General features: G+C 68.8%; 167 protein-coding genes, 1 tRNA gene and 1 pseudogene. 105 read left to right on the forward strand and 64 right to left on the reverse strand.

Annotated elements, in window-relative coordinates; genetic code table 11:
• Positions 1-258: 258 nt before the first annotated feature.
• Positions 259-996, forward strand: a complete 738-nt coding sequence (locus ACZ63D_RS10895; protein ID WP_465354088.1) for a hypothetical protein — start codon at positions 259-261, stop codon at positions 994-996.
• Here the strand turns inward: ACZ63D_RS10895 and ACZ63D_RS10900 are convergent.
• From ACZ63D_RS10900 to ACZ63D_RS10915, 4 genes are all read right to left on the reverse strand, one after another.
• The gene (locus ACZ63D_RS10900; RefSeq protein ID WP_465354089.1) at positions 950-1807 is read right to left on the reverse strand and encodes a LysR family transcriptional regulator; all 858 of its coding nucleotides are present in this window, start codon (positions 1805-1807) and stop codon (positions 950-952) included. The genes ACZ63D_RS10895 and ACZ63D_RS10900 overlap by 47 nt on opposite strands.
• Positions 1808-2013: 206 nt before the next feature.
• The gene (locus tag ACZ63D_RS10905; RefSeq protein WP_465354090.1) at positions 2014-2766 is read right to left on the reverse strand and encodes an SDR family NAD(P)-dependent oxidoreductase; all 753 of its coding nucleotides are present in this window, start codon (positions 2764-2766) and stop codon (positions 2014-2016) included.
• 87 nt (positions 2767-2853) lie between these two features.
• Positions 2854-3138 (reverse strand): hypothetical protein, encoded by a 285-nt coding sequence (locus tag ACZ63D_RS10910; protein WP_465354091.1) that lies wholly within the window; start codon positions 3136-3138, stop codon positions 2854-2856.
• Positions 3139-3681: 543 nt separating this feature from the next.
• Entirely contained in the window at positions 3682-5232 is a 1551-nt protein-coding gene (locus ACZ63D_RS10915; RefSeq protein WP_465354092.1) for an FAD-binding oxidoreductase, read from the reverse strand.
• Between the two features lie 68 nt (positions 5233-5300).
• On the opposite strand from ACZ63D_RS10915, the gene ACZ63D_RS10920 reads away from it, so the two are divergent.
• A complete protein-coding gene (locus ACZ63D_RS10920; protein ID WP_465354093.1) occupies positions 5301-6371 on the forward strand; it encodes a DUF6670 family protein in 1071 nt (356 codons plus the stop codon).
• On the opposite strand, the gene ACZ63D_RS10925 is transcribed toward ACZ63D_RS10920, so the two are convergent.
• Positions 6352-6945: a TetR/AcrR family transcriptional regulator gene (locus ACZ63D_RS10925; protein ID WP_465354094.1), complete on the reverse strand. Its 594-nt coding sequence runs from the start codon at positions 6943-6945 to the stop codon at positions 6352-6354. The genes ACZ63D_RS10920 and ACZ63D_RS10925 overlap by 20 nt on opposite strands.
• A gap of 390 nt (positions 6946-7335) precedes the next feature.
• Here ACZ63D_RS10925 and ACZ63D_RS10930 point away from each other — a divergent pair, with 390 nt between their 5' ends.
• Entirely contained in the window at positions 7336-8766 is a 1431-nt protein-coding gene (locus ACZ63D_RS10930; RefSeq protein WP_465354095.1) for an APC family permease, read from the forward strand.
• 77 nt (positions 8767-8843) lie between these two features.
• Here ACZ63D_RS10930 and ACZ63D_RS10935 read toward each other — a convergent pair whose 3' ends face one another.
• Complete coding sequence (locus tag ACZ63D_RS10935) at positions 8844-9083, reverse strand: hypothetical protein (protein WP_465354096.1); 240 nt, start codon at positions 9081-9083, stop codon at positions 8844-8846.
• Between the two features lie 121 nt (positions 9084-9204).
• Between ACZ63D_RS10935 and ACZ63D_RS10940 the strand changes: the two genes are divergently transcribed.
• Both ACZ63D_RS10940 and ACZ63D_RS10945 read left to right on the forward strand, forming a co-directional pair.
• The gene (locus tag ACZ63D_RS10940) at positions 9205-10431 is read left to right on the forward strand and encodes a sensor histidine kinase (RefSeq protein WP_465354097.1); all 1227 of its coding nucleotides are present in this window, start codon (positions 9205-9207) and stop codon (positions 10429-10431) included.
• Positions 10432-11097, forward strand: a complete 666-nt coding sequence (locus tag ACZ63D_RS10945) for a response regulator transcription factor (RefSeq protein WP_465354098.1) — start codon at positions 10432-10434, stop codon at positions 11095-11097.
• A 3-nt stretch (positions 11098-11100) separates the two neighbouring features.
• Here the strand turns inward: ACZ63D_RS10945 and ACZ63D_RS10950 are convergent, their stop codons facing one another.
• The 3 genes and pseudogenes from ACZ63D_RS10950 to ACZ63D_RS10960 form a co-directional block, all read right to left on the reverse strand.
• Positions 11101-11697, reverse strand: coding sequence for a MarR family winged helix-turn-helix transcriptional regulator (locus ACZ63D_RS10950; protein ID WP_465354099.1), 597 nt, complete (start codon positions 11695-11697; stop codon positions 11101-11103).
• A gap of 102 nt (positions 11698-11799) precedes the next feature.
• Positions 11800-13161 (reverse strand): annotated as a pseudogene (locus tag ACZ63D_RS10955) (aspartate aminotransferase family protein); the annotation flags it as partial.
• Between the two features lie 7 nt (positions 13162-13168).
• Positions 13169-14671 carry a CoA-acylating methylmalonate-semialdehyde dehydrogenase gene (locus ACZ63D_RS10960; RefSeq protein WP_465354100.1) on the reverse strand — a complete coding sequence of 501 codons (1503 nt, stop codon included), beginning with the start codon at positions 14669-14671 and terminating at the stop codon, positions 13169-13171.
• Between the two features lie 122 nt (positions 14672-14793).
• Here ACZ63D_RS10960 and ACZ63D_RS10965 point away from each other — a divergent pair, with 122 nt between their 5' ends.
• The gene (locus tag ACZ63D_RS10965; protein ID WP_465354101.1) at positions 14794-16347 is read left to right on the forward strand and encodes a PucR family transcriptional regulator; all 1554 of its coding nucleotides are present in this window, start codon (positions 14794-14796) and stop codon (positions 16345-16347) included.
• Here the strand turns inward: ACZ63D_RS10965 and ACZ63D_RS10970 are convergent.
• The 4 genes from ACZ63D_RS10970 to ACZ63D_RS10985 all read right to left on the reverse strand — a co-directional run bounded on the left by ACZ63D_RS10970 (position 16321) and on the right by ACZ63D_RS10985 (position 19642).
• Entirely contained in the window at positions 16321-17055 is a 735-nt protein-coding gene (locus tag ACZ63D_RS10970) for a GntR family transcriptional regulator (RefSeq protein WP_465354102.1), read from the reverse strand. The two genes, ACZ63D_RS10965 and ACZ63D_RS10970, sit on opposite strands and share 27 nt — an antisense overlap.
• Before the next feature lie 41 nt (positions 17056-17096).
• Positions 17097-17810 carry a tryptophan synthase subunit alpha gene (gene trpA, locus ACZ63D_RS10975; protein ID WP_465354103.1) on the reverse strand — a complete coding sequence of 238 codons (714 nt, stop codon included), beginning with the start codon at positions 17808-17810 and terminating at the stop codon, positions 17097-17099.
• Positions 17807-18964 (reverse strand): tryptophan synthase subunit beta, encoded by a 1158-nt coding sequence (gene trpB, locus ACZ63D_RS10980; protein WP_465354104.1) that lies wholly within the window; start codon positions 18962-18964, stop codon positions 17807-17809. The genes trpA and trpB overlap by 4 nt, the downstream gene beginning before the upstream one ends.
• A gap of 69 nt (positions 18965-19033) precedes the next feature.
• Positions 19034-19642, reverse strand: a complete 609-nt coding sequence (locus ACZ63D_RS10985; protein ID WP_465354105.1) for a maleylpyruvate isomerase family mycothiol-dependent enzyme — start codon at positions 19640-19642, stop codon at positions 19034-19036.
• A 62-nt stretch (positions 19643-19704) separates the two neighbouring features.
• On the opposite strand from ACZ63D_RS10985, the gene ACZ63D_RS10990 reads away from it, so the two are divergent.
• The gene (locus ACZ63D_RS10990; protein ID WP_465354106.1) at positions 19705-20670 is read left to right on the forward strand and encodes a sigma-70 family RNA polymerase sigma factor; all 966 of its coding nucleotides are present in this window, start codon (positions 19705-19707) and stop codon (positions 20668-20670) included.
• Here ACZ63D_RS10990 and ACZ63D_RS10995 read toward each other — a convergent pair.
• Positions 20660-21238 carry a helix-turn-helix domain-containing protein gene (locus tag ACZ63D_RS10995; protein WP_465354107.1) on the reverse strand — a complete coding sequence of 193 codons (579 nt, stop codon included), beginning with the start codon at positions 21236-21238 and terminating at the stop codon, positions 20660-20662. The genes ACZ63D_RS10990 and ACZ63D_RS10995 overlap by 11 nt on opposite strands.
• 87 nt (positions 21239-21325) lie before the next feature.
• Between ACZ63D_RS10995 and ACZ63D_RS11000 the strand changes: the two genes are divergently transcribed.
• Both ACZ63D_RS11000 and ACZ63D_RS11005 read left to right on the forward strand, forming a co-directional pair.
• Positions 21326-21889: a class I SAM-dependent methyltransferase gene (locus ACZ63D_RS11000; protein WP_465354108.1), complete on the forward strand. Its 564-nt coding sequence runs from the start codon at positions 21326-21328 to the stop codon at positions 21887-21889.
• A 40-nt stretch (positions 21890-21929) separates the two neighbouring features.
• On the forward strand, positions 21930-22601 hold the full coding sequence (locus tag ACZ63D_RS11005; protein WP_465354109.1) for a class I SAM-dependent methyltransferase: 672 nt from the start codon (positions 21930-21932) through the stop codon (positions 22599-22601).
• On the opposite strand, the gene ACZ63D_RS11010 is transcribed toward ACZ63D_RS11005, so the two are convergent.
• A complete protein-coding gene (locus tag ACZ63D_RS11010) occupies positions 22492-23883 on the reverse strand; it encodes an MFS transporter (RefSeq protein ID WP_465354110.1) in 1392 nt (463 codons plus the stop codon). The genes ACZ63D_RS11005 and ACZ63D_RS11010 overlap by 110 nt on opposite strands.
• A gap of 84 nt (positions 23884-23967) precedes the next feature.
• Here ACZ63D_RS11010 and ACZ63D_RS11015 point away from each other — a divergent pair, with 84 nt between their 5' ends.
• From ACZ63D_RS11015 to ACZ63D_RS11035, 5 genes are all read left to right on the forward strand, one after another.
• A complete protein-coding gene (locus ACZ63D_RS11015; protein WP_465354111.1) occupies positions 23968-24777 on the forward strand; it encodes a helix-turn-helix transcriptional regulator in 810 nt (269 codons plus the stop codon).
• A 160-nt stretch (positions 24778-24937) separates the two neighbouring features.
• A complete protein-coding gene (locus tag ACZ63D_RS11020) occupies positions 24938-26518 on the forward strand; it encodes an ABC-F family ATP-binding cassette domain-containing protein (RefSeq protein ID WP_465354112.1) in 1581 nt (526 codons plus the stop codon).
• Positions 26519-26601: 83 nt separating this feature from the next.
• A complete protein-coding gene (locus tag ACZ63D_RS11025; protein ID WP_465354113.1) occupies positions 26602-27063 on the forward strand; it encodes a GNAT family N-acetyltransferase in 462 nt (153 codons plus the stop codon).
• Positions 27064-27128: 65 nt separating this feature from the next.
• Positions 27129-28091, forward strand: coding sequence for an NAD(P)/FAD-dependent oxidoreductase (locus ACZ63D_RS11030; protein WP_465354114.1), 963 nt, complete (start codon positions 27129-27131; stop codon positions 28089-28091).
• 76 nt (positions 28092-28167) lie between these two features.
• Positions 28168-29025, forward strand: a complete 858-nt coding sequence (locus tag ACZ63D_RS11035) for a sigma factor (RefSeq protein WP_465354115.1) — start codon at positions 28168-28170, stop codon at positions 29023-29025.
• On the opposite strand, the gene ACZ63D_RS11040 is transcribed toward ACZ63D_RS11035, so the two are convergent.
• The gene (locus ACZ63D_RS11040; protein WP_465354116.1) at positions 29012-29656 is read right to left on the reverse strand and encodes a TetR/AcrR family transcriptional regulator; all 645 of its coding nucleotides are present in this window, start codon (positions 29654-29656) and stop codon (positions 29012-29014) included. The two genes, ACZ63D_RS11035 and ACZ63D_RS11040, sit on opposite strands and share 14 nt — an antisense overlap.
• An 81-nt stretch (positions 29657-29737) precedes the next feature.
• Here ACZ63D_RS11040 and ACZ63D_RS11045 point away from each other — a divergent pair, with 81 nt between their 5' ends.
• From ACZ63D_RS11045 to ACZ63D_RS11055, 3 genes are read left to right on the forward strand one after another with little or no spacing between them, the layout of a single operon-like run.
• Positions 29738-31213 (forward strand): flavin-containing monooxygenase, encoded by a 1476-nt coding sequence (locus ACZ63D_RS11045; RefSeq protein ID WP_465354117.1) that lies wholly within the window; start codon positions 29738-29740, stop codon positions 31211-31213.
• Between the two features lie 60 nt (positions 31214-31273).
• On the forward strand, positions 31274-31807 hold the full coding sequence (locus ACZ63D_RS11050) for an RDD family protein (RefSeq protein ID WP_465354118.1): 534 nt from the start codon (positions 31274-31276) through the stop codon (positions 31805-31807).
• A complete protein-coding gene (locus ACZ63D_RS11055) occupies positions 31804-32373 on the forward strand; it encodes a hypothetical protein (protein ID WP_465354119.1) in 570 nt (189 codons plus the stop codon). The genes ACZ63D_RS11050 and ACZ63D_RS11055 overlap by 4 nt, the downstream gene beginning before the upstream one ends.
• Here the strand turns inward: ACZ63D_RS11055 and ACZ63D_RS11060 are convergent.
• The 4 genes from ACZ63D_RS11060 to ACZ63D_RS11075 all read right to left on the reverse strand — a co-directional run bounded on the left by ACZ63D_RS11060 (position 32370) and on the right by ACZ63D_RS11075 (position 35211).
• Positions 32370-33095: an ABC transporter permease gene (locus ACZ63D_RS11060; RefSeq protein WP_465354120.1), complete on the reverse strand. Its 726-nt coding sequence runs from the start codon at positions 33093-33095 to the stop codon at positions 32370-32372. The two genes, ACZ63D_RS11055 and ACZ63D_RS11060, sit on opposite strands and share 4 nt — an antisense overlap.
• On the reverse strand, positions 33092-33805 hold the full coding sequence (locus ACZ63D_RS11065) for an ABC transporter ATP-binding protein (protein WP_465354121.1): 714 nt from the start codon (positions 33803-33805) through the stop codon (positions 33092-33094). The genes ACZ63D_RS11060 and ACZ63D_RS11065 overlap by 4 nt, the downstream gene beginning before the upstream one ends.
• Before the next feature lie 49 nt (positions 33806-33854).
• Positions 33855-34430 carry a TetR/AcrR family transcriptional regulator gene (locus ACZ63D_RS11070; protein ID WP_465354122.1) on the reverse strand — a complete coding sequence of 192 codons (576 nt, stop codon included), beginning with the start codon at positions 34428-34430 and terminating at the stop codon, positions 33855-33857.
• Between the two features lie 142 nt (positions 34431-34572).
• On the reverse strand, positions 34573-35211 hold the full coding sequence (locus tag ACZ63D_RS11075) for a helix-turn-helix transcriptional regulator (protein ID WP_465354123.1): 639 nt from the start codon (positions 35209-35211) through the stop codon (positions 34573-34575).
• Positions 35212-35510: 299 nt separating this feature from the next.
• On the opposite strand from ACZ63D_RS11075, the gene ACZ63D_RS11080 reads away from it, so the two are divergent.
• Positions 35511-36026, forward strand: coding sequence for a hypothetical protein (locus ACZ63D_RS11080; protein ID WP_465354124.1), 516 nt, complete (start codon positions 35511-35513; stop codon positions 36024-36026).
• A gap of 70 nt (positions 36027-36096) precedes the next feature.
• Positions 36097-37233 carry a PucR family transcriptional regulator gene (locus ACZ63D_RS11085; RefSeq protein ID WP_465354125.1) on the forward strand — a complete coding sequence of 379 codons (1137 nt, stop codon included), beginning with the start codon at positions 36097-36099 and terminating at the stop codon, positions 37231-37233.
• Positions 37234-37278: 45 nt separating this feature from the next.
• On the opposite strand, the gene ACZ63D_RS11090 is transcribed toward ACZ63D_RS11085, so the two are convergent.
• The gene (locus tag ACZ63D_RS11090) at positions 37279-37767 is read right to left on the reverse strand and encodes a hypothetical protein (RefSeq protein WP_465354126.1); all 489 of its coding nucleotides are present in this window, start codon (positions 37765-37767) and stop codon (positions 37279-37281) included.
• A gap of 140 nt (positions 37768-37907) precedes the next feature.
• Positions 37908-38411: a MarR family winged helix-turn-helix transcriptional regulator gene (locus ACZ63D_RS11095; RefSeq protein WP_465354127.1), complete on the reverse strand. Its 504-nt coding sequence runs from the start codon at positions 38409-38411 to the stop codon at positions 37908-37910.
• 91 nt (positions 38412-38502) lie between these two features.
• On the opposite strand from ACZ63D_RS11095, the gene ACZ63D_RS11100 reads away from it, so the two are divergent.
• Positions 38503-39039 (forward strand): dihydrofolate reductase family protein, encoded by a 537-nt coding sequence (locus ACZ63D_RS11100; RefSeq protein WP_465354128.1) that lies wholly within the window; start codon positions 38503-38505, stop codon positions 39037-39039.
• 4 nt (positions 39040-39043) lie between these two features.
• On the opposite strand, the gene ACZ63D_RS11105 is transcribed toward ACZ63D_RS11100, so the two are convergent.
• The gene (locus tag ACZ63D_RS11105) at positions 39044-40618 is read right to left on the reverse strand and encodes a multicopper oxidase family protein (RefSeq protein WP_465354129.1); all 1575 of its coding nucleotides are present in this window, start codon (positions 40616-40618) and stop codon (positions 39044-39046) included.
• Complete coding sequence (locus tag ACZ63D_RS11110) at positions 40615-41004, reverse strand: hypothetical protein (RefSeq protein WP_465354130.1); 390 nt, start codon at positions 41002-41004, stop codon at positions 40615-40617. Before ACZ63D_RS11110 ends, ACZ63D_RS11105 begins: the two co-directional genes overlap by 4 nt.
• 107 nt (positions 41005-41111) lie before the next feature.
• Between ACZ63D_RS11110 and ACZ63D_RS11115 the strand changes: the two genes are divergently transcribed.
• Together ACZ63D_RS11115 and ACZ63D_RS11120 are read left to right on the forward strand one after the other, a co-directional pair.
• Positions 41112-41987, forward strand: a complete 876-nt coding sequence (locus tag ACZ63D_RS11115; RefSeq protein ID WP_465354131.1) for a LysR family transcriptional regulator — start codon at positions 41112-41114, stop codon at positions 41985-41987.
• A 148-nt stretch (positions 41988-42135) separates the two neighbouring features.
• Positions 42136-43071, forward strand: coding sequence for a helix-turn-helix domain-containing protein (locus ACZ63D_RS11120; protein ID WP_465354132.1), 936 nt, complete (start codon positions 42136-42138; stop codon positions 43069-43071).
• Here the strand turns inward: ACZ63D_RS11120 and ACZ63D_RS11125 are convergent.
• The 3 genes from ACZ63D_RS11125 to ACZ63D_RS11135 form a co-directional block, all read right to left on the reverse strand.
• Positions 43058-43840 carry a hypothetical protein gene (locus ACZ63D_RS11125; RefSeq protein ID WP_465354133.1) on the reverse strand — a complete coding sequence of 261 codons (783 nt, stop codon included), beginning with the start codon at positions 43838-43840 and terminating at the stop codon, positions 43058-43060. The two genes, ACZ63D_RS11120 and ACZ63D_RS11125, sit on opposite strands and share 14 nt — an antisense overlap.
• A 9-nt stretch (positions 43841-43849) precedes the next feature.
• On the reverse strand, positions 43850-44530 hold the full coding sequence (locus tag ACZ63D_RS11130; protein ID WP_465354134.1) for a papain-like cysteine protease family protein: 681 nt from the start codon (positions 44528-44530) through the stop codon (positions 43850-43852).
• Between the two features lie 251 nt (positions 44531-44781).
• Positions 44782-45375: a TetR/AcrR family transcriptional regulator gene (locus ACZ63D_RS11135; protein ID WP_465354135.1), complete on the reverse strand. Its 594-nt coding sequence runs from the start codon at positions 45373-45375 to the stop codon at positions 44782-44784.
• Positions 45376-45444: 69 nt separating this feature from the next.
• Here ACZ63D_RS11135 and ACZ63D_RS11140 point away from each other — a divergent pair, with 69 nt between their 5' ends.
• Positions 45445-45951, forward strand: a complete 507-nt coding sequence (locus ACZ63D_RS11140; protein WP_465354136.1) for a DUF1453 domain-containing protein — start codon at positions 45445-45447, stop codon at positions 45949-45951.
• Between the two features lie 7 nt (positions 45952-45958).
• Here the strand turns inward: ACZ63D_RS11140 and ACZ63D_RS11145 are convergent, their stop codons facing one another.
• Positions 45959-46852 (reverse strand): hypothetical protein, encoded by an 894-nt coding sequence (locus ACZ63D_RS11145; protein ID WP_465354137.1) that lies wholly within the window; start codon positions 46850-46852, stop codon positions 45959-45961.
• 59 nt (positions 46853-46911) lie between these two features.
• Positions 46912-48120: a cytochrome P450 gene (locus ACZ63D_RS11150; RefSeq protein ID WP_465354138.1), complete on the reverse strand. Its 1209-nt coding sequence runs from the start codon at positions 48118-48120 to the stop codon at positions 46912-46914.
• Between the two features lie 91 nt (positions 48121-48211).
• Between ACZ63D_RS11150 and ACZ63D_RS11155 the strand changes: the two genes are divergently transcribed.
• A complete protein-coding gene (locus tag ACZ63D_RS11155; RefSeq protein ID WP_465354139.1) occupies positions 48212-49009 on the forward strand; it encodes a thymidylate synthase in 798 nt (265 codons plus the stop codon).
• On the forward strand, positions 49009-49473 hold the full coding sequence (locus ACZ63D_RS11160; protein WP_465354140.1) for a dihydrofolate reductase: 465 nt from the start codon (positions 49009-49011) through the stop codon (positions 49471-49473). The genes ACZ63D_RS11155 and ACZ63D_RS11160 overlap by 1 nt, the downstream gene beginning before the upstream one ends.
• Here ACZ63D_RS11160 and ACZ63D_RS11165 read toward each other — a convergent pair.
• Both ACZ63D_RS11165 and ACZ63D_RS11170 read right to left on the reverse strand, forming a co-directional pair.
• The gene (locus ACZ63D_RS11165; protein WP_465354141.1) at positions 49466-50368 is read right to left on the reverse strand and encodes a S66 peptidase family protein; all 903 of its coding nucleotides are present in this window, start codon (positions 50366-50368) and stop codon (positions 49466-49468) included. The two genes, ACZ63D_RS11160 and ACZ63D_RS11165, sit on opposite strands and share 8 nt — an antisense overlap.
• On the reverse strand, positions 50365-51534 hold the full coding sequence (locus tag ACZ63D_RS11170; protein WP_465354142.1) for a winged helix DNA-binding domain-containing protein: 1170 nt from the start codon (positions 51532-51534) through the stop codon (positions 50365-50367). Before ACZ63D_RS11170 ends, ACZ63D_RS11165 begins: the two co-directional genes overlap by 4 nt.
• 106 nt (positions 51535-51640) lie before the next feature.
• Here ACZ63D_RS11170 and ACZ63D_RS11175 point away from each other — a divergent pair, with 106 nt between their 5' ends.
• Entirely contained in the window at positions 51641-52087 is a 447-nt protein-coding gene (locus ACZ63D_RS11175; protein WP_465354143.1) for a VOC family protein, read from the forward strand.
• Positions 52088-52133: 46 nt separating this feature from the next.
• On the opposite strand, the gene ACZ63D_RS11180 is transcribed toward ACZ63D_RS11175, so the two are convergent.
• Entirely contained in the window at positions 52134-53564 is a 1431-nt protein-coding gene (locus tag ACZ63D_RS11180) for an FAD-binding oxidoreductase (RefSeq protein WP_465354144.1), read from the reverse strand.
• A gap of 211 nt (positions 53565-53775) precedes the next feature.
• On the opposite strand from ACZ63D_RS11180, the gene ACZ63D_RS11185 reads away from it, so the two are divergent.
• Together ACZ63D_RS11185 and ACZ63D_RS11190 are read left to right on the forward strand one after the other, a co-directional pair.
• A complete protein-coding gene (locus ACZ63D_RS11185; RefSeq protein ID WP_465354145.1) occupies positions 53776-55128 on the forward strand; it encodes an MFS transporter in 1353 nt (450 codons plus the stop codon).
• A complete protein-coding gene (locus ACZ63D_RS11190) occupies positions 55125-56711 on the forward strand; it encodes a N,N-dimethylformamidase beta subunit family domain-containing protein (protein ID WP_465354146.1) in 1587 nt (528 codons plus the stop codon). Before ACZ63D_RS11185 ends, ACZ63D_RS11190 begins: the two co-directional genes overlap by 4 nt.
• Here the strand turns inward: ACZ63D_RS11190 and ACZ63D_RS11195 are convergent.
• From ACZ63D_RS11195 to ACZ63D_RS11215, 5 genes are all read right to left on the reverse strand, one after another.
• Positions 56695-57807: a mandelate racemase/muconate lactonizing enzyme family protein gene (locus ACZ63D_RS11195; RefSeq protein ID WP_465354147.1), complete on the reverse strand. Its 1113-nt coding sequence runs from the start codon at positions 57805-57807 to the stop codon at positions 56695-56697. The two genes, ACZ63D_RS11190 and ACZ63D_RS11195, sit on opposite strands and share 17 nt — an antisense overlap.
• Positions 57804-58706, reverse strand: coding sequence for a dihydrodipicolinate synthase family protein (locus ACZ63D_RS11200; RefSeq protein WP_465354148.1), 903 nt, complete (start codon positions 58704-58706; stop codon positions 57804-57806). The genes ACZ63D_RS11195 and ACZ63D_RS11200 overlap by 4 nt, the downstream gene beginning before the upstream one ends.
• Positions 58703-59569, reverse strand: coding sequence for an amidohydrolase family protein (locus tag ACZ63D_RS11205; RefSeq protein WP_465354149.1), 867 nt, complete (start codon positions 59567-59569; stop codon positions 58703-58705). The genes ACZ63D_RS11200 and ACZ63D_RS11205 overlap by 4 nt, the downstream gene beginning before the upstream one ends.
• Before the next feature lie 16 nt (positions 59570-59585).
• A complete protein-coding gene (locus tag ACZ63D_RS11210; RefSeq protein WP_465354150.1) occupies positions 59586-60311 on the reverse strand; it encodes a creatininase family protein in 726 nt (241 codons plus the stop codon).
• A gap of 159 nt (positions 60312-60470) precedes the next feature.
• A complete protein-coding gene (locus tag ACZ63D_RS11215) occupies positions 60471-61520 on the reverse strand; it encodes a hypothetical protein (protein ID WP_465354151.1) in 1050 nt (349 codons plus the stop codon).
• A gap of 415 nt (positions 61521-61935) precedes the next feature.
• Here ACZ63D_RS11215 and ACZ63D_RS11220 point away from each other — a divergent pair, with 415 nt between their 5' ends.
• Complete coding sequence (locus ACZ63D_RS11220) at positions 61936-70410, forward strand: golvesin C-terminal-like domain-containing protein (protein WP_465354152.1); 8475 nt, start codon at positions 61936-61938, stop codon at positions 70408-70410.
• 1 nt (position 70411) lies between these two features.
• Entirely contained in the window at positions 70412-70939 is a 528-nt protein-coding gene (locus tag ACZ63D_RS11225) for a hypothetical protein (protein ID WP_465354153.1), read from the forward strand.
• 66 nt (positions 70940-71005) lie between these two features.
• Here the strand turns inward: ACZ63D_RS11225 and ACZ63D_RS11230 are convergent, their stop codons facing one another.
• Both ACZ63D_RS11230 and ACZ63D_RS11235 read right to left on the reverse strand, forming a co-directional pair.
• On the reverse strand, positions 71006-71782 hold the full coding sequence (locus ACZ63D_RS11230; RefSeq protein WP_465354154.1) for an IclR family transcriptional regulator: 777 nt from the start codon (positions 71780-71782) through the stop codon (positions 71006-71008).
• 55 nt (positions 71783-71837) lie between these two features.
• Positions 71838-72281: a MarR family winged helix-turn-helix transcriptional regulator gene (locus ACZ63D_RS11235; RefSeq protein ID WP_465354155.1), complete on the reverse strand. Its 444-nt coding sequence runs from the start codon at positions 72279-72281 to the stop codon at positions 71838-71840.
• Between the two features lie 78 nt (positions 72282-72359).
• Here ACZ63D_RS11235 and ACZ63D_RS11240 point away from each other — a divergent pair, with 78 nt between their 5' ends.
• From ACZ63D_RS11240 to ACZ63D_RS11250, 3 genes are read left to right on the forward strand one after another with little or no spacing between them, the layout of a single operon-like run.
• Entirely contained in the window at positions 72360-73595 is a 1236-nt protein-coding gene (locus ACZ63D_RS11240; RefSeq protein ID WP_465354156.1) for an amidohydrolase family protein, read from the forward strand.
• Entirely contained in the window at positions 73592-74164 is a 573-nt protein-coding gene (locus ACZ63D_RS11245; protein WP_465354157.1) for a GNAT family N-acetyltransferase, read from the forward strand. Before ACZ63D_RS11240 ends, ACZ63D_RS11245 begins: the two co-directional genes overlap by 4 nt.
• Before the next feature lie 30 nt (positions 74165-74194).
• Positions 74195-77035, forward strand: coding sequence for an AfsR/SARP family transcriptional regulator (locus tag ACZ63D_RS11250; RefSeq protein WP_465354158.1), 2841 nt, complete (start codon positions 74195-74197; stop codon positions 77033-77035).
• Between the two features lie 102 nt (positions 77036-77137).
• Here the strand turns inward: ACZ63D_RS11250 and ACZ63D_RS11255 are convergent, their stop codons facing one another.
• Together ACZ63D_RS11255 and ACZ63D_RS11260 are read right to left on the reverse strand one after the other, a co-directional pair.
• The gene (locus ACZ63D_RS11255; protein WP_465354159.1) at positions 77138-77713 is read right to left on the reverse strand and encodes a YceI family protein; all 576 of its coding nucleotides are present in this window, start codon (positions 77711-77713) and stop codon (positions 77138-77140) included.
• Between the two features lie 20 nt (positions 77714-77733).
• Complete coding sequence (locus tag ACZ63D_RS11260; protein ID WP_465354160.1) at positions 77734-78063, reverse strand: rhodanese-like domain-containing protein; 330 nt, start codon at positions 78061-78063, stop codon at positions 77734-77736.
• Positions 78064-78146: 83 nt separating this feature from the next.
• On the opposite strand from ACZ63D_RS11260, the gene ACZ63D_RS11265 reads away from it, so the two are divergent.
• Positions 78147-78602: a MarR family winged helix-turn-helix transcriptional regulator gene (locus ACZ63D_RS11265; RefSeq protein ID WP_465354161.1), complete on the forward strand. Its 456-nt coding sequence runs from the start codon at positions 78147-78149 to the stop codon at positions 78600-78602.
• A gap of 384 nt (positions 78603-78986) precedes the next feature.
• On the opposite strand, the gene ACZ63D_RS11270 is transcribed toward ACZ63D_RS11265, so the two are convergent.
• A tRNA-Arg gene (locus ACZ63D_RS11270) sits at positions 78987-79059 on the reverse strand.
• Positions 79060-79163: 104 nt separating this feature from the next.
• On the opposite strand from ACZ63D_RS11270, the gene ACZ63D_RS11275 reads away from it, so the two are divergent.
• The 3 genes from ACZ63D_RS11275 to ACZ63D_RS11285 all read left to right on the forward strand — a co-directional run bounded on the left by ACZ63D_RS11275 (position 79164) and on the right by ACZ63D_RS11285 (position 81948).
• Positions 79164-80285: an epoxide hydrolase family protein gene (locus ACZ63D_RS11275; RefSeq protein ID WP_465354162.1), complete on the forward strand. Its 1122-nt coding sequence runs from the start codon at positions 79164-79166 to the stop codon at positions 80283-80285.
• Between the two features lie 135 nt (positions 80286-80420).
• Entirely contained in the window at positions 80421-81341 is a 921-nt protein-coding gene (locus ACZ63D_RS11280; protein ID WP_465354163.1) for a cation diffusion facilitator family transporter, read from the forward strand.
• A 10-nt stretch (positions 81342-81351) separates the two neighbouring features.
• On the forward strand, positions 81352-81948 hold the full coding sequence (locus tag ACZ63D_RS11285) for a flavin reductase family protein (RefSeq protein WP_465354164.1): 597 nt from the start codon (positions 81352-81354) through the stop codon (positions 81946-81948).
• A 32-nt stretch (positions 81949-81980) separates the two neighbouring features.
• Here the strand turns inward: ACZ63D_RS11285 and ACZ63D_RS11290 are convergent, their stop codons facing one another.
• On the reverse strand, positions 81981-82631 hold the full coding sequence (locus tag ACZ63D_RS11290) for a DUF305 domain-containing protein (RefSeq protein ID WP_465354751.1): 651 nt from the start codon (positions 82629-82631) through the stop codon (positions 81981-81983).
• A 107-nt stretch (positions 82632-82738) separates the two neighbouring features.
• Positions 82739-83575 (reverse strand): DUF3105 domain-containing protein, encoded by an 837-nt coding sequence (locus tag ACZ63D_RS11295; protein WP_465354165.1) that lies wholly within the window; start codon positions 83573-83575, stop codon positions 82739-82741.
• A gap of 203 nt (positions 83576-83778) precedes the next feature.
• Between ACZ63D_RS11295 and argS the strand changes: the two genes are divergently transcribed.
• The 6 genes from argS (at position 83779) to rho (ending at position 92606) form a co-directional block, all read left to right on the forward strand.
• Entirely contained in the window at positions 83779-85434 is a 1656-nt protein-coding gene (gene argS / locus ACZ63D_RS11300; RefSeq protein WP_465354166.1) for an arginine--tRNA ligase, read from the forward strand.
• Positions 85435-85437: 3 nt separating this feature from the next.
• Positions 85438-86868 (forward strand): diaminopimelate decarboxylase, encoded by a 1431-nt coding sequence (gene lysA, locus ACZ63D_RS11305; RefSeq protein ID WP_465354167.1) that lies wholly within the window; start codon positions 85438-85440, stop codon positions 86866-86868.
• A 78-nt stretch (positions 86869-86946) separates the two neighbouring features.
• The gene (locus ACZ63D_RS11310) at positions 86947-88221 is read left to right on the forward strand and encodes a homoserine dehydrogenase (RefSeq protein ID WP_465354752.1); all 1275 of its coding nucleotides are present in this window, start codon (positions 86947-86949) and stop codon (positions 88219-88221) included.
• Positions 88218-89276 carry a threonine synthase gene (gene thrC / locus ACZ63D_RS11315; protein WP_465354168.1) on the forward strand — a complete coding sequence of 353 codons (1059 nt, stop codon included), beginning with the start codon at positions 88218-88220 and terminating at the stop codon, positions 89274-89276. The genes ACZ63D_RS11310 and thrC overlap by 4 nt, the downstream gene beginning before the upstream one ends.
• Complete coding sequence (thrB, locus tag ACZ63D_RS11320; protein WP_465354169.1) at positions 89273-90163, forward strand: homoserine kinase; 891 nt, start codon at positions 89273-89275, stop codon at positions 90161-90163. Before thrC ends, thrB begins: the two co-directional genes overlap by 4 nt.
• A 406-nt stretch (positions 90164-90569) precedes the next feature.
• A complete protein-coding gene (gene rho / locus ACZ63D_RS11325; protein WP_465354170.1) occupies positions 90570-92606 on the forward strand; it encodes a transcription termination factor Rho in 2037 nt (678 codons plus the stop codon).
• A 143-nt stretch (positions 92607-92749) separates the two neighbouring features.
• Here rho and ACZ63D_RS11330 read toward each other — a convergent pair whose 3' ends face one another.
• Together ACZ63D_RS11330 and ACZ63D_RS11335 are read right to left on the reverse strand one after the other, a co-directional pair.
• Positions 92750-94300: a S1 family peptidase gene (locus ACZ63D_RS11330; RefSeq protein WP_465354171.1), complete on the reverse strand. Its 1551-nt coding sequence runs from the start codon at positions 94298-94300 to the stop codon at positions 92750-92752.
• 182 nt (positions 94301-94482) lie between these two features.
• On the reverse strand, positions 94483-95007 hold the full coding sequence (locus tag ACZ63D_RS11335) for a hypothetical protein (protein ID WP_009082619.1): 525 nt from the start codon (positions 95005-95007) through the stop codon (positions 94483-94485).
• 233 nt (positions 95008-95240) lie between these two features.
• On the opposite strand from ACZ63D_RS11335, the gene rpmE reads away from it, so the two are divergent.
• Both rpmE and prfA read left to right on the forward strand, forming a co-directional pair.
• Positions 95241-95468 carry a 50S ribosomal protein L31 gene (gene rpmE, locus ACZ63D_RS11340; protein WP_009082617.1) on the forward strand — a complete coding sequence of 76 codons (228 nt, stop codon included), beginning with the start codon at positions 95241-95243 and terminating at the stop codon, positions 95466-95468.
• Positions 95469-95549: 81 nt separating this feature from the next.
• A complete protein-coding gene (gene prfA, locus ACZ63D_RS11345) occupies positions 95550-96620 on the forward strand; it encodes a peptide chain release factor 1 (protein WP_465354172.1) in 1071 nt (356 codons plus the stop codon).
• Positions 96621-96623: 3 nt separating this feature from the next.
• On the opposite strand, the gene wsfD is transcribed toward prfA, so the two are convergent.
• From wsfD to ACZ63D_RS11360, 3 genes are all read right to left on the reverse strand, one after another.
• Positions 96624-98051 (reverse strand): glycan biosynthesis hexose transferase WsfD, encoded by a 1428-nt coding sequence (wsfD, locus tag ACZ63D_RS11350; protein WP_465354173.1) that lies wholly within the window; start codon positions 98049-98051, stop codon positions 96624-96626.
• 217 nt (positions 98052-98268) lie between these two features.
• Positions 98269-99042 carry a TIGR03619 family F420-dependent LLM class oxidoreductase gene (locus ACZ63D_RS11355; RefSeq protein ID WP_465354174.1) on the reverse strand — a complete coding sequence of 258 codons (774 nt, stop codon included), beginning with the start codon at positions 99040-99042 and terminating at the stop codon, positions 98269-98271.
• A complete protein-coding gene (locus tag ACZ63D_RS11360) occupies positions 99039-99776 on the reverse strand; it encodes an alpha/beta fold hydrolase (RefSeq protein WP_465354175.1) in 738 nt (245 codons plus the stop codon). The genes ACZ63D_RS11355 and ACZ63D_RS11360 overlap by 4 nt, the downstream gene beginning before the upstream one ends.
• A gap of 56 nt (positions 99777-99832) precedes the next feature.
• On the opposite strand from ACZ63D_RS11360, the gene ACZ63D_RS11365 reads away from it, so the two are divergent.
• The 17 genes from ACZ63D_RS11365 (at position 99833) to ACZ63D_RS11445 (ending at position 115643) form a co-directional block, all read left to right on the forward strand.
• On the forward strand, positions 99833-100177 hold the full coding sequence (locus ACZ63D_RS11365; protein ID WP_465354176.1) for a MerR family transcriptional regulator: 345 nt from the start codon (positions 99833-99835) through the stop codon (positions 100175-100177).
• 75 nt (positions 100178-100252) lie between these two features.
• A complete protein-coding gene (prmC, locus tag ACZ63D_RS11370; RefSeq protein WP_465354177.1) occupies positions 100253-101119 on the forward strand; it encodes a peptide chain release factor N(5)-glutamine methyltransferase in 867 nt (288 codons plus the stop codon).
• A gap of 240 nt (positions 101120-101359) precedes the next feature.
• The gene (locus ACZ63D_RS11375; RefSeq protein WP_465354178.1) at positions 101360-103396 is read left to right on the forward strand and encodes a M6 family metalloprotease domain-containing protein; all 2037 of its coding nucleotides are present in this window, start codon (positions 101360-101362) and stop codon (positions 103394-103396) included.
• A gap of 113 nt (positions 103397-103509) precedes the next feature.
• A complete protein-coding gene (locus ACZ63D_RS11380; RefSeq protein WP_465354179.1) occupies positions 103510-104700 on the forward strand; it encodes a hypothetical protein in 1191 nt (396 codons plus the stop codon).
• A 346-nt stretch (positions 104701-105046) separates the two neighbouring features.
• Entirely contained in the window at positions 105047-105697 is a 651-nt protein-coding gene (locus tag ACZ63D_RS11385; RefSeq protein ID WP_465354180.1) for an L-threonylcarbamoyladenylate synthase, read from the forward strand.
• 91 nt (positions 105698-105788) lie between these two features.
• A complete protein-coding gene (locus ACZ63D_RS11390; protein WP_465354181.1) occupies positions 105789-106946 on the forward strand; it encodes a glycosyltransferase family 4 protein in 1158 nt (385 codons plus the stop codon).
• A gap of 51 nt (positions 106947-106997) precedes the next feature.
• Positions 106998-107477: a hypothetical protein gene (locus ACZ63D_RS11395; RefSeq protein WP_465354182.1), complete on the forward strand. Its 480-nt coding sequence runs from the start codon at positions 106998-107000 to the stop codon at positions 107475-107477.
• 386 nt (positions 107478-107863) lie between these two features.
• Entirely contained in the window at positions 107864-108649 is a 786-nt protein-coding gene (gene atpB / locus ACZ63D_RS11400) for a F0F1 ATP synthase subunit A (protein ID WP_465354183.1), read from the forward strand.
• Between the two features lie 58 nt (positions 108650-108707).
• Positions 108708-108962, forward strand: coding sequence for an ATP synthase subunit c family protein (locus ACZ63D_RS11405; RefSeq protein ID WP_009082593.1), 255 nt, complete (start codon positions 108708-108710; stop codon positions 108960-108962).
• Positions 108963-108990: 28 nt separating this feature from the next.
• A complete protein-coding gene (locus ACZ63D_RS11410; protein WP_465354184.1) occupies positions 108991-109545 on the forward strand; it encodes a F0F1 ATP synthase subunit B in 555 nt (184 codons plus the stop codon).
• A 6-nt stretch (positions 109546-109551) separates the two neighbouring features.
• The gene (locus ACZ63D_RS11415) at positions 109552-110376 is read left to right on the forward strand and encodes a F0F1 ATP synthase subunit delta (RefSeq protein WP_465354185.1); all 825 of its coding nucleotides are present in this window, start codon (positions 109552-109554) and stop codon (positions 110374-110376) included.
• 54 nt (positions 110377-110430) lie between these two features.
• On the forward strand, positions 110431-112068 hold the full coding sequence (atpA, locus tag ACZ63D_RS11420; protein ID WP_465354186.1) for a F0F1 ATP synthase subunit alpha: 1638 nt from the start codon (positions 110431-110433) through the stop codon (positions 112066-112068).
• A gap of 11 nt (positions 112069-112079) precedes the next feature.
• Entirely contained in the window at positions 112080-113018 is a 939-nt protein-coding gene (locus ACZ63D_RS11425) for a F0F1 ATP synthase subunit gamma (RefSeq protein ID WP_465354187.1), read from the forward strand.
• The gene (gene atpD, locus ACZ63D_RS11430; RefSeq protein WP_409185455.1) at positions 113018-114445 is read left to right on the forward strand and encodes a F0F1 ATP synthase subunit beta; all 1428 of its coding nucleotides are present in this window, start codon (positions 113018-113020) and stop codon (positions 114443-114445) included. Before ACZ63D_RS11425 ends, atpD begins: the two co-directional genes overlap by 1 nt.
• A gap of 114 nt (positions 114446-114559) precedes the next feature.
• Positions 114560-114925 carry a F0F1 ATP synthase subunit epsilon gene (locus ACZ63D_RS11435; protein ID WP_465354188.1) on the forward strand — a complete coding sequence of 122 codons (366 nt, stop codon included), beginning with the start codon at positions 114560-114562 and terminating at the stop codon, positions 114923-114925.
• 27 nt (positions 114926-114952) lie between these two features.
• A complete protein-coding gene (locus tag ACZ63D_RS11440; RefSeq protein WP_465354189.1) occupies positions 114953-115387 on the forward strand; it encodes a DUF2550 domain-containing protein in 435 nt (144 codons plus the stop codon).
• 85 nt (positions 115388-115472) lie between these two features.
• The gene (locus tag ACZ63D_RS11445) at positions 115473-115643 is read left to right on the forward strand and encodes a hypothetical protein (protein WP_465354190.1); all 171 of its coding nucleotides are present in this window, start codon (positions 115473-115475) and stop codon (positions 115641-115643) included.
• A gap of 27 nt (positions 115644-115670) precedes the next feature.
• Here ACZ63D_RS11445 and ACZ63D_RS11450 read toward each other — a convergent pair whose 3' ends face one another.
• Positions 115671-116237: a cob(I)yrinic acid a,c-diamide adenosyltransferase gene (locus tag ACZ63D_RS11450; RefSeq protein WP_465354191.1), complete on the reverse strand. Its 567-nt coding sequence runs from the start codon at positions 116235-116237 to the stop codon at positions 115671-115673.
• Positions 116238-116298: 61 nt separating this feature from the next.
• On the opposite strand from ACZ63D_RS11450, the gene murA reads away from it, so the two are divergent.
• Positions 116299-117573, forward strand: coding sequence for a UDP-N-acetylglucosamine 1-carboxyvinyltransferase (murA, locus tag ACZ63D_RS11455; RefSeq protein ID WP_465354192.1), 1275 nt, complete (start codon positions 116299-116301; stop codon positions 117571-117573).
• Positions 117574-117619: 46 nt separating this feature from the next.
• Here murA and ACZ63D_RS11460 read toward each other — a convergent pair whose 3' ends face one another.
• Positions 117620-118213 carry a TetR/AcrR family transcriptional regulator gene (locus tag ACZ63D_RS11460; protein ID WP_465354193.1) on the reverse strand — a complete coding sequence of 198 codons (594 nt, stop codon included), beginning with the start codon at positions 118211-118213 and terminating at the stop codon, positions 117620-117622.
• Positions 118214-118304: 91 nt separating this feature from the next.
• Between ACZ63D_RS11460 and ACZ63D_RS11465 the strand changes: the two genes are divergently transcribed.
• From ACZ63D_RS11465 to ACZ63D_RS11475, 3 genes are read left to right on the forward strand one after another with little or no spacing between them, the layout of a single operon-like run.
• Positions 118305-118700 (forward strand): nuclear transport factor 2 family protein, encoded by a 396-nt coding sequence (locus ACZ63D_RS11465; RefSeq protein WP_465354194.1) that lies wholly within the window; start codon positions 118305-118307, stop codon positions 118698-118700.
• Complete coding sequence (locus ACZ63D_RS11470; protein ID WP_465354195.1) at positions 118693-119499, forward strand: Rossmann-fold NAD(P)-binding domain-containing protein; 807 nt, start codon at positions 118693-118695, stop codon at positions 119497-119499. The genes ACZ63D_RS11465 and ACZ63D_RS11470 overlap by 8 nt, the downstream gene beginning before the upstream one ends.
• Positions 119496-120686 (forward strand): alpha/beta hydrolase family protein, encoded by a 1191-nt coding sequence (locus tag ACZ63D_RS11475; protein WP_465354196.1) that lies wholly within the window; start codon positions 119496-119498, stop codon positions 120684-120686. The genes ACZ63D_RS11470 and ACZ63D_RS11475 overlap by 4 nt, the downstream gene beginning before the upstream one ends.
• Positions 120687-120693: 7 nt before the next feature.
• On the opposite strand, the gene ACZ63D_RS11480 is transcribed toward ACZ63D_RS11475, so the two are convergent.
• A complete protein-coding gene (locus ACZ63D_RS11480) occupies positions 120694-121320 on the reverse strand; it encodes a LysE family translocator (protein WP_465354197.1) in 627 nt (208 codons plus the stop codon).
• Positions 121321-121441: 121 nt separating this feature from the next.
• Here ACZ63D_RS11480 and ACZ63D_RS11485 point away from each other — a divergent pair, with 121 nt between their 5' ends.
• From ACZ63D_RS11485 to ACZ63D_RS11500, 4 genes are all read left to right on the forward strand, one after another.
• On the forward strand, positions 121442-121987 hold the full coding sequence (locus tag ACZ63D_RS11485; RefSeq protein WP_465354198.1) for a hypothetical protein: 546 nt from the start codon (positions 121442-121444) through the stop codon (positions 121985-121987).
• A 3-nt stretch (positions 121988-121990) separates the two neighbouring features.
• Complete coding sequence (locus ACZ63D_RS11490; protein ID WP_465354199.1) at positions 121991-122308, forward strand: DUF6191 domain-containing protein; 318 nt, start codon at positions 121991-121993, stop codon at positions 122306-122308.
• A 50-nt stretch (positions 122309-122358) separates the two neighbouring features.
• Positions 122359-124380 (forward strand): protein meaA, encoded by a 2022-nt coding sequence (locus tag ACZ63D_RS11495; protein ID WP_465354200.1) that lies wholly within the window; start codon positions 122359-122361, stop codon positions 124378-124380.
• Between the two features lie 136 nt (positions 124381-124516).
• Positions 124517-125098 (forward strand): GNAT family N-acetyltransferase, encoded by a 582-nt coding sequence (locus ACZ63D_RS11500; protein WP_465354201.1) that lies wholly within the window; start codon positions 124517-124519, stop codon positions 125096-125098.
• A gap of 712 nt (positions 125099-125810) precedes the next feature.
• On the opposite strand, the gene ACZ63D_RS11505 is transcribed toward ACZ63D_RS11500, so the two are convergent.
• Both ACZ63D_RS11505 and ACZ63D_RS11510 read right to left on the reverse strand, forming a co-directional pair.
• Positions 125811-126017 (reverse strand): hypothetical protein, encoded by a 207-nt coding sequence (locus ACZ63D_RS11505; RefSeq protein WP_465354202.1) that lies wholly within the window; start codon positions 126015-126017, stop codon positions 125811-125813.
• Between the two features lie 97 nt (positions 126018-126114).
• On the reverse strand, positions 126115-126663 hold the full coding sequence (locus tag ACZ63D_RS11510; RefSeq protein WP_465354203.1) for a cysteine hydrolase family protein: 549 nt from the start codon (positions 126661-126663) through the stop codon (positions 126115-126117).
• 70 nt (positions 126664-126733) lie between these two features.
• Between ACZ63D_RS11510 and ACZ63D_RS11515 the strand changes: the two genes are divergently transcribed.
• Together ACZ63D_RS11515 and ACZ63D_RS11520 are read left to right on the forward strand one after the other, a co-directional pair.
• Positions 126734-127732: a GlxA family transcriptional regulator gene (locus tag ACZ63D_RS11515; protein WP_465354204.1), complete on the forward strand. Its 999-nt coding sequence runs from the start codon at positions 126734-126736 to the stop codon at positions 127730-127732.
• A complete protein-coding gene (locus ACZ63D_RS11520; RefSeq protein ID WP_465354205.1) occupies positions 127705-128478 on the forward strand; it encodes an enoyl-CoA hydratase-related protein in 774 nt (257 codons plus the stop codon). Before ACZ63D_RS11515 ends, ACZ63D_RS11520 begins: the two co-directional genes overlap by 28 nt.
• A 121-nt stretch (positions 128479-128599) precedes the next feature.
• On the opposite strand, the gene ACZ63D_RS11525 is transcribed toward ACZ63D_RS11520, so the two are convergent.
• Positions 128600-129139 carry an NUDIX domain-containing protein gene (locus ACZ63D_RS11525; protein WP_465354206.1) on the reverse strand — a complete coding sequence of 180 codons (540 nt, stop codon included), beginning with the start codon at positions 129137-129139 and terminating at the stop codon, positions 128600-128602.
• 93 nt (positions 129140-129232) lie between these two features.
• Here ACZ63D_RS11525 and nucS point away from each other — a divergent pair, with 93 nt between their 5' ends.
• Positions 129233-129892, forward strand: a complete 660-nt coding sequence (nucS, locus tag ACZ63D_RS11530; protein WP_465354207.1) for an endonuclease NucS — start codon at positions 129233-129235, stop codon at positions 129890-129892.
• A gap of 226 nt (positions 129893-130118) precedes the next feature.
• On the opposite strand, the gene ACZ63D_RS11535 is transcribed toward nucS, so the two are convergent.
• Positions 130119-130577, reverse strand: a complete 459-nt coding sequence (locus ACZ63D_RS11535) for a hypothetical protein (protein ID WP_465354208.1) — start codon at positions 130575-130577, stop codon at positions 130119-130121.
• Positions 130578-130864: 287 nt separating this feature from the next.
• Between ACZ63D_RS11535 and ACZ63D_RS11540 the strand changes: the two genes are divergently transcribed.
• The 7 genes from ACZ63D_RS11540 (at position 130865) to ACZ63D_RS11570 (ending at position 138158) form a co-directional block, all read left to right on the forward strand.
• The gene (locus tag ACZ63D_RS11540) at positions 130865-132562 is read left to right on the forward strand and encodes a sodium:solute symporter family protein (protein ID WP_465354753.1); all 1698 of its coding nucleotides are present in this window, start codon (positions 130865-130867) and stop codon (positions 132560-132562) included.
• Positions 132563-132572: 10 nt separating this feature from the next.
• On the forward strand, positions 132573-132848 hold the full coding sequence (locus ACZ63D_RS11545) for a hypothetical protein (RefSeq protein WP_465354209.1): 276 nt from the start codon (positions 132573-132575) through the stop codon (positions 132846-132848).
• A 47-nt stretch (positions 132849-132895) separates the two neighbouring features.
• A complete protein-coding gene (locus ACZ63D_RS11550) occupies positions 132896-133891 on the forward strand; it encodes a hypothetical protein (protein ID WP_465354210.1) in 996 nt (331 codons plus the stop codon).
• A gap of 79 nt (positions 133892-133970) precedes the next feature.
• On the forward strand, positions 133971-134972 hold the full coding sequence (gene dhaK / locus ACZ63D_RS11555) for a dihydroxyacetone kinase subunit DhaK (RefSeq protein ID WP_465354211.1): 1002 nt from the start codon (positions 133971-133973) through the stop codon (positions 134970-134972).
• Positions 134972-135595, forward strand: coding sequence for a dihydroxyacetone kinase subunit DhaL (gene dhaL / locus ACZ63D_RS11560; protein WP_465354212.1), 624 nt, complete (start codon positions 134972-134974; stop codon positions 135593-135595). Before dhaK ends, dhaL begins: the two co-directional genes overlap by 1 nt.
• On the forward strand, positions 135592-136275 hold the full coding sequence (gene dhaM / locus ACZ63D_RS11565) for a dihydroxyacetone kinase phosphoryl donor subunit DhaM (protein WP_465354213.1): 684 nt from the start codon (positions 135592-135594) through the stop codon (positions 136273-136275). Before dhaL ends, dhaM begins: the two co-directional genes overlap by 4 nt.
• Positions 136276-136391: 116 nt before the next feature.
• Positions 136392-138158: a 3-hydroxyacyl-CoA dehydrogenase family protein gene (locus ACZ63D_RS11570; protein ID WP_465354214.1), complete on the forward strand. Its 1767-nt coding sequence runs from the start codon at positions 136392-136394 to the stop codon at positions 138156-138158.
• A gap of 7 nt (positions 138159-138165) precedes the next feature.
• On the opposite strand, the gene ACZ63D_RS11575 is transcribed toward ACZ63D_RS11570, so the two are convergent.
• Positions 138166-139107 (reverse strand): SMP-30/gluconolactonase/LRE family protein, encoded by a 942-nt coding sequence (locus ACZ63D_RS11575; protein WP_465354215.1) that lies wholly within the window; start codon positions 139105-139107, stop codon positions 138166-138168.
• A gap of 128 nt (positions 139108-139235) precedes the next feature.
• Here ACZ63D_RS11575 and ACZ63D_RS11580 point away from each other — a divergent pair, with 128 nt between their 5' ends.
• The 3 genes from ACZ63D_RS11580 (at position 139236) to ACZ63D_RS11590 (ending at position 141138) form a co-directional block, all read left to right on the forward strand.
• On the forward strand, positions 139236-139649 hold the full coding sequence (locus ACZ63D_RS11580) for a winged helix-turn-helix transcriptional regulator (RefSeq protein WP_465354216.1): 414 nt from the start codon (positions 139236-139238) through the stop codon (positions 139647-139649).
• A 53-nt stretch (positions 139650-139702) separates the two neighbouring features.
• Positions 139703-140293 carry a TetR/AcrR family transcriptional regulator gene (locus ACZ63D_RS11585; protein ID WP_465354217.1) on the forward strand — a complete coding sequence of 197 codons (591 nt, stop codon included), beginning with the start codon at positions 139703-139705 and terminating at the stop codon, positions 140291-140293.
• A 110-nt stretch (positions 140294-140403) separates the two neighbouring features.
• On the forward strand, positions 140404-141138 hold the full coding sequence (locus ACZ63D_RS11590) for an SDR family NAD(P)-dependent oxidoreductase (RefSeq protein WP_465354218.1): 735 nt from the start codon (positions 140404-140406) through the stop codon (positions 141136-141138).
• 11 nt (positions 141139-141149) lie between these two features.
• On the opposite strand, the gene ACZ63D_RS11595 is transcribed toward ACZ63D_RS11590, so the two are convergent.
• On the reverse strand, positions 141150-141665 hold the full coding sequence (locus ACZ63D_RS11595; RefSeq protein WP_465354219.1) for an Lrp/AsnC family transcriptional regulator: 516 nt from the start codon (positions 141663-141665) through the stop codon (positions 141150-141152).
• 59 nt (positions 141666-141724) lie between these two features.
• Here ACZ63D_RS11595 and ACZ63D_RS11600 point away from each other — a divergent pair, with 59 nt between their 5' ends.
• Positions 141725-142837 (forward strand): trans-sulfuration enzyme family protein, encoded by a 1113-nt coding sequence (locus tag ACZ63D_RS11600; RefSeq protein ID WP_465354220.1) that lies wholly within the window; start codon positions 141725-141727, stop codon positions 142835-142837.
• Positions 142838-142885: 48 nt separating this feature from the next.
• Here ACZ63D_RS11600 and ACZ63D_RS11605 read toward each other — a convergent pair whose 3' ends face one another.
• Positions 142886-143089, reverse strand: coding sequence for an FmdB family zinc ribbon protein (locus tag ACZ63D_RS11605; protein ID WP_183124959.1), 204 nt, complete (start codon positions 143087-143089; stop codon positions 142886-142888).
• A gap of 51 nt (positions 143090-143140) precedes the next feature.
• Here ACZ63D_RS11605 and ACZ63D_RS11610 point away from each other — a divergent pair, with 51 nt between their 5' ends.
• From ACZ63D_RS11610 to ACZ63D_RS11635, 6 genes are all read left to right on the forward strand, one after another.
• On the forward strand, positions 143141-144259 hold the full coding sequence (locus ACZ63D_RS11610; RefSeq protein WP_465354754.1) for an alkaline phosphatase family protein: 1119 nt from the start codon (positions 143141-143143) through the stop codon (positions 144257-144259).
• 60 nt (positions 144260-144319) lie between these two features.
• Complete coding sequence (locus ACZ63D_RS11615; protein ID WP_465354221.1) at positions 144320-145327, forward strand: helix-turn-helix transcriptional regulator; 1008 nt, start codon at positions 144320-144322, stop codon at positions 145325-145327.
• A gap of 121 nt (positions 145328-145448) precedes the next feature.
• Positions 145449-146681 (forward strand): multidrug effflux MFS transporter, encoded by a 1233-nt coding sequence (locus ACZ63D_RS11620; RefSeq protein ID WP_465354222.1) that lies wholly within the window; start codon positions 145449-145451, stop codon positions 146679-146681.
• Positions 146682-146697: 16 nt separating this feature from the next.
• A complete protein-coding gene (locus tag ACZ63D_RS11625; RefSeq protein ID WP_465354223.1) occupies positions 146698-147873 on the forward strand; it encodes a cytochrome P450 in 1176 nt (391 codons plus the stop codon).
• A gap of 28 nt (positions 147874-147901) precedes the next feature.
• Positions 147902-149731: an asparagine synthase (glutamine-hydrolyzing) gene (gene asnB / locus ACZ63D_RS11630; RefSeq protein ID WP_465354224.1), complete on the forward strand. Its 1830-nt coding sequence runs from the start codon at positions 147902-147904 to the stop codon at positions 149729-149731.
• Between the two features lie 243 nt (positions 149732-149974).
• Positions 149975-150280: a hypothetical protein gene (locus ACZ63D_RS11635; protein ID WP_465354225.1), complete on the forward strand. Its 306-nt coding sequence runs from the start codon at positions 149975-149977 to the stop codon at positions 150278-150280.
• Between the two features lie 5 nt (positions 150281-150285).
• Here the strand turns inward: ACZ63D_RS11635 and ACZ63D_RS11640 are convergent, their stop codons facing one another.
• Positions 150286-150780, reverse strand: coding sequence for a CGNR zinc finger domain-containing protein (locus ACZ63D_RS11640; protein WP_465354226.1), 495 nt, complete (start codon positions 150778-150780; stop codon positions 150286-150288).
• A 65-nt stretch (positions 150781-150845) separates the two neighbouring features.
• Between ACZ63D_RS11640 and ACZ63D_RS11645 the strand changes: the two genes are divergently transcribed.
• The 11 genes from ACZ63D_RS11645 to ACZ63D_RS11695 all read left to right on the forward strand — a co-directional run bounded on the left by ACZ63D_RS11645 (position 150846) and on the right by ACZ63D_RS11695 (position 164080).
• On the forward strand, positions 150846-152252 hold the full coding sequence (locus ACZ63D_RS11645) for an MFS transporter (protein ID WP_465354227.1): 1407 nt from the start codon (positions 150846-150848) through the stop codon (positions 152250-152252).
• A gap of 291 nt (positions 152253-152543) precedes the next feature.
• A complete protein-coding gene (locus tag ACZ63D_RS11650) occupies positions 152544-153809 on the forward strand; it encodes a DegT/DnrJ/EryC1/StrS family aminotransferase (RefSeq protein ID WP_465354228.1) in 1266 nt (421 codons plus the stop codon).
• Positions 153806-154753, forward strand: coding sequence for a winged helix-turn-helix transcriptional regulator (locus tag ACZ63D_RS11655; RefSeq protein WP_465354229.1), 948 nt, complete (start codon positions 153806-153808; stop codon positions 154751-154753). Before ACZ63D_RS11650 ends, ACZ63D_RS11655 begins: the two co-directional genes overlap by 4 nt.
• Positions 154754-154854: 101 nt before the next feature.
• On the forward strand, positions 154855-155112 hold the full coding sequence (locus ACZ63D_RS11660) for an acyl carrier protein (RefSeq protein WP_465354230.1): 258 nt from the start codon (positions 154855-154857) through the stop codon (positions 155110-155112).
• A complete protein-coding gene (locus tag ACZ63D_RS11665; protein WP_465354231.1) occupies positions 155109-156755 on the forward strand; it encodes a (2,3-dihydroxybenzoyl)adenylate synthase in 1647 nt (548 codons plus the stop codon). The genes ACZ63D_RS11660 and ACZ63D_RS11665 overlap by 4 nt, the downstream gene beginning before the upstream one ends.
• Positions 156752-157501 (forward strand): thioesterase II family protein, encoded by a 750-nt coding sequence (locus ACZ63D_RS11670; protein WP_465354232.1) that lies wholly within the window; start codon positions 156752-156754, stop codon positions 157499-157501. The genes ACZ63D_RS11665 and ACZ63D_RS11670 overlap by 4 nt, the downstream gene beginning before the upstream one ends.
• Positions 157498-158688: an NAD(P)/FAD-dependent oxidoreductase gene (locus ACZ63D_RS11675; protein ID WP_465354233.1), complete on the forward strand. Its 1191-nt coding sequence runs from the start codon at positions 157498-157500 to the stop codon at positions 158686-158688. The genes ACZ63D_RS11670 and ACZ63D_RS11675 overlap by 4 nt, the downstream gene beginning before the upstream one ends.
• Entirely contained in the window at positions 158685-161594 is a 2910-nt protein-coding gene (locus ACZ63D_RS11680; protein ID WP_465354234.1) for a type I polyketide synthase, read from the forward strand. The genes ACZ63D_RS11675 and ACZ63D_RS11680 overlap by 4 nt, the downstream gene beginning before the upstream one ends.
• 8 nt (positions 161595-161602) lie before the next feature.
• Positions 161603-162613, forward strand: coding sequence for a pyridoxal-phosphate dependent enzyme (locus ACZ63D_RS11685; protein WP_465354235.1), 1011 nt, complete (start codon positions 161603-161605; stop codon positions 162611-162613).
• A gap of 3 nt (positions 162614-162616) precedes the next feature.
• Complete coding sequence (gene epsC, locus ACZ63D_RS11690) at positions 162617-163222, forward strand: serine O-acetyltransferase EpsC (protein WP_465354236.1); 606 nt, start codon at positions 162617-162619, stop codon at positions 163220-163222.
• A 189-nt stretch (positions 163223-163411) separates the two neighbouring features.
• Positions 163412-164080, forward strand: a complete 669-nt coding sequence (locus tag ACZ63D_RS11695) for a hypothetical protein (RefSeq protein WP_465354237.1) — start codon at positions 163412-163414, stop codon at positions 164078-164080.
• Between the two features lie 20 nt (positions 164081-164100).
• On the opposite strand, the gene ACZ63D_RS11700 is transcribed toward ACZ63D_RS11695, so the two are convergent.
• Together ACZ63D_RS11700 and ACZ63D_RS11705 are read right to left on the reverse strand one after the other, a co-directional pair.
• The gene (locus ACZ63D_RS11700) at positions 164101-165063 is read right to left on the reverse strand and encodes a FecCD family ABC transporter permease (protein WP_465354238.1); all 963 of its coding nucleotides are present in this window, start codon (positions 165061-165063) and stop codon (positions 164101-164103) included.
• Positions 165060-166076: a FecCD family ABC transporter permease gene (locus ACZ63D_RS11705; RefSeq protein ID WP_465354239.1), complete on the reverse strand. Its 1017-nt coding sequence runs from the start codon at positions 166074-166076 to the stop codon at positions 165060-165062. The genes ACZ63D_RS11700 and ACZ63D_RS11705 overlap by 4 nt, the downstream gene beginning before the upstream one ends.
• A gap of 126 nt (positions 166077-166202) precedes the next feature.
• Between ACZ63D_RS11705 and ACZ63D_RS11710 the strand changes: the two genes are divergently transcribed.
• Both ACZ63D_RS11710 and ACZ63D_RS11715 read left to right on the forward strand, forming a co-directional pair.
• A complete protein-coding gene (locus ACZ63D_RS11710) occupies positions 166203-167171 on the forward strand; it encodes an ABC transporter substrate-binding protein (RefSeq protein ID WP_465354240.1) in 969 nt (322 codons plus the stop codon).
• A gap of 89 nt (positions 167172-167260) precedes the next feature.
• Entirely contained in the window at positions 167261-168283 is a 1023-nt protein-coding gene (locus ACZ63D_RS11715; protein ID WP_465354241.1) for a pyridoxal-phosphate dependent enzyme, read from the forward strand.
• 663 nt (positions 168284-168946) lie between these two features.
• Here ACZ63D_RS11715 and ACZ63D_RS11720 read toward each other — a convergent pair.
• Positions 168947-169525 (reverse strand): GNAT family N-acetyltransferase, encoded by a 579-nt coding sequence (locus ACZ63D_RS11720; RefSeq protein ID WP_465354242.1) that lies wholly within the window; start codon positions 169523-169525, stop codon positions 168947-168949.
• On the opposite strand from ACZ63D_RS11720, the gene ACZ63D_RS11725 reads away from it, so the two are divergent.
• A complete protein-coding gene (locus tag ACZ63D_RS11725; RefSeq protein WP_465354243.1) occupies positions 169524-170261 on the forward strand; it encodes an alpha/beta fold hydrolase in 738 nt (245 codons plus the stop codon). The genes ACZ63D_RS11720 and ACZ63D_RS11725 overlap by 2 nt on opposite strands.
• On the opposite strand, the gene ACZ63D_RS11730 is transcribed toward ACZ63D_RS11725, so the two are convergent.
• Positions 170254-171084, reverse strand: a complete 831-nt coding sequence (locus ACZ63D_RS11730; protein WP_465354244.1) for a phosphotransferase enzyme family protein — start codon at positions 171082-171084, stop codon at positions 170254-170256. The genes ACZ63D_RS11725 and ACZ63D_RS11730 overlap by 8 nt on opposite strands.
• A 135-nt stretch (positions 171085-171219) precedes the next feature.
• Here ACZ63D_RS11730 and ctaD point away from each other — a divergent pair, with 135 nt between their 5' ends.
• Positions 171220-172992, forward strand: coding sequence for an aa3-type cytochrome oxidase subunit I (gene ctaD, locus ACZ63D_RS11735; RefSeq protein ID WP_182891010.1), 1773 nt, complete (start codon positions 171220-171222; stop codon positions 172990-172992).
• Positions 172993-173309: the final 317 nt, after the last annotated feature.

Below are 173309 nucleotides of genomic sequence, written 5' to 3' on the forward strand. Positions count from 1 at the left end.
TGGTCGACGTGCGCCAGTACGCAGTCTATGGCGTTTTTTCTTGGCGATTCCACCGAAGACTCCGGCTGGTTTCCCTTCCCCCCCCCCCCCCCCCCCTTCCCCCCCCCCCCCCCCCCCGATACCGGGACCGGCCTCGGTGCCGAGGGAGTCGTTGGCGATCGCCGGATCGCGCCGGACGGCGTCGTCGTCGGTGCGGCGGGGGATCGTGGGAGCGCGCTCGATGGCGTTGCCTTCGGCGCGGTGGGAGACCGGGGGAGCGTGTCCGGTGGCGTTGCTCTCGGCGCGGCAGGAGATCGGGAGGGCACCCTCGATGGCGTTGCCCTCGGCGCGATGGGCGCGAGCGCGGCGGACGGCGTCGACGAGGTGGCGAGTGTCGGTCCGGTGCCGGGCCTCGGCTCGGCGGTGAGTGCTGGCTCGGCGGCTGGCGTTGATCCGGTGCCGAGCCTCGGCGCGGTGGTGAGTGCTGGCTCGGCTGGTGCCGACTCGGTGCCGAGCGTCGGCGCGGCGGTCGACGCTGGCTCGGTGGCTGGCGTCCATCCGGTGTCGAGCGTCGGCTCAGCGGTCGACGTTGGCTCAGCGGCGGGTGCGGTCTCGGCAGTGAGCGCTGAGCCAGCGGCCAACGTCGGCCCGGCATCGCGCACTGTGCCGGTGGTGAGCACCGACCAGGCAGCCAGCGCCAGTTCGTTCGGCAGTGGCGAGTCGCTGACCAGCCTTGGTCCGGCGGCTGGGATCGAGTCGATCGGCGGTGTCGAGTCGCCACCCAGCCTCGGCCTGGCAGCCGATGTCGAGACGGTCGATGGAGCGACTCGCGACGTTGTCCGGCTTTTGCGGCGGTTCGGTGCCAGGGCATTCGCGCTGGCGTTTGTCGCGGGGATTACCGGTTTGACGACCGTCGCGTTGGTGCTGGGGTTGGTCGGGTTCGCTCTGGTGCTCGCGCCGGTGCGCGGGGTCAGGCGAGGAGGTGGGCCAGCAGCGCCCGGGCCGCCGGGTTGGTGAGGTTTGCCGAGCGGCCGGTCAGGTAGATGGTGCGGGCCAGCGTCGGCTGGGTGAGGTGGGCGAACGGCAGTCCGGAGCGGGCGGCGACTTGCTCGGGGACCACGGTGACGCCTAGCCCGGCCGCGACCAGATCTATCAGCAGGGGGACGTTGGTCGCCTCGCACACTGGGTCCCGGCGGGCTCCGGCCTCGGTGAAGGCGCGGTCGACCAAAGCTTGCAGGCCGCTGCCGGTGAAGTCGACGAAAGGCTCGCCGTCCAGTTCCGCCAGGCGGACTCGGCGGCGGGAGGACAGGCGGTGTCCGGGGTGGGTGAGCAGGACCAGGGTTTGCTGCCAGCTGGCGAATTCGGCCAGGTCCTCCGGCAGCGGACCGCCCACATAGGACAGATCCAGTTCCCCGTCGGACACCGCGGCGGTCAGTCCGGGGATGGTGCTTTCCCGGACGCGCAGGCGGATTCCCGGATAACGGGCGCGGAATTCGCCGAGTTTGGCGGGCAGGTCGATGACGGTCAGGGTCTGGATGGTCCCGATCGACACCCGGCCGCGCGCGAGACCCGTCACCGCGGCTACCTCGCCTCGGGCGGAGTCGACATTCGCGGCGATTTGGCGGGCCAGGGGGAGCAGGGCCTCGCCTGCGGGAGTGAGCGTGACTCGGCGGGTGGTGCGGTCGAACAGGTCCGCGCCGAGGTCGGCTTCCAGCTTGCGGACGGACGCGCTGAGAGCGGACTGCACGACGTGCACGTCTTGGGCGGCGCGGGTGAAGTTGCCGTGCCGGACTACGGCGAGGAAGTGTTCGACCTGCCTCAGTTCCATCGGCTTCGCCTCCGTCTCGCCAACCGGGGAGTGCTCCGGTGAACGTACCGCGTGGACGGGTGGGAGACGGCCGATCGAGGCGGAGGCGGGGATCACGGGACCGGGGTTTGGCTGTGCGTGGAAGGGCTTGGCCGTCGGAGCTGGAAGCCAAATCGAGTGGGCGGTCGGCGCACGTGGGGCTCCCGCTCAGGGGAGCCCCGAAACGCCTACTGGGCGGTGTAACCCCCGTCCACCGGGATCTCCACTCCGGTCACGTACGAGGATTCCGCGGAAGCCAGGAACAGAATCACGTCAGCGACCTCCTGCACCTCGCCAGTCCGCCCCATCGGCACGCCCTCGACCTGCTTCGCTCGCCACACCGGATCGGTGGAGCCACGGGACGTACGCATCGGCGGCAGCAAGCCGGGGGCCACCGCGTTGACCCGGATTCCCTCGCCCGCGTAGTGGACGGACGCGGTGGTCGTCATCGCCTTGATCGCGCCCTTCGAGGCGGCGTACCCCAGGTGCACGCCGACCTGGCCGATCGACGCGGAGATCGACGTCAGGTTCACGATCGAACCTCCGCCCCGGCCGGACATCGCCGCCGCGCCGTGTTTGATGCCCAGGAACACTCCGCGGGCGTTGACCTGCAGCAGGCGGTCGTAGAACGCCGTACTGGTCAGGTCCGGGTCGAAGGTGCCGCTGATGCCAGCGTTGTTGACCAGCACGTCGAGCTTTCCGTGCCGGTCCAGGACGCCGGCGAGTGCGGCCGTCCAGGAGTCTTCGTCGGTGACGTCCAGGCGGCGGTATTCCGCCTGGCCGCCGTCGGCGCGGATCTCTTCGGCCACGGCGGCGCCGTCCGCGTCTTCGACGTCGGTGACGATGACCGTCGCGCCTTCGCGGGCGAAGGTGAGCGCGGCCGCCCGGCCCATTCCGCTCGAAGCGCCGGTGATCAGGGCGATCTTGTCGGCCAATCGCATGTGGGGTGCCTTTCGCTGGTGGGACCCCAGTTTGCGCGATGGCCCTACCGCCTTGCCGGGTCACCCGGGCGGGTGACCTCGGCGAGGTCAGGCGAGCTCAGCGGAGACGACGGACGGCAGGCCGCGCAGCGCGTCCAGTAGCCCTTCGAGTGCCTCGGGGCTGACCAGGACCGTGCTGACCATGCTGCTTTCCCGGACCCCCTCGCGGACGTCGACGGACAGCTCGTGGATCAGCTTCCCGTGCTGGCTCAGCGTGGCGACCAGGCCGGGGATCTGGTCGATGCCGCCGACGAAATACGTCGCGATCCGGCGGCGGACCAGCATGGCCGGGGCGGAGGTGTACGGGGCGGACGAGAAGGTGCTCAAGGACATGGCGTTCTCCGGGAGGAAGGTCTGGCGGGAAACGGGGGCCAGGTCCCGAAGAGAAAAACCGTACGCCGGCATCGCGCGCCGGCAGCCTGGTTCAGCCGGCGCGCCGGGTTACGAGTCGCTCGGACGTCATGAGGCGCAGCACGGCGACAGGCTAACACGGCTTCGCGAGAAGGCAAACCAATCCACAGTGGACAGACAGCTCAGCACCGGCCTGTTCCGGGGTAGCTGCTTGGCCGGGAAAGTGGCCGTACGCAGGGTGGCTTCTACTTCCGGCCGATGTTGGGCGAGCGGCCGTCGGCGCAGTTCCTCGGCCTTCGGCCGCGATAGTGGACGGTGTTCTTGTGCAGGTGTGGCTGGGCGGTGGCATGCGTGTCCGAGTCGCGCAATCGCCGGATCTCGCCGAGCCGGTACGCGCGCAGAACCAGCGCGCCTACTCGGTGGCGGCGGGCGGAATGGCGATCCGTTCGAGCGGGAGGGAATGCGACAGCAGGTCGAGGATCTGGATCAGATTTGCCGACTCGCGGTCTCCGCGGCGGTGACGGGTTAGCGGAGCAGCACCCCTGGGTTCAGGACTCCTGCTGGGTCAAGAGCGTTCTTCGCCGCGGACAGGGCGGCGGCGAACGGGTCTGGGCGTTGCCGGTCGTACCACGGACGGTGGTCGCGGCCGACGGCGTGATGGTGGGTGATCGTCCCGCCATTGGCCAGGATCGCTTCGGACACCGCGGTTTTCAGCTCGTCCCACTGCGCGACGGTGCTGCCCCAGCGGCCGGTCGCGTAGATGCCGTAGTACGGCGCGGGACCGTCCGGGTAGACGTGGGTGAATCGGCAGGTCACCACGCCTGCGCCACAGATTTCGGCGATCGCCGTGGTCGCGGCTGTCGTGACTGCTTCGTGGAGGGGCTCGAACGCGTCCCACGTGCAGGCGGTTTCGAAGGTTTCCACCACCATCGAGCGGCGGGCGAGGGCGTCGCGCTGGTAGGGCATCCGCAGGAAGGCCGACCGCCACGTCGAGCCGGAATCGCCGCGGCGGGCGGTGGTCGTGCCGCCGTGGTCGGCGGTGAGTTCCAGGGCGCGGTCTAGCCAGGCGTCTACTGGATGGTCGGCGGACTCGAAGGCGAGCAGGAGCAGGCCGTCGGTCTGGACGCCGGTGTTGAGGAATGCTTCCGCGGCATCGAGGAGGCGGCAGTTCGCTGGATAGAGGCCGGCCTGGGCGATGGCGCGAGTCGCACGTACTGCGTCGGTGTATCGGGTGAAGGTTACCGACGCTTTTGCTTGCCAGCGTGGGCGTTCCCGCAGTCGCATCCAGGCTTCGGTGATCACGCCCAGCGTGCCTTCCGAGCCGAGGAACAACCGATCCGGCGATGGTCCGGCTCCTGATCCGGGCAGGCGTCGCGACTCGCTGACGCCAGCTGGGGTCACGACGCGGAGGGATTCGGTGAGGTCGTCGATGTGCGTGGCCAGGGTGGCGAAGTGGCCGCCGGCGCGGGTGGCCAGCCAGCCGCCCAGCGTGGAGTGGGTGAAAGACTGCGGGTAGTGCCGCAGGGTCAGGTTGTGCGGGCGGAGCTGGTCCTCCAGGGCAGGGCCGTAGATCCCGGCTTGGATTCGTGCGGCGCGGCTTGTCCGGTCGATTTCCACGACCTGATCGAGGCGGCTGAGGTCCAGCGACATCGCGGGGGCGGGGAAGCGCGGTTCGATGCCGCCGACGACGGAACTGCCGCCGCCGTAAGGGATTACCGGGGTGCCGTGGGTGGAGCACCAGTCCAGGAGGTCGAGTACGTCCTGCTCGGATTCTGGCCGGGCGACGACGTCCGGCACGGCTTCGACGCGGCCTTCCAGGTTGCGTACGACGTCGCGGAACGCTTTGCCGCGCGCGTGCGACAGCCGGTCGACCTGGTCGGTTGAGCACAGGCGGGCGAGTGCGGCGGGCAGGCGGAGGCGGGACGGCGGGACCGGCAGGTCGTTCGGCGAGGGCGGGGCGTGGTCGGTGAAATCGTGGGCGGGGAGGAGCGCGGACGTGCGGGCGACCAGCGCGGCTGACTCTTCGGCGGTGAGCGCTTTCTCGGCATCGCCCCAGCCCCACCAGGAACGTGTCATCCGTTTGCTCCCTTCCGAATTGACTCGAGGGTAACTTACTCTAGAGTAAGAAGCGTTGAGGAGGAAAGATGAGCGTGCTGACCGCTGCCGCGCCATTCGTCGTGAACCGGGTGCTTCCTCGCTTCGACCAGCGGATTGAGGCGTCCGTGAAGCCGTTCGACCGGCCTGGGCTGCTGCGGCCGCAGGCGGATTCGCGGACTTGGGCGTGGACGCATTACGGCATTTTCGTGCCGGAGTTGCCGGGGCCGCATCGCTATCTCAACACCATGACTCTGATCGGCAGCACTGGCGCGGTTTGTTTCGACAACGACTACCTCGCGACCTCGGATGCGCGCCGGACGACGACCGTGCTGTCGTCTACTGCCGCGCCTGGGCATCACCATTATCAGGCTTACGATTCGCACACTGAATGTTGTTTCGCCGAGGATGGTTCGCGGTTGGAGTGGGATTCCGACCTGGCTATTGAAGCGGCGCATCCGTCGTATCAGATGCACGCGCGGTATGACGGGTTCTCGGCGGACTTGGCGATCACTGCGACGCCGCAGGTCTCGTGGTTTGTGCGGAATCCGGCGTACGACCATTTGAGTCTGCTTGCCACTTTTGCTGGGATGATCACTGATGACACCGGTGAGACGGAGATCGGCGGTCTCTGCACGGTTGAGTATGCGCGATCGCTTTCGCCGCAGGCGCTTCGGCGTTCGCCGCTGCCGTTGCGGTTCAAGTTGCCGATCGACTTTTTCACGTATCAGATTGTCAATCTTGATGAGCGGACGCAGTTGTTGCTGACCGATGTTCGTGCGGCGGGGGCGACGGCTTGCCGGCTCGCGCATCTGCGCACGCTTGACGGTGCGGCGGCGGTGTTTCGGGATGTCCGGGTGAAGGTGGAGCATCGGGCTGAGCCGGAGGTGGATCCGCGGGGGCGGGAGATGCGGGTGCCGGAGCGGTTTCGGTGGACGGTGCTGGACGGTGCCGAGGAAGTTGTGGCGCTGGAGGCTGTTGTGGACAGTCCATTGCGGTATGGGCACGGGCGCGGTTATGTCGGTGCTTACACGTATTCCGGGGCGTTCCGAGGGCGGGCGGTGTCGGGGAGCGGGTATTTCGAGTGGGTGGATTGCGAGGTCAGCCGCGCAGGGAGGTGAGGATGCGGGCGCAGCGCTGGGTAGTGGTTTCGGCGGGTTCTTCGGGGTGTTCCAGCCACCAGTCGACGGTGGCGGTTACCGCGCCGTACCAGATTCGTGCGAACAGTGCGGCGTCGGCGGGGTCGGCGAAACCGGCAGAGGACAGGGCGTCTTGGGTGCCTTCCGCGCCTAGGGCGGAGAGTTTGCGGCGGTAGGCGAGGGCTGCTTCATCCACTGCGGAGCCTGGGGGGAGGGTGGGGTCCCAGAGGACTGCCCAGTCCAGGCGGCGGGGTTCCAGGGTGCGGAAGATCGCTTCCAGGGTGTTCAGGGCTCGGGTTGGGCCGGTGCCGGTTTGAGCGTTGGTTACGGCGTCGACGAGGGGGGCGGCGCCTCGGTGCAGGCAGGCTAGGTAGAGGCCGTCTTTGGAGTCGAAGTAGCCGTAGATCAGGGGTTTGGAGATTTCCGCTCGGCGGGCGATGGTGGCTACTGAGGCGTGGGCGTAGCCGTGGGTGCCGAATTCTTGGACGGCGGCGTTGAGGATGAGGTGTTCTCGTTTGGGGCGTGGCATTCCTTTGGTGCCTGCCGGGGTTGCCATGGGGTTAGTGTAGCTGAGGTTTTCGGTGGGGGTCTATTGTGGACGGTGGGGGTTCGGCTCGTCGCCTGGGGGCGACATTGCCGTGGGGTCGGGCGTGGGGCACCCCGAAGCCCGAGTGTGCTGACGGTTCGGGGGTGGTTGTCAAGGCGGGAAAGCGTGCCTTGACAACCACCCCCGAACCGCAGAGAGGGCTTCGTATCGGGGTGCAGGGGCGGGTGTGGCTGCCTGGGTTGCGGGGGTGGGGTGGTGGCGGTTTTAGGGAGGGGGCTAGCGCCCCCAATGCGCGGATTGGCAAGACTTCTGCTGGCGGGGACAAGGGCGATCGGCGTTGGGGCAAGCACACTGGGACGCTGCGAGGGCGGGGCGCCCTGGAGCGGATAGGGAGGCCTGATGGGACAGCGGTCGGCATCGGAGGCTGTTGGCGGGCAGCTTCGCGCTAATGCGCTTGGTACTGGCGGGATCGCGTTTCTCGTTCTTGCTGCGGTTGCGCCGCTGACGGGGATGGTGGTGATCGCGGGGCTCGGGATCGCGCTGGGCAATGGCGGTGGGATGCCTGCGTCGTTTCTGATCGCTGGGGTGGTGTTGCTGCTGTTCGGCATCGGGTATGCGCGGATGAGCCAGTATGTTTCCAACGCTGGCGGGTTCTACGCCTATCTTACTGCTGCGTTAGGGCGTCCGGCTGGGCTGTCGGGGGCGTTTGTCGCGTTGGCTGGGTATAACTGTTTCGTCGCGGGGGCGGTGGGGACGTCAGGTGCGTTGACGGGGGGTGTCGTCGACCGGGTCTTTCATGTGGATTTGCCGTGGGAGTTCTGGGCGGGGTTGTCGGTGGTCGCGGTGTTTTTGCTGAGCCGTCGTGGGGTTGACGTTTCGGCGAAGGTGCTGGCGGTGTCGTTGATTCTTGAGGTCAGCATTCTGGTCGTGTTCGACGTCGCGGTGCTGGTGAAGTCTGGGTACTCGCTCAGTGCGTTGTCGCCTGCGGTGGTGACGTCTGGGTCGCTCGGGCTTGGGTTGTTGTTTGCTGCCACGTGTTTCATTGGGTTCGAGGCGACTGCGTTGTTCAGTGAGGAGGCGCGTGATCCGAACAGGTCGGTGCCGCGTGCTACTTACATTGCGGTGATCTCGATTGGGGTTTTCGCGGCGGTGACGTCGCTCGCGTTGGTCAGTGCGATCGGGGTGGCGAGCGCGAAATCTGTTGCGCAGGAACATCTTGCGGCTGGTGACTTGTTGCTCGCTACCTCGCAGGACGTGCTGGGGACCGCGCTTACCGACGTCATGCAGCTGCTGCTTGTGGTGAGTTTGTTTGCTGCGCTGCTGGCGTTGCACAACTCCGCTAGTCGCTACATCTACGCGCTCGCTCGGGACGGGGTGTTGCCGAAGACGTTGGGGCGTACGGTTTCTGGTACGCCGCGCAATGCCAGTGCGGCGCAGATCGGGTTCGCTACGGTCGTGGCCGCTATTTTCGCGGTGCTGGGGCTTGACCCGGTGGCGTTTCTGACGTCGTCGATGACGGGGTTTGGGACGTTGGCGATTCTCGTGCTGCAGGCGATGGCGTCGATCGCGGTGGTGGTGTTTTTCCGGCAGCGGCGTGATCCGCATTGGTGGAGCACGTTTGTCGCGCCGGGGCTCGGCGGGGCCGGGCTTATCGGGGTGATTGTGCTTGCGGTGCTGAACTTTCCGACGATGGCTGGGTCGGACGCGGCGTGGATTGGGCTGTTGCCGTGGTTGTTGCCAATCTTGATCGTCGCTGGGTTGTTGTCGGCGGCTTATCTGCGACGAAGGCGTCCGGAGACGTATGCGGCGTTGGGGCCGGAGGTGCGTTGACCGGAGGGGTTCCTGTGGGGCGGGCTATGGATGCCCGGACAAGGGTCCGTCCATAGCCCGCCCCGCGGACCCCCGGCTCAGTTGGCTTCGTCTTTTTCCTTCGCTCGGTCGTGTGCCCATCCGGCCAGCACCAGCCCGACGGCGATGAGGACCAGCAGCGAGATCAGCTGTCCGGTCCAGCCGCCGGGGACCCAGGTGAACGCGCCCCACAGTTGGTGGGTTTCGTGGTCGAAAAAGCTGCGGATGGTGGCTTGTGCGCACACGATCGTGATCACCATGCCAACCGCCTGCACGGCTCCGTAGCCGCCCTTGCTCATGTGTTCTCCCCGGTTCGTTGGTGGGTCCAGTTTGAGGACGGCGGCCGCGTCGCGCATCGGGCCTGGGGCTCGGTTCGCACCTAGACCAAAGTCGGGTAAGACTTTGGTCTAGGTGTGGGCTGTGCCTGGGGCTGCTGCACGGCGGGAGCGGATCGGCGAGGATGGCTGGGTGATCGTCGAGCAGACCCGGCTCCGGCCGTGGCAACAGGGGTGGCGGCTGGTGCTGGCCGCGCTGGTCGGGGTGCTCGCCTGGACCACGATCGCCGCCAAGCTGCCGGAGGGGTCGCAGGATCCGCGGATCGGGTGGCTGATTTTCGGCGACCCGCTGATCGGCCTCGGTTGCCTGGTCGCGAGCTTGTGGAGGCGGCGGTATCCGCTTTCGGTCGCTACCGGCGTGGTGATCATTTCGGCCGTTTCCGCTTCCGCGGGCGGGGCCGCGCTGCTCGTGCTCGGGTCGCTCGCCACCCGGCGCAGGCCGGTCGAGACCACGGTGATCGGGATCGGCTGCGTCGTGACCGGGGCGGTCACGGAGGGGCTTTACCCGCGCGGTGCCGACCCCGACCCGTGGTGGCTGTCCATTGCGCTCACGACGCTCATCACCGGCATCGTCGTGGCGATCGGGGCGGCGGTCGGGGCGCGCCGGGAGGAACTGCGGTCGCTGCGGGAACGGGCGGAAAGCGCGGAACGCGAGCAGGTCGCGCGGGCGGCGGAGGCGAGGATCGTCGAGCGGCATCGGATCGCGCGCGAGATGCACGACGTCCTCGCGCACCGGGTTTCGCTGGTCGCCATGCAGGCCGGGGTGCTCGGCCATCGCTCCGATCTGCCGCCGGAGCAAGTGTCCTTGCTGGCTAAGGGGATCGCCGACGGCGCGCATCAGGCGCTGGAGGAACTGCGGGAGGTGCTCGGGGTGCTGCGGGCCAGCCCGGGCGGGCTGGAGCCGCCGCAGCCGTCGCTCGCGAATCTGCCCGCGCTCATCGCCGACGCCCGCGCACTCGGCGTCGATGTCAGCTACACCCCGGAATCGGTCGGGACGCCGCCGGATCTGCTTGCCCGCACGGTGTACCGGATTGTCCAAGAAGGACTGACCAACGCCGGGAAACACGCGCCTGGCGCGAAAGTGTGCGTCACCGTCGCGGGCGGGGAAGGCGAGGGGCTGCGCGTGACGGTGCGCGATTCCGGCGCGACGAGGGGCGAGAAGCCGCCGCCGTCGGCCGGATTCGGGTTGCTGGGGCTGTCCGAGCGGGTCGAGCTGGCCGGTGGTGAACTTGACTGGCACGCGGATCCGGACGGCGGGTTCGTGCTGAGTGCGTGGCTGCCGTGGCCTGCCCGCGGCGAAGGGAGCGAGTGAGTGGACCGGGTGCGGGTCGTGCTGGTCGATGACGATCAGCTGGTGCGGATGTCGTTGCGGCTCATGCTCGACGGCGAAGCCGACCTGGAGGTCGCCGGCGAGGCAGCGGACGGCGACGCCGCGATCGCCGAGGTCCGCCGGCTCCGGCCGGACGTCGTGTTGATGGACGTGCGGATGCCCGGCCGGGACGGCCTCAGCGCGACCGAGGAGATCCTCAGCTGGCCGGACCCGCCCCGCGTCCTGGTGCTGACCACGTTCGATTCCGACGAGATGGTCCTCGGCGCGCTGCGGGCCGGTGCGCTCGGATTCGTCCTCAAGGACACCCCGCCGCCGGACATCCTGGCCGCGGTGCGCGCGGTCGCCGGCGGGAATCCCGCGCTCTCCCCGGCGGCCACCAGCCGGTTGATCACCGCGGCGATGGGGCCGCGCTCGTCGGAGACCCGGCGTGCCGCGCGGGAGGCGGCGCGGGCGCGGCTGGCCGTGCTGACCGAGCGCGAACTGGACACCGCGCGGGCGATCGCGGAAGGGCTGTCGAACGCCGAGGTGGGGGCGCGGCTGCACATCAGCGTCGCGACGGTGAAGGCGCATACGAGCAGCCTGTTCGCGAAGCTGGGCGTGGTGAACCGGGTGCAGATCGCCTTGGTGATACGGGACGCCGAGGAATAACCCTCACTGCGGTTGCTGGTGCTCCGGGCAGTCGGTCCGCAATTCGGTCAGTGCCAAGGGTTTTCCCATCAAATGGCAGTGATGCGGAGCCTTCGGGTCGGGATGTTCGTGGGGGCCGAAGAACCGGCACGTCGTGCACACCCGGGCCACGCTGATCGCGCCGCTGCGCTGGAGGTCCGCGATCACTCGCAGCAGCGTGTGCAGCGTCGTGGCCCGGTCCTGCTCGGCCATCGCGGCCAGCGAGCGCACCAGCTGCTCGTCCCACGCCGACAACTCGGCGGCGACTTCGCAGCCGCGGCTGGTCAGGGTGAGCAGGCGGCGGCGCGCGTCCGAGCCAGGCGAGCGGGTGAGAAGTCCTTTGCGTTCCAAGGCGCTGACCGCGTCGGACATCGTCGGCGTGGTCACATCGAACTCCGCGGCCAGTGCGTTGACCTCGCGGCGCGGCGCGGGATGCCGGGACAGCGAAAGCACCGCCTGCTGTTGCAGCGGGGAAAGACCCTGGGTGCGGGCGCTGCGCTGGGAAAGCGCGCGCAGGCCGTTCCCGAGCCGCTCGATCGCGTCGGCCAGCCGCCGGTCGAGGCCGGGTTCGTGCTCGGGCATGCGCGCCGCCTCGCGGTGAGGGCTCCTTGGCGCCCATGATAGGCGACGGCCCGGAAGAAGGCCGGGACCAGCTGGTCCCGGCCTCCTCCCTCGCCAGCTGGCTCAGACGAGTTTCTGCGCCTCCAGCAGCGCGTCCCGCACGATCTGCTCGATCTCGTCGAACTCCGCCCGCCCCGCGATCAGCGGCGGAGCGAACTGGACGACCACGTCGCCCCGGTCGTCCGGACGGCAGTACAGCCCGCGGTCGAACAGCGCGCCGGGCAGGAAGCCGCGGACGAGACGTTCCCGCTCGTCGGCGTTGAACGTCTCGCGGGTCGCCTTGTCCTTGACCAGTTCAACGGCCCAGAAGTAGCCGTCGCCGCGCACGTCGCCGACGATCGGCAGGTCCAGCAGCTTGCCCAGCGTCGCCCCGAACGCGTCCTGATTGTCCAGTACGCGCTGGTTGAGGCCTTCGCGTTCCATCAGGTCGAGGTTCGCGAGCGCGACCGCGGCCGACACCGGGTGTCCGCCGAAGGTGTAGCCGTGCGGGAAGCCGACGCCTTTTCCGAGGAACGGCTCCATCACCCGGTCCGACGCGATCAGCGCGGCGATCGGGCTGTAGCCGGAGCTCAGTCCCTTGGCGCAGGTCAGCAGGTCCGGCTGGAGGCCGAACTTCTCGCTCGCGAACGTCGCGCCGTGCCTGCCGAACGCGCAGATCACCTCGTCCGCGACCAGCAGCACGTCGTGCCGGTCGCAGATCTCCCGCACCCGTTCGAAGTACCCCGGCGGCGGGGTGAGGCAGCCGCCGGAGTTCTGCACCGGTTCGAGCACGACCGCGGCGACCGTGTCCGCGCCCTCGAACAGGATCGCCTCCTCGATCCGGTCCGCGGCCCAGCGGCCGAACGCTTCGAGGTCGTCGGCGAACTCCGGATGCCGGTACAGGTTGGTGTTCGGCACGCGATGCCCGCCCGGCGTGAGCGGTTCGAAGTCCTTCTTCATCGCGGGCAGCCCGGTGATCGCGAGCGCGCCGTGCGGGGTGCCGTGGTAGGCCACCGCGCGGCTGATCACCTTGTGCTTGCTGGGTTTCCCGGTCAGCTTGAAGTACTGCTTCGCGACCTTCCAGGCGGATTCGACCGCCTCGCCGCCGCCGGTGGTGAAGAAGATGCGGTTGAGGTCGCCCGGCGCGAGCTGGGCGAGTCGTTCGGCCAGTTCCGCCGCGGGTTTCGTGGCATAGCCCCAAATCGGGAAGTACGCCAGCTCGTTTCCTTGCCGTGCGGCGGCTTCCACGAGCTCGCGGCGGCCGTGCCCGGCCTGCACGACGAAAAGCCCGGCCAGTCCGTCGAGAATCCGGCGGCCGCGGTCGTCCCAGATGTGCACGCCCTCGCCCCGGGTGATCACCGGGACCGGCGAGTCCGGGTAATTTCCCATGCGGGAGAAGTGCATCCACAGGTGCCGGGCTGCTGCCGACTGAGTGTCCATTGCAGACTCCTTCTCAAACGTTCTGCGGGAAGCCGAGGTCGAGCCCGCCCTGTCCGGCTCCCGGCCAGCGGGTGGTGACGACCTTGGCGCGGGTGAAGAAGTGCACGCCCTCACCGCCGTGCGCGTGGGTGTCGCCGAACAGCGAGTTCTTCCGGCCGCCGAACGAGTGGTACGCCACCGGGACCGGCACCGGGACGTTCACGCCGACCATGCCCGCCTCGACGTCGGCGGAGAACCGGCGGGCCGCGCCGCCGTCGTTGGTGAAGACCGCCGCGCCGTTGCCGTACGGACCGGCGTTGATCAGCTCGATCGCGTCGGCGAACGTTTCCACCCGCACCACCGAAAGCACCGGGCCGAAGATTTCGTCGGTGTAGATCGGCATGTCCGGGCGGACGTGGTCGAACACCGTGGGGCCGACGAAGAATCCCTCGCCGTCCGCGTCGAACTCGCCTTCCCGGCCGTCCAGCACCAGCGTCGCACCGGCTTCGGCGCCGGCGGCGATGTAGCCGGTCACCCGGTCCTTCGCGGCGGCGGTGACGAGCGGACCCATGTCGCAGCCGCGGGTGCCGTCGCCGGTGACCAGCGTCTTCGCGCGGTCGGCGATCCGCGGCACCAGCGCGTCGGCGACGTCGCCCACCGCGACCACGACCGATACCGCCATGCAGCGTTCGCCCGCGGACCCGAAACCGGCGCTGACCGCCTGGTCGGCGACCAGGTCGAGGTCGGCGTCGGGCAGCACCACCATGTGGTTTTTCGCACCGCCGAGCGCCTGGACGCGCTTGCCGTTCGCGGTGCCCGTCTCGTAGACGTACTTCGCGATCGGCGTCGAGCCGACGAACGACACCGCCTCGATGTCCGGGCTGTGCAGGAGCGCGTCGACCGCGGTTTTGTTGCCGTGCAACACGTTGAACACGCCTTCGGGCAGACCCGCTTCACGCCACAGTTCGGCCAGCCAGTTCGCCGCGGACGGCACTTTCTCCGACGGCTTCAGCACGACGGTGTTCCCGGCCGCGATCGCGATCGGGAAGAACCACATCGGGACCATGGCGGGGAAGTTGAACGGCGAGATGATCGCGACCGGGCCGAGCGGTTCGCGCAGCGAGGTGACGTCGATGTCGGTAGAGGCGTTGGCCGTCGCCGCGCCTTTGAGCAGTTGCGGGATTCCGCAGGCGAACTCGACGACCTCCAGGCCGCGCGCGACCTCGCCCGCCGCGTCGGACAGCACCTTGCCGTGCTCGGCGGTGATGATCTTCGCGAGTTCCTCCGACCGCGCGTCGAGCAGTTCGCGGAACCGGAACAGCACCCGGCTGCGCTTGGCCAGCGAGGTCTTGCGCCAGGCGGGGAACGCGGCCTTCGCGGCGGCGATCGCGGCCTCGGCGTCCGCGGCCGAGCCGAGCGGCACGCGCGCGGTGACCTTCCCGGTCGCCGGGTTCGTGACGTCCCCGTAGCCGTCCGGCGTGCCTGCCGCTTCGCCGCCGGCGATCCACTGGGACAGCGTCGGCACGGAATCGCTCATCGAGCCACCTTTCTTCCTGGTATTCGCCCTCTGAGGGTCCCTCTCGCGCGGGTCGCGGGTAACCGACGAACCGTCGGTTCGCGTGGGTCTTGCTTTACAGTTCGTCGGGTTATCCTGAGGTCGTGCCGCTGACCCTGCGAGACGTGCTCGAGCTGCCGGTGATGGCCGCCGGGGCACCGGTCGTGCGCTCGGCGGCGGACGCGGTCGACGTGCCGGTGCGGTCGGTGCACGTGAGCGAGCTGAGCGACGTCGCCGGGACGCTGACCAGCGACGTTCTGGTGCTTTCCATCGGAAGGGCGTGCACCGAGCCGGGCTTCGACGCGGTGGCCTACGTGCGGTCGCTGCGGGACGCCGGGGCGATCGGGCTCGTCGTGGAGCCGGGACAGCATTTGAAGGCGTTGCCCGACGCTTTGGTGCAGGCCGCGCGCGCCGCCCGGTTTCCGCTGGTGGAGCTGCGCAGCACGGTGCGCTTCATCGAGGTGACCGAGATCGTGCACGCCCGGATCGTCAACGCGCATTACGAGCGGTTGCGGCTGGCCGAGCGCGCGCACGAGGCGTTCAGCACGGTCGGTTCGGCTTCGCAGGCGCCGGACGCGGTCCTCGCGCACGCGGCGGACTTGATCGGGCTGCCGGTCGTGCTGGAGGACCGGACGCATCGGGCGCTCGCGTTCGCTGGCGCCGGTTCGGCCGAATCGCTGCTGCGCGATTGGCCCGCCCGGTCCCGGCGAGTGCCGTTTCGCGTCGTGACCGAGGTCGGCGGCCCGGAAGGCTGGCTGTGCACGCCGGTCGGGCCGCCGCGCGAACGCTGGGGCCGGCTGGTGGTGCCCGTGCGGTCGGTGGAGCAGCCGTCGGCCTGGATGGTGCTCGAACGCGCGGCCGAGGCGTTAACGGTCGGGAAGTTGCTGGAACGCTCGCCGTTGTCGGTGGAAATCGAAGCGCAGGGCGATTTGCTGCGGGATCTGCTGCACGGCGCGGACGAGGGTTCGGTTCGCGCGCGGGCGCGGGCATTGGGACTGGCCTCGGCGGCGTACTACGCGGTGCTGGTGTGCCGTCCGGCTCGGGCTGGGCAGGAGCGCGAACTGCTGGACGCGGTGCTGACCGGCGACGGGATCGGCGGCGTGCTGGCCGAAGGCCGGGTGGCGGCGGTGTTCCCGTGTTCCTCGGCGGCCGCGGAAAAAGCGTTGCTGGAACGGGTGGTCGCCGGTGTTCCGGCGGGGCTGGCGGCGGCGTTCGGGGCGGCCGCACCGGTGCGCCGGCTCGGCGAGCTACCGGCGGCGCTGCAGGAGGCGGTGCAGGTCGCGGACGTCGAATCGCCTGGTGCGCCTGGACTTCGGCGCGCTGGCGATCTGGGGGTGCGCGGGTTGTTGTGGTGGTTGCGGGATCATCCGCGGCTGCACGAGTTCACCGAGGCGCAGTTGCGGCCGTTGCTGACGTTGCCGGAACCGCGCGCCAGCCGGGCGTTCGCGACGTTGCGAGCGTTTGTCGAGTCGGGTTATTCGATGACGGAGTTCGCGAAGGCGCTGAACCTCAGCCGTCCGGCGGCGTACTCGCGGCTGGCGACGATCGAACGGCTGCTCGGCGTTGAACTGTCCAATCCGGACACTCGGCTTTCGTTGCATCTGGCCGTTTTGGCGCACGGCCATCGCGATTCAGCTTCCGGCACCCCAGCGCAGTGACAACCGGTCGGCGGCGCGTTCGGTGCTGATGTGCATCATGCTGCCGAGAATGGTCGCGCGGTCGATGACGACGATCGTGCCGTCCGGGGTGCTGGTGGTGCGCTCGCTGACCAGGACCGGGGTGTGGACGGGTTCGTCGAGCAGACGGGCGAGCTTGTCGTCGAGAGCGTCCGGCCGGATGGTTTCGGCCGCCCGGTCCACCACGACGTCCAGTTCGGACAGTGCGGAGTAGAGCGATATTTCGGCGAAATCGGTATCTCGCAGGCGTTCCCCGTGCGGGGGAGCGACCCAGGACACCTGGTGGATCGCCCGGCGGCCGCCGAACTCGCGCACCCGTTCCAGCCGCAGACCGGAATCGGCGGCCCGGGCTTGCAGCCGTGCCGCGACGCGAGCGGGCAGCCGCCGTACCGCTTGGCTGACGACCTCGGTGCGCACGACGTAGCCCTGATCGCGCAGGTCCTCGGTGAAGCTGCGCAAGGAGCCCAGCTGGTAGGAGGCCGGGGTCGGCGCCACGAAGGTGCCGCGACCGGGCTTTTGCACGATCAGGGCTTCGTCGCTGAGTTCGCGCAGCGCTTGGCGGAGCGTCATGAGCGTGACGCCGTAGGAGGCGCTGAGTTCCCGCTGAGACGGCAGGGCCTCGCCGGGCGCGTACTGTCCGGCGCGGATCTTCGCGGCGAGATCCGCGGCGATCGCTCGGTATCGGGCCATGCGCGTCCGTTCTGGTCCAGGTCTGGCTTGACCAGCGGATTCTAGTCCAGCGCGGCCCGCAGGCTCGCGACGTACTCGCCGATCTGCTCCGGACCCGCGCCGTCGAGCACGCGCCGCATGATCGCCGCGCCCACGATCACCCCGTCGGCCGCCCGCGCGGCCTCGGCGGCGTGCGCTGGCTTCGAGATGCCGAAGCCGAGCAAGACCGGCAGGTCAGTGGCGTTCTTTACCCGGGTAGCCAGGTCGGTCGCGGACGCGGGCAGGTGGTCGCGTTCGCCGGTGGTGCTCATCGACGAGACGGCGTAGACGAAACCTCGGCTGCGTGCGGCGATCTCGCGGGCGCGGTCAGCTGGTGTCGCAGGGGAGACCAGCAGGGCCAACTCGATTCCGTCCTCGATCGCGGACACCTCTTCCAGCGGAAGATCCGGCACGATCAGGCCGTCCACTCCGGCCTCTTTCAGCTGGGCGCAGAAACCCTTTCGGACGGCCAAATTGGCGTAAGTGCTCACGATGATCGGAACGTCCACTGTGGTCTCAGACAGTGCCTTGAGGACACTCTGCGGAGTTGTTCCCTTGGCGAGTGCGACGTTGGACGCCTCCTGGATGGTCACGCCGTCCAGCGTCGGATCGGAGAACGGGATGCCGACCTCGATCGCGTCCGCACCCGCCGCGGCGAATGCCGGGAGGTAATCCGTCCACTGTGGAGTAATCCCGCCGGTGAGGTACGGCATCAGGATTTTGCGGTCGGTTTTCATGCGCGGGACTCCTCGGAGCGGGCGATCAGCGTGGCGATGTCCTTGTCGCCGCGGCCGGACAGGGTGAGCAGAACCGTGGAACCCGCCGGAAGATCCGGGGTGCCAGCGGCTTCGGCCACCCAGGCGAGCGCGTGCGCGGACTCCAGCGCCGGGATGATTCCTTCGGTACGAGCCAACTGCGCCGCGGCGGCGAGCGCTGCTTCGTCGTTGACCGCGACGTACCGGGCCCGGCCGAGATCGCGCAGGTACGCGTGTTCCGGGCCGACTCCGGGATAGTCCAGGCCCGCCGCGATCGAATGGGCTTCGCGGATCTGCCCGTGCTCGTCCTGCAGGAACAGCGACCGTGAACCGTGCAGCACCCCGGCCTGGCCGGATGCCGCGCCCGAGCCGCCGATCGCCTCCACCCCGACCAGCCGCGCGCTGGTGTCGGCGAATCCGGCGAAAGTCCCGGCCGCGTTGGATCCGCCGCCGACGCACGCGACGACGAAATCCGGCACGGTTTCGTGCTGCTCTCTGGCTTCCTCGCCGATCACGCGTTGGAATTCCCGGACCAGCCACGGATACGGATGCGGCCCGACAACTGAGCCGAGGCAGTAATGCGCTTCCTCGGTCGAGCTGACCCAGTGCCGCATCGCCTCGCTGGTCGCGTCCTTGAGCGTGCGGCTGCCGGAGCGGACCGGAACGACTTCCGCGCCGAGGTAGCGCATGCGGAACACGTTGTGCGACTGGCGTTCGACGTCCTGTTCGCCCATGAACACCGTCACCGGCAGGTCGAGCAGCGCGCCCGCGGTGGCCGTCGCGACACCGTGCATCCCGGCCCCGGTTTCCGCGATCAGCCGTCGCTTGCCCATCCGCCGCGCGAGCAGCGCCTGGCCGACCGCATTGTTGATCTTGTGCGATCCGGTGTGCGTGAGGTCTTCCCGTTTCAGCGCGACGGTCACGCCGAGTTCGGCGGACAACCGCTCGGCGGGCGTCACCGGCGTGGGCCGGCCGACGTGCCGGGCCAGCATCGTCTGGAGCTGCTCGCGGAAGCCGGGGTCGACCCAGGCCTTCTCGAACGCGTCGGCGACTTCGAGGCAGGCGGGCACCAGTGATTCCGGCACCCAGCGCCCGCCGTACTCCCCGAAGCGTCCTTCCTGGGGTGGGGTGCGCATGAGCGGCTCCTTAGAGTTCTATAACTGTCTCCACTGTTATAGAACTCTCGGGCGCGGAGTGCAAGCCCGTCACCGCTGCCGCAGCGCCTCGACCCCGTCGCCGTCAAGCTCGTCGAGGAACGCGGAACGGCCGGTCATCGCCATGATCAACGCGAGCGTCGGACCGGATACGAGGGGTCCCGAGCCGCCGGAAAAGTCACTGTCGGTCGCCGCGAGGCGGAGCCCGCGGACCCGCCCTTTCGCGAGCACGACGAGATCGGAGCTGAGGTAATAGCGGGCTACGGTGGTGAGCGTGTCGAGCGGATACTCGTAGCGGATGCCGAGCGGACGGCGGATGTCCTCGCCGTGCACGACCGTCTCGCCGAGCATCGCCACGACGGGCAACGGCGGTTTGGTCGTGCTCGTGATGACCCGGCGGAAGCGGGCCAGCGTGTCGGCCGGGCTGTCGCCGAGGTGCTCGGCCAATCGCATCGCGACCTGCCGATCGAAGTCGAAACGGCAGCGGAGCACGCCCGCCATCCAGCGCGCCGGCGTCAGCGACGCGCCCGCGGTGAGATGGGCCAGCACCTCGCGGACGGAGAACCCGTCGCAGAGGGATGGCGTGTCCCATCGGATCTCGGTGAGGTCGGCGGCCAGCGCGGCGCGTTCGGCGTGGATCTGTTGCCAGGTGGCGGTCATTCCAGGTCTCCTTGGTCGTGGTTGCCCGGTGAGACCGGCTGGATGCGGCAGAATCGTCGGTCGTGGGGGAATTTTCTTCAGAAGCCGCGTTCACCCGTGCGGTGGCCCCGTTGCGTGCGGAACTGCGTGCGCACTGTTACCGGATGATCGGCTCGATCCACGATGCCGACGACGCCGTCCAGGAGGCACTGCTGCGAGCGTGGCGCGGGTTGCCCGGGTTCGAGGGCCGCAGCGCGCTGCGCACCTGGCTGTATACGGTCGCTACGCGCACCTGTCTCGACCTGATCGAGCAGCGCGGCCGCCGCGCGTTGCCGGTCGACCTGGGGCCGTCGAGCGAGCAGGTCCTACTCGATTCGGCCCCGCGCACCGACGTGGCCTGGCTGGGCCCGTACCCCGGTTTCCCGGAGGCCAGCTACGAGCAACGCGAGGCGGTCGAGCTCGCCTTCGTTGCCGCGTGCCGTCATCTTCCGGGCAACCAACGCGCGGCGCTGCTGCTGTTCGACGTCCTCGGTTTCTCCGCCGCCGAGATCGCCATGATGATGGAAACGTCCGTGACCTCGGTGAACTCGGCCTTGGCGCGCGCCCGCCGGACCATCGCGGCGCAGGTCCCCGCTCGCACTCAACAGCAGACGTTGCGCGCACTCGGCGACGCCCGCCTCCAGGAACTCGTCACCGGCTTCGCGACCGCCCTTGCCGACGGCGACGTCGACGGCCTGGTCAGCCTGCTCACCGAGGACGTCACGTGGTCGATGCCGCCGCTGCCGCACTGGTACCGCGGCCGTGACGCGGTGGTCGAGTTCGCGCTCCAGGTCCCGATGACGCGCTGTCCGAGCTGGCGGTTCCGGAGGATCAGCGCGAACGCCCAGCCCGCGGTGGCGTTCTATCTCGGCGGTTCGGCGGAGGTTCCGCACGAGGCGTGGTCGATCACCGTCCTGACCCTGCGCGAGGACCGGATCTGCGACCTCACTTCGTTCCTCGGCGCAGACCATTTCCCGGCTTTCGGATTGCCCACCACCATCATGCCTTAGGTGCGGCCCGAACATGCGCGCGCTGCCCCTGCCGCCCGATCAAGCACAGGTACTCGACCGGTTCCGCCGATGCCGCGCCGAACCAGTGCGGTAACCGGGTGTCGAATTCCGCTGCCTCGCCAGGGGAAAGCGTCAGGTCGTTTTCGCCGAGCACCAACCGTAACTGTCCATTGAGGACATACGTCCACTCGTAGCCCTCGTGCGTTTTGGGCTCGGGTTCCTGCTGTTTCCGCTGTCCGGGCAGGATGAATTTGTACGCCTGGATCCCGCCCGGGCGGCGCGTCAACGGCAGGATCGTCACGCCGTCGGCGCAGCTGATCGGGCGGAGGTGGATGCGCGGATCGCCGGTCTGCGGGGCGTCGACCAGTTCGTCGAGGGTCACGCCGTGCGCGCGGGCCAGCGGCAGCAGTTGTTCGAGGGTGGGCCGCCGGTTGCCGGACTCCAGCCGGGACAGGGTGCTCGCCGCGATGCCGGTCCGCGCGGCCAGTTCCGCGAGCGTGACTTCCCGCTTCCGGCGCAGCTCGCGCAACCGGGGGCCGACTGCGTCCAGGGCACGATCGTCGTCCATCGGCCGAGTTTGACAGATTGGCAAGATTGCTTGCCAGTCGTGCTGGTGGGTTCGCAAGGTGGAAGGGGAACCAGGAAAGGAACCGTTGTGCCGCATGCATTCGATCAGTCCTATTGGGACGAACACTGGGCCGGTGCCGCCGGGCATTCGCAGCTCGAACCGCATCCGCAGCTGGTCGAGGAAGCGGGGAAGCTCCCGCCGGGGCGAGCGCTGGACGCTGGCTGCGGCGAGGGCGCCGAGGCGGTCTGGCTCGCGGAAAACGGATGGCGGGTGACCGCGGTCGACCTGTCCGAAGCGGCGCTCCGGCAGGCTCGAGAACGGTCGAGCGAGGTCGAGTGGGTATGCGCTGACCTGCTGATATGGACGCCGAAGGGCCAGTTCGACCTGGTCGCCACGCATTACGTGCACGCCGCTGGCCCGCTGTTCGAGCGGCTCGCGGAGTGGGTCGCGCCGGGCGGGACGTTGCTGGTGGTCGGGCATCACCACGGGGAGATGCATCCGCCGGAGTCGACGATCACGGTTGACGACGTCGGACTGGACGCCGAGCAGTGGGTGATCACTGTCGCCGAGAACCGGACTCGGAAGGTTCCTGGCGGCGAATTGCACGACACGATTCTTTGCGCCCGAAGGACTTCTTCGCCTTCGGCGTAATCGGTGGCGACTCGCCGTGACGCGGCGGTCCAATGGCGTGATGGCGGCCTATGACGAAATCGCGGACTGGTACGAGCAGGAGTTCCTCCGCGCCCAGCCGGTGAACCCCGGCGCGGAGGCGCTGCGGGAGCTTCTCGGCACCGGCAGCGGCGTGTGCCTGGAGATCGGCTGCGGCACCGGTGTGCACGCGGACCTGGTGCGGGAGCTGGGCTGGACCCCGCTCGGCGTCGACCTATCCGGCGGGATGCTGTGGCACGCTCGTGCCCGGCTACCGATCGCGCAGACCGACGCCGCGCGGTTGCCCATTCGGGATCACAGCGTCGACGCGGTGGTCTCGGTGCTGGTGCACACCGACATGCCTGAATACTTCGCCGTGCTGCGCGAAGTGGCGCGGGTGCTGCGGCCGGGTGGAGTGTTCGTGCACGTCGGGGTTCATCCGTGCTTTTGCGGAGGGTTCGCCGACCGCAGCGACCCGGCCGCGGTGGTGGTCCGGCCGGGCTATCTCGACGGGCACTGGACCAAGGAGTCGTGGACCGACCAGGGCATTCGGGACAAGGTCGGCGCGACGCATTGGCCGTTGCCGGAATTGCTGAACGCATTCCTCAATACCGGGCTGACTTTCGACCGGTTCGCCGAGGCTGGGACTCCGGTCCCGATCGTGCTGGCCGTTCGCGCGGCAGCAGGCGAAGAACCGCTAGCGCACCAACGGTGAGAACCAGGATCCCGCCGCAGGCCAGCGCGAGCGCGTGCAGCGGTGAACCCGGCAGCGCGGAGTAGTAGACCGCGCCGATCAATGCGACTCCCAGTGCTCCGCCGACTTGCTGGCCGGTCGCGAGGACACCGGAGGCCATCCCGGCGTCCTCGCGGGGAACGGCGGCGAGGACATGGTTCAGCAGCGGCGGCACGAGTAGACCTTGACCTGCGCCGATAAGCGCTAGAGCGGGGACGAAGGACCAGAAATGGGCCGACAGCGCGATCAGGACGGCGTAGCCGAGCCCGGCGGTCGCCGCGCCGGTGAGCGGTGCGCGAGGCACTCGGCTGCCGAACAGGCTCATCGCGAGGAACGCGGCGGCGAACGGCAGATAGGTCAGCGCGGCGCCGAGTGGGCTGAGGCCGAAACCGTCCTGCAGGGCAAGGGAAAGCACGAGGAAGAACGAGTTGATCCCGGCGTAGGTCAGCACAACGAGACCCATGCCCAGGCGGAATCCGCGTTGCCGCAGCAGTCCCGGGCGCACCAACGGGGCGGCGACCCGGCGTTCGACCGCGGCGAAGATTCCGAGCGCGACGGTGCCGCAGGCCAGGCTGCACCAGGACCACAGCGGCCAGCCCGCTTCCCGTCCGGTGATGAGCGGCAGGACGAGCAGGGCGAGGGCGACGGTCAGCACGGCGGTGCCGCGAAGATCGAGTCGCGCGGCGCCGTTCGGCCGGGTTCGCGGCAGGAAGCGGGCGGCGAGAACGAGGGTGAGCAGTCCGATCGGGACGTTGACCCAGAAAATCGCCCGCCACGGGCTGCCGAAGAGGTTCGCGGTCACGAGTACGCCGCCCAGGAGTTGTCCGGTGACGCCGGACAGCCCGATGACCGCGCCCAGCACGGCGAACGCCCTCGGCCGTTGCGGCCCAGGCACGACGTCGTGGATCATCGCGAGTACCTGCGGGAACATCGCCGCGGCTCCGAGGCCCTGGACGAAGCGAGCGGCGACCAGCCATCCCGCGCCCGGGGCGGCGGCGCACGCGGCCGACGCCCCGGTGAACAGCACCAGCCCGGCCAGGAACACCGGTTTCCGGCCGCGGAGGTCGCCGAGCCGGGCGAACGTGATGAGTGCCACGGCGTACGCGAGCTGGTAACCGGCGAGCAGCAGTTGGAGTTCGGCCGGGGAGGCGCCGAGGTCGCTCCGGATGGCGGGGGCGGCGACGAACACGATGAACGTGTCCAGCACCGCCATGAAAACGCCGATGAGCAGGATCGCGAGCGAACGCCAGGAAACGGGGGACATGGCTTGATCGTCGGCAGCGGGCCGGACGCGGAGGTAGCGGGCGAATATGCTGGTATCCCCACTACCCGGACCGGAGAGGAACGCATGGCGTCTGTGTCGCGCCGACGCGCTCTCGCGGACTTCCTGCGTTCGCGGCGCGACCGGCTCACCCCGGCCGAGGTCGGTCTTCCGGCGGGGCCGCGCCGTCGCGCGCCGGGTTTGCGCCGGGAGGAACTCGCGCAGCTGGCCGGGGTCAGCGTCACCTGGTACACGTGGCTCGAACAGGCGCGGGACATCACCGTCAGCAGGCAGGTGCTGGCGAGTCTGGCCCGGGAACTGCGGCTTTCCGAGACGGAACGGCAGCATTTGTTCGCACTGGCCGAGGAACCGCCGGACCGCCCGCCGGAGTCCTCTCCGCAGCTGTTGCGAGGCATGGTCGACGCGCTGGACCCCAACCCGGCATACGTGCTGGACGCGCACTGGGACTTCGTGGCGTGGAACCGGGCCGAGGCCGCGCTGATCGGCGATCCGGCGCTGCTGCCCGACGCTGAACGGAACCTGCTGTGGCTGGTGTTCGCCGTGCCGCGGATTCGCACGCTGCTGGTCGATTGGCCTGGGCAGGCCCGGAATCTTCTCGCGCAGTACCGTGCCGACGCCGCGAACCGGGCCGAAGACGCGCGTGCGGCCGCGTTGGTGCGGGCGTTGCGCGAGGCCAGCCCGGAGTTCGGGGAATGGTGGGCCGCCCACGACGTCGCGCCGTTCACCGGGAACCGGCGGGTGTTCGACCATCCGCGGGCGGGCGTCCTCACCTTCGATTACGTGAAACTGTCCACTATGGACGACAGCGGCCGGAAGCTGTTCACCTGCTTGCCCGCGCCCGGCACCGCCTCGAAGCTCCCGTCGCTGCTGGCGTGAAATTCGGATGCGCGGCTTCTCGCGGCCGCCTACCCTGGCGATCGTGATACAGCACCAGTTCTACCTCTGAGGGATCACCGCCTCCACCGGTACCGCGCGCGTTCGCGGCACCGGCCCTTGTCCTTTGCTGCTATCACGTTTCATCGGAGGCATTTCCCTCATGACATCTTCGCTTTCGCCTGCGCGGGTTCGCGCGGCGCACGTCCGGCTGTCCGACGTTCACGTCTCCTTCGGCGGCCGTCCAGTGCTCGCCGGGGTCGATCTGGTCGCGGCGGCCGGCGACCGGGTCGCTGTCGTCGGCGAGAACGGGCGGGGCAAGACCACCCTGTTGCGCGTGCTCGCCGGGACTCAGCCCGCTGACCGCGGCGAGGTTCGCCGGGCGGGCACGATCGGCGTGGCCGACCAGCAGATTCCGTTGGGAGAAGAGAAAACCGTCGGCGATCTGATCGATCTCGAACTAGCCGCCGTACGCACCGCGCTGGCCAATTTGGACGCCGCGACCACCGCGCTAGCCGAAGGGCGACCCGGCGCGGACGATGCCTTCGCCGCCGCGCTCGCGGACGCCGAAGCCCTCGACGCCTGGGACGCGGACCGGCGCGTCGAGGTTTCGCTGGCCGCGCTGAACGCGGTCGACGATCGAACCCGTCCGCTGGGGACGTTGTCGGTGGGGCAGCGGCATCGGGTCCGGCTGGCGTGCCTGCTCGGCGCGGGACATTCCGTGCTGCTGCTGGACGAGCCGACCAACCACCTCGACGCGTCCGGTCTCGCGCACCTCACTGAGCGGCTGCGCGCGTACCCGGGCGTGGTCGTGCTGGTGAGCCACGACCGCGCGTTGCTCGCCGACGTCGCCACGTTTGTGCTGGACCTCGACCCGTCGAGCGACGGCCGTCCGCGCGGCTACGGCGGTGGCTACTCGGCGTATGTCGAGGCCCGGCAAGCCGAACGCGCCCGCTGGGAGGCATTGCACGCCGAGCAGCTCGCCGAACGCCAGCGGTTGGCGGACGACCTTTCCGCCGCGCAGAACCGATTGCGCGACAACTGGCGTCCGGAAAAGGGCCACGGCAAGCACACCCGCGCGACGCGTGCGCCCGGGTTGGTCCGCGCGGTGCACCGGCGGCAGGAGGAGCTGAGCGCACACGTGGTGGCTGTTCCGCCGCCACCGGCGAGGTTCGTCATGCCGGAATTGCCGCAGCACCAAGGAACTGTCGCGCTCCGGGCCGCTGGGGTGAGGGTCGCAGGACGGCTGGACCAGCCAGTCGACCTGACCCTCGGCGGCGCGGACCGGCTCGTCGTCACCGGACGGAACGGGGCTGGGAAATCGACCTTGCTGTCGGTGCTGGCCGGGGCGCTGGAGCCGACCTCGGGCTCCGTCACGCGTGCCCGATCGGTGCGGATCGGGTGGCTGGGCCAGGAATCCGACCTGCCCGCCCGGCGCACCGCGGCCGAACTGCTCGAGCAACGGTTCCCGGGCTCGGCTGACCTCGGCTTGCTCAGCGGCTACGACCGGCACCGCCCGATCGCCGAGCTGTCGACCGGCGCTCGGCGGCGGCTGGATCTGGCACTGGTTCTGGCCGCGCGTCCGCAGGTGCTCCTGCTGGACGAGCCGACCAACCACCTGTCCGCGACGCTGGTCGACGAGCTGACCGCTGCCCTGCAGTCGACTCCCGCCGCAGTGGTGGTGGCCACGCACGACCGGCAGTTGTTGCGCGACACGGCTTCTTGGCCGAGGTTGTCGCTGTAGGCCGCTCCGATGTGGCGTTGCGTGCGCGCAACGCCACATCGGGCGCTAACAACCGCGAAACATCCGCACGGCAGCCTGGGGACATGCCGCTGCTGATCGATCGCGCCGACTTCGCGAACCCGCGACTCCGGGCATTCCTGCAAGCTCACCTGGACGACCTGGCCCCGACCGCCCCGCCCGAGAGCCGCCACGCCCTCGACCTGGCCGCGCTCCAGCGTCCGGACGTCCGCCTCTGGACCGTCCAGGACGGCGAGCACATCGTCGGCACCGCAGCCCTGGCAGCGTTGGAACCTCGGCACGAGGAACTGAAAAGCATGCGCACCGACCCCGCCCGCCGTGGGGAAGGCATCGCCCGCACGCTCCTGGACCACCTGCTCCAGGACGCCAAAAACCGCGGCGTCGAACGCATCTCCCTGGAGACCGGCAGCATGGACTTCTTCGCCCCGGCCCGCGCGCTGTACCGCCGAGCGGGCTTCCTGCCGTGCGAGCCGTTCGGAAGCTACCTGGACGACCCGAACAGCACCTACCTGTCTCGCCGGATCTGAGCTGTCACAGATTTCGAGCGACCGGTGTCCATCCGCTGAAAGACCCCCGAGCGGAGGAGGACAGCATGACGACGACAGTGCTCGGCGGTGGATACGCCGGGGTCATGGCAGCGAACCGGCTCGCTGGGCGCGGCGAGGAAGTGGTGCTGGTCACGCCGAACCCGTGGTTCGTCGAGCGGATCCGGCTCCACCGGGTGGCATCCGGACTCCGCGAAGACGCCCGGCTCGCTCTCGAAACCGTGCTGAATCCCGCCGTCGAGGTCGTCCTCGGCACCGCGACGAAGATCGGCGACGACAAGGTTCAGCTCGTCTCGGGCGAAAACCTGCCCTACGACACCCTGCTCTACGCGGTCGGCTCCGGGGCCAGCACCGAAAACGGCGCCTACCGGATCGTTTCCGAGCAGGAGACCGAACGGCTCCGCGCGGCCCTCGCCGAGGCGCCGGACGCTCCGGTCACCATCGTCGGCGCGGGCCTGACCGGGGTCGAACTGGCCGGGGCTCTCCGCGAGGCCGGGCGTGCGGTCAAGCTGGTCAGCACCGCCCCTGACCGCCGCGCGATCGAGGCGCACCTGCGGTTTCTCGCCAGACAGGGCGTCGAGATCGAGATCGGCCGCCGCGTCGATCCGGCCGCGATCGAGGGGCTTGTCGTGGACACCACCGGGTTCACCGTGCCGAGTCTCGCGGCCGATTCGGGGCTGCCGGTCGACGAAATCGGCCGGTTGCTGGTGGACGAGCAGTTGACGGTTCCGGGGCGGCCGAACATTCTCGGCGCGGGCGACGCCGTCCACAGCTCTTTTCGAGCCGCGTGCGCGACGGCGTTGCCGATGGGCGCGCACGCCGCCGACGTCATCACCGAGCGCCGCCAAGGGCGTCCCGGAAGGCGTTCCGGATGGGCTACGTGCTCCAGTGCACGGATCTCGGCGGCGGGCGTGGGCGCGTCCAGTTCCTGCACCCGGACGACACCGAGCGTGCGCTCGCGATCGACGGCAGGCCAGGCGGGCTCGTCAAGGAGACAATCTGCCGGATGACCGTGCGATGGCTGACGCAGGAACGGGATCGCGCGGGCCGCTACTCGTGGCCGGCCGGTGCTTAGGCTTGACCGTCATGGATCACGGCGACGTCTTCACCGAGCATCGGTCGACGATGCTCGCCGCCGCCTTCCACATCATCGGTTCGCGGCACGACGCGGAGGACGTCGTGCAGGACGCGTGGGAGACCTGGTCCCGGGTGGATCTCGACACCGTCCGCGCTCCGCATGCGTTCCTGTCGGTGATGGTGTCGCGGCTGGCGCTCAACGCGGTCCGCGCGCAGCGGCGCCGGCGCGAGGACTACCCCGGCCCCTGGCTGCCGGATCCGGTGGTGGAAGGGGATTCTCCGGAGTGGGAGGTGCTGCATCGCGACGGTTTGGGCCAGGCGCTCGACTTCGTGCTGAGCACGCTGACCCCGGAGCAGGCGGCGGCCTATGTCCTGCGCAAGGTGCTCGACGTCGACTACCCCTCCGTCGCCGAGGTGCTGGAGACGACACCCGCGGCGGCCCGTCAGCTCGTCTCGCGGGCGCAACGCGCGGTGACGTCGGCGATCGGCGATTCCTTGTCGGATCAGGGAAATCGCGACGCCGAGGCGCTGGCGAAGCTCGCCGACGCGGTGCTGTCCGGCGAAATCGGCAAGGTCGCCGCGCTGATCGCGCCGGACGCGGTCCTGTACTCCGACGGCGGCGGCAAGGTGCTGGCCGCCCGCAAACCGTTGTCCGGCCCGGACCGGATCGCGCGGTTCCTCGTGGGAATCTCCACGATGGAAGAGGTGACCATCGTGCCCGCGATCATCAACGGCAGCGCTGGCGCGGTTTTCCTGCGGGACGGCAAGCCGACTATGACGGCCACCGTGCGAGCCGGCGCGGAAGGCGTGTCGACGCTGTGCTTCGTGCGCAACCCCGACAAGCTGACCGGCATCAGTCTCGCCTAGCGATCCCGTCGTACATCATCCGCCGCACGGCCTCGCTCAGCCGGCGTTGTTCGTCGGGATCCGGGTTGCGCAGCGAGGCGATCGCCGAAGCCAGGATCATGCCGTTGATCGCCCGCGCGCTGTTCTCGATGTCGAGATCCGCGCGCAGGTACCCGAGTTCCACGCCGTGTGACAGGTACGCGGCGGTCAGCTCAGTGGCCAGTTCGAAGAAGTCCAGCACCCGGGCCGCCATCGCTTTGTCGATACCGGCGGCCTCGAACAGCAACAGCCGGGGGACGCGGGGGTCCTCGCCGAAGATCTGCGCCAGTGCGTCGCCGATCCGGGCGGTCTGTTCGCGGTAGGCGGCCAGAGTAGACACCGCGTCCGGCGCGTTCTCCGCGGTGAGCGCGGTGACGATGCGGGCGACCAGGTCGTCGATGACGTGGTCGACGATGTCGCGCTTGTTCTGGAAGTAGCGGTAGAAGGTGCCGTGCCCGATGCCGAGCTTCGCGGCGATGTCGGAGATGCCGGTGGCGTGGTAGCCGAGGTCGGCGAAGCAGTCGAAGGCGGCGTCGATGATCTCGCGGCGCAGTTCCTGCTTCTTGCGCTCGGCGCGGGTGAGGCGGGCGCTCTCCTGGGACTCGGCTGTCACGCACTGCAGTGTATTGCCAAGCCCGGCGGAGTGACATACCGTTCCGTTACTGACAAGTAGTTCCGGACGGAGGGGTCGGACATGGACGCCCACTACGACGCAGTCATCGTCGGCGCCGGCTTCGGCGGCATGGGAGCGGCCATCCAGCTCTGCCGCCTCGGCTATCGCGACCTGCTGATTCTCGACCGCGAGGACGACCTCGGCGGGACCTGGCACGTCAACCGGTACCCGGGGCTGGCCGTCGACATCCCGTCGTCCACCTACTCCTACTCGTTCGAACCCAATCCGTACTGGTCGCGGCTGTTCGCGCCGGGTGCGGAACTGAAAAAGTACGCCGAGCACGTCGCGGACAAGTACGGCCTGCGCGCCTCGATGCGCTTCGGCACGGTGGTGACCGGTGCGACCTGGGAGGGCTCCGGCTGGCGGGTCAGCATCGAAGGCGGCGAGACGGTCACCGCGAAATACCTGCTCACCGCCACTGGCTTCCTCTCGCAGCCGAAGATGCCGGACATCGAAGGCATCGACCGGTTCGCTGGCAAGGTCATCCACACCACCGCGTGGGACGACAGCTACGACCTGACTGGCAAACGCGCCGCGGTGATCGGTACCGGTGCGACGGCCGTCCAGCTCATCCCGGAGATCGCCAAGGTCGCCGCGGAACTGACCGTCTACCAGCGCACGCCGATCTGGGTCAGCCCGAAACCGGACTACGCGGTGCCCAAGGCACTGCAGCAGGCGTTCGCCCGGCTGCCGCTGGTGCAGCGCGCGGTGCGGCTGGCGGGCAGTTCGGTGCTGGAGCTGATGATGATCTCCGGCGTCGTGCAGTACAAGCAGTTCCGCGGAGCCAACCGGATCGCCGAACGCTGGTGCCGCGCGCATCTGCACCGCCAGGTCCGCGACCCGGAACTGCGCCGCAAGCTCACCCCGGACTACTCCTTCGGCTGCAAGCGGCCGACGTTCTCCAACGACTACTTCCCGGCCTTCACCCGGCCGCACGTGCACCTCGAAACCACCAGCATCGAGCGGATCGACGAGACCGGGATCGTGACCGCCGACGGCAAGCGCACCGAAATCGACACGCTCGTGCTGGCCACCGGCTTCAATTTGTGGGACACGAATTTCCCGGCGTTCGAGATCATCGGCCGCGACGGCAAGAACCTCGGGAAGTGGTGGCGCGACAACCGGTTCCAGGCGTACGAGGGCGTGACCGTGCCCGGCTTCCCGAACCTGATTTCGCTCAACAGCCCGTATTCTTACAGCGGCCTGTCGTACTTCACGACCATCGAATGCCAGATGAAGCACCTCGACCGGCTGTTCAGGGGGATGCGCGCCCGCGGGGCGGACGTGTTCGAGGTGACCCAGCGGGCGAACGACGAGTTCCTCGGCCGGATGAAACACAAGGTCGGCCACTCGGTGTTCGCGCTCGGTCAGTGCGCGACCGCCAACAGCTACTACTTCAACCAGCACGGCGAGGCCACGCTGCTGCGGCCGACGTCCACGATCAGCGCGCACCGGGAGGCGGCGCGGTTCCCGCTGGAGGATTACAGCTTCGCCTGAGCTGTGGGTGAGATGCGCCCGCCAGGGAACCTATGGCCCGCGCGCGGCGTCGAGAGTGGCGTGAAGACTGAGCAAGACGCCATGGCCCGCCTCCGTGCGCAGGCGGAGCCCGTCCTCGGCAAGGACGCGGCGACGCGGATCCGTGCGTTCGAGAACGGCGAGCTGTACGTCGAGGCGCGCACCGCTTCGACGCTCTGGGCCTGGTTGGTCGACTTCCTCCTGGTCACCGGGCTGTCGGCGGCCGCGGCGATGGCGTACTACTTCAAGTCGGGCGCCTTCGACGCCGCGGTCGGGGCGAGCGTGATCGGGGTGGCGGGGCTGATCGTGGTGCCGCTGCTGTACGGCTGGTTCTACGGCAACGGCCGTGGTCTCGGCGCGTTGTGCAACGGGATCCGCTTGGTCCGGCTCCGCGACGGCGGCCGGATCGGGCTCGGCAAGGCGGGCTGGGCGATGCTGATCCGCACGCTCGGCTTCGTGGTCCTCGCGCTCGGCGTGCTCAACGGAGACACCACCGTGGTGAACGGGGTGCGCACGAGCATCGACATCCGCGAAACCGACCAGCTCCGCGCGGCCGGTTTCCTCCGGAAGCCATGAGCGGGTTCCAGGTTCGCGCGGTCGCGGACACTCCCGAGCAACGGCTGCGCGACTACACCGCGCGGCTCCAGGCGATCGTGACCACGCGGCGGGTGTACCGGGTGATGACGGTCAGCCTCGCCGGGCTCTTCGGTGTCAGCGGGCTTCTGGTCGGCGTGCTGGCCCATTCCGCCGCGGGCGGGTACAGCCTGGCGGGCGGTGGCGTCTTCTTCGCGGTGCTGTGGCTTGGCGGAACCTTGATGTGGCGGGGCAAGCCCGCGACTGAGCGCGCGTTGCACCCGAATTCGCGGCCGCTTCCTGGGCGTACGCCGGGCAACGTGCGTGGGGCTTTCTTTGCCGCGGCGGGAATGGGTGCCTTGGCCGCTGTCTTATGTGGACTGTCCTTTATGTCTTCACCAGTGTCGGGCGCAGAGCTGAAACTGGCGATCATTGGGCTCGGCACCTTCGTGGTCTTCGCCGTTTTGTTCGTCCCGCCGGGATATGTCTACGCCCAGTCCGACCAGTACTTCGCGAAATGGCTCAACCGCAATCGCGCGGCCTACGAGGCAGCAGCGAGGCGGCTTTAAGGCGTACGACGGCGCAGTGTCGCCGCACCGAGACCCAGCGCCAGCACCGCGCAACCCAGCACGATGAGAATGTTGCGGACCAACGACGTTGTCCACTCCGCACTGTGGGTCACCTGGGTGAGCGCTTCGACGGCGTAGGACAGCGGCATCACGTCCGAGAGCCAGTGCAGCACCCAGCCCATCTGGTCGCGCGGCTGGAAGAGCCCGCACAGCAACGTTTGCGGCAGCACGAACAGCGGCATGAACTGCACAGCCTGGAACTCGCTGGTCGCGAACGCGCTCACGAACAGGCCCAGAGCCATGCCGAGCAACGCGTCGAGCACGGTGATCAGCAGCAGCGACCACACCGAACCGGCCACCGTCAGCCCGAGCCACCACAGGCTGACCGCCGTCGCCACCGCCACCTGCAGCACCGCGACCAGCCCGAACGCCAGCGCGTACCCGGCGAGCAGATCGAACTTCCCGAGCGGCATCGTCATCAGCCGTTCCAGGGTGCCCGCGGTGCGCTCGCGCAGGGTGGTGATCGAGGCGATCAGGAACATGATCACGAACGGGAACACGCCGAGCAGCGCGGGCGCGATCCGGCTGAACACCTCGGCCGAGTTGAACACGAAGCGCAGCAACAGCATCAGCAGGGTCGGCACGAGGATCAGCATCACGACGGTGCGCGGATCGTGCCGCAGCTGGGCGAGGATGCGGCGAGTAGTGGCGAGAGTGATCATCGCTGGGCCTTCACCAGGTGGAGGAACGCGCGTTCGAGGTCTTGTTCGCCGGTGGCCGCGCGCAGGGCGTCCGGCGAATCGTCGGCGAGCAGCACGCCGTCGCGCATCAGCAGCAGCCGGGTGCAGCGGGCGGCCTCGTCCATGACGTGGCTGGACACCAGAAGCGTGGTGCCGTCCGCGGCGAGCTGATGGAAAACGTTCCACAAATGCTCGCGCAGCAACGGATCCAGGCCGACGGTCGGCTCGTCGAGCACGAGCAGTTCGGGGTGGCCGAGCAGCGCGACGGCGAGGCTGGCCCGGCTCCGCTGGCCGCCGGAGAGCCTGCCGACCAGCGCGTCGGCGTGCGAACCGAGGCCGACCTGCTCGATCGCGTCCTTGATCGACCGGGACGGTGCGCCCAGCACGGAAGCGAAATACCGCAGGGCTTCGGTGACCGTGAGGTCGGCGTAGACCGCAGGCGCCTGCGTGGCGTACCCGATCCGTTTGCGCAGGCGACGGCTTCCGGCCGGTTCTCCGAGCACTGTGACCGAACCGCCGTGGGTCACCTGCACCCCGACGACGGCGCGCATCAGCGTGGTTTTCCCGCAGCCGCTCGGCCCGAGCAGCCCGGTGACCGAACCCGGCTCGACGCGAAAGCTCACGTCGCGCAGCACTTCCCGGCCACCGCGGACGACCCGCAGGCCGTCGATGACCACCGCGGAATTAGTCATGTGTTTAATTCTGCGCGCGCGGAATTTCCCTGTCAAGCAGAAGTGCAGGTCAGGCCCGGTCGACGTAGTGCTGCACGGCCGGAGCGATCAATGCGACGACGTCCTCGTGCCGCGCGCTGGCGAGGGGTTCCACCTGGACGACGTAGCGGACCATGGCGAGCCCGACGAGCTGGGCGGCGATGCCGGTGACGCGCAGCGGCGGGAGGTCGAGGGCATCGGCGATCTTGTTCAGCAGCGCGCCCTCGATGAAGCCGCGCAGCATGTCCGCGGCCTGTTCGGTGGTGGACACCGAACGCAGCACGCCGAAGAACGCGTCGCGCGAGCCCGGGTTTTCCCAGAGCGTCAGGAACAGCCGCACGAGCCGTTCGCCGACCTCCGCGTGCGGGCCGTCGAGGACCGCGGAAACGACGACGCCGGGGTCGGCCGGAAGGTGCAGCGCGGTCGCGAAAACCTGGTCCTTGCTGCCGAAGAAATGGTGCACGAGCGCGGGATTCACGCCCGCCTCGGCGGCGATCGCGCGGATCGTCGCGCCCTCGTACCCGTTCCGGCCGAACAGGTCCCGCGCGGCGGCCAGAATGGCCTCCCGTGTTTCGGTCTGCCCGGGGCGGCGTCCCGTCCGTGCCATCGGAGTCCTTTCGTCCGTTCCAGTATCGCGGGAGCACGGGCGAAATCGGGGAGGACCGGCGGTCGGCCGAGCCGAGCTGCTGTGGGTGTCGGCGCGGCGCGATTCGAGGCAGGCACCGCGCGAGAGCGGCGGGCGCGGCCGTTCAGATGATGCCGGTCCGCAGCGCGTAGGCGACGGCGTGCGAGCGGTTCCGCAGATCGAACCGCACCAGCAGGGTGCTGATGATGTTCTTGATCGTGCGCTCCGAATACGCCATCCGATCGGCGATTTCGATCGTGCCGAAGCCGTCCGCGAGCAGCCCGAGGATTTCCACCTCGCGGCTCTGCAGCCGGTGCCGGTCGAGCAGGCCCCGGGGATAGCCTGCCTCGCCCTCGCTGGCGTGGAACTCGTCCGCCAGCCTTGCCGCGCGGACCTTCTCCGGTTCGCCGGCGGGCACCCGGGCGGCCAGCGCGTCCAGGATCTTCGCGCGCGTCGCGGAACCGCGGTACAGCACCGCGGACAGGCCGAAACCGCCGAGCCTGCTCAGTTCGGCCTTCTCGATCCGCTCCGCGACCAGCACCGCGCGGACGTCCGGATCGAGCGCGCCCCGGCGGATCCGCGCCAGGTCGAGCAGGGTTTTCTCGCCGACCTCCGGCACGATCACGAGCAGGACGTCCGCGCGCGGCGCCTCGGCGGGAGCCAGCACGGCGTAGCGATGCGCGCCGCGCAGGTAGGTGGCGGCTCCCTCGCCGCTGATCGGGTCGTTGGCGATGATCGCCACTCGTTGGGGCAATGCGCTCATGTCAGCTCACAGACCAGTCGTTCCCGGCGGCCGCGCCGCATCCTCCGCCGCCGAGGATCCGTGGTTCGGCGCGCGGGTGCTGCCGGGCGCGGCAGCTCAGCGCCAGTTAAGAACCTAATCGAACGTTAGTACATGTAACCCTAGTTGAACCATAGCACTAGACGGCAGTCCAGTGGTGGTTATTGCCCGCACGACCGGGTGGCGTTCACGGAGCCGGTCGTGCGGGGCAGACATTCCGGGACCGGTCCCGCGAACGCGGCGCTAGCTTGGCCGCCTTCCAGCGAAGGAGGCGGGGGCCGGTGGCGGAGCGAACGGTCGTGCGGGGCAGGCGGATGCCAGCGGGTGTGGCGCTCGCGATCGGGTTCGCGCTGCTGGTGGCCGTACGCGAAACGGTGTTCCTGCTCTGGCCGCCCACCGTCCAGCTAGGCCGCTGGGACCAGGCTGACGTGCTGTCGTTGATCGCCGGGTACGTGCCCGCGGACGACGGCACCTTGTCCGCGAGCATGCTCGGCGGTCTGGTCAGCCAGGTCCTCTGCGGAGTGTGCTGTCTCGCCGGTGCGATGCTGCTGGCGCTGCGCAACCCGCTCGGCCGGACGCTGGTGCTCGCCGGCGCGGGCAGCAGGCTGCTGGTCGTCGCGATCGCCGCCGTTGTCGCGTTCGTTCCAGTCGACGGGGTCCGGGTGTTTGATCTGGAAGGCGTCGACGGAGCGGCATTCGTGTCGTTCTTCTTGCTCGACGCCGATTGGGTGTTTCCATTGCTGGTGTGCGTTTTCGGCACCGGCCGGCGCGCGAAAACCTGGGTGCGGACTGGGTAGGTCCGGAGCTTTTCCAGGCGGGTCGGGAACTCTATGCTGAACGGCACGTCGCCGTCAGGAAACCGTCGCCATGCGTAACGGAGAAACCAGGGCTGTACTGGAACGACTGCTGCCCCGGGTGCTGACCGGAGTGCGCACCGAACTGAACGCCACGATGGCAGTGCACGGGCCGGGTGCGCTCGCGCTGATTCCGCGCTCGGTCGAACTCATCCGGTTCGGCGCGGATCTCGCCTTCGACTGCGCGCGGGCGGAGCGGATCATCGAGTCGGAAATCCTTTCCCCGTACGAAAAATTCGGGCAGGCCGTGGCCGACGGCGGGTTTTCCGCGGAATCGCTGCGGCTGGGTGTCACGACGAGCTACACCGCCGCGATGCGGATCGCCCTCGCCGAAGCGTCGGTGAGCGACCGGGCGACCTTGATGCCGCTGGTCCGGTGGTCGGCTCTGCTGGGTCCGCTGGTCGAGGACACCGAGCTGGGCGCGTTCTTCGACTGGCATCGGCAACGGGCGGAAACCGGCCGCTACCGCGAGCAGGTGATCCGCAGCCTGCTGAGCGGTTCGGCCGCCGGGGTGGGCACGCGGGCTCCGGCTCACCTGATCGCCTTGGTGTCGCCCGTGGGATCGCGCGGCGACCGCAAGACCCAGCTTCTCCGGCTTGAACAGGATTTGCTCGAAAGCGGCGCGTTGGCGGTGGCGCGCAAGCAGTTTGTCCTCCTGCTGCATCCGCTTCCCGCGTTCGACGGGCCAAGCGTGCGGGTGCCGGAACATTCGCTGGTCCCGGCCCTCGGCGCGCTGGGGCCAGGCGTCCAGGTGGCACTGGCCAAAGGACGCACTCCGGAGCTTCCCGGCGCCTTCCGGGAAGCGGTGACGGTTTGGCGGCTGGTGCGCAGCCGCGGTTATCCGGCCGGGTTTTACGACCTGTCGCATGTGCTGGCCGACCGGCTGGTGTCGGGTGATCCAGACACCGCGACGCGGTTGCGAGGTCTTCTCGCGCCGCTGGCCGATTCGCCGGTGCTGCTGGACACCTTGCGCGGCTGGCTGCTCGGAAACGCTGACCGGCGGCGGGTGGCTGCCGAGCTCCACGTCCATCCGAACACTCTCGACCGCAGGCTCCGGCAGATCGAGCAGCGCACGGGGTTGTCGGTGAGCGGTTACCACGATCTGCATGTGCTGCACCTGGCTCTCGCCGCGCTTTCCGTGCGCCAGTGACGTCGAGTGCCGCGGCCGTCGGCACTCGACGTCCCGGTCTTCCGGTCAGGGCCGGAAGAAACCGCTGGCGTAATTGCAGGTCACCTGCACGGAATTGTTTCGGGTGCAGTTCCCTCCCGCCGAACCGCCGATGGTCACGACACCGCCGGTGCGGTTGGCGATCGTGGCGGTGGCCAGCACTTCCACCGCGATGCCCTTGGGCACTGACACCGATTTATTGCCGGGTGAGGTGGTGAACAGCAATTGGGTGAACGAACTGGGATTGGTGCCGAAAGCCAACGTGCCGAACCCGGTCGTCAACCGGGAGGACAGGGAGATCTGCGCCGGAGCGGAACAAAAGACGCCGAGCGACCAGAACACGTTCGGCGGGGAACCGGGGAATTCGGAGAAATGCACCTGCAGCGGACCGGAATTGCACGTCACCGAAGTGGCCGCCGGTCTGGGCGAGGCTGTCGCGGCGGTCTGGCCGGTCAGGGCCAGTGCCGCGGACAAACCTAGTGCCGCGCCTGCCAGCCGGCCGGGGGAATTCGCCATTGCCGCACCTCCAGAACATAGAGGAAACCGTTGCGGCCAGCGTAGAAAGGCGCTCGCGTGGGGTCACGGTGACGGAAACACCCAGCCGCCGGGGATCGCGGTGACCGCGCCACCTCGCGACCGGCCGCCCCGCTCCGCGGTTACAGGTCGCGGTTCCTGAGCGTCCGCAGCAGGGTGTACATCGCATCGTCTAACTGCCGCTGCTGTCGTTCGGACAGCCCGGACAGCAGCGCAGCCTCGTTCGCGGCGTGGTCGCTGATGGCCGCGTCGACGGTCTCCATGCCCTTTTCGGTGAGCGTGACCAGGAAGCTGCGCCGGTCTTCCGGGTCCAGCTGCCGGGTGATCAGCCCGGCCCGGTCGAGCCGGTCGAGGCGGTTGGTCATTCCCGCCCGCGACAGCATCAGCTGTTCGGACAGCGCCGAGGGAGTCACCACGTAGGGAGGCCCGGACCGGCGGATGGCGGCCAGCACGTCGAATTCCCCGTTGCGCAGGCCGTGGCGGGCGAAAACCTCGTCGAAGGAACGGTGCATGATCGCGGCGAACCGCGTCACCCGCCCCAGGACCTCGACCGGCCACAGGTCCAGGTCGGACCGCTCCCGCCGCCATTGCTCGATCACCGTGTCGACCTCATCGCTCTCCCGCATGCCACCAGCATACTATTTGACACATGATAGTTCGACACCTTACTATTTTGCCACCGAACTACATTGGACCTTCGAGCACCGGGAGTACTTCATGCGCAAGATCATCGCGAGCCTGTTCGTGTCCCTCGACGGCGTGGCCGAGGCGCCGGAGACCTGGCATTTCCCCTACTTTGACGACGAAATGGGCAACGCCGTCGGCGCGGCCATGGCCGGCTCTGGCGCGATGCTGCTCGGCCGCGTCCAGTACGAGCAGTTCGCCGCCTTCTGGCCGACCAGCGACGACGAGGTGGCCGACGTCATGAACAACCAGAAGAAGTACGTAGTCACCAACACTCTGACCGAGGCCGAGTGGAACAACACCGAGATCATCAGCGGCGACGTGCTGGGCCGGATCAGAGAACTCAAATCCGCCGAAGGCAAGGACATCGGCGTGACCGGCAGCCTCACCCTCGTGCGGTCGCTGCTCACGGCCGGACTGCTGGACCAGCTGCAGCTCTTCGTGCATCCGATCGTGCTCGGCAAGGGCGCCCGGTGGTTCGACGACCTCGGCACCGTCGAACTGCGGCTGGCCTCGGCCGAAACCTTCTCCAGCGGAGTGATCCACCAGATCTACACGCCGGCAGGCTGAGCCCTCAGACGGTCTTGAACGTGGCCATCATCCCCATGTCCTCGTGCTCGGCGTTGTGGCAATGGAACATGTATCGCCCGCGATATCCGTCAAACCGGGCGATCACCTCGACCGCCTCGCCCGGCTGAAGGTCCACAGTGTCCTTGCGGCCCCCGTCGTGCGGGGCGGGTGCCTTGCCGCCGCGGGAAAGCACCTGGAAGTGCACCAGGTGCAGATGGATCGGATGGTGCAGGTCGGCGACGAACCGCCAGATCTCGACGTCGCCGAGTTTCGGCTGGGCCGCGATCCGGGTCGGGGTGAAGGCCTCGCCGCCGATGGTCCAGCCGTGCCTGCCGTTGAACTGTCCGCTTCGGAACGCGAATTCGCGGGTCACGGTCGCTTGTGCTCGGTCGAGACGCTCCACTTCGGACAGTTTCGCCGGAACGCGGCTGTCGTCCTTCGCTCGCCGGACGACGCGAAAGCGCATGACCTGTGCGGTGGTGCCCGTGCCGAGGCGGTTGACCAGCGTCACTTCGGTGCCGACCGGATAGGCGCCGAAGTCGACCACCGTGTCGTACCGTTCGGCGGGTGCGATCGGCAGGTGCTCGTGGCCACGCGGGGCGTCGAGCAAACCCTGGTCCGAGCCGATCTGCGTGAACGCTCGCCCGCTCGGCGGCGGCGGGTCCAGCGCGAGGTCGTAGCGGCGGGCGTTGGAACCGTTGAGGAACCGCAGCCGGTACCGGACCGCCGACACCTCCGCGACCGGCCACGGTGCGCCGTTCACCAGCAGTACGTCACCGAGAACCCCTGCCGCGTAAGCGTCTTCGACCCCCGGCACGGTCCGCAAAGAAGGGTCGAGCGACGGATACCGCATCGATCCGTCTTCCGCGAACGCGCGGTCGGTGATCATCAGCGGCAGTTCCCGCTCGCCTCGCGGCAGTGGCAGGGCGTCCTCCTCGGCGTCGCGGACGAGGTGCAATCCGGCGAGCCCGCGATACACGGCCGGACCGGTGAAATCCATCCGGTGGTCGTGATACCAGAGCATCGCGGCCTTCTGCCGCAACGGATATGTGTACTCGCGGGTGCCGGTGGTGACGACGGCGTCCGGATCGGCCATCCCGGAATGCCCGTGCCCGGCGCCGGCGAGATACCGGCCGTCGGCGGGCAGGACGAGGTCGGTGGCGTATCCGTCGGACTCCGGCGGCGTACGTCCGCCGTGCAGATGGACGACCGTCGGCACCGGAAGTTCGTTGCGGTGCCGGACGATCGTGGTCCGGCCGCTGCGCGATTCGATCGTCGGCCCCGGGAAAATGCCCTGATAGCCCCAGATCGGCGTGCGCAGTCCGGGAAGGATTTCCGCGGTGCTCGCGCGCTGCACGATCTCGTACCGGTCGACACCGCCGTCACGGGATACCGGGGTCAGCACCGGCGGGAGCGGCAACGGAACCTGAAACGGTTGCGGCAGCGGCACTTCACTGGTCAACAGCTCGCCGGTGGCGGCAGCGGGCCGGAACAACCGCGGGGTGACGAACCCGGCGGTCAGCACCACTCCGGCACCGCCGGCCAGCCCGAGAAACCGGCGGCGCGACATCCCGCTCATCGCCGCGCCCCGGTGCGCCAGATGCCGAACAGCGTCCCGAGTGCGATCGCGACCAGCGCGACGCCGAGCGGAATGTGCAGGTCAAGAGCACCGGCTTGGCCCGCGAAATACTGCGCGGTCTCGCCGCAGGCCAGCAGCAGGCTCGCCCAGAACGGCCACTGGACGCCGCCGCGCCACCAGTACAGCGCGGCGGGCACGAGCTGCGCCAGCGCGACCGTCGACACGATGTTCGCGCCGAGTTCGTGCATCGCCAGCATGCCGTAATCGCCGATCAGATATCGTCCGGCGAACACCGGCTGGCCCAGGATCGCGACGGCGTGCACCGTCACGAAAACCCGCAGCACCACCAGCGACGTCCGCCCGCGTGTCAGGGCCGCTTCGGCCACCGTTCCCCCTTGTGCGCGTAAGTCTTCCCCCGAACAGACGCTAGGCTGGACTTCTCATGCCGTCCAAGACCAAATTCGCCATGTACTCATGACCTCGGAGCTATGAGATGGACCTGCTGCAACTGCGCTACTTCCAGGCGGTCGCCTACCGCGGCCACCTCAGCCAGGCGGCGGCCGAACTGCGCATCGCCCAGCCGTCGCTGAGCCGGGCGATCGCGCGGCTGGAGGCGGATCTCGGCGTGCCGCTGTTCGAACGAGCCGGGCGCGGGCTGCGGCTCAACCACTTCGGCGCCACTTTCCTGCGCCGCGTCGACCGGGCTTTGCGCGAACTCGACGACGCCCGCCAGGAACTCGTCGATCTGGCTGGTCTGGACCACGGCCGGGTCGCCGTAGCGTCGGAAACCCTGCTCACGCTCACCGGCCTGATGAGCGCCTTCCGCGCGGAGTACCCCGGCGTCGAACTGCGGCTGTACCAATCGTCGGCGGAAACCATGGCGCAGCAGCTGTGCGCGGGCGAGGTCGACCTGTGCTTCGCCTCGCAGCCGCTGCTGCAGCCCGGGTTGCGGGCGCGGGAATTGCTGCGTGAGGAAGTGCTGCTCGCGGTGCCCAGCACGCACCGGCTGGCGCGGCGCAAACGCGTGCGGATGGCGGACCTCGCGAACGAGCCGATGGTGACCACCCGGCCCGGCTACTGGCCGCGCACCCTCGCCGACCGCCTCTTCGCCGAGGCCGGGCTGGAACCGAACTACTCCTGCGAGAGCGACGAACCCGGCGCGACCGGCCAGCTGATCGCGAGCGGACTGGGGATCGGGCTGGTTCCGGAGGTCGCCCGGCAGGCAGCCAAGGGCGAGTCAGCTGTCGGGCTCCGGCTGGATGTTCCGGACTGCTTTCGGACGTTGACGGTGGTGCAGCGCGCGGACACCTACCTTTCCGCAGCGGCGCAACGGTTGACGGAATTCGCGACGGCTTACTTCGCCGCTTGAGCCGCGGTCGCCGAGCGGAGTACCGCGCGCTGGCCCGGTTGGCCGAGGCGAGCGAGGGGATTTGCCCGATTCTCGACGATGGACGGTTGTTGCCCGGTCACGAACTGCTCATGCTGAACAGCTATTCGGCACGAGCAGGGGAAGCCAGATGCAGCAGCAGAGCTTGGCGGTCCGGTGGTCGGCGCGAACAGTCCGGTCCGGCCCGTTTCACCGCGCGTTGTCCGAGGCCGTCGACCGGCGCGGACTGTCCCTTTCGCGGCTTCGCGCGCATCTCGCCGCGCACGGGGTTTCCGTCGCCGAGTCCACGCTGAGTTACTGGCAGCGCGGCCTGCGCAGTCCGTCCGCACCTCGGTCGCTCGACGTCGTGCGCGCTCTGGAGTCGGTGCTGAACCTGCCGCCGGACAGCCTGGTCGTGCTGATCGGGCCGCACCGGACCGCGGACGCCGACCGCCGCCCGTCGCTGCCGGAACTCCAGCAGAGCTGGGCGGAAACGTTCGCGCTGCGTGACGAACTGAGCGGAACGCCCGGCGTCGAGGAGAACGCGGACCTCGACGTCGCGACGGTGGTCGACGTGCTGACGCTCGGCGCGCAGGGCCGGACCGAGGAAATCTCGTCGACCATGGTGGTGCGGGCGCGAAGATCCGGCCCGGACAGCTTCCTCGTGACGCACCAGGACGAGGACGGCAGCGACGTCACGGCGACCGAGATCAGCGCGGTCGACGGCTGCCGGGTCGGGCGGGTCCGCCGCAGCGCGCGGTCGGCGGGAATGGTGTTCGAGCTGCTTTTCGACCGCGGCCTCGCCGAGGGGGAGACGCATACGTTCGGGTTCACGCTGCGCCCCGCCGCCTCGGTCCGGCCGGGGAATTTCCACCGGGTCGTGCGCTCCCGCATGTCGGCGTACCTGCTGCGGCTGCGTTTCCACCCGAACGCGCTGCCCGCGCGCTGCCTGCGGACCGTCCGGCCCCGGGAGGACCTGGAACTGCTGGTTCGCGAGCCGCTGTTCTGCGGGCCGGGGAACACGGTCAGCGCCTACTTCGAGGAACTCGGCGTAGGCATCGCCGGGGTCGATCTCATTTGGGATTGATCCTGCGTTTCGTCCAGCGCCACACCAGGAACGCGCCGCCGAGCACCACCGCGGAGCCGAACACGATCAGCCCGACGATCAGCGAACCGGCCGGTCCGGTGTCGCGCTGGAGGGTCTGCTTGAACCCGATCCCGCCGCCGCGCTGGTAAGCCGAACCGGGCAGCTTGTCGGCGTACCGGGAATGCACCTGCTGCTGGTACTCCGAGATCGGCGTGAACTGGCCGACCGGCGACTGCGGAAGGCTGGCCTGCAACAGCACGACGCCGTCGCGGCCGAGGTCGTACCAGCCGTTGATCTGCGGTTCGTTCAGCAGCACCGAACCCGGGCGCAGCCGGGCGCTGAGCGTCTCCTCGTCGTTGCCGGACAACACGTTTCCGACCGCCCAGCCGCTCGGCGCGGAGCGGTCGGGCGCGGCGCGGAGGGTGGCTTTCGCGCCGGTGGCGGCGGTGGCCGTCACCGCGATCGCCCGCAGGACCCCGGCCGGAGCTCCCGGTTTCGCCGCGACGAAATCGGGATTGAGCGTGTAGACCGGGATTCCCTTGTGCCCGAGCGTGATCCGGCCCGGATCGGCGTGGCCGACCTGCCGGAAGTTCGACGTGGCGAAACTGATCGCGCGCGTCGTTTCCGCGGCTTTGACCGCGGCCGCGACGTCCTGCTCCGACGGCGGCGCGACCCACGAGGCCCCGGCGGCCTCGGCGGGACCGGCGGACAGGAGCGCCGCGACCGCGATCGCCGCGCCGGCGGCGAACTTCCGGCAGATCTCACCCATGGCGCCCGGTCAGCCCTTCTTGATGTTGACGATGGTGTCGTTCCAGGTGAACTGGGCGTTGCTCTGGTACTGGGTGTAGTCCCAGGTCTGGTAGCGCTCGTAGCTCGGCCACGGGTCGCCGACCATGATCGAGTTGTTGGAGCTGTCGTATCCGTAGATCACTTCGGCGTGCCCGCCGCCCGAGGTCCAGTAGATCCCGGTCAGGTTCAGGATTCCGGAGTTGACCTGGTTCTGGACCGAGGAGTAGCTGATCGGCCCGTTCGCGCTCTCCGCGGAGAACCCGGTGCCGATGAAGCCCTGCACGATCTCCGAGATCTGCCCGCCTTCGTTCGGGCAGTACCCGGACTGGGTGCCCTTGCCCGCCGCGCAGAAATCGGCCTGAGTGGCGGTGCCGCCCTGCGACTGCTCGATGCTGGAGCCGTCCGCGGCCCAGCACCACTGGTCGTTTTCCTGCACCTGCTGGTTGTATTCGAGCTGCTTCGACGCGGGCAGCGCGTGCGCGACGCGCCCGCCGACCGGCTGGATTTCGCGCACCTGGGTGTGCGTGGCGGTCTTGATGAGGCCGTTCGGCTGGCTCGCGTCGCCGTTCGACTGGGCCAGCGCGGTGCCCGGCAGCAGTGCCACGGCAAGCGCGGCTGCCCCGGTCGCCACCGTTATCCGGACCGTCCGCCGGGTAAGTCGGTAATCCATCGAATCTCCTTGTGCCAGACGGGGAGGGGAGCTTGCCGGGGTGGCCCCGGCCGAGCATCACTGTGTGCTCGCCCACTCCCGCAGAGCAACGGCTCCGACACGCGGTGTGAGTGTTCACAGCCGGATTCGCGGAAAAATGACTGGCACCGCCGCGGTTTCGCTCACCGCGGCGACAGGTAATTCGCAATATTCACAGCGCGTTCACAAGCGATGAATCGCGCCCGGGGCGGTCGGTCCACATGCGACAGAGGTCAGGGGAGGCTTTTCCGCAGCGCGTCGCGGAGCAGTTCCGGCGGTGTCGATTCCGGGTGCAGCACCGCTTGCATGGTGAGTCCGTCGAGCAGTGCGGACAGCCGGATCGACTCGACGGTCAGGTCCAGTTCGCTCGGGAGCTTGCCGAGTGCGACGGCCTCGCGCAGGATCCGCGTGATCAGGTCGCGCACGTACTGGTGCTGGGCGTCGGCGCTCGCCCGGAACGCCGGACGGGTGCGGGCGGCGACGGTGAACGCCAGCCACGCCATCGCCTCGTCCCGGCGGTCGTCGTCGAGCGGGAGGAATTCGGCGAGCAGGTCTTCGACCAGCGTCCGCCGCTCGGTTTCCGCCGCGAGCAGCCGGTCCGCGCGCACCGCGACGCGCTCGCCGATCCGGCGGCCGAGCTGGTCCATGGTGAAGATCATCATCGCCTCGTGGTCGGCGAAGTAATGCCGGATCGACCCGATCGCGAGACCTGCTTCCTTGGCCACGGCGCCCAGCGTCGCGCCTTCGACGCCGGAGCGGCGGACCACCCGGACCACGGCCTCGCTCACGGCCTTCCGCCGGTCTTCCGGCACCACGATCTTCGGCATGGTTGCGTTTATAGCACGGCGATGCCACGATGGATTTAGCATGGACGTGTCAAAAAAAGGGGGGCCGCGATGAGCGGATGGGTGCTCGTGAGCTTGATCGTCGGCGTCGTGGTGATGCTGGTGTTCCGGATGCTCGGGGAGCCATTGAACTGGCGGGACACCGTCGCGCCGCCAGTGGTGCTGATCGGCATCGGAGTCGCCGGGACGGTCGGTTTCCCGGGGCTGACCAGTACCGACGTGTGGTGGATCGCCGGCAGTTGCGCCCTCGGTCTCGCCTTCGGCGCGGCACGCGGCACGACGATCCGGCTGTACGAGAAAAAGGGCGAATTATGGCAGCGCTACCGGAAATCGAGCCTCGCGCTGTTCGTGCTCGGCGTCGGCGTGTCGGCCGGGTTCACTGCGCTGGCAGTGAAATTCGGTATGCACGAACAGGCGAGGCCTTACCAGTTGGCGATCGGTGTCAGCTTTGCCGGGGAAGCAGTGGTTCTCATTCCGCGCGGGCTGCGCTCGGATGTGCCGTTCGCGAAGGACAAGGAATGGCCTTGGGACAAGTGGCTGCGGTCCCGGGTTCGGTGAACCCGGCTCAGGACAACTCGGCCTGCCGCCGGCGCAACTCGTCGATGACCTGGTCGAACACCGCGCGGTGGGCTTCGAGCCGGGTGAGCGTCAGGCTGATCGACTCCCGCACCTGTCCGACGTCCTCGGCGGCGATCTCGAAATGGTCCGCCCGGTCGGCGGTGGTCGTCCCGACCGCCAGCGGACGGTCGACGCGGGGGACGCGCAATTCCTGCGATTCCCGGTCGAGCCAGGACGCCATGGCGCGCATTTCGTCGTCCAGCCGCACCGTCCAGGACTGCCGTCGCCGGTTGTCGCGTCCCGGATCCCGCCGTTCCCAGCCCGCGACGACCATGTCCTCGATCGCCTTCGCCGCGGTGCGGCACGCGACTTCCAAGCGGGGCAACGGATCCAGTCCAATCTCCGAGATCTCTTCCAAGACTGGTTCGCCCGCGGTCCACACCCCGTCGACGGTGTGGGTTTCGGCGACGTCGTGCGCGGTGGCGAGCAACGCGCTGATCGCCTCGCGCACCTTCTCCACGTCGGCCGGGGCGACGTGTTCGTCGGTCAGCCGGTGCGGCGAATCAGTGCGCGGCGGGCGTTCCTTGGCTGGCCAGGAACGTGTCCCGCCGCGCCGCCGGTAGTGCTGCTGCATCGCCTGTTTGGACCGGCCGCCGTACTCCGCCCCCAGCTGCTCCCAGGTCCAGCCGCGGTCGAGAACCGATTCGATCAGCGTGACCTCGGCCCGGTCCAGATCGCTTCGGACGTCCGGGACCAGGTGCAGTGCCCCCGCCGCGTCCTCGGCGCTGAGGTCGTCGCCGGGCGGACGGCCCGATCTCGCCGCGCGCACCAGTTCGCTGAGCAAGGGGTTCTCGCGCTGCCGGAAGTAGCGGGCGGCCATCGCTTGCACGGAGTCGGTCATGGGCGTCAACGTATCCGTTGACGCTGGTGGACGTCAACCGATCCGTTGACGGGTCCGGTTTACCAGGTCACGGGCAGCTCGTGGACGCCGTAGATGTTCATGCCGGTCCGCAGCGGCACCTCGCTCGGCGGGACCGCGAGCGCGAGCGCCGGGAACCGGTGCAGCAACCCGGCGAATCCGGCGCGCATTTCGATGCGGGCGAGCTGCTGACCGAGGCATTGGTGCACGCCGTGTCCGAATGACAAGTGCGTCCGCGCATTCCGTTCGACCTCGAGGTCTTCGCTTTCCGGGAAATGCGAAGAATCGCGGTTGGCGGCGAGCACTGAAATGAGAACGGTCGATCCCTGGGGAATCTTTTCGCCGCCAAGTTCGAGGTCTTCGGACGCGTACCGGAACAGGACGTCGACCACGGAGAGATAGCGCAGCAGTTCCTCGACCGCGCCGGGAATCAGTTCTGGGTCAGCGCGCAGCGCGGCCATCTGCTCAGGGTTCTCCAGCAGCGCGAAAGTACCCAGTGCCAGCATGTTCGCCGTCGTTTCGTGCCCGGCGAGCAGCAGCAGGAACCCGATCCCGACGAGTTCCTCGAGGCTCAGATCGTCGTCGCGGGCCAGGTCGGACAGGATGTCCGAGCCGGGGTTCGCGCGCTTGTCGGCAGCCAGTTTCCCGAGATACGACGAAAGCTCCGTCCAGGCGGCCATCTTGTCCTCGATGCTCTGGTCCCGGAGCATCATCTGCGCGGAATTCTTCTGGAACGTCTCCCGGTCGGAATACGGAACGCCGAGCATTTCGCAGATCACCAGCGACGGCACCGGAAGCGCGAATTCGGTGACCAGATCGACCGGCGGGGTGAGGCTCGCCAGGTGGTCGAGCTGCCGCCGCGCGAGTTCGGAGATGTGCTCCTCGAGCCGTTTCATCCGGTTGACGGTGAACGCGCCGGTGAGCTTCCGGCGCAGCCGGGTGTGGTCCGGCGGGTCCATCGTGAGGAACAGGCCCGGCGTTTGCGGCGTCGGTTCGGTCATTTCCTGCGCCTCGGGCATGCTCGGCGTCTCGTAGGGCACGTGCAGCACGCCGAGGTCCTGGCGGGAGCTGAACCGCGGGTCGGCCAGCGCCTGGCGGACCGCGTCGTAGCCGGTGACCAGCCAGCCGTCGTGCCCGTCCGGGAACTTCAGCGGGCTCACCGGCCGGGTTTCCCGCAATCGGGTGAGGGCGGACGGCGGGTCGAACGGGCCTGCGTCACGGTCGAGCGGCAGGCCGGGCGGGCGTGTCATCGATGATCCCTTCGCTGGTGGTGGTGCGACCAGCGTCACCGCGGCCGCTGATATCCGGCTGACACGGAGCTGTCTGGATTACGATCCGAGCATGCCGGATACGCAGTACGAAGACCTGCTTCAGCACGTGCTCGACACCGGAGCCCGGAAAGGGGACCGCACCGGTACGGGCACGCGGTCGATCTTCGGGCACCAGCTGCGCTACCGGCTGTCCGACGGCTTCCCGCTGATCACCACGAAAAAGGTGCATTTCCGCTCGATCGCGTACGAACTGCTGTGGTTCCTGCGCGGCGACTCGAACGTCAACTGGCTGCGTGAGCACGGCGTCACGATCTGGGACGAATGGGCCGCCCCGGACGGCGACCTCGGCCCGGTGTACGGCGTCCAGTGGCGGTCCTGGCCGACCCCGGACGGCGGGCACATCGACCAGATCAGCGAGGTCCTGCGCACCCTGCGCGAGAACCCGGATTCGCGGCGGATCATCGTCTCGGCCTGGAACGTCTCGGACATCCCGCGGATGGCGCTGCCGCCGTGCCACGCGTTCTTCCAGTTCTACGTCGCCGACGGCGAACTGTCCTGCCAGCTGTACCAGCGCAGCGCGGACCTGTTCCTCGGCGTTCCGTTCAACATCGCGAGCTACGCCCTGCTCACGCACATGATCGCCGACCAGGTCGGCCTGCGCGTCGGCGATTTCATCTGGACCGGAGGGGACTGCCACATCTACGACAACCACGTCGAGCAGGTGCGCAAGCAGCTTTCCCGGGAGGCGCGGCCGTTCCCGTCGCTGAGCCTGAAACCGGCGGAAAGCCTGTTCGACTACCAGTACGAGGACATCTCGCTGGAGGGCTACGACCCGCACCCCGGCATCAAGGCTCCGGTGGCCGTCTGATGATCGGAGTGATCTGGGCCCAGGCGGCGAACGGTGTCATCGGCCGCGACAACGCCTTGCCGTGGCACATCCCGGAGGACATGAAGCACTTCCGCACGGTGACCGCGGGCGCGGCCGTGCTCATGGGCCGGCGCACGTGGGAGTCGCTGCCGGAACGCTTCCGGCCGTTGCCCGGGCGGCGGAACCTGGTGGTGTCCCGCACGCCGCAGGACGGCGCGGAGACGTTCCCCAGCCTGGAGCAAGCGTTCGCGGCTGCGGACGGCGACGTGTGGGTGATGGGCGGCGCGCGGATCTATGAGGAGTCGCTGCCGTTCGCCGACCGGATCGAAGTGACCGAACTGCGCGAATCCTTCGAGGGTGACGTCTACGCGCCGGAGATCGGCCGCGAACCGGACGCTGTCGGCGAATGGCAGGAGTCGAAGAACGGGCTGCACTTCCGGCACCTGAGCTGGGGACCTAGCTGACCGCGGGCCCGACGGTGAGCGTGTCGCCGTCGAGCTTCGCGACCGGTCCGAGCGGGACCGAAAGCGGTCCGGTGCCATGGCCCACGTCGAGGCCGCCGAGCACCGGGACGTCCAGCGCGCCGAGCCGGTCGCGCAGCACGTCCAGCACGGTCCAGCCGCGGTCGGTGTAATCCTCGAACCCGGGGAACCGGCCGAGCGCGACCCCGCGCAGACCGCGCAGTGAACCGGACCGCATGAGGTGCGTCAGCTGCCGGTCGACCTGCCCCAGCCCGATCGCGCGCGGGGCTTCGAGGAACAGGATCGCGCCGTCGAGGCTGGGCAGCCCGGCTCCGATGAACCCGATGACGGTGCCGAGGTGGCCGCCGACCAGGTTGCCGGTCGCCGTGCCGGGAAAGGAAACGGCGGCCGTGAGCACGTCCGGGTCCCGGTGCAGCGTGGTGGGTTCGGGCTCGAACAGCAGCCGCCGGGTTGATTCGGCGGAGCGCGCGCCAGCGAGGAAGCCGTGGATCCCGGCGATCCGGCAGTGCCGCCACAACGCGAGGTGCAGGTTGGTGATGTCGCTGAACCCCATGAGCGGCTTGGGATCCGCGCGCACGGCCGCGAAATCGATCCCGTCGGCGATCCGGTACGCCCCGGCCCCGCCGCGAGTGGCGATGACCGCGCGCACGCCCGGATCGCGGTAGGCGTCGTTGAGATCGGCGAGCCGATCCTCGTCGAGCCCGGCGAGATACCCGTGCCGGTCGAGGGCGTGCTCGCCGACCTCGACGATCAAGCCCCAGCTTTCCAGCGTCCGCACGGATTCCGCGAGCAGTTCGGCGGTGGGCCAGCTCGCGGGGGAGACGAGCCGGACCCGATCTCCCGGCCGGAGGCGCGGCGGCAGGAGGACGTTGGTCATGCGGATCCCCGGCTGACCCGGCCGCGGACGATGGGCGGCACGTAACCCGTAGCGATCACTTCGCCATCGAACCAGTCGCTCAGCTTCTCCGCCTCCTCTTTCAACGCCGCCACCGCGGCGAGCGGCAATGGCTCCACCGGCACGACCTCCACGGTCCCGTCCGGCCGCTGCGTCCAAGTCCCCACGATCCGCCCGTTCCACCACGCGGTCGGACCGGCGTTGCCCGCGCCGTCGAAGAGGCTCGGCCCGTGGTCGCCGAGGTAGAAGTCGCGGCGGCGCCAGCCCATCGTCGTCGGGTCGAGGGTCGGGAGCAGCGCCGCCCAGTCCTGGTCGAGGCGGACCGAGTCCTCGTCCGCGGGGTGCAGCCACGCCGGGGTTCCGTCCTCCAGCAGGGCGGGCGTCGCGCCGACGTCGTCCAGCGCCCGCCTGACCGCGGTTTTCGTCGCACCGAGCCACCACACCAGGTCGTCCTCGGTCCCCGGCCCGAACGACCACAGCCACCGCCGCACCAGTTCCCGGTAGCCCTCCCGTTCGTCCAGGACGCCAGGGTCCTCGCCGAGCCACTGCTCGACCGCTGTCCACACTGGACGCGACACCGGCCAGCGACCGGCGTTGTGCCCGCGAACCACCTGACCGCTCGCGGCCAGCACGGAAAGCACGCGGGATCCCACCGGGGCGAGCACCGCGGGCCGTCCTTCGGCGGCGACCCGCGTGTTCAGTTCGGGAACGCGTTCGCGCAGCTGCACAGTGGTTCCGGGCTCTTCACGGATCGCCGCCAGCGTTTCGGCGCAGCGATCCTCGATCCACAGTGGACTGTCGTCGATTCCGGCGAGTTCGACATCTTTCGCCAACCGCGCCGTCAGCTGCTTCACGACCCGTGCTGACGCGCTTCCCCTTGCTGCGGCGAACAAATCGATCGGGAACGCGAAGACGGTCCGGCGCATCGCCAGCTGTCGAACCACCGTCCGTCGGCCGAACAGGGCGTCCGAAATGGACTGCCGATCGGCACGGGACCGGGCGTACGCGGACAGGTAGATGCTGCTGGCCTCGGTGGCATGCAAACACGTGACCGCGCGGACGGCGGCCTCCACCCCGGGCGCGGTGGTCGCCAAAGCGTGCCGCAGCCCGATCCGGTTCCGTCGTTCGTCGTCGGTCACCTTGCGCATGATTTTGATCATGCCGGAGGTAGCGGCCACTGGCTGACCGCTACTGCTGCGAGTCTCGGCTCCAGCGCGGGAACGAGTCCGGCGCGGGAATCGAGGAGTCGAAATCATGGCAGTGCACGCCGTCGCCCACTTGAATTTCCGGGGCGAGGCCAGGGAGGCGCTCGAGTTTTACCGGTCGGTGTTCGGCGGGGATCTCCGGATCGCCACCTACGGCGACTTCGGCATGCCCCAGGACGCGCCCGGCGCGGACCGGGTCGTATTCGGTCAGGTCGTCGGCGAGAACGGGTTCCAGGTGATGGCCTACGACGTCCCGGGCACCACCTCGCCCACGCCGGTCGGCGAGACCACCCGCGAGAACGGGACGACCGTCACCACGGAGAAGTTCTTCCTGTCCGTCAGCGGGGATTCGGTCGACGAGGTCGGCGAGTGCTGGAAGAAGCTGTCCGAGGACGCGACGGTCATCGAGCCGTTCGGCCCGGCGCAATGGGCCCCGGCGTTCGGCATGCTCCGGGACCGCTTCGGCGTCACCTGGATTCTGCAGGTCGCGGCCTAGCCCGCCGGTCTGCGGCCGGAGTCCTGCGCCGGCCGCAGACCGGCTTTCACACCGGGCGCGGCGAGAGACCCTGCTCGAACGCGAGCACCCCTCTCGGGTCGTACTTCGCCGCTACCGCCCGGAGCGCCGGAAGATTCACCCCGTAGTACGCCGTGGCCCAGTCCTTCTGGTCGTCGTTGATGTAGTTGACGTACGCGCCGCCGGTGGCGAATTCCGCCAGCCGCGCCTGGACGTCGTTCACCTCGCGCTTCGCCGTCTCCCGGTCGACACCCGGGTCGGCGCTCAGATAGACCTGTACGTCGCCGAAGACGCCGCGGTGGGCGAACGCGGTGTCGGTGGGGCGGAGGTCGGAGACCGCGGCGTCGAGCGGGTTCACTTCGAGCGCGATCGTGGTCTCTCCGGTGACGAGCGCACTTAGCCGCGCCGGATCCGCTTTCCGCGCCAGCACCCGGGATGCGGCCATGAATCGGCGACGAGCCAGGCTTCCGGACCAGAAATCCATCGCACCCAGATAATCGGTCTCGTGGAGATCGCTGACGGTGCCCTTGACCCCGGCCCGGCGTTCCAGATCGGCGATCAACTCGCGTGCCTGGCTTTCACCGCCGAGAAGACAACCGGGCACGCCCGCCGCCGGGTTCGGGCCGCCGAGCACCGAGATGTTCGACCAGAATTCCCTTGGCGCCTCGGTGATCCAGTCCTGCCAGGCACCGTAGACGTCGGTGCCCGAGCCCTCCGGGAAGTGCGCCACGAACACCGTGACCCGCGGCGGCGCGGGCACGGTGCGGAAGGTGAATTCCGTGGTGATCCCGAAGTTCCCGCCGCCTCCGCCGGTGAGCGCCCAGCCGAGATCCGAACCGGGGTCGACCGAGTGCACCCGGAAATCGCGCGGGGTCACGACTTTCGCCCCGGCCAGGTGATCGCAGGTCAGTCCGTATTTCCGCATCAGAACGCCGATTCCGCCGCCGAGCGCGAGCCCGGCGATGCCGACCGAACCGCACGTGCCGCCCGGCAGCGCGCGGCCTTCGGCGGCCAGCGCGTGGTAGACGTCGATCAACCGCGCGCCGGCGCCGACGACCGCGGTGCTGTTCCGGCGGACTTCCACGCGGTTCATCAGTTTGAGGTCCGCGACCAATCCGTCGCCGGGAGTGGAATATGCGACATAACTGTGCCCGCCGCTGCGCGCCGCGAACTTGATTGTGTTCTCTGCCGCGAACTCCAGGCACTTCCGCACGTCGTCGGCATCGACGCACCGCGCGATCGCCGGTGGGTACCGATCATCGTAAAGCAGATTGAACGGCGGACGGATTTCCGCGTAACCAGCGTCATTTCGCCGCAGCAGCGCGCCGTGCAGCCGCCTGCGCAACGCGGCCCAGTCCGGTTCCTTTTCCGCGGCCTCCGCGACAGTTCCGGCCCCGGCCACGGCCGCACCCGCGACGGCCGCGGACCACTGCAAAAGACGACGACGGCTCAACGTCATGGACAACCCCTCCACGCCTCGGCGGCCGGTACGCACGAGAGGAAACCTGTCGGCCCGCCCCGAGATTCCCCTTGTCCGACGCCGCCAGCATAGACTAATCTTTCCGAAATAGAAGACGTATCTTCGATATCTCGAAAATGCGTGATTCGGGGGCACCGGGGTCGAGGTCGACCGGCCTTGATCCACCATCGGATCAGGAGGTGCGGGCGTCATGCACTCAGACCGCTCGGTCCCGGCCGGCCCCGGCCCAGACGATTCCGCACCGGTGCGATCGGCCCGCCGGTCCGCGGTGCTTGCCTCCAGTATCGGCACCCTGCTCGAGTATTACGACTATTACCTGTTCGGCCTGGCCGCCGCGGTGGTGTTCCCGGCCGTGTTCTTCCCAGCCGCGGACCCGCTCACCGGACAGCTGTCCTCGTTCGCCACCTTCGCCGTCGGGTTCGTGCTGCGCCCGGTCGGCGGCATCGTCATCGGGCACCTCGCGGACCGGTTCGGCCGGAAGAAAGCCTTGATCTTCACCATCGTCATGATGGGGATCGCCACGATTCTCATCGGCGTGCTGCCCGGATACCGCCAGATCGGTGTCGCGGCCCCCATTCTTCTGGTGATCCTGCGGTTGCTGCAGGGCTTTTCGACCGGCGGCGAAATGGGCGGCGCGATTTCGCTCGCCGTCGAGCACGCGCCGCCGCGCAAACGCGGTCTCTATGGAGCCCTGCTCCTTTCCGGGGCAGGCGTCGCGCTGCTCGTTTCGTCCGGTCTGATGGCGTTGTTCGCGACGCTTCCCGACCGGGATTTCCTGGCCTGGGGCTGGCGGATCCCGTTCCTGCTCAGCGTTGTGCTGCTGGTCGCGGGATTGGTCATCCGGATGCGGGTGAGCGAAACCCCGGACTTCGAACGTGCCCGCGAGAAGGACGCCGGTGCGCGCATTCCGCTGGTCGCCGTGCTGCGCCGGCCGCGCAATGTGATCTACGGCGTCCTGTTCGGTTTCGCCAACAGCATCGGCGGCTACGTCATCACCACCTACGGTGCCTCGTACGTCAAAAAAGATCTCGGCATGCCCGCTTCGGTGGCGCTCACCGCCACTATGGTCGCCGCCGGTGCGCAGATCGTTCTGGCGCCGACCTGGGGTGCGCTGTCGGACCGGATCGGCCGGAAACCAGTGTTCCTCGGCGGCTGTATCGGGCTGGCCGCGGTGATCTTCCCGGTGTTCTGGTTGTTCGAGACGAAAAATCCAGTGCTGGTGGCGGTCGCGATGGTGCTGGGGTTCTCGGTGTTCGTGATGGCGATGTCCGCGCTGTCCCAGACGATTCTGTCCGAATTGTTCGACACCCGCTCGCGTGTCACCGGCGTCAACCTGGGATATCAGCTCACCGCGGTGCTCGGCGGCGGATTCGCGCCGTACCTCAGCGCGTGGCTGGTCGGCGCGACCGGGGCGGTGTGGGGCGTCGGGATTTACGTGATCGCCGGCTGCGTCCTCAGCGCGATCGCGATGCTGCTGTTGCCCGAACGCGCCGGGAAGCCGTTGCCGGAACCGACTGCTGAACCGAAAGCCGCGACAGTATGACCTTGCTGGGATACGTCAGCGACGAACGCTATCTCGCCCTGCCCGAGGTCGCCGTCGAAATCAGCGACGGCCGAGCGCACTGGACCGCCCGTTCCACCGCGACCGGTGCGATCCACGCCGAAGTCCCGCCCGGCGGCTACCGCGTCACCCTCGCCAGGGACGGCTACGGCGCCAAACACGTCGACGTCGCTCTCGGCTCCGGAGAACCACACCAGTTCCGGCTGCTGTCCGACCAGATTTTCGGCTACGTCTGGCCGAAGTGGGCGCACAGCGGCGACGAGGGCGAGTTCCGGATCCACAGCCCCGAGCCGTACCGGCTGAGCCTGTGGCGACACGGCGCGGTGGCCGAGGCGTGGGCCCTGATCGGCTGGTTCGACGAACACGCCCCGCGCGCCACCGTGCAGGTGACTCCAGATGGCGACTACACGCAGACCGGCGTGCGATTCAACGAAAAAGGCTACGTTGACCCGTCTCACCGCCAGTTCGTCACGGCTCCAGACCGCAGCGGCCTGTACTACTTCCACGTCGAAGGCGAATCCGGAGCACGATTCTCGTTCCCCTGGGTGGTCGCGCCGCGCCAGCCGTCCGCGCCGATCGCCGTAGTCGCTTCGACGAACACCTGGAACGCTTACAACAATTTCGGCGGACGCAGCAACTACATCAACGCCGCGGGTATTCCGTCCGCGCCGGTTTTGGTTCCCCGCCTGGAAATGCCCCGCTACGTGGAATCCAGCTTTAGCGAACACGCACTGCCGGACGACGCGTACCCGCCGCTGTCCTTCGAACGCCCGGAGCCGCTGAACCAGCTCAGCGCCGACGCCCAGCCGGAAGACCCGATCCGCGGCAGGCAGCCGTGCCACCTGGCAGCCGCGGAATGGCGGCTGCTCAGCTGGCTGGAACGCAATGACTACGAATACGACCTCTACTCCGACGCACACCTGCACGACGGCACCCTGTCGCTCGACAGCTACCGCGTGCTCGTCCTGAGCACGCATCCGGAATATTGGTCCCGCGAGATGTACTCCGCGGTCTATTCCTGGGTGCACGACCGCGGCGGAAAGCTGGCCAATTTCGGCGGCAATGTCGCCGACTGCGAAGTGGTTTTTTCCGCGGACGCCCTGCGCTTCCGCACCCAGGCCGCCGACCCGGCCGGACCGTACGAGAGCCGGATGCACCGCACCTTCCGGCCGACCTCGGAGCTGTTCGGCGTGGTGTTCACCAGCGCGGGAGCGATGACCGGTGCGCCGTACGAGGTCCTCGACCCCGGCCACTGGGCCTTTCGTGGCACCGGACTGGACAAAGGGGACCGATTCGGAGTCCGCAGCCTGCACGAACGCTGCCCCGGCGGCGCTTCCGGCCACGAAACCGACAAGACCGGTCCACACAGTCCACCCGGGACCCACGTAGTGGCGCGCGGCTTGAACCCAGGCGACGGTGGCGGTGAGCTCGCTTGCTATCGCACGGTCAGCGGCGGCGAGGTGTTCTCCGTCGGGTCAATCGCCTGGACGTCCGCCGTACTGGTGGACGACGGCGTCTCCGCGGTGACGGCGAACGTCCTCGACCGGTTCATCGGACACTCCTGAACCCGGCGGCGATGTCGTCGGCCACCTCGACGCCGAGGCCAGGTGCGGCACTGAGCCGAACCTTCTGGCCGTCACTGTCCAATGGCGTCTGGAGAACGTCGCGCTCGTAGTAATGCGCACCGATGATGTCCGACGGAATCCTGGCCGACAGTCCCGGTGCGGCACACGCCGCGTGCAACTGTGCCGCCGCGCCGACGCCGAGCTCCCCATTGGACCCGAGCACGACGTCCAGCCCGAACGCGTTCGCGAGGTGCGCCATCGACACCACCCGGCCAGGCCCGCCCGCTTTGCCGATATACAAACTCACCGCATCCGCCGCTTCGGCCCTGATCGCCGACACGAGATCGTCAGTACCGAACACACTTTCATCGGCCACAATGGACACTCCACGTCCGCGCAACGCCCGCATCCCGGCCAGATCTCCGGATGCCACCGGCTGCTCGAGAAACGCCGGGTCGTGGTCTCGCATTAACTCGATCGCCCTGGCCGCGTCCGCAGCCCGATAACCGCCGTTCGCGTCCAGGCCGAGGAACGTATCCGCCCCCACGAGTTTCCTTGCCTCCGCGAGACGATGCGCGTCATCCTCAGGATCAAAGCCAATTTTCAGCTTAAAACTGCGAAAACCCGCCTCGAAAGCAGCCTGGTAGACGTCCCGGAGACGCTGCCCGCTGCCGCTGAGCGAACATTTCACCGGCACTTCGGTCCTTAATGGACCACCGAGCGCCACCGCGAGCGGGACACCGAGCGTGCGCGCATACGCGTCCCACAACGCCGTCGAGATCCCCGCCTTGGTAAACGGCGCACCAACCGCCGCCGCATCCATCCGCCGCTCAAGACCGGCGACCGGAACGAGCGGCTGACCGAGGATCGCTGGGGCAAGGGCCCGTTTGATCAGATACTCCGCCGTACCAGCGTCTTCGCCGCTCCACTGCAGCGTCGCGCTAACCTCGCCCAGCCCCGTCGTTCCGTCCGAAGTCCGCACCCGAACCAGGAGGAAGTCGGAACGGTCGTGCGTCCCTCGTGCTCCAGCCACGACCAGCTCGGGCCGGACGACCGGACTGACCGCGGCGATCTCGACGTCCTCGACGGTAGTCACAGCAGCTCGCGGAACTCGGTGAGAAATTGGTCGATCATCCGGATCTCCTCGGTGTCCAGCCGATGCGCGGGCTCCCGGCAATACGGGCTGGCGATGAGCCCCCGGCGCACCGAAATCAGCTTTTCCACCGCGATGATCCGCTCGGTGTCCAGCATCCAATACGAGATGTACGGGAGCAGCCTGCGGTGCAGCTCGTCCCCACCCGCGTCGTCGCCGTCCTCGAACCGCCGCCAGATCTCCACGTAGATCTCGGTGAACGAACACCCCGGCTGCGTCCCGACCGCGCCGCGCCGGATCGCGTCCGGCAGCTGAACCCCCGCGTACCCCTCGACCGCCGGGATCGGCGGATCCCCGGCGGCCAGCTCGGCGATCAGCGGCCCCGGCGGACTGGACTCGACCTTGACCAGCCGCAGATTGGCGTGTTTGGCCGCGATCTCGCGCAGCACGTCCGCGTCGAGGCTGGTTCCGGTCTCCGCCGGCGCGTACTGCACAACCACCGGCGTCGGCGCGACCGCGTCCAGCACCTGCCGGATATGCCTGACCAACGCTTTCCGGGGCGGCCGCAGATAATGCGGCGGCAGAAGGTTGATCAAATCCGCTCCCGAGGCCACCGCCTCGTTAGCGCGCTTGACCGCGAGCCGAGTCGCGTGGTCCTGCACCGCGATAATGGCCAGCACCTCCGGCCGCGGCGCGGTCTCCGCCAGCAACACCTCGGTAAGCGTCTGCCTTTCCTCTTCCGCCAGCTTGTAGAACTCCGACGCGAACCCAGGGAACATCACGCTCCCGACCCCAGTGCCGAGCACATGCCGCACTACTCGCCGAAAGCCGGTAACATCGATTTCGCCGTCCTCGGTAAAGGGCACTTCAAGAACGGGCGACACTCCGCGAATAGGTGTCATCGAATCCCTTTCCGAAGGCCGAGTGCGGCAATCGCGTCCGCGTGGATGACTCCTTCGATCAGTTCTGCCGAGATCTTCGGCAACGCGATGCCCGCGACGATGTCGTTGACCCGCCGGATCCCCGCGATCGCCTCCGCGGTCGTCGCGATCGGAAAATCCGAACCCAGCAACAGTTTGTGCGGCACGCCCCACTCCTGTGCCGCGAGCAGCGATTCGTAACACACCCAAGACCGGAGATAGATCGAAGAGACGTCGGCGTACACGTGCGGATGCTTGCGAATGGTTACTACGGTTTCGCGCCCCCAGGGATGCCCCATGTGCGCCATGACGATCCGCAGCTCCGGGAACTGGAGGGCGACCTCGTCGGTGACCAGCGGATACGTGTACCGCAGCGGTGCCTGCCGGATCGGCGACGCACCCTGGTGGAACAAGATCGGCAACCCATGCCGCTCGCAGTAACGGTAAAAGTCCAACGCCGGTTGGCTCAACGGGTCGAAGTTCTGGTAATTCGGCCCGAGTTTCACTCCGGCCAGCCCCAGTTCCCGGCACCGCTCAGCCTCTTCGAACACGTCAGGCGCAGTCGGATTCACCGACATAAACCCGATCCGCCGCTCCGGGTCAGCGGTAACGAACGCCGCAGTCGCGGTATTGGTGTCCTCCGCCCGATACGGCAACCCCGTGGCTTCTTCGGGATTGTCCACCGCGATGTTGAACACGATGGACAGATCGGCAGCCTCAGTGGCTTTGTCGTAGTCAGCCCAAGAATTCGTCGTGACCACAGCCCGGTCGGTCCGCCACCCGTCGTAAACGCGCCGCTCGTCCTCCGGCACCGCGGCCTGGTGCGTCGGAGTGTGAGTGTGCACGTCCACGATCATGGCTTCACAACACTTCCGCCAGCGTGACGAACCGGTCCGCCAGCCCGCTGGCTATCTTCTCGAACCACTGGGAACCTCGGCTTTCGGTAGCCAACTCGGGCCGATCGGTATACCCGTCGATGTCGCGCCAGACCTGTGCGGAATGAATGTCCACATCAGACACCCGAATTCCCTTGGGCTGCTCTCGCGCCGCCGGTTGCCGAACGAGTTCCCCGCGGTGCGCCAGCATCATCGAAGTCTCGAACTCGCCAGCATGCCCAGGCACGATGTCCTCCGGTTCGAGGACCCGCCAGTAGTCGGTATGCGCCACCGCAAGCCCGTGCCGAGTCGACGCCGCACCGGCGAACGCGTGACAGACGCCAACGTTGCCGCCGTGCCCGTTGACGACGATCAGCCGCCGCCCGCCCTGAACCGCGATCGACCGGGCCAGATCGTCCAGTACGTGCAACAAGGTCTGCGGCGAAAGAGAAAGCGTCCCGTTGAACGGCAGATGGTGATCAGAAGCCCCGTACGGAATCGGCGGCGCGAGCAATAAGGCCCGCTCGGCTCGCGGTGCCGCCATCTCAGCCGCACGCTCACACACCGAGGCCGCCAGAAACGCGTCAGTGCCAGTAGGCAAATGCGGCCCATGCTGTTCGGTCGCGCCGATGGGCACCAGGACAAGCGCTTCGGCTAGCACCTCCCGCACTGCGGCACGGTCGGCTTCCGCCCAGCGCAGCAGTGCGCCCACGACGTCTCCCCGATACTCCGGTTGGCCTATTTTCCGGTATTTCGTAGAAGTCTTCCTGATTCAGGAAGATAGTCGATCGAGGAACAGGAAGCAATGCCGTCGACCAGACAGCAAGAAACGGCCCGACCGCAGATGCGGCCGGGCCGTGGTGGTGCGGGTTTACCGATCAGCCGGGTCCCGCAAAACCCGCAACGCGGGCTCCGTCCCGTTAGCGGGCCGGGTGACGGCGAACAGTCGCTCGCTGTCGGCAGTCCACGCCAGGCCCCGGGGTGCGAGAACGCCGTCGCTTGTCACGTCCAACGTTGCCAACGGCGCGCTGCCACCGACCTTGTACACGTAGACGTCGTCACGCGGGTTGCGAACACCGCCCGCGAGGTATTTGCCATCTGGCGAAGCGGCGACCGCGTTTGGGTACTGCCCAGTGTGGTACGCGCCAGCGCGAGTGAGATCCTTGCTGTTGAAGGCTTCGACCGCGTCGCGGGATCCCGAGGCGGTGTAGATGGTCTTCCCGTCGGGAGACAGCGTCAGATCAGCCAAGTCGCTGCCGACGACCGCGCCAGACGCGCGGGATTCGAGTTTGCCCGTGGCGACGGCATAGACGTATACCGACGATTGGCTCAGTTCCGCTTGCCCCGCGACGAGCGGACCGGCGTCCCCGGTCTGGGACGCGACCAGCGGCGCGTGGTTGAACCGGACGTTCGCGCCCTGCTGATCGGGGGTGACGGCGGGTGGAACCGCGGCGGTGTCGAGTTTGCCGATGCCGCCGTTCCAGGATTCCTCGCACCCGTAGCCGAACCACACGACACTGCCGGTGCGGGCGAGATGGGCTGGGCAGGTCTGGGCCCCAGTGGGGTAGCGAGCGGTTTCGGCGAGCGTCGCGGTATCGATCGCGGAGATCGCGTCGCCGGACGCGAGCGCGACGTACAGCGTGCGGCCGTCGGCCGAGAGAACCAGCCCGGACGCCCCGAACTGGCTGTCGACGGTCTTGCGCACCCAGCCGTTGAAATCGGTGACGATGACGCCGTTGCTTGTCTTTCCGCCGCTCACGAACACGTGGTGGTTCGCCTCGTCGACGACTAGGTCGGAGTAGGCGGGCAGACCCAGCGAACTCGTCCGCGGGCTCGCGTCCGCACCCGGCGCGACGGCCGTCGCGACCGCGGCCGCGACGGCGGTGAGAAAAATCGTTTTCGCGCGCGGAATAGTACTCATCCAGGCCTCCCCATCCATGGATCATGCGATTGCATGACTGAGTGACTTGAATGTAGCGAATACCGCGCGATCGGTCTATCCCGCCGGGATTGTCCAAGCTGGACCATCCGGCCTATTGAGACTGTGATCATCCGGTTGTACCGTCGAATTTGGTGTTCGCCGCCCAGAGGGGATGGCTGGCATTGTCGCCGGTCAGTCGCATATCCAGCGGACTCGGGCGCGATTGTGCAGGGGGAAGCCAGAGATGCCGACCAAACGCGCTTTTTTGTGCTGCGCTCTTACGATTATCGTAGCCGCTGGCACCGTTTTCGGCACCGCCCCGGTGGCGGTCGCGCTGTCGCATCGGCCGGCCGCGGGCCCGCCAGCGCATTCCCATCGCAGTGTTCCGCCATCACCGCCAGGGCCGGTGGATGCGTTGCCCCGCCACGAATCGGCACCCGTCGGGCAGGTGGCGCCCGAGGCGAAACGGCTGGCAGAAAAGGCTGAACAGCGGACGCTCACGACCAAGGCGTTTTCCCTGTCAGACGGCCGGACTCAACTGCAGGTCTCGCAGACCCCGCTGCACTATCGCGACACCGCTGGGCACTGGCAGGACATCGACACCAGGATCGCGAAAGCGACCGACGGGCAGGGCTTCGCTTATCGCAACGAGCGCAACACTTTTCAGAGTTCTTTCGGGACTAGAACAGAGAATCTCGTCGGTTTCCGGCAGGGCGAACGGGAAATTCGACTCGGTATCGCCGGGGTGTCGCGTTCGCTGGAGCCGCGCGTCGAGGGCAGCGCGATCACCTATCCGGGCGCGTTTCCCGGCACCGATGTGGTCTACCAGGTGACCCCTGAGGCGTTGAAAGAAAAGCTCGTGCTGGCCAAGCCGCCCGCGCAGGCGCCGAGTTACCGCTTCACGATGGATCTGGCCGGCGTCGAGGCCCAGCAGCAGCCGGACGGCTCGATCGCCTTCTTCCGCGCAGGCGGTGACCGCGACGGCGGGCCGCTGTTCGTCATGGCCAAGCCGTTCATGCTGGACGGCCGCGACGACCCGGCCTCGCCGTACGGCAAATCGTGGAGCGGCAAGGTCGCCCAGACCGTCCGTGCCGAAGGCAGCCGGTTCACGATCACGGTGACCGCGGACCAGGAATGGTTGCGCGCCAAGGAGCGCGTGTACCCGGTAGTGCTCGATCCGACCATCAAAATCCAGCCGACCGCCACCCAGGCGCAAGACACGATGGTGACGTCCGACGAGCCGGACGCCAACCACGACGGCAGCTGGCGGTTGTCGGTCGGCGGGACAAACGGCGGTGCTGCCCGCAGTCTGCTGAAGTTCGACCTCGCGAACATCCCGGCAGGCACCCGGCTGGATTCGGCGCAGCTGCAGCTGTACTACGACCAGGACCACACGACCGGCGCCAACGACGTCACCGTGGAAGCGCACCGGGCGACCCAGCCGTGGACAGCGAGCACCGCTACGTGGAACTCGTCCGCGGCGGCGTTCGCCGAGGTGGGCCAGAACCAGGACAACGTCGACGACGGCGAACCCGGTCGTACCGCGGCGAACGGCGAGTGGCGCCCGGTCGACACCGGAGACGCTGAACAGGCAGTGGGCCACAGTTACCGGGTCGGCGCCCGCGGCGGCGACTACACCTGGGTTCCCCGCCTCACCGAGGACGGCGACTATCAAGTCGAGGTGCACTACGTGTCCGGGGCGGGCCGGGCGTCGAACGCTCCCTACACCGTGTTCTACAACGGCGGACAGCAGACCGTGCCGGTGGATCAGACCGTCTCGGCCCCTGGCGGCTGGACATCGCTGGGCAGGTGGCCGTTCAAGGCAGGCACCGCGCACAAGGTCGTGCTCGGCGGGGTGCCGGGCAAGGAGGTCGTGGCCGACGCGGTACGCCTGACCAAGCCCGGCACGCAGGTCAAGAAGGCCGACAAGGCCAACATCTGGCACAGCTTCAGCGTGCGCTCGACCGTCCAAAGCTGGCTGGACGGCAGCCAGCCCAACCACGGCTTCCTGCTCAAGGCCGCTGACGAAACCCAAGGCAAGGGCGGACCGCGCTATGAGGCCGCCGAGTACGCCTACAACGGCGCCACCGAGCAGACCCCGCGGTTGCTGCTGACCTACGGCAAACCTGGCCCCGCCCTTGACGCGCCAACGACGATCCGGGCTACCGGCGCGAACCTGACCTGGCAGGCATATCCCGGGAGCGACCTGGTCGAATACCAGGTCCACCGTTCGGTATTCCAGCAGTTCACCCCGACCGCGGCGACCCTGGTCGCTCCGTTGCGCCCCGGCACCGCCAGCTACGCCGACACCACCGCGCAGCCGACCAAGGCCGACGACCCGCAGCCGTTCGGCAATGCCTATTACTACGTCGTCGCGGCCAAAACCCGCGATGGCCAGCTGATCCCGTCCGCGACCCAGCTGGTGCGGCTGCCCAAGGCCGGGCAGGTCGTGAAGGTCGTCCAAGGCAACGCCGCCGACACCACCCTGGCCAGCAAACAGCCCGATCAGCCGCACGATAAGCTGACCGGCGAGCCGTGGCTGTCGGTCGGCAACAACTCCGGTGCCTTGGGCGCGACCCGCGGCCTGGTGAAGTTCCCGGAACTGGGTGGAATTCCCGCGGGTGCGCGGGTGCAGAACGCCGAGATCAGCCTCTGGGGTTTCACCTACGTCGGCGGCACGCCAGTGGGCACCGGCACTTATGAAGCACGCGGTCTCACCAAGGATTTCGACCAGGGCAGCGCCACCTGGAACAAGGCCAGCGCCGGTCGTGCCTGGTCGAGTCCCGGCGGCGACTTCGACCCGGTGGTCGCCGGAACCACCACGGGAGTCACCAACGACCCGGCGTTGCGGGTCCTCGGCGTGACCGGACTGGCGCAGCGTTGGGTCAACGACCCGGCGAGCAACCACGGTGCACTGGTCAAGCTCGCTGACGAGGCCAATCCGCCGGAACGCACCATTTTCCTCAGCAGCGAGGCCGCCGAGCCGCGCCTGCGGCCGAAACTGACCGTGGTCTACACCGAACAGACCGCGGAGAGCACCTACTACGCACCGACCACCCCGGACCGAATGATTCCGGGCGACGACTACACCGTCCCGGTCACCCTCACCAACACCACCGGCGCGGCTTGGCCCGCCGCCGACTACGCGTTGTCCTATCACTGGGAACTGCCTGACGGCACCGATGTGACCGGCCCTGGCAACCGGGTCGAGACGCCCTTGCCCAAGGACATCGCGCCCGACGGCGTGGTCGCGGTCGACGCGAAGGTGAAGACAGCCACTCCATTCGACCTCGGCAACAAGCGCGAAGCGTTCGTGCTCAAGTGGGATCTGCGGAACCGGACGACCGGGAAGTGGCTGTCGGAAACGACGAAGATCCCGCCGCTGGCGCAGAACATCACGATCGACGATCCGAAGTCGGATCAACTGGGGCTGGAGAAGTTCTACTCCTATTCCGGCGGCAATACCGGAGCCGGGTCGACGCTGATGGTCAACCAGTTCGCGGGCAACGCGGTGTGGTCCTACAACGCGTTGAGCAATCCGAGCCGCGGCCTAGCGACGTTCCTGCGGATGACCTACAACGCTCAGGACACGTCCAATTCCTACATCGGCTCCGGCTGGTCCCTGTCGGCCTCTACCCTGGCCCGGCTGGGCACCCCGCTGGAGTTCGACGGCTGGGGCGGACCGGGATACCCGGCGAAGATCGTGCTGACCGACGGGGACGGCACCAGCCACCAGTTCGCGCTGAACAAGCACGACAGCCCGGACCCGAAGCTGTGGGATTACGACAAACCCGCCGGCGTCCACCTCTACCTGCAGCGCACCGGGAGCACCGACCCAACCCGCGCGTGGGTGATGACGCGGCCGGACCGTACCCAGCTCGTGTTCGACAGCGACGGCTACCAAAGCGCGACCGTCGACAAGAACGGTAACGAGCTCCAGTTCACCTACGAACGCTCGTGCGTCAACAACCACAACACCGGTGTCCTGAAATACATCACTGACGCCACCGGCCGCCGCACCCTGAACCTCGAGTACTTCCAGAACGGCGACCCGGATTACGACTACTTCACCGGCGACCACAAGCACCATGGCGTCAACCTGGCCAACGGGAAGATCGCCAACCAGCTCAAGGCGATCACCGACATCTCCGGCCGCCGGATCGAGTTCGTCTACAGCGACCGCGGCCTGCTGCAGGAGATCACCGACGGCGCGGGCTCCGATCAGCACAAGACTTTCACCTTCTTCTACAACAACGCGCTGCTGAACAAAAACGCCAAGCTGATCTCCGTCACCGATCCGCGCGGCAATTCCACCGGACTGTCGTATTACGAAGATCCTGCCCGGAAATGGAAGACGCGGACGCTGACCAACCGGGCCGGGAAGGACACCGGCTTCGACTACCGCTATCCGGATCCGGACCACAGCTCGGCGGTCGACTCGATCGTGACCGACGCCAACGGCCACGCGTCCGAGACGTTCGTCGACGGCTACGGCCGCCCGACGAAACTGACCAACGCCAAGAACCAGACCACCGAACTGACCTGGGATGCCGACAACAACGTCCGGCGCCTGGCCGAGGACGGCGGAAAGGCCATCACCACCTGGGATTACGACCCGGTCACCGGTTATCCGAAGACCATCGCCGACGCCGAGGCCAACGCGAACAAGACCTCGCCTACCGCGCTGAACTACCGGACCGGCTTGGGCGGACACGTCGCCGACCTGACCGAGAAGGTCACCCCCGAAGGCCGCAAGTGGCTGTTCACCTACGACGACCGCGGAAACCTGGTCGCCGTCACCGACCCGAAGGGCAGCGGTGATCCCGCCGCGGGCCACTACACCACGCTGAGCAGTTACGACAGCTACGGCCAGCTGCTGACCGTCACCGACGCCAACAACAACATTACGACCTTCGGCGACTACGACCCCATCGGCTCGCCACGCCGGATCACCGATGCCTACGGCCACGACACGCTGACCAAATTCGACGCGACCGGCAACGTGCTGTCCACAATGGATGCGCGCAAAAAGGTCAGCGAGTACACCTATGACCTCTTCGGAAGGCCGTTGTCGTCCAAGGTGCCCAAGGACGCCGACAAGGGCGACTTCCTCTTCACCCCCGGCGCACAATACGACCCGAACGACAATGTCATCAAAGCGACGGCCGCCAACGGCGCGATCACCACAGCCGCTTACCGGCCCACTGACGAGATCGCCGCGGTCAGCACACCCAAGGACGACGCAGGAGATCCTGACCGGACCACTACCTATGACTACGACAACGTCGGGAACCTGCTGCGGCAAACCGACCCGAAGGGCACTCTGACGCCCGACCCGGCCGACTTCACCACCACCCGCGAATACGATCAGCTCAACCGCGTCATCAGCACTGTTGACGCCGGCGGCAACCGGGCCACGTACGACTATGACAACGTCGGCAACCTCACCGTTGTAGTCGACCCGCGCAAGACCGCGACGCATGATCCCAAGGCGTACACGACGAAGTACGCCTACGACCTGAACCACCGCGTCAAGACCGTTACCGACGCCGCGGGTTTCACCACCGGCAAGAAGTACGACCGAGACGGCAATATCGTCGAGGCTACCGACGCCGAGCAGAACACCACGGTGGTCAAGCTCGACGCCCGCGCCATGGTCGAGGAGCAGTGGGTGCCGCGCGCCAAGGACGCGTCGGGCAATCCCGTCTACCGCAAAACTCGCTTCGAGTACGACGAAGTCGGCAACAAGACCAAGGTTGTTTCGCCTCGTGGCACCGAAATTCCGGGCAACACCGACAACTTCGCCGCCGTCACCGTTTACGACAAGCTGAACCGCCCGATAGAGCAGCAGACCCCGTTCGACGTCAACGACGAACGCGTCAAGGCTCCGGACAAGACGACCTACACCTATGACGAGGTCGGACGGCTCACCGAGGTCAGCGCTCCGCCGTCCAACGGCCAGAATGTCCGCAACGTGACCCGCACCAGCTACTTCGACACCGGCTGGCTGCGTTCCAGCATCGACCCGTGGAACATCACCACCACCTACGACTACGACCAGCTCGGCAAGCAGACCGCGCGCACCCTCACCGCGGCAGGCGGGTCCATGAGCCGCACCATGACCTGGTCGTTCTATCCCGACGGAAAGCTCAAGTCCCGCTCCGACGACGGCGTCCCGTTGGGCCGGGAGGTGCGGGTGATCGACAACACCGACCCCGCCACTATCGTCACCGGCAACTGGGGCACCGCTGGCACGGAGACCAGCCCCGACTACGAAGGCTTCGACTACCGACGGCACAACCCAGGCACCGGCACCGACACCGTCGCCTGGAACCTCGACGCGCCGCGCACCGGGACGTACGAAATCTCCGTCCGCTACCCCAAAACCGCCACCGCCACCAACGCGACCTACACCATCGACCACGACGGCGGCAGCACTGCGAAGACTCTTGACCAGACGCAGCAACCCGGCCAGTGGGTCAGCCTCGGTTCGTACGGGCTCACCGAGGGTCAGGCGCGCAAGGTAACGCTGTCGGACAAGGCGAACGGCGTCGTGGCCGCGGACGCGGTGAAGATCGTCCGCGACGGCAGCGGCGAACCCGGCCCCGCCCAGCAGAAGACGTTCGGCTACCGCTACGACCCGAACAACAACCTGGTCGGCATCACCGACTCGAGCCCGAACGCGAAGATCGACAACTATGCGGTCGCCTACAACGGGCTGAACCAGATCCAGCAGGTCCAGGAAAAGCTCAAGGGCGCCGTAGCCAAGACCACCACCTACAGCTACGACCCGAACGGGAACCCGAAGACCCGAGACCACGACGACCAGCACTCGGTGTACGAGTACGACATCCGCGACTTGGTCGAAAAGGTCACCAACACCGACACCGGCGCCGCGCCCCAGACCACGACCTACACCTACACGCCGCGGGCCCAGAAACAACTCGAAACCAAGGCCAACGGCAACCTCCTCCAGGCCGAATACTTCCCCGACGGCGCGCTGCGCCACGAAGTAGAGCGCAAGCCCGACGGCACGATCGTCAACGAACACACCCGTGACTACGACGCCAACGGCAACCCCGCGCACGACACGCAACACACGATGAACGCGGACAACCACGGCGCCTACCTGGACAACACCCGCACATTCGGCTACGACCCCCGAGACCGGCTCCGCTCGGTAACCAAGACCGAGCCGACCGGTGCCACCCTCGGCGTCGAGAAGTACGCGCACGACGCGAACAACAACGTCGTCGAGCAAACGATCGACGGGAAGACCACCAAGTACGCCTACGACCGCAACAGGCTGGTCACCTCGTCGATCGACAAGAACACCAGCACGCACACCTACGACCCGTTCGGCCGGCTGGACAACGTGACAGTCGACGGGACGCTGCTGGAGAAGTACCGGTACGACGGCTTCGACCGGATCGCGGAGTACCAGAAACTCAAGGAAGGCAGCACGACCGAGCGGGTTGCCACGACGTATGCGTACGACCCGCTGGACCGGACGCTCGCCAAGACCGAGGCCGGAAAGACCACAGATTTCGCTTACTTGGGTCTGTCGAGCAACGTCTTGAACGAGAAACTCGACGGGAAGCTGGACAAGTCTTATCAGTACAGCCCTGATGGACGGCGACTGTCGCAAACCAAGCAAAACGGTGACGGCGGCAAAGAGACGACCCAGTACGGGTACAACCCGCACACGGATGTCGAGACTCTTACTACGGATAAGGGCGACACTAAGGCGACTTACGGCTACACGGCTTACGGGAGCGATGACAAGCAGTCGTTCACCGGGATAGACAAGCCTAAGCCGCAGGATCCTTCGGCGCAGGCTTACAACCTGTATCGGTTCAATGGAAAGCGCTACGACACTGCCAGCGGCAATTACGACATGGGGTTTCGTCACTACAGCCCGCCTCGAAACACCTTTCTCACTCGAGACTCCTACAACGGTGCCCTCAGTGACCTGGGTCTGACGACTGACGCATTCACCGGAAGTCGCTATGCCTTCACCGGCGGAAACCCGGTCGGTCGAGTCGAACTCGACGGCCATATCGACACGGACACCTATCGATGCGGCGAGATCCACAGTTGCGCCCAGGCTGATCTGGCCTATCGCGAGCAGCACAACGTCCAGGTCCCGGAGGGGCTTCGCGAGAAAGCCAGCGCCGAGGCTGCGATGAACACGCCGGCGACCGGTGGAGATTTGCCCAAGGAAAAGCTCGATGTGCTCCACGCATTCGGCTACCAAGGCTCATCGGGATTTACCTGGCGCGAAGCGATGGAGTTCGCCAATCGTGGGCCCGCGACGGAAGCTCTCGTCTGCGACACTCTCGGCGGATCTATGGACGAGTGTCGGATGGGTCAACCGTTGCACGGGCTAGCAGGATTCATCTACGACGTATTTCTCTCCAATATCCCGGCGTGCTCCACAATGGACGCGCTAGCCTGCGGGGGAGTCGCACTTGAAGTTGGCGGTGGAGCTGCCGGCAAGTTCATCGGCAAAATTTTCGGCGATTCGGCGAAGGTCAAGGGCGGGATTGCGGCTAACAAGATCAACGGTGACGCCGCAGCTGACGCGATCGCAGCTGGTTTTCCCGGTGCTCAGCGTGAGGTCACGCTGCAGGCGGCGTCGGGAGCTCGGAGGATCGATGTTCTGACGACCAATGGTGTTGCCATTGAGTCGAAGCTCGGTCGTACGTCGCTGACTAGCGACATCAAAATGCAGATACAAAAGGATGTGGAGCTGATGCAGAGATCTGTCGGTGGTGTCAAGTCGGTCGAGTGGCATTTCACGAAGAGTCCGGTGACGGGTCTTGGCGGTCCCACCGGCCCGCTGCTTCAAGCGTTGCAAGCCGCCAACATTCGTGTGGTAATAAGGTAGTATGAACTGGGATGGCTACGAGCCGTACGTGCCACCATACGCCCGGCCGCACGCAGAGTTGACGAAGGGGCAGGCGCGCGAGTCGTACGAGCGCCTTATGGAGGCCGCTCCTGAGCGAGTCGCGCAACTGCGAAAGTTGCTCCTTTGCAACGGGATCGAGCTTGGCGACGACGACGAGTCGGTGCAGAAGCTCAACGACTGGTTCCGGGCAAACGTTGAACCGAACCCGGATAATCCGGATCGCCTTCGCAACCTTTGGTATGCCGTTGTAAGCGATGTGGCTGTGTTCCTCGGATGCCTTATTGTCGCGAGGAATCAGAACTTGCACTGGGCCCTTTTTACGGGTGGCAAGCGTGATGTTGCGTTCCATAAACATGTCGTGATGGGTTTCAGCAAGGTGGCAAATCCGAAATACAACTTAGATATCGACCGCATCGTCGCGACTTATGCTTACCAGATCATTGAGGGGCAAGGCGTGGATACTGAATTCTTCCGGAGAATCATGGATATGGCCGCTGCTGATTCCTAGGGACAACGAGTTGTGCTCAGCGCGGATTGAGGTGTTGCTCGTGGCGGAGAACTTGACCGTCGATGTTTACCCCGCAAACCCCAACCGCCGCGAAACCTCCTGCCCCACCTGCACCACACCCCGCACCGCGGCCTTCCGTTTCTCCCCCACCAACTGCCGCGCAAACCCCGTCACCCCGACCGCCCCGGCGACGGCTCCCTCGGCATCGAAGAACGGCGCGGCAAGGCACGCGATCTCAGCCTGCTCCTCCTCGCTCTCAAACGCATACCCATCCGCCCGCACCTTCGCCAGCAACGCCAGAAACTGCCCCGCCTCAGGAGCAACAGCCTTGGGACCCACCCCGCGTGAAAGCCGCGAAAGCAACGGCTTCAACTCCGCTTCCGGCAAATGCGCGGCAATCGCCCGGCCAAGCGCAGTCAAATCGAACGGCGCGACTTTCCCGCGATAAGTATCGAACTGGACAAACCCAGGCGTAGAAGCCTTGGCGACATAAACAACCGAAGCATCCTCCAGAATCCCCACATGAGCAGGCATCCCCAAGCTCTCCGCGAGCCGTCGCAGGTCGGCCTGGACCAGGGACGGCAGGTCGACTTTCCGGACCAGTTCGATAGCCAACCCGTAGAGGCGCAAGGTCGGCCGCCAGAAGTGACTCCGCCCGACAACCCGGCGCACGGCGTACCCCCGCTGCTCCAGCGTGTACGCGATAGACGCACAGGTCGCGAGCGGCACCCCGGCGGCCTTCGCGAGCGCGGTCAGCGTCAGTGGTTCCTCGGCCCGTACCAGCGCTTCCAGAACAGTCAACGTCCGGTCCGCGGCTGGCGACGCTGCTTTGCCGTCGCTCATCCGGCATCAACCTTTCGGATACCTGTAGTCATCTTCGGAACACGGTAGCGTCCGGTCAGCGGCCAGGCTCGATCCGTTCGATCGTCTGAACCGCCCAGGACCGGATGGCCTCGGCCTGCGAGGGGGTCAGCGTGTCCAGGAAATGGCGGCGGATGTTGTTCCCGTGGACCACCAGCGCCTCCTGAATGACCGAACGACCGTGTGCGGTGAGGCTGATCCCGGTGCGCCGCCCGCTGGGGCCGCTGCGGGTCGGGGCGACCAGGTCGCGCGCCTCCATCCTGGTCAGCTGGTGCGATAGTCGGCTCTTCTCCCAGCCGAGAGCTTCCACCAGGTCGGCGACGCGCGCTTCGTGCCCTGGGGTGCGCCACAGGGTCACGAGGACGCTGAACTCGGCCTTCGAGATGCCGCATTCCCGCTGCAGCCCGCGATCCAGCTCGCGGGTGAGCAGGCGTTGCGCGCGCACCCAGGCGTTCCACAGCTCCCAGTCGTCGGGGGTCATAAGCAGGAAGGATACGGGGGAGTTGACTCATCAACTCCGGTCGCCCTAGAGTTGACGCATCAACTTCTGGGAGGGGTCATGCGGACATTGCTCCGGAACGGGATCGTGGTCAGCCTCGACCCGGCGGTGGGAGATCTCCCGAGCGGGGACGTGCTGATCGAGGACGGCCGGATCGCGGCGGTCGGTCCCGCGCTCCGAGCCGACGCCGAGATCGTGGACGCGACGGGCAAGATAGTCCTGCCCGGCTTCGTGGACACTCACCGGCACACCTGGCAGACGGCGTTTCGCGGGCTCGGGGCGGACTGGACGTTCACCGAATATCGCGAAGCCATGCACGGCAAGTTCCGGCCGCACTACCGGCCGGAGGACGTGTATCTCGGCAACCTGCTGGGGCGGCTCGAAGCGCTGAACTCGGGCGTGACGACGATGCTCGACTGGTTCCACTGCTCCGACCGCCCGGAGAACGCCGACGCGGCGATCGACGCACTCCAAGATGCTCCGGGAAGATCGATCTTCTGTTACTGCGCAATGGATCCAGGCGACGTCACCAGGGTGCGCAACCGGCTGCCCGGCGACGAAATGTCGTTCGGGTTGCGCGGACCGATGCTGACCACAATGGACACGACAGCCGAAGACGTCGCATTGGCGAGGGAACTCGGACTGCGGGTGAGCGTGCACGTCCACGGCGCGGTGTGCGATTCGATTCCCGAGATGCACGAACGAAAACTGCTTGACGACCGGACGACGATAGTGCACGGCAACGGTCTCGCCGACGACCACCTCGCGATCCTCGCGGAGGCGGGTTGTTCGGTGACGATCAGCCCGGACGTCGAGCTGAAAATGGGGTTCGGGTGGCCGGAAACCGGACGTATGCTGGCGGCTGGAATCCGGCCGTCGTTGTCGATCGACGACTGTCCGTCAGCTGGGGGTGACATGTTTTCGGCTATGCGCACGGCGTTTGCCGCACAGCGCGGTCTGGACGGCGGCCTGGTCGCGCGTGACCTGCTCGAGTTCGCCACTGTGGACGGTGCCCGGGCCTGCGGGCGAGCCGGCCGGGCCGGGAGCATCAGCGTCGGAAAGGACGCGGATCTGGTGCTCCTTGACGCCGAGGATCTGTCGGTGTTCCCGATCAACGATCCAGTGTCCACAGTGGTCACCGCGGCACATCCGGGGTTGGTGGACAGCGTTTTCGTTGGGGGACAGGCAGTCAAGCGGGACGGCCGGCTGCTCGGGGTGGATTTGCCGAAGCTCCGGGCCCGGTTGCTGGAATCGCGCGACCGGATCGCGGCGGCGGCCAGACTGGCGGTGGAGTGAAAGTCCTGGAAACGGATCGGTTGCTGCTGCGCCGGTTCACCGAAGCCGACGTCGAGAACCTGGTCCAGCTCGACAGCGACCCGCGCGTAATGCGGTTCCTCACCGGCCAGCCGACGCCTCGCGCCGAGATCGAGCACAAGGTGCTGCCCGAGATCCTCCGCGACTACGAGCGCGGCCCAGCCGGGCGCTGGGCGGCGATCGAGCGGACCACCGGAGAGTTCATCGGCTGGATTTCCCTGCAACCGCCGGAAGACAGCAGCACGACGGAGCTGGAACTCGGCTACCGGCTGCTGGCGAAAGCCTGGGGCCGGGGCTATGCGACGGAGGGTGCGCGGGCGGCTATCCACAAAGGATTCACCGAGCTGGGCACGCGGCGCGTGTGGGCACAGACGATGGCGGTGAACACCCCGTCGCGGCGAGTGATGGAGCGGTCCGGGCTGACCTACGTCCGCACGTTCCACCTCCACTTCGACGATCCGCTGCCGGGCACGGAACACGGTGAGGTCGAGTACGAGCTGACCCGGAACGACTGGGCGGCCAAGGCGGGGCCGGGCGAGCGGTCCGCCTGACCTCGGAGGGAGCTGATTTAAACTCCCGGTATGTCATCGGGTGCCGCGGAAACCGGCCGGGGAGGGGCGGAGCGCGAGCCCGGGTCCCGGCTGGAGTTCGCCGTGCTCGGACCGGTCCGCGGCTGGTACGGCGGGCAGCCGCTGGAACTCGGGCCGGTGCTGCGGACGACGATGCTGGTCGCGCTGCTGCTGCGGCCGGACGTGACGGTCAGCCGGGCCGAGCTGGTCGACCGGGTGTGGGGCGAGCGTCCGCCGGAGAGCGACGGCGTGCCCGGCTACATCTACCAGCTGCGGAGATCTTTGGCCGCGGTGGGTGCGGACGCGAAATCCGTGCTGCGCACCGATCCTGGCGGGTACCGGTTCGCCGGAGCGGGCGTCGGGGTGGATGCGGTGCGGGTCGAGGAGATCGCGGCTCGCGCCAAGAAAGCCGCTGCGTCCGGGGCACTCGCCGCCGCGGCCGAGGGATACGGCAAGGCGCTGGCTTTCTACGAGGGCGTTCCGCTGGCCGGACTGCCCGGTCCGTTCGCCGAACGGGAGCGGCGGCGGTTCGTCGAACGCCGCGTCGGGCTGGTCGAAGGCCGGACGGACGCGTTGATCCGGCTGGGTGACTACGCCGCGGCGATCAGCGAGGTGTCGGCGCTGCTCGCCGAGCATTCGCACCGCGAATCGCTCACCGGGCTGCTCATGCGAGCCCTCTACGGCGCCGGTCGGCAAAGTGACGCACTCGACACCTGGCGCGAGTTCCGCGTCCGGATGCTCGACGAGCTGGGGCTCGAACCCAGCGAAGACCTGCGTCGCGTGCACGAGGCGGTGCTGCGGGGCGACGACGGAGTGCTGGGACTCGCGGCCCGGTCCGCCCCGGTGCCCAAGATCCGGGACGAGCTGCCGCACGACGTCGGGGAGCTGGCCGGCCGCGACGCCGAACTGGCCCGGCTCGCCGCGCCGGGGAGCGCGGTGTCGGCGGTGGACGGGGTGCCCGGGGCGGGGAAGACGGCACTCGCGGTGCGCGCGGCCCAGCTGCTGCGCGAGGAACATCCCGACGGCTGCCTGTTCGTCGGCCTGCACGGACACAGCACCAGCCGGGCTCCGCTCGCCCCGGTGCGGGTGGTGCGCCGGCTGCTGCGTTCGGCGGGCGTCAACGACCAGAACATTCCCGACGACCTGGACGAACTCTCCGCGAACTGGCGTGCCGCCACCGCTCCGCTGCGCCTGGTGCTGGTGCTGGACGACGCCGTCAGCGCCGAGCAGGTCCGCCCGTTGCTGCCCGGCGGGACCGGAAACCGCGTGCTGATCACCAGCAGGCGCCGACTGCCCGGATTGGACGTCGAACGCAGGATTTCCTTGGGGCCGTTGACTTCCGACGCGGCAGCTGGCCTGCTGAGCCGGATCGTCGGCCCGGCGCGTGCGAACCAGGAACGCGAGGCCGTACGCGAACTGGCCAGTCTGTGCGGACGGCTTCCGCTCGCCCTGCGCATCGCCGGCGCGCGGCTGCAGAACCGTCCGATGTGGACGTTTCGCGACCTGGCGGACCGGCTCGCCGACGACACCGGCCGGCTCGGCGAACTGACCGCTGAGGAACGCAGCGTCGAGGCCGCGTTCCGGCTTTCCTACGACCAGCTTCCCGCCGAAACTCAACGCGCTTTCCGCACTCTGGGCCGCGCGCCCGCGCCTGAATTCGACGAGTTGGTCCTCGCCGCGATGCTCGGCTGTTCCCGCCGCGCCGCGGAACGCCTGCTCGAAGACCTCGTCGACGCGAACCTGGTGCAGGCTCCCGCCGCGGGCCGGTACCGGATGCACGACCTGGTCGCGGTCTATGCGCGCCGGCTCGCCGCGGACGAGCCCGATGTCGCCAGCGGGCTCGGGGTGTACCTGCATGCTTGTCGCGCCGCGAGCGAATGGGGCGAACCCGGCTTCCCCAGTGGCCCGGGCCCCGCCGAATCGCCCTTCGCCGGATTGGTGGACGCGTCGGCGTGGCTGGACCAAGCGGGCGACCTGGTGGAAGTGGTCACCTCCGCGATCGCCGCGGGCCATCCGGACTATGCGTGCTGGATCGCCGAGGCGGCTGTCGATTACCTCATCCGGCGCATCCGTTACCGCGAATGCCTGGCCCTGCTGGAAGTCGCTCTGTCCGAAGTGGACAAGCTGACCGACCGGCGCATGGCGACGGCATTGCGGTTCGGGCTGGGCTGGACCCACCTCGCTTTGGCGGATTCCGCCCAAGCCCGGAAGTGGTGCGAGGAAGGACTGCGCATCAGCCGGGAAACCGGCGACCGGCGGGAAACCGCGCGCGGCCTGTGCGGCTTGGGAATGGTCACCATGCTCGCCGGACCGCTCGACGAAGCGGAACGGGTGCTGAGCGAGGCCCGGACGATGGCAAGGGAAGTGGCGGACGATTGGCTTGTCGAGCGTGCGGTGTCCGGGCTCGGCTACGTGCATTTCAAACAAGGCGACCACGAACGCTCGCTCGCCCGTTTCGCCGAATCACGGGAAGTGGCGGTGTCGACGGGAAACCCGGCGATGCTGGGCCGGGTTTCCAGTCACATCGGCAGTGTCCAACTGCATTTAGGCCGGTCCGCGGAAGCGGTGGAACCCTTGCGCGAGTCGGTCGAATTGGCCGAGCGGGTCGACGACCGACTGTTGCTGGTGAGTTCGCTGTCGCGGCTGGGCACCGCGGAACAGGAATTGGGGAGCTTGGATCTCGCGCTCTCGTATCACCTGCGCGCGCTGGGCGCGTTGACCGACCAGATGTCGCCGTGGGCGGAGATCGAGGTCCGGAACCGGCTCGGCGCCTGTCGCCAGGCCCGCGGCGAAGAGGCGGAGGCGCAGGAGCAGTTCGAGCTTGCCAACGCGGTGCTGGCCAAGGCGAACTGACCGATCCTCTCGACCGAGCTGACGATCCTCAGTCCGTGACCGCCTGCTGGGGCAGCGGAAACCACCGTACGGTTCGCGCTGCCCCGATCCGGCTGTGTGCGGTCAGGCGGAACGAATCGCTTCGACTTCGAGGACGAGTTCGATCTCCTTGGAGACGAGCAGGCCGCCCGACTCCAGCACCATGTTCCAGACCAGTCCCCAATCCTCGCGATTGATCTTGCCGCGAGCGGAGAACACCGCGCGGTCGTTCCCCCACGGATCCCTTGCGTGGCCGAGATACTCCACGTCGAGGGTGACCGGACGTGAGACGCCCTTGATCGTCAAATTCCCGGTCATGGTCGCCTCATTGCCGTTCGCGGTGACCGAAACCGATTCGAAGGTGGCTCGAGGATGATTGTCCACGTCGAAGAAATCGCCGGACCGAAGGTGGTCGTCCCGGGTTTGGTCGCCACTGTCCACAGTGGCCATCTCGATGACCGCGCGCACCGTGGTGTCTTCGATCCGCTCGCCGATTTCCAGCGTGGCGTCCACGCCGGTGAACCGGCCGCGGACCTTGGTGAGCAGGAAATGCCTGCCCACGAAACCGACCTCGGCGTGCCCGGGGTCGACCTTCCAAGTCCCCGCGGCGGGAAGTTCGGTTCCGTCGACTACCCGGGTAGCCGCTGTGGTGTCTGTCATTTCTGGTTTCCGTTCTGTCCTCAATGGCCGGACTCGGTCGGCAACCCGGCGGCGATCCAGTCGGCTTTGCCCTCGTCGTAGTCGAAGACCTGGCTGTACCCGAGCTCCGCCAGGTGCTTCGCGACGGTGCCCGAGTTCTGGCACGGCGAGTCGGCGCAGTAGACAATCACCGCGGCGTCCTTGTCCGGCAGCAGCGCGGGCGCGAGTTTCTCGACGTCGTCGACCGGCAGATTGAGCGCGCCGGGCAGGTGCGCCTTCGCGTAGTAGTCGGCGGGCAGCGCCTCGACGACGATCGCCGAACCGGCGTCGATCCGCTGTTTGACCTCGTCCCGCGTGATGGGCTTGACCATCGGGCCTCCTTGAAGGATTTAAGTGCGTACGCACGCACTCTAATCATTGAGTGCGCCCGCACGCAATGACCTATCCTGGAGGGGTGAGCGATCCGAAGATCGGCCTGGAGGCCTGGCGGGCGATGCTGCTGGCGCACAGCGCCGCGGTGCGAGCCATCGAAACCGACGTGCACCGAGGCGGGACGGTGCCCCTGGCCTGGTACGACGTCCTGCTGGAACTGAACGCGGCCGGAAAGAAGGGGCTGCGGATGGCGGAGGTCGCCGACCGCGTGGTGCTCAGCCGGACGCGGGTGAGCCGTCTGGTCGACGAGATGGTGCGCGCCGGTCTGGTGACGAAGCGCCCGGAGCCGGACGACCGCCGGGTCAGCTGGGCGGTGATCACCGACGAGGGCGTGCGCGCGCTGCGCAAGACCGCGCCGGTTTACCTGCAGAGCATCGAACGGCATTTCTCGGCGCATGTCAGCGATGAAGAGGCCGCGGTGATCGGGAAGGCGCTGCTGCGAGTCGCCGAAAGCGGGAAGGCCGGGCGCTCGGTCTAGGGCAACCTCCACCGGTGGTCTGCGGTCCTGTGGTCGCCAAGTTCGCCAGCGCGTCCGGGCTTGTCCAAGGCTGAGATCGCCGCTGGTGGAGGCGGTGATCTAAAAGCCGTCTCATCTCTCCGACGTGATCTGGCTTTCGCGGCTGCGCAAGGGAAACGGGCGCTCAAAGAGAAACGGCACTCGGGTGACCGCAGTCCCGGATTTTCAGAACAGGCAGAGCTGGTGTTCGTCGCGTCGCGCTCGGTCGGCCAGGGTGCCGCAACGCCCGCAGGTGCCGAGAGAGGTCTACGCGAGTCTTCCCGCATGATCGCCGGGCAGGAAACGCCAAACGGCCCCTGCCGTGGTTACGTTGGCAGGGGCCGATTGTGTGCGGTGAAGAAGATGTGCCCTCGGCAGGATTCGAACCTGCGACACCTGCCTCCGGAGGGCAGTGCTCTATCCCCTGAGCTACGAGGGCTCGCTTGCGCGACTGAACAGAGCCTAGCGCATGCCCCTTTCCGGCCGCGCACAGAGGGTGCTTAGCGCGGTAGCGTCGAGGCATCGACGCGGAGGGAGGCGGCGGTGAGCGCCGAGCCGTTCCAGGTCAGGGTGGCGGAAGCGGACATCGAGGACGTGCGGGCGCGGTTGCGGCGCACCCGGTGGCCGGAGGCGGAGACCGTCGGCGACTGGTCGCAAGGGGTGCCTCTTGCCTACGCCCGGGAGCTGTGCCGCAGTTGGGCTGAGGACTACGACTTCGGGTTCGCCGAGCGGCTCAACGTCTTCCCGCAGTTCCGGCAGGAGATCGACGGCCTCGGAATCCACTTCGTGCACCTCCGTTCGCCGGAGCCGGACGCGTTTCCGCTGGTGATCACGCACGGCTGGCCGGGCTCGGTGCTCGAATTCCTCGACATCCTCGGCCCGCTGGCCGACCCGCGGGCGCATGGTGGCGACCCGGCGGACGCGTTTCACGTCGTCGCGCCTTCGTTGCCGGGGTACGGATGGAGTGACAAGCCGCAGGAGACTGGCTGGGGTGTTCAGAAGATCGCGAAGGCCTGGGATCGGTTGATGGTCTCGCTCGGCTATGACCGGTACGGCGCGCAGGGTGGCGACTGGGGTTCGGCGGTGTCGGGGGCGCTTGGCGAGGTGGCGCGGGAGCGGGTCGCGGGGGTGCACGTCAACCTGGCGGCGGCTCCTCGTGGTGAGTTCGAGGACGAGACCGACGAGGAACGTGAAGGCGCGCAAGCGGCGGCGGAGTTCCAGCGCACCGGTCAGGGATATTCGAGGCAGCAGGGCACGCGTCCGCAAACGCTTGGCTACGGCCTGACTGACTCCCCGGCGGGACAGGCGGCGTGGATCGCCGAGAAGTTCTGGGCCTGGACGGACAACAACGGTCACCCGGAGGACGCGATCACCCGGCAGCAGTTGCTCGACGCGATCTCGGCGTATTGGTTTACCGCGTCGGCGACGTCGTCCGCGCGGCTGTACTGGGAGAGTTACCGCAGCTTCGGCGATCTCGTCACGGCTCCGTCCGGCATCTCCGTCTATCCGCGGGACATCCTCCGCCCGTCGCGGCGGCAGGCGGAGTTGAAGTACACCGATCTGCGCTGGTTCGAGCGGCTGCCGCGGGGCGGGCACTTCGCGGCGATGGAGCAGCCCGCGTCGCTCGTCGAGCAGATTCGCGGGTTCTTCCGGCTCGTGCGCTGATCTTTTCCCACCTTCCGGAACGGGGCTGGGGGAACGCTTCACCAGCCATTAGAGTGAAGTTAGGCTACCCTGTATTGCACATATGCGCATGTCACTATATATTCCCTCTCGACACCGAGACCGCGGAGGCGAGCGATGGGACACGGGCACGGCCACGGGCACACCGCCGCTCCGGCGAGCGCGTCCGGCCGCTACGTCCGCGCGCTGCTGATCGCTCTCGCGGTCGGTGCCGGGTTCATGGTGCTGGAGTTCGCGGTGGGCTTCGCCACCGGCTCGCTCGCGCTGATCTCCGACGCCGCGCACATGTTCACCGACGTTCTCGGCGTTGGAATGGCGCTCGCCGCGATCGTGCTCGCGCGCCGCAGCGGGCCGACGCCCAGCCGTACGTTCGGCATGTACCGGGCGGAAGTCCTTGCCGCGCTTGCCAATGCGGTGCTGCTGTTCGGGGTCGCGGGTTACGTCGCGGTCGAGGCGATCGGGCGGATCACCGACCCGCCGGAGGTGCCTGGCCTGCCGGTGCTGCTCGCTGCGGCCGCGGGGCTGGCCGCGAACATCGTGTCGTTCCTCGTACTGCGGGCCGGGGCGAAGGAAAGCCTGAACGTCCGCGGCGCGTATCTCGAAGTGCTGGCCGACCTCGTCGGCTCGGTCGGCGTGCTGCTCAGCGGCGCGATCACGCTCACCACCGGCTGGCGCTACGCCGACCCGATCATCGGTGTCGCGATCGGCCTGTTCGTGCTGCCGCGCACCTGGACGCTCGCCCGCCGCGCGCTGCGGATCCTCTTCCAACACGCGCCCGCCGGCGTGGACGTCGGCGAGATCAGCACTGAACTCGCCGCGCTTCCGGGGGTCGCGGACGTGCACGACCTGCACGTCTGGACGCTGACCTCGGGCATGGAGGTCGCCTCCGCGCATTTGACGGTGAACGCCGAGGCCGAACAGTCCGCGGTGCTCACCAAGGCGCAAGACCTGCTGTCGGGCCGCTACGAGATCAAACACGCGACGCTGCAAGTCGAAGGACCGCAATGCGCCCGCCGGTGCTCGGAGCTGTCCTGGTAGACCGGGGACCATGCGCAAGGACTTCGACCCCGCCCAGCTGGCCCCGAACGCGTTCTACCACCTGCTGACCGCCACCGTCGTGCCGCGGCCGATCGCCTGGGTGTCGAGCATTTCGCGGGACGGAGTGGACAATCTCGCGCCGCATTCGTTCTTCACCGTCGCCTCGGCCGCGCCCGCGGTGCTGCAGTTCACCTCGGTCGGGCGGAAAGACACCCTCCGCAACGTCGAGGCGACCCGGCAGTTCGTCGTGAACCTCGCGCCCGAGCCGCTGTTCGAACAGATCAACGCCACCGGCGCGGATTTCCCGCCGGAACTGAGCGAATTCGACGAGGCCGGGCTGACCCGCGAGCCGAGCGTGAAAGTCCGCCCGCCGCGGGTCGCGGAATCGCCGGTGGCATTCGAATGCGAACTGCACAGCACGGTCGGTTTCGGGCGTTCGACGGTGGTGTTCGGCCGGGTCGTGCACCTCGCGGTCGACCAGGACGTCCTCGACGGCGACCACCCGATGATCGAGCGGCTGCGCCCGCTGTCCCGGCTGGGACGCGACGAATGGGGAACGCTGGGCGACATCAAGGACCTGGCGCGGCCCACCTACAAAAGCTCGTGAGTGTCAGAGCCGGTTAGAACCGGCTTTGACACTCACGAACCGGGCAGTGGCTGTGCGCTCCGTGCCTTGAGCATGACCTTCATCTGGTCCATTTCCGCGCCCTGCGACACGAGCATGCTGCGGCACAACGCTTTCACCGCGTCGACGGACGTGTGGTCCTGCGCGTACTCGGCCATCGCGACGCCGCCCTGATGGTGGCGCAGCATCAACTGCAGGAAGTCGACGTCCAGCTCGCGGCCGGACAGTGTGCGCAGCTTCGCGAGTTCCGCCTCGGTGGCCATGCCCGGCATCGGCGCGCCGCCCGCCGGGGAGCTGGTCGGCATCTGCATGCCGGCGTGGCCCATCGGCTCGGTCATCCACGTCATGTACGCGCCGGTCGCCTGCTCCGGCTGGTCCCACAGCATGAGCCAGCCCTTCATCCGCCCGACCTGCTCGGTCTGCGTGCGCTCGATGTCGAACGCGAGCTGGCGGATCTCCGGGTCGGCGGAGTGGTCGCGCGCCCAGCCGGCCATGGTGACCGCCTGCAGGTGGTGCACCGACATGTCCTGGGCGAACCCGACCTCGACCGAACCCCGGCCCGGCGTCGACGGCACCGCGTCGCCGCCGTCGGTGAGCCGCGTCGCGAAGACCCCGATCGCGGCCCCGACCAGCAGCACCGCGATCAGCGTTCCGCCGATGACCACCCACCGGGACCAGCCGGTCCGCTCCGCCGGAGCGGATTCGTCGGCGGGAGGGGCGGTTTCGGCGCCCCTCCCGGCCTCGTCCAGGTGGTTTCCGGAGCCGTCCACGGTCACTGCCCGGCGGGCGGGGTCCCCGGCATGCCGCCCTGCTCGCCCTGCGCGCCGGTGGTGCCCTTGTAGTCCATCGGCTTCGCGTCCTTGCCCGGCTTGCTCGGGTCGAACTTCGGCGGGTTGCTCGGGTCGAACATGCCCTTGCCGAGCGCGTCGCACGAGGCGCCGATCTCCGGGTACACGCCGTTCGGGTTGGTCCGCAGCGCGGCGATGAACTGGTCGATGCGCGGGTCGTCGGCGCTGTCCAGCTTGAGCTGGTGGCCCCACGACTGCAGCGAGATCGGCTTGTCCAGGCCCGGGTAGGGCGACATCATCGTGTAAGGCTTGCCCTTGACCCGCGCCTCGAGCAGCGGGATCTCGTCGCCCTTGACCTTGTCCGGGTTGTAGGCGATCCAGACCGTGCCGTGCTCGAGCGAGTGCACCATGTTCTCGTTGCGCACCGCGGTCGGGTACACGATGCCGGTGCACGCGGCCCAGTAGCCGTCGTGCGGGCCGCCGAACGGCGGGCTCTGGTCGTAGGCCACCCGTTCGGTGGGCAGGATGTGCACCGATCCGGTGTACTGCTTGGTGATCACGCCGGGGATCTTCTTCGACGGGTCCGGGTTGCTCGCGGTCGGCGCGAACGCCGCGGCGGCCTCGTCCCTCGACTTCTGGTCGCGCTTGGGCGCGGAGGCCTGCAGGTAGTAGACGATGACGCCGGCGAGCAGGGCGACCACCACGACGACTCCGATGATGGTGCCCCAGGGCGTGCGCTTGCCCGCGACGACCGAGCGGTTTTTCGCCGCCTTCACCGCGGACGCGGACGAGCCCTTCTTCTTGGTGGTCCCGTTGGCCATGATTGCCGAGATCTCCTCGTGAGAGCGGGGGAGGGAGCCGGACGGAGCCCTGCCGGTAGACCAGTGTAGAGACCGGGCGTGCGATCACCGTGAACACCCGCGAGGCGCCCCGGCGAGCGGAACATCCGCCTCCGGTGTGCCCGCCGTCTCGCCAGCCTGTACCGCCGGAGGCGCGCGGCGCGAGCGCACCTAGAATTCGGCGAGTGACTCCCGCCGCTCTCGCCGATCTGGTCCGCAGCTCCGCCGAGCAGGTCCTCGCCGCCCGCGGCGTCGACGCCGCCGTGCTGCCGGAGACCGTGACCATCGAACGCCCGCGCAACCCGGACCACGGAGACTACGCGACCAACCTCGCGCTGCAGGTGGCCAAGAAAGCCGGGCTGAAGCCGCGCGAGTTCGCCGAGGCGCTCGCCGAGGTCGTCGCGGGCGCCGACGGGGTGGCCGCGGCCGAGGTCGCCGGGCCCGGGTTCCTCAACTTCCGGCTCGCCGCCGACGCGCAGGGCGAGCTCGTGCGCCAGGTGCTGGCCGCGGGGGAGGAGTACGGCCGCGGCGACGCGCTGGCCGGGCGCCGGATCAACCTGGAGTTCGTCTCGGCGAACCCGACCGGTCCGATCCACCTCGGCGGCACGCGCTGGGCCGCGGTCGGCGACGCGCTCGGCCGCGTGCTGGCGGCGCAGGGCGCGGACGTCACCCGGGAGTACTACTTCAACGACGCCGGCGCGCAGATCGACCGCTTCGTGCGCTCGCTGATCGCCGCCGCGAAGGGCGAGCCCGCGCCGGAGGACGGCTACGCGGGCGGCTACATCAGCGACATCGCGGCCGAGGTGCTCAAGGCCGAGCCGAGTGCGCTGAGCCTGCCCGAGGACGAGCGGCACGAGACCTTCCGGCGCATCGGCATCGAGCTGATGTTCAGCCAGATCAAGCAGAGCCTGCACGAGTTCGGCACCGATTTCGACGTCTACTTCCACGAGAACTCGCTGCACGAGTCCGGCGCGGTCGGCGCGGCGGTGCAGCAGCTCAAGGACTCCGGCAACCTCTACTTCGCCGACGGCGCCTGGTGGCTCCGCTCCAGCGAGTACGGCGACGACAAGGACCGGGTCGTCCTCAAGAAGGACGGCAACCCGGCCTACATCGCGGGCGACCTGGCCTACTTCAAGGACAAGCGCAACCGCGGGTTCGACCTGTGCATCTACATGCTCGGCGCGGACCACCACGGCTACATCGCCCGGCTCAAGGCCGCCGCCGCGGCGTTCGGCGACGACCCGGGCACGGTCGAGGTGCTGATCGGCCAGATGGTGAACCTGGTCAGCGACGGCAAGCCGGTGCGGATGTCCAAGCGCGCGGGCACCGTGATCACGCTCGAGGACCTCGTGGAGGCGGTCGGCGTCGACCCGGCCCGCTACGAGCTGATCCGCTATTCCGTCGATTCCTCTTTGGACATCGACTTGGACTTGCTGCGCAAGCATTCCAACGACAACCCAGTCTACTACGTGCAGTACGCGCACGCCCGGCTGTCGTCGCTGCGGCGCGGCGCGGCGGACCTCGGGCTCAAGGCCGATTCGGACGTCGATTTCGGACTGCTCACCCTGCCTGCTGAAGGCGACCTGATCCGCACCATCGGCGAATTCCCGGCGGTGGTGCGGCGGGCGGCGGAGATGCGCGAACCGCATCGCGTGGCCCGCTACCTCGAGGAACTGGCCGGCGCGTACCACAAGTTCTACACCGTGGGCCGGGTCCTCCCGCAGGGCGACGAGGAGGCCACTCCCCTCACGTACGCCCGCCTCGCTCTGTGTGAAGCCGCGCGCCAGGTACTGGCGAACGGCCTGTCGCTGCTCGGTGTCTCCGCTCCGGAACGGATGTAAACAATGGCGCACCCCGCGGGCCCCCGCCACGCCGACGTCTACCCCCATGCCGACGCCTCCGGGTTCCCGCCCGCGAGCGCCGGCGAACTCGACCAGCTGCCCGCGAAAGTGTGGCCGCGCAACGTTTATCGCACCGCGGACGGCGTCGTGCGCATCGCCGGCGTCGACGTGCGCGACCTCGCGCAGACGTACGGCACGCCGCTGTTCGTGGTCGACGAGGCGGACTTCAAGTCCCGCTGCGCCGACTACGCCGAGGCGTTCGACGACCCGGCGCTCGTGCACTACGCGTCGAAGGCGTTCCTGTCCGTCGAGGTCGCCCGCTGGGTGGCCGAACAGGGGCTGAGCCTCGACGTCTGCAGCGGCGGCGAGCTGGCCGTCGCGCAGCGCGCGAACTTCCCGGTGGAGCGGATCACGTTCCACGGCAACAACAAATCGGTCGCCGAACTGGACGCGGCCGTCGCGGCGGGCGTCGGCACCGTGGTGGTCGACTCGTACTACGAGATCGCCCGGCTCGCCGAAATCGCCGCCGCGCACGAGGTCGAGCAGAAGGTGCTCGTCCGGGTGACGGTCGGCGTCGAGGCGCACACCCACGAATTCATCGCGACCGCGCACGAGGACCAGAAATTCGGTTTCTCGCTGGCTTCCGGCGACGCCGCCGAAGCTGTCCGCCGCGTGCTGAACGCGCCGTCGCTCAAACTGGTCGGGCTGCACAGCCACATCGGTTCGCAGATCTTCGACGCCGACGGTTTCGAGGTCGCCGCGCGCCGGGTCGTCGGCCTGCTCGCGGACCTGGCCAAGGAACACGGCCGGGACCTGCTGGAGCAGATGAACGTCGTCGACCTCGGCGGCGGTTTCGGCATCGCCTACACCGAAAAGGACAACCCGCCGCCGCCGTCGCAGATGATCACGCAAATCCGCGAGATCGTCCGCAAGGAATGCGCGTACGCCGAACTGCCGGTGCCGCGCATCGCGGGCGAACCCGGCCGGGCGATCGCCGGTCCGGGCACTTTCACCCTGTACGAAGTGGGCACGATCAAGGACGTCGCGCTCGGCGACGAGACCGCCCGCCGCTACGTCAGCGTCGACGGCGGCATGAGCGACAACATCCGCACGGCGCTCTACGACGCGGTGTACGACTGCCGCGTGGTTTCCCGGTCCGCGGCAGACGGAGAAGAGCCGGTGACCCCGGTTTTGTCTCGCGTGGTGGGAAAACACTGTGAGTCCGGCGACATCGTCGTCCGAGACTGCTGGCTGCCAGACACGCTGGCTCCCGGCGACCTGCTGGCCGTCGCGGCGACCGGCGCTTACTGCTACGCGATGGCCAGCGGTTACAACCGGCTGCCGCGGCCCGCGGTGGTCGCCGTGCGCAACGGCGCCGCCCGGCTGCTGCTGCGCAGGGAGACGACGGACGACATGCTGCGCCTGGAGGTTTAAGAAGTGTCCACTGTGTCTCCTGAAAGCCCGTCTCCGCACAGCCTGTCTCCCGCGGACCGAGCGCCGATCCGGGTCGCCATGCTCGGCTGCGGCACGGTCGGCAGCGAGGTCGCCCGGCTGCTCACCGAAGAGGCCGGCGAACTGGCGGCCCGCGCGGGCGCGCCGGTGGAACTGGTCGGCATCGCGGTGCGGCGTCCGGACAAGCACCCGGAACTGCCCGCCGAACTGCTCACCGACGACGCCGCGGCGCTCGTGGCCCGCGACGACGTCGACGTCGTGGTCGAGCTGGTCGGGGGCATCGACCCGGTGCGCAGCTGGCTGCTCACCGCGCTCAACGCGGGCAAATCAGTGGTCACCGCCAACAAGGCGCTGCTCGCCGAACATTCGGCCGAACTGTTCGAGGCGGCCGACGCGGCAGGCGTCGACCTGTACTTCGAGGCCGCCGTCGCCGGGGCGATCCCGCTGCTGCGCCCGTTGCGCGAATCGCTGGCGGGCGACCGGATCACCCGCGTGATGGGGATCGTCAACGGCACCACCAACTACATCCTCTCCGCGATGGACGCCACCGGCGCGGGCTACGCCGAAACGCTCGACGAGGCGAGCCGGCTCGGCTACGCGGAAGCGGACCCGACCGCGGACGTCGACGGCTACGACGCCGCGTCGAAGGCCGCGATCCTCGCCTCGCTGGCGTTCCACTCCCGGGTCACCGCGAAAGACGTGCACCGCGAAGGCATCGCCGACGTCACGGCGTCGGATCTGGCCGCGGCGCGCACGCTCGGCCGCACGGTGAAGCTGCTGGCGATCTGCGAACGCGTGACGGCGGACGACGGCACGGAATCGGTGTCCGCCCGCGTGCATCCGGTGATGATTCCGCGCAGCCACCAGCTGGCCGGCGTCGGCGGCGCGTTCAACGCGGTCTACGTCGAGGCCGACGCGGCTGGCGAGTTGATGTTCTACGGCCAGGGCGCCGGTGGCGCGCCGACGGCCAGCGCGGTGCTCGGCGACCTCGTCGCGGTGGCGCGCAACCAGGTGCTCGGCGGCCGCGGCCCGCGCGAATCGGCGCACGCCGCGCTGCCGGTCCGGCCGATGGGCCAGACGCCGACGCGCTACCACGTGAGCCTGGACGTCGCGGACCGCGCGGGTGTGCTCGCCCAGGTGGCACAGGCGTTCGCGGCGCACGGCGTGAGCATCGCCGCGGTGCGCCAGCGCGACGCGAACGACACGGCGAGCCTCGTCGTCGTCACTCATCTTGCGCCCGACGCGGCTTTGCAGTCCACTGTGGACGAAATCGCGAAACTCGATGTGGTGCACGAGGTTGTCAGCGTGATGCGGGTGGAAGGCGAAGACCAGTGAGCGCAGCTTGGCCGGGGATTATCGAGGCGTACCGCGACCGGATTCCGGTCCCTGACGGAGCGCGCGTGGTGACGCTCGGCGAGGGGAACACCCCGCTGCTGCCCGCCGCGCATCTGTCCGAGCTGACCGGCGCCGAGGTGTACCTGAAAGTCGAGGGCGCGAACCCGACCGGCTCCTTCAAGGACCGCGGGATGACCGTGGCGATCACGCACGCGCTGGCCAGCGGGCTCAAAGCGGTGATCTGCGCGTCCACCGGCAACACCTCGGCCTCGGCCGCCGCCTACGCCGCGCGGGCCGGGCTCACCTGCGCGGTGCTGGTGCCGCAAGGCAAGATCGCGATGGGCAAACTCGCCCAGGCGGTGCTGCACGGCGCGCGGATCCTGCAGGTCGACGGCAACTTCGACGATTGCCTCGAACTCGCTCGCAAGACCGCGGCGGACTACCCGGTCACGCTGGTCAACTCGGTCAACCCGGTGCGCATCGCGGGCCAGAAGACCGCGGCCTTCGAAATCTGCGACGTGCTCGGCGAAGCCCCGGACGTGCACTGCCTCCCGGTCGGCAACGCGGGCAACATCACCGCGTACTGGAAGGGATACTCGGAGTACGCGGCCGACGGTGTGGTCAAGAACACCCCGCGAATGTTCGGTTTCCAGGCCGCCGGCGCCGCGCCGCTGGTGCACGGCGAACCGGTTTCCGACCCGGACACCATCGCGACGGCGATCCGCATCGGCAGCCCCGCTTCGTGGGACGGCGCGGTGCACGCGCGCGCCGAGTCGGACGGTCTCTTCGAAGCGATCACCGACGAGAAGATCCTTGAGGCGTACCGGCTGCTGGCCCGCCGCGAGGGCGTGTTCGTGGAGCCCGCGTCCGCGACGAGCGTGGCGGGCCTGCTGGCCACCGCCGCCGACGGACGGCTGCCGAAGGGCGCGAAGGTGGTCTGCACGGTCACCGGGCACGGCTTGAAGGACCCGGCCACGGCGCTGGAGGGCAACGTCGAGGTGGAACCGCTCGCGGTCGACCCGACGGCCGTCGCGGCGGCGCTGGACCTGCGATGACGGCGCTGCCCGGGTTCCGCGCGACGGTCCCGGCGTCGAGCGCGAACCTGGGCCCGGGATTCGACGCGCTCGGTCTCGCGCTGGCCCGCTACGACGTGGTCGAACTGCAGGTCACCGAGGGCGGCCTGAAAATCGAGGTGCTCGACGCGGGGGCCGGCGGCGTCGAGGACGTGCCGACCGACGAATCCCATCTGGTGGTCCGCGCGCTCCGGCGAGCCTGCGAGCACCTGGACGTCCGGCCGCCCGGTCTGCATCTTCGTTGCCACAACAGCATTCCGCACGCGCGTGGCCTCGGGTCGTCGGCCGCCGCGGCGGTGACCGGCGTGGCGCTGGGCTACGCGCTGGCGGAACGTCCGCTCGACGCCGCCGCGCTCCAGCTCGCCGCCGAGTTCGAAGGACACGCGGACAACGCGGCGGCGAGCCTGTTCGGCGGCCTCGTGGTGGCGTGGTCGGAGGACGGCGAGTTCCGCGCCGAACGGGTGGAACCGAACCCGGCGATCCGGCCGGTGGTCGCGGTGCCCGCGGAGAAGTCGTCCACCAGCACCACGCGCGGCCTGCTTCCGGGCCAGGTGCCGCACGCCGACGCGGCGCACAGCGCGGGACGGGCGGCGCTCGCCGTGCTGGCCGTCACCGAGCGGCCCGACCTGCTGATGGCCGCCACCGAGGATCGGTTGCACCAGGACTACCGCGCCGAGGCGTACCCGGCGAGCACCGAACTCGTGCGCACGCTGCGTGCCCATGGCGTGCCCGCCACCATCTCCGGCGCCGGGCCGACTGTGCTCGCTCTCACTCTGACGGGAATACTCCCGGCAGGCGTGGACGTTGCCGGGTTCGGCGTCGCCGAATTGCCCGTCGACCGCGATGGCGTGCAGGTTGTGGCCAGGTGACGACCTGGTCACAGGCTGGACGGCAGCGTGCGCCACGCGGGGGGTGGTTGTTGCACCCGGACAGGGCGCGGTCTACCCTCGGGGGCGTTCGATCACCGTGCGTTTCCGCACCCGATGCCGGGCCTGTTCGCCCCTAGCGGCGGCTCCGGTCCGCATCCTTCGTCGATCCGCCCATTCCGCTCCGCCTGGCACGCGGGAGGCGGAGGGACGCAGGCGGGTTTCCGGTTCCGGCGGTGCCGAATTCCGCTTTCTCCGTCCGGAGGGGGCAAACACCCTGTGCTGGCGGCGCTTCGCTGTGTCTCGCACGGCTGGGCGCGAGCCGTCCGCATCGGAGGCAGAAGCCGTCTCGCTACCGGCGGCAGTCCGCTGATCCACCTGGAACGTGGATCGGTCAGGAAGGACATGTGTGAGCAACACCGATCTGTTGAGCGGCGACGTGGAGACCCCCGCCGCGGCCGCTGAGACCAATGGGGCCGCGGCCGCTCCGAAGCGCCGCACCGGGGGCCTGTCCGGGATGGTCATCGCCGAGCTCCGCCAATTGGCGGGCGAACTGGGTGTGGGCGAGACCACCGGCATGCGCAAGGGGGACCTGATCGCCGCGATCCGCGAGCGCCAGGGCAAGAGCAAGAAGCGCCCCGCCGCCGAGACGCTGCCGCTCGACGGCGTCGGCGAGCCGGTCAAGGCGGAGAAGCCCACCCGCCGGGCCAAGGCCGACACGCGCAAGGCGGACGCGGCGAAGACCGAGGCGCCTCAGGCTCCCCAGGCCGAGCCGAAGGCCGAGCCGGTCCAGGCGGAGGCACCCAAGGCCGAGGCCCCGAAGGCCGAGACCGTGCAGGACGGCAAGCCCGCCGCGCAGGAGCGCCCGGAGCGGCCCGACCGTTCCGAGGGCCAGTCCGACGGCCAGTCCGAGGAGGGCGGCCGCAACCGGCGCCGCCGCGGCGGCGCGAACCGGGGCGACGGCCAGCGCGACCAGCGCGGCGACCGCCAGGGCGGCAATCGCGACAACAACCGCGACAACCGCGACAACAACCGGGACGGCAACCGCGACAACCGCGACAACGGCGGCCGGGACAACCGGGACGGCAACCGCGACAACCGCGGCGGCCAGGACAACCGGCAGGACAACCGCCAGGACCGGCAGCGGAACCAGCAGGACAACCGCGACAACCGGAACAACGGCCCGCAGGACGACGACGAGGAAGGCGGCCGCCGCGGGCGCCGCTTCCGCGACCGCCGCCGCCGGGGCAGCGGGGGCGGCCGCGCCGAGGGCGGCGCGCCGGACACCGAGATCCGCGAGGACGACGTCCTGCTGCCGGTCGCCGGCATCCTGGACGTGCTCGACAACTACGCGTTCGTGCGCACCTCGGGCTACCTGGCCGGGCCGAACGACGTGTACGTGTCGCTGTCGCTGGTCCGCAAGTTCGGCCTGCGCCGCGGCGACGCGATCACCGGCGTCGTGCGCCAGCCGCGCGAGGGCGAGCAGCAGCGGCAGAAGTTCAACCCGCTGGTACGCGTCGACTCGATCAACGGCCTGGAGCCGGACGAGGCCAAGCGCCGTCCCGACTTCACCAAGCTGACGCCGCTGTACCCGAACGAGCGCCTGCGGCTGGAGACCGAGCCGCACAAGCTCACCACCCGGGTGATCGACCTGATCATGCCGGTCGGCAAGGGCCAGCGCGCGCTGATCGTGTCCCCGCCGAAGGCAGGCAAGACCACGATCATGCAGGACATCGCGAACGCGATCACGACCAACAACCCCGAGGCCCACCTCATGGTCGTGCTGGTCGACGAGCGTCCGGAAGAGGTCACCGACATGCAGCGGTCGGTGAAGGGCGAGGTCATCGCCTCCACCTTCGACCGCCCGCCGTCCGACCACACCTCGGTCGCCGAGCTGTCCATCGAACGGGCCAAGCGCCTGGTCGAAATGGGCCACGACGTGGTCGTCCTGCTCGACTCGATCACCCGTCTGGGCCGGGCCTACAACCTGGCCGCGCCGGCGTCCGGCCGGATCCTGTCCGGTGGTGTCGACTCGACCGCGCTGTACCCGCCGAAGCGTTTCCTCGGCGCCGCGCGCAACATCGAGAACGGCGGCTCGCTCACCATCTTCGCGACCGCGATGGTGGAGACCGGGTCCACGATGGACACGGTGATCTTCGAGGAGTTCAAGGGCACCGGCAACGCGGAGCTCAAGCTGGACCGCAAGATCTCCGAGCGCCGCGTGTTCCCGGCGGTGGACGTCAACCCGTCCGGCACCCGCAAGGAAGAGCTGCTGCTCTCGCCGGACGAGCTGGCCGTCACGCACAAGCTGCACCGCGTGCTGCACGCGCTGGACTCCCAGCAGGCCATCGACCTGCTGATCTCGCGGCTGCGCAAGACGAAGACCAACATCGAGTTCCTGATGCAGGTCTCGAAGACCGCCCTTGGCGGCGGAGACGACGACTGAGTCTCGCCTCGACGCGAAGCGGCCCGCCCCGGATGTTCCGGGGCGGGCCGGTTTCGTTTCCCGCGACGGTGCTTCCGCACCGGAGCGGCCTGCCTCCGGCGGATTCCTCCGCGACGGGCCGTCCGATCACCCAGCTTCCGCGGCTACGCCCCGGTGCGGCTTCCGGTCAACCGGCATCCCGGCCGGTTGAGGTCGATCCGGTTCCCGGGGGCCAGGCATCCGCCGATCGCCGACACCTGCTGCCCGTAACTGCGGCCCTTGACCGCGGTGACCGTCCCGTCCGCCGCGACCTCGCACGGGTTGCCTTCGGTGCACGACTCGCCGTCGCGGTTGTGGGTGTTGTTGATCCCCATCACGGTGGTGCCGTCCGGCGTTAGCAGCGCTGTTCCGGAGTAACCGGGCAGGCTGACGCATTCGTCGCTGTCGGCGTAGCGCACCGATTGGTCCTGCTGCCAGCCGCCTTCCCGCAGATGCGGCACCACCGCCGCGACCTCGCATTTCGGCCGGTGACTCTCGTAAGCCATCCGCAGCCGGTCCCCGGCTCGCATCGGGGAGGACGTCAGCCGGAAAACCTTCGCGTCAGCGGCGGCTAGCTGCGCGTAGGTCCGATCCAGCCGGTACAGGGCGATGTCAGTACCGGTCATCGTCGCGTACAGCAGCCGGGTGGCCCGGGCGGTGGTCTTCGGATACCCCTGCCGGTCGGCGATGGGAATGTCCTTTTCCAGCCCGGCAGGCTGATTCACCAGCGCTTTCCCCGGCTGCGGCCGGTTTCCCGGCACGCAATGCCCGTTGGTCAACGCCAGTGCCGGATCAGAATCCCGGGCGGTGTCCGGCCGGATCACCGAACCCATGCATTCGCCGATCTTGGCGGTGCCTTCCACGTTGGGGATGACCGTGTCCGGCGGAACCGCGGTGCCCGACACGATTCCGTTGATCCATCCGGCATTCCGCGTCACGTCGACATACAGGTCCGGCAGGTCGGCTCCGCGAATGCCTGAGCCGACCACCGTTCCGGCCAGCGCCCATCCGGCGCCGTCCCGGACCAGCGCCGGTCCGCCGGAGTCGGTCACGCCGGGTCCGACACCGTCTCGCAGGCTCCCGATGCACAGCGGCGGCGAGATTCCGTCGTCGTCCCAACATTGCGTCAACGGCTGCACCACGGTGTCCGCTTCGTGCAGCTTCCGCGGGAAACAGACGGGGTCGGCGAAGTTCCCGCACGACAGCGCGGTGGCGCCCCAGCCGAGGATCCGGACCGCGGTGCCGACGGCCGGGGTGGCGGTCGTCATCCGGACCGGCTGCGCCCGGACCGAACGGGCCAGATGCAGCACGGTGAGGTCTTCGCCCGGCGGGTTGTAGCTGGCGTGGCGGCGGTAGAACTTGTCGACCGCGACCAGTTCGCCGCCGGATTTCGTGTCCAGCGACCCGACCCGGACTTTCCAGCCGCGAGGGACGGCCGTGGTAGCCCCGGTAGGCGTGTTGGCGCAGTGCCCGGCGGTCAACGCCCATTGCGAGCCGATGAGCACGCCGGTGCACCGATGGCCGTCGGGCCGGGGCGCGTCGTACTGGAGGGAAACCAGGAATGAGTAAGGCTGCGAAGACTCGGTGCCGCCGACGATGGCGGAGGCCGGTGCGGCTGGGGCCACCGTGGCGGCCAGCACAGTGCCGAGTAGCAGCGCGGAAGATCGAATGCGCATGTCCCGCACGATGTCGGGCGCATGTCCGCGGACGGCTACCGCCGCGTGACAGTTTCACGGTAACTGCGTTGCGGTAAGGGTTTTTCGCGCCGACGGAGCGCTCCCTGCCGACCCCAGGCGCGGCCGGGAACGCTCCGTCGGTTCAGGTGCTCGTGCCGGGGGATGGCGGGCACGAGCACAGCTCAGTGGCGGGGGACGGCGGCCGGGGTCCAGCCGCGGTAGTTGTTGAAGTAGCTCGTGGAGCTGCCGTGGCCGATCTTGCCGCCGACGCTGGTCGCGTAGAACCCGCCGTTGCCGTCCGCGATGCCGACGTGGCCGTAGGCGCTGATGTTCCAGTACACGAACGAGCCGGCGGGCGGCTGGCCGCTGGTGTGCTTCGGGCTGGCGCCGTTCCAATGTGCGTTGGCGGACGCCCAAACCCCCGTGACGCCGTAGGAATTCTCCGCGGCCTTCTCGCAGTAGTGCTCCCATCCGGTGCTGCCGGCGTGCGCCTTGTACCAGGCGACCGCCCCGGCCGGGGTGCCGTCGCCCGCCCCGGTCAGATTCGCCTCGGACAGCTCGGTGAACGTGCCCGCGGCGGGGTTCACGTCCGCTGCGGTGATCCCGTCGGCGGCGTTCGCGGCGGGCGCGAAGACCGCGGCGGAAGCGGCCAGTGCGAGCACCGCGGCCGGCTTCGCGAGCCGGGTGAGCAGGTCGGTCGTGCGCATGTCCGGACCTCCAGTAAGTGAGCGATTCACGAACTCGGCCAGCTTCACGCCAGCGGGTACAAAATCCGTACAATGCGAAAGTCCTTCACTACCCACCGTCGCGGCGGACGGGGGAATACCTGGTCACCGGGGTGTGTTGAAGCCCTTGCCAGCGCGTCTGGCAGAATGACCCGCTGAAGTCCGGCACCGGTTCACCCCGCACTGGGGACCCGGGGCCAACGAGAGAGGACACCATGAAGAGCGGTATTCACCCCGAATACGTGACCACGACCGTCACGTGCAACTGCGGGAACAGCTTCGTCACCCGCAGCACGAAGGAGTCGGGTCAGATCCACGTCGAGATCTGCTCGAACTGCCACCCCTTCTACACCGGCAAGCAGAAGATCATGGACACCGGTGGCCGGGTTGCCCGGTTCGAGAAGCGCTACGGCAAGCGTCAGCAGAAGACCGACGCCAAGTAGCTTGTCCAACGGCGCCCACCCGCACGCCCGGGTGGGCGCCGTTGTTCTGTCCGGGCCTGTTCGCGAGAGGGAGACGGCGAAGTGGATTCGAGTTCGCTCAAGGGGCTGCTCGACGAGCACGCGCGGCTGGAACAGGAGCTCGCCGACCCGGCGGTGCACGCCGACCAGGCCCGGGCCCGCAAACTGGGCCGCCGTTACGCCGAGCTGAGCCCGGTCGTGCGCGCGGTGCGCGAGCTGGACCAGGCCCGCGACGATCTGTCCGCGGCCAAGGAACTGGCGGCCGAGGACGCGACGTTCGCCGCCGAGGCCGAAGAGCTGACGGCGAAAATCCCGCAGCTCGAAGCGAAACTCACCGAACTGCTGCTGCCGCGCGATCCCTACGACGGTTCCGACGTCGTCATGGAGATCAAATCCGGCGAGGGCGGCGAGGAATCCGCGCTGTTCGCCGGAGACCTGCTGCGGATGTATATGCGCTACGCCGAACGGCACAACTGGAAGGCCGAAGTGCTCGACTCGACGGAGTCGGACCTCGGCGGCTACAAGGACGTCACGCTGTCGCTCAAGAGCAAGAGCGCGGACGTCGAAGGCGTGTGGGCCCGGCTCAAGTTCGAGGGCGGTGTGCACCGGGTGCAGCGCGTGCCCGCCACTGAGTCGCAGGGCCGCATCCACACGTCGGCGTCCGGCGTGCTGATCTATCCGGAACCGGAAGAGGTCGAGGTCGAGATCGACCCGAACGACCTGCGCATCGACGTGTTCCGGTCGTCCGGTCCGGGCGGGCAGAGCGTCAACACCACCGACTCGGCGGTGCGGATCACGCACCTGCCGACCGGGATCGTCGTGTCGTGCCAGAACGAGAAGTCGCAGATCCAGAACCGCGCGCGGGCGCTGCAGGTGCTGCAGGCTCGGCTGCAGGCGATCGCAGAGGAAGAGGCGGCGGCGAAGGCATCGGACGCTCGTCGTTCGCAGGTGCGGACGGTCGACCGTTCGGAGCGGGTGCGGACGTACAACTTCCCGGAGAACCGGATCTCGGACCACCGGGTGAACTACAAGGCGTACAACCTGGACCAGGTTCTCGACGGCGAACTGGACGGCGTTCTGGACGCGCTGGCCGCGGCCGACCGGGAGGAACGGCTCGCCGCGCAGGCGGGCTGATTCTCAGACGGCGGCGGGAATTTCCTCCGTCGCCGGGTCCGCAGTCTCCTCCGCCGCGGTTTCCGCGCGGGGGAGCAGGCTGAGGACTGCGAACACCACGGCCAGCACGGTCGGGAACAGCGTCAGCAATTGGTGTTTCACGCCTTCGATGCCTTCGCCCAGCGCGGACAGCCCTAGCTGTCCCGCCGCGAAGAACACCAGCAGGAACGCGACAATCCCGTACTCGCGCCGGTTCCGGCGGAAGGCGCGCACCCCGGCCCAGCCGACGAACACCCAAATCGGCACCAGTACGAACAATCCGAGCGGTGCGATCAGCGCGGCGATTCCGGAGAACACCGGCACCCGGTATTCCTTCGCCAGCCGCGGCTGTCCGGACAGTTCGCCGAAGCTGCCGAGGTTTTCCGGACGCGCGGTGAGCGCGTCGACCCCGCCCTGCTGGAGGATTTCCGCCGTCCGCCCCGGATGCGTCGCGTAGTAGTGCAGCACGTTGCGGCGGCTGATTTTGTCCTTGTACTGCGGGTAAAGCGGGTCGTGCCAGGCCGCGCGCTCGCCCCACCAGCCGGTGCCGACGTACTGCTCGAACGATTCCGGCAGCCCCAGCGCGGCGAGGTCGGCCTTGGTGTCGTGCTTTCCGTCCACAATAGAATCGAAGATCGCGTGGTACATGTTGGCCTCGCGGTATTCCGCGTTGGCCGGGTCGCCCTGAGACTGGATCGCCAGCGTGCCCGCGCCCACGATCGCGAGCACGGCGAGCGGCAGCACCCAGCGCTTCCGGCCGCGCGCGCCGGTCGGCCGGGTCAGCAGCAGCGCGAGGGCGAAAAGCGGGATGAGCAAAAGGGTTTGCGATTTGGCGTTGATCCCGACGAGCCCGCCGAGGACAGTCACCGCGGCACCGGCCCAGCGCAGTTTTCCGGGGCGGTGCAACAAGAACAAGCCGCCACAGATCAGCAGGATGCCGAGGAACGCCGCGCCTTCGCTGAGCACCGAAGCGAAGTAGCCGAAGAACGCCGAATCGCCCATCACGAGCAGCAGCAACACGGTGGCGATCAGCCGGTTCCGGCGGTTCAGGTCGAGACCGAGCACGGTGACCGTGATCGCGCCGGCGACCAGAACGCAGGTGAGCACGCCGAGCACCAGCAGATTCAGCACCCCGGACGCACCGAACAGCGCACCGATCTTGCCCGCCGCCCAGTCGAGCCAGGTCTGGCTGGAAACGTACGCGGAATCGCACGGCGGCGCGGATCCGTAACTGAACCGGACGAACCCTTCCGACGGCCGGTCCAGCTGCCGTCCGCCGAGCTGGCACAGCAACCGCCAGCCGTCGCCGTTGTCGGCCATGCCGACCGGACGGGGCACCAGGAACCGCAGCAGCAACAGTCCGAGCGAGGCGACGAATACCCCGAGGCCGAAGCGCAGGTCCCTGGATCTCACCGGGCGGAGTCTAGAGGGGACCGACGCGAGGGCGAGGTGGCGGGGCGCGTGGGCCTCGTGAGTGCTTATTCCGGTGAGAACCGGCATAGCCACTCACGAGACCGCAGGCGAGGAGTCGCCACCGGACCAGCCTCTCCCAGGGCGCTGCTCTGGCGTCGTGAGTGTTCGCGCCGGTTAGAACCGGCATGAGCACTCACGAGCTAGCGCCCGCTGCGCCTCACGCGGTCGCCGCGGCGAAGGCTGCCATCCGGTCTTCGTAGCCCTCGTCACTCCCGAAGTGGACGGCCACCGCGTCCGCCCCGGCTTCCCGGTACGCGCGGTAGGTCTCGACGGCCGTCTCCGCGGTGAACTGCTGCCGGGCGATCCGCCGCACGCGCCGCGCGGGGTCGAGCTGGTCCAGCGTCGCGACCCGGTCCGCGAATGCCTCCGGCGAGAGGCCCGCGCTAAGCCACTGGTCCCCGGCCCGGACCGCCCGCCGCAACGCGACCGTCGAATTGCCACCGACCAGGATCGGAATCCGGCCTTCCGGCCGCGGCTCGAAATACCCGCCAGCCCGGCCCCGGCCGGTGGTGAACAGCTGGTCCAGCAGCGAAAGCGTGTCGTCCAGCATCGCCCCGCGGCGGGTGAAATCCGCGCCGATCTCCGCGAACTCCGGTTCGTTCCATCCCGCGCCGACGCCCAGGATCAGCCGGTGCCCGGACAGCCGGTCGATCGTCGCGGCCTGTTTGGCCAGCAGGTGCGGTTCGCGCAGCGGCACGATCACCACGGACGTGCCCAGCCGCACGCGTTCGGTCGCCGCGGCGAGGTAGGCGAGCGTCGCCAGCGGCTCGTATACGCCGCCGAAGACCTCGCCGAACGGCTCCGGCGGCAGAACGTGGTCCGGCAGCCAGACGGATTCGTACCCCAGTTCCTCGGCCAGCCGGGCGAGGTCGGCGAGGCGGCGCGGGGTCAGGCCGGGCGACTCGTTCGGCAGGACGACCTGGCGGCTCATCGCAGCACCTTCCGGATCGCGGTGAGCCAGGCTTCCGGCGCTTCGTCGCCGATGCTGTGCCCGGCCTCGATCTCGACCAGTTCCGCGCCGGGAATGCCTTCGGCCAGTTCCCGCGAGTGCCGCGGCGGCACGAGGGAGTCCAGGGTCGTGGCGATCACCAGGGTCGGGACCGCGATCGACGCCAGTTCCGCCCGGGTGTCGACGGAGCGGACCAGTTCGACCTGCTTGGCTGTGCCCTCGGGCACCGATTCGGCCAGTCCGGAGACCGCCGCGGCGAGCTGGTCCCGGGTGAGCGCGGCGAGGAACGGCTCGCTGGCGGCGACCAGCATCAGGTACTTCGCGAGCAGGGTGCGGTCGCCCTCCAGCAGGTGCGCCCACACGTCCAGCGCCAGCTCGGTCCGCGCGTCCGGCCGGGCGAGACCGGCGGTGAGGATGAGGCCGGTCACGCGATCGGGATGCCGGGTGGCCACGCGGACCGCGACGGCTGTGCCGAGCGAGTAGCCGAGCACGGTGAATTTCTCGACCCCGGCGTCGACGGCGGTCGCGACCAGGCCGTCGGCCAGTTCGTCCAGCGTGCCGCCCGCGGCGGGGTAGTCGGCCCCGACCACGGTGTGCGTGCGGGAGAGGTCGTCCAGCAGCGGGCCGAAGTTGGCTGTCACGCCGCCGCCCGCGCCGTGCGCGAGCAGCAGGCCGGGGCCCTGGCCGCGGACCAGGGGCGCGAAATGTTCTGTCATGGTCGCGACGTTAAGGATTGACACCAGTGTGAAGGCCAGAAGCAGGGGAAGATCGGATGCTGATCGGCGAACTCGCGCAGCGGACCGGAGTCGCGCCGCGGCTGCTGCGCTACTACGGCGAGCAGGGGCTGCTGACCTCGACGCGCAACACGAGCGGGTACCGCGTGTACGACGACGAGGCCGTCGTCCGGGTGCTGCAGATCCGGAAGCTGCTGGCCGCGGGCCTGACCACGGAGATGATCGCCGGGATGCTCGACTGCGCGAGCGGACCCGCCGCGCACCTCGACCTGTGCCCCGATCTGGTGCGCCGGCTGCGCGGGGAACTGGCCGAGGTGGAACGCCGGATCGGGGATCTCGCCCAGCGGCGCGAAGTCCTGTCCGGGTATCTCGGCCAGGCGTGACGCCCGCGCGGCCGGGGGTCGATACGCTGGGCAGCACCCCCGCTGGGGGCAGCTTCGACGAGTGAAGGACGACCAGTGAATCGGCAGCCGCTGCGCCTGGCCATCATGGAGGCCACCCGGATCCTCACCGAGGCGGGCGTGGAATCGCCGCGGTCGGACGCGGACCTCATCGCCGCGCACGTGCTCGGCGTCGAACGCGGCAGGCTGCCGATGGTGCCGCTGGTCGACCCGCCGGTGATCGAGGCGATCGGCCAGCTGGTCGCGCAGCGCGCCAAGCGGATCCCGCTGCAGTATCTGACCGGGTGGGCCGCGCTGGGCAACATCACGGTCAACGTCGGCGCGGGCGTGTTCGTCCCGCGCCCGGAGACCGAACTGCTGCTCGAATGGGGCGTGAAATTCCTGCAGGGCCGCGAGTATCCGGTGGTGGTCGACCTGTGCACCGGCTCCGGCGCGCTGGCGCTGGCGCTCGCGCACGAGCGTCCGGACGCGGTCGTCTACGCGGTCGACGTCGACCCGCAGGCGCTCGCCTGGGCCCGGCACAACGCCGACGTGCACAGCGCGGCCGGGAACACCCCGATCCGGCTCTACTCCGGGGACATCGCCGACCCGACGATGTTCGCCGAACTCGACGGACTCGTGGATCTGGTGCTCTGCAACCCGCCGTATGTGCCGGAGGGCACGCCGGTCCCGCCGGAAGTCGGCGAGCATGACCCGGCGCGCGCGGTCTTCGCCGAAGAGAGCGGGCTGGCGGTGATCCGGCACGCCATCGCGGCCGGAGCGCGGTTGCTGCGGCCGGGCGGCGGGCTGGCCATCGAACACGACGACACGCACGGGTCGGCGGTGCCCGCGCTGGTCCGGGCGCGGCGGGTGCTGACCGCCGTCGAGGACCACCCGGACTACAGCGGGCGCGCGCGGTTCGTCACCGCCCGCCGTCTCGGCTGAGGTTTCGCTCCGCGCCAGAGAAGTCCGTGCGGGAACCCCTGGGGTCCGTGAAGGTGGCCCGCACGGACTTCCCGCGCCGCGATCCAGCGGTCAGCACTGCGCCATTCGCACCTTTGCGCTCGTCCTGCCCGACTTTCGTCGTGCGGCAGCGGGGTGGCTTTCGTTCGCGCGCCTAACGATCACCGTTAGCGTCGGGCCTCGGGACCGCCGGGCGGACCGGCGGACAAGTGAGGAGCGAGGATGAGATCCCCCTTACCCCGCCGGGATCACCGCACCCGGACCACCCGAAGCACCCGAACCCGGACCACCCGCGGCCGCCTCGCCGTCGTCGTGGCGATCGCGGCGCTGGCTCCCGCGCTGCTCGCCGGGACCGCCGCCGCCGAGCCGCTCGCCCAGGGCTGGCCTGCGCCGCTGGACTCCGCGCACTGGGCCGACCAGGCGAGCATGACCTGGCAGGACTACCGCGCCGTCCCCGGCACGAACTGGGCCGACCCGGCCCTGAAACCGACCGTGCGCAAGTTCAAGGGCGCGGTCGTGCTGGCCGATTACCCGGACGCGGATTTCGTCGTCACGAAATCGCCGCATTCGACGGTCTTCGGCAATCCGTCGCCGTCGGCGAGCAATCTGCCGAGGGAGAAAGTCGCGCAGCACTACCAGGATTTCCTCAACAAACCCGAACCGCTCAACCACGGCCACACCATCAACGAGTACTGGATGGAGGACTCCGGCGGCCGGTTCGGCGTCGACCTCACCGCGTTCGGCCCCTACCGGATGCCCGGCAAATCCTTCGAGTACGGCATGGAAATGCAGCCGGAGGACTGCCCGGCGGACGCCGACTGCACCCGGGACCTGCGCAAGGACGCGGGCGACGCGTGGCGGGCCGACGTCGGTCCGGTGGCCGACCAGTTCGATTTCATCTTCTTCCTCTCCGCGGGCCAGGACGAAAGCTCGACGTGGCAGGAATTCGGCGAGATGAAGTTCGGCTCGAAGGAGAACGTGCCCGCCGAATTCGGTCCGCCGGGCAGCAAACCGGGCGACCAGAACTGGGCGCACACGCGCTACGTGCCGTGGACGTCGTGGGCCTCGGCGGCGAGCATCTGGCCCAACGCGGCCAACGGTTCCTCGACCCAGGCGGAAAGCTCCGGCCAGGCCGTGTTCGCCCACGAGTTCAGCCACATCCTCGGCATCGGCGACAACTACAACAACCCGTTCGGCAACCCGCCCCGGCGGTCCTACACCGGCCCGTGGGAAATGTTGTCGCGCGGCAGTTTCAACGGCCCCGGCGGCCCGCACACGCGCTGGCAGATCCCGGCCACCGAAGGCGGTTCGATGGGCGCGCACCACATGCTGCGCAACAAGCTCAAACTCGGCATCGTCGATCCGAAATCCGTCTTGAACCTCGACCGGAACCAGCTCGCCACGACCGGTCCGGTCACCGCGCGCGTGACCGCTCGGGAGGCGACGCCCGCCACCGGCGCGTATGCCGGTGTCACGATCGCGCTCACCGGCGGTGACCGTTCACCCCAGTGCGATCCGTCGAAGGACCCGAAATGCGACGGCGGCGGATACGACCACTACAGCGTCGAGGTCGTCGACCGGATGGGCTCGGACTCGTTCGCCCCGGACTCCGGAGTCCTGCTGGCCAAGACCAAAGCCCGCGACGCCGCGCCGTTCGAGTGGATCGTGGACGCGAACCCGCAGGACATCGGCCTGACCGACTACGTCCGCCCGGACGGTACGCCGGTCAAGATCACCGTCGGCGACTACCGGCAGCTCAACGACGCCACGTTCAAGGCGGGCACCGGCGCTTCCAGCGGCTACGAGTACACCGATGAGGCGAACCGGTTGCGTTTCCTGGTCACTGACCTCGACCGGGACAGCCGCGGTGTCCTGTCGTACACGGTCACCGTCGCGTCACTGGACGGCGCCGGACCGCAGGCGCGCGGCGCGTGGCTGTGGCCCGCACTGCCCGCGTTCGCCAACGGCGGGCTGGCGACCTGCGACTTCCGCCTGTCCAACTCGGGCTCGGCCCGTGGCGCGGCAGCACCGTACGACCAGGACACCTACCGGCTGACCGCGTCCACCGACACCCGAGGGTGGGAGGTCCGGCTCCCGAACGCGCTGGCCACCGCGAAATTCGGCGGCTCGACGCAAATTCAGGCGTACGCGAAACGTTCGGCGGGCGCACCGCACACCGCTCGCGTGCGGCTGACCGCGACGTCGATCGCCGACCCGGCGAAAACCACGACGACCGCCTGTACCGCGATCGGGTTCTGAACCCGGAAGGCGCCATCCGTCCCGAGCGGCGGATGGCGCCTTTCCACGGGGTTGCTCTCCATCGGGCCACCCCCTACCTTGGGGCGGCCGAACGATCAGACTCTGGGGGAGTCATGTTCTTGCGCCATCGCATCACCGCCGGTTGCGCTGTGCTCGTCGCCTGCGCGCTCACCGCGAGCGCGACCAGCGCGTCCGCCGCGGCCGGACCGACCACCCTTCCCGCCAGCGAATACACGCTGACCTCGGATTACCACAAATACGACGCGGCTTATTCCGGGCTTTCCTCGAAGCTGCACACCGTGCCGGTGCACACCGTCATGGACAACGCGAACCACGACCGCCAACCGCTGCCCTCGAGTTTCAACCCGGCTGGCCTCACCGGTGGTTTCCGTTTCGACGACGGCGACAACGACGACTGCACCAACTACCCGCAAGGCATCACCACCAGCCGAGACGCGGTCGGCGGCGACAACGGCGGCAATTACGACGGACACCAGCTCGTCGCGGTCAGCTGGTACACGCGCGACGCCTGCGGCGGCAAACAGGTCCGCAGCCGGATCACGCTCGCCGACTGGGACGCGACGTACCCGAACAAATACCGCAAAATCCTGCTCGTCGAACCGACCGGCACGAGCGCTTCGCCGAACTACAAGGACATCCCGATCCACGCCGGCGGCGTCTCCTGGTACGGCGACTACCTGTACGTCGCCGACACCGGCAGCGGCATGCGGGTCTTCGACATGCGCAAAATCCTCGAGGTCAACTCGGGCGGCACGGCCGACCAGATCGGCCTATCCGGCGGCCAGTACTACGCGCACAACTACCGCTACGTCCTGCCGCAGGTCGGCACCGTGGCCGCGCACACGACGTCCGGCACGAACCTGGCCTGGTCGAGCATCTCGCTGGACCGGGTGAGCAAGTCGATCGTGATGACCGAGTACACCTGCAAGGCCGACTGCACCGACTACCCGAACCGCGCGCCGCGCGCGGTGCGCTTCCCGTTCGCCTCGGGAGCGACGACGTTCGCCGCCTCCACGACGGCGAGCCAGGCGCTGAAACTGCCTTGGTACAACCTCAACGGCGTCGCCTCGCACAACGGCCGCTGGTGGTTCAACTCCTCCGCGGCGAAGCAGCTCTACTACTGGACCCCGGCCGCGGGCCCGGCCACGCACGCCTGGGTCGGCAGCGGGGAGAGCATCTCGTACTGGGAGGACCCGAAGGACGCGGACATGCTGTGGTCCCTGCAGGAGGGCAAGGGGAACCGGAACGTGTTCGCGGTGAAGCAGGCCAGCTACGGCAGCTGATCGCCGATCCGGTCGGCCGCCCGGCCTTTCGATCGGGCTCGATCCCCACGCACCCAATGCCACGAGGTCCGTGAGGGCCACCCTGAGGGAATTAGATTCCCCCAGGGTGGCCCTCACGGACCTTCGCGGGAGCAGAAAGCCACGCCGCCCGGCAGAGCCCAACCGGCGCTCCTCTGCGGAGCGGAGAGCGGCGACCCACCACGGCCCACCCGTCGGCGCGACGGCGCCCCCGGACGGCTTCCGAGAGAACCCCCGTCGGCACAGCGCGGACCCCCGGCGGCGCGAGAATCCCCGCCCCGAGGCGCTCCGCGGACCATCGCCGCCCCGGGAGGATAGGCTTTCCGGCATGAGTGCGGTCTACGACTGCGGCAAGCGCGAGTCCCGAGCCGAAGGCCTGTCCGCGGCGGCTGCCGCGGTGCGGTCGAGCCGGCTGGTCGTCATGCCGACGGACACGGTGTATGGCATCGGAGCCGACGCGTTCGACTCCGGCGCCGTCCAGGCGTTGCTGCGGGCGAAGAACCGCGGCCCGGACATGCCGGTCGGCGTTCTCGTCGGATCTTGGTCCACTGTGGACGGTCTGGTGCTCGGCGTTCCGCCGCAGGCGCGGGCGCTCATCGAGGCGTTCTGGCCGGGCGATCTGTCGATCGTGCTGCCGCACGCGCCGAGTCTGCAGTGGAATCTGGGCAATTCGCGCGGCACGGTCATGCTGCGGATGCCGCTGCACCCGGTCGCTCTGGAGCTGCTCCGCGACGTCGGCCCGATGGCGGTGTCGAGCGCGAACGTCTCCGGCCGGCTGCCCGCCACGACTGCCGAGGACGCCCAGGAGCAGCTCGGCGACGCGGTGTCGGTGTATCTCGACGGCGGGTCGAGCGGCGAATCGGTGGCGTCGTCCATCGTGGACCTGACCGGCGACAAGCCGATCGTGCTGCGCGAGGGCGCGGTCACCAAGGCCGCCATCGCCGAGGTGATCGGCGTCGCCGAGGAGACGCTGGACTGAGCAGGGGAAGTGACTGCCGTTCACCGGTACCGCACGCGGGCGCGGTAGCGTGGCGCGGTGACTCCGACCTCCCGGCGGGCGTGACGCGGTCATGCCTGTAGTCCAAGGACTTCTCCCGATCCGGGAGTACCTGCTCGTCGCGCTGACCGCGACCGCGGTGACCTATCTGCTGACCGGCGTCGTGCGGCGAGTGGCCATCCGGATCGGCGCGATCGCGAACCCCCGCGCGCGCGACGTGCACGTCAAGCCGATCCCGCGGATGGGCGGCGTCGGCATCTACCTCGGGATCGCCGCGGCGATGGGGCTGGCGCACCAGCTTCCCGCGCTCAGCCACGGGTTCGACGTCTCCTACGACGCGGTCGGCGTGCTGCTCGCGGCGGGCGTCATCTCGCTCATCGGCGTGCTGGACGACCGGTTCGAGCTCGACGCCTGGACGAAGCTCGCCGGACAGGTCATGTGCGCCGGGATCCTCGTCATCTTCGGCGTGCAGTGGGTGTCGTTCTGGGTGCCGTGGGGCGGCAACGGCGATTCCATCGGCTCGGTGCTGGTGCTGGACAAGAACCAGGGCGCGCTGCTGACCGTCGTCATGGTCGTGGTGATGGTCAACGCGATGAACTTCGTCGACGGTCTCGACGGGCTGGCCGGCGGGCTCGGCTTCATCGCCGCGACGGCCACCTGCGTGTTCTCGCTCGGGCTGCTCGACAGCGCGGGCGGCGACTTCGGCTCGTACCCGCCCGCGCTCATCGCCGCCGCGCTCGCCGGGGCCTGTCTTGGTTTCCTTCCGTACAACTTCCAGCCGGCCAAAATTTTCATGGGCGACTCCGGATCGATGATGATCGGGTTGATGCTCGCCGGGGCCACCACCTCGGCCAGCGGCCGGGTCAACTACACCCGGTTCTCCGCCTCGGACGCGCTGGCCCTGCTGTCCCCGCTGGTGGTCGTCGTGGCCGTGCTTTTCGTCCCGGTGCTCGACCTCGTGATGGCCGTCGTGCGGCGCACGCGCCGCGGGCAGAGCCCGTTCGCCGCGGACAAAATGCATCTGCACCACCGGCTGCTGGAAATCGGCCATTCGCAACGCCGCGCGGTGTTGCTGATCTATTTGTGGGCCGGAATTCTGTCTTTCGGCGCGGTATCGATCACGATTTTCGACAGCCCGGTCGTGTTCTGGGCGATTGGCGCCGCATTGGTCGTCGCGGTGCTGGTTTCACTGGTGCCGAGGCTGCGTTCGAGGCACCGCCACGGCGTCTGAAACCACGAGCGGTCTATACTGGCGGGTCGAACCGAACGAGGAGCGAATGCAGTGAGCGACACCGAGACGCCCGAGACGTCCCAGGCAACGGCTCAGGCCAAAGCTCCGGAGAACCCGCACGCCGCTCCGGTGCGCCAGCTCGCGCGCTCGATGACGCGCGCCTCGCTGCTGTTCACGCCGCCGTTCATCCTGGTCTGCATTGTGCTTTTCACCGTCCTCAACGGACTCCACGGCTTCCTTGGCGCCCTGGTCGGCGGCGTGCTCGCGATGGTCGCCTCGCTGTCGACGCTGGGCATGATGAAGGTATCCGCCGGACAGGACCCCTCGCTGGTGATGCTCATCGCTCTCGGCGGGTACGCGGCGAAGGTCATTCTGCTGTTCCTCGCGCTCACTCTGCTCAAGGGCGTCACCGTTCTGCACCCGCTTTCGCTCGGCATCACGATGATCGTCGCCATTCTCGTGGCCGCCGCGGTGGAGTTCGCGGCATTCCGCAAAGCGCGTATTCCGACCATCATTCCCGCCTCGAATTGACGGGTTCGGGACAGGGGTCCCGGCTCGATCCGGGACCTAGGTCCTGGACCATTCGGCTGGTAAGGAGTACGCCTGTACGGCAGTGATTGACCTGCTGGTATGGTCCGCGTCATGGGTGGCGGCCTCGGCCGCGCACTCCCGACGACGAACCGCGATCAGCAGTGTGGCGACCGGATGGTTCCGCCTCTCTCAACGGCTGGTCCGAAGTAGACCGCAGGGCAGTGTTCACGCGAGACATCCCTCGTGCACGGACCGGTGATGTGGGTTCCGCGCAGGGTGGGTACCGCCGCCTCCGGCGTCCCGATGCGTATCGGGTACGTTAAGTCCAGATCGTGACGATTCCCCCGGCGGAGTGAACGCCGGCCGGGAGAACCGGGAGGAGCCCAGTGGCCGCGCTGGTACTGACCGAGGGTGCGACCTTCGCGCCCCCTGGCGCCGAAAGCTTTGAGCTGCCGCCGTTGTTCGGCTTCGTCACGAAGCCGATGCTCCTGGTGGTGCTCTCGGTGATCATCATCGCGGGGTACTTCCTGCTGGCGACGCGCAAGCTGAAGATCGTGCCGAGCAAAGGCCAGTTCGTGGCCGAGGGCATCTACGACTTCGCGCGCAACAACATCGCCCGCGAGCAGATCGGCTCGAAAGACTTCAAGCGCTTCGTGCCGGTCATCTTCGCGTTGTTCACCTTCATCCTGCTGAACAACCTGTACGGGGTCATCCCGTTCCTGCAGTTCCCCACCATGGCGCGGTTCGGGTTCCCGGTCGCGTTGTCGGTGCTCGTGGTCTACCCGGTCTACCACTACGTCGGGATCAAGAGGCACGGCCTCGGCGGGTACTTCAAGAAGGAGCTCGCCCCGGCCGGTGTGCCCGGTGCGGTGCTTCCGCTGTACGCGCTGATCGAGTTCGCGGAGAAGTTCTTCCTCAACCCGCTCACGCTCGCCATCCGTGTTTTCGCCGCCATGTTCGCGGGACACCTGATCCTGGCGGTCTTCACCCTCGGCGGCACCTTCCTGCTGACCGAGACCTCGAGCATCGCGCTGAAGCCGGTGTCGCTGGTGGCGTGGATCTTCGCCATCGGCCTGACGTTCCTGGAGGCGTTCATCCAGTGCCTCCAGGCGTACATCTTCGCCCTGCTGTCCGCGGGGTACATCGGCGCCGCGCTGGCGTCGGAGCACTGAGAACACCTAAAGACCCCGATCCGCGTGAGTGCGCGGACCGAAGTGAAGGGAAACGCACGTGAGCAACATCGTTCTGGCCCAGGCCGCCGCCGAGACCATCAACCTCAACAAGGGCCTCGCCGCGATCGGCTACGGCCTGGGCGCGATCGGCCCCGGCATCGGTGTGGGCCTGATCTTCGCCGCGGTGATCAACGGCACCGCGCGTCAGCCGGAGGCCCAGAGCAAGCTCCAGGGCATCGGTTACGCCACCTTCGTGCTCACCGAGGTGCTGGCCCTGATCGGCATCGTCATCTACTTCATCGCCTCCGCCTGAGTCGTCCGCTCTCGCGTAAGGAGACGTTGTGCTGAAGACCCAAGCTGTGCTCGCAGCAGAAGCACACAACCCGATCGTTCCGGATTGGTCGGAACTGATCCTCGGCATCGTCGCCTTCCTGATCCTGCTGTTCATCCTCAAGAAGTACGTCGTCCCTCGTTTCGAGAAGGCGTACGAGGAGCGGGCGCAGAAGATCGAAGGCGGCATCGAGAAGGCCGAGAAGGCTCAGGCAGAGGCCGAGAAGGCGCTGTCGGAGTACAAGGCGCAGCTGGCGGACGCCCGTTCCGAGGCCGCGAAGATCCGCGACGACGCCCGGCTCGAAGCCGAGCAGATCAAGGCGGAGCTGCGGGAGCAGGCCGAGGCCGAATCCCAGCGGATCGTGGCGCAGGGCCACGCCCAGCTGCAGGCGCAGAAGGCGCAGATCGTCGCCGAGCTGCGGGCCGAGATGGGCCGCAACGCGGTGGAGCTGGCCGGCCGCATCGTCGGCGAGTCGCTCGAGGACGAGGCGCGCCGTCGCGGCACCGTCGACCGGTTCCTCGCGGAGCTGGACACCGCCGGGGCCACCAACGGAGCGGGGAAGTAGACCGTCATGACGCTGCATGCTGCGAGCCGTGAAGCGCTCGACCTCGCCGAGCGGTCGCTCGGCGAGGTGCTGGCCGGAGCGGGCGCCGACCCCGCGAAGGTCGGGGACGAGCTGCTCTCGGTCGTCGACCTCCTTGACCGCGAAATCGGCCTGCGCCGCGCGGTCGGCGATTCTTCGGTCGCTCCGGAGAGCCGCCAGGGCCTGGTCCGCCGCCTGTTCGACGGAAAGCTGAGCGAGCAGGCCCTCAAGGTGCTCGACACCGTGGCGGGCAGCCGCTGGTCCAGTCCCCGCGAGCTGGTGGACGGGCTCGAGTCGATCGGCCGTTCGGCGCTGCTGACCGCCGCCGAAAAGGCCGGGAACGTCGAAACCGTCGAGTCTCAGCTGTTCCAGGTCGCGCGGATCGTCGCGGGCGCCCCGGAACTCGAGGCGGCGCTGTCCGACTTGACCGCTCCCGCGGAAGCGAAGCGGACCCTGGTTCGCGGGCTGTTCGCGGACAAGGTCGACGCGGTCGTCGAGACCCTGGTCGAGCAGGCCGTGCAGCGCTCCAAGGGGCGCGGCATCGGCAACGCGCTCGACAAGCTGGTCGCGCTGGCCGCCGAGCGGCGCGAGCGCTCGGTCGCGTACGTGACCTCGGCGAACGCGCTCACCGACGAGCAGCGGGCCCTTCTCGGGACCAAGCTCGACGGCATCTACGGGCGGCCGATCGCGCTGCACGTCGAGATCGACCCGGCACTCGGCGGCGGACTCGTCGTCCGCGTCGGGGACGAGGTCATCGACGGCAGCACCTCCGGGCAGCTGGCGGCGGTGCGCCGCACGCTGAGCCGGGCCTGAGCGGCACAACAGACTTTGCACACTGGACAGAACAGAAGCGAGAGCGGGAACGAAATGGCGGAGCTGACGATCTCCTCGGACGAGATCGCCCACGCGATCGAGAATTACGTCTCGAGTTACGCCCCTTCGGTGGAGCGGGAAGAGGTCGGCGTCGTCGCCGACGCCGGTGACGGCATCGCCCACGTCGAAGGGCTGCCCTCGGCCATGGCCAACGAGCTGCTCGAGTTCCCGGGCGGCGTCCTTGGCGTGGCGCTGAACCTGGACGCGCGCTCCATCGGCGCGGCGATCCTCGGCGACTTCGAGAGCATCGAAGAAGGCCAGCAGGTCAAGCGGACCGGCCAGGTCCTCTCGGTGCCGGTCGGCGACGGCTACCTCGGCCGGGTCGTCAACCCGCTCGGCCAGGCCATCGACGGCCTCGGCGAGATCGAGACCACCGGCCGCCGCGCGCTGGAGCTCAAGGCCGCCTCGGTGGTCGAGCGCCAGCCGGTGTCCGAGCCGCTGCAGACGGGCATCACCGCGATCGACGCGATGACCCCGATCGGCCGCGGCCAGCGCCAGCTGATCATCGGCGACCGCAAGACCGGCAAGACCGCGGTCGCGGTGGACACGATCATCAACCAGAAGGCCAACTGGGAGACCGGCGACCCGAAGAAGCAGGTTCGCTGCATCTACGTCGCGGTCGGCCAGAAGGGCTCCACGATCGCCTCGGTGAAGTCGGCGCTCGAGGACGCGGGCGCGATGGAGTACACCACCATCGTCGCGGCCCCGGCTTCGGACTCGGCCGGCTTCAAGTGGATCGCCCCCTACACCGGCTCGGCCATCGGCCAGCACTGGATGTACGAGGGCAAGCACGTCCTGATCGTGTTCGACGACCTGACCAAGCAGGCCGACGCCTACCGCGCGATCTCGCTGCTGCTGCGCCGCCCGCCGGGCCGCGAGGCGTTCCCCGGCGACGTCTTCTACTTGCACTCCCGTCTCCTCGAGCGCTGCGCGAAGCTCTCGGACGAGCTGGGCGCGGGCTCGCTGACCGGTCTGCCGATCATCGAGACCAAGGCGAACGACGTGTCGGCCTACATCCCGACGAACGTCATCTCGATCACCGACGGCCAGTGCTTCTTCCAGTCGGACCTCTTCAACGCCGGTCAGCGCCCGGCCATCGACGTGGGTATCTCGGTCTCCCGCGTGGGTGGCGCCGCGCAGGTCAAGGCGATGAAGAACGTCGCGGGTTCGCTCCGCATCGACCTGTCCCAGTACCGCGAGCTGGAGGCGTTCGCCGCCTTCGCCTCGGACCTGGACGACGCGTCGAAGGCGCAGCTGGAGCGCGGCGCCCGGCTGTACGAGGTGCTCAAGCAGCCGCAGTACTCCCCGGTTCCGGTCGAGGAGCAGGTCGCCACGGTGTACCTGGGCACGAACGGCTACTTCGACTCGGTCCCGACCGAGGACGTGCGCCGCTTCAACCAGGAGTTCCTCGACTCGGCGCGGCGCAAGCACGCCGAGGTGCTGGGTGCGATCCGCGACACCGGCAAGTTCGAGGACGACACCCGCGACGCGCTGATCGCGGCGGTGAACGAGTTCAAGAAGGAGTTCACCACCTCCGAGGGCAAGCCGCTCGAGTCGAACGCCGACGCGATGGCCGCCGAGAAGGTCGGGCAGGAGACCGTCAAGGTCAACAAGCCCGCCCCGAAGAAGTGAGCTGGTAGCCCATGGCCGCACAACTCCGGGAGCTTCGCTCGCGCATCAAGGCGACGAAGTCGATCGGCAAGATCACCAAGGCGATGGAACTCATCGCCACCGCGCGCATCACCAAGGCGCGCGCGAAGGTCGCCGCTTCCCGGCCGTACGCGGACGAGATCACCAAGGTGCTCTCGGCGCTGGCCGGCGCGGCGGCCAATCTCGACCACCCGCTCCTGGTCGAGCGCCCGAACCCGAAGCGCGCCGCCGTCCTGGTCGTCACCAGTGACAAGGGCCAGTGCGGCGGTTACAACTCCAACGTGCTGAAGGCGACCGAAGAGCTGCTTGCCCTCCTCAAGAGCGAGGGCAAGGACGTCGACGTCTACACCACCGGCAGCAAGGGCCTGAACTACTACCGGTTCCGCAACCGCCCGGTGGCGGGCAGCTGGACGGGCTTCTCCGACCAGCCGGCCTACCCGGACGCGGTCACCGCCGCCGAAACGCTGGTGAAGTCCTTCAACGCCGGGGCGGACGACGCTTCCGGCAACGCGGACGGCATCACGGGCGTGGACGAGATCCACGTCGTCTACACCGAGTTCGTGTCGATGCTGACGCAGCGCCCGGTCGCCAAGCGCGTCGCGCCGCTCGAGGTCGAGTACTCCGAGGGCGAGGACGAGAAGCCGGCGGGTCTGCTGCCGAGCTACGAGTTCGAGCCGAGTGCCGACAAGCTGCTGTCCGCGCTGCTGCCGAAGTACATCAACACCCGGCTGTACGCGGCGCTGCTCGAATCCGCGGCGTCCGAGCTGGCCGCCCGCCGGACGGCGATGAAGGCCGCGTCGGACAACGCGAACGAACTGGTGAACACGCTGACGCGGGAGGCGAACCAGGCCCGGCAGGCGCAGATCACCCAGGAGATCTCCGAAATCGTCGGTGGCGCGAACGCGCTCACCGCAGCAGGAAGTGATGACTGATGACCAGTACTGAAGCCCCGCGCGCCAAGGGGCGCATCGTCTCGGTGACCGGGCCGGTCGTCGACGTCGAGTTCCCGCGCGGTTCCGTTCCCGAGCAGTTCAACGCGCTCAAGGTCGAGATCGAGTTCGAGCAGCTGCGCAAGACGGTCACCCTCGAGGTGGCCGCGCACCTGGGCGACAACCTCGTGCGCACGATTTCGCTGCAGCCGCAGGACGGCCTCGTCCGCGGCGCGGAGGTCACCGACACCGGCGGCCCGATCACGGTCCCGGTGGGCGACAAGGTCAAGGGCCACGTCTACAACGCGCTCGGCGAGTGCCTGGACGAGCCCGGCTACGGCGACGACCTCGAGCGCTGGGGCATCCACCGCAACCCGCCCGCCTTCGACCAGCTCGAGGGCAAGACGGAGATGCTGGAGACCGGCCTCAAGGTCGTCGACCTGCTGACCCCGTACGTGCAGGGCGGCAAGATCGGCCTGTTCGGCGGCGCGGGCGTGGGCAAGACGGTGCTGATCAAGGAAATGATCACCCGTGTGGCCCGGAACTTCGGCGGTACGTCGGTGTTCGCCGGCGTCGGCGAGCGCACCCGTGAGGGCAACGACCTCTTCCTGGAGATGTCCGAGGACGGCGTCATCAACGACACCGCCCTCGTGTTCGGCCAGATGGACGAGCCGCCGGGCACGCGTATGCGCGTCGCGCTGTCCGCGCTGACCATGGCGGAGTACTTCCGCGACGTCCAGAACCAGGACGTGCTGCTGTTCATCGACAACATCTTCCGGTTCACCCAGGCCGGTTCCGAGGTGTCGACCCTGCTGGGCCGCATGCCTTCGGCCGTGGGCTACCAGCCGACGCTGGCGGACGAGATGGGCCAGCTGCAGGAGCGGATCACCTCGACCCGGGGCCGGTCGATCACCTCGATGCAGGCGATCTACGTGCCCGCGGACGACTACACCGACCCGGCGCCGGCGACGACGTTCGCCCACCTGGACGCCACCACCGAGCTTTCCCGGTCGGTGTTCCAGAAGGGCATCTTCCCGGCGGTGGACCCGCTGGCGTCGACCTCGACGATCCTCGACCCGGCGATCGTCGGCGAGGACCACTACCGCGTCGCCTCCGAGGTCATCCGGATCCTGCAGAAGTACAAGGAGCTGCAGGACATCATCGCGATCCTCGGCATGGACGAGCTTTCCGAAGAGGACAAGCTGACCGTGCAGCGGGCGCGCCGGATCGAGCGGTTCCTGTCCCAGAACATGCTGGTGGCCGAGGCCTTCACGCAGATCCCGGGCTCCACGGTGCCGCTGGCCGAGACCATCGAGTCGTTCGACCGCATCACCAAGGGCGACTTCGACCACTACCCGGAGCAGGCGTTCCTGGGCATTGGCGGGCTCGAGGACCTCGAGAAGAAGTACCACGAGATCACCGGCAAGTGAGTGCGTGAGACCGGCGGGGGCACTGTCCACAATGGACATCGGCCCCCGCCGTTCTCGTAACCGAAGCAAGACCTATTACACTCGGTGGTGACACCCCGAGCGAAGGAGTGCTACGTGGCTGAGATGTCCGTGGAGCTGGTTGCCGTCGAGCGCCGGCTCTGGTCGGGTACCGCCACCTTCGTGGTGGCGCAGACCACCGAGGGCGAGATCGGCATCATGCCCGGACACGAGCCGGTGCTGGGCCAGCTCGTCGAGGGTGGCGTGGTGAAGGTGAACACGACGGACGGCGACGTGCTCACCGCCGCGGTGCACGGCGGGTTCCTGTCCGTGACCGCGACCGGGGTGAGCGTGCTCGCGGAGAGCGCCGAGCTGTCCGACGAAATCGACGTGGCCGCCGCGAAGGCGGCCCTCAGCACCGGCGACGACGCCGAGCGGACGAGGGCCACGGCCCAGCTCCGCGCGGCTGGACAGTCGGTCTGAGCGGACTAGACGGGCAGGAGCCGGGCCGTGCAGATCGCTGTCGTGGTGCTAGTGCTCCTGATCGTGCTCGCCGTCGTGATCGGCTGGTACGGCCAGCGATGGATCCGGATGCGCCGCGGCGGCGGCGTCAGCGTGGCGCTGCGGTGGCGTCCGGATAGTCCCCGGTCTAGCTGGCACCTCGGCCTCGGCCGGTACGAGGGCGAGAAGTTCGTTTGGTACCGCGTATGGAGCCTGCGCACCGGCCCGGATCGCGTGTTCCAGCGGGAAAGCATGCAGATCGCGGACCGGCGGGACCCGTCCGGCTCCGAGGCGTACGCGGTGCCGGAGGGCTCGACGGTGCTGCGCTGCGAATCCTCGGACCAGGAAGCGATCGAGATCGCGATGGGACCGGGTGCGCTGACCGGGTTCCTGTCGTGGCTCGAATCGGCTCCGCCGGGGCGAAGGCTGCCGCGGGCTTCGTGAGGTTTTTCCAGCCCGTCACCGCGCGAACGCGGTGACGGGCTTTTTGTTTCTCGTGCGCCGGGTTGACCGGCGCTACCGTGGGGAAATGGACGCACAGGAACGGGAAGACCGCGCCCGCCGGTGGCAGACCTTGCCGGAGCCGGTGCGGCTCGAGGACCTCACTGCCGCTCAGGCTGTCGAGCCGGGGCAGGATTCGACCTGGAACGTCGATTACGAGCGGTACTGGGCCGCGCAGGAAGCCAGCTGGGCCCGGTAGACCCGGTACCAGAGCCCCTGCCCGTGCTCAGCCGCCCGGCTGCCAGAGCACGTCGCCCTCCGGGTTCGCCAGCCGGGCGAGGATGAACAGCAGGTCTGAGAGCCGGTTCAGGTACTTGGCCGCGATCGGGTTCGAGGTCTCCGGTTCGGCCTCCAGCAACGCCCACGCGGAGCGTTCCGCGCGGCGGGAGACCGTGCGCGCCTGATGCAGAAACGCCGCGCCCGGGGTGCCGCCCGGGAGGATGAACGACGTCAGCTTCGGCAGGCGTTCGTTGAACTCGTCGCACCAGCCTTCGAGCCGTTCCAGGTACGCCTCGGTGATGCGCAGCGGCTCGTACGGCGGATCCTCCTGGATCGGCAGGCACAGGTCCGCGCCGACGTCGAACAGGTCGTTCTGGATCCGGCGCAGCACGCCGGCGATCTCGTCGGAGAGCCCGCCGAGCGCGATCGCCAGGCCGAGCACGGAATTGGCCTCGTCGGTGTCGGCGTAGGCGGCCAGCCGGGCGGAAGTCTTGGGCACCCGGGAGCCGTCGCCGAGCGCGGTCGTGCCGTTGTCGCCGACCTTCGTGTAGACCCGGTTGATACGAACCACCATGCGCCCGACTCTACCGGCCCGGGTTCGGGCAAAACTGGGCGAGAGGGCATGATTGGCGGCCATGAGCGAGCACTTCGACGTGCATGGCGGAGCCCGGCTGGTCGGCGAGGTCGACGTGGTCGGCGCCAAGAACAGCGTGCTGAAACTGATGGCCGCGGCACTCCTGGCGGAGGGCACCACGACCATCACGAACTGCCCGCAGATCCTGGACGTCCCGCTGATGGGCGACGTCCTGCGCAGCGTCGGCTGCGAGGTGGAGATCGAGGGCGACACGGCGCGCATCACCACGCCCGCCGAGCTGTCGCACCGCGCGGATTCGGCGGCGATGGGCAAGCTGCGCGCGTCGGTGTGCGTGCTGGGCCCGCTGGTCGGCCGGTTGAAGCAGGCGGTCGTGGCGCTGCCCGGCGGTGACGCGATCGGCCAGCGGCCGCTGGACATGCACCAGAACGGCCTGCGCAAGCTCGGCGCGACGAGCACCATCGAGCACGGCTGCGTCGTCGCGAAGGCCGACACGCTGGTGGGCACCCAGATCTGGCTGGACTTCCCGAGCGTCGGCGCGACCGAGAATATTTTGATGGCGGCCGTGCTGGCCGAGGGCACGACGGTGATCGACAACGCCGCCCGCGAGCCGGAAATCGCCGACATCTGCACGATGCTGACCGAAATGGGCGCGAAGATCGAGGGCGCGGGCACCTCGACGCTCACCGTCCACGGCGTAGACCAGCTGCACCCGACCGAGCACCGCGTGATCGGCGACCGCATCGTAGGAGCGACCTGGGCGTTCGCCGCCGCGATGACCCGCGGCGACCTGACCGTGCGCGGCGTGAACCCGCACCACCTCGACCTGGTCCTGGACAAGCTCCGCCTGGCCGGAGCCGAGGTGACCACCTACGACGACAAGGGTTTCCGCGTCGTCCAGCCGGAACGGCCGAAGGCGGTGGACTGGGTGACGTTGCCGTACCCCGGTTTCGCCACCGACTTGCAGCCGTTCGCGGTCGCGCTGTCGGCGGTGTCCGAGGGCACGTCGATGATCACGGAAAACGTGTACGAGGCGCGGTTCCGGTTCATCGAAGAGATGATCCGGCTGTCCGGCGACGCTCGTACGGACGGGCATCACGCGGTGGTGCGGGGTGTGGAGAAGCTGTCGAGCGCGCCGGTGTGGGCGTCGGACATCCGCGCCGGTGCCGGGCTGGTGCTGGCCGGGCTGTGCGCGGACGGCGTGACTGAGGTGTGGGACGTGTTCCACATCGACCGCGGGTACCCGCATTTCGTGGAGAACCTGAACCGGCTGGGTGCGCGGATCGAGCGGGTGACGGGGGAACCGGAGCGGGCTTGAGCTAGGGCTCGTGAGTGGTTGTTCCAGTGCGCACCGGACCAACCACTCACGAGCTTTTCAACGCGCGTACCACCAAATCCGTCACCTGATCCAAATATCCTTCCTCCACGGGGACTCCGCGCACGATCAATCGCCAGTAGATGATCCCCGCGCCCATGTCCAGGGCCATCTCGATATCGGTGTCCGCCGGGATCTCCCCGCGCTCGATCGCCCTGGTGAACACTGCCCGGTTGATCGCCCGGCGCGGCCCGCCGATCGTGTGGCGGGCGAATTCGGCCATCGCCGGGTTCCGGCGGGCTTCCGCGATCAGCCCGGGGAAAATCCGCGAAAATCGCGGATGCGTGATCCATTCGTAGAGCGCCTGCAGCGTCGCCCGGATGTCGCCGCGCAGGCTGCCGGTGTCCGGGTCCACCGCGCGCGCCACGCTGAATTCCGCGATGACCGCGCCGATCATTTCGTCTTTCGACGGCCAGCGCCGGTATAGCGCGCTTTTCCCGACGCCCGCGCGTTTCGCGACCGCTTCCATCGACAGCCTGCCGAAGCCGTGATCGGCCAGTTCGTCGATCACGGCCTCGGTGATGGCGTAGGTGACGTCGGGCTGCAGCACGGCAGCCCCGGTCGGCGTCCGGCGAGTCGTCATGCCGCTCAGCATAGCGTGTGGACGAGACGGTCCCGTCCCGTGTACATTGACGTCGAGACGATACCGTCTCGTCCGTTCCTGAGGAGGCTTCATGCGGCTCATCGATCACGCGCTCGACCTGCTGGTCCGGCACGACATGGCCGGGTTCGTGCAGTTGTTCGCCGAGGACGCGGTCGCCGAATTCCCGTTCGCCGCGCCCGGGGAGCCCAAGCGGGTCGAAGGCCGCGCCGCGTTGGCCGAGTACCTGCGCAACTACCCGAACCTCTTCGACATCCGCGAGGTCGCCGCCAAGACCGTGCACCAGACGACCGACCCGGAGGTCTCGATCGCGGAATTCGACCTGGCCGGCATCGCGGTCGCCACGCAGAAGCCGTACCGCCTCGGCTACGTCGTGGTCCTGACCGTCCGCGACGGCCTGATCCACCGCTACCGCGACTATTTCAGCCCGCTCGCCGTGATCGACGTCCTCGGAGTGCCCGGTGTCTGACGTCCTCGTGCTCGGCGCGACCGGCACCACCGGAAGCCGGGTCGTGCGCGGTCTCCAAGCCGCTGGCGCACGGCCGCGCGCGGCGACCCGGAATCCGGTGCGGCCAGGCCAGATCCGGTTCGACTGGGACGAACCCGCGACGTACGGCCCGGCGCTGGACGGGGTCTCGGCGGTCTACCTGATCGCCCCGGTCGCGGCCGATCCGCAGCCGCTCGTCGAGGAGTTCCTCAAGCACGCGCCGGACGCTCGCGTGGTCTTGCTCAGCTCGTCCGCGGTGGACGAGCACACCCCGGTGGTCGGCGGGCTGCCTGGGCTGGTCCGGCGTCAGCCGGGCTGGGCGGTGCTGCGGCCGTCGTGGTTCATGCAGAACTTCACCGCCGGGCATCTGGTCGGCGACAGCGCCCGCGCGGGCCGGATCGTGACCGCGACCGGCGACGCCCGGGTGGCGTTCGTGGACGCCGCGGACATCGCCGCGGTGGCCGTTCGAGCGCTGCTCGATCCGGAACCGCACAACACCGACCACCTGATCACCGGCCCGCGCGCGCTCAGCTACGCCGAAGCCGCCGAGATCGTCGGGAAACAGCTCGGCCATCCGGTAGTGCACGCCCCGGTTTCCACCCCGGAGTACCAGCAATTCCTGGTCCGCGACGGTCTTCCCGAGTCGTATGCCGCGATGCTCGCCTCGCTGGACGAGGCGATCCGCGGCGGCTCCGAGGACCGCGTGACCGACACCGTCGAGCGGGTCACCGGACGACCTGCCCGTGATTTCCGCACCTTCGCGAAAGAGGAGATCCGATGAAGCCGCTGCTGTTCGAAGACGACCCGCAATTCTGGTTCGAAACCCTGCTCGCTTTGGGGCACATCGCGTACGGGGGAGCGGATTTCGGCGAGGTCGTCGCGACCGCGTCGAACATCAAGTCCGGCGATTACGACAGCTGGCACGACGCCTGGCTCGCCACCGCCGAGCGGCTTTACGCCGAGGCCGCCACCATGCACCCGGTCAGCGCACGCGACGCGTACCTGCGCGCCTCGACGTACTACCGGCGAGCGGAGTTTTTCTTGCACGGCAACCCTGCCGACCCGCGAATCAACTACGCCTACGAGCGCAATGTCGAGTGTTTCCAGCGCGCCGTGGAGACGATCGACTATGTCGAACCGATCGAAATCCCCTACGACGGCCACGTCTTGCGCGGCTACTTCTACCGCGCTCCCGGGGACGGGCCGAAGCCGCTTCTGGTGGTGCACAACGGTTTCGACGGCAGCGCCGAGGATTTGCACTTCATGGGCGCGACGGCGGGCCAGGAACGCGGCTACCACGTGCTGACCTTCGACGGCCCGGGGCAGCCCAGCGCCGTCCACCGCGACGGGATGCTGTTCCGTCCGGACTGGGAGCACGTCGTCGGCCAGGTGCTGGACTACGCCCTCGCCCGCCCGGACGTGGTGCCGGACAAGGTCGCCCTGATCGGCTGGAGCCTCGGCGGGATGCTCGCGCCGCGCGCCGCCGCGTTCGAGCCGCGGCTGTCGGCTGTCGTCGCGGTGGACGGGCTCTTCGACGCGGGCGCGGCTTTCGTGCAGCAGCTCCCGTGGGATCGCGACGAGATCGTCCGGCGGGCGAACGCATCGGAGGACCCTGAGCTGGATGCCTTTCTAGCCGCCGCGAAGGAGCAGAACCCGACCGTCCGCTGGGCACTGGGCCACGGCCGCTACGTCATGGGCGGCGCGACCGATCGCGAGTTCCTGGCGAAATACCTCGAATACAACCTGTACGACGGCGTGGCCGAGCGCATCACGTGCCCGGCACTGATCTGCGACGCCCCGGAGGACCTGTTCTTCACCGGCCAGCCGCAGCAGCTGTACGACCGGGTCAGCGGCCCGAAGAAGCTGCTGAACTTCCTCGCGGAGGAGGGCGCGGACGCACACTGCCACGTCGGCGCGATGCGGCTCGCGAACGGCCGCATCTACGACTGGCTGGACGACGTGCTCTGAGCGGGGGTCAGGATTCCAGGGCCAGTGCCGCGCCGAATCCGACCAGCGCGGTGCCGGTCACCCCGTCCAGCGCGCGCCGGACCCGGCGGCGGTTGAGCCAAGCGCGGACCCGGTGCACGAAGAACAGCAGGACCAGCAGCCAGATCGTGCCCAGCACGGCGACCGTGTACGCGAGCACCAGCGCGTCCCAGGTCGTTGTGCGCACCGGGTCGAGGAACTGCGGCAGCACCGACAGGTACAGCACCAGCACCTTCGGGTTCGTGATGTTCGACAGAAATCCCTCGCGCCACCGCCGGAAGCCGCTGGCGCGCTTGCGCTGGGTGTCGGCGACGGCGTCGTAGTTTCCGCGCCAAGCGCCGCGCAGTGCCTGGAAGCCGAGGTAAAGGAGGTAGGCCGCGCCGAGCCACTTGAGCGTGAGGAACACCGGCTGCGAGCGGGCGATGACCACGCCGAGCCCGAGCGCCGCGGTCGTGCCCTGCACCGCGTTGCCGGCGAGGATGCCCGCCGTGGCCAGCAAGCCGCCGCGTGCCCCGCCGGACAGCGCGTTCTTCACCATCACCATCGTGTCCGGCCCCGGCGCGAGCACGATGAGGACCACGATCACCAGATAACTGCCGTAACCGCTCCACGTCACGTCTGACCACGGTAGATCCCGGACCGGCCCGCGTCGCGCGGATTTCCGTCACAGTGGTCCCGGTTGGCCCGGCAACCTGGACGAACTGGACGGCGTGCTCTCTTCGGGAGAGGAGTGCGTCATGTACCCACTGGAAGAGGGCGAGCACCTGCTCTGGTCTGGTCGGCCGCAGCGGTTCCCTCGTCGGTACGCGGACTATCACGGCTACGTCGTCGCGGTGGTGGGCTTCCAGGCGGTCGTCGCGCTCGTGGTCTTCGGCATCCCGGATTTCGACCGGGCCCCCGTCGCCTTCGCCCTGTTTCCGGGCTTCTTCGGCCTGATGATCGGGCTGGCCGTCGAGCGGAACCGGCAGCGGAAGGCACTGCTCGGGGCGTTGACCTACCTGGTGACCGACCGCAGGCTCGTCTTCGTCGCCGACCGTCCGGGCGGCATCGAGTTCCGCTGGATCTGGCATCCCGACTTGCGCGAACCACGGGTGCGCGACCACGGCGACGGCACCGGGACCGTCGGCTTCGGCCCGACCCTGCGCGAATGGCTGCGCGACCAGCAGTACCGGGCGCAGTCGTCGCTCTCCACGATGCTGCCCGAACTGATCGCGATCGAGGACGCGGAGCACGTCGCCGAGCTGCTCGCCCGGAACGCCCCACGCGCTCCGGTCGTTGGATGAAACATGCTGCTGACCTTGCTGGGTCTTTCGCTGCCGGTCGCCACCATCGTGCTGCTGATCGTCGGCGGCTGGGAGCTGCGGCGGAAGAAGAAACCGTCCCGGCTCAAGGCGCGGCTGTCCTCGACCTATCTCGACGAGGTCACCGCGTTCCTCTACGGCACCAAGCGCACCGAGCTGGACCACCGCGATGCGGTGGAGATGACTCTCGAGGAAGACGCGCAGGGAGCGCCGCCGCTGGGTACCGTCGACCTCGACCGCGGGGTGGTGGTCGTCCGGCCCGGCGCGTCATCCGGGCGTGGCCGAATCCACTCCGCCGATTAAGTTACCGGCGGGTACACTCGGGCGGTCGTCTCGGCGAAGAGAGGTGCACCGTGCCGTACCCCACCGACCACGAGCGCGACCGGCCCTGGGTGATGCGCACCTACGCGGGTCATTCGTCCGCCGCCGCGTCCAACGAGCTGTACCGGCGGAATCTCGCCAAGGGGCAGACCGGGCTGTCGGTCGCCTTCGACCTTCCGACGCAGACCGGCTACGACCCGGACCACGTGCTGGCGCGCGGCGAGGTCGGCAAGGTCGGCGTCCCGGTGTCGCACATCGGCGACATGCGCCAGTTGTTCGACGGCATCCCGCTCGCCGAGGCGAACACCTCGATGACCATCAACGCGCCCGCGATGTGGCTGCTCGCGCTGTACGTTTCGGTGGCCCGCGAGCAGGCCGAGGCCGAGGGCCGCGACGTCGACGAGGTGCTGGCCAAGCTCACTGGCACCACGCAGAACGACATCATCAAGGAATACCTGTCCCGCGGCACCTACATTTTCCCGCCCGGGCCGAGCCTCCGGCTGATCACCGACATGATCGCGTGGACGGTGCACCACGTGCCGAAGTGGAACCCGATCAACATCTGCAGCTACCACCTGCAGGAAGCGGGCGCGACGCCGACGCAGGAGGTCGCGTACGCGCTGTGCACCGCGATCGCCGTGCTGGACGCGGTGCGCGATTCCGGCCAGGTCGACCAGGCCGACATGGAGAAGGTCGTCGCGCGGATTTCGTTCTTCGTCAACGCGGGTGTCCGGTTCGTCGAAGAGATGTGCAAAATGCGCGCGTTCACGCAGTTGTGGGACGAGCTGACGCGCGAGCGCTATGGCGTCGAGAACCCGAAAGCGCGACGGCTGCGGTACGGCGTGCAGGTGAACTCGCTCGGGCTGACTGAGGCGCAGCCGGAGAACAACGTCCAGCGGATCGTGCTGGAGATGCTGGCGGTCTCGCTGTCGCGTGGTTCGCGGGCGCGGGCGATCCAGTTGCCGGCGTGGAACGAGGCGCTCGGGTTGCCGCGGCCGTGGGACCAGCAGTGGGCCTTGCGGATGCAGCAGGTGCTCGCGTTCGAGACGGATTTGCTGGAATACGAGGACATTTTCGACGGCTCGCGCGTGATCGAGGCCAAGGTCGACGAGATCGTTTCCGGGGCTCGCGAGGAAATCGCGCGGGTGCAGGACCTCGGCGGGGCGGTGGCCGCGGTCGAGAGCGGGTATATGAAGTCGCAGCTCGTTTCCTCCCTTGCGGAATATCGGCGCGGGGTGGAGAGCGGGGAGCGAGTTCTGGTCGGGGTGAACAAGTTCGAGACGACTGAGCCGTCGCCGTTGCAGGCGGAGGGGGCCAAGGCGATCGAGACTATTGATCCGGCGGTGGAGAAGGCTGCCGTTGCTTCGGTGGAGAAGTGGCGGGAGGAGCGGGACAACGCTGCTGTTGCTGCCTCTCTTGCGGCGTTGAAAGCCAAGGCTGCCACTTCGGATAATTTGTTTGAAGCCACTGTGGATTGTGCTCGGGCTGGGGTTACTACTGGGGAGTGGTCTGGGGCGCTCCGTGAGGTGTTTGGCGAATACCGTGCGCCTACCGGGGTTTCTGCTGCTGCGGCTGCTGGGCAGGGGGATCCGGAGTTGGAGCGGGTTCGGGAGCTGGTTCGGCGGACTGAGGCTGAGCTGGGCGAGCGGCTGCGGATTCTTGTGGGGAAGCCTGGATTGGACGGGCATTCCAATGGGGCGGAGCAGGTGGCCGTTCGGGCTCGGGATGTTGGGTTCGAGGTTGTTTATCAGGGGATTCGGCTGACTCCGGAGCAGATTGTCGCGGCTGCTGTGCAGGAGGGGGTGCACGTGGTCGGGCTGTCGGTGTTGTCCGGGTCCCATCTCGAAGTGGTGCCGCTGGTGGTGGACGGCCTCCGTGCGGCGGGGGCGGGGGATATTCCGGTCATTGTTGGCGGAATCATTCCGCCCGATGACGCGGCGTTGCTGACTGAGCGAGGGATTGCTCGGGTTTTTACGCCCAAGGATTATGAATTGACCGACATCATGGCCGGGATTGTGGAGCTGATTCGGGAGCGGCACGGACTGGGCGGCTAGCGGCTCGTCGCGTGGGCGGATTTCGGCGCTAATGCCTCGTCCAGAAAGGTTGATGATGCAATCGCGTCGAGCCTCCGACACTTCCTGTGTTCTGAACTGCTGATGGTGCCTGACCTGACGGTGCAGGATGGTGGCCATGACGGTCATCTTGTCCGTGCCAGCGACCGGGCTGGCACCCGCTTTGCGACTGCGGCCGTGGCGGCTGGGCGATCTTCCGGCGCTGGTCGCGGCGCACCGCGATCCGCTGCTGCGTCGTTGGCTAGCCTCTTCCCTGGCCGGCGAAGCCGAGGCCCGGCAGTGGCTAGACGCGCAGACCGCCGGCTGGGCCGCCGCGACCCGGTTCAGCTTCGCCGTGACCGCCGATGTCGACGACAGCACCCCGTTGGGGCACGTCGTGGTGAAGGTGGGATTCGCCGAGGTGGCCGAGGTAGGTTACTGGACCGCCGCTCATGCTCGGGGGCAAGGAATCGCCGCCCGGGCAATGGACACCGTGTCACATTGGGCGTTGCACATCCAGAACATGGTTGTGCTCACCCGACTGGACCTTGTGCACTCGGTCGACAACCAGCGGTCCTGCCGGGTGGCGGACAAGTGCGGCTACGCTCTGCACGACCTGCTGCCCGCCGCGCCGCCGGCATTTCCTGCTGACGGCCACCGGCACGTGCGCTTCGCCGCCGGTCACCGCTCACAGCCGCAGCAAGCAACGTCGGGCGGGTAGTCCGGGCGGCGGATCTTGGAGTTGACGGCGAAGCGGCGTTTGGGTGACAGCGGCGGTTGCGCCAGCGAAGATATCCGGCGATCGCTGCCTCCTGGGCGGCGTGGCTGGGTAGTCGCTGCTGTCCAGGGTGAAGTAGCGGACTGCGGTGAACTCGCACTCGATCCAGTTCGACCACGACGCGCTGGTGGACGTGTAGACCAGCTCGATGTCGTTGGCCGCGCACCACGTGGTGACCTCGGCCTTGTCGTGCGGCCGTAGTTGTCGCAGACTAGGTAGAGCCTTTTCGCTGGGAAGCGACGGCGGAGCTGCTTGCGGAGGTCGAGGAACTACGGCCAGCGCTTGCGGTTCCGGAACCGGTAGAACATCTGCCCGGTGGCTAGATCAACCGCTGCGAATATGTGCCGGATCCCTTTGGCGCGGGTATAGGTGGCGCTCTGACGGGCCGGACCACCACGGGGGAACCAAACCGCGGCCGGGACAGGGTTGCAGGTTCAGCGGCCCGAACTCATCAGCGCAGATCGCGCGCCCGTCGGCGGGCGGGTGATCGTAAAGGTCGAGAATGCGGGTCTTCTTGGCCACGTAGTCCGGGTCCTTGCTCGCTTTCCAGGTCTTGGTCGCCTGCCAGGACACGCCCTCCGCACGGAGGATCTGCCGAACGGTTTCGGTCTCGCCAGCAGCCGGGCGTGCTCGGCCAGATACTCCACCAGCTTGGTCAGGCGCTGCTCCATTTTGGGGACAACGCCGCGAACCTGGAGTCGTTGAACGCGTGGAGCACCTCCCGCACATACCCTTCGGTCGCGGCGAACATCGCTGCGATCTCACCTGCGGACCGGCCTTGCGACGAGGCAAGCACGATCCCGGACCGCAGCAGCCGCACCCGATCCCTGGGCGACCTGGTGATCTTGACCAGCCGCTGCACTTCTTGTGCTCCAACGGCCGCGCGAACACCCCCGGCTTACGTGCCATGGCTCACCTCCAGCGGCAAGCCTCGCGGGCCAACCTTCCTCGACGAGGCGCTAGGCCAGGATTTGCTGGGTGTTTTTCACCGTGGCGAAGCCGCCGCCGTGGAGGTTGGCCGCGGTGGCTCGGGAGAGTTCGTCCGCGGTCAGGATGGTGCCGTCTGGGCCTTCTTGGTCGAAGGTGAAGGTGGCGTCCAAGGCGAAAGTTACGTCATAGCCTAGGTTTCCGCCCATGCGGGCGGTGGTTTCGCAGCAGAAGTTGGTTTGGATTCCGGCCAGTACGAAGCTGGTGATGCCTTGGGTCTTGAACCAGGCGTCCAGGTCTATGTCGCCTAAGAAGGCCGAGTTCACCTTTTTGCCGAAGACCAGGTCTGGGCGGGCGGTGGCTAGTTCTGGTTTGAAGTCGTTGCCTGGTTGGCCGGGGCGTAGCGGGGAATCCGGCTTGACGGAGTCGTGATGGACTAGCACGACTGGGTCTCGTCGAGCTTGCCAGGTTTGCAGCAGGGCTTTGATGTTCGACTCTGCGTCGGGGTTGTTGCGTGGGCCCCAGAAGGCGGTGTCGTCGAAGCCTTGTTGGACGTCGATCAGCAGCAGTGCGGTGGTCATGGGATGAGTTTGGCGGGGGTGAGTGCGCTTCGGGAGTGGCACAAGATGCGCGATGCGGTACTTTTCTGCCATGCGTGCGATCGGGGTGCTGCTGTTGCCGGGCAGTCGGATGTTCGATCTGGCGGTGATTGCGGAGGTGTGGGCGCAGGATCGCACCGACAGCGGGATCGGTCCGTTCTCGGTGCGCGTTTGTGCGCCTGGGCGTAGGCGGATTCAGGTAGCGCCGTTCGGTGAAGTTGCTGCGACACATGGGCTTTCCGGGTTGGACGGGTGCGATCTGGTTCTTGCTCCGGGGCGCGATGATCCGTTGGCCGAGGTGCCTGCGGCCGCACGTGCCGCGCTTCGGCGGGCTCATCGGGGTGGGGCGACGGTTGCGGGGCTTTGTTCTGGGGCGTTCACGCTTGCGGCTGCTGGGTTGCTCGACGGGCGGCCTGCTACCACGCATTGGCGGGATTTGGACGCGCTCGCGGAGGCCGCGCCAGCCGCGGACCTGCGGCGCGATGTGTTGTACACCGAGCAGGACGGCGTGCTTACGTCGGCGGGGGTCGTGGGGGGTCTTGATCTTTGCCTGCATTTGGTGCGTCGTGATCATGGGGCGGAGGTTGCCGCGCGGCTTGCTCGGCGGTTGGTGATGCCGCCGGTTCGGGAGGGTGGGCAGCGGCAGTATGCGGAGTCTCCGGTGCCTGCCAACGCTTCCCGCGCGGGGATAGCGTCCACAATGGACTGGGCGATGGCTCGGCTGGCCGAGGAGATCGGGGTGCCGGATCTGGTGGAGCACGCGGGGATGAGCCACCGGACGTTTCATCGTGAGTTCGCTGCCGCGACGGGCAGTACGCCTGGGCGGTGGCTGCTCGTTCAGCGGGTGCGGTACGCGCGGCGGTTGCTGGAGACCACAGACCTGCCGGTCGCCCGGGTGGCCGAGCGGGCGGGGCTCGGCAGTGCGGCGAACCTGCGGCGCCGGCTGCGGGCGGAGGTGGGGGTCGGGCCGGATTCGTATCGGCGTACTTTCCGCATCCCGGCGGTCGGGGTTACGGTCGGGGCATGGGCGAGTACGAGCACCTCCTCGTAAAGCGGGACGGGGACACGGTCACCATCACGATGAACCGCGCGGCGCGGCGCAATTCGCTGTCCGGCGAGCATCTCGGCGAGCTGCTCGCCGCGTTCCGGGAGGCGGGCGAGTCGGACGCGACCGGCATCGTGCTGGCGGGAGCGGGGCCGGTGTTTTCCGCCGGGCACGACTTCGGCGACGTCGCGTCCCGCGATCTCATGGGGGTGCGCGAGCTGCTCACCCTGTGCACGACGCTGATGCGGACGATGGAATCGGTGCCGCAAGTGGTGATCGCGCGGGTGCACGGCCTGGCGACGGCCGCGGGATGCCAGCTGGTGGCCTCGTGCGATCTGGCAGTCGCGGCGGAATCGGCGGGGTTCGCGCTGCCGGGCGGCAAGGGCGGCTGGTTCTGTCATACGCCCGCGGTGCCGGTGGCGCGCGCGATCGGCCGGAAACGCCTGATGGAACTGGCTTTGACCGGCGACGTGATCGACGCTTCGACGGCGCTGGACTGGGGATTGGTCAACCGCGTGGTCCCGGACGATTCCCTGGACGAGGCGGTCGCGGAGCTGCTCGGCCGGGCGACTCGCGGCAGCCGGGCCAGCAAGGCGATGGGGAAGCAAACCCTGTACGCCCAGCTGGACCGGCCGGAAGCGGACGCGTACGCGATCGCCGTGGAGGTGATGGCGTCGGCTTCGCAGCTTCCGGGGGCGAAGGAGGGAATGGCGGCGTTCCTGGAGAAGCGCAAGCCCGACTGGACTGATTGACCTCTCCGCCCGGCTTTGGCGAAGGTCCGTGAGGGGAACCCTGAGGAACTCTGAGTCCCTCAGGGTTCCCCTCACGGACGTTGGCGGGAAGCGAAGCCGTGCCGGGGCGGGCTGCCGTGAGTCAGCGGCGTTCGTGCAGCAGCAGCAACGTGTACGCCGCCACCGTCTGCGCGTCCGAGATTTCCCCGGTGGAGATCATTTTCTCCACTTCCGTCCGGCTGAACCACGCCGTCCGCATGTCCTGCTCTTCCAGTTCCCGCTCCGGTTCGCCCTCGGTGAGCCCGGTCGCGAGGTACACGTGGCCGCGCTGGCTGGACAGGCCGGGCGCGACGTCGAGCATGCCCAGTTCCGTGAACGCCGACGCCCGCAGCCCGGTCTCCTCCCGCAGTTCCCGCCGCGCCAGTTCGGCGGGCGGGGTTTCGGCGAGGTCGGGCGCGGTGCCCTGCGGGAATTCCCACCGGCGCATCCCGAGCGGGTACCGGAATTGCTCGACCAGGTGCAGCCGGTCGCCGTCGAGGGGGATGACCAGTGCGTAGGTCGGTTTGTCGACGACGCCGTAGACGCCGTCGCTGCCGTCGGCGCGGCGGATGGCGTCCTCCCGCACCGTCATCCAGTTGTTCCGATACACCTCGCGGGTCGCGACACGCTGAATGGGGTCCACCTCGCCAGTATCGCCGAGCCTGTCCTACCCTCGGCGGGTGCGTCTCGTGCTCCCTTCCCAGCAAGCCAGCCCGCTGCGTGCGGGGCGGGTCCGATGAGGCTCGTCGTGGCCCGGTGCCAGGTCGACTACGTCGGCAGGCTGACCGCGCATCTCCCGATGGCCAACCGCGTCCTGATGGTGAAGGCCGACGGTTCGGTGCTCGTGCACTCCGACGGCGGCTCGTACAAGCCGCTGAACTGGATGTCGCCGCCGTGCTGGCTGATCGAGGACCCGGACATCTGGACGGTCCAGAACAAGGCCGGCGAGAAGCTCGTCATCACCATCGACGAGGTCATGCACGATTCGAAGCACGACCTCGGCGTCGACCCGGGCCTGCAGAAGGACGGCGTGGAAGCGCACCTGCAGGAACTGCTCGCCGAGCACATCAAAACCCTCGGCGACGGCTACACCCTGGTCCGCCGCGAGTACCCGACCGCGATCGGCCCGGTCGACATCATGGCCCGCGACGCCAACGGCGCCTCGGTCGCGGTGGAGATCAAACGCCGCGGCGAGATCGACGGCGTCGAGCAGCTGACCCGGTACCTCGAACTGCTCAACCGGGACCCGCTGCTGGCCCCGGTGCAGGGCGTGTTCGCGGCGCAGGTGATCAAGCCGCAGGCGCGCGTCCTCGCCGAGGACCGCGGGATCCGCTGCGTCGTTCTGGACTACGACGCGTTGCGCGGCACGGATTCCGACGAGTTCCGGCTGTTCTGAGCGGGCCGGGCTAGCGGCCGCCGGTAGCGCAGAGCCTGAGTGGCGACCCGGGCTCCGAGGTGGCGGGCCGTCGTGAGGTCCGCGGCGTGGTGGGGTCCCATTCCGCGCCGTTCTCCCATAGCCGACCGCGCACAGTCCTTGCTCGGGATCGTCACGTCCGCCATGGAACGACTGCGCTAAAACGGGCTCCCGACCCAGGCCGGGAGCCCTCAGTTCAGCACGTCCGTCAGATCGTCGATCCGGGCTGCGGGGCGGCCGGACCCGTCGCGCCCCGGCGCTGCGCGGCCTTCGCCTCGAACCAAGCCTTCACCTGCTCCTGGAACAGCGTCGTCACCACCAGTCCGGCCAGCACCAGCCCGACGAGCGCCTGCGGGCTGCCGGACACCAAGTTGATCAGCCCGCCGATCGCGGACAGCACCTCGCACACCAGCAGCGCCCAGCGGCCCCAGTCGTAGCCGAGCAGGATCGCGATGCCGGACGCCAGCAGGCCGGCGGCGAAGATGTAGGAGAGGAATTCGACCAGGTACAGGACCCCGGCCGGGTCTTGGCCGTGGTCCACCCATCTCGCGATCTCCAACTGGGCGAAGATCCCGAATACGCCGTTCAGGAGGGCTTGCAGGAACACGAACACGAGCGCGGCGCGCAGCCGTCCGGGCATGCGCAGCGGCGCGGTGGGACCGGTCATCGGGGAGAGTCCTTTCCACAGGTCGGTCAAAGGTGCGGGGATCTTATGGGCGGAGCGGGGTCGTCTTCCCGAATCGGGTGAATCTGTGACCTAGGCGAGAAGTTGCCCAGTGATGCGACAGGACTCAACACGGGTGCGCTGGGGCACGTGAAATGCACAGGTCAGCAGCAGGTTGGTGAAAAACCGCGGTGTCGGGGTGCCTGTTCGGAATCCATGCAGTACTGTGCCGGTCTGACAGGAACGATGGTGTTTCCTGTGCGAGAATGTTTGATTCGGAGGTGGCAGGGGTGCCGTTCCTCGCCGACGCGAACTTGCGGCTCGACGCGAGTCCGATCGACTACATCGAGTTGGCGTTCTATTTCGTCCTGGTGCTCGGCATCGGCTATCTCGCGCGAAGGCAGGTGTCGAGCAGTCTCGACTTCCTGCTCTCCGGGCGGTCGCTGCCGGCGTGGGTCACCGGCCTGGCGTTCATTTCCGCGAACCTCGGCGCGGTCGAGGTCATGGGCATGTCCGCCAACGGCGTCCTCTACGGCCTGCCGACGGTGCACTACTTCTGGATCGGTGCCATCCCGGCGATGCTGTTCCTCGGCCTGGTGATGATGCCGTTCTACTACGGCTCGAAGGTCCGCAGCGTGCCCGAGTTCATGCGCCGCCGGTTCGGGCCGACCGCGCATCTGGTCAACGGCATCAGCTTCGCCGCGGCGCAGATCCTCATCGCGGGCGCGAACCTGTTCCTGCTGGCCAGCGTCGTGAATCTGCTGCTGGGCTGGCCGCTGTGGGTGTCGATCGTCGTCGCGGCCGCCATCGTGCTCGCCTACACCGCGCTGGGCGGGCTGTCCGCCGCGATCTACAACGAGGTGCTGCAGTTCTTCGTGATCGTCGTGGCGCTGCTGCCGCTCACCATCGTCGGCCTGGTCAAGGTCGGCGGCTGGCAGGGGCTGGTCGACAAGGTCACGCACAGCCCGGGCGGCACCGCGCAGCTGCACTCCTGGCCCGGCGACAACCTGACCGGGTTCGGCAACAACTTCCTGTCCGTGCTCGGCATCGTGTTCGGTCTCGGCTTCGTGCTGTCCTTCGGGTACTGGACGACGAACTTCGTCGAGGTCCAGCGCGCGATGGCGTCGAAGAGCATGTCGGCCGCGCGGCGGACGCCGATCATCGGCGCGTTCCCGAAGATGCTGGTGCCGTTCATCGTGATCATCCCCGGCATGATCGCCGGCGTCGTGGTGCCGGAGTACCTGCAGGACAAGGGACTTCTGCTGGCCGACAAACCGGCGACGAGCGGGGTCACCGCGAACAATGCGCTCCTGCTGCTGATGCGCGACCTGCTGCCCAACGGCATCCTCGGCATCGCGATCGCCGGTCTGCTCGCGTCGTTCATGGCGGGCATGGCGGCGAACCTCAGCTCGTTCAACACCGTCTTCACGTACGACATCTGGCAGACGTACTTCAAGAAGGACAAGCCGGACGGCTACTACCTGAGTCTCGGCCGCAAGACCACGGTCGTCGCGACCGTGCTGGCGATCGGCACCGCGTTCGTCGCGTCGCAGTCCGCGAACATCCTGACCTACCTGCAGGACCTGTTCTCCTTCTTCAACGCTCCGCTGTTCGCCACGTTCATCCTCGGCATGTTCTGGAAGCGGATGACCGCGGCGGCCGGGTGGATCGGCCTGGTGGCGGGCACCGCGTCGGCGATCACCATCTGGCTGCTGTCGCAGCTGGGCGTGCTTTCGCTCGCCGGGCAGGGCACCAGCTTCGTGGCCGCGGGCACCGCGTTCGTCGTCGACATCGTGGTGAGCATCGGGGTTTCGCTGGCCACGCAGCCGAAGCCGGACGCGCAGCTGGTCGGCCTGGTGTACTCGCTCACCCCGCGCGACGCGCTCAGGCACGACAACACCGGCGAGAACGCGGGCTGGTACCGCAAGCCGGGCCTGCTGGCCGGCATCGTCCTCGTGCTTACCATCGCGCTGAACATCATCTTCTGAGGAGGCCCGCATGACCGAGAAAACCTCGCGGCCGCACAAGGCGGGCGCCTTCGACATCCGGCTGATCATCGCGCTGCTGCTCGGCGTCTACGGCGTGATCCTCACGATCATGGGCGCCGGGTTCACCAGCGACGACGATCTGAACAAGGCCGCTGGCGTGAACATCAACCTCTGGTCGGGCATCGGCCTGCTGGTGGTCACCGCGATGTTCGTGCTGTGGGCGGTGCTGCGGCCGCTGGTCGTGCCGCCGAGCACCGAAACGACGGAAACCTCACCCGCCGAATAACCGGGTTGTGCGCGCGTCCGGCGACCTCGCCCGCTAGGTTGCCGGACGTGGTGCACGATCGCCGGTTCGGCCGGTTCCTGAAGTTGTCCGCACTGGCCGCGGCGGGTGCGGTCGCGCTGTCCGCGTGCGGCGGCCCGAATCTGGGCAAGGAGAACTTCGCGCGCACGACCGTCCCCGCCGCCGGGGACAGCGGCGCGACGTCCGGCCCGATCACCGATCCCGCGGTCGCTCCCGCCGTGCTGCGCGACCTGCTGCCGTGCCAGTTCGTGGACAAGACCGCGATGGGCCCGCTCGGCACGCCGCAGGGCGAGGCGACCGCGTCGAGCACCCAGTTCGACTCCTGCGTCGCGAAGGCGACCGACCCGGGCGGCAAGGAAATCCGGGCGAGCGTCGAGGTCGGCGGCATCGTGACGTTCGCGTCGGACAAGACCACCGGTGCGGTCGGCGGGCTGCCGCAGGTCGAGGTGCCCGACCTCGGCGGCGGGTCCGGCTGCGTGGTCAGCGCGCTCACCGCGCGGAACCCGGACTTCGGCGTGTCGTTCCGGATCGACTACACCGGCGGCGACGCCTGCGCCGCCGGCCGCAAGCTGGTCGCCACGGCCGTCGAGAAGCTGCACAACAACCCGCAGAAGTACGTGCCAGGACCGGGCACGCTGCTCGCCGTCGACCCGTGCACGGTGCTCGACCAGGCCGCGGTGGACGGGGTCGTCAAGGGCGGGAAGCCGCGCGCGTCCGGGCTGCACTCGTGCGACTGGGGCCTCATCCCGAGCGTCCGGGTGACGATGTTCCCCGGCGTCGCGCCGAGCGAGGGCGACGGCTGGCTCAAGGCCGACGTCGGCACGCCGAACCAGGCCTACTCCAAGCAGGGCGGCACCGGGTCGAGCTGCCAGGTGAAATGGCAGCACCGGCAGTGGAAGGAAGAGCGCGTCGAGGTGGTCCAGCTCGAGTACTCGAACTCCGACGCGCAGGCGGACAAGGACGACCCGTGCGGCAAGACCGTCGGGCTGGCCAAGCAGCTGGCCGGGAAACTGCCCAAGGCGTGATCAGTGGGGCGCTTTGCGGCGCGCCCGGCGACCTCATAGGTTGGGGTCGTCCACGACGCCGAGGTGCCGGAGGTCCGCCATGAAGAAGATCATCAACGATCCGGCGGCCGTGGTCGCCGAATCGCTGAGAGGGCTCGCGGTCGCCCACGCGGACCTGCTGCGCGTGCGCGACGATCCGGCGCTGGTCGTGCGGGCGGACGCGCCGGTGGCGGGCAAGGTCGCGGTGGTGTCCGGCGGCGGGTCCGGGCACGAACCGCTGCACGGCGGGTTCGTCGGCCCCGGGATGCTCGATGCCGCGGTGCCCGGGCCGGTGTTCACCTCGCCGACCCCGGACGCGGTGCAGGGCGCGATCGCGGCCTGCACCGGGCCGGCCGGGGCACTGCTGATCGTGAAGAACTACACCGGCGACGTGCTGAACTTCGAGACCGCCGCCGAACTGGCCGCGGCCGAGGACCTGGACGTGCGCAGCGTGATCATCGACGACGACGTGGCGGTCAAGGATTCCACGTTCACCGCCGGGCGGCGCGGCGTCGGCGGCACCGTGCTGCTGGAGAAGATCGCCGGCGCGGCGGCCGAGCGCGGCGATTCGCTGGACGCGGTGGAAGCGTTGGCGCGCAAGGTGATCGGGCAGGTCCGCTCCATCGGGGTGGCGTTGTCCGCGCCGACGGTGCCGCACGCCGGCGAGCCGAGCTTCGACCTCGGGCCGGACGAGATCGAATTCGGCATCGGCATCCACGGCGAACCCGGCCGCGAGCGGATCCCGGCCGAACCGGCCGACGCGCTGGTCGCCCGGATGGTCGAGGCGGTGGTGTCCGACCTGCCGTTCGAATCCGGCGACAAGGTGCTGCTGTTCACCAACTCGATGGGCGGCACCCCGCAGCTGGAGCTGTACCTCGCGCACGGCATCGCCGAGCGGCTGCTGGCCGAGCGCGGGATCCTGGTCGAGCGCAGGCTGGTCGGCCCGTACATCACGAGCCTGGAAATGCAGGGCATCAGCCTGACCCTGCTGAAACTGGACGACGAGCTTACGCAGCTGTGGGACGCGCCGGTGCGCACGCCCGCGCTGCGGTGGGGGATCTGATGGCCTGCACTGCCGAAGGGGTCGCGGCCGCGTTGCGCGCCGCCGCCGAGGTGATCGCCGAACACCGCACCGAACTGGTGGACCTGGACCGCGCGATCGGCGACGCCGACCACGGCGAGAACATGAGCCGGGGCTTCGCCGCGATCGTTTCCGCGCTGGAGACCGCGGTGCCGGAAACGCCCGCTGGAGTGGTCAAACTCGCTGCCACCACATTGATTTCCAAGGTTGGCGGCGCGGCTGGTCCGCTTTACGGCACGGCTTTCCTGCGCGCGTCGGCGAAGCTCGGCGACGCGGCGGAGATCGACGTGCCGTTGCTGCTGGACGCGCTGCGGGCGGCTTTGGAGGGTGTGCAGGCGCGCGGCAAGGCGGTGGGCGGCGACGCGACGATGGTCGACGCGCTGATCCCGGCCCTCGCCGCGGCCGAAGGCGCCGCGGACGGCACGGTCGCCGAAGTGCTCGCGGCGGCGGCCGACGGGGCCGACCGCGGTGCGGAGTCCACTGTGGACTTGGTCCCGCGCAAGGGCCGCGCCTCCTACCTCGGGGAACGCGCGGTCGGGCATATGGACCCAGGCGCCCGGTCGACGGCGTTGCTGCTGCGAGCGTTCGCGGAGGCGGCCCGGTGACCGTCGGAATCGTTCTTGTGTCGCACAGCGCGAAACTGGCCGAAGGCCTGGCCGAACTGGCCGCCCAGATGGCCCCGGACGTCCGGATCGTCCCGGCGGGCGGGCTGCCCGACGGCGGCGGCATCGGCACCGACTACGACGAGGTCGTGGCCGCCGTCCAGCGCGCGGACTCCGGCGGCGGCGTGGTGCTGCTGTACGACCTCGGCAGCGCGCAGATGACCGCGGAGCTGGCGGTGGAATCGCTGGCCGATCCGTCCGCCGCGGTGGTGGTCGACGCACCGCTGGTGGAAGGCGCGGTGGCCGCGGCCGTCGCGGCGCAGGGCGGCGCGGACGCCAAGGCGGTCGGCGAGGCCGCGGCGAGTGCCGGTGTCGCGCCCGATCTGGCGGCGGTGGAGTCTCCGGCGGGCGAGGAAGGCGTGGTGGAGAAGGAATTCACGCTGACCAACGACGTCGGCCTGCACGCGCGGCCGGCCGCGGTCGTGGTGCGCAGCCTGGCCGAATTCGAGGCCGAGGTGTCGATCCGGCTGGGCGAGCAGGAGGCGGACGCACACAGCGTGCTGGCGCTGATGTCGCTCGGCGCGCGCCAGGGCGACCGGATCGTGGTGCGGGCTCGCGGGCTGCAGGCCGCGGAAGCGGTCGCGAAGGTGGCCGAGCTGGTGGAGGCGAACTTCGGGGAGTGACCCGCCGCATGCCGACCGGGTGACTTCGCCGGGACTGACTCGATTCCGATGTGCTTTCGAGGGTCCCGCGTGGCACAGTGAGCGGAAATTACCAGCGGGTAACCTCTGGAGGCCCTGTGGCACGGGAAATCTCGACGGTCGGTGTGGTCGGTCTGGGCACGATGGGCGCGGGCATCGCCGAGGTGCTCGCCCGCAGCGGGCTCGCCGTGGTCGCGGTGGAGCTGGACGACGCGGGGGTCGAACGCGGACTCGGCCATCTGCGGCATTCGACCGGACGGGCGCTCGCCGGAGGGAAGCTCGACGAGGCGGGCCGGGAGGCGCTGCTGGGCCGGATCCGCACCACCACCTCGCTCGCCGATCTGTCCGAAGTGGACTTGGTGATCGAGGCGATCCCGGAGAACCTGACGGCGAAGGCCGAGGTGTTCTCCCAGCTGGACAAGGTGACGCGGCCGGACGTGGTGTTCGCGTCCAATACGTCGTCGTTGTCCATCACCGAGATCGGCGTGCACACCGCGCGGCCGGGCAAGGTCGTCGGGATGCATTTCTTCAACCCGGCGCCGGTGCTGAAACTGGTCGAGGTCGTGCGCACCGTGGTCACCGAACCGGACGTGGTGTCCGATGTCGTGGAATTCGCGCAGCGGCTGGGCAAATCGCCGGTGGTCATGGGCGACCGGGCGGGCTTCATCGCGAACGCGCTGTTGTTCGGCTATCTCAACCACGCGGTACGGATGTATGAGCAGCGGTACGCCACCCGCGAAGATCTCGACGCGGCAATGCGTTTCGGCTGCGGCTACCCTATGGGACCGCTCGCGCTGCTCGATTTGATCGGGCTGGACACCGCGTACGAGATCCTCGACACGATGTACCACCAGTCCCGGAACCGGCTGCACGCACCCGCCCCGTTGCTGAAGCAGATGATTACCGCCGGGCAGCTGGGGCGTAAGAGCGGGCACGGGTTTTACACCTACGACGCGCCGGATTCGCCGGTGGTCGTGGATTCCGTCGGTTCGTCCGAAGTGGACGCTTCGCAGGCTCGCGAGGTGCGTTCCGTCGGCGTGATCGGGACCGGGACGATGGCCACCGGTATCGCGGAAGTATTCGCCAAGCGCGGGTTCGAGGTCGTGCTGCGGGCCCGCAGCACGGAGAAGGCCGAAGCGTCGGTGGCGAAGGTGAAGAAGTCGCTCGACAAGGCCGTGGTGAAAGGCAAACTGTCCGAAGAGGACGCTGCGGCCGCCCTCGACCGGATCCGTCCGGTGACGGAGTTCGAGGAATTGGCCGACGTCGATCTGGTGGTCGAGGCGGTGGCCGAGGAGCTTTCCGTTAAGCAGGCGGTGTTTTCGGCGCTGGACGAGGTCGCCAAGCCGGGCGCGGTGCTCGCGACCACGACGTCCTCCTTGCCGGTCATCGAATGCGCGGCGGCGACTTCACGTCCCGGCGAGGTGGTCGGTCTGCACTTCTTCAACCCGGCACCGGTGATGAAGCTGGTGGAAGTGGTGTCGACGATCGCGACCGCCCCGGACGTCACCGCGACCGCGACAGCGGTGTGCGCGGCCGTCGGCAAACATCCGGTGCAGTGCGGCGATCGGGCCGGATTCATCGTGAACGCGTTGCTGTTCCCGTATCTCAACGACGCGGTGAAAATGCTGGAGGCGCATTACGCGTCGGCGGACGACATCGACACCGCGATGAAGGTCGGCTGCGGGTTGCCGATGGGTCCGTTCGAATTGCTGGACGTGGTCGGGCTTGACGTTTCGCTGGCGATCGAGCGGACGCTGTTCAACGAGTTCCGGGAAGAAGGTTTTGCTCCCGCACCGCTTTTGGAGCATCTGGTAACGGCGGGGCGGCTGGGGCGCAAGACTGGCAAGGGTTTCAAGGATTACTGACGCCCGCTCAGCTCAGGGGCAGGCTTTCGAGGGTGAACACCGGGCTGGCCGGCGGCTCGCCGCGGAGGTAGGAGTTCATTTGGGAATTGGTCGCCAGCAGCCGGTTCCCGCTCACGGTGACGCCGGTGGTGGTGTCGGCCCCGGGGTAGGTGCGTTCGGCGACGACGGTCGCCCGGGTGTAGTCGCGGGACAGCCGCACAGTGGTGATCTCATTGTTCACGGAGCGAGCGACGTAGAGCGTGTTTCCTCGCAGCACCATGCCGTCCGCGCTGGTCAGGGGTGGCGCGGCGATCTTGCGGACTTCGCCGGTGGCGAGGGTGAGCCGGTAGAGCGCGCCGCTGTACCAGTAGCCGATGATCAGCGATTTTCCGTCGGGGGTGGCGACGATGCCGTTGCCGTTGGACTGGCCGGCCACGTAGTCCGGCAAGCGGTAGGCCGCCCGCAGAGTCCGGTGGACACCCGTGACCGGGCCGTTCACTTCGGCGGCCGGGATTCGGTAGAGCACCGAGCGGAACGAGTCGGTGACGTAGACGTCTCCATTCGGGGCGACGGCTTCGTCGTTCACGAGGGTCTTCTCGCCCGAGTCGGGAACGCTATAGCTGGCAACGAGTTTTCCGGCGCTGGTGTAGATGAACAGGCGTCCGGTGAAAGCGCCGGCGACCACCAGCCGATTGCCGCTGACCTTGATTCCGGCGACCTGGGTGCGGTTGTCGCGACCGCCGGGCAAAAAGGGCTCGAGCGTGGTGGACCCGAGGCGGCCGCGGTAGACGGTGCCATCGGCGATGCTGCCGGTGTAGACGTAGCGGTTGTCGGTCGCGACGCTTTCGGGATAGGCGTTGGTGCCGTTGATGGCGATCGTGGAGAGGCCGCACTCTCGGGCGGCGGCAGTCGCGGGAGACGCGAGCGCGGTCAGTGTGGTGACGACGAGCAGCGCGGTGCGAGGGAACATTGTGGCGAACCTTTCCGGGTTTTCCCGCCGCGGCCTTCCGCGGCGTTACGGCCCACGATGGCCTGATGACTTTCCATGGGGAAGTAGCCACTTTTTGGTAAGGTAGCCACCCGTTGGAAAGCAGTGAGGTGAGCGCTGTGGCAACCGCCAAGGCCGTGACTGGGGCAACATCCTCGTGGGATCCGTATACGCGCGGATGCCCGTCACGGGACTTGCTCGACCGGATCGGCGACAAGTGGTCGATCCTCGTGCTCGGCGAACTTGGCAGAGAGGGGCCGTGCCGGTTCACTCAGCTGCGCAAGCGGTTGTCGGGAGTGAGCGAGAAGATGCTGACCCAGACGCTGCGCGCCCTCGAACGCGACGGCATAGTCCGGCGAACGGTGTACCCGGCCGTGCCGGTGCGCGTGGAGTACGCGCTGACACCGTTGGGCGAGTCGCTCCGGGCACCAGTGAAGGCGCTCACGGAGTGGTCGGTTCTGCACCTGCCCGAGGTCCTCGCCGCCCGCGAGGAGTACGACAACCGCGCTGACCAGTCCGGCTGAGCAGTTCGCGGCGATGCTGGACCGACCGGTCCACTATGGGTAGCATCGGCCTCGTGCCGCGTCCACGACAGTTCGATGAAGAGCGAGTGCTGTCGGCTGTGCAGGCGGCGTTCTGGGACAACGGGTACGCGGGTACCTCTCTCGAAGATCTCCTGGCGGCCAGCGGGCTCGGCAAGGGAAGCCTGTACGGGGCGTTCGGGGACAAGAAGAGCTTGTTCTTGCGCGTGCTGCGCATGTACGACGAGGCCAATGAGCGAATGCTGCGCGGCTGGCTCGAGCAAGCCGAGCGTGGCATCGAGGTGCTCCGGGATTTTTTGACCGGATCCGTGCGCGATCCCCGCGGCGAGCAGGCCCGCCGGGGTTGCTTGCTCGCCAATGCCGCGATGGAGCTGTCGGTGAGCGCCGCCGAGGTGGCCGCGGAGGCGCGGCGCAGCTATGCCTCGACCACTGCCGTGCTGGCCGAGGCGGTGCGGCGCGCGCAGCGCGAGGGGGACGTGGCTGGTCGTCTTGATCCGGACATCACCGCTCGTGCGGTGCTGGCGGGTCAGCTCGGGTTCATCGTGCTCGGCCGGGTAGGTCAGGATCCGGGCGTGTTGCTGGCCACCGCCGAGGCGCTGGCCGACGGTCTGCTGCCTGCGTCCTAACCGATTCTCGCCGTAGTGGCGTGCGGCACAGCGACGTCCTGGTTATTGACCGCCCGGTCCATATCGGCCATGTTATGGACTGAATGGTCAATAACTGGAGAGGAACCGTCATGAAGGTGCTGGAGGGCAAGGTCGCGGTCGTAACCGGGGCGAACTCGGGGATCGGGCTGGCGATCGCGCGGGCTTACCGGGCCGAGGGGGCGCGGGTGTTCGTCGCCGGTCGCCGCCAGGCGCAGCTCGACGAGGTCGAGGCGGAACTCGGGCCCGAGGTCACCGGGATTAGGTGCGACGTAGGCCGGCTCGAAGACCTCGACGGGCTCTACGCCGCCGTCGCCGAACAGGCGGGCCGGATCGACGTGCTGGTGGCCAACGCGGGGATCGGGATCGTCGCCCCGCTGGGCGAGATCACCGAGGAGCAGTTCGACGCCATGTTCACCACCAACGTCAAAGGCTCGCTGTTCACCGTGCAGAAGGCGTTGCCGCTGCTGTCGCCAGGCGCGTCGATCATCCTCACCGGGTCGACGGCGGTCTCGCGCCCCCAGCCCTACCTGCCCGTGTACGGGGCGACCAAGGCCGCGATCCGCAACCTGGTCCGAGGGTTCGCCCACGACGCCGGGAAGCGGCAGTACCGGATCAACCTTCTTTCGCCCGGCGGTACTCGCACGCAGGGTTTGCTAGACCTGATCTCGCCTGATGAGTTCGCCGCCGCCGGTGCGTCGGTTCCGCTCGGCCGCTTGGCCGAACCAGAGGAAATCGCCGCGGCAGCGGTCTTCCTCGCCTCCGACGCGTCCAGCTACGTCAACGGCTCCGAACTCGCGGTGGACGGCGGCTTCGCTCAGGTCTGAGGGCTAACGGCTCAACGGCTTTGCCGCCGGATGCGCGCGCCCTGGGAGGGTTCGCCGTCCGGCGGCAGCAGCGGGCCGCCTTGCCACTGCTGGAATACGAGGTTCGTGTGCACGCGGGCGACCTCGTCGCGGGAGGTGAGTTCGTCCAGCACGAGCCGTTGCAGTTCGGCGGCCGACGTGGTGGCGACGTGCGCGAGGAAGTCGTCCGGTCCGGTGAGGTGGTAGACCGCGCGGATTTCCGGCAGTGCGAGCAAATGCTCCACGAACTGCTCGACCAGCGGCCGGCGATGCGGCCGGACCTGCACGAACAGGAACGCCTCCAGCGGGCGGCCCACCTTCGCCGCGTCGACCTTGGCATGCTGGCCGGTGATCACGCCGGTCTCGCGGAGCCGCGCCACCCGGTCCAGGCAGGTGGACGGCGCGAGCCCGACCGCCGCCGCGAGCTCCTTGTTCGACGTCCGGGCATCGTTCTGCAGCACCCGCAAAATCTCAAGATCAACCGGACTCAGTTCGACGGTTTCGCCCATCAATGAATCTTATCCGAAGATATTGCTTTGCCACCGGTGTTTGTCCGAACGTGACTGCCATGACTTCCGCCTTGCGCACCCGAGCCGTCCACGCCGGTCGCGACGATCTCGCCGACCTCGGCCTGCACGCCGCCCCGCTCGACTTCTCCACGACCTACCCCGCGCGCGACAGCGCGGAGGAGGCCCGCCGGATCGACGAATTCGCCGCGGGCGGAAACGTCACCGGCATCTACGGCCGGATCGGCAACCCGACCGTCGAACGGTTCGAGCAGGCGCTGGCGGAACTCGAGGGCTTCGACCACGCGGTGGCTTTCGCGAGCGGCATGGCGGCGGTTTCGGCCTGCCTGCTTTCCGCGGTGTCGCAAGGAAAACGGCACATCGTCGGCGTCCGCCCGCTGTATGGCTGCACCGACCACCTGCTGACCACCGGCCTCCTGGGCACCGAGGTCACCTGGACCGCGCCGGAGGACGTCGCCGACGCCCTTCGTCCCGACACCGGCCTGGTTTTCGTCGAGACGCCCGCGAACCCGACGTTGAGCGAACTGGACATCGCCGCCCTGACCGCTGCGTGCGGCGACGTCCCGGTATTGGTGGACAACACCTTCGCGACGCCGGTCCTGCAACGCCCCGGCCGCCTCGGTGCCCGCATGGTGCTGCACAGCGCGACGAAGTTCCTGGGCGGTCACGGAGACGTCATGGGCGGCATCGTGGCTTGCGACGCCGAGGAAGCCGCGCGGCTGCGTTCGCTGCGCTTCGCGACCGGTGGCGTGCTGCACCCGCTCGCCGGATACCTGTTGCTGCGCGGTCTTTCGACGCTCCCGCTGCGCGTGAAGGCAGCTTCGGAGACTGCGGCTGTCTTGGCCGAGCGGCTCGCTTCGCATCCGTCAGTGCGCGCGGTGCACTATCCGAAGCTGGGCGGGCCTCTGGTGGCTTTCGAGGTGACCGGCGACCCGCACGCGGTGGTCGGCGCGGTCCGGCTGATCACGCCCGCGGTGAGCCTGGGCAGCGTCGACACGCTGATCCAGCACCCGGCGTCGCTGACGCACCGGATCGTCGCCGAGGACGACCGCACCGGCTCGGGCATCACGCACGGTCTGCTGCGGCTTTCGGCTGGGCTGGAGGACGTCGAGGACTTGTGGCTTGACCTGGATCAGGCGTTGAAGAGCTGCTGACCGGTTTGGCGGCCGCCGCCGGATCGGCGGTGGCCGCCCGGCCGAAGCTCAGCCGCAGCAGCCGCCGCCGCAGCAACCGCCGCCAGCCGGCGCCGGGGCGGAGGCCGAACCGGTGAGCGCGACCGTCGTGAGCAGCTTGACCGTGTCCGTATGCCCCTCCGGGCACGGGGCGGGCGCGCTGGACTCGGCCATCGGGCGCTGGAGTTCGAACGTCTCGGTGCAGTCGCGGCAACGGTAGGCGTAGGTGGGCATGCCTTGATTATCGCTGGCGGCTCGCAGTGGTGGGAAGCTGTCCGGGTGGATATGCCTCAGTACGCGGATGTTCCGCACCTCGGCCAGGTCGTTCCCGCCCTGCTCGGCGCGCTGGGCGTGCCCGGCGAGGACGGCGGCCTGGCGCTGCCCGAAGCCCGCAGCGCTTGCGTGCTCCTCATCGACGGCCTCGGCTGGGAACTGCTCGCCCAGCATGCCGCCGACGCCCCCGTCCTCACCGAACTGGCCGGTCGCCCGTTGCGAGTCGGGTTCCCGTCGACCACCGCCGCCGGTGTCGCCGCGATCGGCACCGGACTGGCCTCGGGCGAGCACGGCATGGTCGGCTACACCTTCGAGATCCCGGGAACCGGCGTCCTGAACGCCCTGCGCTGGCGCTCCCACGACGACGGAAGCGACCTGCGAGGTGCCCTGCCGCCCCGCGAAGTCCAGCCCTTGCCGACCACCTTCGAGCGCGCCGCCGCCGCGGGGATCGAGGCCGCGGTGGTGTCTTCGGCGCAGTTCGCCAACACCGCCTTGACCCAAGCGACGCAAAGCGGTGCTCGCTACGCCGGCGTGCACGCACTGGGCGACCTGGCCGCGCGGACGTTGGAGATCCTTTCCTCGCGCGCGTTTTGCTATGCCTACCACAGTGAATTGGACCAGCTGGGCCATCTTTACGGCCCCGGCTCGACCGCGTGGCGGATGCAGCTGCGCCACGTCGACCGGCTGGTGGAGTCTATTGTGGACGGACTGCCTGCCGGTGCCGTTCTCGCGGTGGTGGCGGACCACGGAATGGTGACCGTCGAGGAGAAACTGAACCTGGAGGACGCTCCGGAGCTGCTGGCGGGAGTGCGGGCGTTCGGCGGCGAGGTCCGCGCGCGGCATGTCTACACCGAACCCGGTGCGACGGCGGATGTGGTGGCGGCGTGGCGGGAAGTCCTGGGCTCTCGGGCGTGGGTGCTGCCGCGGGAGGAAGCGATCGCGGCGGGCTGGTTCGGGGCCGCGGTGAGCGACCGGGTGCGCCCGCGGATCGGCGACGTCGTCGCGGCGGCGACCGGGACGTTCGGCCTGGTGCGCGAACTGGCCGAGGCGGTGGAGTCGAACCTGGTGGGCCAGCACGGTTCTCTGACGTCGGCCGAACAGCTGGTCCCGCTGGTGATCGCGCAAGGCTGAACCGGCACCACTGAACGGAATAACGACATCGGCCAGTGAGTAAGGCTACCCTTCGTTGTCGTGATCCAGACTCACCAGATCTGCGGTCCGACCGGCTCCGCCGCGGACGAGGACAGCCACGCCGCCTACTTGTCCTCGATCGCGCGCGCCGAGCCGGGCCATGACGGGACGATCCGGCATCGGCTGCGGCCGGAGGTCGGCGACGGCGCGATCGAGGTGACGAGCCTGCGCCGCGGGCTGTCGCTCGTCCGCTACGACGTCGAGTTCTCCGGGCCGCACCGGGTCGAATTCCGCTTCCCTGGCGACCATTTCGAGCTGGAGCACTGCCTCGGCGGGCGGATGCGCATCCGCGAGTCCGGCACCGGCACCGGCGAGATGCGGGCCAGCGCGGTGTCGCTGAGCTCCCGCAGCGCTCTTGAGGGAGTGGTCGAATACGAGCCGGGGGAGCGTTATCGCGCGGTGTCGGTGACCGGGACCTGGACCGGGCTGGAGTCCTACCTGCAGGACCTCGGCGCGTACTCGCTGCCCGCGATCGGTCCGGAACCCCTCGCCCGCGAGCGGTATCTGGGCCGTTCGACGGCGTTGCTGCCCGCCGCCGACCCGCTGCGGGACATTTTCGCCTATCGCCGAGGTTCCGCGGGCCGCCTGCTTTTCCTCGAATCGCGGTTGCTGGCCGCGCTGGCCGCGTTGGCCGACGGGTTGGTGGCCGCGCCGGACGAAACCGGTGAACCCGAACTGGAAGACCACGAGGCGAACGCTTTGCGCCGCGTGCCCGATCTGCTGTGGCAGCAGCGCCACGACCCGCCGACACTGGCTCAGCTGGCCCGCGCGTCGGCGATGTCCGTGCGCAGGCTCACCACCGGATTCCGGGCCCTGTACGGGATTTCGGTGATGGAGCACCACCGGCGCCGCTGCCTCGACCGGGCGGCGGTCCTGCTGGTCGAGACAGACTGGCCGATCGCGCGGATCGCGTCCGAGGTCGGGTACGCGTCGGCGAGCAATTTCGGGTACGCGTTCCGCCGGGATCGCGGGAGTTCGCCCGCGCGGTTCCGGCGCGCGCGTACCTGACGCCGCAACGATCTCCACAACACCGGGCATCGCGCTCCACACCACGCCCGCGCCGAGCCGCCGACGATGAGGGCAGCGGCCGCTGTCCGGCCGCGTCCAGGCTCGGACGGAGTGGAGGCTCATGAACGGCGGCATCGACACCGCGACCCCGCGTACCGGAACCGGACGGCTCGTCCTCGTCCTCGGTGGTCTTTCCGCGGTGTCGCCGTTCGCGGTCGACATGTACGCGCCGGGATTCCCGCAGATCGTCTCCTCGTTCGGGACCACCACCGCGGCGGTGCAGTTCTCGCTCACCTCGTGCCTGGTCGGCTTCGCGGCCGGGCAACTCGTGCTCGGTCCGGTCAGCGACACGCTCGGCCGTCGTCGGCTGCTGCTCGCCGGTGCCGCTTTGTTCGCGGTCTTTTCCGTGGTGTGCGCGCTCGCCCCGAACCTCGCGGTGTTCGACCTCGCCCGGCTGTGCCAAGGAGTGGCCGGCGGCGCGGGGATCGTGCTCGGGCGGGCGGTGATCAGCGATCTGTTCACCGGTACGGGTGCGGCGCGCAGGCTGACCGCGCTGAGCGTGATCGGCTCGACCGCGCCGGTGCTGGCCCCGGTGCTCGGCGGGGTGGTCGTCGGGCTGGGTTCCTGGCGGCTGGTCTTCGCGGTGCTCGCCGTGACCGGGATGCTGCTGCTGGCCGGGGTTGGTTCCTGGGTGCCGGAATCGCTGCCCGAACAGCGGCGGCTGCCCGGTGGCGCGCGGCGGTCGGCCGCCGCGATGGGCCGGTTGCTCCGGCGGCGCGCGCTGGTCGGGCATCTTCTGGTGGCCGGCTGCGGGATCGGCGCGTTGTTCGCCTACATCAGCGGCTCGCCGTTCGTCTTCCAGGACGGCTACGGCTTGTCGCCTACCGCCTACAGCCTCGTCTTCGCGACGAACGCCGTCGGCACCGTTTTGGCCGGAGCGCTGTTCGCCCGGCTCGCCGGACGCGTGCGGCTCAACACCCTGCTCACAATCGGCGTGCTCGTGATGGCAGCCGCGACGGGGACTTTGGTGCTCCTGTTGCTCGCTGGCGTCAGCACGGTGCCCACGACCTGGGTCTGCCTGTTCGGCGCGACCTTCGGCTTCGGCATCGTGCTGCCCGCTTCGACGACGATCATCCTCGCGATCGGCCGGGACGCTCCCGGCGCGGCGTCCGGCCTGATCGGCGGCGCGCAGTTCTTGATCGGCGCGGCGGCGGCCCCGCTGCCTGGCGCGGCCGGAACCACCACCGCGCTTTCCACCGCGGTCGCGGTGCTGGGGTTCGCGCTCGTGGCGGCGGTCGCCTTGTTCGTGCTCGCGCGGCCAGGCGAAGGGAACGGCGAGCCCGAAACCGCTTGAGCGAAAGGAGTTTCCCGTGCCGGACGACGAACCTGAGCTGGAGCTTGCCCGAGCCTGTCCCTACCGGCCCAACCCGCAGCACGTGCGAGTGCGGGACGCGGGCCGCCCGGTGCGGATGCGGCTGCCTTCCGGGATGCCGGTGTGGGCGGTGGGCGGGCACCGCGGCATCCGCGCCGTGCTCGCCGACGACCGGTTCAGCGCCGACCGGCAACGGCAGGGTTTCCCCTTTCGCGTGGACGGCCAGCCGGGCGCCTTCCGCCGCACGATGATCTCCATGGACGGCGCCGAGCATCGCGCCGCCCGGGCCGCGGTGGCCGGGGAGTTCACCGTCCGCCGCGTCCGGCAGTGGCGGCCGCGGATCGAGCGCATCGTGCACGAATGCCTGGACGCCATGCTGGCCGGTCCGAAACCCGCGGATCTGGTCCGAGCGCTGGCGTTGCCGGTGCCGTCGCGGGTGATTTGCGAGCAGCTCGGGGTGCCCTACTCCGAGCACGATTTCTTCCAGACCCGCTCCACCACGATGCTGTTGCGCACCGCCACCGCGCCGCAGCGGCTGCGGGCGATCGACGAACTGCTGGCCGCGCTCGAAACGCTGGTCGTGGAGAAGGAAGCGGCCCCGCCCGACGATCTGCTCGGCCGCCAGATCCGGAAAAGCCGCGAGGACGGCGAATACCGGCGCACGGCAGTGGTGCGGATGGCTTTCCTGCTGCTCGTCGCCGGACACGAAACGACGGCGAACATGATTTCGCTCGGCGCGCTGAGCCTGGCCGAGCAGCCGTTGCTCGCGGCGGCGCTGCGCGCGGACCCGGCGCGTGCCCCGCTGCTCGTGGAGGAGTCGTTGCGCCGCTTCACGATCGCGGAGTTCATCCCGACCCGGGTGGCCACCGAAGACGTGCGGCTCGACGGCGAACGGATCGCCGCGGGAGAGGTGGTCGTGCTGTTGTGCAACGCGGCCGACCACGATCCGGCGGTGTTCCCCGGTCCCCGGCGCGGCGCGCGCGACCACCTGGCGTTCGGGCACGGTCCGCACCAATGCCTCGGCCAGCATTTGGCGAGGACGGAGCTGGAAATCGTCTACACCGCGCTGGCGACCCGGCTGCCCGGCCTGCGCGCCGCGGTGCCCGCGCGGGAACTTCGGTTCAAAACCGACGCCGAGATCTACGGCATCCACGAATTCCCGGTGACCTGGTGAACCCGGGGGCAAAGGAGGCGAGAACCCGATGTGCGGCATCGCGGGCTGGGTGGATTTCGAGCGGTCTCCCGACCGGGAACCGCAGGTGCTCCAGGACATGACCGTGGCGATGGCGTGCCGGGGCCCGGACGCGCACGGCTGCTGGTTCGACGAGCACGTGGCCTTCGGCCACCGCCGGCTTTCGGTCATCGACCCCGAGGGCGGCAGCCAGCCGATGACGGTGGACCACATCGGCCGCACGGTGCTGGCCATCACCTACAGCGGCGAGGTGTACAACTACCGCGAACTGCGCGCGGAATTGAGCGCGCTCGGCCACCGGTTCCGGACCGCCAGCGACACCGAAGTGGTGCTGCAAGCCTACTTGCAATGGGGCACGGCGATGGTGCGGCGGCTCAACGGAATGTTCGCGTTCGCGATCTGGGACGCCCGCAGCGAGCAGCTGCTGCTCGTGCGTGACCGGCTCGGGATCAAACCGCTCTACTACTTCCCGACCGGTCGCGGGCTGCTGTTCGGTTCGGAGGCCAAGGCGATCCTCGCGCATCCCGAGGTGGCGCCGGTGGTGGACCGCGACGGGTTGCGCGAGCTGCTGGCCGGGGTCAAAACCCCGGAGCACGCGATCTTCCGCGGCATGCGGGAACTGCGGCCGGGACACCTGCTGGTCTTCGGCCGGGAGGGCAGCCGGGTGCAGCGGTACTGGGCGCTGGAGGCACGTGAGCATCCGGACGATCTGCACACCACGGTCCAGACCGTCCGCACGTTGCTCGAGGACATCGTGGAACGCCAGCTGGTCGCCGACGTCCCGCTGTGCACCCTGCTTTCCGGCGGCCTCGACTCCAGCGTGGTGACGGCGCTGGCGGCGCGTTCGCTCGCCACGCGGGGAGTGGGCCCGGTCCGGTCGTTCTCGGTCGATTTCGCGGGCAACGACCGGGATTTCGCCGCCAGCCGGGTGCACGAATCGCCGGACGCGCCGTTCGCCGCGGAAATGGCGCGGCACGTCGCGGCCGAGCACACGAACCTGGTGCTCGGTCTCGGCGAACTCGCCGCTTCCTCGACCCGGGCCGTGGTGCCGCGAGCCCATGACGTGCCCGCGGCCCTGCTCGGCGACGCGTTCGCCTCGCTGTACCTGCTGTTCCGCGCGGTCCGCGAACGGTCGACGGTGGCCCTGTCCGGAGAAGCCGCGGACGAACTGTTCGGCGGCTACCCGTGGTTCCACGAGCCGGAGCTGCGCGACGCGGACACCTTCCCGTGGGTGGCCGCGGGGTACGACCTGCTCCCGGCGCTGTCCGGCCTGCTGGATTCGGAACTGCTCGCGGACCTGGACGTCGAGGGCTATCGCGCCCAGCGGTACGCCGAGGCGCTGGCGGAGGTGCCGGTGCTGCCCGGCGAGGACGCCGCGGCGCGGCGGATCCGCGAGGTCGGCTACCTCGCGGTGACCCGATTCGTGCCGATGCTGCTGGACCGCAAGGACCGGATGAGCATGGCGGTGGGCCTGGAGGTGCGGGTCCCGTTCTGCGACCACCGGCTCGTCGACTACCTGTTCAACGTCCCGTGGCCGATGAAGTTCTTCGACGGCAGGGAGAAAAGCCTGCTGCGAGCGGCGGCCGGGCACCTGCTGCCCGATCTGGTGGCGAACCGGAAGAAGAGCGCGTACCCGGTTACGCACGACCCGGGCTACGACGCGGCGTTGCGAGCCGAGTTCGAACGGCTCGCGGGTTCTCCTGGCACGCGGGTGCATGGGTTGATCGACGGCGCTGCGGCGGCTCGGCTCGGGTCGGCGAACGGCTGGCCTGCGCGGGCTGGGCTGGAGTTCGTGGTGCAGTTGGATTCGTGGCTTGCTGATCATGAGCTGGTGTTGTGAGCCTCGGGAGGCGGTGCGGGTGATCCGTGTGGCGCTGTGATGGGCGCGGTCTTGTTACGGGTGTATGGGCTGATCGGTGGCTCGGCTTGGTGGAGTTCGTGGTGCAGCTGGATTCCTGCCACACCGACCACGAACTGATGCGGTAACCCCGAGTGCCCGGCGCGGGCGAACCGCGTCCCGTCGCGGTTGAGCGCGGTCTCACCGGGCTGAACCGTCTCGCGGCCGTCGAGTTACCGTGGCTGCGTGCCCAGACGCAATCGACCCGGCCGAGGCCGTTCCGGTCCCGTCGAGCGGCCGGACGCCGGGGCGGTCAGCGGTTGGGCCCGCGGCGAATCCGGCCCGGACGGCGACTGGCTGGTGCGCACCGTTCCCGGTGCGCAGGCCGCCAAGACCTACCGGTGTCCCGGCTGCGACCACGAGATCCGCCCGGGCGTCCCGCATCTGGTCGTCTGGCCCGCGGACGAGACCGGCGGCGTCGCGGACCGTCGGCATTGGCATCGGCCCTGCTGGGAGGCCCGGGCGCGGCGGCGGCCGAACCGGCGGTGGTGAAAGCCCTACTGGGAAAGGGCTTCCTTCCGTCGCGCCCGGTGCCTGCGGACGGCGTCCCGGTTGACGCAGGCGTGGGTGCAATAGCGCTGGGTCCCGCTGCGGGTGAAGTCGACGAACGCGCGGCGGCATTCCGTCGCGGCGCAGCGGCCGAGGCGGTGCAGGCTGGTCGCGGTCAGGTACTGCGCCGCCGCCACTGAGGTGACCGCGCGCAGCACCGCGGGCAGGCGCATCCCGTCGTCCTGGTAGTGCAGATGCCAGCTGTACCCGTCGTGTTCGGTGATCCGCGGGTAGGCGGCGGCCTCGGCCAGCAAAGCGTTCAGCAGCCGGACCCGGTCCGCCTCGCCGGTGGCGTCGATGACCTCGATCCACCGGTCGAGGAAGGCGCACACCTCCGCGAAATCCTCGCCGGCGACCGGCGGGACCGGGCCCATTTCCGGCTCGTCCCAGCGTTCGACCAGGTCAGCGAGGTCCACCGGGCGGTCGTTGGTGAGCCCAGTCACAAACTTGAGGAAACTCCGGTAGTAAGAGTTATGCGGCATAAGCCTATTACACCACGATCTTAGGCATGCCTCACTTGACGAGCCGCGCCGAACCCGCGGTGGCCGCGCCGTCCTGGGTTCCGTTGATCGCCGCGTGTGTCGGAACATTCCTTCTGCTGATCTACACCAGCATCGTCACCGTCGCCCTGCCCGCGATCGGGGCCGAGCTCGGCGCGGGGTACGGCCAGCTGCAATGGATCGTGGACGTCTTCACGGTAGCGCTCGCCGGGCTGCTGCTGGGCTTCGGCTCGCTGAGCGACCTGCTCGGCCGCAAGCGCGTCTACCTCGCCGGGCTGGTCTTGTTCTCCCTCGCGACGCTCGGCTGCGGCCTGGCGGCGACGCCCGGCGAGCTGATCGCCGCGCGGGTCGTGCAGGGCGTCGCGGGCGCGGCGATGTTCGCGACGATCCTGCCGCTGGTCGGGCTGACCTACGAGGGCCGCGACCGGGCCCGGGCTTTCGCGGTCTGGGGGACGGTCGCCGGCGTGGCCAGCGCGGTCGGGACGTTTTCCGGCGGGGTGATCGCGCAACTGCTCGGCTGGCGCTGGATTTTCTTTGTCTCCCTGCCTATTTGCGTGGTCGCGATCGTGATGGCCGCGACGTCGCTGAAGGAAAGCCCGCGAGCGAGCGGCCGCGGCGTCGACTACCCGGGCATCGGCACGTTCTCGCTCGCCGCCACCGGTCTCACCTATTCCGTCATCACCGGCGGCGATCGCGGCTGGACTTCCGCCGGTGCGGTGATCGGCTACCTGGTCACGGTGGTCGCCATCGCGGCGTTCGTGGTGGTGGAACGCCGCAGCAGCGCGCCGATGGTCCCGACGAGTTTGTTCGCGACGCGCCGGTTTCTCGGCGTACTGCTCGTGGCGTTCAGCTATTACTTCGCCGGATTCGGGGCGCTGCCGGTGATTTCGCTGTGGCTGCAGAAGGCCACCGGCCTCAGTTCGGCGGGGACGTCGGCGGTGCTCGCGCTGCAGGTGGTGGTGTTCGTCGCGGTGTCGGCGCTGATCAGCGGACGGTTGCACGCCAGGTCGCCGGGCCGGGTGCTCGGCGGCGCGACGGTGCTGCTCGGCTTCGGCTGCCTGACCGCGGTCGCGGTGCTGCTCAGCCCGACCTGGGTGGCCTTGCTGCCGGCGTTGATCCTGACCGGGATCGGCGCGGGCATCGTGTCCCCGGTCTTCCCCGCGGTGGCGATCGCTTCGGTGCCCGCGGAGTACGGCGGCACGGCGGGCGCGGCCGCGAACAGCTCCCGTCAGCTCGGGCTGGCGCTCGGCATCGCGGTGTCCGGCGCGGTCTACGCGACCCGGGGGGAGGGAAGCGACGGGGCGACGCACGGGGTGTTGCTGGTGTTGCTGCTGTGCGGCGTGCTCGCGGTAGTGAGCGGTCTCACGGGCGGCTGGTTGTTACGGGACAACTCCGGGGGCAACGCTCAGAGATGAGCTGACCGCGGTTCAATCACCTGAAAGGAGGCAGCCCGAAACGGGGGGACGCTTGCTATTGTTCAACCTTGCCTAAAACGTCTGTCCACAATGTACACTTAAGACTGCTTTGGGGTGATAAATTCACCGCCGATAGCAGCCGGAAACCCGCCGCACAAGGATCGTGGGTCGGTAAAGAGTATTGACCCAGTTGACATTCCCGGTCCGGGGAAAACCCTTCCGGCGGGTTCGCGGGCGGTGCTTGAATGAGGCCGATGGCATTCGACCTGAACTGGGGAGATGTGTTCGGCCGTGTCCCGAAATTTCATTGTGCCCTGTCCCCTGCGCGGCAGCGTGCTGGCCGCGCCCGAGGCTGACGCGCTCGTCGAGCTGGTCACGAGCGAGTCCACTTTGTCCATGGGCGAGCACCGCCGGCGGTTCGAACGGCAGTTCGCCGCGATGGTCGGCGCCCGGCACGCGGTCTCGGTCACCAGCGGAACGGTCGCGGTGCAGCTCGCGGTCGAGATGCTGGATCTCGAGCCGGGCGACGAGGTCATCGCGACCCCGCAGACCTACCAGGCCACCGTCCAGCCGCTGCTCGACCACCGGGTGCGGGTGCGGTTCTGCGACGTCGACCCTGGCTCGCTCACCGTCGACCCGGCGTCGTTCGAGGCGCTGATCACCCCGCGCACCAAGGCTTTGCTGCTGGTGCACTACGGCGGATGTCCCGCGGACATGGACGCGATCATGCGGATCGCCCGTGCGCACGGGGTGCTCGTCGTCGAGGACTGCGCGCACGCGCTCGGCGCCAGCTACCGCGGCCGCGTGCCGGGCGGGCTGGCCGATCTCGGCTGTTTCAGCTTCCAGAACTCCAAGAACATCACCACCCTCGGCGAGGGCGGGATGATCACCTGCGACAACGATGTCTGGGCGCACCGGCTGCAGCGGTTGCGCGGCAACGACTACGACGGTCACCTGAGCACGTCGGCATTGCCCGGCGAGGACGAACCGCTGCTGCTGCCGTGGATGAAATACTCCGAAGGCGTTTACCGCGACACCGTGCACCGGGTGCGCCGCAGCGGCACGAACGCGACCATGTCCGAGGCCGCCGCCGCGGTCGGGGTGGTGCAGCTCGCGCGGTTGCCGGAATTGGCCGCGCTGCGCCGGACGATCGCTTCGCGGCTGGACGAGGTGATCGACGGATATTCTTTCGTCACCCCGCAATCCGCCCCGGCGGACAGCACGCACGCCTACCACCTGTACACCTGCTTCGCGGAAACCGCGGAACTGCGCGAGGAAATGGTGCTGGCGCTCGACCGCGGCGGCGTGGAGATCCAGCTTCGCTATTTCCCCCAGCATTTGCTGCCGGAATGGCGGCACCGCGGGCACCGGCCGGGCGAGTGCCCGGTGGCCGAACGGCTGTGGTTCAGCTCGCTGATCAACCTGCCCTGCCATCCGGGGCTGCGCCTGGCGCAGGTCGACTACCTGGTCGACACGCTGGACCGGGTGCTGGCCGACCTCAACGGGCCGGCTCCGGCCATGCTGCTGGCGGCCGGAGCGAGGGCGAGCGGCTCGTGATCGGCGTCGCGACCCCCGGCGCGGTGCTGTCCGGCTCCGAAGTGTCGCTGCCGGTGCGGGATCTGGTGCTCGGCGGTTCTCCCCGGGTGGACGGCCCGGTCGCCGAGCACGTCCGGATGCTGACCGGCCGCGATCCCGAGGTGCTGCCGCCGATCGTGGTGCAGCGGGACACGTTGCGCGTGGTCGACGGCGAACACCGGGTGCGGGCCGCGGTGCTGCGGGAGGACGAGCAGATCCGCGCGGTGCTGTGCGACGGCACCGAATCCGAGTGTTTCCTTTACGCGGTGCGGTCGAACATCGCGCACGGTCTTCCGCTGTCGCTGGAGAGCAGGCGGGCCGCGGCGGTGCGGATCGTGCGGGAGTTCCCGGGCTGGTCGGATCACGTGGTGGCGGAGCTGGCCGGGCTGTCGGACAAGACGGTCGGCGCGCTGCGGCGTTCAACCGCGGAAAATCCGGAGTCGAACACCGCCCGCATCGGCCGCGACGGCCGGGCGCGTCCGTTGTCCGCGGCCGAGGGACGACGTCAGGCCAGCGCGCTGCTGGCCGAAGAGCCCGGCCTGTCCCTGCGCGAGGTCGCCCGGCGCGCCGGGATTTCGCTCGGCACCGCGCACGACGTGCGGCGACGGCTGGAGTCCGGCCAGGATCCGGTGCCGGACCAGCGGCGTTCGCGCACCGAAACCGTTCCGGAAGCCCCGCCGCGGGTGGACGCGGCGACGCTGCTGCGCCAGCTGCGGACGGATCCGGCGCTGCGTTCGAGCGAACCCGGACGAGTGCTGCTGCACCTGCTCAGCCTGACCGGGCAGGCACTCGGCCGCCGCTCGGACATCCTCGGCGCGGTGCCGCCGCACTGCCTGCCCGCGGTGGCCGCGATGGCCGAGGTCTACGCGCGGGATTTGTCCGGGCTCGCCGAACAGATCCGCGCGGCGCTGCCTGACCCGCGCTGAGTTCCCGTTGTGTCCCCGCCGCCGGGAAGAAGCCCGGACGGCCCGTTCCGCACTCCCGCGCGCCCGGACGCGGGAGAAAACCGTGAAAGGTATGGAGAGCTGTGCCATCCTCGCACCCGGCCCCGGCCGTGGAAGAGATCTTCGACCTGCTGACCGAGATCGGTCTCGATGCCGAAACCCTGGCCGAGGCCGACTCCTCGACCCGGCTTCGCGCGGACCTCGCGCTCAGCTCGGTCGAGACGACCGACTTGCAGCTGGAGCTCACCGCCCGGTTCGGGCTCGCGGTGAACCTGTGGGACACCGAGGACTACACCCTCGGCCAGCTCGCCGAACTGGCCGGCGCGGCGGTGGCCCGATGACTGGGGTGACCGGGGAACGCGCCCGGCGGTACCGGGAATCCGGGCTGTGGAACGACGAACTCGTGGTGGAGCCGATCCGGCGGCAGTTCGCCGAAGCGGCGGGCCGGTGTGCCGTGGTCGACGGCGCGCGCCGGATCGGCTACGCGGAACTCGGCGACGCGGTGGGCGTGGCGCGGGACCGGCTCGCCGGGCTGGGCGTGCGTCCTGGCGATCGCATCGCCGTCGCGTTGACCAACCGTGCCGAGTACGTCGTGCTCGTGCTGGCGGCGCTCGAACTCGGCGCCGCGCCGGTGCTGATCCTGCCTGCTTTCCGCGAACACGAACTGGACCACGTCGTCGCGGTGACCGAGCCGGTGCTGCTGGCGGTGGACGCGACCGGCCGGCGCAGGGAAGCGCTGACCGTCGCCCGGCGGCTGCGGGAACGCCATGCTGGGCTGAAAAACTTGCTCGTGCTGGGTGCGGAGACCGCCGGGGACGAGGTGGATCTCGCGCTGTTGTGCGAACCCGGCGAGGAAACGCCGAGCGAGTGGCAGCCCGCTGCGGCACCGTCGGATCCGGCGGTGTTCCTGCTTTCCGGCGGCACGACCGGTTTGCCCAAGGCGATCGCGCGCACGCACGAGGGTTACGGCTGCATGATCCGGCACGCGCTCATCGTGAACGCGATGACCCGCGACTCGGTGAACCTCGTCGTGATGCCCGCCGAACACGGCTTCGTGATGAACTGCCCGGGCATTCTCGGTGCGTTGTCCGTCGGGGCGACGGTGGTGTTGAGTTCGCCCGAATCCCCTTCTGGTGCTTTTGAACTCATCGAACGGGAGCGGGTCACGCACAGCACGCTGGTGCCGTCGGTCGCGCTGCGCTGGAGTGCCGAAGCGAAGCGCACCAGCCGCGACCTGTCGTCTCTGCGCGTGCTGCTGGTCGGCGGCTCCCGGCTCGCGCCCGGGACTGCCGACGAACTGCGCGCCGCACTCGGCGTCACCGTGCAGCAGTGCTACGGCATGAGCGAGGGGCTGCTCTGCTACACCCGCCTGCACGACCCGGACGAGGTCATCCGCGACACCCAGGGCAGGCCGTTGCTGCCCGAGGACGAGATCCGGGTGGTCGCCGCGGACGGTTCGGACGTCGAACCCGGCGAGGAAGGGGAATTGCTCACTCGCGGGCCCTACACCGTGGCCGGGTACTACGCGAATCCCGAGGCGACCGCGGAAGCCTTCACCCCGAACGGTTTCTACCGCACCGGCGACCTCGTGCGCGTCGATCCCGGCGGCAACCTGGAGATCCTCGGCCGGCTGCGCGACGTGATCAACCGTGGCGGCGAGAAGATCTCCGCCGAGGAGCTGGAAGCGATGGTGCTGCGGCATCCCGCGATCGCGCACGCGGCCGGGGTCGCCGTGCCGCACGAGATCCACGGCGAAACGGTCTGCCTCTGCGTGGTTCCCGCCGCCGGAGCCGAATGTCCCGGACTGCGCGAGGTGCGGAAGTTCCTGGACGGACAGGGCCTTGCGCGGTACAAGTTCCCTGAACATCTCGTCGTGCTCGACGCGCTTCCGCTGACCGGTACCGGCAAGGTCAACAAAGCGGCATTGCGCCGGGAAGCGGCCGGGCTGCGGGACGCCACGACGCTGAGCGGGGCGCGGGGATGACCGGCTCCGCGTGGATCAAACGGCTTTCCGGTGAAGGCCCGGTCCGGCAGCAGCTGGTCTGCCTTCCGCACGCCGGGGGCGGCGCGTCGGCGTTCCGGCCGTGGCGGGAACTGCTCCCGCCGGACGTCGAACTGCTGGCCGTGCAGTATCCGGGCCGGGAAGACCGGATCGGCGAGCCCGCGCTCACCGATCTGGTCGAGCTGGCCGAAGGCGTGGCCGACGCGGTGGCCGAGGTGCTCGAAGCGCCGTTCACCGTGTTCGGCCACAGCATGGGCGCGCTGGTCGGATACGAACTGGTGAATGTATTGCGGCAGAACGGTTTTCCCTCGCCGCGGCGATTGATCGTGTCCAGTCAGTTCCCGCCCGGGCTGCTGCCCGACCGCGGCGTCCGCGACTTCGGCGACGAGGCGGTGCTGGACCTCATCGACTGGCTGGCCGGCGGGACCTCCGGCATCCGGGCCGATTCGCGGCTCAGCGCGTTCGTGGCCGCGCTGGTCCGCGCCGACTACGAAGCGGTCGAGACCTACCGGCCGGGAACGGCGGATATCACCGTCCCGGTCAGTGCGTTCTGTGGGGCCGACGATCCGGCGGTGCGGCCGGAAGAGGTCGCGGGCTGGGCCGCGTGGTGCCGCGCCGGATTCGACCGGACGGTCTTCCCCGGCGGCCATTTCTACCTTCGCGAAGCGGCGGCGGAGACCGTCGCCGCGATCACCGGAATTCTTCGACGAGAGGACGTACTGGCATGAGTGCCGAGGAACACTTCGACGTGATCGTGGTCGGCGGCGGCCCGATCGGCCTGTCCGCCGCGTGGCGGTCGGCGGTCGGCGGGGCGCGCGTGCTCGTCACCGACCGGTTCGGGTTCCTGAACGAGAGCTGCGGTTCCAGCGGCGGCGAACGGCATTGGCGAGTGCAGTACACCCAGCCGGACATCTTCCGGCTCACGCTGGCCACCGCGCCGCTGTGGAAGGAACTGGAGGCCGACACCGGGCGCACTCTCGTGCACGAACTGGGCAGCCTGTGGTTCGGCGACACCCACGTGCCGACCAACGAAGGCCACATCGCCGACACCGCGGCCGCGATGGACGAGCTGTCCGTGCCGTACGAATGGTTGTCCGGCAAGGAAATCGAGCGCCGCTACGGCTTCCGCAACCTGCCCGCGCACTTCGAGGGCTTCCTGCAGCCGAGCGGGGGAGCCATCGACGTGCGCGGCACGCTGGCCGCCCTGGTGCAGCAATGCCACCTCAACGGCGTGCGGATGCAGTCTCCGGAACGAATTCTCGCGGTGGAGCCGGGCTCGAACGGCGTCGTGGTGCGCAGCGACCGGGCGACCTACCGCGCGGACAAGGTGGTGCTGGCGGCGAACGCGCACGTCAACGAGCTGATCCGGCCGTGGGGCGCGGGCGAACTGGACCTGCACACCTACGAGATGGCGCTGGTGACCTTGCGCGACAACGGCGACGGCGTGCGCAGGCCGTTCTGGTTCGCCTTCCAGGAACCGACCGCCGAGGACACCAACCTGTTCTATGGCTTCCCGCCCAACCCGTGGGCGAACGACGGCCTCGCCCGGCTCGGCCCGGACTTCGAGGTGGACGCGCTGGCCGACGCCGATCTCGCCACCGGCCGTCCGCGGCCCGCGCACGTCGAACGGGTGTCGGACTGGGTGCGGGCGCACATGCCGTGGCTCGACCCGGAACCGGTGTCCACCGGCACGTGTCTCGCGGTGCTGCCCGGGGACCCGAAGCGGCAGTTCTACCTCGGCACCGCGGAGGGCCTGGTGGACGGCGGCGAGCACGTCGTGGTCGCCGCCGGAGGCTGGGCCTTCAAGCTGGTCCCGCTGTTCGGCCGGATCTGCGCCGAGTTGCTTTCCCAGGGCAAGACCGAACACGACATCGCCCGGCACGCGCTCACCGGCCTCCGGGCCGCCGCACAGTGAGTGCGGACCAGCGGATCGCCGTCGTCGGCATGGCGGGCCGGTTCCCCGGCGCGACCAGCACGGCGGCGTTCTGGCGCAACCTTCGCGACGGGGTCGAATCCATCGCTCCGCTCAGCGAAACTGAACTGCTCGCCGAAGGCGTGCCGGCCGAGGAGATCGCGCACCCGGATTACGTGCCGGTGGCGGCGATGCTGGCGGAGCACGATCTGTTCGACGCCCGCTTCTTCGGCTTCGGCGCGCGGGAGGCGGCGTTGCTGGACCCGCAGCACCGGGTGTTCCTGGAATGTGCCTGGCACGCCATGGAAAACGCGGGCATCCGGCCGGGCGACGCGAGCGGCGGCGGGGTGTTCGCCTCGGCCGGAATGCCCGCGTACCTGATGTCGAACCTGCTGGGCGGGCGTCCGGTGGTGCTCGGCTCGGAGGTTTTCGAGCTGCAGATCCACAACGACAAGGACTACCTCGCCACCCGGGTCGCGCACCGGCTCGGCCTGACCGGTCCGGCGGTGAGCGTGCAGACGGCGTGCTCCGGTTCGCTGGTCGCGGTGCACCAGGCGGTGCGGGCGCTGCGCGCGGGCGAATGCGAGCTCGCGCTCGCCGGCGGGGTGTGCGTGCGGGTTCCGCACCGGGTCGGCTACCGCTGGGAACGCGGCATGGTGTTCTCGCGGGACGGACATTGCCGTCCGTTCGACGCGGCGGCCTCCGGCACGGTGTTCGGCAACGGCGTCGGGGTCGTGGTGCTCAAACGGCTCGGCGACGCGGTCGAGGCCGGGGACCGGGTGCTCGCGGTGATCGCCGGATCGGCGGCGAACAACGACGGCGCGGGCAAGGTCGGCTTCACCGCGCCGAGCGCCGCCGGCCAGGAGGCAGTGGTGCGCGCGGCGTTGCGGGACGCGGACTTCGCCCCGGAAACGATCACCGCGGTGGAAGCGCACGGCACCGCGACTCCGATCGGCGACCCGATCGAAATCACCGCGCTGAGCCGGGCGTTCGGCACCTCGCGCACCGGGTTCTGCACGGTCGGTTCGGTGAAGGGCAACGTCGGGCACCTGGAGTCCGCGGCCGGGATCGCCGGGTTGATCAAGGCGATTCTCCAGCTTCAGAACGGAGTTCTGGCCCCGACGGCACATTTCGCCGAGCCGAATCCGGCGATCGACTTCGCCAGCACGCCGTTCGTGGTGCGGGCTGAGGCGCAGGAGTGGGAGACCGGCGGGCTGCCGCGCCGGATCGGAGTCAGCGCCTTCGGCATCGGCGGGACCAACGCGCACGTGCTGCTCGAAGAAGCGGCCCAGCCGGAGCCGACGCCGCCGGCTCGCCGTCCGCAAGTGCTGGTGCTGTCGGCGAAAACGAAGGAAGCGCTGGAGACGATGGCCGGTGACCTCGCCGCGGTGCTGCGGGAGCCGGACGCGCCAGCTATCGCGGACGTCGCCGCGACATTGCGCCGCGGCCGGGAAACCTGGCGATACCGGCGGGCGGTGGTGGTGTCCGAGTCGTCCACCGTTCTGGCCGCTCCAGGATCGGCGGTGGCCGCGAACAAGCCGCGAGTGGTGTGGATGTTCCCCGGTCAAGGCGCGCAATACCCCGGGATGGGCGCGGAGTTCTACCGCGAACTGCCTGCTTATGCCGAGGTCGTCGACGAATGCGTGCGGGAGTTGACGCCTCGCCTCGGCGTCGACCTGCGGGAGCTGATGTTCTCACCGGACACCGATCCCGCACGGTTGCGGGCGACCGAACTCGCTCAACCAGCGTTGTTCGTGACCTCCTACGCACTCGCGCGCCAGTTGCTCCGCTGGGATTGCCACGCCGACGCCATGGTCGGCCACAGCCTCGGCGAACTGGTCGCAGCCTGCTTGTCCGGGGTGCTGTCGCTGCCGGACGCACTCCGGTTCGTCGCGGAGCGCGGCCGGTTGATGGCGGAACAGCCGCCGGGGGTGATGCTCGCCGTTTCCGCGGGAGAGGAGCGGATCACCGGGTTGCTGCCCGGCGATGTCACGGTCGCCGCGGTCAACGCGCCGGAGCTGTGCGTGCTGAGCGGGCCCGCGGAAGCGATCGCGAAATGCGCGGATGTTCTTGCCGGGCAGGAGATTCCGCACAAGCCGCTGCACACCTCGCACGCCTTCCACTCGGCGATGATGGACGGGGTAGTGCCGAAGCTGGCCGATTTCCTCGGTACCGCACGGCTCAACAAGCCCGAGGTGCCGGTGTTCTCCGCGGTGACCGGGGCGTTGCTCACTGACGAGCAGGCCGTCGATCCCGGGTATTGGGCGGCGCACGCGAGGGAACCGGTTCGCTTCGCCGCGGCGCTCGCCGGCGCGGCCGGTGGGCTGGTGCTGGAAGTCGGTCCCGGGGCCACGCTCGGCACGCTCGCGCGGGCGACGCTCGGCGACCGGGTGGCCGTGGCGCGCACTATGCCGCGGCCGAACGAAAACCGGCCCGAGCTGGAGGTGCTGCTGGGCGCGGCAGGAGCGCTCTGGGAGCGGGGATGCCCGGTGGATCTGGAAGCCGTGCACGACGGGGCCGGACAGCCGGTCGCGTTGCCCGGGTACGCGTTCGCCCGGCAGCGGTACTGGATCGGCCGGCAGCCGGGCACGGCGGAACCAGTCGCGGTCCCGGTGGAGGAAGCGGCGTCCCGGCCGGCCGAACTGAGCGGGAAGTTCGCCGCGCCGGACACCGAACTGCTGCGCCGGATCGTCGCGGTGTGGGAGGACGTCCTGCAGTACCGGCCGATCGGCGTGCACGACGATTTCTTCGAACTGGGCGGCCATTCGCTGCTCGCCGCGAAGCTGCGCGCCGGTCTCGCCGCCGCGCTCGGCCGCGAGATCTCGCTGCCGGACGTGCTGACGCGGCCGACCCCGGCCGCGTTCGCCGAGGCGCTGGAAAAAACCGTGCCCGCTGAGCCGAAGGAGTGAAGAGCGTGGTGTCCACGCGACGGTTCCCGAACGGGACCGCCCTGCCCGAGCCGCACGGTTCGCTGTTCCGGGAAAGCGTTCCGCTGTCCCGGTTTCCCCGGCTGCGCGCCTTCCGGGCCGGGCTCGGCCTGACCCGGCTCGCCGAAGTGCCGGGACCGGCGGGCGGGGCCCGGGTGCTGGCCAAACACGAATACGAGAACCCGACCGGATCCGACGCGGACCGGGTGGCGTACGCACTGGTCTGCCAGGCGATCGGCGCCTCCCGCGGCGAACCGCGGTTCGTCGCCGCGGCCGGGCCGGAGCTGGCTCGCGCGCTGAGCCACCTGCGTTCGCTGATCGGCGTACCGCTGCGGCTGGTGCTCGCCGAGGAAGTTCCGCTCGGCCCGGACGGGGCGGGCGTGCGGATCGAGCGGGCCGATCCGGAAGGCGGGCTGCTCGCCGCGATCGCGCTGGCCGAGCAGATCGCGGAAGCCGAACCGGAGTGGCTTCTCCTTGCCGCGCATCGTGATCCGGTCTGCGTGGCGATCCACGAATTCGTCACCGGGCGCGAGATCATCGGCCAGCTCGACGGTCTCGTCCCGGCGGCGTGGGTGTGCGGCACCGGCCCGGGCGGCTGTCTCGCCGGGGTGACCCGGGCGTTCCGCGCGACGGGCGCGGACCCGGTCGTCACCGGGGTGACCGCCGCGGAACTGCCCTACGGGTCGGCGGCCGCGCCGAGGTCCGGGCTGCCCGGGTGGGCCGGGCTCGGCCACGGCTACCGGCAACCGCTCGTGGAGGGCGAATTGCCGGACCTGGCAACGGAAAGCGTGAGTGCGGCCGAGGCCCGCGCCGGGGTCCGGGAATTCCGGGCCGCGACGGGCCGGGAAATCGGCCCGGCCTCGGCGGCGAACTGGCTCGTCACCCGCGAGGTCGCCGCGAAGCTGAAACCGGAGGACGTCGTCGTGACGGTGTTCCCGGACGGCCCGCACGAGGTCACCGCAGTAGCCGACATCTGGGAAAACACGAAGGGGAAGGGCTGAACGATGGTCACTGTCCGGTCTGTCAGCCCGGCGCCGCCGCGCCGCGCCGCGTCCGGTGCCGCCGCCGCGGAGCCCGATCGCATCGGGGTGCTCGCCCGGATGCGCGAAGACCTCCGCACGATCGTCGAACGAGATCCGTCGATCGACACCCTTGCCGAGGCACTGGCCCATTCCACGCTGCCCGCGGTCTGGATCCACCGCGTCGCGCACCTGCTTTACCGGCGCGGGCACCGGATCGCCGCGCGGCTGCTGACCAATCTCGCCCGGGTGCTCACCGGCGTCGAGATCCACCCCGGCGCGGTGGTCGGCCGCCGGTTGTTCATCGACCACGGCACCGGGGTGATCATCGGCGAGACCGCGGTCGTCGGCGAAGACGTGACGCTGTACCAGCACGTGACGCTCGGCGCGGTCGGCTGGTGGCGCGACAACCGCAGGACCGCGGGCGAACGGCGGCATCCGGCGGTGGGCGACCGGGTCACCTTCGGCGCCGGAGCCACGGTGCTCGGCCCGGTCGAGGTCGGCGACGATTCGTTCGTGGGCGCGACCGCGCTCGTGGTGTCCGACGTGCCCGCGGGGAGCAAAGTGCTCGCCGTTCCGCGGACCGCGTAAGGAAGGGAACTCGAATCGGACAGCGGAAAAAACCGCCGCGAAGGAATTTTCCCGGTATTCGTGAGGCAGCTCACCGACGATGATCAATTGTCGCGGCGCGGCCGGTCCGTTAGCATCGAGGCAAGACGTCGCGATCCGGCGGATGTGGGGGATTTCGTGCAGACACGGTATCCGATTCGGGTAGGTCATGTGCCCGGCCCGGAAGGCAATGCTCTCAATCGCGGACGCGCGGGCCGGACCGGCCCGGTCGCCGCTCCGTCCGGTTCGCCTCGGCCGGGTTCGCGGCCTTCGGTCTCGCCGGCGGCGAAAGGCGTTCTGGGCGCGTGCCTGCGGCGGCTGTCCTGGTCGCCGGACCGGCTCGCCCGCGAGATCAATCGCAGGCTCGGGGCGGGCACGATCAGTGCCAAGGCTCCCTATCATTGGCTGCGCGGGGTCACCCCGCGCGATCCGCTGCCCGCGGTGGTCGCCTCGATCCTTTCCGCCGAGCTGGGCGAGGAAATCCGGCTCGCGGACCTGTGGCCGGCGCTGGCGACCCGCGACGTCTGCCCGCCCGCCCCGGCGTCGGTCGCGGTCGAACCGCTGATGGTCCGCGCGCTGCGGGCGAGGGTCGACCAGCTGCTGGCGCTGGACGGCAGGCTGGACGACCGCGCGCTGCTTTCCTGGGCGGCGCAGGATTTGAGCTGGATTCGCCGGCTCAGCACGGGTCCCGGTGTCGCCGCGCCCGCTGAACGGGAACTGCGCCGGATGGCCGCGGATCTTTCCCGGGTGATCGGAAACGTTTCGCTGCGGGTCGACGATTGCGCCGACGGCTGCGATTTCCTGCTGGCCTCGATCGAAGAGTGCGAAACCATCGTGTGAACGGTTTCGACGCAATTTCTTCACCGCGTTCCCCGGCCGGTGAGCAAGAACAGCAGATACCCGCCGCCGATCATCCCGGTCACCACTCCGACCGGGATTTCCGCGGGTGAACTCAGCGACCGCGCGAGCAGATCGGCCAGCAGCAGCAACGCCGAGCCCAGCCACGCCGAGGCGGTCAGCGACGGCTCCCGGCGGCCGGTCAGCAGCCGGGCTAACGCCGGGGCGGTGAGCGCCACGAACGCGACCGGTCCGACCGCCGCCGTGGCGGCCGAGGCGAGGACCGTGGCCGCGACTGTCAGGAAGAACCGGGTCCGGCCCACCGCGACCCCGAGCGAGCGGGCGAGGTCGTCGCCGTGCCCGAGAAGCGTCAGCGGACGGGCCAAGGGGACGACGACCACCACAGCCGGGATCGTGAACCACAGCAACGGCCCGAGCTCCGGCCAGGACCGGCCGTCGAGTGTCCCGGTGAGCCACACCAGCGCCGCCTGCGCTTCGGTCACCTCGCCGACGGTGAGCAGCCACGACACCCCGCCCGCCAGCAGCGCCGCGGCAGCTACGCCGATGAGGACGAGATTCCGCCCGCGCGCGGTGGCCAGCAGGTGCACCACGCCGGTGGTGACCAGCCCGCCGGCCAACGCCGCTCCCGACACAGCTGGCCCGGTCCAGCCGAGCAGCAGCAACGCGGACACCGCGGCCGCGGCGGCGCCGGAGGTCGTGCCGAGCACGTCCGGACTGGCGAGCGGATTGCGGACCAGGGATTGCACAATCGCGCCCGCCAAGCCGAAAGCAGCGCCGGTCGTCACGGCGAGCAGCAGCCGGGGGAGCCGGACGTCGAGCAGGAAGAAGGCGTCGCGAGGGTCAGCGGTTCCAGCGAGCGCCCGGAGGACGGACATGGGCGACAGCGGAAAGTCGCCGTAGAGAAGCCCCGCGATCACGAGACAGGCGACGAGGCTGGGCAGAGCGAGGCGGATGGTTCGGTTCATGTCAGGGGCTTCTTGCGCCGGGCCAGCACAATCACCATCGGTGTCCCGAGGACCGCGGTCACCACTCCCGCGGGCAGCTCGGCGGTTCCGGCCGCGAACCGGCCGAGAAGATCGGCGAGCAACAGCAGCAGCGGACCCAGCAGCACCGAATACCGCAGCACCCAGCGCTGATCCGGCCCGGTGATCAGCCGCGCCAGGTGCGGCACCAGCAGTCCGAGGAAACCGATCGGCCCGGCGATCGCGGTGGAAACTCCGGACAGCACCACGACCACCGCGCTCGCCAGCAGTTTCGCCGGGACGGCTCGGTGTCCCAGCGCGACTGCGAGATCGTCGCCCAGCGATTGCACGTTGAGCGTCCGGCCCAGCAGCAGGCCGCAGCCAAGCGCGGGCACGAGCAGCGCGGTGCCGAAAAGGAGCACCGAGACCGGGTGTCCGGTCAGGGAACCGACCTGCCAGAACCGGAACTGCGCGAACGTGCCGCCGTCGGTCAGCAGGATGGCGCTGGTCGCGGAGGTGAGAATCGCGGTGAGCGCGGTTCCGGCGAGCAGCAGCGTTACCGGCCCGCGCGACCGGTGCGCGAGCAGGTGCACCACGATCGCGGCGAGCGCGGCACCGCCGAGGGCGAGCCAGGTGGTAGACGATCCGGTCAATGAACCCAGAGCGGTCAGGCCGAGGACTATCGCCAGCGCCGCTCCGGCGTTGATGCCCAGGATTCCCGGGTCCGCCAGCGGATTTCGCACCGAGGATTGCAGGATCGCGCCAGCCAGGCCGAGTCCGGCCCCCGCCGCGAGTCCCACGAGCGTGCGAGGCAGCCGCAGGGTCCGCACCGCGAGCTCGTCCAGCCGGGCGGGGTCGTAGTGCAGCAACGCTTCCAGAACTGTGCCAGGGGAAATGAATTCCGCGCCCGCGCACACGCTGACCAGTGCGACGATCGCCAGTGCCACGAGCACGCCGAACCATCCCGTGCCGAGCCGGACCGCGACCCGGTGTGGAGCGGATATTCGCTGACCCATGTTCATCCCCGGAGAAGGCGAGCGGCTTCTCCGTTCGCAGGAGCCGGATTATGGTTAGGCGACCCTAATTCGGGCAAGTGTCCGACTGGGACGGACGAACACTTTCCCTGTGGCACAGGAGGTTCGATGACGAGGGGTGCGGGCAAGCCGGTCCGGCGCACCGTGCTTTTCGGCGGAGTCGCTGCGGCAGCCGCCGTCGTCGCACCACGGCTGATGTCAGATTCCGCAGATGCCGGTCCAGTCCGGCAGGTGCCGCCCGGCCCGTGGACCGTGGTTGACGACACCGGTCTCCGCCTGGATTTCCCCTCTGTGCCAAGACGAATCATCGCCTACGCCACAGTGGCCCGCACTCTGCACGATTACGGTCTCGACGTCGATGGCGTCTACGGCGGAATTCTGACACAGGGACGCAAACTCGATCACTCCGTACTGGGAAATCTTGACCGTGCAGTCGTTCTCGGCTCCGCGTGGGGGCAGCTGAACGTCGAGCGGGCAGGCGCACTGCGTCCGGACTTGGTGCTGGATTCCTTGCAGTACGGCCTTTCCCAGCTCGACCCGGGGATTGGTGCGCAGGTGCGGAAGTTCTGCCCAGTGGCGTCCTTCGAAAGTTACGCGACCGACCTACCGGACTCCCTGCGCAGATTCGGCGACCTGGCCGCTTCGCTCGGCGCGTCCGGAGTCGAGGCGCAGCGCGCCCAATACCTGCGGGCGCGTGCTGAACTGCGCGCGGTTGCTGCTCGAGCGCCTCGGGTGCAGTTCGTTTCTATTGACCCGGACGGGATCCGGATCGCCCGCCCGGGATGGCCGTTGCTGCGGGAGTACCTCGCGCTCCGAGTGCCGGTGGTGCTGCCGCCCGGCGGCGAGTACATGCTGAAACTGTCCTGGGAAAACTCGTTGCGCTACCCGGCGGACGTGCTGATGGTGGACGCTCGCGCCACGAGCCTGCAGCCCGCGGACGTCGCCGGTCATCCTTTTTGGCAACGCCAGGCCGCCGTCCGGACCGGGCGAGTTCATTCCTGGCAACCCGAACCGCCCTTGAGCTACCGCGCGGCCGCGGCCCAGTTGACTGGCCTGACCCGCGCTCTGACCGGCTGAAGTGTTCAGCCTTGCGCACCGAAAAACGTTGATACGCAAGAGAAAGCGACTACAGTTCGACGCGGTTTCCCAGGCGAGAAAGAGGAGTCATGACGAACGCCTACCAGGACGTGATCGACCTGACGATCGGCGAGCCGCTGGACGAGATGTTCGACGAGCGGCTGACCCTGGAGCAGTTCCCGGCGTTGAAGGAATTCCGGGACCGGCTCGGCCATTCCCGGCTCGTCGAGGTCCCCGGGCCGGAAGGCGGCGCGAAGATCTTCGCCAAGTACGAGTTCGAGAACCCGTTCGGCTCGGTGAAGGACCGCACCGCCTACTCGCTGCTGTGCGGTGCGGTGAACGCCAACGCCGACCGCCTGGAGGATCTGCGCATCGTCGCCGGTTCGGGCGGGAACATGGCGCGAGCGCTGGCTCAGCTGGGGAAACTGGCCGGAATCCCGATCAAGGTCGTGCTGCCGAGCTCGATGGCCGAAAGCGTCGTCGAGGAGATTCGAGGCACCGGAGCGTCGGTGGAATTCTCCCGCGGTTCGGAATTCGTGCTGGGCTTCCTCAAGCTCTCCAAGGAAATCGCCGACGCCGACCCCCGCTGGACGATGGTCGCCCAGCACCGGGACCTGCACAACTTCGCGGTGAACCAGTTCCTCACCGGCCAGGAAATCATCACCCAGCTCGCCGGCCGCCGCCCGTCCGCCTGGGTAGCCGCCGTCGGCAGCGGCGCCACCCTCGGCGGAGTCGCCCGAGCCCTGCGCACGGAATACGGCGACCTGACCGTCGTCGCGGTCACCCCCGCGGAACTTCCCTTCGGCACCATGAGCCCGCCCAACGAAACCTCGAAGTTCCCCGGCGCGGGCGGCCTGGGATACGGGATGCGCCAGCGTTTCGTCAGCGACCTGATCCCCGGAGTCCAGCACCAGACCGTGTCCTACCCCGAGGTCCTCCGCAGCATGCGCGACTTCCACACCGCCACCGGCACCAAAATCGGCGGCTCCGCGGCAGCCAACTGGCTCACCGCCCGCCGCCTGGCCGCGACCCGCACCCCGGACGAGACAGTGGTGACGCTGTTCGCGGACTCCGGGACCGCGGAGGATTGGAAGAACGCCAACCGGCTTTGAGGTGCGCTGATCTCGGCTCGCGTTTGGGTCTTGGGCCCGCGTTCCCGGGGGTTGCCGGTGGGCGTGGGTCTAAGGGCTTGCGGAGAGTTTGGCGGAGGCGGAGTTCGCCCCGGCGGGGTTTCGGGTGGGCGGGGGCCGGTATTGACGTCGCCGGGTGAAGGCTGCGCGGAGATGCTGTTGCCTCGCGCTCATCCGGCCGCCCGGTGAGGGTGATGGGGAAGCGGTGTCGCTGGTCGAAGGCTGCGCGGAGATGATGCCATTCCGCGCTCGCCCGGCCGTTCCGGGTAGCGTGGCCGCGGTTACCGGCGCTGCCTCGTGAAGCCCAGTGCAGGGGGCGCTGCTTTGCACGCACCCGCCCGTCCGCGCCGAGAATCGCCGCCGCGGCAACCGGTGTTGCCCCGCGCCCCTCTGCCAGAAGCGGAAAAAGCGAAGCCTCGCGATGCCACCACCTCGCGCCCGCCCGGCCCGCTCCCAACCGGTCACCGCCGCGCCACGTCAATTCACCGTGCCACAGCGAGCAGCCCCGTTCGAACTAGTCCACCACCGCGTCACCCCTTGGCCCCGCTTTCCTCCACCACACTGCTCTTTCCCAGCCGTTCGCCCGGCCCCAACCTCACCGCCCCCGCTCTTCCTCACCCCTCCGGCCCATCACCATCGCCCCCCTCACCGCCGAAAATGCCGGGAAACCGCCCCGTCGTACTCCTCCTCCACGTACTCCGTGAACCCCAGCTTCTCCACCACCCGCAGCGACGGCGTGTTCGTCTCCGCCACGCTGATCAGCACCGGAATCGCCGGAATCTCCCGTTCCGCCCACTCCACCGCCGCTCGCGCCGCCTCCACCGCATACCCCTTCCCCCACGCCGACGGACGGAAGCGGTACGCCAGGTTCAGCACCTTCTCGCCCCGGAACTCCCGGTTCCGCACCCCGGTCATGCCGATCACGTCCGACCCGTCGGCGGATTCCGGCCTGCCCCGCTCCCGGACCGCCAGGTACCCGTACCCGAACTCCGCCCAGTGCTCGAGCCAGCTGTCGAACATCACCAGCGTGGTCGCGGTGTCCGGCGGGCGCGGGTTGTACCGGTTCGTCTCCGGGTCGTTCTGGATCTCCACGACTGCCTGCCGGTCGGTCTCCACGAAGTGCCGCAGCACCAGCCTTTCCGTTACGATCTCTGTCACGCCCCCGACCCTAACGATGGGGTCCGACAAAAATCGCCGCGAAAAAGCAGCGACAATCTCCGCCATGACCGAACTGCCGTTGGTGCTGCTGCACGCTTTCCCGCTCGACGCCCGCATGTGGGACCCGGTCCGCGCGCCGCTCGCGGAGCGCCTCCGGGTCATCACGCCCGACCAGCGCGGCCTCGGCCGGAGCCCCTTGCCGGAAACTGACGCCGAGCCGGATCTGGCCGACGCCGCGCGGGATGTCGTCGCGCTCCTCGACAAGCTCGAACTCGATCAGGTGGTTCTAGGCGGCTGCTCGATGGGCGGCTACCTCGCGATGGCCGTCCTGCGGCAGGCTCCCGAGCGCGTCGGCGGTCTGATCCTCATCGACACCAAAGCCACCGCGGACACCCCCGAAGCCGCGCAGACCCGCCTCGACGTCGCGAACCGCGCCGAGGCGGAGGGCGTCAAGGGCTGGCTGGCCGACGGGAACCTGCCGAACCTGCTGGCCGACACCGCGTCCGGCGACGTCCTCGCGCGCGTGCGCGAATTGATCGACGCGCAGCCGCCGTCCGGGGTCGCCTGGGCCGCGCGGGCGATGCGCAACCGGCCCGATTCCGTTGACCTGCTGCGCGAAACCGACGTCCCGGCGCTCGTCATCGTGGGGGAGCGCGACGCGATCACGCCGCTCGACGCTGCCAACACCATGGTCGAAGCGCTCCCCGACGCGACCCTCGCCGTCCTCCCGGACGTCGGCCACCTGACGCCGCTAGAGGACCCGGCAGGCGTGGTCGAAGCGATCCTCGGCTGGCTCAGCTGAAGTACTCGGCCGCCGCGGCGCGCGCTTCGGCCAGGCGGTGCGGGAAACGCTGTGCGATCAGGAACCGCCATGCCACCACGAACAGCGCGCGAAGCTGCGTACACGTCGCGAGGACGGCTTCGTCCGCTTCGCCCGGGTACGCGGCAAGGAACTCCGGCCCGCCCTGCTGAGCGAGGATTGCCAGGTCCCACTCGAGTGGTCCGCGCCAGGTGTCCTCGAAGTCGAGCCAGCACGGGCCGTCGGCGGTCTCGATGAGGTTGCCGGGGTGCGCGTCGCCGTGGAGCGCCTGGACTGGATGGGACGGCAACAGCGCGGCGAGACGTTCGGTTTCCGTGCGGATCCGGTCGGCGAAGCCGTCCAGCAGCGAGCCGCTGCGGGCGACGGTGTCCAGGAGTTCGCCGACTGGGCCGCGGGAGGGCAGTTCTCCCGGATAGTCGCGCAACGCGGCGTGGACGCGGGCGAGCGACCGGGCGGTCTCGCCCGGCCCGTGCCGATGATCCGGATCGTGCGGGGTCCAGTGCCAGAGCGTGACCGGCAATTCCTCGGCGAAATGCGGTCCGGCCGGGGGATCCGAAGCCGGTGAGACGACGCGCACACCACGTTCGGTGAGGTAGGCCGAAAGGGCGACGTCCCGCTCGAGCCACGCGGTCGCGTCCGGCCGCAGCAGCCGGGTGGTGGCCGGGACCCTCGCCACGATCGGACCCATTCTCACCAGCACGTTCGAGCGTTCGTGCAGCACCTCGGCAGAGCCGGCGGGGAGGCCGAACCGGCGGCCGACAGCGAGGGCGGCGGAGACCGCCGCGGTGCGGTACGGGTCGGTCATGCGGTGATCTAAGCAGCCGGTGCGAGCGACTGTCGGTACCGAGGGCTACGATCCCCCTATCCGCCCGGATCAGGCCCGCCTGAGCCCGAGCGCCCCGAAGTTGACCACCACAAGGTTGCAGTGTTGGAGGCAGGAGTGACGGCCGTAGCCCCCAAGCCGATCGCAACGCGCCCGTATCCCGCGCGCGAGACGGCAAAGGGTTCGTACCTGCTGCGGTTGTTCCGCACGACGGACCACAAGCAGATCGGGATCATGTATCTGGTCTCGTCGTTCGCCTTCTTCATGATCGGCGGCGCGATGGCCATGCTCATCCGGACGGAGCTCGCCCAGCCGGGCCAGCAGTTCCTGTCGCAGGAGCAGTACAACCAGCTGTTCACCATGCACGGCACGGTGATGCTGCTGCTGTACGCGACGCCGAGCCTGTTCGGGTTCGCGAACTTCATCCTGCCGCTGCAGATCGGCTCGCCCGACGTGGCGTTCCCGCGGCTGAACGCGTTCTCCTACTGGCTGTTCCTGTTCGGCAGCCTGATCGTGCTCTCCGGCTTCCTGACGCCCGGCGGCGCCGCCGACTTCGGCTGGTTCGCCTACACGCCGCTCTCGGACGCCATTCACTCGCCCGGCGTCGGAGCCGACCTGTGGATCGCCGGCCTCGCGGTGTCCGGTCTCGGCACCATCCTGGGCGCGGTCAACATGATCACCACGGTGGTCTGCCTGCGCGCGCCCGGCATGACGATGTACCGGATGCCGATCTTCACCTGGAACATCCTGATCACGAGCATCCTGATCCTGCTCGCGTTCCCGATCCTGACCGCGGCCCTGTTCGGCCTGATGGCGGACCGGCACCTCGGAGCCCACGTGTTCGACCCGGCCAATGGCGGGGTGATCCTGTGGCAGCACCTGTTCTGGTTCTTCGGCCACCCAGAGGTCTACATCGTCGCGCTGCCGTTCTTCGGGATCGTGTCGGAGATCTTCCCGGTGTTCAGCCGCAAGCCGGTGTTCGGCTACAAGGGCCTGGTCTTCGCGACGCTGTCGATCGCGGCGCTGTCGGTGGCGGTGTGGGCGCACCACATGTACGCGACCGGTGCGGTCCTGCTGCCGTTCTTCTCCTTCATGACGTTCCTCATCGCGGTCCCGACCGGCGTGAAGTTCTTCAACTGGATCGGCACGATGTGGAAGGGCCAGCTGTCCTTCGAGACGCCGATGATCTTCTCGATGGGCTTCATCGTCACGTTCCTCTTCGGCGGTCTGACCGGCATCATGCTGGCCGCCCCGGCGATCGACTTCCACGTGTCGGACAGCTACTTCGTGGTGGCGCACTTCCACTACGTCCTCTACGGCACGATCGTGTTCGCGACCTTCGCCGGGATCTACTTCTGGTTCCCGAAGATCACCGGCCGGATGATGGACGAGAAGCTCGGGAAGTGGCACTTCTGGACCACGTTCATCGGCTTCCACACCACGTTCCTGGTGCAGCACTGGCTGGGCGCGGAAGGCATGCCGCGGCGCTACGCGGACTACCTGGCCAGCGACGGGTTCACCACGCTGAACACGATCTCCACGATCGGCGCGTACATCCTCGGGGCGTCCACGCTGCCGTTCATCTGGAACGTGTTCAAGAGCTACCGGTACGGCGAGATCGTCACGGTCGACGACCCGTGGGGCTACGGCAACTCGCTCGAGTGGGCGACGTCCTGCCCGCCGCCGCGGCACAACTTCACCGAACTGCCCCGGATCCGCTCCGAGCGGCCCGCGTTCGAACTGCACTACCCGCACATGGTCGAACGCCTCCACGCGGAAGGCGAGATCGGCTTCTTCGGCAAGGCCAAGCACGTCGGGGCCCCGTCGCAGAAGCTCGTGGACGCCACCATGCCGGGCGACCACAGCAAGGACAACGCGAGCGAGCAGTAACCGGCGCTCGCAGGATTTAACCGGCGCGTGCCCGGTCGAGGACTTTCTCGGCCGGGCACGCGCCGTTTTCGTGCCGAGGCCAGCGCTGCGGGCTGCCGGAGCAGTGAGACCGGAGAGGCTGCCGGGGCCGAGATCTGCCGGGCCGAGGGCGCGCCGGGCGGTGCGAGCGGGACTGTGGCGGTGGGTCGCGCCGACGGACGACGTCGTGGGGGGGGGGGGGGGGGGGGGGGGGGGGGGGGGCAGGACCCCCCCCCCCCCCCCCCCCCTCCCCCCCCCCCCCACCCCCCCCCCCCCCCCCCCCCCCCCGAGGGCGGGAG

Source organism: Amycolatopsis sp. NPDC104775 (genome assembly GCF_055583325.1).

Excerpts from the sequence above, each read along its gene's own strand:
- ACZ63D_RS10900 (WP_465354089.1), bottom strand. The coding sequence starts at position 1,807 with ATGGAACTGAGGCAGGTCGAACACTTCCTCGCCGTAGTCCGGCACGGC.
- ACZ63D_RS10905 (WP_465354090.1), bottom strand. The coding sequence starts at position 2,766 with ATGCGATTGGCCGACAAGATCGCCCTGATCACCGGCGCTTCGAGCGGA.
- ACZ63D_RS10910 (WP_465354091.1), bottom strand. The coding sequence starts at position 3,138 with ATGTCCTTGAGCACCTTCTCGTCCGCCCCGTACACCTCCGCCCCGGCC.
- ACZ63D_RS10915 (WP_465354092.1), bottom strand. The coding sequence starts at position 5,232 with ATGACACGTTCCTGGTGGGGCTGGGGCGATGCCGAGAAAGCGCTCACC.
- ACZ63D_RS10920 (WP_465354093.1), top strand. The coding sequence starts at position 5,301 with ATGAGCGTGCTGACCGCTGCCGCGCCATTCGTCGTGAACCGGGTGCTT.
- ACZ63D_RS10925 (WP_465354094.1), bottom strand. The coding sequence starts at position 6,945 with ATGGCAACCCCGGCAGGCACCAAAGGAATGCCACGCCCCAAACGAGAA.
- ACZ63D_RS10930 (WP_465354095.1), top strand. The coding sequence starts at position 7,336 with ATGGGACAGCGGTCGGCATCGGAGGCTGTTGGCGGGCAGCTTCGCGCT.
- ACZ63D_RS10935 (WP_465354096.1), bottom strand. The coding sequence starts at position 9,083 with ATGAGCAAGGGCGGCTACGGAGCCGTGCAGGCGGTTGGCATGGTGATC.
- ACZ63D_RS10950 (WP_465354099.1), bottom strand. The coding sequence starts at position 11,697 with ATGCCCGAGCACGAACCCGGCCTCGACCGGCGGCTGGCCGACGCGATC.
- ACZ63D_RS10960 (WP_465354100.1), bottom strand. The coding sequence starts at position 14,671 with ATGAGCGATTCCGTGCCGACGCTGTCCCAGTGGATCGCCGGCGGCGAA.
- ACZ63D_RS10970 (WP_465354102.1), bottom strand. The coding sequence starts at position 17,055 with ATGGCCCGATACCGAGCGATCGCCGCGGATCTCGCCGCGAAGATCCGC.
- trpA (WP_465354103.1), bottom strand. The coding sequence starts at position 17,810 with ATGAAAACCGACCGCAAAATCCTGATGCCGTACCTCACCGGCGGGATT.
- trpB (WP_465354104.1), bottom strand. The coding sequence starts at position 18,964 with ATGCGCACCCCACCCCAGGAAGGACGCTTCGGGGAGTACGGCGGGCGC.
- ACZ63D_RS10985 (WP_465354105.1), bottom strand. The coding sequence starts at position 19,642 with ATGACCGCCACCTGGCAACAGATCCACGCCGAACGCGCCGCGCTGGCC.
- ACZ63D_RS10995 (WP_465354107.1), bottom strand. The coding sequence starts at position 21,238 with ATGGACGACGATCGTGCCCTGGACGCAGTCGGCCCCCGGTTGCGCGAG.
- ACZ63D_RS11005 (WP_465354109.1), top strand. The coding sequence starts at position 21,930 with ATGGCGGCCTATGACGAAATCGCGGACTGGTACGAGCAGGAGTTCCTC.
- ACZ63D_RS11010 (WP_465354110.1), bottom strand. The coding sequence starts at position 23,883 with ATGTCCCCCGTTTCCTGGCGTTCGCTCGCGATCCTGCTCATCGGCGTT.
- ACZ63D_RS11015 (WP_465354111.1), top strand. The coding sequence starts at position 23,968 with ATGGCGTCTGTGTCGCGCCGACGCGCTCTCGCGGACTTCCTGCGTTCG.
- ACZ63D_RS11020 (WP_465354112.1), top strand. The coding sequence starts at position 24,938 with ATGACATCTTCGCTTTCGCCTGCGCGGGTTCGCGCGGCGCACGTCCGG.
- ACZ63D_RS11025 (WP_465354113.1), top strand. The coding sequence starts at position 26,602 with ATGCCGCTGCTGATCGATCGCGCCGACTTCGCGAACCCGCGACTCCGG.
- ACZ63D_RS11030 (WP_465354114.1), top strand. The coding sequence starts at position 27,129 with ATGACGACGACAGTGCTCGGCGGTGGATACGCCGGGGTCATGGCAGCG.
- ACZ63D_RS11035 (WP_465354115.1), top strand. The coding sequence starts at position 28,168 with ATGGATCACGGCGACGTCTTCACCGAGCATCGGTCGACGATGCTCGCC.
- ACZ63D_RS11045 (WP_465354117.1), top strand. The coding sequence starts at position 29,738 with ATGGACGCCCACTACGACGCAGTCATCGTCGGCGCCGGCTTCGGCGGC.
- ACZ63D_RS11055 (WP_465354119.1), top strand. The coding sequence starts at position 31,804 with ATGAGCGGGTTCCAGGTTCGCGCGGTCGCGGACACTCCCGAGCAACGG.
- ACZ63D_RS11060 (WP_465354120.1), bottom strand. The coding sequence starts at position 33,095 with ATGATCACTCTCGCCACTACTCGCCGCATCCTCGCCCAGCTGCGGCAC.
- ACZ63D_RS11065 (WP_465354121.1), bottom strand. The coding sequence starts at position 33,805 with ATGACTAATTCCGCGGTGGTCATCGACGGCCTGCGGGTCGTCCGCGGT.
- ACZ63D_RS11070 (WP_465354122.1), bottom strand. The coding sequence starts at position 34,430 with ATGGCACGGACGGGACGCCGCCCCGGGCAGACCGAAACACGGGAGGCC.
- ACZ63D_RS11075 (WP_465354123.1), bottom strand. The coding sequence starts at position 35,211 with ATGAGCGCATTGCCCCAACGAGTGGCGATCATCGCCAACGACCCGATC.
- ACZ63D_RS11085 (WP_465354125.1), top strand. The coding sequence starts at position 36,097 with ATGCGTAACGGAGAAACCAGGGCTGTACTGGAACGACTGCTGCCCCGG.
- ACZ63D_RS11090 (WP_465354126.1), bottom strand. The coding sequence starts at position 37,767 with ATGGCGAATTCCCCCGGCCGGCTGGCAGGCGCGGCACTAGGTTTGTCC.
- ACZ63D_RS11095 (WP_465354127.1), bottom strand. The coding sequence starts at position 38,411 with ATGCGGGAGAGCGATGAGGTCGACACGGTGATCGAGCAATGGCGGCGG.
- ACZ63D_RS11100 (WP_465354128.1), top strand. The coding sequence starts at position 38,503 with ATGCGCAAGATCATCGCGAGCCTGTTCGTGTCCCTCGACGGCGTGGCC.
- ACZ63D_RS11105 (WP_465354129.1), bottom strand. The coding sequence starts at position 40,618 with ATGAGCGGGATGTCGCGCCGCCGGTTTCTCGGGCTGGCCGGCGGTGCC.
- ACZ63D_RS11115 (WP_465354131.1), top strand. The coding sequence starts at position 41,112 with ATGGACCTGCTGCAACTGCGCTACTTCCAGGCGGTCGCCTACCGCGGC.
- ACZ63D_RS11120 (WP_465354132.1), top strand. The coding sequence starts at position 42,136 with ATGCAGCAGCAGAGCTTGGCGGTCCGGTGGTCGGCGCGAACAGTCCGG.
- ACZ63D_RS11125 (WP_465354133.1), bottom strand. The coding sequence starts at position 43,840 with ATGGGTGAGATCTGCCGGAAGTTCGCCGCCGGCGCGGCGATCGCGGTC.
- ACZ63D_RS11130 (WP_465354134.1), bottom strand. The coding sequence starts at position 44,530 with ATGGATTACCGACTTACCCGGCGGACGGTCCGGATAACGGTGGCGACC.
- ACZ63D_RS11135 (WP_465354135.1), bottom strand. The coding sequence starts at position 45,375 with ATGCCGAAGATCGTGGTGCCGGAAGACCGGCGGAAGGCCGTGAGCGAG.
- ACZ63D_RS11140 (WP_465354136.1), top strand. The coding sequence starts at position 45,445 with ATGAGCGGATGGGTGCTCGTGAGCTTGATCGTCGGCGTCGTGGTGATG.
- ACZ63D_RS11145 (WP_465354137.1), bottom strand. The coding sequence starts at position 46,852 with ATGACCGACTCCGTGCAAGCGATGGCCGCCCGCTACTTCCGGCAGCGC.
- ACZ63D_RS11150 (WP_465354138.1), bottom strand. The coding sequence starts at position 48,120 with ATGACACGCCCGCCCGGCCTGCCGCTCGACCGTGACGCAGGCCCGTTC.
- ACZ63D_RS11155 (WP_465354139.1), top strand. The coding sequence starts at position 48,212 with ATGCCGGATACGCAGTACGAAGACCTGCTTCAGCACGTGCTCGACACC.
- ACZ63D_RS11160 (WP_465354140.1), top strand. The coding sequence starts at position 49,009 with ATGATCGGAGTGATCTGGGCCCAGGCGGCGAACGGTGTCATCGGCCGC.
- ACZ63D_RS11165 (WP_465354141.1), bottom strand. The coding sequence starts at position 50,368 with ATGACCAACGTCCTCCTGCCGCCGCGCCTCCGGCCGGGAGATCGGGTC.
- ACZ63D_RS11170 (WP_465354142.1), bottom strand. The coding sequence starts at position 51,534 with ATGCGCAAGGTGACCGACGACGAACGACGGAACCGGATCGGGCTGCGG.
- ACZ63D_RS11175 (WP_465354143.1), top strand. The coding sequence starts at position 51,641 with ATGGCAGTGCACGCCGTCGCCCACTTGAATTTCCGGGGCGAGGCCAGG.
- ACZ63D_RS11180 (WP_465354144.1), bottom strand. The coding sequence starts at position 53,564 with ATGACGTTGAGCCGTCGTCGTCTTTTGCAGTGGTCCGCGGCCGTCGCG.
- ACZ63D_RS11185 (WP_465354145.1), top strand. The coding sequence starts at position 53,776 with ATGCACTCAGACCGCTCGGTCCCGGCCGGCCCCGGCCCAGACGATTCC.
- ACZ63D_RS11190 (WP_465354146.1), top strand. The coding sequence starts at position 55,125 with ATGACCTTGCTGGGATACGTCAGCGACGAACGCTATCTCGCCCTGCCC.
- ACZ63D_RS11200 (WP_465354148.1), bottom strand. The coding sequence starts at position 58,706 with ATGACACCTATTCGCGGAGTGTCGCCCGTTCTTGAAGTGCCCTTTACC.
- ACZ63D_RS11215 (WP_465354151.1), bottom strand. The coding sequence starts at position 61,520 with ATGAGTACTATTCCGCGCGCGAAAACGATTTTTCTCACCGCCGTCGCG.
- ACZ63D_RS11225 (WP_465354153.1), top strand. The coding sequence starts at position 70,412 with ATGAACTGGGATGGCTACGAGCCGTACGTGCCACCATACGCCCGGCCG.
- ACZ63D_RS11230 (WP_465354154.1), bottom strand. The coding sequence starts at position 71,782 with ATGAGCGACGGCAAAGCAGCGTCGCCAGCCGCGGACCGGACGTTGACT.
- ACZ63D_RS11235 (WP_465354155.1), bottom strand. The coding sequence starts at position 72,281 with ATGACCCCCGACGACTGGGAGCTGTGGAACGCCTGGGTGCGCGCGCAA.
- ACZ63D_RS11240 (WP_465354156.1), top strand. The coding sequence starts at position 72,360 with ATGCGGACATTGCTCCGGAACGGGATCGTGGTCAGCCTCGACCCGGCG.
- ACZ63D_RS11250 (WP_465354158.1), top strand. The coding sequence starts at position 74,195 with ATGTCATCGGGTGCCGCGGAAACCGGCCGGGGAGGGGCGGAGCGCGAG.
- ACZ63D_RS11255 (WP_465354159.1), bottom strand. The coding sequence starts at position 77,713 with ATGACAGACACCACAGCGGCTACCCGGGTAGTCGACGGAACCGAACTT.
- ACZ63D_RS11260 (WP_465354160.1), bottom strand. The coding sequence starts at position 78,063 with ATGGTCAAGCCCATCACGCGGGACGAGGTCAAACAGCGGATCGACGCC.
- ACZ63D_RS11280 (WP_465354163.1), top strand. The coding sequence starts at position 80,421 with ATGGGACACGGGCACGGCCACGGGCACACCGCCGCTCCGGCGAGCGCG.
- ACZ63D_RS11285 (WP_465354164.1), top strand. The coding sequence starts at position 81,352 with ATGCGCAAGGACTTCGACCCCGCCCAGCTGGCCCCGAACGCGTTCTAC.
- ACZ63D_RS11295 (WP_465354165.1), bottom strand. The coding sequence starts at position 83,575 with ATGGCCAACGGGACCACCAAGAAGAAGGGCTCGTCCGCGTCCGCGGTG.
- lysA (WP_465354167.1), top strand. The coding sequence starts at position 85,438 with ATGGCGCACCCCGCGGGCCCCCGCCACGCCGACGTCTACCCCCATGCC.
- ACZ63D_RS11310 (WP_465354752.1), top strand. The coding sequence starts at position 86,947 with ATGCTCGGCTGCGGCACGGTCGGCAGCGAGGTCGCCCGGCTGCTCACC.
- thrB (WP_465354169.1), top strand. The coding sequence starts at position 89,273 with ATGACGGCGCTGCCCGGGTTCCGCGCGACGGTCCCGGCGTCGAGCGCG.
- ACZ63D_RS11330 (WP_465354171.1), bottom strand. The coding sequence starts at position 94,300 with ATGCGCATTCGATCTTCCGCGCTGCTACTCGGCACTGTGCTGGCCGCC.
- ACZ63D_RS11335 (WP_009082619.1), bottom strand. The coding sequence starts at position 95,007 with ATGCGCACGACCGACCTGCTCACCCGGCTCGCGAAGCCGGCCGCGGTG.
- rpmE (WP_009082617.1), top strand. The coding sequence starts at position 95,241 with ATGAAGAGCGGTATTCACCCCGAATACGTGACCACGACCGTCACGTGC.
- ACZ63D_RS11355 (WP_465354174.1), bottom strand. The coding sequence starts at position 99,042 with ATGAGCCGCCAGGTCGTCCTGCCGAACGAGTCGCCCGGCCTGACCCCG.
- ACZ63D_RS11360 (WP_465354175.1), bottom strand. The coding sequence starts at position 99,776 with ATGACAGAACATTTCGCGCCCCTGGTCCGCGGCCAGGGCCCCGGCCTG.
- ACZ63D_RS11365 (WP_465354176.1), top strand. The coding sequence starts at position 99,833 with ATGCTGATCGGCGAACTCGCGCAGCGGACCGGAGTCGCGCCGCGGCTG.
- ACZ63D_RS11375 (WP_465354178.1), top strand. The coding sequence starts at position 101,360 with ATGAGATCCCCCTTACCCCGCCGGGATCACCGCACCCGGACCACCCGA.
- ACZ63D_RS11380 (WP_465354179.1), top strand. The coding sequence starts at position 103,510 with ATGTTCTTGCGCCATCGCATCACCGCCGGTTGCGCTGTGCTCGTCGCC.
- ACZ63D_RS11385 (WP_465354180.1), top strand. The coding sequence starts at position 105,047 with ATGAGTGCGGTCTACGACTGCGGCAAGCGCGAGTCCCGAGCCGAAGGC.
- ACZ63D_RS11390 (WP_465354181.1), top strand. The coding sequence starts at position 105,789 with ATGCCTGTAGTCCAAGGACTTCTCCCGATCCGGGAGTACCTGCTCGTC.
- ACZ63D_RS11415 (WP_465354185.1), top strand. The coding sequence starts at position 109,552 with ATGACGCTGCATGCTGCGAGCCGTGAAGCGCTCGACCTCGCCGAGCGG.
- atpA (WP_465354186.1), top strand. The coding sequence starts at position 110,431 with ATGGCGGAGCTGACGATCTCCTCGGACGAGATCGCCCACGCGATCGAG.
- ACZ63D_RS11425 (WP_465354187.1), top strand. The coding sequence starts at position 112,080 with ATGGCCGCACAACTCCGGGAGCTTCGCTCGCGCATCAAGGCGACGAAG.
- atpD (WP_409185455.1), top strand. The coding sequence starts at position 113,018 with ATGACCAGTACTGAAGCCCCGCGCGCCAAGGGGCGCATCGTCTCGGTG.
- ACZ63D_RS11445 (WP_465354190.1), top strand. The coding sequence starts at position 115,473 with ATGGACGCACAGGAACGGGAAGACCGCGCCCGCCGGTGGCAGACCTTG.
- ACZ63D_RS11450 (WP_465354191.1), bottom strand. The coding sequence starts at position 116,237 with ATGGTGGTTCGTATCAACCGGGTCTACACGAAGGTCGGCGACAACGGC.
- murA (WP_465354192.1), top strand. The coding sequence starts at position 116,299 with ATGAGCGAGCACTTCGACGTGCATGGCGGAGCCCGGCTGGTCGGCGAG.
- ACZ63D_RS11460 (WP_465354193.1), bottom strand. The coding sequence starts at position 118,213 with ATGACGACTCGCCGGACGCCGACCGGGGCTGCCGTGCTGCAGCCCGAC.
- ACZ63D_RS11465 (WP_465354194.1), top strand. The coding sequence starts at position 118,305 with ATGCGGCTCATCGATCACGCGCTCGACCTGCTGGTCCGGCACGACATG.
- ACZ63D_RS11475 (WP_465354196.1), top strand. The coding sequence starts at position 119,496 with ATGAAGCCGCTGCTGTTCGAAGACGACCCGCAATTCTGGTTCGAAACC.
- ACZ63D_RS11485 (WP_465354198.1), top strand. The coding sequence starts at position 121,442 with ATGTACCCACTGGAAGAGGGCGAGCACCTGCTCTGGTCTGGTCGGCCG.
- ACZ63D_RS11490 (WP_465354199.1), top strand. The coding sequence starts at position 121,991 with ATGCTGCTGACCTTGCTGGGTCTTTCGCTGCCGGTCGCCACCATCGTG.
- ACZ63D_RS11500 (WP_465354201.1), top strand. The coding sequence starts at position 124,517 with ATGACGGTCATCTTGTCCGTGCCAGCGACCGGGCTGGCACCCGCTTTG.
- ACZ63D_RS11510 (WP_465354203.1), bottom strand. The coding sequence starts at position 126,663 with ATGACCACCGCACTGCTGCTGATCGACGTCCAACAAGGCTTCGACGAC.
- ACZ63D_RS11515 (WP_465354204.1), top strand. The coding sequence starts at position 126,734 with ATGCGTGCGATCGGGGTGCTGCTGTTGCCGGGCAGTCGGATGTTCGAT.
- ACZ63D_RS11520 (WP_465354205.1), top strand. The coding sequence starts at position 127,705 with ATGGGCGAGTACGAGCACCTCCTCGTAAAGCGGGACGGGGACACGGTC.
- nucS (WP_465354207.1), top strand. The coding sequence starts at position 129,233 with ATGAGGCTCGTCGTGGCCCGGTGCCAGGTCGACTACGTCGGCAGGCTG.
- ACZ63D_RS11535 (WP_465354208.1), bottom strand. The coding sequence starts at position 130,577 with ATGACCGGTCCCACCGCGCCGCTGCGCATGCCCGGACGGCTGCGCGCC.
- ACZ63D_RS11545 (WP_465354209.1), top strand. The coding sequence starts at position 132,573 with ATGACCGAGAAAACCTCGCGGCCGCACAAGGCGGGCGCCTTCGACATC.
- dhaK (WP_465354211.1), top strand. The coding sequence starts at position 133,971 with ATGAAGAAGATCATCAACGATCCGGCGGCCGTGGTCGCCGAATCGCTG.
- dhaL (WP_465354212.1), top strand. The coding sequence starts at position 134,972 with ATGGCCTGCACTGCCGAAGGGGTCGCGGCCGCGTTGCGCGCCGCCGCC.
- ACZ63D_RS11575 (WP_465354215.1), bottom strand. The coding sequence starts at position 139,107 with ATGTTCCCTCGCACCGCGCTGCTCGTCGTCACCACACTGACCGCGCTC.
- ACZ63D_RS11590 (WP_465354218.1), top strand. The coding sequence starts at position 140,404 with ATGAAGGTGCTGGAGGGCAAGGTCGCGGTCGTAACCGGGGCGAACTCG.
- ACZ63D_RS11595 (WP_465354219.1), bottom strand. The coding sequence starts at position 141,665 with ATGGGCGAAACCGTCGAACTGAGTCCGGTTGATCTTGAGATTTTGCGG.
- ACZ63D_RS11600 (WP_465354220.1), top strand. The coding sequence starts at position 141,725 with ATGACTTCCGCCTTGCGCACCCGAGCCGTCCACGCCGGTCGCGACGAT.
- ACZ63D_RS11605 (WP_183124959.1), bottom strand. The coding sequence starts at position 143,089 with ATGCCCACCTACGCCTACCGTTGCCGCGACTGCACCGAGACGTTCGAA.
- ACZ63D_RS11610 (WP_465354754.1), top strand. The coding sequence starts at position 143,141 with ATGCCTCAGTACGCGGATGTTCCGCACCTCGGCCAGGTCGTTCCCGCC.
- ACZ63D_RS11620 (WP_465354222.1), top strand. The coding sequence starts at position 145,449 with ATGAACGGCGGCATCGACACCGCGACCCCGCGTACCGGAACCGGACGG.
- asnB (WP_465354224.1), top strand. The coding sequence starts at position 147,902 with ATGTGCGGCATCGCGGGCTGGGTGGATTTCGAGCGGTCTCCCGACCGG.
- ACZ63D_RS11645 (WP_465354227.1), top strand. The coding sequence starts at position 150,846 with ATGCCTCACTTGACGAGCCGCGCCGAACCCGCGGTGGCCGCGCCGTCC.
- ACZ63D_RS11665 (WP_465354231.1), top strand. The coding sequence starts at position 155,109 with ATGACTGGGGTGACCGGGGAACGCGCCCGGCGGTACCGGGAATCCGGG.
- ACZ63D_RS11670 (WP_465354232.1), top strand. The coding sequence starts at position 156,752 with ATGACCGGCTCCGCGTGGATCAAACGGCTTTCCGGTGAAGGCCCGGTC.
- ACZ63D_RS11675 (WP_465354233.1), top strand. The coding sequence starts at position 157,498 with ATGAGTGCCGAGGAACACTTCGACGTGATCGTGGTCGGCGGCGGCCCG.
- epsC (WP_465354236.1), top strand. The coding sequence starts at position 162,617 with ATGGTCACTGTCCGGTCTGTCAGCCCGGCGCCGCCGCGCCGCGCCGCG.
- ACZ63D_RS11700 (WP_465354238.1), bottom strand. The coding sequence starts at position 165,063 with ATGAACCGAACCATCCGCCTCGCTCTGCCCAGCCTCGTCGCCTGTCTC.
- ACZ63D_RS11705 (WP_465354239.1), bottom strand. The coding sequence starts at position 166,076 with ATGGGTCAGCGAATATCCGCTCCACACCGGGTCGCGGTCCGGCTCGGC.
- ACZ63D_RS11710 (WP_465354240.1), top strand. The coding sequence starts at position 166,203 with ATGACGAGGGGTGCGGGCAAGCCGGTCCGGCGCACCGTGCTTTTCGGC.
- ACZ63D_RS11715 (WP_465354241.1), top strand. The coding sequence starts at position 167,261 with ATGACGAACGCCTACCAGGACGTGATCGACCTGACGATCGGCGAGCCG.
- ACZ63D_RS11725 (WP_465354243.1), top strand. The coding sequence starts at position 169,524 with ATGACCGAACTGCCGTTGGTGCTGCTGCACGCTTTCCCGCTCGACGCC.
- ACZ63D_RS11720 (WP_465354242.1), bottom strand. The coding sequence starts at position 169,525 with ATGGCGGAGATTGTCGCTGCTTTTTCGCGGCGATTTTTGTCGGACCCC.
- ACZ63D_RS11730 (WP_465354244.1), bottom strand. The coding sequence starts at position 171,084 with ATGACCGACCCGTACCGCACCGCGGCGGTCTCCGCCGCCCTCGCTGTC.